This is a genomic window from Mycolicibacterium chitae, assembly GCF_900637205.1.
In the GTDB taxonomy this organism is placed as follows: Bacteria; Actinomycetota; Actinomycetes; order Mycobacteriales; family Mycobacteriaceae; genus Mycobacterium; species Mycobacterium chitae.
Genome location: NZ_LR134355.1, coordinates 57,672 through 283,229, shown reverse-complemented (window position 1 = coordinate 283,229; position 225,558 = coordinate 57,672). Strand labels below are relative to the sequence as shown.

The following is a 225,558-nucleotide window of genomic DNA, read 5'->3' as shown; positions in this document are numbered from 1 at the left end:
CGAACCCGCCGTCGGAATCCTTACCGAACCCGATGCGGGCGGTGATCCCGCTGGCGTCGTCGATGGCGATCTTCTCGTTCTTGGCCACCAGCCGCAACGCCCCCAGGAAGCAGGCCGCGTATCCGGCGGCGAACAGCAGTTCGGGGTTGACGCCCTCGCCGCTGCCGCCCATCTCCTTGGGCGGGCGGGTGTCCAGATCGATCTGTCCGTCGGTGGATCTGACGTGGCCGTCGCGGCCGCCGCCGCTCGCGGTGGATTCTGCGGTGTAGACGACATCGATGCTCATACGTGCACTCCCGTTCGTGGTTCCCGATCAGTGTCCGGTTCCGATCATGCCAGCCGCGCCGACGTGATCCGCATTTGCTGATAGATTGCGGTGATATAGGAGTATTTGCGGATACATCTGGGAGGAGCGGCTGTTGACGACGCTGCGGATCAAGGACGCCGCCGTCCTGCTCGGCGTCAGCGACGACACCGTGCGCCGCTGGATCGACGCCGGCGCCCTGACCGCCGAGAAGGACGAGGCCGGCCGCAAGGTCATCGCCGGCGAGCAGCTGGCCGAATTCGCGCGCGACCAGGCCGCGGCCCCGCCGGACCCGCTGGGCATCGCGAGCTCGGCGCGCAACCGGATGGTCGGCCTGGTGACCGACGTGACGGTCGACGGCGTGATGGCCGAGGTGCAGTTGCAGTGCGGCCCGTTCACCATCGTCTCGCTGATGAGCCGGCAGTCCGCCGAACAACTGGGCCTGGCGCCGGGCAAGCTGGCCGTCGCCGTCGTGAAGGCCACCACCGTGATCGTCGAGACCTCGGGAGGAACCTCGTGAACCGCCTGCCTCGCCTGACGGCCCTGCTCGGCGCGGCGCTCGCGGTGGCCGGGTGCGCCGGGTCGGACTCCCAGGACACCGGCGGCGAGATCACGGTGTTCGCCGCGGCCTCGCTGAAGTCGACCTTCGCCGAGCTCGGCACCCAATTCGAGGAGACCAATCCGGGGACCAGGGTGCGGTTCAACTTCGCCGGCTCCTCGGATCTGGTCGCGCAGCTCACCCAGGGCGCCCCGGCGGACGTGTTCGCCTCCGCCGACGAGCCGAACATGGTCAAGGCCGTCGACGCCGGTCTCGTCGACGGCGAACCCGTCACCTTCGCCACCAACACGCTGACCATCGTCACCCCGCCCGACAACCCGAAAGACGTTGCCTCCTTTGCCGATCTGGCCGAGCCCGGCACCTCGGTGGTGGTCTGCGCCCCGCAGGTCCCGTGCGGATCGGCGACCGAGCGCGTGGCGGAGGCCGCGGGTGTGGCCCTCTCACCGGTGAGCGAGGAATCCTCGGTCACCGATGTGCTGGGAAAGATCACCTCGGGGCAGGCCGACGCCGGCCTCGTCTACGTGACCGACGCCAAGGTCGCCGGCGATCAGGTCACCGCGATCCCGTTCCCCGAATCCGGCGACGCGGTGAACACCTACCCGATGGCGGTGCTCGACGGCGCGGCCAATGCCGAACTGGCGCAACAGTTCGTCGACCTGGTCACCGGTCCCACGGGTGGGCAGGTGCTGGCCGAGGCGGGCTTCGCCGCGCCGTGACACCGCGACGCGCGGCCGGTGGGCTGGTCCAGGTCGGCCTGCCGGCCTGGATCTACCTGCCCGCCGCCGCCGGCGCGCTGTTCGTCATCGTCCCGCTGCTGGCGATCCTGCTGCGGATCGACTGGCCGAACTTCATTCCGCTGATCACGTCCGAATCCTCCCGCGCGGCACTGCTCTTGAGCCTCAAGACCGCCGGGGCCAGCACCGTGCTGTGCGTGCTGATCGGGGTGCCGATGGCGGTGGTCCTGGCCCGCGGCAGCTTCCCGGGGCAGTCGGTGCTGCGTGCCCTGGTGCTGCTGCCGCTGGTCCTGCCGCCGGTGGTCGGCGGTATCGCGCTGCTCTACACCTACGGCCGAATGGGTTTGGTGGGCGAGCATCTGGAGACTCTCGGTATCCGCATCGCGTTCACCACCACGGCCGTGGTGCTGGCCCAGACGTTCGTCTCGCTGCCGTTTCTGGTGGTCAGCCTCGAGGGCGCGCTGCGCTCGGCGGGCAACCGGTACGAGAGCATCGCCGCGACGCTGGGGGCCCGACCCACCACGGTGCTGCGGACAGTGACGGTGCCGCTGGTGCTGCCAGGGCTGATGTCCGGTGCGGTGCTGGCCTTCGCCCGGGCGCTGGGCGAATTCGGTGCGACGCTGACCTTCGCCGGCTCGCTCCAGGGCACGACCCGCACCCTGCCGTTGGAGATCTATCTGCAGCGTGAGACCGATCCCGATGCCGCCGTGGCGCTTTCGTTGCTGTTGATCGTGGTCGCCGGGGCCATCGTGGTGGCCTCCGCGTCGCGACGGTTGGCGGGGCCGCTGTGAGCCGGCTCGAGTTGCGGGCCCGGCTGGCCCAGCGCGACGTCGAGTTCGACCTGGGCCTCGATGACGGCGACGTGCTGGCCGTGCTCGGGCCCAACGGAGCCGGCAAGTCCACGCTGTTGCAGATGATCGCCGGCCTGCTGCGGCCCGACGAGGGGCGAATCGCGCTGGGCGACACCGTGGTCACCGACACCGCCGCCGGACTGTTCGTCCCGGCGCACGCGCGCGGGGTGGCGATGCTGGCCCAGCAGCCGCTGCTGTTCCCGCACATGACCGTGGCCGCCAACGTCGCCTACGCGCCGCGGTGCAAGCGGCGGGGCCGCGCGCAGGCCCGCGCCGTCGCGCGGCAGTGGCTGGCGGCCGTCGACGCCGAGCACCTCGCCGACCGCAAGCCCGCCCAGCTGTCCGGCGGGCAGGCACAGCGCGTCGCGGTGGCCCGCGCCCTGGCCGCCGAACCCGCGGTGCTGCTGCTCGACGAGCCCATGGCCGCCCTCGACGTCACCGCGGCCCCCGCGGTGCGCGGACTGCTGCGCACCATGCTGCGCCAGCAGCGCCGCACCGCGGTCATCGTCACCCACGACCTGCTCGACGCGCTGGCGATCGCCAACAAGGTGATCATCGTCGAGGACGGCCGCATCGTGGAGCGCGGCCCGGTGCGCGGTGTGCTGGCCGCACCGCGCAGCGAGTTCGCCGCCCGGATCGCCGGGGTCAACCTGGTCTCGGGCACCGCCGTCGGCCCGGGTGCGGTCAAGACGGCCTGGGGCACCGAGGTTTTCGGACGCGGGGACATCACCCCCGGCACCGCGGCCGTCGCACTGTTCTCCCCGGTCGCCGTGTCGGTGCATCTCGACGCGCCGCACGGCAGCCCCCGCAATGTCCTGCCGGTCACCATCGCCGAACTCGACGTCCACGGCACCTCGGTGCGCGTGCGCGGCACCGAGCAGCCCGACGGTGCGGCGGGCATCTGCGCCGACATCACCGCCGCGGCCGTCGCCGATCTGGACCTCGCGCCCGGGCAGCGGGTCTACTTCGTGGTCAAGGCGCAGGAGGTGGGCCTGCACCCGGCGCTGGCCGCCTAGCGGTACTTCGCGACCTGCGCGGCGTAGTCGTCGAGCAGTCGCAGCGCCTCGTCGCGCGGCACGCTCGGCAACATCAGGCCGAGCTGATCGAAGCCGAGTTCGGCTGCCGCACCCCAGTATTCGGGGTCGACCGGCGCGCCGAACATGGCCAGCGGCACGTCACCACCGGCACCGTCACGCATCTCGCCGATGAGCTTGGCCAGCCGCTCGGGCGACAGCGGGTTGGAGATCCAGCCGGCCTTGTGGCGGACCACCCGCCGGACCGTGGCCGCCGAACCCCCGCCGATGAAGATCGGCGGATGCGGGCGCTGGACCGGCTTGGGCCGCATGTACAGCGGCTCGAAATCGATGATCTGGCCGTGGTATTCGGCCGGCTCGGTGGTCCACAGCGCCTTGATGGCCTCGATGCTCTCGTCGAGCCGGGCGCCGCGAGTCTTCGGGTTCGTGCCGTGCTGGCGCATCTCCTCGAGGTTCCAGCCCGCCCCGACACCGAGGGCGAACCGCCCGCCTGAGATCAGGTCGATGCTGGCGGCCTCCTTGGCCGTGATGATCGGATCGCGCTGGATCAGCAGCGCCACCCCGGTGATCAGCTCGATGCTCGACGTCACCGCCGCCGCGGCGGCCAGCGTGACGAACGGATCCAGCGTCCGGTAGTACTTGTCGGGCACCTCGCCGCCGGAGGGGAACGGCGATTCCCGGCTGACCGGGATCTGGGTGTGCTCGGCGACGGACAGCGCGGCGAAGCCGCGTTCCTCGATGGCGCGGGCCAGCGTGACCGCGTCGATGCCGTCGTCGGTGACGAACGTGGAGATTCCGAACTTCATGGGACCAGGCTAGTCCCCCGGGCGCCCCGCTCAGGCCAGCTTGTCGGCCACCTTCACCACGCGGGTGACCATGTGGTCCAGCGCGGCCAGCGTGGCGTCGTTCAGTTCGTTCTGGTTGTCCGGACCGGTGACGTGGCTGACGCCGTACGGGTTGCCGTCGGCGAACTTCAACCCGTCGGTGTAGCCGGGCGGCACCAGGACGCCGCCGAAGTGCATCAGCGAGGTGTACATCCCGATCAGCGTGGTCTCCTGACCGCCGTGGGTGGTCTGGCTGGAGGTGTAACAGGCGTACACCTTGTCGGCGAGCTTGCCCTGTGCCCACAGCCCGCCGAGGGAGTCCATGAACGTCTGGAACGGCGACGCGGTGCTGGCGAACCGGGTGGGCGTGCCGAGGATCACCGCGTCGGCCCAGACGATGTCGTCGCCGGTCGCGGGCGGAAGATCCTTGGTCGCTTCGTAATTCGCCGACCACGCCGGGTTCTCGGCGAAGGTCTGCGGGTCCCGGGTCTCGGCGATGTGCCGCATCCGGACCTCCGCCCCGGCCGCCTCGCCCGCCTGCGCGAGACGCTCGGCCATCTTGGTGCCGTGCCCGGTCGCCGAGTAGTAGATCACTGCCAGCTTCGTCATCGCCGTGCCTCTCGTCGGTTGCTGTGCGCATTCGAGCGGCGTATACCCGATCCGGACGGGCCGAACCTACGGCGAGGCGAACGGCGGTCGCGGCGCGTTCAGGCGGAACCGGACCCCGAGCATCCGGATGACGAAACACACCGCGGCGGCGCCCAGTGCGACCGGCAGCCCGTAGGCGTCGAACCGGATGGCCAGCACCGTGAGCACCGCGGCGACGAGCGCCGGGATGGCGTACAACTCGCTGCGCAGCACCGTCGGCACCTGCCCCACCAGCGCGTCACGAATGGTGCCGCCCCCGACGGCGGTGATGACGCCGAGCAGTGCCGCGGGGGCCAGGCCCAGTCCGAACGCCACGGCCTTGCTCGCCCCGATCACCGCGAACACACTCAGCCCGATCGCATCCAGCACGGTCAGCGGCATCGTCAGCCGCCCCAGCCACCTGTTCAGGACGAACGCGATCAGCGCACCGCCGATCGCCAGGGCGAAGTACGGCCAGTACAGGAACGTCGCCGGGGGCAGCGCGTCGATGAGCACGTCGCGGATCACCCCGCCGCCGAGCGCGGTCAACATTCCCAGCGTCACCACGCCGACCACGTCGAGCCGGGTGGCGCGCAGCGCCGTCAGCGCCCCGTTGAGCCCGAACGCGAACGTCCCGGTCAGGTCCAGCGCGAACAGCAGCGGCGGTTGGGTGTTCATCGGCCCTCCTTCCCCGCGACCGTTTGTGATTCTCGCCGACGGGTACCCGGCCCGCATCGACGGGAGCTGAGAACGTGGAAACAAGGGGCGGCATCGCCGATCCGTGGGGTAGCAGGACGCCCTACGGCCGCGGTGAGTGCTGGCCGCAGCGCGTCGATACCCACCTCGCCGACGGGGTCGAGCCCGAGCAGGTGCAACGCTGGGTGCAGTCGGCCGCGGTGCTGCACTCCAACGGCGACGGCATCGACATCGGCGTTCGCGACGGCCGCATCGTGGGCGTGCGCGGACGCGCCGTGGACCGCGTCAACCACGGGCGCGTCGACATCAAGGACCTGTTCGGCTGGCAGGCCAACGCCGCACCCGACCGGCTGACGACGCCGCTGATCCGCCGCGACGGCCGACTCGTCGAATGCGATTGGGACACCGCGATGGACGAGATCGTCCGGCGCAGCCGCGCCCTGCTGGACGAGCACGGCCCCAGCTCCATCGGCTTCTACACCTCCGGTCAGCTGTTCCTGGAGGAGTACTACACCCAGGGCGTGATCGCGCACGGCGCGATCGGCACCAACCACGTCGACGGCAACACCCGGTTGTGCACCGCCACCGCGGGGGAGGCGCTCAAGGAGTCCTTCGGCTGCGACGGACAGCCCGGCTCCTACACCGACGTCGACCACGCCGACGTGATTGCGCTGTATGGACATAACGTCGCCGAGACGCAGACCGTGCTGTGGATGCGGATGCTCGACCGGCTGGCCGGCCCCGACCCGCCGGCCATCGTCTGCGTCGATCCGCGACCCACCCCCGTCGCCCGACACGCCACCGTGCACCTGGCACCGCTGCCCGGCACCAACGTCGCTCTGATGAACGGCCTGCTGCACGAGATCCTGCACCACGACTGGGTGGACCACTCCTACCTCGAGAACCACACGGTGGGCTACGACGAACTACGCAAACGGGTCTCGGAGTTCCCGCCGTCGCGCGTCGCACGGATCTGCGGGATCGATGCCGCCGAGTTGCGGCGCGCCGCGCAGATCATCGGCACCGCGCAACGTCTGCTCTCGACCGTGCTGCAGGGTTTCTACCAGTCCCATCAGGCGACCGCGGCGGCCGTGCAGGTCAACAACGTGCACCTGGTGCGCGGCATGCTCGGCCGCCCCGGCTGCGGCATCCTGCAGATGAACGGGCAGCCCACCGCGGAAAACACCCGGGAATGCGGCGCCGACGGCGACCTCGCCGGATTCCGCAACTGGGCCAACGACTCTCACATCGCGGAGTTGGCCGAGCTGTGGAACCTAGACCCGCTGCAGATCCCGCACTACGCCCCGCCGACGCACTGCATGCAGATGTTGCGCTACGCCGAGGAGGGCACGCTGCGGATGCTGTGGGTGACCGCGACCAATCCGGCGGTCTCGCTTCCCGAACTCGCCCGCATTCGCGAGATCCTCGCCCAGGAGCGACTGTTCCTGGTGGTCGAGGACATCTTCCCCACCGAGACGGCCGAACTCGCCGACGTGGTGTTGCCCGCCGCGGCGTGGGCGGAGAAGACCGGCACGTTCACCAATACCGACCGCACCGTGCACCTCTCGGAGAAGGCCGTCGAGCCGCCCGGTCAGGCCCGCAGCGACCTGGAGATCTTCCTGGACTACGCGCGCCGGATGGACTTCCGGGACCGCGACGGCGGGCCCCTGCCGCCGTGGAACACCCCCGAGGAGGCGTTCGAGGCGTGGCAGCGGTGCAGCGCCGGGCGCCCCTGCGACTACACCGGATTGAGCTACGCCAAGCTACGCGGGGGCAGCGGCATCCAGTGGCCGTGCAACGACGAGAACCCCGACGGCACCGAGCGGCTCTACAGTGACGGGAAGTTCTGGGCCGCACCGGATTACTGCGAGGCCTACGGCAAGGACCTGATCACCGGCGCCCCGCTGGAGCCCACCGAGTACCGCGCGATGAACCCCGACGGCAGGGCCATCATCAAGGCCGCCGAGTACGTGCCCGCCCACGAGCGTCCGTCCCCGGAGTTCCCGTACGCGTTGATCACCGGCCGCACCGTCTATCACTTCCACACCCGCACCAAGACCGGTCGCACACCGGAACTCGACGCGGCCGCCCCGCAGGTGTGGGTCGAGATCTCGAACGGCGACGCGCTGCAGTTGGGGATCTCCGAGGGCGACCTGGTGGAGATCCGCACGCCGCGCGGCTGCGTCGCGGCCGCCGCCCGGCTCACCGAGATCCGCTCGGGCGTGGTCTTTCTGCCCTTCCACTACGGCTATTGGGATGGCAATCGGGACGGGCACCAGGGCGGGCATCATCGCGCCGCCAACGAACTCACGCTCACCGACTGGGATCCGGTGTCCAAGCAGCCGATCTTCAAGACCGCGGCGGCGACCCTGCGCAGGGTGGGTGGTCGACCATGAACAAGATCGCACTGGCCATCGCAGAGTTGCACCGCAGCGAGCGCGCGCTGGCCCGCACCCTGCGCGCCGCGGCCGCCCGCCACCACAGCGATCAGGACATCAGCCACCTGGCCGACGACCTGGCCCGGTGGTCCGATGACCATGTCCGGGCCCTGGCCCAGCACGGCCGCCACTACGGCCTGCGCCTGTCGGCGCGGCCGCGTCGGGTGTGGGTGACGCGCTGGGTGCAGGAGCGGGTCAGCGCCGTGCTGCGCCGCCGTCCGGAGCCGGCCCTGCTACTGCTGGCCGACCTGCGCCGGATCCATCGGGCCGCCGCCGGGGTGTCACTGGACTGGGAGCTGCTCGGCCAGGGTGCCCAGGCCACCAAGGACCATGAGTTGTTGCAGCTGACCGCGCGCTGCCATCCGCAGGCGCTACGCCAGATGCGCTGGTCCAACGCGATGCTCAAGGAACTCTCGCCACAGGCCCTGAGCACCTGAGCTTCGAAGCTGATTCGGAATCGCCGACGGTGGGAACGCTGTGTGGCATGGCTACGTATCGAGTTCTCAATCCCGAAGGTGACGTCGTCGACACGAAGGACATCGAGAGCGCCGACGACGCGCACTCAGTGTCACTGTGGTGATTGCCGCGTTGCGGTGGTTGGGTTCTTCTCACCTGGTGTCTGGCTCAGACGCGCACTGCTGCTCTTCGGGGTTGGCTAGCGAGCATTGTGCCGATATCAGGTGGGAAGGACCGACCGGCGTGACTTGATAGGAGCGTGGCATCGCCCCCACTGAGATGTGTCCGCCGGCCGGCCCAACCTTCTACCCATCCACATCTGAGGAAAGAAGGCACCTCCATGGTGGTTCTTGGAGCCGATGTACACAAGCGCAGCCACACCTTCGTCGCCGTCGACGACCGGGGCCGCAAAGCAGGAGAAAAGACCGTCCCCGCCACCACCGAAGGCCATCTCAAGGCGTTGGCTTGGGCCAAGACCAACTTCGGTGAGGACCTGCTGTGGGGTATCGAAGACTGCCGCAATCTATCAGCGCGCCTGGAGCGGGACCTGTTGTCGGCGGGTCAGAAGGTCGTGCGGGTCGCACCGAAGCTGATGGCCCACGAACGCGCCGGCGCACGCACCCAAGGCAAATCCGACCCCATCGACGCGCTGGCCGTGGCCCGCGCAGTCCTGCGCCACCCGGATCTGCCCGTAGCCGCTCACGACGAGGTCTCCCGCGAACTCAAACTGCTCGTCGATCGACGCGAAGACCTTGTCGCCCAACGCACCTCGACGATCAACCGACTGCTGGGCCGCATCCACGAACTCGACCCCACCCAAATCTTGAAGAAGAAAGCACTCACCCGCGCCAAAGCCCAGACCGCCATGGCCGCCTGGCTGGCCACCATCGACGGGCTACTCGCCGAGCTGGCCACCGACGAACTCGGTGACATCATCCGGCTCACCCTGAGCATCAACGAACTCGAGAAGCGCATCGGCACCGCGGTGCGGGCAGTGGCCCCCCAGCTGCTGGCACTGCCCGGCTGCGCCGAGTTGACCGCCGCCAAGATCGTCGGCGAAACCGCCGGCATCACCCGCTTCAAAAACGAAGCCGCGTTCGCCTGCCACACCGGCACCGCCCCCATCCCGGTCTGGTCAGGCAACACCGCCGGCCGGGTACGTCTGAGCAGAGCAGGCAACCGACAACTCAACGCCGCCCTCTACCGCATCGCCCTCACCCAGACCCGCCTAGCCGACAGCCCCGGCCAGACCTACTACCGCAAACGCATCGACCAGGACGGCAAAACCAAAGCCGAGGCACTGCGCTGCCTCAAACGACGCCTGGCACGAGTCGTCTACAACCGCCTCCACGCCGACGAACAATCACGACACCACACCCACCAAACCGCCGCCGCTTGACATAGGAGCAATGCCTGGTTCCGCGCACGCCTGGTTCGTCGACCAGAAGGCCAAGCCCGAGTTGGGGTGGCGCATGGAGGTGCGCTCCGATGACGGGGGCTGGGCGTACTTCGACTCCAGCGAGGGCGACCGCAAGTACTGACGCCGAGACTCGGCGGCGATATCGGCATAATCTGAACAGGATTTGGCCGATGTCGTCTGTCGAGGAGGCAGCGTTGAGTGACCACGAAGTTCGGATGATCATCTTGTCGACCGACGATCTCGACGAGTCCATCCGGTTCTACAGCGAGACGCTGGGGATGGCCCTGAAGTTCCGCGACGGCGCGCACTTCGCCGCGCTCGACGGCAGTTCGGTGACGCTGGCGCTGGCCACCGACGTCGACCATCCGATCCCCGGCAAGGTGGTCGTGGGAATCAAGACGGCCGACGTCGACGGCGCGGCCAAGGCGGTCGAGGACAGCGGCGGCGCGATCATCAAGGGCCCCTACGACGACGCCCACGAACGGCGCGCGGTCGTCTACGACAACAAGGGCAACGGGCTGGTGTTCTACCGGCCGCTGTCGCGCTGATCGGTCGGGCGCGGCGACTCGGCCGGGCGCGGCTGATCGGACGGTCCCGGACCACCCGGCCCCATGTTGCCGGGGCCCGGCCACATGTGCCCCTCCCGGAAGCCGTCTGGGCGCATCATCGGCGGCCCCATCGGCCCGCCGCGGTCGGGCTTCATCATCATCCCGGGATGGTGATGACCGAAGTGTCCGTGGCCGCCGTCGGACGCCTTGCCCAGGATGAACCCGGCGAAGAAGATCACCGCGACGATGACCAGCGTGCCGGCCACGATCGCCACCCACGCGGCGACCTGGTAGAGGCGGTGGGGTTTGCGCTCGACGACGACGGGTTCGGCAGGTTCGGCGACCGGGACGGTGGGTTCGGTCGCCGGTTCGGGTGTTTCGCTCATGCCTGCATGATCCACGCGCCGCGCGAGGTGCGGGCTGGGTCCGCTCTATGAATCGGCTGTGAAGCTCAGCGCCGGTGCGGGTGCACCGCGAACTGGATGACCCGGTACGGCGCGTGCTCGCGGGACTCGGTGTTCCACTGGCTGACGAACACCCGGACGTCCTCCAGCGTCGAGGCCGGGGAAAGGTAGCCGCCGTACGGCTGGGCCAGCCGGTTGTCCTCCGGCGGCGGCAACCGTTCCGCCGGATCGGGCCAGACGTCGGCGTGCACCACCGTCGTGACCGGGGCGGTACCCAGTCCGGTGGGATCGTCGGCCACCCGGATCTCCATGTTGCCGGTGCTGGCGTTGAAATAGGACAGCACGGTCTTGCCGTCGATCTGGCGGATGCTCATCTCGCCGACCTGATCGGGCCACAGCGGCGTCGGGGTCGCATCCCAGCCGTCGGTCGCCGACCAGCCCTGCCAGCGGGCCCGGTCGGTGAAATCACCCGGCGGGACCCGATACAGCGACACCGGGGCGCTGCGGTCGAAGTTGTTGGCGACGATGTACACCCAGCCGGTCGCCGACTCCGCGGTGGGGATCGGGTCGTAGTAGCCGCTGACCTGCGACTGGCGCCCGTCGGCGTAGTCGGCCGGCCGCGCCGATCCGGGCACTGTCTGCCAACCACCTTGGGCGGCTTCGGCTTTCACCAGCCGGGAGCCCTGCGGTACCAGCCGGTGCGTGGTGGTGATCAGCAGATAGTTCTGCCGGTTGATCTCGATGACCCCGGACGGCAGTTGCGACCAGCCGGGTGGGGTCGGCTCGTCCAGCAGCGGAGCGTCGATGCCGGTGACGCCGGTGTAGCGGATGCCGTCGGCCGCATCCAGCGAGGACCGCTCGACGTGCAGCGCGATCGGCGAGAACCACCGGCCCAGACCCACACCCGGCCCGGCGAAGCTGTCCCCGCAGACCTGCAGCAGTTCGGTGGGGAACTCCATGAACTCGCACAGGTCGGTCGCGCCGATCCCGTAATCGCGGGTGGGCGTGCCGGTTCCGGCGATCGGCCCGACGCGCACCACCTGGCCGGGCTGCAGCGACACCTCGGGCGTCGCTGCCGCCGGGGCGGCCAGAAGCAGCGCCGCACCCAACGCCGAGATCAACGCGATGACCCGGCGCACAGGCACGCTCTAGAGCTGAGCGGTCAGCAGCTCGGCAATCTGAATCGTGTTGAGCGCCGCGCCCTTACGCAGGTTGTCACTCGAGATGAACAGCGCCAGCCCGCGCCCGTCGGGCACGCCGGGATCCTGGCGCACCCGGCCCACCAGACAGTCGTCGATGCCCGCGGCGGCCAGCGGCGTCGGCACGTCGACCAGCTTCACCCCGGAGGCCGCACCCAGCAGTTCCTCGGCGCGCTGCGGCGAGATCGGCTGCGCGAACTCGGCATTGATCGACAACGAGTGCCCGGTGAACACCGGCACCCGCACGCAGGTCCCCGACACCGCCAGATCCGGGATGCCCAGGATCTTGCGGCTCTCGTTGCGCAGCTTCTGGTCCTCGTCGGTCTCGCCGGAGTCGTCGTCGACCAGCGAACCGGCCAGCGGCACCACGTTGAACGCGATGGGCGCCACATAGGTCTTGGGCTGCGGATAGTCCAGCGCCGCACCGTCGCTCACCAACTGCTCGACGCCGTCGATGACCGCGCGCGACTGCCCGGCGAGCTCCTCCACGCCGGCCAACCCGCTACCCGAGACCGCCTGATAGGTCGAGGCGATCATCCGGACCAGCTGGGCCTCGTCGTGCAGCACCTTGAGCACCGGCATCGCGGCCATGGTGGTGCAGTTCGGGTTGGCGATGATGCCCTTGGGCAGCGACCGCGCCCGTCCGGCGACCTCGCGCTGGAAGTTGACCTCGCTGACCACCAGCGGAACCTCGGGGTCTTTGCGCCACGCCGACGAGTTGTCCACGACGATCGCGCCGGCCTCGGCGAACCGCGGCGCCTGCACCCGCGACATGGTCGCGCCGGCCGAGAACAGGGCGATGTCCAGGCCGCTCGGATCGGCCGTCGCGGCGTCCTCGACCTCGATCTCCTGACCGCGGAACGGCAGCTTCTTGCCCTGCGAGCGCGCCGAGGCGAAGAACCGGACGCTGGACGCGGGGAAGTCGCGCTGCTCGAGCAGCGTGCGCATCACCTGGCCGACCTGCCCGGTCGCGCCGATCACACCGATGTTCACCATGACCGTTACCGCCCCGTCCCCGCGTAGACGACGGCTTCCTCGTCGCCGCCCAGATTGAATGCCTTGTGCAGCGCAGCGACCGCGGCGTCGAGTTCGGTGTCCTTGATCAGCACCGAGATCCGGATCTCCGAGGTGGAGATCAGGTCGATGTTGATGCCCGCCTCGGCCAGCGCCTCACAGAACGTCGCCGTGACGCCCGGGTGGCTGCGCATGCCGGCCCCGATCAACGAGACCTTGCCGATCAGATCGTCGTAAAGCACACGGGTGAAACCGATCTCGCTCTGCAACGAGGTGAGCTTCGCGACCGCGCCGGGCGCGCTCTCCCGTGAGCAGGTGAAGGTGATGTCGGTCTTGCCGTCTTCGACCTTCGAGATGTTCTGCAGCACCATGTCGATGTTCACGTCGGCGTCGGCGACCGCGCGGAACACCTTGGCGGCGTAGCCGGGCACGTCCGGGACGCCGGTGACCGTCACCTTCGCCTCGCTGCGGTCGTGGGCCACACCGGTGAGGATGGCGTCTTCCATGGGGATGTCCTCCATCGATCCTTTGACGAGGGTGCCGGGCTTGTCCGAGTACGACGAACGGACATGGATCGGCAGGTTGTAGCGCTTGGCGTACTCCACGCAGCGCAGCATCAGCACCTTGGCGCCGGCCGCGGCCATCTCGAGCATCTCCTCGAAGGACACGGTCTCGAGGCGGCGGGCGTCCGGCACGATGCGCGGGTCGGCCGTGTAGACGCCGTCGACGTCGGTGTAGATCTCGCACACGTCGGCCTCGAGCGCCGCGGCGACCGCGACCGCGGTGGTGTCCGAGCCGCCCCGGCCCAGCGTGGTGACGTCCTTGGTGTCCTGACTCACACCCTGGAACCCGGCGACGAGCACGATCTGGCCCTCGTCCAAGGCCGACCGCAGCCGGCCGGGTGTGACGTTCATGATCTTGGCGTTGCCGTGGGTGCCGGTGGTGATGACGCCGGCCTGCGAGCCGGTGAACGACCGCGCGTTGGCGCCCAGCGACTCGATGGCCATGGCCAGCAGCGCATTGGAGATCCGCTCACCCGCGGTCAGCAGCATGTCCAGTTCGCGCGCCGGCGGCGAGGGGCACACCTGTTGGGCCAGGTCAAGCAGGTCATCGGTGGTGTCGCCCATGGCCGAGGCCACCACGACGACGTCGTGGCCGGCCTTCTTGGTCTCGACGATTCGCTCGGCGACGCGACGGATACGCTCGGCGTCGCCCACCGAGGATCCGCCGTATTTCTGCACGACGAGCGCCACTGTCGACCCTTCCTGGTTGTCGGCATTGCTTTCGGAGACCGATCCGGAGATTCGGCCCCATCAAGGATAGGTGAGGCACGCACTCCGTTTATTCCGCCCGTGACGGCCTCAGTTCGGGCACGCCTCCAACAGCTGGTTGATTTCGTCGGTGATCTGAGCGTTCACCAGGTACATCTCGTAGACGATCGGCGGCGTCTTCTGGCCCGCCGCGGCGCCGGATCCCGACTCGGCGCGCAGCTGCGGAAGTTTGATGGTGAACCGCGACGCCAGGTCGGCCACCCGAATGGCGTGGGTCGCCAGGGCCGGGTCGGTGACCTTGCCGGCCCGTTCGGCCAGCCCGTCGGCCCACTCCTGGTATTCGATGACCCCGGCGTCCTGCCCGGAGGACTGCTCCAGATCCTCGATCTCCTTGGCCTGCGCCGCGTTGAACTCCAGCAGGTCGCGCACCGGAACGCACTCCTCGGAGGTGCGGTTGAACACCGTCTCCGACAGCACCAACCCCACCACCGCGACCAGGATGATCGCCGGCCAGATGATCAGCCGTCTGTTGATGTTCATTGGCTGCACTGTATGCAAATTTGGGCAGGCACCGCGACCGGCGTACACTTCCTGACGTGCAGCGTGTGCTCCTCCTCGGGCGCCGCGACGGGGTCTGATCCAGACTGGCTACCCGTCGCGGGTCTTTTGCGATGCGCCGGTCTGAATTACCTCTAGACCCCCGGGAGCCACCATCATGACCAGCTTTTCCAAGCCTTCTATCGATTCACCCGACGCGTTTTCGTGGTCGGCGGGTGGTCGCAGCATCGAGACGCCGTCGGGCCCCCGCGCCCCCGGCCAGCCGTCCTGGAACACCCAGCGCAACTCGGCGATGCCCGTCAACCGCTACCGCAGCTTCGCCGACGAGGTGGAAGATGTCCGCCTGCCCGACCGCACCTGGCCGGACAAGGTCATCGACCGCGCACCCCAGTGGGGCGCGGTGGATCTGCGCGACGGAAACCAGGCGCTGATCGACCCGATGAGCCCGGCCCGCAAGCGCCGGATGTTCGACCTGCTGGTCCGGATGGGCTACAAGGAGATCGAGGTCGGGTTCCCGTCGGCGAGCCAGACCGACTACGACTTCGTCCGCGAGATCATCGAGCAGGGTGCCATCCCCGACGACGTCACCATCCAGGTGCTGACCCAGTGCCGTCCGGAGCTGATCGAGAAGACCTTCCAGGCGTGCGAGGGTGCGCCGCGGGCCATCGTGCACTTCTACAATTCGACGTCGATCCTGCAGCGCCGGGTGGTGTTCCGCGCCGAGCGCGACGAGGTGCAGAAGATCGCCACCGACGGCGCCCGGATGTGCGTCGAGGAGGCCAAGAAGTACCCGGGCACGCACTGGCGGTTCCAGTACTCCCCGGAGTCCTACACCGGGACCGAACTGGAGTACGCCAAGCAGGTCTGCGACGCGGTCTCCGACATCATCGAGCCCACGCCCGAGGCGCCGCTGATCATCAACCTGCCGGCCACCGTCGAGATGGCCACGCCCAACGTCTACGCCGATTCGATCGAGTGGATGAGCCGCAACCTGGCCCGCCGCGACTCGATCATCCTGAGCCTGCATCCGCACAACGATCGCGGAACCGGTGTTGCCGCAGCGGAATTGGGCTATCAAGCCGGTGCCGATCGGATCGAGGGCTGCCTGTTCGGCAACGGTGAGCGCACCGGCAACGTCTGCCTGGTCACGCTGGGGCTGAACATGTTCTCCCGTGGCGTGGACCCGCAGATCGACTTCTCCAACATCGACGAGATCCGTCGCACCGTGGAGTACTGCAACCAGCTGCCGGTCCACGAGCGCCACCCCTACGGCGGCGACCTGGTCTACACCGCGTTCTCCGGCAGCCACCAGGACGCCATCAACAAGGGCCTGGATGCCATGAAGGTCGCCGCCGACGAGGCCGACGCCGACGTCGACGACATCCTGTGGCAGGTGCCCTACCTGCCGATCGATCCCAAGGACGTCGGGCGCACCTACGAGGCCGTCATCCGGGTGAACTCGCAGTCCGGCAAGGGCGGCGTGGCCTACATCATGAAGGCCGACCACGGCCTGGCGCTGCCGCGGCGGCTGCAGATCGAGTTCAGCCAGGCCATCCAGGCGATCACCGACGGCGAGGGCGGCGAGGTGTCCCCCAAGGAGATCTGGGATGCGTTCTCCGAGGAGTACCTGCGCCCGGCCAGCCCGCTGGAGCGGATCCGGCAGAAGGTCGACGCGGCCGAGGTCGACGGCGGCACCGACAGCATCACCGCGGTGGTCAAGGTCGACGGTGTCGAACGCGAGATCGTCGGGGCGGGCAACGGTCCGCTCGCCGCGTTCATCGACGCCCTGGGGACGGTGGGTTACGACGTCAACGTGCTGGACTACTCCGAGCATGCGATGTCGGCCGGCGAGCAGGCCCAGGCGGCGGCCTACGTCGAGGCCTCGATCGGCGGCACGACCGTCTGGGGCGTCGGCATCGACACGTCGATCACCACGGCCTCGCTGAGCGCGGTGGTCTCGGCGGTGAACCGGGCGGCGCGGGCGGGCTGACGTCCCACGTCACACGTCCCAACGTCCCACGTCACAACTGGGCCACGACCACCGCGTTGACGCTCCGAGACGGCTAGTCTTTTCGCTGGCGTCAGTTTGGCGCCCTCTGCGTGTGACAAGGAGCTTCGAATGGACTTCGATTGGGACTCGTTCTGGGGTCTGATCTGGTACTCGCTCGTCATCTTTGCGTTCATCGCGTACCTGATCATCCTCTTCAACATCATCGTCGACCTGTTCTGGCGCGACCACAAAACGTCGGGTTGGGTGAAGGCGATCTGGGTGATTTTCCTGATCGTGTTCCCGTACCTGACCGCGCTGGTGTACCTGATCGCGCGCGGTAAGGGCATGGCCGAACGCGCCCGGGAATCGGCGCTGTCGGCGCAACAGCAGGCCGACGACTACATCCGGCAGGCCGCCGGGCGCTCGCCGGCCCAGGAGATCGCCGACGCGAAGAACCTCCTGGAGACGGGCACCATCACCCAGGCCGAGTTCGACTCGCTGAAGGCCAAGGCGCTCAGCTAGTTTCGACGCTTTCCCACGGAGGCCACCGGCTCACCCCTGCGGTGAGGCGGTGGCCTTCGTCCTGCGCGGACCCGTTCAGAACAGCGCGAACTGGCCGCCGTCGACGGTGTCGGTGAACTCGTCGATCCCGGTGCCGGAAACCACTTCCCGCACGTTGATCATGAATTCGCGGTCGGGCACCACCGGGACGCCGAGTTCGCGGGCGACGTACCCCTTGCCCTGCGCGGGCGCGTCGTCGTTGCAGATCACCAGCGAGGTCTCGGGGTCGACGTTGTCGCAGTACGCCAGCCCGGCGTGCAGGATCCGCTCGACGAGTTCCTCGTGGGTGCGGGTGCATTCGGCCGACAGCGCCACCCGCATGCCCTGCACCAGCGGGCGGCCCCGCACGTAGCGGCCGGGGTTCAGGTACGGGCACGGCATCCGTGAGGCGAGCATCTTCAGCGGGCGTAGCTCGTCGTGGGTGACCAGGCCGCTGGGCCAGCGCCGGCGGGTGACCGGCCGCACCGGCACCCACACGTCGCGCTCGCGGGCCCGCTCGAGTGCGGGTACCAACATCCGGGACAACACCAACGCGTCGTCGAAGGCGTCGTGCGGGCGGGTCTGGGCGACGCCCCAATGCCGGGCCAGCGTCTCGAGCCGCAGGTTGTCCAGGCCGAGTTCGAGCCGGCGCGCCAGCTCGACCGTGCACATCACGGTGTCGATGGGCAGCGCGGTGGCCGCGAGCTCGGCCTCGGCGGCCAGGAAGGCGTAGTCGAAGGCGACGTTGTGGGCGACCAGCGTGCGGCCGTTCAGCAGCTCGGCCACGTCGCCGGCGATATCGGCGAAGGTCGGCTGATCCTCGAGCATCTCGGCGGTGATCCCGTGGACGTGCGTGGGACCGGGGTCCACGCCGGGATTCAGCAGGCTGGCCAGCGACTGTTCGACCTGCCCGTCGGGCCCCAGGGCCAGCACCGCGACGCTGAGGACCCGGGCCCGGTCGGGCCGGAATCCGGAGGTCTCCACGTCGACGACCGCCCAACCCTGCCCGGACTCGGCAGCGGGTCGACCCCAGAAGTGGCTCACAGGGTCAGGATGGCACGCACCGGTGACAATCCCGGGTCTTGGCGGGGTGTGCAAAACCGTGTCGAGACGCCCGGCCGGGCTCGGCATAAACTCTCCGGCGTGATCACCACCCGGGGACGTCTCGCACTGGCCGCGGGCTCCGCCGCGCGGTGGGCCTCGCGGGTCACCGGCCGCGGCGCCGGGGCGATGATCGGCGGGCTGGTCGCGATGACGCTGGACAAGTCCCTGCTGCGCCAACTCGGCGCCGGCCGCCGCACCGTCGTGATCACCGGGACCAACGGCAAGTCGACCACCACCGGCATGACCGCCGCGGCCCTGGCCACCGTGGGGCAGGTGGCCACCAACGCCGAGGGCGCCAACATGGACGCCGGGCTGATCGCGGCCCTGGCCGCCGGACGCGACGCGCGACTGGCCGCCCTCGAGGTCGACGAGATGCATGTGCCGCACGTGCTCGACGCGGTGGCCGCCGAGGTGATCGTGCTGCTCAACCTGTCGCGCGATCAGCTCGACCGCGTCGGCGAGATCAACCACATCGAGCGCACCCTGCGCGCCGGGCTGTCCCGGCATCCCGGCGCCGTCGTCGTCGCCAACTGCGACGACGTGCTGATGACCTCGGCGGCCTACGACTGCCCGAACGTGGTGTGGGTGGCCGCGGGCGCGGGCTGGGCCGGGGATTCGGTCAGCTGTCCGCGCAGCGGCGAGATCATCGTCCGCGAGGGCGCGCACTGGTTCTCCACCGGCACCGACTTCAAACGCCCCAGCCCGCAGTGGTGGTTCGACGACGAATTCCTCTACGGCCCGGACGGTTTGGTGGTGCCGATGACGCTGTCGCTGCCCGGGGCGGTGAACCGGGGCAACGCCGCGCAGGCCGTCGCCGCGGCCGTGACGCTGGGCGCCGATCCCGCGGCGGCGGTGGCCGCGGCCGCCGGCGTCGACGAGGTGGCCGGCCGCTACCGCACGGTGCGGGTGGGGGCGCACACCGCGCGGATCCTGCTGGCCAAGAACCCGGCGGGCTGGCAGGAGGCGCTGTCGATGGTGGACCCGTCGGCGGCGGGCGTGGTGATCGCGGTCAACGGTCAGGTGCCCGACGGCGAGGACCTGTCGTGGCTGTGGGACGTCAACTTCGAGCACTTCGTCGACTCGGCGCAGCCCGTGGTGGCCGCCGGGGAGCGCGGCACCGACCTGGCGGTCCGGCTCGGCTACGCGGGGGTGGCGCACACGCTGGTGCACGACACCGCCGCGGCCATCGCCTCGTGCCCGGTCGGCCACGTCGAGGTGGTCGCCAACTACACCGCGTTCCTGCAGCTGAACCGGGGGCTGGCATGACCGTGCGGATCGGACTGGTGCTGCCCGACGTGATGGGCACCTACGGCGACAGCGGCAACGCGGTGGTGTTGCGGCAACGGCTGCGCCTGCGCGGCATCGACGCCGAGATCGTCGAGATCACGCTGTCGGATCCGGTGCCCGAGTCGCTGGACCTCTACGCGCTCGGCGGCGCCGAGGATTACGCGCAGCGGCTGGCCACCAAGCATCTGCTCCGCTACCCGGGCCTGCAGCGCGCCGCCGAGCGCGGGGCGCCGGTGCTGGCCATCTGCGCGGCCATCCAGGTGCTGGGCCACTGGTACGAGACCTCGGCCGGCGAACGCGTCGAGGGGGTGGGAATGCTGGACGTCACCACCTCCCCGCAGGAGGTCCGCAGCATCGGCGAGGTGACGGGCGAGCCGCTGCTCGAAGGGCTGACCCAGCCGTTGACCGGCTTCGAGAACCACCGCGGCGGAACGGTTCTGGGGTCCTCGGCGCGACCGCTGTCGAAGGTGACCAAGGGCGTCGGTAACCGCGTCGGCGACGGCCACGACGGCGCGGTGCAGGGCAGCGTGGTCGCCACCTACCTGCACGGCTGCTGCCTGGCTCGCAACCCGGAGTTGGCCGATCACCTGCTGGCCAAGGTGGTGGGCCCGCTGGCGCCGCTGGAGTTGCCCGAGGTGGAGTTGCTGCGCCGGGAGCGGTTGGCGGCCCCGCGCCGCGCCTAGGCTCGTCAGGCCATCGCTTCTACGCCATCGCGCGGCGGCCCGCCAGCGCGCGACCCAGGGTCAACTCGTCGGCGAATTCGAGGTCGCCGCCCATCGGCAGACCCGAGGCGATCCGCGTGACGCTGAGGCCGGGAATGTCGCGCAGCATGCGCACCAGGTACGTCGCGGTGGCCTCGCCCTCGGTGTTGGGGTCGGTGGCGATGATCACCTCGGCGATGTCCACGCCGTCGACCCGTTCCCCGATCCTGTTGAGCAGCTCGCGGATTCGCAGCTGCTCGGGTCCGATCCCGGACAGCGGATCCAGCGCGCCGCCCAGGACGTGGTAGCGGCCGCGGAACTCGCGGGTGCGCTCGACGGCCTGCACATCCTTGGGTTCCTCCACGACGCACACCAGCGTGCCGTCGCGGCGCGGGTCGGCGCAGATCCGGCAGCGTTGCTCATCGGAGACGTTGCCGCACACCTCGCAGAACGTCACGCCATCGCGCACCCGGCCCAGCGCCGCGGTGAGCCGGTCGATGTCCGGCGGTTCCACCGACAACAGGTGGAACGCGATCCGCTGCGCGCTCTTCGGGCCGATCCCCGGCAGCTTGCCCAGCTCGTCGATCAGGTCTTGGACCGGACCCTCAAACATGGTGGGCCCAATCGTGGTGGGCCAAGGTCAGAATCCCGGCATTCCCATGGCGTTGCCCATGCCGCTGGCCAGCGGCCCCAGCCGCGACTGCGCCAGGATGGTGGCCTGGGTGGACGCGTCGGCCAGGGCGCCGACGATCAGGTCCTGCAGCGTCTCGGGGTCCTCCGGGTCGATCACCTTCGGATCGATCGCGATGCCGACGACCTCGCCGCTGCCCTTCACCGTCACCTGCACCAGCCCGCCACCGGCCTGACCGTGCACCTCGGTGTTCGCGAGTTGCTGCTGGGCCTCCATCAACTGCTGCTGCATCTGCTGGGCCTGCGCCAACAGCGCCGACATGTCAGGTGCGCCTTCACCGGGTTGCATGACTGATCCCCTTACGCGTTGGTTGCAGCCGAGTCTCGACTTGGTTTCGCATCGGCGTTTTCACGCTCACGTGCCTTCAAGGGTAGACGGCGCCGGGCTACCTTGGCCGAGTGCACGTACCTGCCTGCCTGCGTGTCGGGGCTCCCCTAGCCGCCGTCGTGCTCCTCGCGTCCTCGCTCATCGCACCGCAGGGTGCCCCCGTGGCCAACGCCGTGCCGTCGGTGGCCGGCAAGATCGTCTTCCTCGACCCGGGGCACAACGCGGTCAACGAGGCCGCGCACAACAGCCGGCAGGTTCCCACCGGCCGCGGCGGCACCAAGGATTGCCAGGCCAGCGGCAGCGCCACCAACGACGGCTACCCCGAGCACAGCTTCACCTGGGACACCACGTTGCGCATCCGCGCCGAACTCATGCGGCACGGCGTGCGCACCGCGATGTCGCGCGGCGACGACAGCTCCGCGGGCCCGTGCGTGGATCAGCGGGCCGCGCTGGCCAACTCGGTGCGCCCCCACGCGATCGTCTCCATCCACGCCGACGGCGGCCCCGCCTCGGGCCGCGGCTTCCACATCCTGTACTCCAACCCGCCGCTGAACCAGGCGCAGGCCGGCCCGGCGGTCCGGCTGGCCCAGACCATGCGCGACCAACTGGTGGGCTCGGGCATCCCGGCCGCCAACTACATCGGCACCAACGGGCTCAACCCGCGCTCCGACATCGCCGGGCTCAACCTCGCGCAGTATCCGGCGATCCTGGTGGAGCTGGGCAACATGAAGAACCCGGCGGACGTGGGCCTGATCACGACGGATTCGGGCCGGCAGAAGTACGCCAGCGCCGTGGTGCGCGGCATCGTCGCCTACCTGGCGACCCAGCCGGCGGCGACCTGACCCGCCGACCGGCTAGTTCTCCAGCTGCTGCTTGAGGTTCTCGAGGACCTCGGCCTGGATCTTCTTCAGCCCGAGCGGGGCGAAGATCCCCTCGAAGATGCCCTTCACACCGCCGGCGCCCTGCCACGACGTCTTGACCGTGACGGTGGATCCGGTGCCGGCGGGGGCGACGGTCCAGTTGGTGATCATCGACGAGTTCGCGTCCTTCTCGATGACCGTCTTGCCGGCGACATCGACGTTGGCCTGCACGTCACGGACGCGGGACTTGGTGGCCTGCAGCTTCCACCTGACCACGGTGCCGGCGCCGACGCCGCCCTGCACCACCTCGTAACCGCTGTAGTGCGGCGACAGGATCTTCGGACGGACCTCGTTGTAGTCGGCGACGGCGGCGAGCACCGCGTCCGGGGCGGCGTTGATCAGGACCGTGCTGGCTGCGCTGACCTGTCCCATGACGAAAAACTCCTCGATTGTGATGGTTGTCCGGTGGGACTCGCCCCCCGATCGGTCGCATCGACCGCGCTCTTTGACTAGCGTATATCTGTGTCTGTTCCAGAAACTGACGCACTCTCGGCTCACAACCGCGGCGTCGAACGCCTTCTCGCGAGTTACCGCGCGATCCCCCCGGCTGCCACCGTGCGGTTGGCCAAGCCGACCTCCAACCTGTTCCGCGCCCGCGCCCGCACCGACGCCCCCGGACTGGACGTCTCCGGCCTGACCGGCGTGCTTTCCGTCGACGCCGAGGCCCGCACCGCCGACGTCGCCGGGATGTGCACCTACGAGGACCTGGTGGCCGCCACGCTGCCGTACGGTTTGGCCCCGCTGGTGGTGCCGCAACTCAAGACCATCACCCTGGGCGGGGCGGTGACCGGTATGGGGATCGAGTCGACGTCGTTCCGCAACGGTCTGCCGCACGAATCGGTGCTCGAGATGGACATCCTGACCGGCACCGGCGAGGTGGTGACGGCCACCCCGCAGCAGCACAGCGACCTGTTCCGCAGCTTCCCGAACTCCTACGGGACGCTGGGGTATTCGGTGCGGCTGCGGATCGAACTGGAGCAGGTGGCGCCCTTCGTCGCCCTCGAACACCTGCGGTTCCGGTCGCTGCCGGCGTTGATCGACGCTCTTGACCGCATCATCGAGACCGGCGGCCACGACGGGACGCCGGTCGACTACCTCGACGGGGTGGTCTTCAGCGCCGACGAGTCCTACCTGTGCCTGGGCCGGCGGACCAAGACCCCCGGTCCGGTCAGCGACTACACCGGCAGCCAGATCTACTACCGCTCGATCCAGCACGACGGCGCCGACGGGACCGGCAAACACGACCGGCTGACCATCCACGACTACCTGTGGCGCTGGGACACCGACTGGTTCTGGTGTTCGCGCGCGTTCGGCGCACAGAATCCGCGGATCCGGCGGTTCTGGCCGCGGCGCCTGCGGCGCAGCAGCTTCTACTGGAAGCTCATCGGCTACGACCAGCGGTTCAACATCGCCGACCGGATCGAGAAGCGCAACGGCCGGCCGCCGCGCGAGCGCGTCGTGCAGGACATCGAGGTGCCCCTCGGGCGCAGCGTCGAGTTCCTCCAGTGGTTCCTGGACACGGTCCCCATCGAACCGATCTGGTTGTGCCCGTTGCGGTTACGGGATCCGCAGCGCTGGCCGCTGTATCCGATCCAACCCGACCGCAGCTACCTCAACGTCGGCTTCTGGTCGTCGGTGCCGGTCGGGCCGGAGCCGGGACACACCAACCGGATGATCGAGAAGAAGGTCGCCGAACTCGACGGACACAAGTCCCTGTATTCCGATGCCTACTATTCCGCCGAGGAGTTCGACGAACTGTACGGCGGCGAGACCTACAAGACGGTCAAGAAATCCTATGACCCCGACTCACGGCTACTGGATCTCTACGCGAAGGCGGTACAGCGGCGATGACGACATTCAAGGACCAGACCAACACTGGCGGGAAGCTGAAACTGGCGGAGATCCTGGAGATCTTCGCGGCCGGCGGCGAGGGCCTGCCGCTGCGCTTCACCGCCTACGACGGCAGTTCGGCCGGCCCGGAGGACGCCCCGGTGGGGTTGAACCTGCTGACCCCGCGCGGCACCACCTATCTGGCCACCGCGCCCGGCGATCTGGGCCTGGCCCGCGCCTACGTCTCCGGGGACCTGGAGGCCTACGGCGTACACCCGGGCGACCCCTACGAACTGCTGGCCGCGCTGGCGCACAAGTTGAACTTCCGCCGCCCCTCGGCGCGCACGCTGGCCCAGATCATCCGCTCGATCGGGGTGGAGCGCCTCAAGCCCATCGCACCGCCGCCGCAGGAGGCGCTGCCGCGTTGGCGCCGGATCGCGGAAGGTTTGCGGCACAGCAAGTCTCGTGATGCCGAGGTCATCCACCACCACTACGACGTGTCCAACCGGTTCTACGAACTGGTGCTCGGGCCGTCGATGACCTACACCTGCGCCGCCTATCCGGACCCCGACGCGACGCTGGAGGAGGCCCAGGAGAACAAGTACCGGCTGGTGTTCGAGAAGCTGCGGCTGAAGGAAGGCGATCGCCTCCTCGACGTGGGCTGCGGCTGGGGCGGCATGGTGCGCTACGCCGCGCGCCGCGGGGTGCGGACCATCGGGGCCACGCTGTCGGCCGAGCAGGCCGCCTGGGCGCAGCACAAGATCGCCGAGGAGGGCCTGTCGGAGTTGGCCGAGGTGCGCCACAGCGACTACCGCGACGTCACCGAGACCGGGTTCGACGCGGTGTCCTCGATCGGCATGACCGAGCACATCGGGGTGGCCAACTACCCCGCCTACTTCGGGTTCCTGCGGTCCAAGATGCGCACCGGCGCGCTGCTGCTCAACCACTGCATCACCCGGCCGAACAACCGCAGCGGGCCCACGGCGGGCGGCTTCATCGACCGCTACGTCTTCCCGGACGGCGAACTCACCGGGTCCGGCCGCATCATCACCGAGATGCAGGACGTCGGCGGCCTGGAAGTGCTGCACGAAGAGAATCTGCGGATGAATTACTCGCTGACCCTGCGGGATTGGTGCCGCAACCTCGTCGAGAACTGGGACGAGGCCGTCGCCGAGGTGGGTCTGCCCACCGCCAAGGTGTGGGGCCTGTACATGGCCGGCTCCCGGCTGGGTTTCGAGACCAACGTGGTGCAGCTGCATCAGGTGCTCGCGGTCAAGCTCGACAGTCGCGGCAACGACGGCGGGCTACCGCTGCGCCCGTGGTGGCAGGCCTGAATCCGACTGCGCCGCAGCATGGTGGTGGGCAATCTCACCACCTCGCGGCGCAGCTTCGGTGTTAGCGTTGATGCCGTCATCACTTGACACCGGACGAGGGGGCCGCCGTACCCGGACAGCGACAAGACGGGGCCACGGAGGTGTGCCATGGCCTGGTTGATTCTCGTCGTGTCCGCGGTGTTCGAGGCGGTCTGGGCGGTTGCGTTGGGTAAGTCCGAGGGCTTCACCCGGCTGGGTCCGTCCCTGGTTTTCGCCGTCGGCGCGGTCATCTCGATGGGTGGACTGGCGATCGCGATGCGCGACCTGCCGACCGGCACCAGCTACGCCGTCTGGGTGGGCATCGGCGCCTCGCTGACGGTGGCGTACGGCATGGTCACCGGCTCCGAGGTCGCGTCGATCGCCAAGATCCTGCTGATTCTCGGCATCGTCGGCTGCGTGATCGGCCTGAAACTGGTGGGCCACTGACCGCGCAAAACGGCGCGGCCGACCAGCGGGTACGGCAAGATGCTAAGGGTGACCGACCGCTGTCCGCGTGACGGTGACGCACCCGAGGCCAACGGCCTTGCGGGCGCCACTATTTCACGCCGCCGGGCGATGCTGACCAGCGGTGTCGGCCTGGCCGCCATCGGATTCGGCGCCGCTGCCCTGACCTCGTGCGCGGCCGGGGCCGAGGAGTCGGCGGAACCCGACCAGGACCGCGCACCCTCGGAAACTTTGGCACCGCCCGTCGGGCTGGCGGGTCTGGTCTTCGAGGATCCCGGATTCGACGGGCAGTTCCTGCGCGCCCTCGATGTCGTGCCCAACGGCGGCGCCGACATCGGCGAATCCTTCGTCACCGCAAGGCGTATCCCGTCGGGCGACCAGGATGCCTGGCGTGCCGAGTGGACGGCGCTGGCGGACCGGGTGCACGCCGACGCGGAATCCAGCCGGGCCGCGGGCCAGCGGGTCAGCGCCAACTCGGCGTACTTCCGCGCCACGACCTACTACCGCACCGCCGGGATCTTTCTGCTCCGACCGCCCACCGACCCGGGGTTGGTCGAGTCCTACCGGCGGCAGCGCGACGCCTTTCAGCGCGGCCTCGAACTCGGCGATTTCGCGTCTGAGGTTGTCGAGATACCCTATGCGCAAACGGCATTGGAGGGTTACTTCCTGCGGCCCGACGGCCCGGGACCGTTCCCCACGATGGTGCTGGTGGGTGGGTACGACGGCACCAAGGAAGAGTCCTATTTCAGCGGTGGCCGGGCGGCGCTGCGGCGCGGTTACGCCGTGCTGCTGGTCGACGGTCCCGGCCAGGGCGGGCCCCTGATCGAACAGGGTCTGGTCTTCCGCCCCGACTGGGAGGCCGTCGTCACCCCGCAGATCGACTGGCTGTTGTCCCGCCCCGAGGTGGACCCCCAGCGGATCGTGTTGATGGGCCGGAGTTGGGGCGGCTTCCTGGCGCCGCGCGCCGCGACCGAAGAGCATCGGATCGCCGCCCTGATCGCCGACGCGCCCCAGTACGCGCCCGCCAAGAGCGCGGCCGGGCTCCTCCCGGAGGAGTACCGGGACCAACTCCACAGCGGTGACGCCGCCGAACTCAACACGGTGCTGGAAGCCGAGATGGCGACCAGTCCCAGTGCGGCGTTCGCCTTGAACCGCGGGATGCTGACGCACGGATTCGCCACCCCGATCGACTACCTTCGCGGCCTGCAGCCGTACACCCTGGAGGGGCGAGCCGAGAAGATCGCCTGCCCGACCCTGCTGTGCACCGCCGAGAGCGACAGCCGGGGTAACGACGCCCAGCCGCTCTACGACGCGATCACCACGCCCAAGGAGTACCTCAGGTTCACCAACGCCGAGGGGGCCGGTGAGCACGATGAGGCCGGGGCCGCGGCCCTGTTCGAACAGCGGGTCTTCGGCTGGCTCGCGGACCGGCTTGCCGAGATCCGCTAGCGGGTCAGCCCTCGATCTTGCGGGCGCCCAACTCCGTCTGCAGTAGCTCGAGGGCCGCCTCTTCCGGGTCGCGGCGCGGGCCGGCCGCCGAATCGTCGGCGGCGGCCTCGGCCATCATGCTCTCTTCCTCGGCCCGCTCGTCGACCGCCGGTGGTGCCGGGGCGGCCGGGCGCGACGGCCCGCCGGTGGGGGCCGGGGATTCGGCGGCCCCGCCCGCCTCGCAGCGCACCCGCCAGTTCACCCCGAGCGCGTCACGCAGGGCCTCGCGGATGATCTCGACGTTGCGTTCCTCGTTGAGCCGCTTGGCCAGCGGTGCGGCCGGGTGACTTAGGACCAGCACATCACCTTCGACCGCGCGCACCGTGGCGCCGTCGAGCATGACGTCGGTGGGCCGGCGCAGCGCGCGCACCTTCTCGCGCACCGTCTGCCACATGCTGCGCACCGCGGCGGCGTTGGGCTGCCCCGGTGTCGCGGCCGCGGATTCGGGCTCCGGTGCGGATGCGGGCGCTGGTGCAGGTGCGGGCGCTGGCTCCGGGGCCGGCGGCGGGGGTGGCGGGGGTGGCGGCGGCTCGGGGGCGGCGGCGACCGGCGGCGCGGGGGTGGGCTCGGGCTCGGGGGCCCGGGTCGGCGCCGGCGCTGGTGTCGGGGCCGGCGCTGGTGTCGGAGTCGGTGGCGGCGTGGGCGCGGGCTGCGCCGGTTGCTGGGTCTTGCGGACGAACTGACGCGGCGCCCGGCCGGTACCGTTCCCGTCGCCGACCTCGCCCGTCGGGATCGAAATGTCCATCCGGGTCTCGATGCGCTCGATCCGTTGCAGCAGCGCCGATTCCGCGTCGCTGGCCGACGGCAGCAGCAGCCGCGAGCACACCACCTCGAGCAGCAGCCGCGGCGCGGTGGCGCCGCGCATCTCGCCGAGACCGGCGTGCACCACCTCGGCGTAACGGGTCAGCGTGGCCGGGCCGATCCGACTGGCCTGATCCCGCATCTTCTCCAGCTCGTCCTCGGGGGCGTCCACCACGCCGCTGGTGACGGCGTCGGGTACGGCCTGCAGGATGATCAGATCGCGAAACCGCTCGAGCAGGTCGGTGGCGAACCGGCGGGGATCGTGGCCCGCGTCGATCACGGCCTCGACCGCACCGAACAGCGCCGCGGCGTCGCCGGCGGCCAGCGCCTCGACCGCGTCGTCGATCAGCGCGACGTCGGTGGCGCCCAGCAGCGCCAGCGCACGCTGATAACCGATGTGGTCGCCCTCGGCCCCGGCCAGCAGCTGGTCGAGCACGCTGAGGGTGTCGCGCGGCGAGCCGCCGCCCGCGCGGATGACCAGCGGGTACACCGCGTCGTCGACGTTGAGGTTCTCGGCGGCGGTGATCTTCTCGATCAGCGTCCGCATGGTGCGCGGGGCCAGCAGCCGGAACGGATAGTGGTGCGTCCGCGACCGGATGGTGGGCAGCACCTTCTCGGGTTCGGTGGTGGCGAACACGAAGATCAGGTGTTCGGGCGGCTCCTCGACGATCTTGAGCAGCGCGTTGAAGCCGGCCGTGGTGACCATGTGCGCTTCGTCGATGATGAAGATGCGGTAGCGGGACTGCGCCGGCGCGTAGAACGCGCGGTCGCGCAGTTCGCGGGTGTCGTCCACACCGCCGTGGCTGGCCGCGTCGAGTTCGGTGACGTCCACGCTGCCGCCGCCGTTGGGCGCCAGCGCCTCACAGGACGGGCACTCGCCGCACGGTTCCGGTGTGGGCCCCTGCTCGCAGTTGAGCGAGCGCGCGAGGATCCGCGCCGAGGACGTCTTACCGCAGCCGCGCGGCCCGGAGAACAGGTACGCATGGTTGATGCGGTTGGCCTGCAGCGCCGTGGACAGCGGTTCGGTGACGTGCTCCTGCCCCACAACTTCGGCGAAGGTTGCCGGTCGATACTTGCGGTAGAGAGCCACGCCAGCAGGTTACCCAGTCGCTCCGACGGCAGCGGGTCCAGGGACAAGTCCTGTGGAGACCGGTGTGTCAGACCCCTCTGCGATGCTGCGGTCATGTCCTCGATCGCGCCCGCGGCCCCCGCCGAAATGCACGGCGACGCGCGCATCGAGGTGCTCTTCGAAGAACTCGCCGAACTGACCGGGCAGCGCAACGCCATCGACGGACGCCTCGTCGACATCATCGCCGAAATCGACCACGACGGCCTCTGGGGCAACACCGGCGCCCGCTCCCTGCCCGCCCTGATCGCCTGGAAAACCGGCCTCACCCCCAACAACGCAGCCACCCTCGCCGCGGTCGCCCACCGCCGCGACGAATTCCCCCAATGCACCCAGTACCTCCGCGACGGACGGCTGTCCCTCGACCAAGTCGGGGTCATCGCCGAACGCGCCGCGGACGGCTCCGACGCCCACTACGCCCAACTGGCCCCCTACGCCACCGTCAGCCAACTGCGCACCGCCATCAAACTCGCACCCCGCCCCGAACCCGCCCCAGGACCCGCCCCGCCACCGGCGATCACCAGAACCGACCGCGGCGACCACATCGACTACCGCCTCCGCCTGTCCCCACTGGCCGCAGCGACCTTCGACGCCGCCCTGCAATCCCACCACGACGCCCTGATCACCGACTGGAAACGCGACCAGGACACCGCGCCTGCCGACAACGGCGCCCCTGACGACGCCGGCGACCCCGGGCGGCCACCCATGCCGACCAACCTCGACGCCTTCCTGCGCCTGGTCGAAGACAGCTGGGACGCCGAAGCCACCCGCCGCCCCCACGGCCAACGCACCACCCTCGTCGTCCACCTCGACCTCAACCAACGCCTCGCCGACCTGCACCTCGGGCCCCTGCTCACCGACAGCGACCACCACTACCTGACCTGCGACGCCACCGCCGAAATCTGGTTCGAACGCGACGGCCGACCCCTCGGGGCCGGGCGCTCCACCCGCACCATCGGCCGCCGCCTACGCCGCGCCCTGGAACGCCGCGACAAACACTGCGTGGTCCCCGGCTCCGCAGCCACCCGCGGCCTACACGCCCACCACCTCATCCACTGGGAACACGGCGGCCCCACCGAACTACACAACCTCGTGCTCGTCTGCCCCTACCACCACCGCGCCCACCACAACGGCCTGATCACCCTCACCGGCCCCGCCGACCACCTCATCGTCACCAACCCCGACGACCAACCACTACACCCCGGCTCCCTGGCCCGACCACCACAAAACCCACCACCGCACGTCTCACCCTGCCCCGGACCCACCGGCGAACGCGCCGACTGGTGGTGGTACGACCCCTACCAACCCCAACCACCACCGAACACCAACTAGGTCGATCCGTAATCACCTGTGCGGCACGGTGAATCCGCGCACGGACCGCCCGATGGCCCCCTAGCCGCCGGCTTGGCAGAACCGGATCGTGTTGGCGAAGGGGTCGACGACCTCCAGGGTGGGCCCACCGGGCGAGTCGGCGTCGATGCCGGGGTTGATCCGGCCATAGCCCGTCGCACGGAGTTCCTCGTGCAGCGCGGCAACGTCGCTGACCGGCACCCACACCGTCGAACCCGGGGTGCCGTCGCCGTGGTGTTCGGACAGGTCCAGGACAAACTGATCGCGACGCAACCGCAGATAGAGCGGCGACGCGGCGTCCTCGAAACGGTGCTCCCACTCGACGCTGAAATGCAGGTAGTCGACGTAGAACTCGCGGGCGCGGGCCTCGTCGAAGCTGCGGAGCACCGGCACCGGGGCGCCCATGCCCACATGAGCGTTCATGCCCACCGGAGAGGGAAGCCCGGCGGAGGCGGTCGTCCAGTCCGGGAAACCGAGCTGGCGGGCAACGATCTCGAGCGCCTCGGCGTGGGTGAGATCGCTGTCGGGGAGTTGGTCGCGCAGGACGCGGGCGGCGTGGTTGGCGTCGTCGATGGTCAGGTCCATCGGCCCCAGGCTAGTCCGCCTGCAGCAGGGACTCCGTCGCGGCGAGCAACGTGCAGGTCGCCAGACCGTCGATCGCTTCTCGCAGATCGGATTCCGAGGGGAACGACGGTGCGATCCGAATGTTCTTGTCGTCCGGGTCTTTCCGGTACGGGAAGGACGCACCCGCTTCGGTGACGGCGATGCCGGCGTCCTTGGCCAGCGCCACCGTCCGCTTCGCGGTGCCCGGCAGCACATCCAGGCTCACGAAGTACCCGCCCTTGGGATCCGACCAGGACGCCACCTTCGAATTCCCCAGGCGCTCCTCGAGAATCTCGGCGACCAGCGCGAACTTCGGCGCCAGCAGTTGCTGATGCTTCTGCATCAACAACCGCACGCCGTCGGCGTCGTCGAAGAACCGCAGGTGCCGCAACTGGTTGAGCTTGTCGGGACCGATCGTCCGCTTCCCCAGGTACTGCAGGTACCACGCGATGTTGCCCAGCGAACCGCCGAAGAAGCTCACGCCGGCCCCGGCGAAGGTGATCTTGGAGGTCGACGCGAACACGTACGGGCGGTGCGGATTACCGGCGGCCTCCGCCAGCCCGAGCACGTCGACATGCCGCGGGAAGTCATGGGTGAGGGTGTGCACCGCGTAGGCGTTGTCCCAGAACAGCCGGAAATCCGTTGCGGCCGTGCGCATCTGAACCAGGCGGCGGACGTTCTCCCAGGAGTACACGGTGCCGGTGGGGTTGGCGTAGACCGGGACGCACCACATGCCCTTGATGGCTGGATCGGCGGCGACGAGTTCCTCGATGAGGTCGACGTCGGGCCCGTCCTCGCCCATCGGGACGGTGATCATCTCGATGCCCATGGTCTCGGTGATCGCGAAGTGGCGGTCGTAGCCGGGCGCCGGGCACAGGAACTTCACTCCCGTGCCGTCCCGCAGGTCCTGAATCCACGGCCGCGGCGAATCCACGGCGCCGTGCAGCAGGGAGAACACCACGACGTCGTGCATCATCTCGAGGCTGGCGTTGTTGCCGGCGATCAGATTCTGCACGGGGATGCCCAGCAGTTCGCCGAAGATCGCGCGCAGCCCCGGCAACCCGTGCAGACCGCCGTAGTTGCGGGTGTCGGTGCCCTCGGGGTCGCGGAAGGAGTCCGGACCGTCGCCGGGCAGCGTCAGCAGCCCGTTGGACAGATCCAGCTGTTCGGGCGACGGCTTGCCGCGGGTGAGGTCCAGCTTGAGGCCCTTGGCCTGCAGTTCGGCGTAGTTGCGCGTCTGCTGTTCGTGCTCGGTCTGCAGTTCCGCGCGGCCGAGGGAGGAAAACGACACGCTGCGCCTTTCGCAAGCCGGGGGGTGAAAAATTCAGGGGACCCCGCGCACCCGACAGAGCCCGTTGACCCTTGCTGCCTTCCGGCCCTGGGGGAGTTCACAGGGTAGACGCCGCGCGGGGTCCATCGGCGAGTGTAGTACGCGGCGCCGGAGTGGGCCGCACCCCCGGATTCGGGCGCGGTTCGGGGATGGGCGCGTCCTCGGTTACCATGACCGACGGAGGATTCGCCTAGTGGCCTATGGCGCTCGCCTGGAACGCGGGTTGGGTTAATAGCCCTCGCGGGTTCAAATCCCGCATCCTCCGCACTCGGTCCGGGGTGCCGGCCATCCGCCGGCACCCCGGCCATCTCGAATCCGAGGAGGGGTATGCGGCGCGGCATCACTGTGACCTGGCACGCGCTCTCGTTCCTCGTCGCCGCCGCGCTGTACTTCGTGTTCGTCCTCCCGCGCTGGTGGGAGCTGCTCGGCCACTGGCCGCACGGCGTCGGCACCGCGGCCCGAATCGCCACCGGCTTGGTGCTGGGCCTGACGGCGCTACCGGTGGCGCTCACGCTGGCCAAGACCCGCAGACCCGAGTTCGGTACCCCGCAGTTGGCGCTCACGCTGCGCGGCTGGTCGATCATCGGCCACGTTGCCGCCGGTGCGCTGATCGTCGCCGCGGCCATCGCCGAGATCTGGCTGGACCTGGACACCTACGGCCGCGGGCTGTTCGCGGCCTACGGCGCCGCCGCGGCGATCGCGCTGCTGGGCGCGGCCGCCTTCTACCTGGCCTATGCCGCGGAGTTGCCCCCGCCGCCGCCCAAACCGCTCAAGCCCAAGCGGGAGCGCGGTCGCAAGAAGGCCGCCGCCGAGGAAGCCGCCACCGAGGAATCGGCCGAAGAGGTCCCGGTCGGTGAACTCAGCGAGTCCGCCGAGGAAGTCGAAGAGACGGAGACCGAGGGCACCCCGGGCGACGAATCCCCGGCCGAAACGGAAACCGAGGCCGACACCGAGACCCCGACCGAAGAGTCGGCCGAGGAGTCCACCGAAGAACCCGAGGAAGAGCCCGCCGCTCCCGAGGGCAAGCGCGCCCGTCGCGGCCTGCGCAACCGCCGCCCCAGCAAGACCTAGGCGAGACCTCCTAGGCCGAGACCTCCTAGGCGCCGGCCAGCTTCTGCTGCAGCCCGGCGATCACCACATCGAGACTGAACTCGAAGTCGTCGGCGGCCGCGTCCGCCGCGGCGCGGTTGGCCACGACGTCCCCGAGCAGCGGAAATTCGCCCTGGGCAACCTCGTTCAACGCGCGCGCCACCTCGGGATGTTGGCGCAGCTTGGACTGTTCACCGCCGAGCAGGTCGTGCGCCGCCGACATCGCGATCCCGGAGACCAGGGTCAGGATCCGGCCCGCGTCGTCGACGCCGAAGCCCGCCTCGGTCAGGGATTTCAGTACCCGCTCGGCCAGTGCCAGGCTGCCGGTGCCGCGCAGCCGGAAGTGCGCGCCGGTGGTGTGCACGTTGAGCACGCCGCGGTGGATCGCGGTGGCGTAAGCGTGCAGGACTTCCGGCCAACTGCCGTCCTCGGGCAGTTCGGTGCGCCGCAACTCCGCCTCGAAGAGGTCGGTGACCAGCAGTTCGAGCAGTCCGTCGCGATCGCCGACGTAGTAATGCAGCGAGGTGCGGTCCACGCCGAGGGCGTCCGCGACGGCCTGCATCGTCAGATCCTCGGGGGCGATGGCGCGCGCGGCGGCCACGATCCGGGCCTGGTCGATGCGCGGGGGACGACCGCGCCGTCGTCGCGGCTCGGCTGTCTCGTCGGATCGTGGTGTCACCATCGCCAACATAGCCGTTCACCAGCGCGGGGCGCGGTTTGCCGCGGCGCTATGGCACGTCTGTGACCGCAGGGGCCTTTGTGAAGCAGGACACAGCCGTGTTAGATTTCCCACGTTCGTGGAAAAGTGCCGGTCCGCCGGCGTCCCCGCCAGCCGAAGGAGTCTTGCGTGTCGAAAGCCGCCCCTTATCGCGTCGTCCAGTGGACCACCGGCAACGTCGGGAAGAGCTCCGTGGCGGCGCTGGCCGCCAACCCGAACTACGAGATCGTCGGGTGCTACGCCTGGTCGCCGGAGAAGGCCGGCCGCGACGTCGGCGAGTTGGTCGGCATCGAGCCGCTCGGCGTCACCGCCACCAACGACGTCGACCAGCTGCTGGCGCTGAAGCCCGACGTCGTCGTCTACAACCCGATGTGGATCGACGTCGACGAGCTGGTGCGGATCCTCGAGGCCGGGATCAACGTGGTGGCCACCGCGTCGTTCATCACCGGGCACAACCAGGGCGCGGGCCGGGACCGGATCGCCGAGGCGTGTGAGCGCGGCGGCTCGAGCATGTTCGGCTCCGGCATCAGCCCCGGCTACATCAACCAGCTCTCGGTGGTCGCCGCCGGCATCTGCGACCGGGTCGACAAGATCACCATCAACGAGGCGGCCGACACCACCTTCTACGACTCCCCCGAGACCGAGAAGCCCGTCGGCTTCGGCCAGCCGATCGACAGCCCGGACCTGCAAGCCATGACCTCGCACGGCACCGGGGTGTTCGGCGAGGCCGTCCGCCTGATCGCCGACGCGCTGGACGTCGAACTCGACGAGGTGCGCTGCGACGCCGAGTACGCCCAGACCACCGCGGACCTCGACCTGGGCTCGTGGACCATCCCCGCCGGCTGCGTCGCCGGGGTGTACGCCAGCTGGAAGGGCATCGTCGGCGGCAAGACGGTCGTCGAGGTCAACGTACGCTGGCGCAAGGGCCAGACCCTGGAACCCGACTGGCAGATCGACCAGGACGGCTGGGTCATCGAGGTGGCCGGCCGGCCGACGGTGACCATGAAGGTCGGCTTCCTGCCGCCGCCGGACTTCGAGGCGACCACGCTGGAGGAGTTCATGGTGCTCGGCCACATCATGACGGCGACGCCGCCGCTGAACGCGATTCCGGCCGTCGTCGCCGCCCCGCCGGGCATCGTCACGTACAACGATCTGCCGCTGATCCTGCCCCGCGGTGTGACGTCGGCGTAAAGAAGTTCGTTTCAAACTCGCTCGGCCAGGCAAGATAGGGGTAACAAACTGAACTCTTGAGCCGAGAGGCAAGTCATGGCATCGATTCGCCGAGCCCATCGAGCAGCCCTGTGTGTGTTGAGTGCGCTGTTGCTTGCCCTGGCGGCCCCGCTGACGCTGCCGCCCTCGGCGCAGGCGGTTCCGCTGGACCCCGTCGTCGCGATCAGCCAGGTCGAGCCGGGCCTGGTCCAGATCACCACGATGAACGACTTCCAGGGCGTCATCGGCAACGGCACCGGCATTGTGCTGAGTCCCGACGGGTTCGTGCTGACCAACCACCACGTGGTGCAGGGCGCGAACGTCATCCGGGCCACCAGCGCCGCCAACGGGCAGGGGTTCGACGCCGACGTGGTCGGCTATGACCGCAGCGACGACATCGCCGTGCTGCGGTTGCGCGGCGCCGCCGGTCTGCCGGTCGCGCCGATCGGGGACTCCAACACGGTGACGCTCGGCGAGCCCGTGATGACGATCGGCAACGCCAACGGCACCGGTTCCGCACTCACCCACGAGGAGGGCGAGATCACCGCGTTGGACCGCACCATCGAGGCCGAGGACGAACTCACCGGCAGTTCGCACTCGCTGGGCGGACTGATCGAATCCTCGACCAACCTGCGCTCCGGGGATTCCGGCGGCGCGCTTGTCAACAGCGCCGGGCAGGTCGTCGGGATGAATGCCGCGGCCACGGTGAACTACCGCCTCGACGGCGAGGTGACCCCCGGCGGGCAGGGCTTCGCGATCCCGATCAACCGGGCCGTCGACGTCGCCAACCAGATCCGCGCCGGGATGGCCTCACCCGAGGTGCACATCGGTCCGTCGGCGATGCTCGGGATCGGTGTCGACGCCAACCCCCGCCGCGGCACGCGCGGGCTGCCGGTGCGCTCGCTGCTGCGCGGTGGACCGGCCGACATCGCGGGCCTGCGCGCCGGGGACATGATCGTCAGCATCGACGGCGTGCCGATCACCTCGGCCAACGAGCTGACCGGCATGCTCGATGCCCGCTACCCCGGTGACGTCATCGACGTGAACTGGTTGCAGCCCAACGGGGTTCCGCGCAACGGCAAGGTGACGCTGGTTCCCGGACCGGTGACCTGATCGGTTCCGGGTACGACAGACCGGCGGTTTTCTCCGCAGTTCTCGGATAGGTTGGGCAGAACCGAAACTCGTTGGAGCTGAGGAGCTGTCTGTCATGGCACGTGCGCGCGACCACGGCATCGTGATCGGAGATCTGCCGCCTGGCCCGCTCAACTCCATCACCGACGTCGCCGGGGTCCGTGTCGGACACGCGACCCTGGTGTCTGGGTCGGGCCCGCGCAAACCCGGCAACGGGCCGGTCCGCACCGGTGTCACGGTGATCATCCCGGGCGAGGCGCCGTGGGATCGTCCGATGTTCGCCGCGCCACACCGGCTCAACGGCAACGGCGAACTCACCGGCCAACAATGGGTTGCCGAGTCCGGACAGCTCACCAGCTACATCGGGCTCACCAACACCCACAGCGTCGGGGTGGTGCGGGACGCGCTGATTGCGCACGAGAAGAGCGTGCGCGGTGACGAGTTCTTCTTCTCCCTGCCGGTGGTGGGTGAAACCTGCGACGGAATCCTCAATGATCTGAACGGTTTTCACGTCCGGCCCGAGCACGTCGAGGCGGCCATCGCAGCGGCCGACGGCGGCCCGGTGCAGGAGGGCGCCGTCGGCGGCGGTACCGGCATGATCGCCCACGGTTACAAGGGCGGCATCGGGACATCGTCACGGGTGGTCGGCGACCACACCGTCGGGGTGCTGGTGCAGGCCAATCACGGGGCCCGGAGTCGGCTGACGATCGACGGCGTGCCGATCGGTCGGCTGCTGCCCGCGCCGCCGGCCGCGGCGGTCATGCCCGGTCAGCCGCCGGAGGGCACCGGGTCGATCATCGTTGTGGTGGCCACCGATGCGCCGCTGATCCCGACGCAGTGTGCGCGTCTGGCGCAGCGGTCGGCGCTGGGCATCGCCCGCACCGGCGGCGCCGGCGAGAACGGCAGTGGTGACATCGCGTTCTGTTTCGCCACCGGCAACAGGATGGCCGGCGACTTCGCCGCCACACCCGGACCCGACGTCGCGGAGGTGAAGGTGCTCGCCAACCGTCTGATCGACGGATTGTTCTATGCGGCAATCGAAGCGACGGAAGAGGCGATCATCAACGCGATGTTCGGCGCCGAGACCATGGAGGGGCCCACCGGGTTCGTGGCGACCGCCCTGCCCCGCGACGACACTGCCAAGTTGGTCAACCGCTATCGGGCGGAGGCGGCCGAAGCTGGGACGGGGAACCGCTAGCCGACCGGGTTGCCGTCGGCGTCCCAGTGCGCGGCGACCTTCTTGCTGGGCTGCACGCGCGGCGGCTCCCCCGGCATCTTCGGGTAGCTCGGCGGATACGGCAGGTCGCCGAGCCCGCGCTCCTCGTCGGCGGCGACCATGTCCAGCAGCGGCTGCAACGACTGCGCCGAGCCGTCGATGTCGGCCCACGGGTCGTCGCGGCGCGCGACGAGGTCGGGCACGGTCAGCATCGTGTAGTCGTCGGGGTCGGCGCCACCCAGCTCGTCCCAGGCCAGCGGCATCGACACCGTGGCGATCGGGGTCCGGCGCACCGAGTACGGCGAGGCCATGGTGCGGTCGCGGGCGTTCTGGTTGAAGTCGACGAAGATGCGCTTGCCGCGCTCCTCCTTCCACCACGAGGTGGTGACCTGCTCGGGCGCGCGGCGTTCGATCTCGCGGGCCAACGCGATGCCGGCGCGACGCACGGCGATGAAGTCCCAGTCCGGGGTGATCCGCAGGTAGACGTGCACGCCGCGGCCCCCGGAGGTCTTCGCGTAGCCCACCAGCCCCAGCTCGTCGAGCAGCGGTTTGAGCACGTCGACGGCGACGGTGCGGGCCTCGACGAACGCGGTGCCGGGCTGCGGGTCCAAGTCGATGCGCAGCTCGTCGGGATGTTCGGTGTCCGGGCAGCGCACCGGCCACGGGTGCAGCGTCACGGTGCCCATCTGCGCCGCCCACACGATCGCCGCCGGATGGGTCACCTTCAGCGCGTCGGCGGTCCGGCCCGACGGGAAGGTCACCGTGCAGGATTCGAGGTAGTCGGGCCGCTTCTGCGGCAGCCGCTTCTGATAGACCTCCTCGCCGTCGATGCCGTCCGGGAACCGCTGCAGGTGGGTGGGCCGGTCGCGCAGCGCGGCGAGCATGGGCCCCTGCGCGACGGTGCGGTAGTAGTCGATCAGACGGCCCTTGACGCCGTCGGCGCCGAGCTTCGGGAAGAACGGCTTGTCCGGGCTGGTGACCCGGACCATGATCCCGTCGACGTCGATTTCGGTTGCCTTGCTTGCCATTAGGTGGCCTCCAGGACGTCGTAGAGGTCGTAGTGCACCGGCACGTCGAGCTGATCGAACGTGCAGCTGCGCGGATCCCGGTCCGGGCGCCAGCGGAGGAACTTCACGGTGTGCCGAAACCGTTGCCACGCATCGGTGTTCCCCTCCATCTGGTCATAGGCGACCTCGGCGACCTTCTCCGGCCGGATCGGGATCCAGCGCTTGTCGGCCGCGGAGTTCCACCGGCTGGGCTCACCGTCGTACACCAGGTCCTCGGCCTTGCGCAGCGGTTCGAGTTCGGCGAGCAGTTGCAGTCGGGCCTTGGCGGTGAACGATGCCGCCCCGCCGACCATCTGCAGCTCGCCGTCGTCGCGGTAGAGCCCCAGCAGGATCGACCCGACACCCTCGCCGCTCTTGTGGATGCGGTAGCCGATGGCCACGCAGTCGGCGTCGCGGCGGTGCTTGATCTTGACCATCTCCCGCTTACCGGGCAGATAGGCGCCATCCAGGCGTTTGGCGATCACGCCGTCGAGTCCGGCGCCCTCGAAGGTGGTCAACCAGTGCGCGCCCAACTCCGGGTCCTCGGTGGTCCGGGTGACGTGACACCACCCCTGCTGGTGGATCAGCTCGCCCAGGGCGCGGCGACGATCCCGGAACGGCGCATCCATCAGCGAGGTATCCCCGGCGGCCAGCGCGTCGAAACCGATGAAGTGCGCCGGGGTCTGTTCGGCGAGCAGCTTGACCCGGCTGGCCGCGGGGTGGATGCGCTGGGACAACGAATCCCAGTCCAGCCGGGTCCGGCCATCGATTTCGCGCGGGACGACGATTTCGCCGTCCACCACGGCGCGGGGGGCGAGTTCGTCACGCAGCGCCTCGATGAGCTCGGGAAAGTAGCGGCCGAGGTCCTTGCCGTTGCGCGACTGCAGCACCACCTCGTCGCCGTCACGAAACACCAGCGCCCGGAACCCGTCCCACTTCGGCTCGTAGGACCACACGCCCGGGTCGTCCGGCACGGTCGTGACGGCCTTGGCGAGCATCGGGTCCACGGGCGGCGTTACCGGTAGGTCCACGCGTCCATCCTTCATCGGCGGGGGTCGGTCTGAGAAGACCCCGGTGCCGATTGAGACCCGTCCGCGGCGGGAAAGTCATCGCCGACGATCGATAAAGTATACGGTCGTGAGTACTTGGTAGAAGCACCCGCGGCAGAAGGGAACCCATGGACCGCGACACCTACGAACTCGGCCACCGGATCCGCACGGAGGTGCTCGGCGAGGCCTACGTCCAGAATGCGACCGCCGGCGCGGACGACTTCACCCAACCTCTGCAGGACCTGGTCACCGAGTACTGCTGGGGCGCCGTGTGGGGTCGGGAGGGCCTGTCCCGCCACACCCGCAGCATGCTCAACCTGGTCATGCTCGCGGTGCTGAACCGCCCCCACGAACTGCGGACCCACATCCGGGGCGCCCTCACCAACGGGGTGTCCCGCGACGAGATCGCCGAGGCCTTCCTGCAGGTGGCCATCTATGCCGGCGTGCCCGCCGCGGTGGACAGCTTCCGGGCCGCGCGCGACGTGTTCGCCGAACTCGACGACCAGTGAGGACACCAATGACACTCGGTTTCATCGGCCTGGGCCACATGGGATTTCCGATGGCCGCCCGACTGCTGCGGGACGGCCACGAGCTGACGGTGTTCGATACCCGACCCGAGGCGCTCGAGCAGGCGGTGGAGTTGGGTGCCCGGGCCGCCTCATCGGCGCGTGACGTTGCCGACCGCGCCGAGACCGTGCTGGCCAGCCTGCCGTCGGTGGCGGCGTCGGTCGAGGTCGCGACGGGCGAGCGCGGCGTGATCGGCGGGCGGCGGATCCGGCGCTACATCGACCTGTCGACGATCGGGGCCGGCGCGGCCGCCGACCTCGCCGGGCAACTAGCCGAACGCGGGATCGCGATGCTCGACGCCCCCGTCAGCGGCGGCGTCGGGGGCGCGCAGCAGGGCACGCTGGCGATCATGGTGTCCGGCCCGCGCGACGAATTCCGCACCGCTACAACAATTTTGCAGACGCTGGGCAACCCGATCTTCATCGGGACCAAGCCGGGAGCAGGCCAGACGATGAAGCTGGTCAACAACCTAATGTCCGCGGCCACCCTCGCCGCGACCGCCGAGGTGATGGTGATGGGCGTCAAGGCGGGGTTGGACCCGACGGTCATGATCGAGGCCCTCAACGCCGGCTCCGGGGCGACGCATGCCAGCCGCGACAAGTTCCCGCGCGCGGTGCTGCCGCGCACCTTCGATTTCGGGTTCGCGACCGGCCTGATGGTCAAGGATGTGCGCCTGTACCTGCAGGAGGCGCTCGACGCGGGGGCCCCGGCCGAGTTGGCGCAGGCGGTCGTGCGCTGCTGGGAGACGACGCTGGATCGCGAGGGCCCCGAGTCGGACTTCACCAGCATCGTCAGACCCGTCGAGGACGCCGCCGGGGTGATCGTCGACGGTCGGGGTTCGTCCTGAGGCGGACCTCGCCCTGATCAGCGCGGCATCGCCCCGCGCAGGAACAGTGCGACCGCGTGCCTGAGATGACGCTCCTCGCGGCGCTTGGAGCGGTAGATGCCGAAGTCGGCCAACCGGCCGGGCAGCAACTCGACCATGGCCAGGAACTGCTCGGCCGCCAGTTCGATGTCGTCGACCTGCACCACGCCCTTGGCCTGACCCCGCCGCAGGACGTCCACGACGGCGCGTTGGCGTCCCGACCACATCATCGAATCCGCGGTGACGCCGAATTCGGGGAACCTCGCCGACTCCGACATCGCGATACGCGTCAGGCGCACGTTGGCCGGGTCGGTGGCTCGTTTGAGCGCTTCCCGCGCGACCGCGAGCAGCGCGGCCTCGACGTCATCGTCGTTGGGGGCGTCGACGGGATCGGCTGCCTCGTAACGGGACAACGCCCACGGGATCACCTCGGCGAAGATCGACCGCTTGTCGGCGTACCGCGCATACAGGGAGCGCTTGGTGATGCCGGCGGCCGTGGCGATCGCCTCCATGGTCGCGCCGTCGTAACCGCACTCGAGGAACGTCGCCACCGCGGCCTCGCGCACCGTCTGGTCGAGTTGCGCGGCCTCGGCCCGCGTCGGCCGCCCGCGCCGTGTGGTCGCCATGGCGTTAATATACCGCTCGGTATACTTGCCGGCGGCGCGGTTTCAGGTCCTTGACCTCAACATTGCTTCAGGTTGCAGGGTGGAGGAATCCAGCCCGAGACAAGGAGCCGATATGCGACAGCTTCGCCCCGACCTGTGGGAAACCCGCGCCGACGCACCGTTTCCCGGTCTGACCACCCACGCCTATCTGTGGACCGGCGGCGCGGCCGGCAACGTGTTGTTCTACTCGCTGCTGACCGACGCGGACTTCGAGGCCTTGGACGACCTTGCCGGCCTCGGCGGCCTGGCCCACCAGTACCTGTCCCACCGCGACGAGGCCGGGCCCATGTTGGCGACCATCGCGCGCAGGTTCGGTCCGCGGTTGCACGCCCCGGCCGCCGAGATCGCCGACATCGCCGAACACGCCCGCGTCGACGTGCCGCTGACCGCCCGGCACACCGACGACAACGGCATCGAGGTGATCCCCACGCCCGGCCACAGCCCCGGCAGCACCAGCTATCTGGTGCCCGGCGCCGACGGCGCGCGCTACCTGTTCACCGGTGACACCGTGATCCTCGGCGACGACGGCCGCTGGTTCGCCGGCTACATCCCGCCGATGAGCCAGGCCGAACCCCTGGCCGCGAGCCTGCGCCTGCTGGCGACGCTGACGCCCGACATGGTGATCTCCAGCGCCTTCGCCGGCGAGGCCGGGGCGCACGAGTTGGGCGACCGGTCCTGGGCCGACTGCGTCGGCGAGGCGCTGGCCGGCCTGGAGGCTCGCGCGGGGTAGACCCGCGCCGTCCAAAGTTGGCTTGTTGTACGCGTCGCGCGAGTGACGGCGCGAACAAGTCAACTCTGGAGGCAGAACGGCGGGCCGCGCCGGGTAGATTTCACGGCGTGTCCCGCTCCCCCGGCGCGGGCCGGTTCGCGCCGAGCCCGTCGGCCGACCTGCACATCGGCAACCTGCGCACCGCGATACTGGCGTGGCTGTTCGCCCGCACCACCGGCCGCCGGTTCCTGATGCGTGTCGAAGACCTCGATGACCGCACGTTCCCCGAGGTCGCCGCCCGTCAGCTCGACGACCTGGCCGCCCTCGGCCTGGACTGGGACGGACCCACCGAATACCAGACCGCGCACGGGCACCGCTACGACGCGGCCATCGCCGAGCTGAGCGGCCGGGGCCTGACCTTCGAATGCTATTGCAGCAGAAAGGACATCCTGTCCGCGCCGCGCGCGCCGCACGCCCCCGAGGGCGCCTATCCGGGCACCTGCCGGGACCTCACCGATGCGCAGCGCGAACAGCGCCGGACGACCGGGCGTCCGCCGGCCTTGCGGCTGCGCTCGGACGTCACCGAGTACACCGTCTCCGACGTACTGCACGGCGACTACACCGGCGTGGTCGACGACCTGGTGCTGCGCCGCGGCGACGGGGTGCCCGCCTACAACCTGGCGGTGGTGGTCGACGACGCCGCGACCGGCATCGATCAGGTGGTGCGCGGCGACGACCTGCTGTCGTCGTCGCCGCGACAGGCGTATCTCGCTGCGCTGCTGGGCCATTCGGCGCCGGTCTACGCCCACGTCCCGCTGGTGCTCAACGCCGAGGGCAAGCGGCTGGCCAAGCGCGACGGTGCGGTGACGCTGGCCGAGATCGGCGTCGCCGCGGCGCTGCGGCAGATCGCCGACTCGCTGGGCTATCGGTCGGCCACGGTGGGCGGCATGCTCGACGAGTTCGATCCCGCCCGGTTGCCGCGCGAACCGTGGATCTACCGGCCCGCTTAGCTCCGGTTGCGCAGAACCCTTCCCGGCGGCGGTGCCGATTGCTACGGTCCGCCGGTGAGCTACTCCGCGCGGCGCCGAGCGCTGCTACCCATCGCCGTGCTCGTCGCGCTGCTCGCCGGAGTGCTGGCCGCGTGCGGGTCGGCGACCACCGACGCCGAGAATCCGATCGAGTCCGCCGGCGTGCTACGCGTCGGCACCGAGGGCGTCTACGCCCCGTTCAGCTATCACGACCCCGCCACCGGCGCCCTAGCCGGCTACGACGTCGACGTGGCCCGGGCGGTCGGCGAACGTCTGGGTGTGCCGGTCGAATTCGTCGAAACCCCGTGGGATTCGATCTTCGCCGCGCTGGAGGCCAACCGGTTCGACGTCGTCGCCAACCAGGTCACGATCACCCCGGAGCGCGAGGCCCGCTACGACCTGTCGCAGCCCTACGCCGTCGGCGAGGGGGTGATCGTCACCCGCGCCGCCGACACCAGCATCACCTCGCTGGCCGACATCGAGGGCAAGGTCGCCGGCGAGACCGCGACCAGCAACTGGGCCCAGGTGGCCCGCGACAACGGGGCGCGCGTCGAGACCGTCGAGGGCTTCACGCAGGCGATCAAGCTGCTCAGCCAGGGCCGGGTGGATCTGGTCATCAACGACAGCATCGCGGTCTACGCCTACCTCGCCGAGACCGGCGACACCGGGGTGAAGATCGCCGGGACCACCGGCGAGACCAGCGAACAGGGCTTCGCCGCGCGCAAGGACAGCGGCCTGCTCCCGGAGTTGAACGCCGCGCTCGACGAACTGCGCGCCGACGGCACCCTGAGCACGATCTCGCAGCGCTACCTCGAGGCCGACGCGTCCAGCGTCGCGGCCGCCGAGGCGCAACCGCGCTCGGTGTGGCAGTTGATCGCCGACAACCTGTGGCCGCTGGCCAAGGCCGCGATCACCATGACCATCCCGCTGACCATCATCAGCTTCGCCATCGGCTTGGTGCTCGCACTGCTGGTGGCGTTGGCGCGGATGTCGTCGAACCGGCTGCTGCGCAACACCTCCCGGCTCTACATCTCGATCATCCGGGGCACGCCGCTGCTGGTGCAGCTGTTCATCGTGTTCTACGCGCTGCCGGAGTTCGGCGTGCGGATCGACCCGTTCCCCGCGGCGGTGATCGCGTTCAGCCTCAACGTCGGCGGCTACGCGGCCGAGATCATCCGCGCGGCCATCCAGAGCATCCCCAAGGGGCAGTGGGAGGCCGCCGAGACCATCGGGATGGGTTACTCGACCACGCTGCAGCGGATCGTGCTGCCGCAGGCCGCGCGGGTGGCCGTGCCGCCGCTGTCCAACACGCTGATATCGCTGGTGAAGGACACCTCGCTGGCGTCGACCATCCTGGTGACCGAACTGCTGCGCACCGCGCAGATCGCCGCCGCACCCACCTTCGAGTTCTTCGCGATGTACGGCACCGCGGCCGCCTACTACTGGGTGATCTGCCTGGCGCTGTCGTTCGCGCAGGGCCGCGTGGAACAACGACTGGAAAGGTTCGTGGCCAAGTGAGCACAGCAGCGCAGTTCCGGGTCGACGCCCGTGACGTGTGGAAGGCCTTCGGCGACAACGAGGTCCTCAAGGGCGTCTCGTTCACCGTGGCCCAGGGCTCGGTGACGACGATCATCGGCCCGTCCGGGTCGGGGAAGACGACACTGCTGCGCGCGCTCAACGCGCTCGACCGGCCCGACCGGGGCCGGATCAAGGTCGGCGACGTCGAACTCGACTTCGCCGACCGGATCGCCGCCGACCGGCTGCGCCGTTACCGCGCGCAGAGCGGCATGGTGTTCCAGTCGCACAATCTGTTCCCGCACAAGACCGTTCTGGAGAACGTCACCGAGGGCCCGCTGATCGTGCAGAAGCGGCCGCGCGCCGAGGTCGAGGACGAGGCCGCCGAACTGCTGCGCCAGGTCGGGCTGGCCGACAAGCGCGATCAGTACCCCTACCAGCTGTCCGGGGGTCAGCAGCAGCGGGTGGGCATCGCGCGGGCGTTGGCGCTGCGGCCCAAGGTGGTGCTGTTCGACGAGCCGACCTCGGCGCTGGACCCCGAACTCGTCGGCGAGGTGCTGTCGGTCATCAAGGATCTCGCGGTGCAGGGCTGGACCCTGGTGGTGGTGACCCACGAGATCCAGTTCGCGCGGCAGGTGTCCGATCAGGTGCTGTTCACCGACCGCGGCGTCATCCTGGAGCAGGGCTCACCCGCGGAGGTCATCGGCAATCCGAAGGAGGAGCGCACCCGGCAGTTCCTGGAGCGAATTCTCAACCCGCTGTAGGACATCGCCGCTGCGCGAGCGTGCGCAGTCCCGCCGATTTTGTCGGCGTGTCGGGCGCGGACCCGCACGTTCACGCCCGGGTGGGGTGCGACAGTAATGCCGTGACGCACGAGGCGGACGTGGTCGTGGTCGGGGCGGGCCTGTCGGGGCTGATCGCGGCGCGCACGCTGCTGGCGGCCGGCCTGCGGCCGCTGGTGCTCGAGGCCGACAACCGGGTGGGCGGACGGATCCTCACCGAGGAGGTGCTGCCCGGGCTGCCGGTGGAGATCGGCGCGCAGTGGATCGGCGACACCCACCATCGGATGTTCGCACTCGCCGACGAACTCGGGGTGCCGACCTTTCCGCAGTACGAGGACGGCGAGACCTCCTACGAGCTGGTGGGCTCGGGAGTGCTGCGGGAGAACGACTTTCACACCCGCTTCGCCGACGAGCTGGCCGAGCTCGACCGGGTGCTGCGGGTCCTCGACGAGCTGGCCGCCGAGGTTCCGCCGGAGGCGCCGTGGCGGGCGCCACGGGCCGCCGAGTGGGACGCGATCACCGCCGGTGCCTGGTACGACGGGCAGGGGCTCTCGCCGGTGGCGCGCACGCTGCTCGAGATCTGCACGGTCGGGATCCTGGCGGTGCCCACCGTCGAGGTGTCGTTCCTGCATCTGCTGTTCACCATCCAGACCTGCGGGGTCACCGCGGAACTGTTCGCCGAATCCGAGGGCGGCGCGCAGACCACCCGGTTCGTCGGCGGCACCGGCGAGATTCCGCGCCGGCTCGCCGCATTGCTCACCGCACACCTCGTGCTCGACGCGCCGGTGCAGCTGATCGAGCACGGGCCCGGCGGCGTCACCGTGCACTGCCGCGGCGGCGTGGCGGCCCGGGCGCGGCGGGTGATCGTCGCGATCTCGCCGACGCTGGCGGGCCGGATCATGTACGACCCGCCGCTGCCGGGACGGCGCGATCAGCTGACCCAGCGGCTGCCCAACGCCGCGGCGATGAAGGCGTTCTTCGTCTACGACGAGCCGTTCTGGCGCGCCGAGGGGCTCAACGGGCAGCTGATCTCCGATGTCGGCCCGGCGCGGATGTCCAACGACACCTGCCTGCCCGACGACGGGCGCGGGGTGCTGCTGCTGTTCCTCGAGGGTGAGCAGGCCCGCGTGTACGGGGCGCTGCCCGAGGTCGAGCGGCGTGCGGCGCTGACCGCGGAGCTGGTCCGGCACTTCGGTTCCCGGGCCGCGCGCCCGGAAGCCTACGTCGACGGCGAGTGGTCGGAGCGGCCGTGGACCCGCGGCTGCTACAACGCCAACTGCGGACCGTTGGTGTGGACCAGCTACGGCTCCGCGCTGGCCGAACCCATCGGCGTGATCCATTGGGCCTCAACCGATACCGCGACGCGGTGGAGCGCCTACATGGAGGGCGCGGTGGAGGCGGGCGAGCGAGCGGCGCGGGCCGTCATCGCCGAGCTGTCATAGCGTCACAGCGTCATGACGTCATAGCGTCAGCGGTAACGTCGCCATGCCCCGCAGGGTCACGTTCGGCTTGTAGACCGGATCGCCGGCCAGCCGAGCGTTCGGGAAGCGAGCGGTCAACGCGGACAACGCGATCGTGGCCTCCAGCCGGGCCAGCGGCGCGCCCAGGCAGAAGTGCGGGCCCAGCCCGAACGCCAGGTGCCGGATGGCGCCGCGGTCCGGGTCGAAGGTGTCGGGATCGTCGTACATCTGCGGATCCCGCTGGGCCGAGGCCATCATCACCATCATCGAATCCCCGGCCGGAATGGTGATCCCGTCGATGGTCATCTCGGCGGTGGCGACCCGGCTGGACAGCTGCACCGGCGGGTCGAAGCGCAGCGTCTCCTCGACGATGGCCGATGCGCGGTCGGCGTCAGCGGCCAGCGCCGCCCAGTGCCGCGGCTCGCGCAGCATGGCCAGGATGGCGTTGGCGATCAGGTTCACCGTCGTCTCGTGCCCGGCGATCAGCAGCAGGTTGCAGGTCGCGACAATCTCGTCCTCGGTCAACTGATCGCCGTCCTCCTCGGCGGCGATCAGCTCGGAGATCAGATCTTCGCGGGGGTCGCCGCGGCGCTGCCCCACCAGATCCCGCAGGTAACCGCGCAGCCAGTGGCCGGCCTCGAGCCGGTCGGAGAAGGTGTCGGACACCTCGCCGGTGAACGTGATGAACGGGTCCAGGCCCTGCGCCAGCAGACCGGAGGCCGCGCTGAACTTGGGCTCGTCGGACAGCGGGACGCCGAGCAACCGGCAGATCACGGCGACCGGCAGCGGGTAAGCCAGCCCGGCGATCACGTCGAACTCGCTGTCCGGCTTCAGGTTTGCCAGTAACTGGTCGACCAGCGCGACGATCTCCGGCTCGAGCGCCTTGACCACCCGGGGCGCGAAGGCCTTCTGCGCCAGCTTGCGCAGTCGGGTGTGGTCGGGCGGGTCGAGGAACAGGAATCCGGGCTGGCCGAACGGCCGGGCGGGCTGGCCTTCCGCGACGGCCTTCTGCGCGACGCTGGACTTGAGCCGGTCGTTGCCCGAGGCCGGGTGCCGGAAGATCTCGTCGCACTGCGCGTAGGTGCCGAACACCGCGAAGTTGGCCTCCGGGATCACGATGGGTCCGCGCTCCCGGATCTCGCTGTAGAGCGGATACGGATCGGCCCGGTGGGCGGGATCGAGCAGGCGGAGGAGCAGTTCCTTGGGTTCGGCGAGACCCGGCATGCTCTTATTGTGCACGCGTCTAAGAACGCCGCAGGTCAGGACCGGTAGTACCGGCCGAGGACGTGCTCACGCAGATCCTCGAAGCGCCCGTCGCCGATGGCGGCGCGGATGTCGTCGACGAGCCGGATGATGAACCGCTCGTTGTGGATGGTGCACAGCGTGGAGGCCAGCATCTCCTTGGCCTTGAACAGGTGATGGATGTAGGCGCGGGTGTAATGCGCGCAGGTGTAGCAGTCACACTCCGGGTCCAGCGGCGTGAAGTCCCGCTTGTAGCACGCCCCGGTGATGTTGTAGCGCCCCGTCGCCGCGTAGATGGCCGCGTTGCGGGCCACCCGCGACGGCGACACACAGTCGAACGTGTCGGCGCCGGCGGCCACGGCCGCGAACAGGTCGTCGGGTTCGCTGATGCCCAGCAGGTGCCGCGGCTTGTCGTCGGGCAACTCGTCGGTGACCCAGCCGACGATCGTCGCCAGGTTCTGCTTCTCCAGCGCCCCGCCAATGCCGTACCCGTCGAACCCGCGGCCGTCCGCGTCGCGGATCTCGACCAGGCCGCGCGCGGCCTTCCGGCGCAGATCCTCGTACTGCGCACCCTGCACCACCCCGAACAACGCCTGATAGGGCTTGTCGGCGCGCTCGCGGGTCAGCCGCCGATGCTCGTCGACGCAGCGCTGGGCCCACGCGTGCGTCCGGCGCACCGACTGCTCCTGGTAGCCGCGGGTGTTGACCAACGTGGTGAGCTCGTCGAACGCGAAGATGATGTCGGCGCCCAGCTGGTGCTGGATGCCCATCGACACCTCGGGGGTGAACCGGTGCCTGGACCCGTCGAGGTGCGAGGTGAACGTCACGCCGTCGTCGTCGACGCGGGCCAACCGTTCCTTGCCCTCGGCGATCACGTCGTCGGCCTGCACGCGGTTGGCGTCCATTGACAACACCTTGCGGAAGCCGGCACCCAGGGAGAGCACCTGGAATCCGCCGCTGTCGGTGAACGTGGGCCCGGACCAGTTCATGAACTTGCCCAGCCCGCCGGCCTCGTCCACCACGTCCGGGCCCGGCTGCAGGTACAGGTGGTAGGCATTGGCCAGGACCGCTTGGGCACCAAGGGATTTCATGGTCTCGGGCAGAACCGCCTTGACGGTGGCCTTGGTGCCGACGGCGATGAAGGCCGGGGTCTCGACGTCACCGTGCGGGGTGCGGATCACCCCGGCGCGACCGCGGCCGTCCGGCAGCGTCTCACGCACCTCGAAGAGTTCGCCCACGCCAGGTATTCAACCCGATGCGCAGCGGGCGCCGCCCCGCACCACCGACCCGCAGGATCGGCCAGCCGTGTTCGTCGGCCGCCGCGGCCAGCCCCGGTCGCGGGTTGACCGGCCGCGGATTGCCCACCCGGCGCATCAGCGCCGCGTCCTCGTCGCCGTCGGCGTAGAAGTAACTGTGCTCGAGGGCCACGCCGTGGCGGGCGCTGAAATCCGTGGCGGCCGCGGCCTTGCGCGCGCCCCAGATGATCGGCGTGACGATGTCGCCGGTGAGCCGGCCGTGCGCGTCGACCTCGAAGTGGTTGCAGATCAGGTGCGGGATGGCCAGCCCCCGCGCGACGGGCCCGGCGTGGATGGTCAGCGCCGACGAACTGAGCACCACAGTGTGCCCGAGGTCCTGATGGATGCCGATCAGCCGCAGCATCTCGGTGTGCAGCCGGGGCCGGATCTGCTCTTCGAACAGCTGCTCGCCGAGTTCCTCCAGTTCGGCCAGACCGGTCCCGCGCAGGTAGCCGGCGGCCCGCACCAGCAGGCGGTCGAACTCCATGCGTCCCCAGCGATAGCGCAGGGCCGCCTCCAGGATCCCGAACAGTTCGCCAATCTTGGCCTGCCGGTTCCGGATTCGGTGGCGCGCGTGGGCCGACGGGGTGAACCCGTCGATCAGGGTGCCGTCGAGATCGAAGAAGGCGCCGATGTGCGCCCCCGCCGGCCCCTCGGCTACCTCAGCGATCAGATCGGTCACCGCACGACCCCTTCCGAATGCGGCCAGTTTAGGCGAGTCTGTCGGTCCCCCGGATTCCGCGGCGGCGACCCCGTCATACTCGAACCATGAAGCCATCAGTTCTCGCCGGCGGTTGCACCGTCGCACTCGTCCTCCTCGCCGGCTGCTCCGCACAGGATTCCGACTCCGCCGACAGCACCGACACCACCGGGGCGACGACGGCCACCGCGACCGAGGACTCCGCGCCGGGAGCCGAGCCGACCGAGGGCCAGGCCGCGCCCGAGGGCGACCACGTCACCTTCGGCGCCTCTGACGTCGGCGAGATCTCGTCGGTGACCTGTCAGACCGACGCCGGCGTCACCACCATCACCATCGCCGCCACCCCGGACACCACTGTGGTGCTCACCGACGAGGAGACCCCGGCGGTCAAGTCCGTGAGCATCGGCGAGGCCGGTTCCGACGGGCCCTCGCTGGTCTTCCTCGAGGGCGTCTCCGACGCACCGGAGACCACCCGCGACGGCAACCGGTACACCGTCGTCGGCTCCGGGATGGGCACCGAGTCCAGCGACGAGAGCGACCCGGCCCAGCCCGTGGAGATGCCGTTCGACATCGCGGTCAGCTGCCCCTGACCGCCCGCGGCCGACGCGGCGGCGACGAAACCGGGGCCAGACGTGCCCGGCCCGGATACATTCCCCTGGTGAAGTATTCCTATCTGGTTGTCGCCGCCGTCGGCGCGACGGTGCTGGCGGGCTGTTCCTCGAACTCCGACGAGTACACGCCGCCGCCCGGGACGCTGGTGGCCGGCACCGCCGAAATCACCGTCAACGACACCGACCTCGGCGAGTTCGACTCGGTGTCGTGCTCGCCCGCCGGGCCGCTGACCACGATCACCACCGGGGACGACACCTCCGGCAGCACCGTGGTGATCTCCAACGCCGAGGGGTTGATCGCCGAATCGGTGTCCATCCGCGAACTCGGCGGCTTCACCGGCAGCTACAACCGCGGCCTCGGCGACGACGAGGCGGAGGTGTCGATGACCGGGAACACCTACACCGTGACCGGCAGCGCCGACGGCTTCGCCACCGACGAACCCAGCTTCCGGACCACCGGCACGTTCACCATCAAGGTGGCCTGCTGATCCCGGCCCACATGACGGCAAACCTGACTACCACCGTTTTCGCCTGACTATCGTCGGGTAGCAAATTTTTTGGCAATTCTGCGGTCGATCCCGGGCAGCGCCGACCATACTTTTTGAGGGATTCGCCGCTCCGGCGGGTCACGACAAAAGGAGAACAGTGGTGAAGCGAGCGTTTGCAGTCGCTGTCAGCGGGGCGGCCATCCTGATCGGCGGGTTGGTCGGCTGTTCGAACGACAGTTCCAATTCGGATCGCGTGCACGAGGCCACGGAGAGCGCCAAGAGCGCCGTCAACGAGGCCACCGAAACCGCCAAGAGTGCGGTCACCTCCGCCACCGACGCCGCCAAGGAGGCCATCGACGGCCCCAGCGTCAGCATCGACGGTGAAGACCAGAACATCGAGGGCAACGTGACGTGCGCCGCGATGGGCGGCAACGTCCAGATCGCCATCGGCGACGCGGCCGGCGGCGTCGGCGCGCAAGTCAGCGAAGGCGACGACCCCGTCGTGCGCTCGGTCGGACTCGGCAACGTCGGCGGCGTCGCCCTGGGCTACACCGAGGGCGTCCCGGGCGGCGAGGCCACCGCCACCAAGGACGGCAACACCTACACCATCACCGGCACCGCCTCCGGCGCCGACATGGCCAACCCCATGGAGATGGTCACCAAACCCTTCGAGATCAAAGTGACCTGCCCCTAGTCCCTAGGTGCAGGATTCCCGGCGACGGCGTACCCGGCGGGTGCGCCGTCGCTGTCGTTTCACCGTCGGTCGAGCAGACGGTCGAGGAACGGGCGCTGCCCCTTGAGCAGCTTGACCCGCGCGGCCTCGATCGGCAGCCACGCCACCCGGTCGACCTCGGGGAACTCCCGCATCCGCCCCGAACCGCGGGGCCACTCCAGCTCGAAGGTGTTGCTGCGCGCCTCGGCGATGTCCAGGTCGGCGCGCACCGCGAACACCGTCACCACCTTGCCGCCGGCCTGCTTGACCTCGCCGAGGTCCAGCCGGTCCCCGTCCGGCACGGCCAGCCCGAGTTCCTCGGCGAACTCGCGCTGCGCCGCAACCCACGGATCCTCGTCGGCGTCGTACTCGCCCTTGGGGACCGACCAGGCGCCGTCGTCCTTGCGCGCCCAGAACGGCCCGCCGGGATGCGCGAGCAGCACCTCCACCTCGTCGGCGACCCGGTAGAGCAGCACCCCCGCGCTGAGCTTGGCCATCAACCGCAGACGGCGCGCTCGAGGTCCTTCAGCGCGTCCTCGAGGTGGCCGAGCAACCGCTGCAGGTGCGGCACGCTGCGCCGGCAGCCGACGATGCCGAAGTCCAACCGATCGCCGTTGCTCACCAGGGTGATGTTGACGGCCTGACCGTCCATCGCGATCGACAGCGGATAGCTGCCCGTCAGCCGCGCACCCTTCCAGTACATCGGCTGCCGCGGGCCCGGGACGTTGGAGATCACGATGTTGAACGGCGGCGGGGTGTTGCCGACGATGCCCGGCAGCACCACCAGGCCCAGCGGCGAGAGCAGCGCGGCCGACAGCGCCAGGGCCTGCAGCTTGGGCAGTTCGGCGAACACCTTCTTGTTGCCGGCCATCGAGTCGCTGATGGTGGCCAGCCGCACCGCCGGATCCTCGACGTCGGTGGCCAGGTTGCACAGGACCGCGCCGACCTGATTGCCGCCGGCGTCCGCGTCGGCCTCCGAGCGCAGGCTCACCGGGACCATGGCGATCAGCGGGGCGTCCGGCAGCGCCTGCTGCTCGATCAGATAGGCCCGCAGCGCGCCGGCGCACATGGCCAGCACAACGTCGTTGACGGTCACCCCGGCCGCCTGCTTGACCCGCTTGACCCGGTCCTGCGGCCAGGACTGCGCGGCCACCCGGCGGGCGCCGCCGATCTTGCCGTTGAGGATGGTCTTCGGCGCCCCGAAGGGCAGCGTCAACTGCTGTTCGAGCAGCGCCGCGCGCGCCAGCTTCACTGTCGACGGCGCCACCCCGGCCACCGAACCGGCGGTGTCGGCGACGGTGCGCAGCAGTTGGCCGACGGAGCCGTCGCCGCGTCTGGTGCTTTTCTTGGGCGGCAGGGCCCAGGGCGCGCGCACCTCGGTGTCGTTCGGGTCGGTCGACAGGGTGCGTTCGGTGAGCTTGAGCGCCGAGACGCCGTCGATCAGCGAGTGGTGAATCTTGGTGTACACCGCGAACTGTCGGTCGGGCAGCCCCTCGATGAGGTTGGCCTCCCACAGCGGGCGATGCCGGTCCAGCAGCGTGCCGTGCAGCCGCGAGGTCAGCTCGAGCAGGTCGCGAATGCGGCCCGGGCTGGGCAGCGCCGAGCGGCGCAGGTGGTAGTCGAGGTCGACGTCGTCGTCATAGGTCCAGCCGACGTTGGCGACGCCGCCGAGCAGCGTCGCGGGATGTTTGCGGAACGTCGGCTGGAAGTCCTCGACGGTGACGAGTTCCTCGTACAGTTCCCGCACGAAGTCCGGCCCGGCGCCGTCGGGCAGTTCGTAGAGCGACAGCCCGCCGACGTGCATCGGGTGCTCGCGGCTCTCCCCCAGCAGGAAGATCAGGTCGGTGGGCGAAATCAGCTCCATGTGCCATTACTACCCGCGTCGGAGCCGGTTCACCGGCCGAATCACAGCGTTCCGAAAAACTCGAGGTGGTTGCCGTCGGGGTCGGCGACGAACAGCCAGCCCATGCCGGGGGCCGGGGCGAACTCGGTAAGCGGTTCGACCAGTTCGTAGGGGGATTCGGCAACCTTGGCCGCGACCTCCCGCAGGTTCTTCACCCCGATGGTGAAGTAGCGGATCCCGGCCTGGGCGCGCCCGCCGCCCGGCGCCGCGGGGGCCGGCGGCGGATCGTCGTAGCTGACGAGTTTCACCACCCCGGTGCCGACGCCGTAGCGGCGCTGCGAGCCACCCGGGAAATCCACCTCGCCCTGCGGTTGCAGCCCGAGGAAGCCTTCGTAGAACGCGATCATCTCGTCGAGCCGGGTGGTCACCAGCGCGACCTCGATGCCGGGGGTCAGCAGATCCAGATTCACCGTCATCCGATCATCATGACCGATCGACGAAGCGGCGCCGGTAGGCCCCGAAGCGCTCGGCGACCGCTTCGGTGTCCAGGCCGAGTGCCACCGGGTCGTAGACGACCCCGCCGTGGCGGCCGCGGGGATGCTCGGCGAGGAAGTCCCGCATCGCCGCGCGGACCTGATCGTCGAAGGGTTGGTCGGCGCGTTCGTAGATGGCCCGGAGGGTGCCCTCCTCGTCGGCCATGAAGTCGTCGAACCGGATGTCGATGGACTGTGCGGCGGGCAGCGCGTCGCGGTCGCGCACGCAGCCGTCGAGCAGATCGCCGATGCGGCCCAACCAGTGCCGGGTCAGGGTGGCCGGGTCGGGCCGCACGGTCGACATCCGGGCGGCGTAACAGATCATCGTCAGCATCGACGTCGTCACCTCGACGGGATCGCGGTGCGTGACAACGAAAGTGGCGTCCGGGAACGTCGCGGCCAGGGTGGGGAACTGTTCGAGGTGCTGCGGGGATTTGAGCACCCACCGGCGGCCGCCGCGCAACCATTGCAGGGCCTGCAGGGTGCGCCTGAGGTACGCGTACGACGGCCCCTGATCGCGCCGCTTGTAGTAGGCGGCGAAACTCGGTACGTAGTAGGTGGTTTCGAACAGCATGCCGGCAATGTCGTTGGCCAGCAGCTGAATTTCCTCGTGGGCGTGCTCGACCGTCATGTCGTGCATCCGGCGGAAGTCCGGCATCGAGGTGTGCACCAGGTCGAGCCCGGCGGCGCAGCGCTGCCGGCGCGGCTCGGGATCGTCGGGTTCGGGGGTCGGGAAGGGTTCCAGGCTCTCCCAGTACGGCAGATGCCGCAGCGCGGGGTCGGCGGCCAGCAGGTTGTGCAGGTGCGTGGTGCCGGTGCGGGGCAGGCCGCAGATGATGATGGGGCGCTCGATGGCGACATCCTCGATCTCGGGGTGCTGCTGGACGAGCGCCTCGAGGCGGAGCCGGTTGACCAGGTTGCCCACCAGTTGCTCGAAGACGATCGCGGTGCCCGCCGCGGACAGGCCCGCCTCCTGGCGCAGCGCGGTACACAGCACGTCGAGGCGGTCGCGGAAGGCCCCGTCACCCCAGTCCTGCAGGCCGGCGCGCTCGGCGGCGGTCGCGCACAGCGCGTCCGGGTCGAGCCGCAGGGTGGCGCCGTAGGCGGCCAGGCCGTCGCGGATCGGTTGTGCGGCTTCGGAATACACCGGGTCGGCGAGGTCGGTGAACCGGACCGGTGTGGGCGAGGTGGTCATCGAGCTGCCTGGTCAAGGTTCACGACGCGGCACTGTGGGCGCGGCGGGGTCTGCTCGGGCAGGAACCAGCGCAGCCAGATCAGCCCGGTCGCCCGCCCCGCGGTGGACACCCAGTTGGGGTGCCCCGGGTCGCGGTCGCTGACGACAATCTCCCACGAGCCGTCGGGTTCGTAGCTGACGTGCGCGCCGTTGATGGTCACGCGTTCGTAGGTGTAGTCGAAGGTGTGCAGGAACGGATTCCACAGGCACAGGTTCCAGAACACGCACTCCGGGGAGGTGCCCGTCACCACCAGCGCCTGATCGGGTTGCAGTTCGTAGGCGCCCATCGCGTAGGCCGCGTCGGCGGCCGACCAACCGTAGGCGTGTTCGGGCACCGGGAACGGCTCGTGGATCTCGTTGGGCGGCCCGATCCGGCTGGGCAGGAAGGAAACCTGTTCGCGCAGCCAGGTTTTCGCCGCTTTCAGGCGTCGGGTCAGGTCCTCGGCGCTGTCGTGTCGGCGCGCCGGCGGGTCCAGCGCCTCGATCTTCCACTCGGGTCGGCGCCCGGTCCCCGGTTCGGTGAGATAGTCGCGGGTGAGGGCGAATTCGGCGTCGGGGTCCAGCTTCAGCCAGGTGCCGTCCTGCGGGTCGGGGCTCAGCACGAACTCGAAGTTGCCGTCGACGTCAAATTCCAGGTTGCGGTCGTTCACGGTGCCGACGATGCGGTTGCTGTACTGCCCGCCGCCGGGGCCGCCGTAGACCGTCATCGACAGGTACACGGCGTCGCCGCGGTTGCCGGTGACCCGGTAGGTCCGGTTCGGGTCCAGGGGCGCGAGTTGGTAGAACGCGTCGGAATTGTCGCCGCCCCACTTCAGATACGGCCCGATGACGTCGGTGAGGATGGGGTTGTCCCGGTCGCCCCAGACGTAGGCGTCGACCGTGACGCGCAGCAGGCTGAAGGTAAGGCGGTAGCCGTCGAGCAGATCGGGTTCGCTCAGCGGCGGGTCCGCGGTGAGCAGTTTGCGCTCGATGGCCCGCAGTTCGTCGAGCAGTTCGTTGAAGGCGGTCGACAGCGCTTCGGTCATCGGTGGTCCTGCTTTCGGTTCGGGGTGGCGCGGATGCCCTGGATCACCAGGGCGCACAGGCGTTCCGCGAGGTCGTCTGCGGCGGGGCCGCCGAGTTGGGCGTGGTAGAAGGTGGTCCCGATGAGGACCTGATAGAACGTGTCGACGTCGACGTCGGGGGCCACTGCGCCCTGCTCGATACCGCCGCGCACCAGGTTCCGGAAGCCGGTGAGGGTGCGCTCGTCGAGCAGTTGCTGGGTACGGATGCGCAGATCCGGGTTGCGGTGCCGCTCGGTGAGGATGCCCAGCGCGGCGGCCTCGACGACGGGGTCGTGCCAGAACCCCAGCGCGGCCGCGACGAAGGTGCGCAGGTCGGTGTCGAAATCCCCGCTCTGCGGCGGGAATTCGCCGGCCTGCGGCTCGCCGAAGGCGGCGTCGAACACCACGTGTGCCTTGGATGGCCAGCGCCGGTACACGGTGGGGCGGCTGACGCCGGCGGCCTTCGCGATGGACTCGATGCTCAGCTGGTCGTAGCCGTCCTCGGCCAGCAGTCGGCGGGTGGCGGCCATGATGTCGCGGTCGGTGCGCGGGTCGCGGGGGCGGCCCCGGGCGGCGGCCTCGTCGACGGTCACCTTTTTATAGTTACACGACGTAACGTAAATGTTGCGCGGTTTGGACGTACGATCTGCGACATGGAACTACTACGCGACGTAGTTGTGTTGGTTCATCTCGTCGGGTTCGCCACCCTCTTCGGCGCCTGGATCACCGAGTTGGTGTCCCGCCGCTTCCGGGTCAGCCGCGTCATGGACTACGGACTGCTGGTGTCGCTGCTGTCCGGGCTGGCGCTGGCCGCGCCGTGGCCGGCCGGGATCGAGCTGAACTACCCGAAGCTCGGCATCAAGCTGGTGCTGCTGGTGATCATCGGCGGGCTGATCGGCACCGGCGGGGCGCGGCAGAAGCGCACCGGGCGGGCCGTCCCGCGCGCGATGTTCTATGCCGTGGGGGTGCTGGTGTTGATCACGGCCGGGATCGCGGTGCTCTGGTAGCGGTGTGGGCCGGCGAGGGCGGTCCGGGGCTGTGCACCTAATCTGATCCCGTCCCGCTGCTCAACACTCCAGGGCGATCCAAGCTTGAAATCTACTCGGGTAATTTCAAGGTTGCCGATCCAAGCTTGAAAAGTTGGTCGACGATTTCAAGTGTGGACAGACCCGTCTACAACCGTCTGCGGGCACGAGGAGGCATCTCTGCCCCCGGCATGAAAAAGCCCCGCACCTGCGTTCGCAGGCGAGGGGCTCTGGCGGTGGCGGTGGGATTTGAACCCACGGACGGGGGTTACCCGTCACACGCTTTCGAGGCGTGCTCCTTAGGCCGCTCGGACACGCCACCGTGGGGCAGCTTACCGGCCGCGGTCCGTGCGCACATAATCGCGGCTTGACCTGCGCGCGAGGTTGCGGCCAGGGCTGTGCGTTCGGCGTGGGGACGACCCCGGAAGAACTCTCGGCGGCACTCTCGGCGGCGCTGGTGGCGAGCGGGCGCAAACTACGGAAAACCATCGGCGTGGCGGCCGCGGACACGCACGCTCGCGCAAGGGGACCCCAGCACGCAACTAGCGCTGGCGGGCGAAGAACTCCTCCAGCGGCGCCGCGCACTCCTCGGCCAGAACACCGCCGCGGACCTGCGGGCGATGCGTGAGCCGACGGTCCCGCACCACATCCCACAGCGAGCCCACCGCACCGGTCTTGGGCTCCCACGCCCCGAACACCACCCGCGCGACGCGGGCCATGACCAGCGCGCCGGCGCACATCGTGCACGGCTCGACGGTCACCGCCAGCGTCGCGCCCTCGAGCCGCCAGCCGTCGCCGAGCACCCCGGCGGCCGCGCGCAGCGCCAGGATCTCGGCATGCGCGGTGGGGTCGCTCAGCGCCTCGCGGGCGTTGGCCGCGCGGGCCAGCTCCACCCCCTCGGCGGAGACGACGACGGCACCGATCGGGACGTCACGCGGGCCGACGGCCTCGGCGGCCGCCAGCGCCGCGCGGATCAGCGACTCGTCGTCGGGAACGCGGCTCACCGGCCGAGTTTGTCCAGCACCGCCGAGAGCTCGTCGGCGAACCCCATCTCGCGGGCGATGCTGCTGATCTGCTCGTCGGCGTACATGTCGGTCTCGGCCAGGATCGCGTTGAGGACGTCCTCGTGCAGCCCGAGGTCCGACAGCACCGCCAGGTCGCCCTCGGCGAACGGATCGGAATCCTCAAGGTCGTCGTCGTCGATCTCGGCGTCCAGGTTGTCCAGCGCGTCGGAGGCGATGTCGTAGTCGAGGGCCGCGGTCGCATCCGACAGCAGCATCCGGGTGCCGCCGGGCGCGGGCCGCATGACGATGAAGAACTCGTCGTCGATATTGAGCAGCCCGAACACCGCACCGGCGCTGCGCAGTTCACACAGCTCCGTCTCGGCCGCGGTCAGGCTGCTCAGGGCCTTGCCGCGCAGCGCCGTGCAGCGCCACCGCCCGTCCTCGCGCACCACCGCGACCCCGAAGCCGTCGGTGCTGCCGGCGTCGGTGGATACGTCCTGCTTCGACCTCTGGGGGCCCATGCGCGCTAACGGTAGTCCGAGACCTACCGGTTGACCAGGCGATCGATACCCGGGCCGCCGGTGTGCCAATCTGGACAGCGTGACAGCCACCCCCGTCTGCGTCCTGGGCCTCGGTCTCATCGGCGGCTCGCTGCTGCGCGCCGCGGCCGCCGCGGGCCGCCCGGTCTTCGGCTACAACCGGTCGATCGACGGCGTCCAGGCCGCCACGGCCGACGGTTTCGACGCCTCCGCCGACATCGACGCCACGCTGACCCGCGCCGCCGAGACCGGGGCGCTCATCGTCATCGCGGTCCCCGTGCCGGCGCTGCCCACGATGCTGGCGCACATCGCCGAGAGGGCCCCCGACAATCCGCTGACCGACGTCATCAGCGTCAAGGCGGCGGTCCTCGATGCGGTGGCCGACGCGGGCCTGCTGGCGCGCTACGTCGGCGGGCACCCGATGGCGGGTACCGCCTACTCCGGCTGGGCGGCCGGCGACGGGCGACTGTTCGTCGGCGCGCCGTGGGTCGTGTCGGTCGACGACCACGTCGACCCGCACGCGTGGGCCCAGGTGATGCAGCTGGCGCTGGACTGCGGATCGTTCGTGGTCCCGGCGCGCTCCGATGAACACGACGCCGCCGCGGCCGCCATCTCGCACCTGCCGCATCTGACCGCCGAGGCCATGGCGATCACCGCCTCCGACGTGCCGCTGGCCTTCGCGCTGGCCGCCGGTTCCTTCCGCGACGGCACCCGGGTGGCGGCCACCGCCCCGGACCTGGTGCGGGCGATGTGCGAAACCAACAGCGCCGAACTGTTGCCGCTGCTCGACCGCGCCATCGAGTTGCTGACCGCGGCCCGGCACAGCCTGGCCGACAGGGGTTCGGTGGGCGAACTGGTGGAACACGGCCACGCCGCGCGTACCCGCTACGACAGCTTCACCCGACCCGACGTCGTCGGCATCGCGATCGGCGAGGAGAACTGGCGCGACGAACTCGCCGCGGCCGGCCGGGCCGGCTGGGTGATCAGATCCGCGTTGCCAGGCCCGGATAGTCGATAGGGAAGCCCTCGTCGTCGACGGTGATCGTGGTCTGCGCGACGGGGGACTGCAGCTTGATACCGCTGGCGGTCCGGGCGTAGCCGATGGTCACGGGCTCGACGGTCAGATCGGGCAACCACACGTAGACCACGGGCAGCGTCACCGAATCCTTGCGCCGGTGCAGCCCGGTGCGGCGGATCGGCAGCGCGTTGAAGAACGGGCTGAAGACCACGTCGACGTCCAGCGCGCCGTCGAACGCGGCGCGGGAGGTCTGGCCGGTGTGGTCCTGCACCAGCCACATGTTCTCCTCGTCGCGGGCGATCGACAGCTGCCGCTCGCGCTCGGCGAGCGTCACCGACAGCGACAGCCGCTTGGTGGCCCCGGACTCGTCGGTCACCAGGTCGTAGGAGGCGCCGAAGGCCGGCGTCTGCGGGGTGGCCGCCGACACGATGCGGCCGTTGGCCTTGATTCGGTTGCCGGACAGCTGAATCCGCACCGACTCCATCCGAGGCAAATCATGGGCGCGCCAGGTCAGCATCGCCGGCCAGGCGCTGTCCTTCGCGTTGTCGGGAGCACTCACCCGTCTACCGTAAGCGACGGGGTCGTCGGCGCGTAGTCCGGTCAGCGACTGAACCGGTCCCGGTACGGGCCTCGAGTGCCACCTCGTCGCTCAGCAGGGGCTGCGGCAGCCGGCCGCCCCACCGTCCCAGCCGCCCGGATCCGGGCACGGACAACCACACCGCGAACGCGCACGCGGCGTCCAGAATCAGCGCCAGCGCCGTCACCAGCAGGGCGCCCACCAGCGCGATGTGGAACTGCCGCACCTTGATGCCGTCGATCAGGTAGCGACCCAGACCGCCGAGGCTGGCGTAGGCGGCCACCGTCGCGGTCGCCACAATCTGCAGGGTCGCGGTGCGTAGCCCGCCCAGGATCAGCGGCATCGCGATCGGGGTCTCCACCCGCAGCAGGACCCGCGACTCGGTCATCCCCATCGCGCGGGCCGCATCGACGACGGTCGGGTCGACGTTGGCGATCCCGGCGTAGGTGCCCGCCAGCAGCGGCGGGATGCCCAGCAGCATCAGCGCCACCGTCGGCGGCACCAACCCCAGCCCCCACAGCAGCACGCCGAGCAGCAGCACCCCCAGGGTCGGCAGCGCCCGCAGCGCGTTGACGCCGGTGACCACCAGGAAGGTGCCGCGGCCGGTGTGCCCGACGAGCATGCCCAGCGGGACGGCGATCAGCACCGAGAACAGCAGCGCGATCAGGGTGTACTGCAGATGCTCGACGGTGCGGGCGGTCATGCCCGCCGGCCCGGCCCAGTTGGCGGCGGTGAAGATGAACGACAGCGCCTCGGAGAGGAAGTTCATGTGGCCGCCCCGCTGCGGACGCGGGTGGCCCGCACCCACGGAGTGATGGCCCGGCCGGCCAGCATGATCAGCGCGTCGATGACGACGGCCAGCACGAAGATCGCGATGATGCCGGCGATGATCTGATCGCTCTTGTCGGCCTGATAGCCCTCGGTGAACCAGGTGCCCAGGCCGCCGATGCCGATCACCGAACCGACCGACACCATCGAGATGTTGGTGACCGCCACCACCCGCAGGCTGGCGACCAGCACCGGAATCGCCAGCGGTAGTTCGACTTTGAGCAGCTGGGTGACCCGGGTGTAGCCGACGGCGGTGGCCGCGTCGCGCACGTGCTCGGGCACCGCATCGAGCGCCTCGGGGACCGCGCGCACCAGCAGCGCCGCGGTGTAGAGCGTGAGCGCGACGATGACGTTGGCCTCGTCGAGGATCCGGGTCGGGATGATCAGCGGCAGCACCACGAACAGCGCGAGCGACGGGATGGTGAAGATGATGCTGGCGGTCACCGTCGTCAGCCGCCGCCACGCGGTGCTGCGCTGCACGGCTGCGCCCAGCGGCACCGCGATCAGCAGGCCCAGCACGATCGGGATCAGCGACAGCCGCAGATGCACGACCGTCAGCGCCCAGGCGGTGTCGAGGTGCGTCAGCAGGTAGCGCACTGCTTACCCCTGCCGGGGCGCGCGTTGTTCGCGCTGGTCGCTCAGCGCCGCCAGCACGTCCTCGGCGCGCACCCCGCCGCTGACCCGGCCGTCGGCCCCGACGGCCACGCCCAGTCCCGACGGCGACGACAGCGCCGCGTCCAGCGCCTGCCGCAGGGTGTCGTCCGGACCGAACAGCGACCCGCCCGCGATGGTGCTGTCGTACAACGACTTTCCGGAGCGACGCAGGGCCACCCCTTCGGCGTCGATCCAGGCGTACGGGCTGCCGTCGGCCTTGGTGACCAGTGCCCACTGCCCGGCGGCCAGCGCCAGGGCGGCGATGCCGTCCTCCCCGACGCTGCGCAGCTCGTGCAGCGGCAGCCCGGTCGCGTGGAAGAACTGCAGCCCGCGGTAGCCGCGGTCGGCGCCGACGAAGCCCGCGACGAAGTCGTTGGCCGGGTTCGACAGCAGCCGCGCCGGCGGGTCGTACTGCTGCAGCACCCCGCCGCGGCCGAACACCGCGACCTGATCGCCGAGCTTGAGCGCCTCGTCGATGTCGTGGGTGACGAACACGACGGTCTTGTGCAACTCGTCCTGCAGGCGGCGGATCTCGGCCTGCAACTCGTCGCGGACCACCGGGTCGACGGCGCTGAACGGCTCGTCCATCAGCAGGATCGGCGGGTCGGCGGCCAGCGCCCGGGCCACCCCGACGCGCTGCTGCTGACCGCCGGACAGTTGCGCGGGATACCGCTTGGCCAGCTTGGGGTCCAGGCCGACGCGTTCGAGCACGCCGTAGGCCTGCTGCCGGGCCTTGCGCCGGGACTCCCCGCGCAGCACCGGTACCGTGGCGACGTTGTCGATGACCCGCTGATGGGGCATCAGCCCGGCGCTCTGGATGACGTAGCCGATGCCCAGGCGCAGCTTGACCGGGTCCACGGTGGAGACGTCGCGACCGTCGACGGTCAGCGTGCCCGAGGTGGGCTCGATCATCCGGTTGATCATCCGCATGGAGGTCGTCTTGCCGCAGCCGGACGGCCCGACGAACGCGGCCAGCGTCCCGGTGGGGACCTCCAAGGTCAGCCGGTCGACGGCGACGGTGCCGTCGGGATACGTCTTGGTGACGTCCTGGAAATGGATCACTTGTCCGCCAGGGGCTGGTCGAACCCGTTGTCCCGCACCCAGTTCCGCGCGGCCTCGTCCGGGTCGATGCCGGCGTTGCCGGACACCGAGGTGTTCAGCTCGATCAGCGCCTCGGTGGTCAGCGCGGCCGATACGGCGTCGAGGATGCGCTTGAGGTCGTCGGACATCTTCTGGGAGTTGACCACCGGCACCACGTTGGCCGCGGGGAAGTTGTTCTCCGGGTCGGCCAGCACCACCAGGTCGTTCTGCGCGATCGCCGGCGAGGTGGAGAAGATGTTGGCCGCCGTCACGGTGCCGTCGACCAGCGCGCGCACGGTGGCCGGGCCGCCGCCGTCGCTGATCGCGACGAAGTTGTGCGGGGCGATGTCCAGGCCGTAGATCTCCTTGAGCCCCGGCAGGCCCTCGCGGCGGCTCAGGAACTCCGAGGGCGCACCGAACTTCACCTCCGCGGAATGCTGCGCGAGGTCGCCGATGCTCGTCAGGTTCCAGCGTTCGGCGGTCTGCGCGGTGACCGCGACGGTGTCGACGTCGGCGGCCGGCGACGGGGTCAGCATGGCCAGCCCGCCCGGCAGCGCGCGGTGCAGCGCCAACTCGACGGCCTCCGGGGTGGCGGCGGTGGCCTCCGGATCGAAATAGTTCAGCAGGTTGCCGGTGTACTCCGGCACCAGGTCGATCGAATAGTCCTGTAGCGCCGGGATGTAGGTCTCGCGACTGCCGATGCCGAACTGGCGGCCCACCGTGAAGCCGTTGGCCTCGAGGGCCTGGGCGTAGATCTCGCCGAGGATCTTCGACTCGGGGAAATCGGCCGAGCCGACCACCACCGTCTTGAGATCCCCGGAGGCGGCGCCCCCGCCCAACGGATTGGAACTGCCGCACGCCGAGGCCGACACGGCCAGGACGAGAGCCAGCAGCGCAGCAGCCCAACGTGGCGCCCGCGTGGTCATTCGGGCGACACTAGTGGGCGAGCCCGCGATCTGGGGCGGTTTGACGCGGCGTGAACACACCGCGAAGCTGTTTGCTTCTTTGCCGGAAAGGGCAAAGATGGCGGTATGAGCAGTGATCCGAGTGTGCCACCGACTCCCGACGGCCCGTCCCCTGCCGCGTCGCAGGAACCCGGCGCCGAAACAAAGTTCACCAAGGCCGCGGCGCTGTGGACCGCGCTGATCTTGGGTTTCCTGATTTTGATCGTGTTGCTGATCTTCATCGCGCAGAACACGGCGTCGACGGCGTTCGCCTTCCTCGGCTGGCACTGGACCCTGCCGTTGGGGGTCGCCATCCTGTTCGCCGCGGTCGCCGGCGGGCTGATCACCGTCGCGGTGGGCGCCGTGCGGATGTTCCAGCTGCGCCGCGCGGCCAAACTGAACCGGAAGTTCGGGACCGGCTACTGAGCCGGGCGGCGGCGCTGATTGCGCGGCAGCAGGTCCCAGACGTGCTCGGTGCCGTTGACGGCGGCCACGCTGGCCTGACCGGTGCGGGAGAACAGCAGACGCGTCACCGAGACGTAGTCGATGGGAAACGACAGCAACCGCCGGGTGCCCAGGATCTCGTGCAGCAGGACGTTGATGACGCCGCCGTGACTGAACACCGCGACCGTGTCGTCGTGGTCGGCGGCGGCGACGATGTCGGCGACCGCGCCGCTGATCCGGGCCTTGAACTCGCCCTCGTCGACGCCGTCGGGCAGCCGACCCTCGGCCATCCGGGCCCAGTCCTCGGGCCGTTCGCTGCGCAACTGCTCGATGGGCACGTAGCCGGCCATGTCGCGGTCGTACTCGGCCAGCCGCGGCTCGAGCTCGATCTCGAGCCCGCGCGCCGTCCCCAGCGGTTCAGCGGTCTGCCTGGCCCGCCGCTGCGGGCTGCTGAGCAGCCGCGCCAGCGGATACCGCTCCAGCGCCGCCGGCAACCGTCGGGCCTGCTCCCAGCCGGCATCGGCCAGTTCGGGATCCGAACCGTTGCCGTGCTCGCTGCGATGCGGCAGGGCGTGCCGTATCAACAGCAGTTGCATCCCGATCATCCTCCGCTGGGTCCCAATGGATTGACGTGCCCGTGCAACGATAAGGCCCATGCGCGGACGCGGACGCAGGGGTGGTGAGCAGGGATGACGACGCACAGCAGTACCGACGAGGGCACCGACGGCGCCGTCGACGAGGTCGAGCGCATCCTCGGCGCCGCCGTCGAGGTGATGCAGCGGGTGGCCCCCGCCACGCCCAGGGTCAGCGACATCGTGGCCGCGGCCAACTCGTCGAACAAGGCGTTCTACCGCTACTTCGCCAGCAAGGACGAGTTGTTCGTGGCGGTGATGGAGCGCGGGGTGGCGCGCACGGTGGCCTCGCTGGAACGGCAGATGGCCAAGGAGACCGACCCGGCGCAGAAGATCGCCCGCTGGGTCGAGGGCGTCCTCGAGCAGGTGGCCGACCCGGACCTGCTGAGCACCAGCCGCGCGACCACCGCGCAGATGTCGGCCTCGGCCAACCGCAGCGTCGCCCACAGCGAGATGATGGCGCCGATGCGGGATCTGCTCGCCGAACCCATTGCCGCCCTCGGCCGTTCGCCCCGCGACGCCGAACTGGTGTTCCAGTGCGCCACGGGCACCATGCGACGCTACTTCGGGGCCGGCCGGCGCCCCGAGCCCCGCGACATCGAGCACGTGGTGAACTTCTGCCTGCGCGGGATCGGCGCGCGCTGACTCACGGCGTGACGATGTTGAACGCCGGGTCCGGGGCGTCCAGCACCGCGGTGAACTCCTGCAGCGCCGCGGCGTCGCCGCTGATCTCGAGCCCCGGCGAGCTCTGATCCCCCAGCGCCAGGCTGAGCAACCGGGTCTTGGCCGCCAGCTTCAGCGTGGCGGTCACGCTCGACGGAGCGGCCGGCACCTTGCGGTGCACCAGCACGCCGTTGCGCAGGCTCAGCCGGTAGTTGGTGCCGAGGTCGTCGAAGGTGACGTCGAAGGCCAGGTCCAGATGCCAGGACCGGGGCCCGTTGACGCTGATGGCCAGCGCGTCGAAGATCTGCTCGGGGCTCAGCTGAGCCATCATCGTCGGCGATCCGGACTGGGTCGGGGTGCCGAAGTTACCGTCGATCAGTTCGGTGGCCCCGGCCAGGAAGAAGTTGCGCCACGGCCCGTTCTCCGCGCCGTAGGCCAGCTGCTGCAGGGTGGCGGCGTAGAGCTTGCGGGCCTCGTCGTGTTCGGCGTCGGTGAACATGACATGATCCAACAGCGTTGCGGCCCAACGATAGTCGCCGTCCTCGAAGGCCTGTTCGGCGATCTCGACAACGCGGTCCGCGCCGCCCATGGCCGCCACGTAGCGCGGCCCGATCGCCGCCGGCGGATGCGCCCACAACCGAGCCGGATTCCCGTCGAACCAGCCCATGTAACGCTGGTAGACGGCCTTGACGTTGTGGCTCACCGAGCCGTAGTAGCCGCGGGTGTGCCAGGCCTGCTGCAGCGCGGGCGGCAGCTGGAAGTCCTCGGCGATCTCGATCCCGGTGTAGCCCTGGTTGAGCTGACGCAGGGTTTGGTCGTGCAGGTAGGCGTACAGATCCCGTTGCAGCGAAAGGTATTCCACGATCCGCTCGCGACCCCAGGTCGGCCAGTGATGCGAGGCGAACACCACGTCGGCACGGTCGGCGAAGGTGTCCAGCGCCTCGGTGAGGTAGCCCGCCCAGCCGTGCGGGTCGCGCACCAGGGCCCCGCGCAGCGTCAACAGGTTGTGCAGGTTGTGGGTGGCGTTCTCCGCCATGCACAGCGCGCGGAATCGCGGGAAGTAGAAGTGCATTTCGGCCGGCGCCTCGGTGCCCGGGGCCATCTGGAACTCGATCTCGACGCCGTCGATGCTGTGCGTCTCGCCGGTGGTGGTGATGTCGAGGGTCGGCACGATCAGCGCGACCTCGCCAACCGACGGCGTCTGCCCCAGCCCGCAGCCCACCTGACCCTGCGGACCGCGCGGCAGAGCCGCGCCGTACATGTAGCCGGCCCGGCGCGCCATCGCGGTGCCGGCATAGATGTTCTCCTGCACCGCGTGCTCGGTGAAGCCCGCGGGAGCTATCACCGCGACCTTGCCGGCGTCCACCTCGGCCTGGCTGGTCACGCCGAGCACGCCGCCGAAATGGTCGACGTGGCTGTGGGTGTAGATGACGGCGATCACCCGACGATCGCCGCGGTGCTTGCGGTACAGCGCCAACGCCGCGGCCGCCGTCTCGGTGCACACCAGCGGATCGATGACGATGATGCCGGTGTCCGATTCGATGAAGCTGATGTTGGACAGGTCCAGGCCGCGCACCTGGTAGATGCCCTCGACCACCTGGTAGAGGCCCTGTTTGGCGCACAGCTGGCTTTGCCGCCACAGACTGGGGTGCACCGTGGTCGGGGCCTCGCCGTCGAGGAACGCGTAGCTGTCGTTGTCCCACACCACCCGCCCGTCGGCCGCGCGGATCACGCAAGGGTCGAGCGCGCCGAGGAAGCCGCGGTCGGCGTCCTCGAAATCCCGGGTGTCCGCGAACGGCAGCGTGTTGCGGTGCTCCCGGTGGGCGGCCTCGATATTGGGTGCGGGTGCCTGGGGTTCCATGGCCCCAGTCTCACCCTCCACTTGCCTTCGGTCGGGCGAAACGACGATCCTGGCTCAGGTCTCGGGGGCGTGCGGCAGCCGCACCGTGAACACCGTGTCCCCGGGGACGCTGCGCAATTCGATGCTGCCGCGGTGGGCTTTGACGACGGCAGCCACGATCGCCAGGCCCAGCCCGGTGCTGCCGCCCTTGCGGGAACGCGACGAGTCGCCGCGCGCGAACCGCTCGAACACCTCGGGCTGCAGCTCCGGCGGGATGCCGGGACCGTTATCCCGGACGGTCACAACAGTTTGCGTGGCGGTGTCGGTCAGCGCGACGGTGACCGTGGTGCCCGCCGCGGTGTGCACGCGCGCGTTGGTCAGCAGGTTGGCCAGCACCTGATGCAGCCGGGCGCCGTCGCCGACGACCACCACGGGCTCGTCGGGCAGATCCAGGTTCCACCCGTGGTCGGGTCCGGCGACGTGGGCGTCGGCCACCGCGTCGACGGCCACCTGCGACAGGTCGACCTGTTCGCGGTCCAGCGGCCGCCCGGAATCCAGTCGGGCCAACAGCAGCAGGTCCTCGACCAGGTTGGTCATCCGCTCGGCCTCCGAGGACACCCGGCCCATCGCGTGGGCCACCTCCTCGGGCAGGTCGCCGCGATGCCGCTGGGCCAGTTCGGCGTAACCGCGGATGGCGGTCAGCGGCGTGCGCAACTCGTGGCTGGCGTCGGCGACGAACTGGCGCACCCGGGTCTCGCTGGCCTGGCGGGTGGACAGTGCCGCGGAGATGTGGTCGAGCATCCGGTTGAGCGCCGACCCCATCTGGCCGACCTCGGTGGCGGGATGGATGTTGCGATCGGGCACCCGGACCGGCATCGTCACCTCGCCACGGTCCAGCGGCAGGTTGGCCACCTCGCGCGCGGTGGCCGCGACCCGGTTCAGCGGCGTCAGCGCGCGCCGGGTGATGGCGATCCCCAGGATCGACGCGACGAACAGCACCACCGCGGCCACCGTCGCGAAGATCACCGCCACCCGGATCATGGTGTCGTTGATCTCGGCCTTGGGCAGTCCGGTGACCACGACGTTGCCGCGACGGTCGGGGATGGCCAGCACGCGGTAGCGACCCACGTCGTCGACCACCAGCGTCTCCGGGAAGCGTCGCGGCGGCACCGCGCTGAGTTGGGCGAGGGCCTCGTCGTCGAGTTCGCCGCGCTCACCGGAGCTGGTCAGCACGCCGGCGTTGATCGTGCCGTCGGCGTGGATCACCGCGGAGACCAGGCCGACGGGCTGGCCGGGCGCGTCAAGGAACGACGGCCCGGGACCGGCGGCGCGCGGGAAGTCCGGCGGCGGCGGGAACCCCGACATCATCACCGACCGGTGCGCCGTGTCCCGCAGCGCGGAGTCCAGCTGGTTCATCAGGTACTGCCGCAACGCAAGTTCGGTGGCGACGCCGACGACGACGAAGGCCAGCGTCAGCAGGAGGACCTGCCCGACGACCAGCCTGGAGCGCAGCGACCACGTGCTGGGTGAACGCCAGCTGGGGGGCTCGGATACTCGGGATTCCCGCTCAGACCGCGGGCTTGAGGACATACCCCGCTCCCCGCAGGGTGTGGATCATGGGCTCGCGGCCGTTGTCGATCTTCTTGCGCAGATAGGAGATGTAGAGCTCGACGATGTTGGACCGGCCCCCGAAGTCGTAGCTCCAGACCCGGTCCAGGATCTGCGCCTTGGACAGCACCCGCTTCGAGTTGCGCATCATGAAGCGCAGGAGTTCGAACTCGGTGGAGGTCAGCGAGATCGACTCACCGGCGCGGGTCACGTCGTGGCTGTCCTCGTCGAGCACCAGGTCGCCGACGACGATCTGGGCTCCGCTGTCCTCGGTGGTCACCCCGGTGCGGCGCAGCAACGCGCGCAGCCGCAGCACGACCTCTTCGATGCTGAACGGCTTGGTCACGTAGTCGTCGCCGCCGGCGGTCAGCCCGGCGATGCGGTCCTCGACGGCGTCCTTGGCGGTGAGCAGCAGCACCGGCAGGCCCGGGTTCTGCTCGCGCAGCCGGCGCAGCACGTCCAGGCCGCTCATGTCCGGCAGCATCACGTCGAGCACCACCACGTCGGGGCGGGTGGTACGGGCCGCGGCGATGGCCCCGGCGCCGTCGCCGGCGGTGCTGATGGACCAGCCCTCGTAGCGCAGCGCCATCGACACCATCTCGGCCAGCACGGTCTCGTCGTCGACCACCAGCACGTTGATCGGGCTGCCGTCCGGGCGGCGCATCACGACACGTTCAGCTGTTATGGAAGACATGACCGTCAAGTGTTTCTCTGTTCAATGGGTTGACCCTGTGCCCATCCTATGAGCGAGCTGTGAAAGCGCTGTTCCGGGTCGGTGCGAACCCTGCCGAGGCGGCCCCGTCTTGTGCCAGGATTCGGCCCACCCCGATAGCCTGCCTGACATGGGATTCTATGAGGCCATCGAGACCGTCGGCAAAGTCATCGACGGCGTCGGGGTGGCGGTCATCGCCCTGGGCGCCGTGCTGGCGGCGGGCGTGGCCATCGGCCGGTTGCTGAACCGGACGCCGAACACCTACCGGCTGTTCCGCAGTCAGCTGGGCCGGGCGATCCTGCTGGGCCTCGAGTTGCTGGTGGCCGCGGACATCATCCGTACCGTGGCCATCACCCCGACCATGGAGAGCATCGGCGTGCTGGCCGGCATCGTGCTGATCCGGACCTTCCTGAGCTGGTCGCTGGAACTGGAGATCACCGGCCGCTGGCCGTGGCAGAAGCGGCGCGACGAACCCGCACCCGAACCCGCTCCCGCCGAGCCCGCCGCGCAGTGAGTTCCACGGCCTCCGGTCAAGGCAAGTCAACCAACCGGTAGGTTTGAGCACCGTGGACGACCAGGACAAAATCGCCGCGTGGATGGACGCTCAGGGCCTCGGTGAAGGCCCGCTGGAGAACATCGCCGAGATCGGCGGCGGCACGCAGAACATCATGCTCCGCTTCGAACGCTCGGGCCGCCCGTACGTCTTCCGACGCGGCCCACAGCATCTGCGCCCGATCAGCAACAAAGTCATCCTGCGCGAGACCAAGGTGTTGGCCGGGCTGGCTCAGACGGACGTCCCGCACCCCCGCCTGGTCGCCGTGTGCGAGGACACGTCGGTGCTCGGCGACGCGGTGTTCTACCTGATGGAGCCCATCGACGGCTTCAACGCCGGCGAGAGCCTGCCCGAGCCGCACGCCTCGGACCCGGCCATCCAGCACGCGATGGGGCTGTCGATGGCCGACGCGCTGGCGCGCCTGGGTGCCGTCGACCACGTCGCGGTGGGCCTGGCCGACTACGGCAAGCCCGACGGCTTCCTGGAACGTCAGGTGCCGCGCTGGCTGTCGGAGCTCGAGTCCTACTCCGCGCTGGAGAACTATCCCGGTCCCGAGATCGGTGACGTCGACGGCGTCGCCCGCTGGCTCGAGGAGCGCCGGCCGACGCAGTGGCAGCCGGGCATCATGCACGGCGACTACCACGGCGCCAACGTGATGTTCTCGCGCACCGGCCCCGAGCTGGTGGCCATCGTCGACTGGGAGATGAGCACCATCGGCGATCCGCTGTTGGATCTGGGCTGGATGCTGGCGACGTGGCGCTACCCCGGCCAGGACACCGTGTTGGGCCAGGCGCTGATGGACGCCCCCGGACTGTGCACCCCCGACGAACTCGTCGAGCAGTACGCCCGCAACACCACCCGCGACCTGACGCACATCAACTGGTACGCCGTGCTGGCCTGCTTCAAGCTCGGCATCATCCTGGAGGGCAGCAACGCCCGCGCGGCAGCGGGCCTGGCGCCCAAGGAGATTGGCGACCATCTGCACACCGCCACATTGCGGTTGTTCGAACGCGCACAGCAACTGATCGAAGGAGCACGATGATCGACTTCACCATTTCCGACGAGCTGGCCGCGCTGCGCGACGAGATCCGCGCGTTCGTCACCGAGAAGGTGATCCCCTACGAGACCGATCCTCGCCTCACCCGCCACGGTCCCACCGAGGAGATGCGCACCGAGCTCGTCGAGCTGGCGCGGGAGGCCGGGCTGCTGACCTTCCAGGCGCCCAACCGGTTCGGCGGTCGCGAACCCTCGCACGTCGAGCAGGCGGTGCTGTTCGAGGCCGCGGGCTGGTCGACGTTGGGTCCCGTCGCGCTGAACTGCGCCGCACCCGACGAGGGCAACATGTTCCTGCTGTCCAAGATCGCCAACGAGGCCCAGGTCGAGGAGTTCCTGGTCCCGGTGATCGACGGCCGGCAGCGCTCGGTGTTCGCGATGACCGAGCCCGGTGGCGCGGGGTCGGACCCCAACCAGCTCAGCACCGAGGCCGTGTTCGACGGCACCGACTACGTGATCAACGGCCGCAAGTGGCTGATCACCGGCGCCAACGGCGCGCGTACCTGGATCATCATGGCCCGGCTGGCGCCCAACGAGCACGGTCCGGACGGCCCCACGCTGTTCCTGTGTGACGGCCAGACCCCGGGCATCGAGATCGAACGCGTGATGAACACGATGGACCGCAACTACGTCGAGGGCCACGGCGTCGTGGTGTTCAACAACCTGCGGTTGCCGGCCTCCGCGCTGCTCGGTGAGCCCGGGCAGGCGCTGCGCTACGCCCAGCTGCGGTTGGCGCCGGCGCGGCTGACGCACTGCATGCGCTGGCTTGGTGCCGCCTCCCGCGCGCAGTCCATCGCGATCGAACACGCCCGCGCCCGAACGGCTTTCGGCAAGCCGCTGGGCGAACACCAGGGTGTGAGCTTCATGATCGCCGACAACGAGATCGCGCTGCAGCAGTGCCGGTTGGCCATCTGGTGGGCCTGCTGGACGCTCGACGGCGGCGCCAGGGGCCGGCACGAGAGCTCGATGGTGAAGGCCTATGTGTCCGAGGAGCTGTTCAAGGTCGCCGACCGTTGCGTGCAGATCCTCGGCGGGATGGGCATCTCCGATGAAACCCCAGTTGGGATGATCTTCTCCGACATGCGTGCCTTCCGGCTCTACGACGGGCCGACCGAGGTGCACAAGTACGCCATTGCCCGCCAAGTATTGAGGGATCCGAAATGAGTGTTCTCGATTCGTTCAAGCTCGACGACAAGGTCGTCATCGTCACCGGCGCCTCGTCGGGCCTCGGGGTGTCCTTCGCCCGGGCCTTCGCCGAGGCCGGCGCCGACGTGGTGCTCGGCGCCCGGCGGGTGGAGAAGCTGGCCGACACCGCCGCACTCGTCGAGGCGACGGGCCGGCGCGCGCTGTCGGTGGCCACCGACGTCTCCGACCCCGCGCAGTGCCAGGCCCTCGTGGACGCCGCGGTGGAGAAGTTCGGCCGCGTGGATGTGCTGATCAACAACGCCGGAGTGGGCACCGCGGTACCCGCGACCCGCGAGACCCCCGAGGAGTTCCGCAACGTCATCGACGTCAACCTCAACGGTTCGTACTGGATGGCGCAGGCCTGCGGGCGCGTGATGGGTCCGGGAAGCTCGATCATCAACATCTCGAGCATCCTCGGCATCACCACCGCCCAGCTGCCGCAGGCGGCCTATGCGGCCTCCAAGGCCGGGGTCATCGGCCTGACCCGCGACCTGGCCCAGCAGTGGGGCGGGCGCAAGGGAATTCGCGTCAACGCGCTGGCGCCGGGCTTCTTCCTCTCGGAGATGACCGACGAGTACAAGCCGGGCTACCTTGACTCGCAGATGCCGCGGGTGGTGCTGGGCCGCACCGGTGATCCCACCGAGTTGGCCGCGACCGCGGTGTGGCTGGCCTCCCCCGCCGGGGGGTACGTGGTGGGGCAGACCATCGCCGTCGACGGCGGCATCACCATCACCTGAGGTTCGCACCGCACCCACTTGCATGAGGCTGCCGGTCAACGCAGAACGAAGGTCCCGCACAACAAGCTGTGTGCGGGACCTTCCCCTTCGACTGTTCTACGCGGCTCCGTCGGGAGCCGACATTGTCCGACCTATCAGGCCGGTGTTCCGGCCGCGCCGTCGACGCCAGAGGTGCCGTCCTCCTGACCGGCAGTGCCGTTGCCGCCGTCACCGCCGGTGCCGCCGACGTTGTCTGAAGCACCGCCCGCACCGCCGTCACCGCCCGCACCGGTCAGATCGGTGTCGTTGACCTTGGTGCTGCCCGCACCGCCATCCCCACCATTGCCACCGATTCCGGTAAGGCCATGACCGTGCTTCACACTCCCTAGAGCGCCGGCACCGCCGTCACCCCCCGCGGCTCCATTGACGCCGTTGACGCCGCCATCGCCGCCATCGCCGCCGGTGGCCACACCGTTAGTGAGTTTGCCGTCGCCAAAGGCTTGGACGAGGCCCCATCCCCCTTCACCGCCGGTGCCGCCATAACCTGCGCCGCCGTCACCGCCGGTGCCAGTGCCGGACGCGGTGCTCGACCCGCTGGTGGCCTGGATCCAGCCCTCGCCACCGGCTCCGCCCACGCCACCGATGCCAGCTCCGCCGTCACCGCCGATTGCTGTACCGGACGCCTTGGAAGTAGCGGTCTCGGCCGTGAGATGACCCATACCCCCCTTGCCGCCGGTGCCGCCGGCGGTGGCGTCACCGCCCCGACCCCCGGTGGAGGTACCGATGGCAAAGCCGTTGCCGGTGTTATTGGTGTACGTTCCCAAATTCCCGCGGCCACCGTCACCGCCCTCGCTGTCAACGCCGGTGGCGTCACCACCGGCGCCGCCGGTCACTGTGCCGCTGGCAACGGTGCCCCGAGCGCGGGCCAGGAGTGCTCCCTCTCCACCTGCACCGCCACTACCACCGTTGACTCCCTTGCCACCGGCGCCGCCCTGAACCGTACCCTCGGCCCTGCTGATCGGACCCGTGCCACTGCCCGGCAGAGCACCCAGCCAGGCTTGTCCACCGGCACCGCCCCAACCCGCGTCGCCCAAGCCACCGGTGCCGCCAATCGCAGTCGCCACGGCGCCAGTCACCTCGGCTCCAGCACCTCTAGCGGTGACCCGGGCCAGCCCGCCGGCGCCACCCGTGCCTCCATCGTTGCCGACGCCGCCCTCGCCGCCGTCGGCCTTGGCCGCCGTGACGACACCGCCACCGTTGGCTTCGATATCAGCAGCACCGCCAGCGCCGCCCGTGCCGGTACCAACGGCGTCACCACCATCACCACCGGTCGCCGCGCCGTTGGCATTGCTGCCCGCACCAGCGGCAGTCACGGTGCCGTCGCCACCGACCCCACCGTTGCCGCCGTGGTTGCCGTCGACGCCGCCGTTGCCACCGTCGCCACCATCTCCACCGATGGCAGTGCCGGAGGTCGTGCCACCGCCGCTGGCACTGAATGAACCAGTACCGCCGTTGCCACCGCTGCCGCCGGAGCCAGTGGCGCCTCCGTTCCGGTAGGTGCCGCCGTCGCCACCATCGCCACCGTCACCACCGAAGGCAGTGCCCGCGCCGGTGCCACCGACACCGTCGCCACCCTGGCCGCCATCTCCGCCGACCGCGCCGAGACCACCGGCACCACCGTCCCCGCCATCGCCCCCGGCGCCGGCGCTGTTGGCCGAATCGCCGCCGTCGCCACCGTTGCCGCCGGAGCCGGTGGCACCTTCGTTCCGGTAGGTGCCGCCGTCGCCACCATCGCCACCGTGGCCACCAGTTCCGGTCAATCCGACGCCGTGCTTGATGCTCCCCAGGCCGCCCTCGCCGCCTTCTCCGCCGGTGGCACCATGGATTCCGCCAACGCCGCCCTTACCGCCGTCACCACCGGTGGCGGTGCCGTTGACCGTCGTCCCGTTGTAGCCCTGCACCAAGCCCATGCCGCCCGTGCCCCCAACGCCGCCGAGGCTGCCGTCCGCGCCGTTCGTGCCGCCGTCGCCGCCCTTGCCGCCGGTGCCCGTGCCGGTGGCGGTCCCACCGTTAGCCCCAGTGGCCTGGACCCAGCCCATGCCGCCCGTGCCACCGTCGGCACCATGACCAGCACCGCCGGCGCCGCCGATTCCTTCGCCAAGGGCAAACGAGCCTGCGTTCTCAGCTGACACAAGGCCTTCCCCACCGGTGCCACCCGTACCGCCGTTGCCAGCACCTCCAACGCCGCCGCGGGAGGTGCCCGCGGCTGTGGCGGCGCCGGTCCCGTAGGTTCCGATTTTCCCGCGACCACCGGTGCCACCGGTGCCGCCACCGCTGCCGACACCGCCGTCGCCGCCAATGGCGACACTGTCGGCGCTGCCCACCTGACTGCCGACCGCAAGCGAGTGAGCCCAGATCTGGCCTTCACCACCGATGCCACCCGTGCCACCGGCACCGATCCCGACACCGCCGTCGCCGCCAGTGGCGGCGCCGCTAGCGGAACTACCGGCAGCCGTGGCGGTAACGATGCCCCTGCCGCCGTCTCCACCGGTTCCATCGTCGATGCTGGCACCGCCCGCGCCACCAGTCGCGTGTCCGCCGCTCACACTGCCAGCGCCACTGGCCCTCACCTCGGCCATGCCACCAGTGCCGCCAGTACCACCGACCCACGTGGTGGAGCCAGCGCCACCAGCCCCGCCGGCACCACCTCGAGCTGTGCTGTCAGTTACATCGCCTTCGACGATGGCGCCGCCACCACCGCCGCCGCCGCCACCACCGCGACCCGGTCCGCTGCCCGTACCCACGCCGCCGGCCCCACCGACACCGCCAGCACCGCCGGTTGCACCAACGCCGACACTGCCGCCAACGCCGCCGCTACCACCGACACCGCCGTCGCCGAAGGCGCCGTTGCTATCGAACAGGAACAAGAACTGCCCCTGTCCCGCCTCGCCGCCATCTCCACCTTGGCCGCCGTGGGCGCCATGGGCGCCGTCATGTCCGGCACCGCCGACACCGCCGATACCGCCGACACCACCGGCACCGCCGCTGCCGAAGATCCGACTGCCGGATCCACCCGCACCACCGACGCCGCCGGTACCGCCCGCAACTGCGGCGTCGGTCCCGGCACCGTCCGCGCCGGCAGCCCCGGCGCCACCCGCACCACCTCGGCCGCCGTTGCCGAACAACGACAGTCGACCCACGTTGCCGCCGTTACCGCCGGCATAGCCTGCGCCGCCCAAGATTCCGGCGGCGCCGGCACCGCCATTGCCGCCGCTACCGATCAGCAGACCGCCAGATCCACCGCTACCGCCAACCCCGTTATTGACCGTGGTCACCCCGGCACCGCCATTGCCGCCGTTACCGAACCACCCGGCCGAACCACCCGCACCGCCGTTGAAGCCGGCACCGCCGCTGCCCAGCAAGCCGCCGTTGCCGCCCTTGCAAGATGTGCCGGCGTCGCAAGTTGCCGCGGTCCAGCTGTAGCCGTTGCCAATCAGGATGCCGCCGTTGGGATTCTCGGCCGTGCCGTTACCGAAAAGCCCAAGGGGACCAACGGTGAACAAGCCGAACGCTGCCAGCGGATTCACGCGGGCCGCCGGGCCCGACTGTCCCGTGGTGTAGGTCGCAAGACTGCCGGCGATCGATTGTGCCTGGGGGTTGGCCTGCACGGCCTCGAGGCGACGGTAGGCCGCCCAGATCAACGCGAGCGTCGGGTTCGGAACTTCCTGGTCGTCTGCCCCTGATGCAGAGGGGCTGTAGCCGAACGCGTTCAGCAGCCCGCTCAAGACGACGTTGTTCGAAGGAGCGGCAGGAGCGTCGGGTTCATCGGAGGCCGGGGTCAAGACCACGTCCGGCTCGACCGGGGGCTGATCTTCGACGATCGAGGCGATCGCCGCTGCTTCGGGAACCGTGGTGACGGCGACGGCGAAAACATCCAGCCCCCGCTTCAAGCCTTCCGGGATCTCGTCAATCGACGCGCCACCGGCGGAGCTGAACAATCCCGTCGCCGCGGGGCGCACCAACGGCTCGTCGTTGTCAGCGTTCCCGCCCTTCTCGGGACCGGAATCGGCCGGAGGCAGGACTTCTTCGATCGGTGCACCGGAGTCGCTGGACGCACCCGGCTCGACCGGCTCGACCGGCACACCCGAGTCCACCGGGGGGGTGGTGTCGACCGGATCAGGGTCCGTTGCCGCCTCAGCGAGGCTGCCATCCAGCTCAGGCACCTCGACTCCGGGGTTGGCGGCGCTCCCGCTGCCGCTCGGGCGCAGCGAAGGCGCCAGCCGCTCAGCAAAGTCCTTGGCGCGCTCTTCGAATGCCTCGGCGCGCTCCTTGGCGCGCTTCTCGGCATCCTTCGCACGCTGCTCAAGTTTTTTGGAGATCGCATCGACGCGGTCCTTGAGCTTGGTCTCGAGACCAGTCTGCTTCGGCTTGTTGGTGCCGCTACCGGTAGAGCCGGCCGAGTCCGAATCGGCGGAAGCGAATGTTCCGCCAGTGCTCGCGCTGCCCTCCGAGGACCCCGTGCCTGAACTCTGAGAAGTTTCGTTCTTATCGTTGTCGGGCGCCGCCCAGGCGACGCCCGCTGGACTCCCGATTGCTGTACCGATACCAAGCGCCACGGCCAGCGCACCAACCCGGCCTACGTAATTGGCATAGCCCATCGAAACAACCCCCGTAACTTGAGATTTGAGTCAGCTCCACAGAACGCGCTGTGAGATCGATGGCAGCGTAGCTGAGAACTTCCTGAATTTGCCATGTAACGAAGCGATGTACCTTCGGATTTATTGCAACTGCAAATGCATTTAATTGCAGAGGCAAAAGCTCGGCTACCGGTGCGCGGCGCCACACCACTGGCGACATCTCACCGGAGCCAGCAAGCCTCCGTGAGGGCGGCTGGATCCCGAGAGCACCAAGTCATCCAAACTGAGACGTTTGTGCTGTTCTGGTATCGAATCTTCGCACAGTCCCGCGCGGCTTGTTCCACCCGAACGCGCACGAAGACAAGTTGCCTATGCTCGTTTACAGCAAATATTTCTCCGGCGGAGATCGCGGTCGGACCCAGCCTTCGGAGGCAAAGCCGTACGGACCAGATTCATACTCACGGACTCCGTCGAGTTCCTGACAAAAAGCTGAGAACGGCGGCGCGACATTCGTCCTACTGGGCGGGAATCACGCTCATCCGGCCTGCCGTTGGCAGGGCCGACGTTGGTCGCTCGCGCCGGAAATCCCGGCGCTTTTGCGGGCGTCGTCCACGGACTACCGGCACAACTCCGTGATCTGCGGGCGGGCCGCTTCCAGGTATGCCGTCCGATGCGTCTGCTCCGCATCGGTGCTCGGCACTCCCGCGAGCTGAGCCATGCCGACGTCGATGAGGTCGTTCGCGAAACTGCGGATGGCCTCGCCGAGTTCCGGCGGCGCCGCCCGATCCAGGTGGTGCAACAGGTACTGGCCGCCGCCGATCGCGGCGAGCCGCGCGTTCGCCGCCACCGCTTCGCGAGCCACCGGTTCCGGCCCCAGGTCAGCGTTCGTCTGCGCCCGGACCGCCTGCTGCACGAGATCGAACGCCGAACAGACCTTCGTCCTGGCCTCCTCGGAACTCAACGCCTCTGTTGCGGCCGACGATCCGCCGTCCGGCGACTGCACGGCGGACCAGATCGAGATCCCCGCCGCGACCAGGGCCACCACCAGCGCCGTCGGGGCCAGCCACCCGCGATTGGCCACCCTCCCGAATTGGTCTCCACGTGAATCCATTTGGAAGTTGCCCACCTGCCCCGACATGGAGTGATCCTAACCATCTCGACGACGACAACACGGCGGAGACGCAAGCCTTCGTCCAAACCCGACAAAATATGTGCAGCATCAAGGACTTTCGACCTCCACATCATTTCAGTTGTATGTTGAGCCGGTGATAGTCACTGGCGCACTGCTCGCCGAATCCGCCTCCGTCGTCGACAACAAGCTCAACATCACCGGCGGCGTGATCAGCGCCTGTCGGGTAGGGCCGGAGCGCACAGCGCAAGCCACCCTGGTGGTGTTGATGCAACCCGAGTCCACCGACCGCGACCCGAAGATCGCCCTCGAGGTCACCGACCCGTCCGGCAACACCGAGACCGTGCAACTCGATGTCCCGCCCTCCAGCCTGGGCGGCGAGGTGGGCTTCGTCTTCTACCCGATACAAATGCCCCTGCCCGCCGATGGCCGCTACGTACTGGCGGTCAGCAGCAACAACGGCTTCGTCGCACTGCCGCTCAACGTCAGCAGCTGACGTTCGCTGGGCTGAATTGCCCTGTCGCCCAGACTTACTCAGCACGGTCACGGCATGAACAGCGGCCAGCGCATGCTCGACGGCTGGCCCGAAGGGAAACCTTGCTGCGGGATCACCCGCGCCGTCCGGCCCGCTCGGCGAAATCGTCCAGCGCATCCAGGATTTCAGGTGCACGCCAAGCAACGGTTACGCGCCCGGTCGGTGAACTCGACGACAATGCCTGGCCTCGGCGAGCGGACCGATATGACGGCGGGGGTGATCAGTGGAGATGCCCAACTCGTCACGCAGGAGCACACCGTTGACGACCGGCCGCCGGGTCAACAGGTCGGCAACTCTCCACACAGCCGAGTCCGACCGCGCGGTGACCCGGTCATTCCAGCTCGCGCGGATCTCGCGCAGCTCGGCGATCAGCCGGCGGCCGTTGACAATCGCGCGCTCGCTGGCGTGGGCGAACCTCTCGACGATCGGCGCGAGATCGCCGTCGCGGTAGGCGGTGAGCGCGGCGAAGTAGCCGTCCGTATCCGACAGCAACCCGGCGGACACGGGGACCGTCACCTGGCGGGTCATGCCCTTGTTGCGCAGCATCGACTGCACCAGAGCCCGCCCCGTGCGACCGTTGCCGTCGTTGAACGGGTGGATGGTCTCGAATTGGGCGTGGGCCACCGCGACCTGCGCGAGCAGCGCAACGTCAGCGCGGGCGGCGAAGGCGATCAAGTCGTCGACCGCGGCCGGGACTCGCTCGTTGCGGGGCGGGACGAACTCCGCGTTGAGCGGGCTGCTCCCGCCTCCGATCCACACCTGCTCGGTACGCCACCGTCCCGGAGTGTGACGCGCCTGGCCGACCATCAGCGCGGCGTTGGTCCTTCCCGTTACCGCCTGGCAGTTCCGCCTCCGCGATGGCGCGTGCGGATGCGGTGAGGTTCTCGATCGGGAACTCGCCGGGGTGTTCAACTCCTGAACACCCCGGCCCACTCGCTGCACAGGACCTGGGCTGAGAACGGGGCGATCTCGCCTCCGAGTTCGGCGTCGAATCTCGGGCCCTCGGCGGCCGCGTGCACATCGGTCGGCAGCGTCACTTGTACGTCGGCGATGGCCGGCGGGATCGCAACCTGGTACGGCCCACCCCGACGAGAAGACCGGGAGTAGCTGCCGTCGCGGCTCCGCGTCCAGTGCATCGTCTCGTAGCTGAGCGCTGAAAGTGTCGCTATCCTGGCCGGGCAACAAAACTTGCGCTGGCCGAATGTACGTCACGGTATGCCCCCGCACAGAGCCCGGGTTACACCTCGACTGCGCTTGCGTTACTCGACTACTACACGAGAGTCAAACAACCATCTGCGACTGTTCATCGAACTAGTTGTTTGACTTTTCCATCTTGCTAGAGTACTAGCATGCAATCAGTGTCGGTGCCCGCGAGTCTGGTCGATGCCGGGGTCCAGGTGATATCCGGTGATGCCCACAGCCTCACTTACCGCCAGGGTGACCGTGCAGTCACTGCTGATCTCGTTTTCGCCGACCGGGTATCGTCGCCGGGGTCCGTGCTGGACCGCATTCGAGGCCGCCCCGGCCACCGAGTTCTTGTCATCTGCGAGGCAATATCCAGCGAAGCACGCTCCGCGCTGCTGGCCGAAGCCTGCGTGGACCTCAGCGTCACCAGCACAGGGGAACTGGTGCTCTCCGGGAGGACCTACCGGGCCCCCGCGGTAGGTGGCCCCCACCCTTGGACACGCGAACGTAGCTGGCGCCGTCGTGCAGCCGAACGCGTCTGCGTGCTCACCGACGTGCACCTACGTCAAACCGACCTAGCTGCAGCACTCGCAGTGACCCAGCAAGCCGTGTCCAAGATGGTCGAGAAGGAACCGCTGCCGCCGACGCCTATGGGCGTGGACGAACGCCGGAAGCTCCTGGCCGAACTGGCGGTGTTGCCGGCAGACGGTGGACTAGTCGAAACCTACTGGTACGGCACCGACCCGGTGACCGTACAGGTCCGAAACGCGATCAGGCTCGGAGAAGAGCTGACTGTGCAGGTTCTCGGCGGCGGTGAAGTCGCTGCTGATGTGCTGTCCCCGTGGCGGGTGCCGAGAACCGGCCTGGTCTACGCCGAGGAGCTGATTGACCTCACGGCTTTCGACCTGGTGGAATCCACACCCGAGGAGGCAACTTTGACCGTGCGCGTGCCGGCTGACCCGACGGTCTGGACCACGGCTGCCTGGTGGCAGCAGATCGATGACGCGCGCCACCGAGACATCCCCACCGTGGATCCGGTCGTGGTGCTGCAGGACATGAGCGCGGGCGCTGATACCGGTGACGGTGCGCCGCAGCGACTTGGTGAATGGATCGTGCATCGATGAGTGGCCCGGTGCCAGTCGTGGTGGCGTGCACCGCGGCCGCCGACGACAACGGGATGCGCGCTTTACGACGTTTCGACAGGCGCAACTGGTAGCAAATACCTCGTCATCGGGGGCAATATGGTGCGGTTGCTGCGCGACATTTACGACGTGCCAGGAGTTCCGCGAGTGACCTCTGACGCCGACGCCGGGATCGACGAGCAAGTGGCTGTCGCCGGGGAGTTTCACGACCAACTCACCGCTCTCGGATACACGGACACCAGCGGAAACCGTTACGTCCGGGGTGAGCAAGCGGTCGACCTACTGGTGCCCACCGAAGCCAAGCCCGGCAAGCGTTACTTCGGCGAACGAGCCTTCGACGGAGCTCCCGGACTGCGCTTGGCGCTCGCTTCGGCGCCAATCCCGGTGGCGGTCACTGCGCGGCTCACCGACGGATCCTCCCTGGAATTCGAGGTTCCGGTCCCGGATGTTGAAGCTGCGTTCGTGATGAAGATGCTGGCGTGGACTGTGCGGGAATCCGAGCGTGACGTGCAAGATCTCCAGACGCTGCTGGACATCGTTGCGTCGGAGCCCAACTACCGTGCATCCCCCTGGCGGATGGACGAGCCCTTGGCTACCAGCCGCGGTGAGCGGAAAGACGCCGCTCGCGCAGCGCAGCGGATGCTCGCCAGCCCACCGAGACGGGTTCCGGCCAGAGTCCGTCTACTGCTTCGGAAGCATGTCAGCCGTAGCCCCTGACAACGTCGCACGCAAAGTGGATTGCACGTCTGGCGGCCTGCCATAGGGAGCGCGGCCAACACAGACGCCAAGCGCTATCTGCAACGTCACACCCATGACCCAGAGGTGCGCCAGATGCTGGACGAATACGCTGGCGTCCCGGCTTGAATACGACAAGAGACTTGAATACGACAAGAGAGTAGCGTCTCCCGGGCGTGTTGCTCGTGCCGTGGGAGCCGTCGTACCTACTAGATGGTGCGCCCGAAGGGATTCGAACCCCTAACCTTCTGATCCGTAGTCAGATGCTCTATCCGTTGAGCTACGGGCGCGAGTATGTAGTTGTCTGGCGGAGGCGAGAGGATTTGAACCTCCGGTCCCCGGTAAGGGGGACAACTCATTAGCAGTGAGTCCCATTCGGCCGCTCTGGCACGCCTCCTTTGAACTTCGTAGAGGTTACCGGACCCGATCTCCGGTACCGGAACCGCCGAGGGCACAGCGTACACAGCCTCACTTATGCTGGCCAAATGACCGCCCGTTTGCGCACCTTGATGGCCGACCTACCTGCCTATACGCCAGGCAAGACGGTCCCCGGTGCCATCAAGTTGGCCAGCAACGAAACGGTGGACGGTCCGCTGCCCAGCGTCCGCGCGGCGATCAACGAGGCCACCGACACGTTGAACCGCTACCCGGACAACGGCTACGTCGAACTCAAGGAGAACCTGGCAAAACACGTCGGCTTTGCGCCCGAGCACATCGCCGCAGGCTGCGGGTCGGTCAGCCTGTGCCAGCAGCTGATCCAGATCACCGCGACCATCGGCGACGAGGTGATGTTCGGCTGGCGCGCCTTCGAGGTCTACCCGCTGCAGGTGCGGGTCGCCGGCGCCACCCCGGTGCAGGTCCCGCTGAAGAACCACACCCACGACCTGGACGCCATGCTGGCCGCGGTCACCGACAAGACCCGGCTGATCTTCATCTGCAACCCGAACAACCCGACGTCGACGGTGGTCCCGCCGGCGGAGCTGCGGAGGTTCGTGGAGGCCGTGCGCAGCGACATCCTGGTCTGCATCGACGAGGCCTACGTGGAGTACATCCGCGACGGCCTGGTGCCGGACAGCCTGGGGCTGGTGCGCGACCATCCCAACGTCATCGTGTTGCGGACCTTCTCCAAGGCCTACGGGCTGGCCGGGGCCCGCGTCGGCTACGCGGTCGGCGACCCGGACATCATCACCGCGCTGGGCAAGGTCTACGTGCCCTTCACGGCGAGCACGCTGGCCCAGGCCGCGGCCATCGCCTCGCTGGACGCCGCCGACGAACTGCTGGCCCGCACGGACGCGGTGGTCGCCGAGCGCGCGCGGGTCAGCGCGGCGCTGCGGGCGGCCGGCTATGCGTTCCCGGATTCGCAGGCCAACTTCGTCTGGCTACCGTTGGGCCCCGAACGCACCGCCGACTTCGTCGAGCGGGCCGCCGAGGCGCGCCTCCTGCTGCGGCCCTACGGCACCGACGGCGTGCGGGTGACCATCGGCGCTCCCCACGAGAACGACGCCTTCCTGGCGTTCGCTACCGATTGGATCTGAAAGATGCCACGCCTGACCCGCGCCAGCAGCGTCGCGCTGATCACCGCGACGCTGCTGGCCGGTTGCTCGCAGACCACCCCGGGTCAGCTGGCCCGGACCACCGAACCGGTGTCCCCGGACCTGACCTGCTCGGAGTTCGAGATCCTCAACCCCACCGACAAGGTGAAAGTGGTCAACGAGATCGTCAAGGCCTCACCGGGTGACCCGTCGCTGTTCCTGGTGATGCTGGCCAGCGTGCTGTGCGAACGCGCCCCCGAAAAGCCGGTCAAAGAGGTGCTGCTGCGGCTGCGCTGACGCCGCCGCATTAGCCTCGACAGGTATGGCTGACAGCTACGAATCCCTCTCGGTCGAGATCGACGGTCACATCGCGCAGGTGACGCTGCTCGGTCCGGGCAAGGGCAACACGATGGGCCCGGCGTTCTGGGCCGAACTGCCGGTGGCGTTCGAGGCCCTCGATGCCGACCCGCAGGTGCGGGCGATCGTGCTGACGGGCTCGGGCAAGCACTTCAGCTACGGCCTGGATCTGGCCGCCTCCAGTGACTTCCTCGGGCCGCTGATGGCCGAGGGCGCCATGGCCGGCCCGCGCGCGGCGTTCCACCGCCACCTGAAGGGCATGCAGCAGTCCATCACCGCGGTCGCCGATTGCCGCACCCCGATCATCGCCGCGGTGCAGGGCTGGTGCATCGGCGGTGGCGTCGACCTGATCAGCGCCGTCGACATCCGCTACGCCAGCGCCGACGCGAAGTTCTCGGTGCGCGAGGTCAAGCTGGCCATCGTCGCCGACGTCGGCAGCCTCGCGCGCCTGCCGCTGATCCTCAACGACGGACACCTGCGCGAACTGGCGCTGACGGGCAAGGACATCGACGCCAAGCGGGCCGAGAAGATCGGTCTGGTCAATGACGTCTTCGACGACGCCGAGGCCACGCTGGCCGCCGCGCGGGCCACCGCGGCCGAGATCGCCGCCAATCCGCCCCTGACCGTGCAGGGCATCAAGGATGTGCTCGACGAGCAGCGCACCGCCCAGGTCGCGGCCAGCCTGCGTTACGTGGCGGCCTGGAACTCGGCGTTCCTGCCGTCGAAGGATCTGACCGAGGGCGTCACCGCGATGTTCCAGAAGCGCCCGCCGGAGTTCAAGGGCGAATAGCAGCGACGAGATTGACCGCAGGGTCGTGGCGGTGCGCCGCGCACAGCCCACGGCGCAATTTCGACGCCCGCCGCCCCGTACGCTGATCGAGATGACCGCCGACGGCAGAATTCGTGTGCCCGCCGACCTGGAGGCCGTGACCAGCGTCGCCCCCGAGGACCACTCGGACGTCGACCCGGCAAGCATCGAGCGGATCTGGCAGGCCACCCGGCACTGGTACACCGCGGGCATGCACCCCGCCATCCAGGTGTGCCTGCGCCACCACGGGAAGGTCGTGCTCAACCGCGCGATCGGGCACGGCTGGGGCAACGCGCCCGACGATCCGCCCGACGCCGAGCAGGTGTTGGCCACCCCCGACACCCCGTTCTGCGTCTACTCGGCGGCCAAGGCGATCGCCAGCACGGTGGTGCACAGGCTCGTCGAGCGCGGCGAGTTCTCCCTCGACGACCGGGTGTGCGACCACCTACCGACCTACACCAGCCACGGCAAGGACCGCACCACCATCCGGCACGTCATGACGCACAGCGCGGGGGTGCCGTTCGCCACCGGGCCGCGCCCGGATCTGCGCCGGATGAACGACAGCGACTACGCGCGCGAGATGCTCGGGCAGCTCAAACCGATCTACCGCCCCGGGCTGGTGCACATCTACCACGGCCTGACCTGGGGGCCGTTGATCCGCGAAATCGTCTTGGCCGCAACGGGTCGCAGCATCCGCGACATCCTGGCCGAGGAGATCCTGGAGCCGCTCGGCTTCCGCTGGACCAACTTCGGCGTCGCCGAGGCCGACGTGCCGAAGGTCGCGCCGAGCCACCCGACGGGAAAGCCGCTGCCGGCGCCGGTCGCGCGCGCGTTCCGGCTCGCGGTCGGCGGGACCATGCAGCAGATCATCCCGTTCAGCAACACCGCGGACTTCCTGACCAGCGTGGTGCCGTCGTCGAACACCGTCTCCAACGCCGCCGAGCTCTCCCGGTTTGTCGAGATACTTTGCCGTGGTGGGGAACTCGACGGGGTCAGGGTGCTGCGGCCGGAGACCCTGCGGGCGGCGACGCGGCAGGCCCGACGCCTGCGCCCCGACGTCGCCACCGGGTTGATGCCGATGCGGTGGGGCACCGGATACATGTTGGGCGACAAGCGGTTCGGCCCCTTCGGTCGCGACACCCCGGCTGCCTTCGGGCACACCGGCCTGGTCGACATCGCGGTGTGGGCCGACCCCGAGCGGGCCTTGTCGGCGGCCGTGGTCAGCAGCGGCAAGCCGGGGGGACACCCCGAGGCCAAGCGCTATCCGGCCCTGCTCAACCTGATCAACGCCGAGATCCCGCGCGTCCGCTAGGAACGGTTGACCGACGGCGCATTTCGCGCGACCAGCAGTGCCGCCAGGCTCAGCACCAGCATGACGAGCACCGGGGCCCGGTCGAAGTGGTCCAGCGCGAGGTCACCGACCACGGCGCCGACGACGCAGGTGGCGATCGCGATGACCGCCGAACCGAGGCCCATCAGCGCGGCCCGGTCGCGGCTGTCGGCCAGCAGGCTCACCCAGTTCATCGACGCGGCGTAGACCGCCTGGTTGGCCATCGTCACCAACAGGAACACCGCGGCGAGCACCCAGCCGGAGGACCACAGGTCCAACGTCTCGGCCAGCAGGCAACCGGTAGCCGCGGCGATGCTCATCGCGGCGCTGCCCCGCAGCATTCCGCGCACCCCGAAGGAGCGGTACACCGCGCGCCACAGCGCCGAGCCGACGAGCAGCGCGGCGCTCGAGACCACGATCAGGACGGGCAGGTTGTCCTGCCCCTGGGCCGCGCGCAGGCTGTAGAAGGTGGTGCCGAGGGAGACCGGCACGAACACCAGTTGGGTCAGCGCGTACCGACGGAACCACGGCTGGGACCGGGCGGCGCGCAGGCCGTCGCGCATGATCTCCCGCTGGCTCTGGCGCACAACGTCATTCGGCACCCGCACCGGACCGACGAACAGGGCCGCGACACCGGCGGCGACCAACCCCGCCGCCCCGAACCACAACAGCGACATGCCCTGGGCGGCGGCGTCGCCGTGGATCAGCGCCGGCACCACCAGCAGGGTCACCGCGGCGGCCAGCAGCGAACCGGCCGCGCTCTGACCGAGCAGCAGGTCCCCGCGGCGCGCGTCGGAGAGCCGACTGGAGGCGATGTCGTTGAACGCCACGTTGGACAGCCCGGAGCCCAAGCCCAGCAGCGCCGAGGCGAGCAGCAACGCGATGGGCACCGCCGCGCCGGCCGTCGCGGTGAAACCGACCAGCACCGCCATCGCGGCCACCGTGCCCGCGACCACCAGGTGCCGCTGCCCGCGGGACCACCCCAGGACGCACGGCGACGCCGCGTTGCCGACCGCCTTGCCGATGCAGTAGGCGGGGTACATCAGCGCGGCCAGCCAGGCCATCCCGCGGCCCGCGCAGAGGAACGGCAGCACCACCGAGACGTTGCTGAGCTGCGTGCCGGCGCTGTAGAAGGTGCCGTGGGTGAGCAGCTGACCGAATCCGCCCTGGCTCACGGCGGCGGTCGAGACCATCGGGCGAAGCGCGGTGTCCAGGGCTGCGGTCATACCTAGAAACGTATTTTCACCAGGTCTTTTGCGGCATCGGGCGATCGGCCGGTCACCCGGATGAAACCGGTGTCCCCCGATCGGGGGACAGCGTCTCGTAACTTGTGATCGGTAGCCGCCGGCCCCGGCCACGATGACGGGACCCAAACACAGGAGGTGGCAACGATGTGGATCGAGAAAATGATCGAGTTCTACGGTGAGCTGCTGACGGGCCCCGTGATCGCATACCTGGCCGTACTCGCCGCGACAATCGTCTACGCCGTGCTGTGGAGTTTCGTCACGAGCCCGCGCAACCGGACCACGGACGAGCCGCTCAGCGCCACCGAACTGGCCTATCTGAGGTCGGATATCGCACCCGTGGTGACGGCGCTGGCGATGCTGCGCGCCACCGGACGGATCTCTCGGCGCGGGCGCGTGGATGCCACGCTGCCGGCCGGGCGCGAGGCCGATACGTTCGCCGGGCAGGTGCTGGAGCGCGCAGCAGCCGATCCTGGGCACACCGTCGCGGGACTCTACGCCGATTCCCGCGACGATCTCGCCGCGTTGGAAGAGCGCCTGAGCGCGCGCGGCCTGATGCGGACCCGGGCCGAGCGCAAGCGGATGCGCCGGGGTGTGGCGCCCATGGTCGCGGTGATGGCGGTGGGCATCGGGTTCTGCCTGTATCACGTGACCCCGCTGTCGGGGCCGGGGATCGACCTGGCCCAGATCATGTTCGTGGCCATCCCCACCCTCTGCCTCGGGGCGGGGGTGCTGCCCAGTCTGCTCGACGTGAACCGGCTGACCCGGGCCGGCCGTCGGCTGCTCGCCGCCGAGAAAAAGCGCCTGGCGTACCTGGAGCCCAGCAAGCGCCCGGCCTTCGCGACCTACGGTCCGGCGGCGGTGGGGTTGTCGGCAGCGCTGTTCGGCACGGGGGTCCTGTGGGCCGTGGACTCCGAGTACTCCAGTTCGGTGGAACTGGCCGGCGAGTCTTCCAGCGGCGACGGTTGCGGCGCTTCCTGCGGCGGCGACGGTGGCGGGGGCGGCTGCGGCGGCGGCTGCGGAGGGTGCGGCGGGTGCGGCGGATGAACACCGCGGTCCGCACTGTCCCCGCGCTCGGCGACGTGGGTCTGGGCTGGCGTTCCGAGATCGCCGGCGTGATCGCCGACCTCCGGCCCGGGTTCTGCGAGGTCATCGCCGAGTCCATCCCGATCCGTCGGCGCACGGCCCGGCCGGACCCGGCGCTGACGGAGTTGGTGGCGCGCGGCGTCCCGGTGATCCCGCACGGCGTCGCGCTGTCGCTGGGCGGGGCCGAACCCGTGCAGGCCGCGCGGGTGCGGCGGCTGGCGGCCTGCGCGGAGGCGCTCGACGCTCCGCTGGTCAGCGAGCACATCGCGTTCGTCCGGGCCGGCGGGATCGAGGCCGGCCACCTGCTGCCGGTGCCGCGGACCCGCGAGGCCCTCGACGCGCTGGCCCGCAACATCGCGCGCACCCGCGCCGAGTTGGCGGTGCCGCTGGCCGTCGAGAACGTGGCGTCGTTCCTCGAGTGGCCGGAGTCCGACCTCACCGAATCGGAGTTCCTCACCGAATTGGTGGAACGCTGCGGGGTGCTGCTGGTGCTCGACGTCGCGAACGTCTACGCCAACGCCCGCAACCGCGGCCGCGACCCGCACCGCGAACTGGCGCGGCTACCGGTGGAACAGGTGGCCTACAGCCACGTCGCCGGCGGCCACGCGGGGGACGATTTCTATCACGACACCCACACCGCCCGGACCCCGCGGGAGGTTCTGGACCTGGTGACAGCACTGCGCGAGCGGGTCGACGTTCCGTTCATGCTGGAACGCGACGGCCGCTACCCGCCGGCCGTGGAGCTGTTCGACGAGCTTGACCAGATTGCTGAAGCGGCTGGGGTGCAACCGATTACGATGCGAGCGCGGGAGGTGTGGACATGACGGAACACGGCACGTTGGCGCAGCGCCAGGCGGCCCTGGTGCGTGCACTGGTGGCCGAAGGTCCGGTGCCGACCGGATTCGACGCGGCCGCGGTCGTCGCCGCCGGCGCGGTGTGCCGGCACAAGCGGGACGCGCACGCGCGGGCGGGGGTGCAGCGGCGGCGGTGGTTGCGCCGGTGAGGTCGACGGGGAGTTCGCGCTCGGGCGGCCGACCCAAGGGATGCCGTCAGCGCCGAGGATCGCAGCCACCTGTCACGTCCTCGACGGCGCGCGCTGGACACAGCGGCGGAGATCGGCCAAACATCGCGGTGGCGATAAGTGCCTCAACGGCCCACCAGTACCCGCAGCGCAGCGCGCCCGCGGCGTGCGTTGCTCCCGGTGGCGAGCCAGGACCGGTGGCTTTCGTCTTGGAGCACCTCCCACAGGGCGGTAATCCGCCGGCGGTCGCTGCCGATCATGCGGGCGCGGTCACCGACCGGATCGGTTGCCGCACAGGCCAGTACAGCAGCGTCATCGAGGTGGCGGCCACGGTCGCGTGTGTCGTCGATGTAGGCCGCGCCCTTGAGCACCAGTGCGCCGAGGACATCGGGAACACTGAGTACCACCGTGGTCTCTCCGGTGTCCACTTCACAGTTCACCGTCTTGCGCAGCGCCGAGGTGCCACCGGGGACGGCGAACACCGGACGGCGCAACACCTTCGGGTGCCATTTCGGAGGGAGCCGGTCGGCCACCATGACATCGACCGTCTCCGCGACGTCCGGCCCACGGACGAACCGGTGCACCGGGCCTTCGCCCATCGGTTCGCGCAGCGCATACCCGAGTTGTTCCAGCTGGTTACGGACGCCGCTGAATGTGGCGGCGCCGGTCTCTATGTGCAGGATCATGTCCACATCTCGCGTCGGCCTGGTGAGCGTCAATCCCGCGTAGGCCGCATGCAGTTGCACCATCAGCCCTCCGACCAGCGTCCACTGTGTGTGCGGGATCGCCTGCACGATCTCGATAAGCTGCGGCCACGGTGGCGGCCACCCGCCCCGCGGTGCGTTGATCGCCCACACCGGCCGCTCTCCGGCCGACGCGGCACTCACCAGGCCTCGTCGAATCGGCCGACTACTACGCGTCGGTCGCCGGCCCGGAACGCGTCGAGCAGATCATCAAGCACCCGTTGCCCAGCAGCAGCTTCCCGGGCGTCCAACGACTCAGAAAGGTCCACCGCGACGGCGGCGATGAGCGGGCGGTCCACCTCGTAGCCGGCATCGTCGGGGACGACGCGCACAGTGATGTCGCCTTCGATGTCATCGAACAGCCCCAGGGTGGTGACCATGTCATCGAAGTGACGTGCCGCGACGTAGCCGTCGGCTCCGCGTTCAGTCGGGGACAGATCGAACAGCGCGGACAGCTGCGGGTCGCGCAGCGCGCTCACACCGGTCGGGATCAGGCCGGTGTCTTGCCCCCAGCCCTGCATCTGGTGCACCCGGGCACGCCCGCGGGCCAACCACGCCACCTCGGTCGCGCGCGCACCGCGCAGGCGATGGCGGAGGCGAGACAGCGCAGACGAGTCCATCCACGGGGCGTCCCGGCCGGACAGCAGCGCCAGCGCGGCCCAGGCCGTCGCCGCGGTCCACGGCCGTCCGTTGTGGCGCACACGCCCGGCCAGCCGATGCACGGACGCGGCGTCGAGCAGCAGCGTTCGCCCCACCACCCGGGTGGTCGCCAGTACGCCCTTGCTCGCCAGCCGGCGCACCTGCCGCTGGGACACCTGCAGGTGCTCAGCAGCGTCTGCCGCGGTCATCTCCGCCATGCACATATGGTCCCTTATCGGACGCTTTGACGCAATATGCGCAGCTAGATCCCCCATAACCGTTTCGGCTCGGATGCCCTTAGAAAATGCCGCCGGCGGTCCGCCCAGAGGAATCCCCGATCCTGGATACCGATCCGGCGGCAATTGAGCGTCACGTAAATAGTTGCTGAGTCAGATTCCCTCGGTCCAAAAACGAAGGCCGATCCCGCCGTCGTCGATGCCGCACGCTTCAGGATCGCCCGGCGCCTGACTTGGCGCCGAAACTACTCCTCACCTGCGGTGGCGGAGGGATTTGAACCCCCGGGTGCTGTTAGACACCTCTCGCTTTCAAGGCGAGTGCATTAGGCCGCTCTGCCACGCCACCGCCGATAAGACTAGCGGTGCGCGCGGCGTCACCTCAGTCGCGCCCGTACCTGCGCGACGTGCTGCCGCCCTTGAGCGCCGCACTGATCCGACGGCAGTTCTCGCCTATCGCAGCTACCTGAGGCCGCGACAGCTGGCTGAGGAAGTGCGTCCGCACGCCCTGGCTGTAGGTGACCATCGCCTTCTCGGCGACCTCGCGCCCCTCCTTGGTGATGGTCGCGAGAACGCCGCGGCCATCCTCCGGACTGGCCGTGCGCGTCACCAGGCCGGCCGTCTCGAGACGACGGATCTGCCTGGTCACCCGGCTCGGTAACGACATCAACGCCTCGGCAAGATCACCCATCCGGACCGACCCCGTCGGCGACTTGTCCAGCAGATCGAGTAACCGCACGTCGACCAGCGTTAGATCGTGCGCCTCGGTCAACCCCCGGTTCAGCGTCGCGTAAATGCGCAACGCTGAGTCCAAATAGTTTTGCCACGACCGTTGCTCAGCAATATCGAGCCCGGGCATATCGCTTTCGGTACGCCCCGCAATCATCCCCTCCATGGCGCCATGCTAAGTGACGACACCGACAACCGTGGAACGAACCGTCCACTAGTACGGTGACCAGCATGCACGGGATCGTTACAGAAGCTGCCGACCGACTTATCTGGAGCGAGATTCCTGACGTCACACCTGCTCAGGACGGGGTCCTGATCAAGGTGGCCGCGGCGGGCGTCAACCGCGCGGACCTGCTGCAGGCCGCCGGCCGCTACCCACCCCCGCCCGGTGCCAGCGAGGTGCTCGGCATGGAGGTCTCCGGCACCGTCGCGCAGGTGGGTCCGGGAGTCAGCGAGTGGGCTGTCGGGCAACATGTTTGCGCTTTGCTGGCCGGCGGCGGCTACGCCGAGTTTGTCGCGGTGCCCGCCGCCCAGTTGCTGCCGATTCCCGACGGTGTCGACCTGATCGATGCCGCGGGGTTGCCAGAGGTGACGTGCACCGTCTGGTCCAATCTGGTCATGACCGCCGGCCTGACCGACGGTGAGCTGGTACTGCTGCACGGCGGTGCAAGTGGCGTGGGCAGCAACGCAATTCAGATCTGCAAGGCCCTGGGCGCCCGGGTCGCGGTGACCGCCGGTTCCGCGAGCAAGCTCGAGTTGTGCCGGGAACTCGGCGCCGACATCGAAATCTCGTACCGGGACGAGGATTTCGTCGCACGGATCCGCGAGGAGACCGACGGGGCGGGGGCCGACGTGATCCTCGACATCATGGGCGCGGCGTACCTGGACCGCAACATCGATGCGCTGGCCACCGACGGCCGGCTGGTGGTGATCGGCTTGCAGGGCGGCGTCAAGGGCGAATTGAATCTGGGCAAGCTGATTTCCAAGCGGGCCCGGGTGATCGGCACCGCGTTGCGCGGCCGTCCGGTCGACGGGGCGTTCGGCAAGGGCGCGATCGTGCGGGCCGTCGCCGACGCGGTCTGGCCGATGATCGCCGACGGTCGGGTCAAACCGGTCATCGGGGCGCGGCTGCCGATCCAGCAGGCCGGCGAGGCGCATCGACTGCTGAACTCCGGCGAGGTCGCCGGCAAGGTGCTGCTGACCGTCGACTGAAAGCGGGAATGACGTCGCCGGGGCTCAGCCCAGCGACGCCAGCGCGCGGACCAGCTGGTCCACCTCGGCGACCGTCGAGTAGTGCGCCAACCCGATGGTGACCGCGCCACCGACGTCGTTGACGCCGATGACGTCCAGCACCCGCGAGTGCGCGTTCGGCACCGCCAGCACGCCGTTGTCGGCGAGCCGCTGGACCACGCGGTCGGCCTCGATGTCGGCGACGGCGAAGCTCAGCACCGGGATGCGCGCCTCGGGCTGGCCGATCAACATCACCCGTGGCAGCGACCGCAGCGAGCTGACCAGGTAGTCGAAGAGCCGATCCAGGTAGTTCGAGGCCGTCCGCATCGACACCGCCAGCCGGTCCCGTCGGCTGCCCGTGGCCGCCTCGTCCAGGCCGGCCAGGTATTCGATGCTGGCGACCACTCCGCCGAGCAGGCCGTATTGGTGCAGGCCCAACTCCAGGCGGCGCACGCCCGTCGCGTAGGGATCCATCGACACCGAGCCGAAGGTGTCGATCAGGCTCGGGTCCCGGAACACCAGCGCGCCGATGGGCGGACCGCCCCAGCTCGCGACGTTGAGCGCCAGCACGTCGGCGTCGAGTTCGTTGATGTCGGCCAGCTGATACGGCGCCGCGGCCGTGTGGTCGACGATCACCAGCCCGCCCACGTCGTGCATCAGCTTGCTGACCGGGCGCAGGTCGACCAGGGTGCCCAGGGTCGAGGACGCCGACGTCAGCGCCACCAGCCGCGTCGAGCTGGAGATCAGGTTCTCCCACTGCCACGACGGCAGCTCGCCGGTCTCGATGTCGACCTCGGCCCACTTGACCTTGGCCCCGTACCGGTTTGCCGCACGCAGCCACGGGGCGATGTTCGCCTCGTCGTCGAGGCGGCTGACGATCACCTCGTAGCCGAGCCCCGCCCGCGACGACGACGCATCGGCCAGCGAGGCCAGCAGCACCGCGCGGTCGGGACCGAGCACCACGCCCTCGGGATCGGCGTTGACCAGGTCGGCGACCGCCTGACGCGCCGCGGTCAGCAGGGTCGCGCTGCGGCGCGCATAGGGGTGCGGGCCGGCGGTGTTGGCCGCCGAGGTGCGAAACGCCGTCGACACCGTCGTCGCGACGGCGTCGGGGATCAACATCCCCGACTGTGTATCGAAGTGCACCCAACCGTCACCCAGCGTCGGGTGCAATCCGCGCACCCTGGCAACGTCAAATGCCATCCCAGCCGTCCTTAGAAGGTCCAGGTAATTCGCCCATCTGCTGCAGGCGCGGGGTACCCCCACCACGCGCACCGTCCGATCCGGGCCACCTGGCCAGCCATAGTAGTCCAGCGCGCCGCGGACGCGGAGCGCAGTTTGCCCGATCGTTGCTGGTGGGGCCGGTGTTTCGAGCGACGACGGCGTCCGGCTAACTCCCCGCATCACCCGCCCAGTTCACCAGAGTGCGGACGAAGCGCCCCGGACGTGGGGTGTTCGACGCGCGTCGAGCCTCGGAATCGACTGTGCGGCACCGGTGCATCCGCCACTCCCGCCCTCCGGAAGCTTCCCCGTGCGAATGTTTGCCGACCCGCGTTACCGGCTACCATCGGTCCCACGCAAAGAAATCCCGGCGGGTCGCCGCCCCCACGGGCGCTTCGCCCCGCGAACCGGGCGGTCCCGGATGACGCGCCGGTGGTAGCGAAGACCACAATGCCCGACGGTCTAGTGTCACTACTTGAGCACGACCGCATGACGAGTGGCGCGGAGGAGCACACCGAACGTGAGCACGGACGACGACAACATCGAGATCATCGGGGTTCCCGACCCCCAACTGCTGGCCGCCGCCGAGGGGGACGACGACAAGTCCGTCACCGACCTGGTGGAGCAGCCCGCCAAGGTCATGCGGATCGGCACCATGATCAAGCAGCTGCTGGAGGAAGTGAAGGCTGCGCCGCTCGACGACGCCAGCCGCAACCGGCTGCGCGAGATCCACAAGACCTCGATCGCCGAGCTCGAGGACGGCCTGGCACCTGAACTGCGCGAGGAGCTCGAGCGCTTGGCGTTGCCGTTCACCGAGGACGTCGTGCCGTCGGATGCGGAACTGCGGATCGCCCAGGCGCAGCTGGTCGGCTGGCTGGAGGGGCTCTTCCACGGCATCCAGACCGCGCTGTTCGCCCAGCAGATGGCCGCGCGCGCGCAACTCGAGCAGATGCGCCAGGGAGCGCTGCCGCCCGGGATGGGCGCTCCGGGTCGACCCGGCGGGCCGCAGCAGCCCGGCACCGGGCAGTACCTGTAGATCCCCCGATGGTCGCCCCGAGTATCGAGACCCGTGACGCCTGGGTCGAATTCCCGATCTTCGACGCCAAGTCGCGGTCGCTGAAGAAGGCCTTCCTGGGCAAGGCCGGCGGCAGCATCGGCCGCAACAGCTCGAACGTCGTGGTGGTCGAGGCGCTGCGCGACATCACCATGTCCCTGGAGATGGGCGACCGGGTGGGCCTGGTGGGCCACAACGGCGCGGGCAAGTCGACGCTGCTGCGGTTGCTGTCGGGCATCTACGAACCCACCCGCGGCACCGCGCGGGTCACCGGCCGGGTGGCGCCGGTCTTCGACCTCGGCGTCGGCATGGACCCGGAGATCTCCGGGTTCGAGAACATCCTGATCCGCGGCCTGTTCCTGGGGCAGACCCGCAAGCAGATGATGGCCAAGGTCGACGAGATCGCCGAGTTCACCGAGCTGGGCGAATACCTGTCGATGCCGCTGCGCACCTACTCGACCGGCATGCGGGTGCGCCTGGCGATGGGCGTGGTCACCAGCATCGACCCCGAGATCCTGCTGCTCGACGAGGGCATCGGTGCGGTGGACGCCGAATTCCTCAAGAAGGCGCAGTCGCGGCTGCAGAGCCTGGTGGAGCGCTCCGGCATCCTGGTGTTCGCCAGCCACTCCAACGAATTTCTGGCCCGGCTGTGCAAGACCGCCATGTGGATCGATCACGGCACCGTCCGGATGACCGGCGGCATCGAAGAGGTGGTGCACGCCTACGAGGGCCCCGACGCCGCCCGCACCGTGCGCGAGGTGCTGGACAAGGTCGCACGAGAGTCCCCGCCGGCATGAGCGAACTCGTCTGCGCGGTGGTCGTCACCCACCGTCGTCCCGACGAACTGGCCAAGTCGCTCGACGCGCTGGCCGCCCAACGCCGACGTCCCGACCGTCTCATCGTGGTCGACAACGACGACGACGCGCGGGTCGCCGAACTTGTTGCCGGACAACCGATTCCCTCGACCTACCTGGGTTCGCGGCGCAACCTCGGCGGCGCGGGCGGCTTCGCCCTCGGCATGCTGCAGGCGCTCGCGGCGGGCGCCGACTGGATCTGGCTGGCCGACGACGACGGCCGCCCCGACGGGCCCGAGGTGCTGAGCACCCTGCTGGAGTGCGCGCAGCGCCACGGCCTGGCCGAGGTCTCGCCCATGGTGTGCGACCTCGACGATCCGCAGCGGTTGGCGTTCCCGTTGCGGCGCGGGCTGGTGTGGCGTCGCCGGGTCGACGAGTTGCGCAGCGAGGGTGCCGGGGACCTGCTGCCCGGGATCGCCTCGCTGTTCAACGGTGCGCTGTTCCGCGCCTCGACCGTGGAAGCCGTTGGGGTGCCGGATCTTCGGCTGTTCTTCCGGGGGGACGAGGTGGAGGTGCACCGCCGGCTGGCGCGCTCGGGGCTGCCGTTCGGCACCTGCCTGAACGCGGTGTATCTGCATCCGCAGGGCAGCGACGAGTTCAAGCCGATCCTCGGCGGTCGCATGCACACCCAGTACCCGGACAACGACACCAAGCGGTACTTCACCTACCGCAACCGCGGCTACCTGTTGTCCCAGCCCGGGCTGCGCAAACTGCTGCCGCAGGAGTGGCTGCGCTTCGGCTGGTACTTTCTGGTGTCCCGTCGCGACCCGGCGGGATTCCGGGAGTGGGTGCGGCTGCGCCGCCTCGGCAGGCGCGAGCGCTTCTTCCGGGGCGACGGGAGGACACACCGATGACGTTCACCGATGCCACCGCGCAGTCCAGGACCTTCGCCCGCGCCTGGCGCGACCTCGCCGACGGGTTCGCGCGCCGCGAGCTGTGGCTGCACCTGGGTTGGCAGGACATCAAGCAGCGCTACCGGCGCTCGGTGCTGGGGCCGTTCTGGATCACCATCGCCACCGGCACCACCGCGGTGGCCATGGGCGCGTTGTACTCCAAGTTGTTCAAGCTCGAACTGGCCGAGCACCTGCCCTACGTGACGCTGGGGTTGATCATCTGGAACATGATCAACGCCTCGATCATCGAGGGCTCGGAGGTGTTCGTCGCCAACGAGGGCCTGATCAAACAGCTGCCGACGCCGCTGAGCGTGCACGTCTACCGGCTGGTGTGGCGGCAGATGATCCTGTTCGGCCACAACATCATCATCTACGTGATCATCGCGATCATCTTCCCGAAACCTTGGTCCTGGGCGGATCTTTCGTTCATCCTGGCCCTCGGCTTGATCATGCTCAACTGCGTGTGGGTGTCGTTGTGCTTCGGCATCCTCGCGACGCGCTACCGCGACATCGGGCCGCTGCTGTTCTCCATCACGCAGTTGCTGTTCTTCATGACGCCGATCATCTGGAACGACAAGACGCTGCAGCAGCAGGGCGCCGAGGGGTGGTTGAAGATTGTCGAACTCAACCCGCTGCTGCACTACCTGGACATCGTGCGGGCCCCGCTGCTCGGTGACACCCAGGAGTTGCGGCACTGGGCCGTGGTCCTGGTGCTGACGGTCATCGGCTGGGGCGTCGCGCTGCTGGCGATGCGCCAGTACCGCGCGCGCGTTGCCTACTGGGTCTAGCGGGTCCTTCTTCGCCTGCTCGTCACCTGCCCGCTATGGGCCCGTCGATGGGGCGCGTTCAATATCGGGCATGTCCGAAACCGAGACCCTCGAGGTCGAAGAAGGCGTCGCTGCCGTCGCCGCCGAGCCGACGGCCGCGGTGGCCGTCATCACGCACGATCGCGCGGTCGCCATCCGCAACGTGTTCGAACGCCAGGTACTGGCCTCCCAAGAGGTCAGCACCGAATTGATCAGCGCCACCACCGATATCGCCGCGGCGGTGGCGGACGCCGTCTCGGCGGCCTTCGGGGCCGTCGAGGGCGGGGCCACCCTGCCCGCGGCGCTGGCCCAGTCCGGTGAGCAGTTGCAGGCGCGCGTCACCGAGGCCGGCAGCCGCGCCCGCAGCGTCGTCGGCGATTACCTCGGTGGCCGCGCCGTGCTGCCCAACGCCGTGGCCGCGGGGTTCGCCGACGTGGCCGGGTCGCTGATCCGGGCGCAGGGCGGGCTGGCGTCCACCGCGGTCAACTCCGCGTTCGACCTGGCCGCAGTCGCCGTCCGCGGGGGCGACCTGCGGGCCACCTTCGGTCAAGAGATCGACGAGCTGAGCACCGCCGCCGATCTGGCGCGCGACCGGGTCGCCAGCGCGGTTTCGGCGGCGCGCACCGATATCGGGGACGCCGCCTACCGCGACGAGCGTGCGCAGAACACGTAAAAGGCTCGGCGCGTCGGCCGGGGACGCGCAATGCTCGCGGTGGAGGTGGGGCTCAGCCGGGGACGTGGCCGGAGTCGGGTTCGGGGCCGAACACGAACCGCCGGCCCGAGATCTCCGTGGGCGTGATCCGCACGTAGCGCAACTTCAGCGTGGCGATCCAGGGGTACAGGCCGGCCTGCTCGGCCTCCTCGATGGCCTCGGAGGAATACAGCACCTCGGCGTTCCCGCGGACGATGACGCTCCAGCCCTCGACCACGTTGTGGTCGTCGGCCTCGAACAGCACCTTCTCGTTCATGACGGTGCCGAACAGCTTGGTGCCCTCGGCGCTGCGGAACAGGATGGTGCCCCGCTGGACCACGAAGTTCACCGGGAAGATCTCGGCCTGACCGCCGAGAACGGTGACCAGCCGCCCCAGGTGCACGCCGGACAGCAGTTCCAAGCTCTCCTCGTCGGTCAGCGTGCTCACTGGCTTCGTATCGGCGTCCATGACGCCATTCTCGTGCGAACGCCCCGAACCCGCCAGGGACAGCGGGCACCGGTGGGCAGGACGAACGGCCCTAGGACATCGCTACAAGGACGACGTCGCTGTAGGACCGCATCGCCGTAGCACCACATCGCGGTAGCACCACATCGCCGCAGAACGTCAGCCGCGCGGTCTCCGGACGGCTTCTCGATCAAATGCCGTCACCTCCGGGTGACGGACATCCACAGGGTGCCTCCCGTGCGCGGCCCAGGCTGTGGATGGCCGTCAACACACGATGACGGGATTTGATCGAGGGGCCTCGCGGAGAGCCCCGGGCCCGGGCAGAAGAACGATCCCACCCATCGACGAGACAGCTCGAGACGGCTTCACGGACGCACGGGCGGGCGCATCCGGGTGGTCACGCCGATCCGGTTCCACGCGTTGATGGTCAGCGCCATCGCGATCACCTGGCCCAGTTCACGCTCGCTGAAGGCCGCCGCGGCCCGCGCGTACACCTCGTCGGACACGTGCTCGCCGCCGGAGAGTTCGGTCATCTCCTCGGTCAGCGCGAGCGCCGCCTGCTCCTGCTCGGTGTAGAGCTCGGGCATCTCGCGCCAGGCTGGCAGCAGGTAGATGCGCTGCTCGGTCTCGCCGCGCCGGCGCGCGGCGTGAATGTGCATGTCGATGCAGTTGGCGCAGTGGTTGATCTGCGAGGCGCGGATCTTGATCAGCTCGGCCAGCGTGGGGTCCAGGTCCTCGCGCGCGGCGTTGTCCAGCGCGATCATCGCGGCGTAGATCTCCGGCGAGACGCGGTTCAGCTCGATGCGGGGGGCGTTCAGGGTTTGTGTCATGCCACGACGGTAGGCCCGGAAAGGCCCGCATTCATGGTGCAATCAGGGCATGAGTTCGTGGGCCAATACCGGGGCGCGGGATCTGCATCTCGACCTGCGCCGGGCGATCACGCCGGGCACCCGCGGCGTGCGCGACGTGCTGCTGACCGCGTTGCGCGACGCGGTGCGCTCGGGACGCCTGGAGGCGGGCACGGTGCTGCCGCCGTCGCGCACCCTGGCCACCGATCTGGGCCTGTCCCGCAACACCGTCGCCGACGCGTACGCCGAACTGGTCGCCGAGGGTTGGCTGGCCGCGCGCCAGGGCGCGGGGACCTGGGTGGTCAGCCCCGGTCGGCCGAACGTCCCCGCGCGGCCCCGCGGCATCCGGGCCACCCCCACCCACAACCTCATGCCGGGTTCCCCTGATGTGTCGGCGTTCCCGCGCGCGGCCTGGCTGGCCTCGGCGCGGCGCGCCCTGAACGCCGCACCCACCGAGGCGCTGCGGATGGGTGATCCGCGCGGGCGACCCGAACTACGCGAGGCCCTGGCCGAATACCTGTCCCGCACCCGCGGACTCCACGTCTCCGCCGAGGACGTCGTGATCTGCGCCGGCACCCGGCACGCCGTCGAACTGCTGGCGAAGGTGTTCGGCCCGGCCCCGATCGCGGTGGAGGCCTACGGGCTGTTCCTCTTCCGCGACTGCATCGCCGCCGCCGGCGCGCGCACCGTTCCGATCGGCGTCGACGAAATGGGCGCGGCGGTAGGCGAATTGGACGACCTCGACGTCCCGGCGGTGTTGCTCACCCCGGCGCACCACTACCCGCACGGCGTGCCGCTGCATCCTTCGCGGCGCAGCGCCGTCGTGGACTGGGCGCAGCGCGCCAACGGCTTTGTCCTCGAGGACGACTACGACGGCGAGTTCCGCTACGACCGCCAGCCCGTCGGGGCGTTGCAGAGCCTGGCCCCGCAGCGCGTGGTGTACCTGGGTTCGCCGAGCAAGAGCCTCTCGCCGGTGCTGCGGCTGGGCTGGATGGTGGTGCCCGCCGAGCTGACGGACCGGGTGCTGGCCGCCGCGGGCGAGCAGCAATGGTACGTCGACGGGATCGCGCAGCTGACGATGGCCGAGTTCATCCGGAACGGCAACTACGACAGGCACATCCGACGTCAGCGCGCCAACTACCGGCGGCGCCGCGACGCGCTGGTGCACCGGCTGCGGCAGGTCGTCCCCGAGATCGGGATCGGCGGGGTGCCCGCGGGCCTGCACCTGCTGCTGACGCTGCCGGCGGGCACCGAAGCCACGGTGCTGCAGCATGCCGGCGACGCCGGGGTCGCGATCGAGGGCCTGTCGCGGGCCCGGCACCCGGACGCCGGCGCGCACGTCGACCGGCCCGACGGCATCGTCGTCAACTTCGGTACCCCCGCCGAGCATGCGTTCGGCGCCGCGGTCGATGCCCTGGTCGAGGTCATCGCGATGGCGCTGGCGGGTTCGCGGTGAAGCTGAGCGTCTCGCCCCGCACCCCACCCATCCACAGGTCCTGGCAGGCCTCGGCCATCTCCTCGAGCCCCTCGATGACCGCGCCGAAGACGTTGCCCGGCACCCAGCCCTGATCGCCGTTGATCAGCAGATTGTTGCGCCCGTAGAACAGCGCGAGGTCGACGATGGCGCCGCTGGTACCCGTGCCGGTCCGGTTCTCGTACCCATAGGCCGGGTTGCCCAGATCATCGGAGTCGAACGAGAACCAGCACAGGTCGCCCGGGATGGGCGTCACCGTCGTGTTCTCCTTGCCAGGGTCGTCGCCCGCGAAAGCCGGTAGCAGCGTGTAGATCTCGTTGCGGGCGTACTTGCCGTGGAACACCTGCGCCGTGAGGGGTCCACCGGAGAGGGCCGCCCACACCGCCGCGCAGGTGCGTGGCGCCGCCTCGTCGAGCAGGCGCGCCACGCAGCGGACGCCGCGCTTGTCCAGCGACACCGTGATCAGCCTGCTCATCGAACCTCCTGCGCGACCAACGTCGGCGTCTTGTGGTGCCAATCGGTGACGGACTGATAGGCCTGTCCGACTCGCAGCACCAGCGCGTCGGCGTGCCGCGGCCCCACGATCTGCAGCCCGATCGGCAATCCGGCCGAGGTGAAACCGCACGGCACGCTCAGCGCGGGCTGCTGAGTCAGGTTGAACGGGTAGGTATATGGCGTCCAGCTGGCCCAGTCCGGGGACGGCCAGCCCGCCGGCACATCCCGGCCGGCGGCGAACGCCGGCAGCGGCAGCGTCGGGGTGACCAGCACGTCGTAGGTCTGGTGGAAACGCCCCATCAGCTGTCCCAGCTGCATCCGCACCGCCATCGCGTCGAGGTAGTCCGACGCCGAGTATGTCGCCCCGACGGCGGCCGTGCGGCGCAGCGCCGGATCGATCCGGTCGGCCCAGGGGTCCCCGATGTCCCCGTAGGCCTGCAGCACCTTGGCCTCACCGGAGTACCACAACACCTCGAAATGCCTTATCGGGTCGTCGAATCCGGGGTCGGCGCGCTCCACCCGCGCGCCGGCGTCGGCGAGCGCCCGCACCGCGGTCGCCACCGCGGCGTCGATCTCGGGGTCGTTACGCACGAAGCCCAGGTTCGACGAGAAGCCGATCCGGAGCCCGGCGACACCGTCGTCGAGGCCCGCCGCGAAGGAGGCGGCCGGGGTCGGCATGCTCGACCAGTCGCGGGCGTCGAATCCGGTGATGATGTCCAGCAGCGCCGCGGCGTCGGCGACCGTGCGCGTCATCGGCCCGACGTGCGCCAGCGTGCCGAACGGGCTCGGCGGATAGTGCGGGATCAGCCCGTAGGTCGGTTTCAGGGCGACGGTGCCGGTGAACGCGGCGGGGATGCGCACCGACCCGGCCGCGTCGGTGCCCACCGACCACGGCCCCATGCCCAGGCCCACCGCCGTCGCGCTGCCACCGCTGGATCCGCCCGCCGTTCGGGCCGGATCCCACGGGTTGCCGGTGGCGCCGAACCGGGGCGAGTCGGTGACCCCCTTGAAGGAGTACTCCGGGGTGGTGGTCTTGCCCAGCAGGACCGCACCGGTCTCGCGCAACCGTGCGACGCACGGCGCGTCCTCCTCCCACGGCCCGGCCTCGTCGATGAGCCAGCTGCCCCGCAGTGTCGGCCAACCCCGCGTCCACAGCGCGTCCTTGATCGATGCGGGAACGCCGTCACCGGGTCCCAGCGGCTCGCCGGCCTGCCAGCGCGCCTCCGACGCGCGGGCCGCCGCCAGCGCACCCTCGGGGTCGACGAGCACGAAGGCGTTGACGGCGCCATCGTGGGCGTCGATGGCGTCCAGCGCGGCCTGTGTCGCCTCCACCGGGGACAACGTCTTGCGCCGATAGGCCTCGACCAGCTCGACCGCGGTGGGGATCATCGGCCCTCCCCGGATGCCGCGGCCGCGCCGGGCACGTAGCCCAGCCTCTTGTCCACCACGTTGCGCAGCGGCTCCCCGGCCAGCCAGCGCTCGAGGTTGTCCGCGAACTGCGCGGCCAGGGTGTCCCGCCACCCGAGCACGTCGCCGGCCATGTGCGCGGTGATCGTCAGGTTCGGGGCCTCCCACAGCGGATGGTCGGCCGGCAGCGGTTCGGTGTCGAAGACGTCCAGGGTTGCGGCGCCAATCCTGTTGGCCCGCAAGGCCGTCAGCAGCTCTGCCTCGTCGAGCAACGGCCCGCGACCCACGTTGACCAGATGCGCGTCGGGTTTCATCGCCGTCAGCACCTCCCGTCCCACCAGGCCGCGGGTCGCCTCGGTCAGCGGCGCCGCCAGCACCAGATGGTCGCACCAGCCGACCTCGGCCGCCAGGTCCGCGCTGGCGACGATGCGGTCGAAGTCGGGATCCTCGTCGCGGGCCACCCGGCCCGCACCGCGTACCCGCAGACCGGCCGCCCGTAACAGCCGTGCCGTTTCCCGGCCGATCCCACCGGTGCCCACCACCAACGCCGCGGCGCCGGCCACGCTGCGCGTCTCGCGGTGCCGCCAGAGGCGCCGGCGTTGCAGATCCAGACTCTCCCGACTGCCCTTGGCGTGGGCCAGGACCGCGCCCAGGACGTACTCGGCGATCGGACGGTCGAACACGCCGCGGGCATTGGTCACCACGACGTCGGAGGAGCGCAGCGCGTCGAAGAGCAGCGTGTCCACGCCGGCGGCGGTGACGTGGACCCACTCCAGGGCGGCGGCCTGCGCCCAGGCATCGCGTAGCGCAGTGGAGAAGTAGTCCCACACCAGCAGGCCCCGCGCGCCGCGCAGCGCCTCGGCCAATCCCGTTGCGCTGCAGTATCGGAACTCCACGCCGGACAGTGCGGAAAGTCCCGGCGGCCGGTCGGTGGGCCGCTCGCACAGGACCGCGATCGCGGGCTGAGAATCGAGTGCCGGCCCACGCCCGGACCCCGCCGAGCGCCGGGTGTGGGCGCTCTCGCTGGGGGTCGACACGGCTTCGAGGCTAGGAACACGCCCGTATGATTGTCAACAATCTCTTGCTACGTGGGCCTGTCGGCCTCACACTGTGGTCATGACGCTCGGGGAGTTGCTCCCGGCCCCGCCGATACACCAGGTCGGGATAGGTGTGGTGACACCGTATGACTTCGCGCTGGACCGCGAATTGTGGCGCTGGGCGCCCGACGACGTCACCCTCCACGTCACTCGGTTGCGACACGCCCCGCTGGCGGTGACCGTCGACATGGCCGTCCATGTCTCCGACACCGAACAGGTGCTCGCCGGCGCCGCGAATCTGCGCGCGGTGGCTCCGCTGGTGACGGCGTACGCGTGCACCGCGGGCAGCTTCGTCAAGGGCCTGGCCGGCGAGGCCGCGCTGGTCGCCGCGATGCGGGCCGCCGGCGCCCCCGCGGCGGTGACCACCAGCGGCGCCATGCTCACCGCGCTGCGGCACCTGGGCCTGAACCGGGTCGCCACCGTCACCCCGTACACCACCGACCTGACCATCGGGCTGACCAGCTATCTCATGGAAGCCGGGGTCGAGGTCGTCGCGACGTCCGGGCTGGGACTCACCTCGAACATCTGGGAGGTGCCCTATGCCCGAACCGCCGAGCTCGTGCGGGCCACCGACACCGCCGAGGCCCAGGCCATCGTGGTCAGCTGCACCAACCTTCCGACCTACGACCTGATCGCCGCGCTGGAGGCGGAGTTGGCCAAGCCCGTGGTGACCGCCAACCAGGTGACGATGTGGGCGGCGCTGTCCGTCGCCGGCCGCAAGGCGGTGGGGCCGGGTCAGCGACTGCTGGAGACCTGAAGCGTCGGGTGCGACGCCTCGGGCCTCTCGCTGTAATATTGTCGACAATCTGACCCAGCCCGATGACCGTGGACACAGTTCAGGAGGACCGCATGGCCACCGTGGGCCTGCTCTACCCCGGCCACAGCGCGGCGGACGACTTCCCCGCGCTGGCGACCCGAGTGGGTGCCGAACTACGCCTGCCCGTCGTCATCACCTCGGTGGGCGAGGATGCCCACCGGGTCGACGCGCTGCTGGACCTCGGCCGCGCCGAGCGCCTCCTCGACGGTGTCGGGCGACTGTCCGAGCAGCGGCCCGACGCGGTGATGTGGGCCTGCACCTCGGGCAGTTTCGTCTTCGGTCCCGCCGGCGCGGCCGAGCAGGCCGCGAAAGTGGCTGCCGCAGCGGGTGTTCCGGCCTCGTCGACCTCGATCGCCTTCGTCGACGCCCTGCGGCACCTCGGCATGACGCGGGTCGCGATCGCGGCGTCCTATCCGCGGGACGTGGCCGAGCATTTCGTCCGGTTCCTGGCGGCCGCGGGCCTGGCGGTGCTCGCGATGGGCAGCCACGACATCGTCACGGCGGCCGAGGTCGGCACGCTGCAGCCCGACGACGTGCTCGCGATGGTCCAGGCCGCCGATCACCCCGACGCCGAGGCCGTGCTGGTCCCCGACACCGCGATGCACACCCTGGCGATCATCGACCGCCTCGAGGCCGCCGTCGGGAAGCCGGTGCTGACCGCCAACCAGGTGACCGTGTGGAAGGGCCTGCAACTGCTCGGCCCGGTGCCGCCGCTGCCCGGGCTCGGCACCCTGTTCGGAGGCGGCCGATGACCGAGAGCGAATTCATCGCACCGCTGGCGCAGGAGTCGACGGCCGGCCTCATCGCCGAGAAACTGCGCCAGGCCATCGCCCACGGCGAACTGCAGCCGGGCGCACAGCTGGGGGAGGCGGAGCTGGCGCGCAGGCTCGGTGTCAGCCGGGGCCCGCTCCGCGAGGGCATGCAGCGCCTCACCCAGGAGGGACTGCTGACCTCCATCCCCTACCGCGGCCTGTTCGTCATCGACCTGACCCCCGACGACGTCCGCGACATGTACCTGGCCCGGGAGGCCATCGAGCGGGCCGCGGCGCGGCGGATCTTGCAGGGCGACCATGTCGCCGCCGGCGACGAGCTGCTGCGGATCGTCACCGAGATGGCGGCGACCAGCGATCCGAACGAGATCAGCGACGTCGACGTCCGCTTCCATGAGCGCCTCGTGGAGCTGGCCGACAGCACCCGGCTGTCGCGGATGCACCAGACCTATCTGATCGAAACCCAGATGTGTGTGCACGCGCTGGCCGACAGCTACGTCGTGCACGGCGACCGCGTCGTCGAGCACCACGCGCTGGCCAGCGCGATCCGCTCCGGCGACGTGCACCTCACCGACAAGCTGCTGATCGCCCACATGGAGGACGCCGTCGAGCGGCTGAGTTCCCGCTTGGACCATCCCGAGGCGTGATCGGGCCAGCGCGTCAGTTCGTCGTGACGCCCAGCGCCGCCAACTCCGCGCGCAGGTTGGCCCGCGCCCGGTCCTCCCAGCGGTCCTGGGCCACGACGGTGCGATACAGCCGCGGGCCCATCAGCAGCGACTCGATGGCCCGCAGCCGGCCGGCGCGGAACGCCTCGTCGGAAACGTGGGCGTACTCGGAGCGGATGGCGGCGGTGTTGCGCCGGTACTCCTCGGCGCCGACGGCCAGCGCAGCCAGGTCGGCGTCGGAGAGCACCTCGGCGTTGCGGTCCCCGGGGGCCGGATCGTGCTTGACGGTCATCCGCACCAGCCGGGCCACCTCGGCCACCAGCTCGGCGTCGACCCCCAGCGAGGCCAACTCGGCCTCGGCCCGTCGGGCGCTGTTCTCCTCGTCGTCGGGGCTACCCTCGTAGACGGCGTCGTGATACCAGGCCGCCAGGCGCACCGCGTCCGGGTCGAGGGCGAGGCCGGCCAGTTTGTCGACGGCCTCCAGCACGCCGCGCAGGTGCACCAGATCGTGGTAGCGGCGGTGCGACTCCGACCAACTGTCCAGCAGCGCACGGCCGACGTCCTCGGCCGCCGGCGACGCGGTGTGCGGCGTAATCAGGGCTCGCCAGGCCCGGACCAGTTCCTCCACGCGTCCATTGTCGCAGGCTCGCCGACCCGTAAGCTTCCCCGCGATGGCCGAGACTGTTCCCCCGGGTGCCCCGCTCACCCTGAAGACGCAGGTGCTGCGGTTCGTGGTCACCGGCGGCTTCTCCGCGATCGTCGACTTCGGTCTCTACATCGCGCTGCTCGCGGCCGGCCTGCACGTCAACCTCGCCAAGACGCTGGGCTTCGTCGCCGGCACCACCACGGCGTACCTGATCAACCGCCGCTGGACGTTCCAGGCGCCGCCCAGCCGAGCCCGTTTCGTCGCGGTGATGGTGCTCTACGCGCTGACCTACGTGGTGCAGATCGGCATCAACTACCTGTTCTATCTGGAATTCGCGGGCCGGCCCTGGCAGGTCCCGGTGGCGTTCGTGATCGCCCAGGGCACCGCCACCGTGATCAACTTCGTGGTGCAGCGGGCCATCATCTTCCGGCTGCGCTGAGCGCCGCGGCCCGCGCGGTACCCTTGCCAGCGATGTCTACCGTTACGACGCGGCGCCTGATGGGGTGGGGGCGCACCGCACCCTCGGTCGCCAAGGTGCTTGCACCCCGCGATCCCGAGGAAGTCGTCGACGCGGTCGCGCGGGCGGCCGATGGCTCCGGGCGCGGCGTGATCGCGCGCGGCCTGGGCCGCTCCTACGGCGACAACGCCCAGAACGGCGGCGGTCTGGTCGTCGACATGTCGGTGCTCAACCGCATCCATTCGATGGACGCCCACACCCACCTGGTGGACGTGGACGCCGGGGTCAACCTCGACCAGCTGATGCGCGCCGCGCTGCCGCTGGGACTGTGGGTGCCGGTGCTGCCGGGCACCCGCCAGGTCACCGTCGGCGGTGCCATCGCCTGCGACATCCACGGTAAGAACCATCACAGCGCCGGCAGCTTCGGCAACCACGTGCGCGCCATGGACCTGCTCACCGCCGACGGCCGGGTGCATCGGCTGACCCCCGACGGCGCCGACGCCGAGCTGTTCTGGGCCACCGTCGGCGGCAACGGGCTGACCGGCATCATCCTGCGGGCCACCATCGCGATGACGCCGACGGAGACCGCCTATTTCATCGCCGACGGCGACGTCACCGGCGGGCTCGACGAGACCGTCGCCTTCCACAGCGACGGCACCGAATCCAACTACACGTATTCCAGCGCCTGGTTCGACGCCATCAGCGCCCCGCCCAAGCTGGGCCGCGCGGTCATCTCCCGCGGCTCGCTGGCCACCCGCGACCAGCTGCCCGACACGCTGGCCAAGGATCCGCTGAAATTCGATGCGCCGCAATACTTCACCGCACCGGATGTCTTTCCCAACGGCCTGGCCAACAGGTTCACGTTCGGCCCGATGACCGAGCTGTGGTACCGGATGGGCAAGACCTACCGCGGCAAGACCCAGAATTTGACGCAGTTCTACCACCCGCTGGACATGGTCGGTGAATGGAACCGGGCCTACGGCTCAGCGGGTTTCACCCAGTACCAGTTCGTGGTGCCCACCGAGGCGGTCGACGAGTTCAAGGCCATCATGCGCGACATCCAGGCCAGCGGACACGTGTCGTTCCTCAATGTGTTCAAGCTGTTCGGGTCCGGCAACCAGGCGCCGCTGAGCTTCCCGATCCCCGGCTGGAACGTCTGCGTCGACTTCCCCATCAAGGCGGGCTTGAGCGAATTCCTCACCGGGCTGGACAAGCGGGTGCTGGAGTTCGGCGGCCGGCTCTACACCGCCAAGGATTCCCGCACCACCGCCGCGACCTTCCACGCCATGTACCCGCGGATCGACGAGTGGATCACGGTGCGCCGCAAGGTCGATCCCGAAGGAGTGTTCATGTCCGACATGGCCCGACGACTGGAGCTTCAGTAGATGGTTTTCGACGCCGTGGGGAACCCGCAGACCATTCTGCTGCTGGGTGGCACCTCCGAGATCGGCCTGGCGATCTGCGAGCGCTACCTGCGCGACGCCAAGGCGCGCATCATCCTCGCCGACCTGCCGAACGCACCGCGCCGGCAAGCCGCGATCGAGCAGATGGAGGCCGCCGGCGCGCAATCGGTGGAATACCTGGAGTTCGACGCGCTGGACACCAAGGGCCATCCTGGGCTCATCGAATCCGCCTGGGCGGGTGGCGATGTCGACGTCGCGATCGTGGCATTCGGCGTGCTCGGTGACGCCGAGGAACTTTGGCAGGACCAGACCAAGGCCGTGCTGACGGCCCAGATCAACTACACGGCCGCGGTGTCGGTCGGCGTGCTGGTCGGCGAGAAGATGCGCGCGCAGGGCAGCGGTCAGATCATCGCGATGTCGTCGGTGGCCGGCGAACGCGTCCGGCGGTCCAACTTCGTCTACGGCTCCACCAAGGCCGGGCTGGACGGTTTCTACCTGGGCCTCGGAGAGGCGTTGCGCGAGTTCGGGGTTCGGGTGCTGGTCATCCGGCCCGGGCAGGTCCGCACCACCACCACCCTGGAGCACTGGAAGGCCACGGGCGCCAAGGAGGCGCCGTTCACGGTGGACAAGGAGCAGGTCGCCGACTTGGCGGTGGCCTCGGCGGCCAAGGGCAAGGAACTGATCTGGGCACCCGGCCCGGTTCGGCTGCTGATGTCGGTCATGCGCCACATCCCGCGTCGCCTCTTCCGTAAGCTGCCCATCTGATCATGAAGACAGCGCTACTCCGCGCTGCCAGCGCGGGCGGCCGGATGGTGCTGGCGGCGGCGATCGCCGTGGCGGTCTCCGTCGTCGCGCTGATCGCCATCAGCCGCGTGCAGTGGCCGGCCTTCCCGTCCAGCAATCAGCTGCACGCCCTGACCACGGTCGGTCAATTCGTCTGCCTGGCAGCCCTTCTCGGTGCCGGCTGGTTGTGGCGACGCGGCCGTCGGGTGCTCGCGCAGCTCGGCGCCACGGTGTTTTTGGCCGCGTTCGTGGTGGCTACCCTGGGCATGCCGCTGGGTGCGACCAAGCTGTACCTGTTCGGCATCTCGGTGGATCAGCAGTTCCGCACCGAGTACCTGACCCGGTTCGCCGACAACCCCGCGCTGCGCGACATGACGTACGCGGACCTGCCGCCGTTCTACCCGCCGGGCTGGTTCTGGCTCGGCGGGCGCGCGGCGGAGCTGGCCGGAATGCCCGGCTGGGAGATGTACAAGCCGTGGGCCATCACCTCGATTGCAGTGGCCGTGGTGCTGGCGTTCGCGCTGTGGACCGCGCTCATTCGCTTCGAGTACGCCCTGATCGTCACGCTCACCACCACCGCGGTGGCGCTGGCCTACGCCTCCCCCGAGCCCTACGCCGCGATCATCACCGTGCTGCTGCCACCGGTGCTGGTGCTGGCCTGGTCGGGGCTGCGCGCCCGGTCCGGCGGCGGCTGGGCCGCCGTTGTCGGCGTCGGGATCTTCCTGGGCGTCACCGCGACGTTCTACACGCTGCTGCTGGGCCTGGCGGCGTTGACCGTCACTGTGATGGCCGCGGTGCTGGCGATCTCGCGGCGCAGTCTCACCCCCGTGCTGCGGCTGGCGGTGGCCGCCGTGATCGCCGTCGCGATCGCGCTGATCACCTGGTTGCCGTTCGTGCTGCGGGCGCTGCGCGACCCGATGTCGGACACCGGCAGCGCGCAGCACTATCTGCCGGCCGACGGCGCGGTGCTGACCTTCCCGATGCTGCAGTTCTCGCTGCTGGGCGCGCTGTGCATGCTCGGCACGCTGTGGCTGATCGTGCGGGCGCGGTCCTCGGTGCGGGCCGGCGCGCTGGCCCTCGGGGTGCTCACCATCTACCTGTGGTCGCTGCTGTCGATGCTGACCACGCTGGCCGGCACCACGCTGCTGTCGTTCCGCCTGCAGCCGACGCTGACCACGCTGCTGGCCGCGGCCGGCGCATTCGGCTTCATCGAGGTGACACTCGCGGCGGCGGCCCGGTGGAACCGCGCGGTGATCCCCGTGGCCGCGGTGATCGGGCTGGCCGGCGGCATGGCGTTCAGCCAGGACATCCCCGATGTGCTGCGCCCGGACCTCGCGGTGGCCTACACCGACACCGACGGCGACGGCCAGCGCGGCGACCTCCGACCCCCTGGCTCGGAGAAGTACTACGCCGAGATCGACGAGGCCATCCGCGCCGCGACGGGTAAGCCGCGCGACGAGACCGTGGTGCTGACCGCCGACTACAGCTTCCTGGCCTACTACCCCTACCTCGGGTTCCAGGGCCTGACCTCGCACTACGCCAACCCGCTGGCGCAGTTCGACCAGCGCGCCGCCGCCATTGAACAGTGGGCCGACCTGGAGTCCGCCGAGGAGTTCGCGGCAACGCTGGACGCGTTGCCCTGGCGGGCCCCGGAGGTGTTCCTGATGCGCCGCGGCGCCGGCGACGCCTACACGCTGCGACTGGCCGAGGACGTCTACCCCAACCAGCCGAATGTGCGCCGCTACACCGTCGAGTTGGGGTCCGCACTGTTCGACGAGCCCTACTTCGACGTGCAGACCTTCGGGCCGTTCGTGCTGGCGATCCGGAATCAGCCCTGATGACCGTGCAATCGCCGGGACCGGGCGCATTACCATCTAGGTCCGTGGATGACACGGCGCCTCGATACCGCACGGCCCGTGCTGTCGCCATCGTCGCGGGATTGCTGGGCGCGCTGCTGGCGATCGCCACCCCGTTCCTGCCCGTCGAGCAGACCACCGCCGAACTCAACTGGCCGCAGAACGGCCAACTCGACAGCGTCACCGCGCCGCTGATCTCGTATGTGGCCACCGACCTCGAGGTCACCGTCCCGTGTCAGGTGGCCGCCGGGCTCGACGGCCCGGACAACGCCGGACGCTCGGTGCTGCTGTCCACGGTGCCCAAGCAGGCCCCCAAGGCCGTCGACCGCGGCCTGCTGATCGAACGCGCCAACAACAACCTCAACGTCGTCGTCCGCAACACCCCCGTGGTCGTTGCGCCGATGAGCGCCGTCCTCAGCCCGGCCTGTGAGGAACTGCGGTTCACCGCGCACGCCGACAAGGTCACCGCCGAGTTCGTCGGCCTGACCCAGGCCGACGGCACCGACGCCACCCCCGACGATCCCGAGGCCCCGCTGCGCGGCGAGCGCGGCGGCTACGACTTCCGGCCCCAGATCGTCGGCGTGTTCACCGATCTCGCCGGTCCCGCGCCGCCGGGCCTGAACCTGTCGGCCACCATCGACAGCCGCTACAGCACCGCGCCCACCACGCTCAAGCTCGTCGCGATGATCCTCGGCGTCCTGCTGACCATCGCCGCGCTGATCGCCCTGCACATCCTCGACACCGCCGACGGGGTGCGGCACCGGCGTTTCCTGCCGTCGCGCTGGTGGTCGATCAGCGGCCTGGACGCCCTGGTCGCCACCGTCCTGGTGTGGTGGCACTTCGTGGGCGCCAACACCGCCGACGACGGCTACATCCTGACCATGGCGCGGGTGTCGGAGAACGCCGGCTACATGGCCAACTACTACCGCTGGTTCGGCACCCCCGAGGCGCCGTTCGGCTGGTACTACGACCTGCTCGCCATCTGGTCGCACATCTCGACGGCCAGCATCTGGATGCGGCTGCCGACGCTGCTGATGGCGCTGGCGTGCTGGTGGCTGATCAGCCGCGAGGTGCTGCCGCGGCTGGGCAGCGCGGTCAAGACCAGCACCGCGGCCAGCTGGACCGCCGCCGGCATGTTCCTGGCGGTGTGGCTGCCGCTGAACAACGGCCTGCGCCCCGAGCCGATCATCGCCCTGGGCATCCTGCTGACCTGGTGCTCGGTGGAACGCGCGGTCGCCACCAGCCGGCTGCTGCCGGTCGCGGTCGCCTGCATCATCGGCGCGCTGACGCTGTTCTCCGGCCCCACCGGCGTCGCCTCCATCGGCGCGCTGCTGGTGGCCATCGGGCCGCTGCGCACCATCATGCACCGCCGTTCCCGCCAGTTCGGCCGACTGGCGCTGCTGGCGCCGCTGGCCGCGGCGGTCACCGTCACCGCGATCCTGATCTTCCGCGACCAGACGTTCGCCGCCGAGATCCAGGCCAGCACCTTCAAGTCCGCGATCGGGCCGAGCCTGAGCTGGTTCGACGAACACATCCGCTACTCGCGGCTGTTCACCACCAGCCCCGACGGCTCGGTGGCCCGGCGCTTCGCGGTGCTCTCGGTGCTGCTGGCCCTGGGCGTCGCGGTGGCAATGTCGTTGCGCAAGGGCCGGATTCCGGGCACCGCCGCGGGTCCGAGCCGGCGCATCATCGGCATCACCATCGTGTCGTTCCTGGCGCTGATGCTCACCCCCACCAAGTGGACGCACCACTTCGGCGTGTTCGCCGGGCTGGCCGGCTCGCTGGGCGCGCTGGCCGCGGTCGCCGTCACCGCGCACGCGATGCAGTCGCGGCGCAACCGGACCATCTTCGGGGCCGTGGTGCTGTTCGTGGTGGCGCTGTCGTTCGCGACGGTGAACGGCTGGTGGTACGTCTCCAACTTCGGGGTGCCCTGGTCGAATGAGTTCCCGGAGTGGCGGTTCGGCTTCACCACCATGCTGCTGGGGCTGTCGGTCCTGGTGTTGCTGCTGGCCACCTACTTCCACTTCAAGTTCACCTCGCCCAGCAACGGCGACGCGCCCTGGCGGCCCAACCGGTTCGGCCGGCTGTTGCGCTCCCCGCTGGCCATCGCGTCGTGGTTCCTGGTGTTCTTCGAGGTCCTCTCGCTGACGCTGGGCATGACCGCGCAGTACCCGGCGTGGTCGGTGGGCCGGTCCAATCTGCAGGCCCTGACCGGCAAGACGTGCGGGCTGGCCGACGACGTGATGGTCGAGCAGGACCCCAACATCGGCATGCTCACCCCGGCCCCCGGCGTCGACATCGGCGACGCGCTCGGCCAGGTGATCGCGACGGGCTTCTCGCCCAACGGCATTCCCTCGGACGTCTCCCCGGACGCGGTCACCGACACCCCGGCGGCCACCAACTTCGCCGACACGGGCGGCACCGAGGACAACACCGGCGAGGCGGGCACCGAGGGCGGCACCATCGCCACCACCGGCGCCAACGGCTCCCGCGCGCGGCTGCCGTTCGGGCTGGCGCCGGCGACCACCCCGGTGCTGGGCAGCTGGCGCTCCGGCGCCCAGCAGCCCGCCGTGCTGCGCTCGGCCTGGTACCAGCTGCCGCCGCGCGACGAGGCCGGACCGCTGCTGGTGGTCTCGGCGGCCGGCCGGTTCGACCCGGGCGAGGTCGTCGTGCAGTGGGCCCGCGAGGACGGCAAACCGGGCGGCTCGATCGGTTTCGCCGACGTCGGCGCCGCGCCGGCCTGGCGCAACCTGCGGGCCCCGCTGAGCGCCATCCCGCGCGACGCCACCCAGATCCGGCTGGTGGCCACCGACGACGACCTGGCGCCCACGCACTGGATCGCGGTGACCCCGCCGCGCATCCCGGACCTGGAGTCCCTGCAGGACGTCGTCGGGTCGACGGATCCGGTGTTCCTGGACTGGCTCGTCGGCCTGGCGTTCCCGTGCCAGCGGCCGTTCGGCCACCAGTACGGCGTCACCGAGGTGCCCAAGTGGCGCATCCTGCCGGACCGCTTCGGCGCCGAGGCCAACTCGCCGGTGATGGACTACCTGGGCGGCGGGCCGCTGGGCCTGAGCGAACTGCTGTTCCGCGCCTCGACGGTGCCGACCTACCTGCAGGACGACTGGTTCCGCGACTGGGGTTCGTTGCAGCGATTGCTGCCGTTCTACCCGAACGCCGAGCCCGCCGAGATCGATCTGGGCACCGCAACCCGCAGCGGCCTGTGGAGTCCTGCACCGCTGCGCCAGTCCTGACTCGCGGGCTGGGACGGTGCACGGCAAGCTGCACGACGGGAGAAGAGCAGGAAAGTGGATTTGGCACCGGTCAGGTCACCGGGTAAGCAGCGCCAGGCTGACGTCGGCTCCGGCCCGTTGACCCCGGGTGTTCAGTCTCTGAACACCCTCATCCTTTTTGGTCATGTCGATCTCTCGCTTCGTGGGGATTCTCTCTCACGTGGGGGTCCGGTGTTCAGCCTCTGAACACCCAGGGAAGTTTGAGAGCACGTTCGATCGGCCTCGCATCGGCTGCGCTCCTCTCAATCGACGGCACAACCCCGCCCCCCGACACGGCGACCCGCCGCGGTAGATCGTTCAGGTTAAAGCCTCATTCCGTGGACAACGGAACTAGCTCATATCCCGAATTATCGTGCGGCATGCCACAGGTGATTCGCGCTTAACGGGAAAGGACGTCACCGCGTTCGGATAAATCTCTTGTTCCGTAACCACCGGAACATATATAGTACCCGAACAGGAGACCACATTGACCAAACCGCTCACCACACCCCCGAGCTCCGATGCGGAGATCCTGACCGGGTGCAGCCAGCTGCTGCGCGATCGCCTGCCTGACGACTGGCGGGTGGATGCTCAGCGACCGCCGGCGGACGCTGCGATCGACGCGATACTCGCGCTTACCGCACCTTCGGGCGAGCAGGTTCGTTTCCTCGTGGAGGCGAAGCGGCTGCTCGTCAGCCGCGACATTCCCAAGGTCTCTGAGCAACTGCGGTGGGCAGCCGAGCGCGAGCTCATCGACACCAAGACCATGGTCATGTCCCGATACCTCGCCCCCCCTATCCGCGAGCGACTGTCGGAAAGCGGCATGTCATTCGTCGACGCCACCGGCAACATTCTGGTCCAGTCATCACGGCCCGCGCTGTATGTGCGCGATCGGGGCGCCGACAAAGATCCCTGGCGAAGCCCGGGTCGGCCACGCGGGTCACTGGCAGGTGAGCCAGCCGCTCGTGTGGTTCGGGCGCTCATAGCAGGGCGCGGTCCGTGGTCGGCACGCGATCTCGTCAGCTCATCCGGAGCATCTACCGGCGCAACGTACCGGGTGTTGGAGTTCCTTCGAGAAGAGGGGCTGGTGCAGAAGACGGGCACCGACTACGTCCTGCAAGACTGGCCAAGGCTTCTACGCCGATGGAGCCGTGACTACAGCTTCATCCGCAACAACCGGACATCCAACTACATAGAGCCTCGCGGCCTGGAAGCGCTACAGAGAAAGGCTGCCAACTCCAAGTATTCGCAATATGCGATAACCGGATCGATCGCGGCGGCACAGTGGGCACCGTACGCTCCCGCCCGCGCGGCGATGGTTTACGTCGATGATGCGGAGCAAGCGGCGAGGGAATGGGGGCTACGGCCCGCCGAGAAAGGAGCGAATGTGCTTCTTGCGGAGCCCAGATACGAAGTGGTGTTTAGCGGGACAAGTACCAATCGTGAGGGCGCAATCATTGTCGCGGCTGAACAAGCAGCAGTAGACCTGCTCACGGGCCCGGGCCGAAACCCTTCTGAGGGAGAGGAACTCATCTCGTGGATGGAGCGGAACGAAGATGTGTGGCGTCGTGGATAACCTTCTCGTCCAAGCACGTTCGGCCCTTCTGGATGCCCTCGAAGCCCTGAACGACCAACACGATTCGATCGTCGTGGTCGGCGCACAGGCCATCTATCTGCACAGTGGCCACGCAGATGTTGCGGTCGCGGAGGCCACGAAGGACAGTGGCCTAGCGGTGGACCCACGGGAGCTGCCCAACGAACCCCTACTTGAAGAAGCAATGAAACGAGCTGGCTTCTATCCGAACGTGAACGGCCAGCCTGGGGCATGGCTAACCCCGGCAGGCATCCCGGTCGATTTGATGGTGCCCGAGGCGCTGTCCCGGGGCGGTGGATCCCATCGCGGTGCCCGTATCCCACCTCATTCCAACAAGGCCACGAGGAAGACTGTCGGATTGGAAGCCGCAGTGGTCGACAACGAGGTCCGTACGATATCCCCGCTCGACCCTGGTGACACAAGAACTTTCGACGCCCGAGTTGCTGGGCCAGCAGCACTCCTGATTGCGAAAGTCCACAAAATCTATGAACGGCGCGACCACCCCGACCGCCTCAACGATAAGGACGCTCACGACGTCTATCGCCTGCTCATGGCGACCACCGACACGGCCGCACTCGGCGCAAGTTTTCAGCGTCTACTGTCCGACCCGATTTCTGAGACGGTGACGAGACAGGCACTCGATTGGCTGCCCGCTCTATTTGCGGACGGACCCGATGCCCTCGGATCAGTCATGGCAGGTCGCGCAGAAGAGGGAATCGGGGACCCCGACCTGGTGTCTGCCTCAGTTGCCGCACTAGCAGCCGATGTGCTCGCTGCCGTCGGGGACGCGTCCAACTAGCCGCTCAGAAAGCGAGGGATACCCCGTCGAGGGTGTGCGACACGAATGTCGGCAGTGAGGGTTGATGCTGGTCACAGGGCATCAGCAAATGCCGAGCGACCTCCTCCCGGGGGCGGCTGCGATCACCGCCCGGGTCAGCAACCTGGCGATCAACGACCGCCGCATCCCGCGTCCTCGGCGCGGCCCCAATTGGGCTCCTAGCACCGTCGCATACCATCGACCCTCGTGCCGGATCTCCGCCTTGCTCGCGTAATCGCCGTCGTCGCGGGGATCGCCGGCATACTGCTGTGCGGCCTGGTGCCGTTACTGCCGGTCAACCAGACCACCGCCACCATCAACTGGCCGCAGACCCCGGGCGAGGACGGCTTCGTCAGCGACGTCACCGCCCCGCTGGTCTCCGGCGCGCCCCGGACCCTCGACGTGTCCATCCCGTGCGCGGCCGTGGCCTCCCTGCCGCCCGAGGGCGGCCTGGTGTTCTCCACCATCCCCGAGCGTGGCATCGACGCCAGCCGCAACGGACTGTTCGTCCGGGCCAACGCCGACATCGTCTTCGTCGCGTTCCGGGACTCGGTCGCGGCGGCCGCCCCCCGCGCCGACGTCGACGCCGGCGCCTGCAGCACCCTGAACATCTGGGCCAACGCCGGCGGGGTGGGCGCGGACTTCGTCGGCCTGCCGAATGCCGCGGGCACCCTGGCACCCGAGAAGAAACCGCAGGTCGCCGGCCTGTTCACCGAACTTCAGGTGCCGCCGCAGCCGGGCCTGTCGGCCTTCGTGGACATCGACACCCGGTTCATCAGCTCGCCGAGCGCGCTCAAGCTGGTCGCGATGGTGCTCGGGGTGGCCTGCGTGATCGTCTCGATCGTCGCGCTGGCGTGGCTCAACCGCCGCTCGGCGCACACGGTGCGGCACGCCTGGCGGCGGCTGACCCGAGTGGGTGTGGCCACGTGGCTGGCCGACCTCGGCGTCATCGGCACCCTGGCGGTCTGGCACGTCATCGGCGCGACGTCGTCGGACGACGGCTACAACGCGACCATCGCCCGGATCTCCGGGGAGGCCGGCTACAGCGCCAACTACTTCCGCTACTTCGGCGCCAGCGAGGCCCCGTTCGACTGGTATCAGTCGGTGCTGGCGCAACTGGCCGCGATCAGCACCCACGGGGTGTGGCTGCGGGTGCCCGCCACCCTGGCCGGCATCGCGACCTGGCTCATCCTGAGCCGCTGGGCGCTGCCGCGGCTGGGCCGCGCGCTGGCCGCCAACCGGGTGACCGTGTGGACCACCGCCGCGGTGTTCCTGGCGTCCTGGCTGCCGTTCAACAACGGGCTGCGGCCCGAACCGCTGATCGCGTTCGGCGCGCTGGCCACCTGGGCGCTGGTGGAGAACGCCATCGGCACCCGCCGGCTGTGGCTGGCCGCGGCGGCCATCGTCGTCGCGGTGTTCAGCGTGACGACGGCACCGCAGGGCCTCATCGCGCTCGCGCCGCTGCTCGTCGGCGCCCGGGCGCTGGCCCGCATCGTCCGCGAACGCCGCCCCGTCGACGGCCTGGCCGCCCAGCTGGCACCGCTGGCGGCGGCGCTGTCGCTGATCTTCGTGGTGATCTTCCGCGACCAGACCCTGGCCACGGTCGCCGAGTCGGCCCGCATCAAGTACGTCGTCGGCCCCACCATCGCCTGGTACCAGGACTTCCTGCGGTACTACTTCCTGACGGTCGAGGAGAGCGTCGACGGTTCGCTGACCCGGCGCTTCGCCGTGCTGCTGATGCTGCTGTGCCTGTTCGGGCTGCTCGCGGTGCTGCTGCGGCGCGGCAAGGTGCCGGGCGCGGCCAGCGGCCCGGTGTGGCGCCTGATCGGCAGCACCGCGGTGGGTCTGCTGCTGCTGACGTTCACCCCGACCAAGTGGGCCGTGCAGTTCGGCGCGTTCGCCGGGCTGGCCGGGGCCCTCGGCGGCGTCACCGCGTTCGCGTTCTCCCGGGTGGGCCTGCACAGCCGCCGCAACCTGGCGCTGTACGTCACCGCGCTGCTGTTCGTCGTCGCCTGGGCCACCTCCGGCATCAACGGCTGGTTCTACACCGGCAACTACGGGGTGCCGTGGTGGGACCGCCAGCCGGTGCTGGCCGGACAGCCCGTGACGACGATGTTCCTGGTGCTGGCCATCCTGTGCTCGCTGTTGGCCGGCTGGCTGCACTTCCGGATCGACTACGCAGGGCACACCGAGGTGGCCAACACGCGCCGCAACCGGGTGCTGGCCTCGACGCCGATGCTGATCGTGGCGCTGCTGATGGTGCTGCTGCAGGTGGGCTCGATGGCCAAGGGCTTCGTGCAGCGCTACCCCGTCTACACCACCGGCAAGGCCAACCTGGCCGCGCTGACCGGCTCGAGCTGCGCCATGGCCGATGACGTGCTGGTCGAACCCGACACCAACGCCGGGATGCTGACGCCGGTGCCCGGGCAGACCTACGGCGAGTACGGCCCGCTGGGCGGCGAGGACCCGATCGGGTTCACCCCCAACGGGATCAGCGAGATCCTCGAGCCCGCCGAACCCGTCACCGCCAATCCCGGCCTGGTGAACTCCGACGGTTCCCCCAACAAGCCGAACGTCGGCGTCGGCTACGCCGCGGGCACCGGCGGCGGCTATGGGCCCGTCGGCGTCAACGGCTCTCGGGTGTTCCTGCCGTTCGGCCTGGACCCGGAGCGCACCCCGGTGCTGGGCAGCTATGGCGAGAATCGCCTTGCCGCCCAAGCCACCTCGGCCTGGTACCAGCTGCCGCCGCGCACCCCGGACCGGCCGCTGGTGACCGTGGCCGCGGCCGGCGCCATCTGGTACTACGACGAGGAGGGCGGCTTCAACTACGGGCAGTCGCTCAAGTTGCAGTGGGGCGTGCACAATCCCGACGGCAGCTACACCGCACTCGATGAGGTGCAGCCCATCGATATCGTCGCCCAAAAGGCTTGGCGCAACCTGCGTTTCCCGCTGTCGTGGGCGCCGCCGGAGGCCAACGTCGCGCGCATCGTGGCCGATGACCCGAACCTGTCCGAGGACCAGTGGTTCGGCTTCACCCCGCCGCGCGTCCCGGTCCTGCAGACCGCGCAGGAACTCCTGGGCTCGTCGACCCCGGTGCTGATGGACATCGCCACCGCCGCGAACTTCCCCTGCCAGCGGCCGTTCGCCGAGCGCCTGGGCGTGGCCGAACTGCCGGAGTACCGCATCCTGCCGAACTTCAAGCAGGTCGTCACGTCGTCGAACCAGTGGCAGTCCGCCGAGGACGGCGGGCCGTTCCTGTTCATCCAGGCGCTGCTGACCACCGCCACGGTCCCGTCGTACCTGCGCGACGACTGGTATCGGGACTGGGGTTCCATCGAACGTTTCGACCGCGTGGTGTCCGCCGAACAGGCCCCCGACGCCGTCATCGACACAGGCGCCCAGCGAGTTTCGGGCTGGCACCGCACCGGACCGATCAGGGCACTCCCATGAGCGATACGCAGACCATCCCCCCGCCGGCGCGCGATACCACCAGGGACGTCACCGTGGCCCGCTGGGTCGCGATGATCGCCGGGCTCATCGGCTTCGTGCTGGCCGTCGCGACCCCCCTGCTGCCGGTGGTACAGACCACCGCGACGCTGAACTGGCCGCAGGGCGGGCAATTCAGCAACGTCACCGCGCCGCTGATCTCGCAGGCCCCAGTGTCGCTGACGGCGACCATCCCGTGTCAGGTGATCCGGGACCTGCCACCCGAGGGCGCGATGGTGCTCGGCACCGCCCCGGCCGACGGTAAGGACGCCGCACTCAACGGCCTGTTTGTCAACGTCACCGCGCAGCGCGTCGACATCACCGACCGCAACGTGGTGGTGGCCAGCGTGCCGCGCCAACGGGTCGAGGCCGCCGGTTGCGAACGCATCGAGATCACCTCCTCGGAGGAGGGCACCTACGCCGAGTTCGTGGGCCTGAGCCAGCGCGACGGCAGCCCGCAGCGCACCGGCTTCGCCGACCCGAACCTGCGCCCGGCGATCGTCGGCGTCTTTACCGAACTCACCGGCCCGGCCCCGCCCGGCCTGTCCTTCTCGGCGACCATCGACACCCGATTCTCCAGCACCCCAACGCCGTTGAAGCTCGCGGCGATGCTGCTGGCGATCGTGGCCACCGTGATCGCGGTGCTGGCGCTGTGGCGCCTCGACCGCGTCGACGGGCGGCGCATGCGGCGGCTGATCCCGGGCCGCTGGCGCACCTTCACCGCGGTCGACGCGGCAGTGATCTCGGCGTTCCTGATCTGGTACGTCATCGGCGCCAATTCCTCGGACGACGGCTACATCCTGGGCATGGCGCGCGTCGCCGACCACGCCGGCTACATGTCGAACTACTTCCGCTGGTTCGGCAGCCCCGAGGACCCGTTCGGCTGGTACTACAACGTGCTGGCGCTGATGACCCATGTCAGCACGGCGAGCATCTGGATGCGGCTGCCGGATCTGGTTGCCGCACTGGTCTGCTGGCTGCTGCTGTCCCGCGAGGTACTGCCCCGGTTCGGCCCGGCCGTGGTCGCGAGTCGCCCGGCGCTGTGGGCGGCGGGCATGGTCCTGCTCGCCGCGTGGATGCCGTTCAACAACGGCCTGCGCCCCGAGGGCCAGATCGCCGTCGGCGCGCTGATCACCTACGTGCTGATCGAACGCGCGATCACCTCCGGCCGGCTCACCCCCGCGGCGCTGGCGATCATCACCGCCGCCTTCACCCTCGGCATCCAGCCCACCGGGCTGATCGCGGTGGCCGCGCTGATCGCCGGTGGCCGACCCATCCTGCGCATCGTGGCCCGGCGTCGCCGCGTGGTCGGCCTGTGGCCGCTGCTGCTGCCGCTGCTGGCCGCGGGCACCGTGGTGCTGACGGTGGTCTTCGCCGATCAGACCTTCGCCACGGTGTTGGAGGCCACCCGGATCCGCACCGCGATCGGTCCGAGCCAGGAGTGGTACACCGAGAACCTGCGCTACTACTACCTGATCTTGCCGACGGTGGACGGCTCGCTGTCGCGCCGGTTCGGGTTCCTGATCACCGCGCTGTCGCTGTTCGCGGCGATGTTCATCATGTTGCGCCGCAAGCGGATCTCCGGCGTGGCCCGCGGGCCGGCCTGGCGGCTGATGGGCGTCATCTTCGCCACCATGTTCGTGCTGATGTTCACCCCCACCAAGTGGGTGCACCACTTCGGCCTGTTCGCCGCGGTGGGCGCCGCGGTGGCCGCGCTGGCCACCGTGCTGGTGTCGCGCACCGTGCTGCGCTGGTCGCGCAACCGGATGGCGTTCGTCACCGCGCTGCTGTTCGTGATGGCGCTGTGCTGGTCGACCACCAACGGCTGGTGGTACGTGTCGAGCTTCGGCGTACCGTTCAACAACGACAAACCCGCCATCGCCGGGATCACCGTCAGCACCATGTTTTTCGTGCTGTTCGCCATCTCGGCGGTCTACACCGCGTGGCTGCATTTCGCGCCGCGCGACCGCGGTGAGGGCCGGTTGGCCCGGGCCGTCACCGCGGCGCCGATCCCGGTGGCCGCGGGGTTCATGGTCGTGGTGTTCATCGCCTCGATGCTGGTCGGCGTGGTCCGGCAGTACCCGACGTACTCGAACGCGTGGGCCAACCTACGCGCCTTCACCGGCGGCTGCGGCCTGGCCGACGACGTGCTGGTGGAACCGGACGCAGGCGACGGTTTCCTGACACCCGTCGGCGGCCCGTTCGGCGCCCTCGGCGCGCTCGGCGGCGAGCGCCCGGTCGGCTTCACCGCCAACGGTGTGCCCGAACACATTGTCGCCGAGGCGATTCGGCTCAACCGGGTGGTGCCCGGCTCCGACTACGACTGGGACGCCCCGGAGGAACTCGAGACCCCCGGCGTCAACGGCTCCACGGTGCCGCTGCCCTACGGGCTGGACCCCGCGCGGGTGCCGCTGGCCGGGAGCTACGTGACCGGGCCGCAGCAGCCCAGCACGCTGGCCTCGGCCTGGTACGAGCTGCCGCCCGAGGACGACGGCCATCCGCTGGTGGTCATCACCGCCGCGGGCACCATCACCGGCAACAGCGTCTTCAACGGCCGCACCGAGGGTCAGACCGTCGAACTCGAGTACGGCCGCCCCGGACCCGACGGCGCCCCCGAGGCGCTGGGCCGGCTGGTGCCCTACGACCTGGGCCCGGCGCCGTCGTGGCGCAACCTGCGCTTCCCGCGCGCCCAGATCCCGTCGGACGCAACGTTTGTCCGGGTAGTCGCCGACGACGCGTCGTTGACCCCGGGCGACTGGATCGCCGTGACACCCCCGCGGGTGCCCGAACTGCGCTCCATCCAGGAGTACGTCGGTTCCGAGCAGCCGGTGCTGATGGACTGGGCCGTGGGCCTGGCCTTCCCGTGCCAGCAGCCGATGCTGCACGCCAACGGCGTCACCGAGGTGCCGAACTACCGGATCACCCCGGACTACAACGCCAAGCGGCTGGACACCGACACCTGGCAGGACGGCATCAACGGCGGCCTGCTGGGCATCAGCGACCTGCTGCTGCGTCAGCACGTGATGGCTACCTACCTGTCGCAGGACTGGGGCCGGGACTGGGGCTCGCTGCGTCGCTTCGAGACCATCGTCGACGCGACGCCCGCCGAGATCGACCTGGGCAGCGCGACACGTTCCGGGCTGTGGAAACCGGGCGAGATCCGCATCAAGCCGTAGAGCCCGGCAGTTCCCGACCGTCAGCCCTCGCGGCGGTGTCGCTCCGCCTAGCTGATGCGCGACTTGCCTTTAAGGTGCATTTGAGTCCGACCGGTTCGTTTCTCAAAAGGCTGGACGTTTTCTGAAAGCTCAGTGTGTCCGGTTCCGGATACGGTGTCGCGTACACCTCTGGTCATCCGCCCAAAGGGCAATCTTGGCTGTCGGGAAGGCAGGGATAATGAGAATGTTGATCGCGGGGTTGGCGAGCGCCGGCCTGATGCTGGGTACCGCGGGTGTCGCTCTCGCCGACGACGTGGTCGTCTATGACGGCGAAACCGGAATCCCGTGGAGTTGGCCGACCGAGTCGGCGTGCATCTCAGACGGTCCGGACATGCACTTGGACAACGTAGGCGACGACAACTTCTACCGGTACTGGTACTGCCTCCAGCACGACGATGGACTGTGGTATCTGCACAACACCGACCAGCCGACCCACGAGGAATGATCTGTCCGACCGCTTGATTTCCCGGGCCGGCTGAGGCCGTTCGAAGTGCGGACAGCGCAGCGACATTCGCACCGCACCACGGCCTGGATTCAGAGAGGCAAGTGATGCACAGACTCGTAACGGTCCCCCTCGGATTCGCAGCGCTGGTGTTGATGTCGGCATGCGGCTCCGGATCCCCAGCCGGAGGTCCGCATGATTCGGCCAAACCGGGCGCGGTGCCGAAGCTGACCGCCAATGCGCAGTACTGCGCGCAGAATCGCGACCCGAAGTGCGCAACGGGCAGTTTCCACGGCACGAACGTCCACCTCGCGCCCTCCGACGGTTACTGGGATGCCAACGGCAAACCCGTCAATGGCGGGCCGATGGGAGCTAACGGGTCCACCGGCAACGACCTAACCCAGGAGTACTGCGCCCGCAACCAAGATCCCGGCTGCCCGGTGGGCAGCTATGTTGCCCCCGATGCCATCAAGAACCCGGATGGCAGCTCCACCTACGTCGTCTGCGAAGGCACCATCTGCACCAACCCCAACCACGGGGCAGCTAACTCGGGGGGCTTCTGGGATGCCAACGGTAACCCGATCGACGGCGGACCGATGGGCGCCGACGGGTCCACCGGTAACAACCGCACCCAGGAGTACTGCGCCCGCAACCAAGATCCCGGCTGCCCGGTGGGCAGCTATGTTGCCCCCGATGCCATCAAGAACCCGGATGGCAGTCCCGGTTACGTCGTCTGCGAAGGCACCATCTGCACCAACCCCAACCACGGGGCAGCAGACCCAGACAGCGGCGTCGACACCGCTGGTCCCGACGACGAGCCCGCAAATGACACGCCCACGCCCGACACCGACCCGGACGAGGGTTTTCCGGATGATGCGCCCACACCGGAAGCACCGGCGTTCCCCGAACCGTCAGATGATGGTGACGCCTGGGACCCGGGACCAATAGTCGACTCGGACGACGAGCCGAGCTTCGACGAACCGTGACCGAGGGAGTTCCCGCGCCCGGCTTCCCGGCACCGATGCCCGTGAAGCCGCGCCGACGGATACTGCGTCGCCTCGTGGCCAGTGGGGCAATCCTGGCGGCGGGGATCGCGGTGGCATTCGTCGCGTTGGTGTTCTGGCCGAATCCCACTGTGCCGGCTGATCAACCGAACATGTCGCAGGTGATGACCGGAACGAGCAACGATTGGTTGTCCTTCGATGACTTCGTTCCCGGCACGGCAATCGCTGCCGACGACGCCGACAACGACGAGTACGAGTGCACGCTCGGATTCCTCGGGCGTGATGGTTCAGATGCGGCGATCGGTTTCACCGCGGGCCACTGTGCCCGTCCGGGCGACGGTTCACCGCACTTCACCCGAACTGGCGATGAGGACGATGCCGTTGAGCTTGGCCGTTTCACGACGGTCCAGACCGCCCTCACGCCGGACAAGGTCGTGGAGACCGGTTCGGACGGGTGGTCGGACTTCGCGGTGATCGAAATCGACCCGGCGCTGGCTGAATCGGCGGAAGGAAACGCCAGGATCGCTGGGGTGTACCGGGTGACCAAGGTGCTCGATCACGAGTATCTGTTGAACAACAACGTGACTCTATGCAAGTTCGGATTCGTCAGCGGCGAAACCTGCGGCAAGGTTTCCGGACACGACCACCTCACTGTGGAAGCCGAATTGTATTCCGCCTCGGGAGATTCTGGCTCACCCGCGTACGTGAAACTCGGCAACGACGAAGTCGCCGCCGTCGGAATCTTGCGGGGCTCCCCCGAGGGAGAGGACAACTACACCGAGTTCTCCCTGCTCGCACCGATACTCGAAGCAACGGGCTCATCCATTTTCTGTGACGATCCGACGTGCCACGGAAACTGATGCTGCACGAATAGGCACCGTGCCCGGGCGGCCACCCCTGAACCCGGTCAGGTCACGTTTGGTATCGATGCTGTGCCCGACGTGCCGACGATAGGATGTCCCGGTGTTAGCAGAGCACGCTGACGGATCGGCTGCTGCCGGCCGGGGCCGCCCGAGTCCGGCGGTTCACTCGCTGGCGCCCCGCAGCGACATGCGCCTGAGCCTGGGCTCCGCGAAGACCGGGATCAACGTTCGATTCATCACCCATGCGTTGGCTGGACCGACCACCTGGTCCGTCTTTGGGCCGGAGCATGAGGTGCGGGTGTGGCGCCGCGGCACCGCGAACTCCAAGGAGGTCGTGTTCGACCGCGGACCCAACGGTCGGGTCGATCCGGGCGCGAGCAACGTGTGGGTCATCCCCGCCGAATCGAGGTCAGCTGCCGAGGCCCGGGAAGCGTTCTGCGAGTTCGCTGTGTTGACGTTGCCTCCAGCTCTGATCGGGGCCACCACCCTGCGCCCGGTCGCCGGCCGGCGAGACCCACTGCTGCTGAGCATGATCGAGCGGGTCGCCGGCACAGCCGGCCGAACCGACGTCGTGTCGCGGCTGCTGCGGGAGACTTTGACCGATGCTCTGCGCCTGCACATCCTCGACCTTTACGGTGAAGAGCCGGTCCGACGCCAAACCAGTCGGGTACTCGATCTGGCTGCGCAGCAGCGGCTACTGGACTATCTGCGCGACGGCCTCGACCACGAGATCGATCTCCGCACGCTGGCTGGAATCGCTGGTATGCCGGTGGCCGGGTTCCGTCGCGCGTTCGCGCATACCTTCAACACGACGCCCTACCAGTACGTGCTGGACCTGCGCATCGAGAAGGCCAAGACGATGCTGTCGACCACTACCTTGACGATTACTGAAATCGGCGCGGCAGCTGGGTTTTCCAGCCCGAGCCACTTTGCTACCACGTTCAAGCAACGGGTGGGGGTCACGCCCACGGCGTACCGCAACGAGCTTCGCTTCCCGACTAGGTGAACCAACCCATCGCCGGGTCCTAGGGGATCACCAAGATGTCGGTGGCCTAACGAATCTGTCGAGGTTCGGCGTCAACGGTCGCGCAAACTGGGGAAACGTGGTGGGGTGGACGTCGATGTCTGCATTCCGGTTCTCCCCCCGACTCGGTGCCGCCGCCGCGGGATGCGCTGCGCTGCTTGCCATCGGCGCGCCGACGGTCGCGGCCGCACCCGCCACCGACGCCCAGGGCTACGTCGATTCCACCGCGCGCTGCGCCGCGCCGAGCACCGTGGTGGAGTTCGGCAGCACGGACAAATCCCGAGTGGCCGTGTGCAAGTCGGCCAAGGGTGAGTACCAGTATCGGGGCGTGCGGCTGCGCGACGGCGCCAAGATGATTCTGCCCGCCAAGCTCGCCGATGACGGCGCGTTCATCGCCGAGAACTACGGCATCGAGTACACCGTGGCGGCGAAGTCGTTGATCATCAGCGAGGGCGACCGGGTGCTCCGGGAGGAGCCGTGGACCGACTTCCACACGGCCGGTGCGGCCGCCAGTGCACCGACCACCGCGGCGCCGCCGAGCGACCCGCTGCCCGCCGAGGTGGGCGGAAGTAGCAACTAGTTCGGTGGCCCACACCGTACGGTCGAGGACATGAACGGCCGCATCAAACTGGGCAGAGCCATGCTGACCCGCGTCGTCGAGCATCAGTTCGACGCCGGCACCGTGCTATTTCCCGCCACCCCCAATGAGGCCTGGTCTGCCAACGCCGACCTGCTGGTGCCCGACTTCTACGATCCGCAGACTGCGCTGCTGCGCCTGGCCATCCAGACCTGGATCGTCGAGGTAGACGGCCTGACCGTGCTGATCGACACCGGCATCGGCAACGACCGCGACCGGCCCCACCTGCCCACGCTGTCACATCTGTCCAGCGACTTCCCGGCCGCATTGGAGCGGGCCGGCGTCGACCCGGCCGACGTCGACGTCGTCGTCAACACCCATTTGCACACCGATCACGTGGGCTGGAACACGACGCAGGTCGACGGAGCCTGGGTGCCGACGTTCCCCAACGCGCGCTACCTGATGCACGACGCCGACCACCGCCATTTCGGACCGGACGGCCCCGGCCACGACGACGGTGCGCGCCTGCTGTTCGCCGACAGCATCGACCCGGTGGCCCACCAGATCCAGCTCTGGGACGACAATTACCAGATCAGCGAATCACTGTGGCTGCGAACGGCTTCCGGGCACACGCCGGGTTCTTCGGTGGTGTGGCTGGACGCCGGGGTGCCCGCGGTCTTCGTTGGCGATCTGACCCACTGTCCCGTCCAGATCCCGCGGCCCGGCGACGTGTGCGCCTTCGACGTCGACCCCGAGGAGGCCGTCGTCACCCGCAGACGGATCTTCACCGAGGCCGCGCGGCGGCGGGCCGCCGTCGTCCCCACGCACTATCCCGGGCGCGGCGGTGCCCGGATCGTCGCGCGCGGCGACCGGTTCCGGGTGGACGACTGGCTGGACCTCGACCCGATCTGAGCCGGATCTAGTGCGGCGGACCCAGGTACGGGAATTCGTCGAGGGTGTCGGTATGCGGCGTCAACCCCGGGGCCTGGCTCTCGCCCTTGGTCAGGAAATTCAACCGGTAGTCGATGACGTCATCGGTGAAGGTGCGGCCGTTGGGGTACTTCGCCGGCCGCGACGGACGGTAGGTCAGCATGTCGGGCAGGGTGCCCTCGCGGTCGATGGCCGCGATCGCCTCGGCGCGGTTGTAACCACCGGTTTCGCCCATCCGCGCGATGAACAGGCCGATCCAGCGGGCCCGGTCCTGGATCGGGTTGGTGGCGTAGTAGGCCGCGCGGGTCTCGTCGTCGGTGAGGAAGCCGCGGATCGCGGGGTGCCCTACCCGGTCGATGTGCTTCCACTCGCCGTCCTCGCGGATGGTGCAGCGACCCCACACCCGAATGTCCGGTTCGGCGCCGATGGCACTGGTCGGCATCTCGACGGCCATCGCGATGACGTTGGTGGTGGCGTTGGAATCCACTCCGGTCCAAGGCCTTTCGGGGTTCCCCTGGGTGCCGGCGATGCCGAGCAGGTTCTTGACGCCCTCGACGTCGCAGAACAGCGGATCGCTGCGGATCCCGCAGAACACCGTGAAACTGCCGGACCGCAGCACCTTGGCCTCCGGTCCGCGGCACAACTCGACGCCGGAGAACAGCCGCGAGCCGACCGCCTGGGGTTCCTCGGCGTCACGGTCGACGGCGAGGTAGAGATCGAAAGTCTGCACCCCGTCCTTCGGTTCGGCGAAGACGAAGCTGAATGCGATGTCAGTGCGCAGGTCGCCGTCGTTGTCGACGTTGATCCGGTAGATCGCGTCGGGGTGCAACGACTCGCCGTTGGTGTTGGCGGTCAGGATCAGCACCGTGTTGGCGGGATCGGACGGCGACGGAAACACGTACAGGTCGCGCAGATCGAGCCGTTGATCGCCCCGGGGCGGGTTCACACTGAGCCCGATGTATTGGTCGGCCATAACCTCAATCCAACCTTCTCAGCCGCGCGAAGGTGCGCAAACTACGGGATCGGCGCGGCGTGTCGGCCGCGGACGCGCACCCTCGCGGGGGGAGACCCCAGCTCGCGGAGGGGACCCCAGCACGCAAGCGGGGCATTTAGATGGGGAGCAGACCGTGCTTGCGCTGCACGCGGCCCTGGATCTGCTTGTCCCGCAGCAACTGCAGCGACTTGCGCAGCAGCAGCCGGGTCTCGTGCGGCTCGATGACGCCGTCGATGTAGCCGCGCTCGGCCGCGATCCACGGCACCGCCATGCCCTGGTTGTAACCCTCGATGAACTCCTTGCGGATCTGCTGCACCTCGGGGGCGGTGGGATCCGGGAACCGCTTGACCAGCAGCTGCGCGGCACCCTCGGCGCCGATCACCGCGATGCGCGCCGTCGGCCAGGCGAAGTTCAGATCCGCCGAGAGCTGCTTGGAGCCCATCACCGCGTGCGCGCCGCCGTAGGACTTGCGGATGGTGAACGTCACCTTGGGCACGTCGGCCTCGACGACGGCGTTGAGGAACCGGCCGCCGCGCTTGATGATGCCGTTCTTCTCCTGCTCCACCCCCGGCATGAAGCCCGGGGTGTCCACGACGAACACCAGCGGCAGGTTGTAGGAGTCGCAGAACCGGACGAACCGCGCGGCCTTGTCGGAGGCCTCGTTGTCGATGGCGCCGGACATGTGCATCGGCTGGTTGGCGATCACGCCGACGGGACGCCCGTCGACCCGCGCGAACGCGGTGATCATCGCCGGCCCGCCCTGCTCGGCGACCTGGAACACGTCGCCGTCGTCGAACATCCGCAGCAGGATTTCCATCATGTCGTAGGCCATGTTGTCCGAGTCCGGAACGATGCTGTCCAGCTCGAGGTCGTGCGGCGTGATCTCGGGTTCCAGCCCCGGGTTGATGGTCGGCGGATCGTCAAAGGTGTTGGCGGGCAGGAACTGCAGGTAATCGCGGACGTACTGGTAGGCCGCCGCCTCGGACTCCACCACCTGATGGATGTTGCCGTAGCGGGCCTGCGCGTCGGCGCCGCCGAGTTCGTCGAGGCTGACGTCCTCGCCGGTGACGTCCTTGATGACGTCGGGGCCGGTGACGAACATGTAGCCCTGATCGCGCACGGCGACCACCAGGTCGGTCTGGATCGGCGAGTACACCGCACCGCCGGCGCACTTGCCGAAGATCAGCGAGATCTCGGGCACCAGGCCGCGCAGCAACTCGTGGCGCCGGCCCAGCTCGGCGTACCACGCCAGCGACGTCGCGGTGTCCTGGATGCGGGCGCCGGCCGAGTCGTTGATGCCGATGATCGGGCAGCCGACCATGGCCACCCACTCCATCAGCCGGGCCACCTTGCGGCCGAACATCTCGCCGACCGACCCCTGGAACACCGTCTGGTCGTGGGAGAACACCCCGACCGGGCGGCCGTTGATCGTGCCGTGCCCGGTCACCACGCCGTCACCGAAGAAGGCGTTGGGGTCCCCGGGGGTCTTGGCCAGCGCGCCGATCTCCAGGAAGGTGCCCGGGTCCAGCAGCGCGTGGATGCGCGCGCGGGCGCTCGGGATACCCTTCTTGTCGCGGCGGGCCCGGGCCTTCTCGTCGCCGGGATCCTTGGCGAGCTCGAGCTTCTCCCTGAGTTCCGCGAGCTTCTCGGCCGACGTCGCCGTCGACGGCTGCGGGGCAGATTCTGCGGTCACGTCGCCTGCTTCCTCACTTGTCCTGCTGGGCCTGGATCGCGGTGATCGCCTGGCTCATATGTGCCCCGACCTTAGCGATGTAGGGCTCGTCGATGGCCTGAATGTGCTCGCCGCCGATGGGTACCACCTCGAGATCCTTGACGTACTCCCCCCAGCCGCCGTCGGGCTTGCGGGTCGCGTAGGCGGGCTCGAAGACAATCGCGTCGTCGTGGTAGCGGTCGGCCAGATACAGCGTGACGTGGCCGTCATAGGGCTGGACCTCGATGGTGGCCAAGGCACGCTGATCCAGGTACGACGTGCGCTGATGCTCGATGATGCCGCCCGGGATCTGCACCCCGCTTTCCTTGATCGCATCCAGGACGAACTTCACCTGGCCCTCGTCGTCGAGCTGCTCCAGCTCCTCGTACGGGATCTCGGGGATCTCGACGTTGAACGTGCGCTGGGCGAACAGGGCGTAGCGATCCCACCGGGCCCGCATACCCTCCTTGCTCTGGTCGATCGGCTCTCCCGGCAGCGCGAGGTCGATCAGGCCGACGAACTCGACGTCGGCGCCGGCCCGCTCGAGGCCGATGGCGCACGCATAGGCCAGCGCACCGCCCAGCGACCAGCCGGCCAGGATGAACGGGCCCTGGTGCAGCTCCATCAGCTTGGGCACGTACTCGGCGGCCCGCTCCTCGATGGCGCCTTCGACGCGTTCGATGCCGTACACCGGGGTGTCCGCCGGCAGCCGCTTCATCAGCGGCTCGTAGACCACCGTCGATCCGCCGGCGGGGTGGAAGACGAACAGCGGAACGGCCGAGCTGCCCTCCTTCGGCGCCCGCAGGGTGCGGACGAACCCGTCGACCACGCCCTCCTCGAGCTGCTCGCGGACCACGGTCGCGAGTTCCTCGATGGTCGTGGCCGACCTGACGTCCTCGACGCTGATGGCGCCCTCGGCGCGCTCGGTCAGCCGCTCGGCCAGCTTGGCCGCGGTCTCGTCGTCCAGGGCGGGCAGCTCGTTGAAGATGCCGCCCGGGGACTTCTTGGTGACGATCGCCCAGGTGGCGAAGGTGACGCGCTCCGCGGCGTCGCGGGGAGGCACGTCGGCGCCGAGCGCCTCGGTGACCGCCTCCTGCGTGAGCACCTTGGCGGCGGCGGCCGCGGCGGTGGCCTTGCCCGGCCCACTCGGATCCGACGGCGGGGGCGGGGGCGGCACCGCACCCGGGCCGGCCGGGTCTGTCGGCGGCGGCGGGATGGTCGCGGCGGTCTCGGCGGCCTTGGCGTTGAGCTCGTCGGCCTCGGCGGGGGCCTGGGCCTGCACCTCGGTCGGGGCCGCACCGTCGGCCTGGGCCTGCACCTCGGCCAGCCGCTCCTCGATCTCGGCGGCCGTGCTCGCCCCGCCCAGCAGCTCGGCCTGCGCCTTGGCGAACTCCTCGGGGCTCGCGGTCTGCTGGAACTCGTGCAGCTGGGCCACCTCGTCGCGGTTCTCGATCGCGTAGATGATCAGCTGCTCGACGTTGTACAGGTTCGCGTCGCGCACGGCCTGCAGCTGGATCGGCGGCAGGTCGAAGTCGTACTCGACGCGGTTCTTGATGCGCACCGCCATCAGCGAATCCAGCCCCAGCTCGATCAGAGGGACCTCGCGGGGCAGATCCTCGGGCTCATAACCCATGGCGCCGCCGACGATCGCGGCCAACCGGTCGCCGACGCTCTCGCCGGAGTCCGGGCTCCACTTGGCGAAGCCCGCGCCCAGGTTCGCGCCCTGGGTCAGGTTGTCGCTGAGGATCTCGGCCTCGACGACGTCGCCGAGTCCGCCGGCGAGTTGCGGCTGCTCGACCTGCCCGGGCGCCAGTTCGGTGCCCGCCGGCTGCGCGACGACGGCGCCCGCGGCAGCCGCGGCCGGCAGCGTGCCGGCCTGACCGGCGCGGCTGACGACCGCGTCGTAGACCAGCGTGAAGGACTCGCCGATGCGCGCGTGCACCTGCACCGTGGCGCCGCCGGGGTGCCGGGTCAGGGTGGTGACCAGGCGGGAGCCCTCGGCCGGGATGGCGCGCTGCTCGGCGGCGGTCAACGTGGCGTCCGGGAGCACCTGCGCGGCAGCGGCTTTCACCAGGCCGGCCAGATCGGCCGCACCCTTCGGCGCGAACTCCCAGATGTGCCGCCCGTCCGGGGTGGCGACATGGTTGCCCGGCATGATCAGCGAGCTGTCACCGGTGAAGCGCGCCTCGAGCCAGTGCGGCTTGCGGCGGAACCGGGTCGGGGGGATGTTCGCGTAGTCGATCGCCGGATCCACCGGACGCTCCGACGGGAGCGGGAACAGCGTGCGGAAGTCCAGATCGTGGCCGTGGACGAACAGGTTCGCCATCGCCACGGTCATCGAGTCGACCTCGTCCTGCTTGCGCGCCAGCGTCGGGATCAGCTGGGCGTCGTGCAGCCCGGCCGCTGCGGTGGTCAGGCCGACCTGCATGAGCGCCACCGGATTCGGCGCCAACTCCAGGAACGTGGTGTGGCCGTTGTCGACGGCATTGCGGACGCCGTGGGTGAAGTAGACGCTGTGCCGCAGCCCCTTCTTCCAGTACTCGACATCGTGGATCGGCTCGGCGCCGGCCCGGATCAACTGCCCCTCGTGCACGGTGGAGAAGTACGCGGTCTGCAGCGGCTGCGGCTCGATGCCGACCAGCTCGGCGGCCAGCTCACCGAGCAGCGGATCCATCTGCTGGGTGTGGCTGGCGCCCTTGGTCTGGAACTTGCGGGCGAACTTCCCCTCCGACTCGGCGCGCGCGATGATCGCGTCCACCTGTTCGGGCGGGCCGCCGATGACGGTCTGGGTCGGCGCCGCGTAGACGCACACCTCGAGGTCCGGGAAGTCGGAGAACACCGTCTTGATCTCGTCGGCGGAGTACTCCACCAGCGCCATCAGCCGGATGTACTCGCCGAACAGCATCGCCTCGCCCTCGCCCATCAGGTGCGAACGCGAACAGATGGTGCGGGTCGCATCGGCCAGGCTCAGTCCGCCGGAGAAGTAGGCCGCGGCCGCCTCGCCCAGCGATTGCCCGACCAGCGCAGTGGGTTTCGCGCCGTGGTGCTTGAGCAGCTCGCCGAGCGCCACCTGGATGGCGAAGATGACCACCTGCGTGGTCTCGATGCCGTAGTCCTGCGAGTCGTCGAGGATGAGCTCGACGACCGAGTACCCCAGCTCGTCCTGCACCAGGGCGTCGACCTTGTCGATCCACGCGGCGAAGGTCTCGTTGCGCAGGTACAGACTCTTGCCCATCTTGCGGTGCTGGGCACCGAAGCCGGCCAGCACCCAGACCGGGCCGTTGGTCACCGGGCCGTCGGCCGCGAGCACCAGCGGGCTCTGCTTGCCGTCGGCCAGGGCGCGCAGCCCCTTGATCGCCTCGTCGTGGTCGTGGGCCAGGATCACCGCGCGGGAGCGGCCGTGGTTGCGCCGCGACAGGGAGCGGCCGATGGCCTCCAGCGGGGTGGCCCGCCCCTCTTCGCTGTCCAGCCAGTCGGCGAGCTCGGTGGCCGTCGCCCGCTTGCGCGAGGTCAGGAATGCCGAGACAGCCAGCGGGACAATGGGTTTGATGGGTTCGTCGGCCTCGGCGGCGGCCAGCTCCTCGCGGGCCACCTCCAGCAGGCGCAGCGCCTCGTCGGTCAACCCCGGCAGTTCGTGGTCGTCGTCGGTGTCGCGGCCGTAGAACGCGTCGTCGCCGAGGTTCGAGTCGTCGTCGGAGATGAACTCGCCGTACTCGTCCATCCGGACCCCACCGACATACACCGCGTCGGCGTCGGAGTCGGCGGGCTTGTCCGGCTGAGCCTCCGGAACCGGTTCGGGTTCCACCAGATCCGAGGGCAGCACCTCGCGGACCACGACGTGCGCGTTGGCGCCGCCGAAACCGAAGCCGGAGACGCCGGCGATCTTGTGTCCGCTGTAGCGGGGCCACTCGGTGACGGTGTCGGCGACCTTGAGCCGTTCCTTGTCGAAGTCGATGTAGGGGTTGGGCCCGGCGTAGTTGATCGACGGCGGGATCTTGTCGTGGTAGATCGACAGCGCCATCTTCGCCATGCTGGCCGCGCCGGCTGCCGACTCCAGGTGTCCCACATTGGATTTCACCGCACCCAGCAGCGCCGGCTGATCCGCGGGGCGGCCCTTGCCGACGACCCGGCCCAGCGCGTCGGCCTCGATCGGGTCACCCAGGATGGTGCCGGTGCCGTGCGCCTCGATGTAGTCGACGGTGCGCGGGTCGACGCCGGCGTCCTTGTAGGCCTTGCGCAGCACCTCGGCCTGCGCGTCGGGGTTCGGCGCCAGCAGGCCGTTGGAGCGGCCGTCGTGGTTGACCGCGCTGCCGGCGATGACCGCCAGGATCTCGTCGCCGTCGCGGCGCGCGTCGGCGACCCGCTTGAGCACCAGCATGCCCGCACCCTCGGACCGGGCGTAGCCGTCGGCGTCGGCGGAGAAGGACTTGATCCGGCCGTCCGGCGCCAGCACGCCGCCCACCTCGTCGAACCCGATGGTCACCAGCGGGGTGATCATCGCGTTGACGCCGCCGGCGACCACCACGTCGGCTTCCTTGGCGCGCAACGCCTTCACGCCCTCGTGGATGGCGACCAGCGAACTCGAGCAGGCGGTGTCGATGGTCATCGACGGGCCGCGGAAGTCATAGAAGTAGGACACCCGGTTGGCGATGATCGAACTGGTCGTACCGGTGATCGCGTAGGGATGCGCGGTGGTCGGATCGGCGACCGACAGGAAGCTGTAGTCGTTGTTGGAGCTGCCGACGAACACCCCGACCGGCCCGCCGCGCAGGCTCGAGGCCGGAATCCGGGAGTGCTCCAACGCTTCCCAGGTGAGCTCGAGCGCCATCCGCTGCTGCGGATCGATGTTGTCGGCCTCCATCTTCGACAGCGCGAAGAACTCGGCGTCGAAACCCTTGATGTCGGACAGGTAGCCGCCGCGGGTGCGCGCGCGGGCGACCCGCTCGGCGATGCGCGGCTCGGACAGGAACTCCTCCCACCGGCCCTCGGGCAGGTCGGTGATGGCGTCGCGGCCCTCGAGCAGGCCGCGCCACAACTCCTCGGGGGTGTTCATGTCGCCGGGCAGCCGGGTGGCCACCCCGATGATCGCGATGTCGGCGGTATCCGGATCGATCTCGGCGGGCCGCGACCAGTCCTCGTCGTCGCCGGCGCCGGCCTCGTCCTCGGGTTCGCCCTCGACGATCACCTGCGCGAGCGCCTCGATGGTCGGGTGCCGGAACGCCACGGTGGCGGTCAGCGTCGTGCCGGTCAGGTCCTCGATGTCGGAGGCCATGGCCACCGCGTCGCGCGAGGAGAGCCCGAGTTCGACCATGGGGGCCGACTCGTTGATGGTCTCCGGCGACTGCCCGGTGGCCTTGGCGACCCAGTTCCGCAGCCAGGTCCGCATCTCGGGCACGGACATGTCCGTGCGCGCGGGGACGGCGGCGGCCGGATCCTCGAGGTGGTCGGGATCCGACTGGTTGGGATTTGCGTTGTCTTCAGACATCGAAGGCCTCACATCTTCTATCGGCGGAGAGTCTCCCCGGCGGATGCGTCCCAGCTCAGCTCGCGTTCTGGTTCGCCTCGGTTGTTAGTCCAACGCGTCCGGGAAGGCGTTGGCCACCTTGCCCGCACGCAGGGTTCCGTCCAGGTACGCGGCGCGGCACGCCCGGCGGCCGATCTTGCCGCTCGAGGTACGCGGGATGGCACCCGCGGCCGTGAGCAGCACATCGCGCACCGTCACGCCGTGCCGGACCGCGATCGCAGCGCGGATGTCGTCGGTGATGGGTCCGATCTCGAGCTTGTGCGCACCCGGTGCGCGCTCCGCGACGATCACCAGCTGCTCGGAGCTGTCGTCGGCATCGCGCTTGAGGCCCGAGTGGGCATTCTCGAAGACCTCGTCGGGCAGCTGGTTGGCCGGCACCGAGAAGGCCGCGACGTAGCCGGTGCGCAGCGCCTTGCTGGCCTCCTGCGCCGAGTACTCCAGATCCTGCGGGTAGTGGTTGCGCCCGTCGATGATGACGAGGTCCTTGACCCGGCCGGTGATGAACAGCTCGCCGTCGTAGTAGGCGCCGTAGTCGCCGGTGCGCACCCACGTGGCGTCGTCGTCGGCGCCCTCGGCGTGCGACGGGTTGGTCCGCGACTTCAGGATGTTCTGGAAGGTCTCGCGGGTCTCCTCGGGCTTGTTCCAGTACCCGGTGCCCATGTTCTGGCCGCTGATCCAGATCTCGCCGATCTGGCCGTCGGGCAGCTCGGTGGCGGTCTCCGCATCGACGATGACGGCCCACTCCCCGATGCCGACCTTGCCGGCACCGGCCTGCGCGACGGCCTTGGGGGAATCGTCGGCCACCTCGACGAACCGGCCGGAGTTCAGCTCGTCACGGTCGACGGAGATGATCCGGGGCAGGTCGGCGCTGGGCGTGGTCGAGACGAACAGCGTGGCCTCGGCCAGGCCGTAGGACGGCTTGATGGCCTTGGGGTCGAAGCCGAACGGGCTGAAGGCCTCGTTGAAGCGGCGCACGGTGGCCGCCGAGATCGGCTCGCTGCCGTTGAGGATGGCCTTGACGTTGGACAGGTCCAGCGGCGCCGAGCCCTCCTTGGGCACGCCGCGCGCGGCGGCGTGGTCGAACGCGAAGTTCGGGGCGACGGAGATGGTGCCGCCGGTGTCCTCGGGCTTGCGGCCCAACTCGCGGATCCAGCGCTCGGGGCGACGGACGAACGCGGCCGGGGTCATGAACGTGAAGCGGTAGCCGAGCATCGGCGCGATCAACGCCGTGATCAGGCCCATGTCGTGGAAGAACGGCAACCAGGACAGGCCGCGGTCGCCGTCGTCGCCGTCGAGCCCCTCGACCACCTGCAGCACGTTGGTGGCCAGGTTCAGGTGGGTGATCTGCACGCCCGTGGGGATCCGGGTGGAGCCCGAGGTGTACTGCAGATAGGCGATCGTGGTCTCGTCCGGCTCGGGCGGCTGCACCCAGGTGGCGGCGACCTCGTCGGGGATGGCATCGACGGCGATGACGCGCGGACGCTCCTTGGCGGGCCGGCTGCGGAAGAACTTGCGCACCCCCTCGGCGGCGTCGGTGGTGGTCAGGATGGCAGTCGGTTCGCAGTCATCGACGACGGCGTGCAGGCGGCCGACGTGGCCGGGCTCGGACGGATCGAACAGCGGCACCGCGATGCGGCCGCCGTACAGCGCGCCGAAGAACGCCACCAGATAGTCCAGGTTCTGCGGGCACAGGATCGCGACCCGGTCGCCGGGCTCGGTGACCTGCTGCAACCGCGCGGCCACCGCCTTGTTGCGGGCGCTGAACTCGGCCCAGGTCAGGTCGCGGGCGACCCCGTCGCGTTCGGTGGAGAAATCCAGGAAGCGGTACGCCAGGCTGTCACCGCGTACTTTGGCCCACTTCTCGACGTGTTTGACGATGCTGGAGTTTTCGGGGAAGACGATCCGCCCGTCCTTGATGAAGGGGTTGTGGAACGCCATAAATTTCTCCTGTCGAACACTGCTATCGGGTCAGCTGCGGCGTCATGTCCGATGACGCACCGGCGAGCTGGGCCGAACCGCGTGGCGCTGACCCCCAAACCTCACAGATCGTACAGACGCCCTGGGGACTCCCGTCGGATCGCTCCGAGGCACGGGATCAACGCCGCGCAGCTCTTAGTCTGTTCTTAATGTTACGGGCCGGTAGGGCTGACGACAAATTTCCTCGCGGGGCCGAGACCGTCTCGTGATCCGCCGCTAGCCGTGCTTGGGGTGCGGGGCGTTCTCGATCAGCCCCCGGGCCCAGTTCAGCGTCCACTCCGTGGCCGGCTGCCCGTCCAGACTCCAGAACTGCGGGGTGGCGTACAGCGCGTGCACCGGCTGACCGGCCCCACCGGCCAGGGTCTCCAGCGTCCGCGGCAGGTTGGTGATGCTGAACGCGCCGTCGGGCGCCGCGCAGATCAGGTCCCCGGCCGCGCAGATCTGGTTGGTGCGGTCGTTGAGCGCACCGAAACCGCCAGGCCGCGGCCCGGTCATCGCCAGGCCCAGCGTGGACAGCATCGGCACCTCGTGCAGGGTGATCTCGGCGCCGTGGCCCGGGGCGTTGGGGCCGATCTCCTTGCCGACGCCCATCTCGCGGCGGCCGTCGGCGATCAGCGTCGCACCGAGCACCAGGTCCTCGTCGACCGGCCCGCGCCCGTTGCCGATGTCGCTGGCGAGGTCACCGGCAATCACCGCGCCCTGCGAGAAGCCCATCAGCACATAGCTCGTCAGCGGGCAGCGCTCGTTCATGTCCGTCATCGCCTTGACCGCGGCCCGGGTGCCCTCGGCGCGGCTGTCGTTGTACGACATCTGCCCGTCGGCGGAGAACGGATTGTGGAACTGCGCGGTGTAGGGAACCGTGAACACCTGCAACCGCTCGGGGCTGAACTGCTCCTGCAGCGGCCGGCTGACCTTCAGCATCAGCGACATCGGGAACTGCGTCGGGTTCAGCGGGTCGTCGACCCGCGAGGACTCCCAGGTCCCCGGGATCACCAGCGCCTGCACGTCCGGGCAGCTGGCGTCCTGGAACTCGGGTCGGGGCTTGCGGTCGGGCGCCACCGACGTCGGCGGGACGGCCGAGGGCGGCACCGCGGTCGGCGGGGCCTCCGGGCGGCGGACGATGATCACGATCACGGCGACGACCAGCGCGATGACGACGGCGACGGCCGCGGCGGCGATCAGTCCGAGGATGCGGTGCCGACGGCGACGAGCGGCCTTGGTTGTGCGAGCCATCTTCTCCTGCTAGCAGAGTCGGTCGGTTGCGATGCGCATGTAGGCAGACGTCACGGCGTCGACCTGGTTGGTCATCGCCGTAGCCGCAACGTCGGGTTGCGCGTCGCGCAGGTCGCCGCGGATCAGCGGCAGTACGAAATCGCGTACCGCCTGATCGCTTTGCCCCGCACCATGTGCCTGACAGATGTAGGAGCCTATCGACAGCGCCATGAGCTCACTTGACGGGTGCACGCCGGCCTTCGTCAGGGCCGCCAGGAACTCCCGCTGCTCGTCCGTCGTGGCGAGGGTGTCGGTGTTCGGCTGGCCCACCGAACCGACGCCGGGATCCTGCGGGGCCACCGAGGACGTCATCACGGTCTCGCCGGGTGAGCAAGCACACACCGTGGCGGCGGTCGTCGCGGCGATCAACGCCGACGATGCCGTCAGCCAGGGCGTCCGCCCTGGGAGAAACCACCTGGTCCGCTGCAACACGACTCCACGTTACCGGCTACCGAGAACCTGCCCTGGCGCCCGCGGGCCTGCCGGCCCGCGGGCGTTCGGCTAACTGCTAGCCGATTGCTGCGGCGATGTCGTTGGACATCGCGCCCAACTGCGGGGCCCACGAGCCCCAGCCGTGGTCGCCACTGGTCGGGAAGTCGAAGTGGCCGTTGGAGCCGCCGTTGGCGCGGTAGGCCGAGTAGAAGGACCGGTTGCTGCCCTGGGCCTGGTCGGCGTAGCCGATCATCGCCGCGGGGTCGCTGGCGGTCAGCGTCTGGGGCGAGTAGACCCACAACCGGGTGTTGTTGTCGATCAGCAACTGCGAGTGCACGGTGGGGTCGTGCCACTTCCAGCGGCCCAGCTGGGCCGGGCCCCACATCCGGTTGGCGTCCGCGCCGCCGAAGCGCATCATGCCCTCCTGGATGGCGCCGTTGAGGAACGTGTTGGACGGGTTCATGAAGCCCGACAGCGAGCCCGCGTAGCGGAACCGGTTCGGGTAGAAGGCGGCCAACGTCACCGCGGCGGTGCCGCCCTGGGCGGCGCCGACGATGCCGTGTCCGGTGGGCGACAGGCCCTTGTTGGCGGCCAGCCAGTCGGGCAGTTCCGTGCTCAGGAACGTCTCCCACTGCTTGCTGCCGTCCTGCTCCCAGTTGGTGTAGAGGCTGAACGCGCCGCCGGCCGGCGCGGCGACCGAGACGCCCTTGCCCGCCAGGGCGTTCATGCCGTTGCCGACGGTCACCCAGTTGGAGACGTCGGGGGCGGCGTTGAACGCGTCGAGCAGGAAGACCGCGTGCGGTCCGCCGGCCTGGAACGCCACGGGGATGTCGCGGCCCATCGCCGCCGACGGCACCTGCAGGTACTCGACGCCCTCGGCGTGCGCGGTGCCGGGTGTGCCGTGGGCGGTGCCCACACCCCACAGCCCCACCGCCAGGACCGCCGCGCACATCAGGCGCATGATCGCCGCCCACATGGTCGGACCCACCAACGGGGCACCCACCGCCGTCCTACTCACCGTCGTACTCACCTTTGTGCGCCCCTTGTCGTAGTGATGGCCGCCCCGTCCGCAACGTAGTGAATCACATCACCGCACGCCGAGCGTCGGGGTCCGGACAATCGCGGGCGCGCCCGGAACAGCAGAACGGCGGTGGACCGTGAGGTCCACCGCCGTTCCGAAGGCGTTCGTCAGCCGCCCGCGCCGACCGGCTCAGCGGTCGCCGCGTCGGTCTCGGCGGCGGCGAGCGCGGCCGGGTCCTGCGGGACGGCACCCAGCACGCGCTGGATGTCCGGCTTCATCGCCTGCAGCTGCTGTCCCCAGTACGGCCAGTCGTGCGTGCCGCCCTCCGGGAAGTTGAAGACACCGTTGGTGCCGCCGGCAGCGATGTAGTTGTCCTTGAACGTCTTGTTGGTGCGCAGCGTGAAGCTCTCGAGGAACTTCGCGTTGAAGTTGTTGCCCGCGATGTTGCCGTTGACCTCGGCCGGCTTGCCGTTACCGCAGAAGATCCAGATGCGGGTGTTGTTGGCCACCAGGCGGTCGATGTTGACCATCGGGTCGTTGCGCTCCCAGGCGTTGTCCGGATCCTGAGTACGGCCCCACATGTCGTTGGCGTCGTAGCCGCCGGCGTCACCCATCGAGAGGTTGACCAGCATGGGCCACCAGCCCTCGGACAGGTTCAGGTAACCCGACAGCGACGCGGCGTACTGGAACTGTCCGGGGTGCCAGATCGCCAGGGTCAGCGCGGCCGAACCGGCCATCGACAGGCCCACCGCGGCGGTGCGGCTGTTGTCCACACCCTTGGTGGCCAGGTACGCCGGGAGCTCCTGGGTCAGGAAGGTCTCCCACTTGTAGGTGGTGCAGCCGTTGTTGCCGCAGGCCGGCTTGTACCAGTCGGAGTAGAAGCTGGACTGGCCGCCGACCGGCATCACGACCGACAGGCCGGAGCCGTGGTACCACTCGAACGCGGCGGTGTTGATGTCCCAGCCGTTGAAGTCGTCCTGCGCGCGCAGGCCGTCGAGCAGATAGACCGCCGGGGAGTTCTCGCCGCCGCTCTGGAACTGGACACGGATGTCGCGGCCCATTCCGGCCGACGGCACATCCAGGTATTCCACCGGCAGACCCGGCCGGGAGAACGCCCCGGCGGTCGCGGTGGAACCGGCGAAGCCGATCAGACCGGGCAGCAGGGCCGCTGCGGCGGCTCCGGCTGCGAGGCGGCGCCCCCACGCACCGCGCATCTTCTCGACAAACTTCATAGAACTACCCATCCCATCCTTTGATAAGCCGCACGTATTTCGGCGTCACTGACAACCCCATCGCGGCAGGAGCCGCTGACAACTGTGTCCACGCGCCCGTGTAGTCAACCACAGAAATGGCCATCGACTCTTGTCGGTTCCTTCTGCCTCAACCATTGAGCGTCGCGATCAGATCTGGCTTCATGGCCTGCAACTGCTGGCCCCAGTAGGCCCAGGAATGGTTGCCGGCCGCGGGAAAGTCGAAGGTCGCGTTGGTACCCCCGGCGGCCGCGTACTTCTCTTCGAAGCGCCGGTTGCTGCCGATCGCCAGGGTCTCCAAACTCGTGGCGTTCAGCGCCTGGTTCGGATCGGCGTTCTCGTCGAGATCCGTGGAACCGCCTGGCGCGCAATAGATCCACAGCCGAGTGCCGTTGTTGACCAGGGTCTGGACCTGCTCCACCGGGTCGTTGCGCTGCCAGGCCTTGTTCCACGGCGGGCCCCACATGTTGTCGACGTTGTAACCGCCGGCGTCGAGCATCGCCACCCGGATCGCCTGCTTCATGAACGGGGTCGACGGGTTGAGGAACCCCGACAGCGAGGCCGCGTACCGGAACTGCCCGGGGTGGTAGGCCGCCAGGATCAGGGCGGCCCCACCGGACATCGACAATCCGACGACGGCGTTCCCGCTGGGCGAAACCCCCTGGTTGGCGGCCAGGTAGGCGGGCAACTCGCGAGTGAGGAAAGTCTCCCATTTGTAGGTGTAGGTCTGGTTGTTGAAGTTCGACGGCGAGTACCAGTCGCTGTAGAAGCTGGACTGTCCACCCACCGGGAGCACGGTCGAGACGCCGGAGTCGTGGAACCACTCGAAGACCGCGGTGTTGATGTCCCAGCCGCTGTAGTCGTCCTGGGCGCGCAGACCGTCGAGCAGATAGACCGCGCGGGATCCGCCGCCCTGGAACTGCACCTGGATGTCGCGGCCCATGGCCGGCGAATACACCGACAGGTACTCCACGGGTAGCCCCGCGCGGGAGAATGCGCCGGCCGTCGGAACGCCACTGACCAGCACCGACAACGCGGGAACGGTCAGCACCGCGGCCATCGTGGCCAGCAGTCGGCGCGCAGCCGTCATCAGTCGTGGCGACGTCGTCGTCAAGACGTGATCCATCCGTTCGTTCGTGGCCGAAAGCGTGCTCGCGGCACGGCGCGTGGCGGGTCCGCCGGTGCGCCCCCCCCAAGAGGTATCGCTGCCGGGTCGACAAAGCGTTACCGACCGCCTCAGGGGCCGGTGGCCGGCAGGCCCGTGTACGGCGGTTCGGGCAACTCCGGGCTCTCGAGTCCGCAGCGCCGCAGTTCGTACATCGGTACCCGGTCGAGGCGGTACTGGGTGTAGTCGTAGGCGCGCAGCACGTTGGACAGGAACTTGCGCGGGCCCAGCGGTTCCCTGATCGACTTGAGCATGGCCTCGGTGGCCGGACACTGCAGTGCGGCCTCGGCCTGCCGGATCCAACCCTCGTCCAGGTAGGCCGGGATGTAGGGCGGTTCCTTGAGGAACGGGCCCTCAGCCACGGCCCAGTCCGGGAAGAGGTTCTTGTCGTGGCCGATCCGGCCGTCCTCGAGCCGATCGGAGTGCATGGCCAGCGGATTGGCCAGGCCGATCTGGTCGAGCACCCGGACGTCGAGACCCACATTCATGCCGAGCATGCCGAGGTTGGTGAAAAACACTGTGTGCGGCACGGTTTCGGGGTTGCGCGGCGCCTCGCCGGGAAGCGGCGGGGGCAGCGGCGGCGGGTAGGCCGGGACGACGTCCCACTGGTCGTAGTTGCCCGACGGCAGCAGCAGCGCCCCGTCGGGAGTGTTACGGATCGCCACCAGCACCGCGCGCATCCGCGGATAGTCCAGATAATCGGCGGCGGTCAGCGGATGGTCGTGGCCGGTGGCCTGCGAGTAGAACTCGCGCTCGTCGACGATCCCGGAGTAGGTGACCCGGGTGGCGTCGTAACCCATCCCCGGCGAGTTCGCGGCCCACAGCGCCCAGGCCACCACCGAACCCCACAGCACCGTCATGGCCCCGGCCAGCAGATAGCCTGCCTCCCTGGAGAATCGGGTGCCGTCAGGCTTGACGATCGGGATCACCGCGACCGGGGCCAGCATGCAGAACAGCGGGGTCAGCAGCACCCGGCCGTGCATGAAGTCGCCACCCTGGCGGATCCAGTACACCGCCTGGATCAGACCGCTGAGGGTGAAGAAGGCCACCACCGCGGGCGGGCTCTGCAGGGTGCGGACCAGTCGGCTGTGCTCCCCGATGACCTCGTGGTTGACCCACCAGGGCCGGGTGTGGGTGGCCACCAGCAGCAGGCCGAGCGCGATCAGCAGCACCGCCGGAATCCACAGCAGGTACGGGTTGTTGAAGTTCGCCAGGTACAGGAAGCCCTGCTCCCACCGCGACCCGGAGGCCTCCTTGGCCACCGCGGTGCCGGGCACCAGCAGCGCGTAGTAGCCCATCCGGAAGATCTGGTAGGCGACCGGAACCAGCCCGCCGGCCACCACGATCAGCAGCCGCCGGCCCCAGTCGCGGGCGGTCAGCAACAACAGCAGCAGGACGCCGACGCCGATCAGCGCGAGTTCGGGGCGCACCAGCACGCTCAGCCCCGCGACAAAGGCCAGCGCGCCAAGGAATCCCGGGCCGCCTGTGCTCCACAGCGATGCGCGTCGCTGCGTGCGCAGCCCCTGCGACCAGCAGACCAACATCCACCACAGCAGACCGACGTAGGTCAGCACCATGCCGTTCTCCAGGCCCGAGGTCGCGAAGTCGCGGGCCGGCGGGATGGCGATGTAGACCAGCGCACCGGCCGGCAGCAGCAGCGCGCTGCGGCCCCGCAGGCTGGGCGCGTAGAGCCGCGCGGCGCCGAGCATGAGCAGCACCACGCCGGTGACCGACAGGCTCAGCGCGACGGCCAGCGCCACGTACTCGAGGCGCACCGGGCCGCCGAGGAGGCCGCCCAGGTACATCACGTAGGTCCACAGCGTGGAGGTGTTGGCCTCGATCCGCTCGCCGGCGTTGAACACCGGCCCGTTGCCCGCCAACAGGTTTCGGATGGTGCGCAGGACGATCAGGCCGTCATCGGCGATCCAGCGACGCCGCCACGCGCCCCAGCCGAACAACACCGCGACCACCAGCAGGCTGCACCACAGGCTGATCCGGGCCGAGCCGGGCAGCGGGAAATCCGGGAGCAGCGGGGGCCGCGACGGCGGCTGCTTGGGCGACACCGGCTCCTTGGGCGACACCGGCGCCCGGCGCAGGGTCGGGGTGGCGTCAGCCGAAGATGACCGCGGCACCGACTGTTCCGATCCACGCCACCGCAAGGAACTGCAGCACCCGGTCCCGCAGTGCGATGTCCTCGGGCTCACCGGCGATGCCGCCGTCGATGTCGACGGCGTAGCGCAGGATCGCGATGGTGAACGGGATCATCGACACCGCGAACCACGAGCCCTCGTTGCCGTCGCGCTCGAAGGCCCACAGCCCGTAGCAGAGCACCACCGCGGTGCCCGCCAGCGTCCACACGAAGCGCAGGTAGCTGCTGGTGTAGCTCTCCAGGGACTTGCGGATCTTGGCCCCGGTGCGCTCGGCCAGCTGCAGTTCGGCGTAGCGCTTGCCGGCCGCCATGAACAGCGAACCGAAGGCCATCACCAACAGGAACCATTGCGACAGTGGGATTTGCGCGGCCGCGGCGCCGGCGATCGCGCGGATCAGATAGGCCGACGACACGATGCAGATGTCGATCACGGCCAGGTGTTTGAGGCCGAAGCAGTACGCCAGCTGGATGGCCAGGTAGGCGCCGATGACCACGGCCAGGTTGGGCTCGACGAACCAGGAGATGGCCAGCGCGGCCACCCCGAGGACCGCGGCCAGCCCGTAGGCCAGCCCCTCCGGGACCACCCCGGCGGCGATCGGGCGGAAGCGCTTGGTGGGATGCTGGCGGTCGGCCTCGACATCGCGGGCGTCGTTGACCAGGTAGATGCACGACGCCGCCATGCTGAACACCGCGAACGCGATGGCCACCCGGGTCAGCACGAAGCTGTAGTCGTACTCGACCTCGCCGCCGAGCGCGGCCAGCGGTGCGGCGAGCACCAGCAGGTTCTTCACCCACTGCCGCGGCCGCAGCGCCTTGACGACGCCGGCGGGCAGGGATTTCGGTGGGCCGGCGACCGCGGGCGTCTCAGTCATCGATCTCCTCTGTGACGGCGGTCCAACCGGACCGAAACAGCCTCGGTGCCCTTGGCCACGAGCGCGCCGACCACGATCCCGGTGGCGACGTCGGAGGGGTAGTGCACGCCGAGCACCATGCGCGACAACGCCATCGGCGGCACCAGCAGCGCGGGCAGCGGCGCGCCGGTGACCCGGCCGAGCAGCACGGCCGCGGCGGTGGTGGAGGTGGCGTGCGCCGACGGGAAGCTGAGCCGACTCGGCGTGCCCACGTTCACGGCGATGCCCGGATGCGACGGCCGGGTGCGGCGGACCACCCGTTTGATGACGACGGCGGCGGCGTGCGCGAGGAATGCGCCCGCACCGGCGGTGACCCACTCCCGACGGCGGCGCGGGTTGGCCAGCGCGCCCGCGGCCGCGACGGCCACCCAGCCCAGGCTGTGCTCGCCGAAGTGCGACATGGCCCGCGCGATGCGCAGTACGCCGGGCCTACCCGCCAGCGCGCCCTGCACCGCGATGAGCGCGATCTCCTCGCGGGTGGGCGGGGGCGCGTCGGCGGGCGTGGCCGCGCGCCACTGCGGTTCAGGCATTGCTGGTTTCCGGGCTGGGTTCCAGCAGTACCGACTCCCACTTCTGCTTGCTGGTCAACGTCGGCAGTGCCGCCCGGTAGACCCGACGCATGGTGTTGTACTTGCGGGCCAGTCGGATGTGCTGACGCAGCGAGGCCCGCAGCAGGCCGAACATCTTGTCCCGGTCGCGCTGCCGGTAGACCACGCCGCGACCGTCGGCCGTGGTGACCGTGACCCCGTCGACCCGGCACAGCAGGAACCAGCGCGCATCCTGGGTGGCCACGTTCAACTCGGGGCGCACGTGATGCTCCGGGTTTTCCTTCTTCAGCTGGTGAATGACGCCGCGCGCCAACGTCAGACCGATGGCGGGCAACGACACCGGCGGCCGGTTGACCGATCGGCGGCCCGACGGGCTGGGCAGCGAGGTGGCGCCCGGCAGTGGGACGGCGTCGGGGAACTGCTTGCGCATCCGGTGCACGTCCGGCAGCGCCGACTCGAGGATGGAGAAGATGCGCTCCGGTCCGGCCAGGAAGTCCTCGATGGCCTGGTTCTGGATGGCGACCGTCGAATACTCCAGGCACAGCAGGTGTTTCGCGGTCGCCTTCAGCGAGCTCTTCAGCAGCCCCTTGACGTCGCCGTCCCAGTGCAGCGCCGAGACCACCAGCCGGTTGCGCAGGTGGAAGTAGGCCTGCCAGTCGATGGCGTCGTCCTTGTCGCTCCACGCCATGTGCCAGATCGCGGTGCCCGGCATGGTGACGGTGCCGTAGCCGTGTTCGGCTGCGCGCAAACCGTATTCGGCGTCGTCCCACTTGATGAACAGCGGCAGCGGCTGACCGAGTTCCTCGGCGACGGCCCGCGGGATCATGCACATCCACCAGCCGTTGTAGTCGACGTCGATGCGCCGGTGCAGCAGCTTGCTGCGCTCTTCCTCGTCGGCCAGCGGGAACTTCGCGAAGTCGTGGTCGTAATCGGTGTAGGGCGCATTCGTCCACATGAAGTTGGAGCGGTCGACCACCTCGCCCATCACGTGCAGGTGCGAGGGCTCCTGCAGATTGAGCATCTGCCCGCCGACGATGGTCGGCGACTTGGCGAATCGGTTCAGCGCCAGCGCCCGCAGGATCGAGTCCGGCTCGATGCGGATGTCGTCGTCCATGAACAGGATCTGTTCGCAGTCGGTGTTCTTCAGCGCCTCGTACATCACCCGGCTGTAGCCGCCCGACCCGCCGAGATTCGGCTGGTTGTGGATGGTCAGGCGATCATTCAGCGGGGCCGCGGCGGCCGCGAAGTCCGGATGGTCGACGGCCTTCTTGTTGCCCTGATCGGAGACGATCACCGCACCGATCACATTGTCCACCAACGGATCCGAGGTCAGCGCGGCCAGGGCGTTGACGCAGTCCGAGGGGCGGTTGAAGGTCGGGATGCCCACGGCGATGTTGGCCCGGCCCGGGGCGGGCACCGGGGCGTACCAGCCCGCGCTGTGCACGGTGACATCGGAATCGGTGGTGATGTCGAACCAAATCCAGCCGCCGTCCTCGAAGGGATCCAGGCCGATCTCGAACTCGGTCCAGGCGGGTTCGGCGAGCGGTGTAGTTCCGCGAGCACGAGGCCCGCCGACATCGGACCCAGCGGGGGTCGACGGGTCCGGGCTAGACACCGGGGCGCCGCCGACGGTGATGCGGGCGCCGGTGGCCTTGGTGCGGTAGACGTCGACGCGGCCCGAGCCGGTCAACTCGACGCGCAGCACCACCGACTCCAGGGTCGACCACCGTCGCCAGTAGCTGGCCGGGAACGCGTTGAAGTAGGTCGCGAAGGACACCTCGGAGTCGCGGCCGATCTCCAGCGAGGTGCGGGTCGGGGCGTGCGCGCGGCGGGCGTTGGTGGCGGATTCCTCGATGTAGAGCTTGCGCACGTCCAGCGGTTCGCCGGGGCGCGGCAGGATGATCCGGGACAGCAGGCTCACCGCCCGGGACTCCGCTGCGTCGAGCGGGCCGGAGGGGATGTCACTCATGCGGTACTGCTTTCGTCTGTCAGTGCGGCGCCGTCGACCAGGTGCGGCGCCAGGACGTTGTCGTACATGTTGAGCGCACTGGCGATGGCCATGTGCATGTCGAGGTACTGGTAGGTACCCAGGCGGCCACCGAACAGCACCTTTGCTGCCGCGGTCTCGGCCTTGGCGCGATTGCGATACGCCGTCAGCAACGCCCGGTCGGCGTCGGTGTTGATCGGGTAGTACGGCTCGTCGTCGGCGTCGGCGAAGCGGGAGTACTCGCGCATGATCACGGTCTTGTCGGTCGGGTAGGACCGCTCCGGATGGAAGTGCCGGAACTCGTGGATGCGGGTGTAGGGCACGTCCGCGTCGTTGTAGTTCATCACCGAGGTGCCCTGGAAATCGCCGGTCGGCACCACCTCGAGCTCGAAGTCCAGCGTGCGCCAGCCCAGCCGGCCCTCGGCGTAGTCGAAGTAGCGGTCCAGCGGTCCGGTGTAGACCACCGGGGCCTCGGGGTTCTCGGCGCGCAGTTGCTCGCGGACGTCGAACCAGTCGGTGTCCAGCCGCACCTCGATGCGCTCGTCGGCGGCCATGTTCTCCAGCCAGGCGGTGTAGCCGTCGACGGGCAGGCCCTCGTAGGTGTCATTGAAGTAGCGGTTGTTGAACGTGTAGCGGACCGGCAGCCGGGTGATGTTGGCCGCGGGCAGTTCCTTGGGGTCGGTCTGCCACTGCTTGGCGGTGTAGTGCTTGACGAACGCCTCGTACAGCGGCCGGCCGATCAGCGAGATGGCCTTTTCTTCCAGGTTCTGGGCGTCGGCGGTGGCGATCTCGGCGGCCTGCTCGGCGATCAGCGCGCGGGCCTCGTCGGGGCTGAAGTAGCGGCCGAAGAACTGCGACACCAGGCCCAGCCCCATGGGGAACTGATAGGCCTGCCCGTCGTGCATCGCGAAGACGCGGTGCTGGTAGTCGGTGAAGTCGGTGAACTGCCGCACGTACTCCCACACCCGCTGGTTGGAGGTGTGGAACAGGTGCGCGCCGTACTTGTGGACCTCGATGCCGGTTTCCGGCTCGGCCTCGGAGTACGCGTTTCCACCTATATGGGGGCGCCGCTCGACGACGAGTACCCGTTTACCCAGCTGCGTGGCCACGCGCTCAGCGATCGTCAGCCCGAAAAAGCCGGATCCGACGACAAAGAGGTCATAGCGACCAGGGTGCGGAGAGGTCATCGGAGGCAAGGGTATCGGACAGTGCCAAATTGCCCCGAGCGACGCCGACAACTCCGCCATGTCGCGATTCGCTCACGATTCCGCATCGTCACTCTAGTCACAGCTGTCACAGCTGTACCGTCGATCCAGTAGTTCCAGATGCACACACGTAGTCCAGATTGAGGAGACTTCCGTGCCAAACCGACGTCGACGCAAGCTCTCGACAGCCATGAGCGCGGTCGCCGCCCTGGCCGTTGCGAGTCCATTTGCCGTGATTGCCCTTTCCGAGCTCTCGCCGGTCCCGCAGGAGCGCGACTTCGAGCAGGCGGCCGTCGTGACCGACCTGCCGAACGAGCTGATGTCCGCCCTGCAGCAGGGCCTCTCGCAGTTCGGGATCAACCTGCCGCCCATGCCGACCGGCCTGAGCCCCGCGGGCGCCATGCCCGCCACCGGGCTGACCAATCCGGCGCTGACCAGCCCCGGCCTGGGTACCCCGGGTCTCACCACGCCCGGTCTGACCACCCCCGGTCTGACCTCTCCGGGTCTCACCACGCCCGGTCTGACCTCTCCCGGTCTGACCACGCCGGGTCTGACCACGCCGGCGACCCCCGGGCTGACGACGCCCTCGCTCGACGATCCGGCGCTGGCCAACCCGGCCCTGACCCCGGAGCTGACCAGCCCCGCGGGCCTGACCCCCGGGCTGACCGACACGGGCCTGAACCCGGCGCTGACCTCGCCGGATCCGCTGGCCCCGGTGCCGGGTGCCGCGCCGGGCCTGGGTCTGCCCAATGAGGTGCCGATCAGCGCGCCGATCGGGCTCGATCCGATGGCGGGCACCTACCCGATCCTGGGTGACCCCTCGCTGGCGACGATGCCGGCCTCGACCGGGGGCGGCGGGCTGATCAGCGACCTGAGCAGCGCCGCCAACCAACTCGGCGCCGGTCAGGCGATCGACCTGCTCAAGGGTGTCGTGATGCCGTCGATCATGAGCGCGGTGCAGTCCGCGGCACCGGCCGCCCAGGGCGCCGCCGCCCCGGCCGCCGAGGCCGCCGCCGGAGCCGCCGCCGGTGCGGCCGAGGCCGCAACCGCCGCGGCGGGGTGACCGACGCCACCGTCCGGTAACAAAAAGTCCTGTAACCAAACGGCACCGCAGGGTGGGCTCGCACTCGACCCCTATCGAGCCCGAACTCCCTGCGGTGCCGTTGCACGTGCGGGATCACCTAGTCACTTAATTCACTTTCGTACCGTGTCGAAACACGAGTAACACACGACACATACGTAACATCGGACCGTGCCCCGCCGTTCCGGCCGCCGGCCACCGCCGGCTCTGCTGCTCACCGCGATCGCGGCGACCGTGGTGATCCTGCCGTGGGCCCTCGACGGGTCCCAGCCGCGCGACGAAGCGCCCAGCGCCGAGGACACCCGCCTGGTCGAACAGCCGCTCGACGGACTCGGCGGCGGCACCACGGTGCGCGAGATCTCGCAGCCGACCCCGTTCTCCATGGTGGCGCTGACCGGTGACGACCTCACCGACACCTCCGCGCGCATCCGGGCCAAGCGCGGCGACGGCAGCTGGGGCCCCTGGTACGAGGCCGAGCCGCTGCGGTCGGCCGCCGACGACAGCGCCGACAGCGCGCCGCGGGGCACCGACCCCGTCTTCGTCGGCAACACCACCAGCGTGCAGATCGCGGTCGACCGGCCCGCCGGCGCGCCCACGACGACCGCCGAGACCCCCCGCGACGACGCCGCCGACCAGGAACTCGGCTACCGGCCCGCCTCCGTCGAACAGCCGCTGGGACAGCATCTTTCCGCGGTGCTCATCAGCCCGCCGCAGGCCCCGGTCGACGTCCAGTGGACACCGCCCACCGCGGCGCTGCCGCCGGGGCAGCCGCCGGCCATCATCAGCCGCGCGCAGTGGGGCGCGGGCCCGACCGGCCGCTGCGGCCCGCCGGTCTACGGCGACTCGGTGCGGGCCGGGGTGGTGCACCACACCGCCGGCAACAACGACTACGCCCCCGAGGATTCGGCGGCGATCATCCGCGCCATCTACGCGTATCACACCCAGACGCTGGGCTGGTGCGACATCGGCTACAACGCCCTGGTCGACAAGTACGGCCAGGTCTTCGAGGGCCGCGCCGGCGGCACCGACCGCCCGGTCGAGGGCTCGCATTCCGGCGGCTTCAACCACAACACGTTCGGCGTGGCGATGCTCGGCAACTTCGACGAGTTCCGGCCGCCGGACATCCTGCTGGGCACCATGGGCCGGCTACTCGGCTGGCGGCTGGGTCTCGACCACGTCGACCCGCGCGGCACCGTCGTGATGCCTTCGGCCGGTGGGCAGTTCACGCACTTCGCCCGCGGCTCCATGCCCACGCTGCCGACCATCTTCACCCACCGCGACGTCGGGAACACCGACTGCCCGGGGGACGCCGCCTACGCCGCGCTCGACGAGATCCGCGATCTGGCAGCGCGGTTCAACCAACCCCCGCCCCCGCTGACGCTCGAGGACCGGCTGCGCGGCGGCGCGATCTTCGCCAAGTGGGAGTCGATGGGCGGGGACGCCTCGGCGCTCGGGGCGCCCACCTCACCGGAGGCCTTCGCCGACCGGGGTGCGCGGTATGCCACCTTCGAGCACGGGGCCATGTACTGGTCCAGCGAGAGCGGGGCCGAACCGGTGACCGGCGCCATCTACGCGGCCTGGGCGTCCCTGGGCTACGAGCGCGGCCTGCTGGGCCTGCCGACCAGCGCCGAGATCCACGAGCCGCAATGGATCGTGCAGAACTTCCAGCGCGGCACCCTGAACTACGACCGCGAGACCGGCCTGGTCACCCGCGTGGTCGACGGGGTCGCCCAGCGGCTCCCGCCGCCCCCGCCGGACGGCCCGCCGGTCCAGCTCGAGCGGTTCACCCCGATCCAGCTCAAGATCACCAACTAGGGGTCAGGGCCACCAGCGCTCGAGGACCCGGGCCAGGCCGTCGTCGGTGTTCGGCGTCGTCACCTCGTTGGCCGCGGCGATGGCCGCCGGATGCGCGTTGCCCATCGCCACCCCGTGCCCGGCCCAGGCCAGCATCGCCACGTCGTTGGGCATGTCGCCGAAGGTGATGGTCTCGTCGGCGGTGATGCCCAACGGATCGGCGAACTCGGCGATCCCGGTCGCCTTGCTGACGCCGGACGGCATCACCTCGATCAGACCGTTGTTGGTGCTGTAGGTGATATCCGCCTCGCTGCCAATGTGTTTCACCAACTCGGCGGCCATGTCGGAGCTCGTGGCCCCGACCTGGCGGATCAGCAGCTTGATCGCCGGGGCCGAGAGCAGGTCGGTCAGCGACACCTCGGTGTTGTCCGGATTGAGCCAGGCGTGCTCGTAGCCCGGCGAACTGACGAACTGCGGCGTCGCCGCGTCGTGGGCGCTCTCCCCCACCCGCTCGACGGCCAGGCCCGCCCCCGGCAGCACCCGGTGCGCGAGGTCGGCGAGGCGGACCAGCGCGTCGATCGACAGCGTGCGCACCGACAGGATCCGGTCCGTCGACGGGTCGTAGAGCACAGAGCCGTTGGCGCACACCGCCAGTGGCGCGAATCCGAGCGCGTCGACCACCGGGGCCACCCAGCGCGGCGGCCGGCCGGTGGCCAGGATGAAGCGGGTGCCCGAGTCCACCGCGGCGTTCACCGCATCCTTGGTGCGCGGGGTCACCTGTTCGTACTCGTCGAGCAGGGTGCCATCCACGTCGGTGGCGATCAGTGCGGGCGGGGTCATCGTTGGTCACTTCGCTTTCGGGCCCGCTCGGCCAGTTCGGCCTCGTCGAGCTGTTTGGCCTCGGCCGGGGTGGGGGCGCCACCGCCGAGTCGCCGGGGCACCCAGTAGGCGCCGGCCGGATGCGGATAGTTCTCCTGCACCCGGTGCAGGATCGTCGTCATCGAGGCGCGCAACGCGGCCTCCAGTTCTGCGGTGGTGCCGACCGGGTCGAGCGGCTCGCCCACCTCCACGGTGATCGGGATCTTCCTGCGGCTCAGGCGCCTCGGGTGGTCCTTGGTCCACATCCGGTGCGCGCCCCAGACGATCAACGGGATGAGCGGCACCTGCGCCTCGAGCGCCATCCGCGCCGCGCCCGACTTGAACTCCTTGAGTTCGAAGGAGCGGCTGATGGTGGCCTCCGGGTACACGGCGACCAGTTCGCCCTCGCGCAGCCGCTGCACCGCCTCGGCGTAGGCCCCGGCACCCGCGCTGCGGTCCACCGGGATGGTCTTGGAGTGCGTGATCAGGAAGTTGACCACGCGCACCTGCGTCATCTCGGCCTTGATCATGAACCGCAGCCGCCGCTTGCGCTCGGTCGCCGCCAGCGCCGCGGGCAGGAAGTCGATGTAGCCGGTGTGGTTGATGGCGACGACCGCACCACCGCGCCGCGGGAGGTTTTCCAACCCGTGGAAGGTGATCCTGGTTCCGGTGACGCGCCGCGCGATCCCGGCCGCGATCTCCAGGCTGCGGAAGACCGGCTCCATGCCCTACTCCGAGGCCTGCGCCCGTCGCGCAGCCCGCTCCGCAGCCTCCTCCGCGTCCATCCGGGAGGCCTCCGCCAGCGACGGGGCACTGCCGCCGAGGCGCTTGGGCACCCAGTATTCGCCCGGCGGGTAGGGCCCGTAGGCGTCCTGGACCTGCTCGAGCAGGTGCTGCATGCGGCTGTGCAGCAGCGCGGTCAGCTCGGCGGCCGGCAGCGTCGGGGCGATCGGCTCGCCCACCGCCACGGAGATCGGCACCTTGGGCCGCCACAGATTCTTGGGATGCCCCTTGGTCCACACCCGCTGGGCGCCCCACACGATGTGCGGGACGATCGGCACGCCGGCCGCGATCGCCATCCGCGCCGCGCCCGACTTGAACTCCTTGATCTCGAAGCTGCGGCTGATGGTGGCCTCCGGGTACACCCCGACCAGCTCGCCGCGCTCGAGTTGCCGGCAGGCTTCGGCGAACGAATCCGCGCCGGCCTCCCGGTCCACCGGGATGTGCCGCAGCTTGCGCATCAGGAAGCCGCCCACCTTGTGGTCGAACACCTCCTGCTTGGCCATGAACCGCACCTTGCGGCCCAGGCCCTGCTTGTAGGCGGGCAGGCCGGCGAAGGTGAAGTCGAAGTAGCTGGTGTGATTGATCGCCACGACGGCGCCGCCGGTCCTGGGCAGGTTCTCCACCCCCGTCACCGTGAACGTGAGGCCCTGGACTCGCCAGGCCGCACGCGCAAGCTGGATGACGGTGCCGTATACGGGTTCCACAGCCAACCAGCCTAGCCGGGGGTGCGCCAGAGCATATTGGCACCGCCGACGGGGCCCATCGGACCCGGGGCCGCGTGCGACTGTCGGGCGCCGCGGCGCCCGACGGCGACTAAGCTCGGGACTGCAAAAGGCTCGGCCGCAGCCCGGCCAGAATCGTGTTCGGAGAGTATCAGTGCAGGTCACCAGCGTCGGTCACGCCGGCTTCCGGATCGACACCACAGCCGGGAGCATCCTGTGCGACCCGTGGGTCAACCCGGCGTACTTCGGTTCGTGGTTCGTCTTCCCCGACAACAGCGAGCTGGACTGGGACGCGCTCGGCGACTGCGACTACCTCTACGTGTCGCACCTGCACAAGGACCACTTCGACCCGGAGAACCTGCGCGCGCACGTCAACAAGGACGCCGTGGTGCTGCTGCCGGACTTCCCGGTGCCCGACCTCAAGCGCGAGCTGGAGAAGCTGGGCTTCCACCGCTTCGTCGAGACCACCGACTCGACCAAGCACACGCTGAGCGGGCCCAAGGGCGACCTCGACATCATGATCATCGCGCTGCGCGCCCCCGCCGACGGGCCCATCGGCGACTCGGGCCTGGTGGTCTCCGACGGCACCACCACGGTGTTCAACATGAACGACGCCCGCCCCATCGACCTGGACATGGTGGCGGCCGAGTTCGGCCACGTCGACGTGCACATGCTGCAGTACTCGGGCGCCATCTGGTACCCGATGGTCTACGACATGCCGGCCCGCGCGAAGGAAGCGTTCGGCAGCCAGAAGCGGCAACGCCAGATGGACCGCTGCCGCCAGTACATCGCCCAGGTGGGTGCGACGTGGGTGATCCCGTCGGCCGGCCCGCCGTGCTTCCTCGACCCCGCCCTGCGCGACCTCAACGACGACCACGACGACCCGGCCAACATCTTCCCCGACCAGGTGGTCTTCCTCGACCAGATGCGCCGCAACGGCCACGACGGCGGGCTGCTGATGGTGCCGGGCACGGTGGCCGACTTCACCGGCTCACAACTGAATTCGCTGACCCAGCCGCTGCCCGAGGATCAGGTCCAGGCCATCTTCACCACGGGCAAGGCCGACTACATCGAGGCCTACGCGCAGCGGATGGCGCCCGTGCTGGCCGCCGAGAAGGCGCGCTGGGCCCCGGCCGCCGGCGAGCCCCTGCTGGAGCCGCTGCGCAACCTGTTCGAGCCCATCATGTTGCAGACCGACCAGATCTGCGACGGCATCGGCTACCCCGTCGAGCTGCGGCTGACCTCGGGCGACCACAACGAGACCGTGGTCCTGGACTTCCCGAAACGCACTGTGCGCGAACCCATTGCGGACGAGAAGTTCCGCTACGGGTTCGAGATCGGCACCGAGTTGGTGCGCACCGTGGTCCGCGACCGGGAGCCGGACTGGGTCAACACGATCTTCTTGTCCACCCGCTTCAAGGCCTGGCGGGTGGGCGGCTACAACGAGTACCTCTACACGTTCTTCAAGTGCCTGACCGACGAGCGCATCGCCTACGCCGACGGCTGGTTCGCCGAGGCGCACGACGACTCGGCCTCGATCGTCCTGGACGGCTGGGAGATCCAGCGCCGCTGCCCGCACCTGAAGGCCGACCTGTCGAAGTTCGGAGTGGTCGAGGGTGACACGCTGACCTGCAACCTGCACGGCTGGCAGTGGAACCTCACCAACGGCCGCTGCCTGACCTCCAAGGGCCATCAACTGCGGACCGCCAAGCTGTGAGCGCCCCACCGCGGCAGTACTACGACGACGGCATGGTCCAGCTGGATCGGCACGCGATCACGTTGCGCCGCTACCACTTCCCGTCGGGCACCTCGAAGGTGATCCCCGTCGACTCGATCCGCGGCTACACCGCCGAGCCGCTGGGTTATCTCACCCAGCGGTTCCGGATCTGGGGCAGTTCGGATCTGGACCTGCGCCGCTGGCTGCCACTGGACCTCGGGCGGCCGTTCAAGTCCACGCTGGTGACCCTCGACATCGGCGCGCGGCAGCGCCCCGCGTTCACCCCGAAGCACCCCGAGGAGTTCCTGGCCAAGCTCGACGAGGTGCTCGGGCGGTAGTCGCTAGCGCGGCGAAACCGTCTGCCGCAGTTCGGAAGCCGCGTCCGAGGCGGTGTCGTACACCCGCACCACGGCCTGATCCTCGCCCTGCAGGTAGGTCGAGGCCCCCAGTTCGGTGTAGCGGGTGGCGCCGATACCGATCAGCACGTGCTCGGGGTGACCGGAGGCCACCAGCAGCGCGCCCACGTCCTCGAGCGGGGTGTCCGGCGAACCCTTCTGGTTGGCCAGCCGCTCGACGACCCAGTCCAGCAGGACCTCGCCGTAGTAGGAGTAACCCAGCAGCGGGCTGTCCACGCCGTAGGCGTGCTCCTGACCGTCGGCGCCGCGCAGGAAGCAGGCCAACCGCAGCGTGGCGGTGGGGCCGTCCGGGGTCAGGTCGCTGATCTCGAAGAACTGGGCGGCAACGCCTTTGGACGCCGGACCCCAGTTCTTCTTGTGGCTGATCTTCGGCGCGCCGGGGCGCCGGATCGAGCAATCGTTGAACGCGCCCAGCGCGAACGGTTCCAGCGAGGCGACGGTGTCGCCGTTCCACTTCACCCGGCAGGCCAGCCCCACCTCGGGTTCGATCTGCAGGTTCAGCGGCCCGTCAGTTTCCGGCGGCAGCAGGATCTGGTCCGACGACAGCGGGTACTCGCCGAGGAAGCTGTCGCTGCCCGGTGCGTACCAAGGGAAGATCCCCTTCGGCGCGGTGCCCTCGGAGACGACGCTGACGAAGTCGGCGGCCTCCCCGGCCTGCTCGAGGTGGCCCGCGAAGTTCCCGGCCACCCCGAAGCCGAACCAGTTGCGCATCTCGTCGAAATCCAGGCTGATCACGGTTCGAGTACCTCCGTACCGACGTAGGGCACCAGGGCCGGCGGCACCCGAACGCTGCCGTCGGGTTGCTGATGATTCTCCAAGATGGCGACCAACCACCGGGTGGTCGCCAGGGTTCCGTTGAGGGTCGCCGCGATCTGCGGCTTGCCGTTGTCGTCGCGGTACCGGGTGGACAGCCGCCGCGCCTGGAACGTCGTGCAGTTCGAGGTGGAGGTCAGTTCGCGGTAGGCCTGCTGGGTGGGCACCCACGCCTCGCAGTCGTACTTGCGCGCCGCCGAGGAGCCCAGGTCGCCGGCCGCGACGTCGATCACCCGGTAGGGAACGTCGATGTGCGCCAACATCTCTCGCTGCCAACCCAGCAGCCGCTGATGTTCGTCTGCCGCGTCCTCGGGCTTGCAGTAGACGAAGGCCTCCACCTTGTCGAACTGGTGCACGCGGATGATGCCGCGGGTGTCCTTGCCGTAACTGCCGGCCTCCCGCCGGAAACACGACGACCACCCGGCGTAGCGCAGCGGACCGGCGGACAGGTCCAGGATCTCGTCGGCGTGATAGCCGGCCAGCGGCACCTCGGAGGTCCCCACCAGATACAGATCGTCGGACTCGACGCGGTAGACCTCCTCGGCGTGAGAGCCCAGAAAGCCGGTGCCGCCCATGATCTCGGGGCGCACCAGCACCGGCGGGATCATCAGGGTGAAGCCGTTCTCGGTAGCCACCCGCACCGCCAGCTGCAACAGCCCCAGCTGCAGCAGCGCCCCGCGGCCGGTCAGGAAGTAGAACCGGGAGCCGGACACCTTGGCGCCGCGCTCCATGTCGATCAGGCCCAGCGACTCACCGAGTTCGAGGTGGTCCTTGGGTTCGGCGATCGACGGCGGCTCGCCGACGGTCTCGAGCACCACGAAGTCGTCCTCGCCGCCGGCCGGGACGCCGTCGATGATGACATTGGAGACCGCCAGATGCGCCGCGGCGAACGCCTGCTCGGCGTCGGCCTGGGCGGCCTCGACGGCCTTGACCTCCGCGGCGAGTTCCTTGGCCCGGGCCAGCACGGCCGGGCGGTCCTCGGGACTGGCCGCACCGACCTGCTTGCTGACCGCCTTCTGCTCGGCGCGCAGGTTGTCCGCGGCGGAGACGGCCGAACGGCGGGCGGTGTCGGCGGACAGCAGCGCGTCGACGAGCGCCGGGTCTTCACCGCGGCTGCGCTGCGACCGGCGAACGGCGTCGGGGTCGTCCCGGAGCATCTTCAGGTCGATCACGCCCGTCAACACTACTTTTGTCGCCGACGGGCGGCAGCGCGAGGTCGCCCTTGCCGGCGCGGGAGCCCGGGACACAACCCCATAACTTCACTTCTGCAACAGTTGTCACAGTCCCTGGTGCGCCTGTCACAATGGGTCTGATGTCCGAAGTACCTGAGCAGGACGACGGGGCAAAACCGGTCGACCCGATCGACGAAGAATCCGCCTCCGATCCCACCGACGGCGAACCCGTCGAGGAGATCGATGCGGAAGCGCCCGACCTCGACCCTGCCGACGAAACCGAGGCCGCCGAGCCCGGCCAGCCCGAACCGCGCCGCGAGCGGTTCGGGTGGATGCGCACCCTGCACGCCCGCTCGACGCGGCGGGTACTGGTACTGACGGCGCTGGGCGCGCTGCTGTTCGCCGGCCTCGTGACGGCCCTGCCGGTCGGCAGCAACCGCGGCGGGCTCACCAGCTACCTCGAGACCAACCCGGTGCCCGCCACCGGCACCCGCGGCACCGAGGCGTTCAACAACGCCAAGACCGGCGACTGCCTGAACTGGCCCGAGGGCGTTCCCGACGAGGCCACGGTGGTGGACTGCACCGAGGAACACCGCTTCGAGGTCGCCGAGTCCGTGGACATGCGGACCTTCCCCGGCTCCGAGTACGGCCCGGACGCCGCGCCGCCCTCGCCGGCGCGCATCCAGCAGATCAGCCAGGAGCAGTGCCAGGCCGCGGTGCGCCACTACCTGGGCCACCGCTACGACCCCAACAGCCGCTTCACCACCAGCATGCTGTGGTCGGGCGACAAGGCGTGGAGCAAGCACGGCGAGCGCCGCATGCTCTGCGGCCTGCAACTGCCCGGACCCGACGGCGGCCAGCTGGCGTTCCAGGGCAAGGTCGCCGAGGTCGACCAGTCGAAGGTGTGGCCGGCCGGGACCTGCCTGGGCATCGACCCGACCAGCAACCAGCCCACCGACATCCCGGTGGACTGCGCCTCCCCGCACGCCATGGAGGTCACCGGCTCGGTGAACCTCGGCGAGCGGTTCCCGGACGGGCTGCCGCCGGAGGACGAGCAGGACGAGTTCATCAAGGACACCTGCACCCGGCTGACCGACGAGTACCTGGCGCCGCTGCAGCTGCGCACCACCACGCTGACCCTGATCTACAGCACGATCTCGCTGCCCAGCTGGTCGGCCGGCAGCCACCAGGTGGCCTGCAGCATCGGGGCGACGCTGGGCAACGGCGGCTGGGCCACCCTGGTCAACGACGCCAAGGGGCCGCTGCTGATCAACGGCCAGCCGCCGGTCCCGCCGCCGGACATCCCGGAGGAGCGGCTCAACCTCCCGCCGATCCCGATGCCGGGTTCGTCGGGCGGCCAGAACTACGGCTCGTCACAGTCGTCGGGCTCGTCGTCGGGCTCGTCGTCGGGCTCCGGTTCCTCCTCGGGGTCCTCCTCGGGGTCGTCCTCGCAGGGCGGCCAGCATCTGCCCCAGCAGGCGCCCGCCACCCAGGCGCAGACCCAGGCCCCCGAACCCGAACCGCAGGCCGAGCCCAACCCGCCGCCCGAGGCGCCCGCAGCACCGCCGCCGCCCCCGGCGGACGCACCACCGCCACCGCCCCCGCCGGCTCCGGCTCCGGAGGGCCCGCCGGCCGGTCCGGCCCCCGGGCCCGCGCCGCCGGCCTGATCGATGCCGGTCGAAATGAGCGACGCGCGCTTCGAGGAGTTGGTGGGCGACGCCCTGGATCGCATCCCACCGAAGCTCGCCGCCGCACTGGACAACGTGGTGGTGCTCGTCGAGGACCGCAATCCCGAGGAGCCCGATCTGCTCGGGTTGTACGAGGGCATCGCCCTGACCGAACGCGACAGCACCTACGCCGGCGCGCTGCCGGATGCCATCTTCATCTACCGCGGCGCGCTGCTGGACATGTGCGCCTCGGAGGCCGAGGTCATCGACGAGGTGCGAATCACCGTCGTCCACGAGATCGCCCACCACTTCGGCATCGACGACGAGCGCCTGCACGAACTGGGCTGGGCCTGAACGAAATTGCGCCGCAGCAGGCGCGGCGGCGCCGCATTGTCGGCGCGCAGTGATAGGAACGGGGCATGGAGACGAGTTGTCGAGCCTGCGCCGCTCAGATGGCGCACTGCCACGGCACGCTCATCCGGCACTGGTCGGGGCGGCCCGAGTGCACCGAGGACGGGTGTGCCAGCCCGGAGCTGACGCTGCACGCGTTCGACGTCGAGTGCGTCGCGGTGGGCTGCGAGTGCGATCAGCCCATCGGGTCGGGCGTGCGCGCGGTGTCCTCGGCCTGAGTCTGCGCGGCCGTGGGCTGCGGGGTCAGCGGCGGTCCCGCGGCACCCCAGTGCACGCAGCTCCAACGGCCGTCGGTGACCGGCGCCAGCACCACCGATTCGGCGTTGGCCAGGTGGTTCTCCAGCGCGAAGACCGAGTCGACGCCGGAGAGCACCGCACCGACCAGCCGGATCGCCGCCCCGTGGCTGACGACCACGATGTCACCGCTGAAGCTGTCGTCGTCGAGGTAGCGCCGGCGTAGGTCGTCGACCACCGGGACGTAGCGGTCCAGCACGTCGGCGCCGCTCTCACCGCCCGGCATCGGCAGGCCGAGTTCGCCCTCGTGCCAGCGCCGGTAGATCCGGTTGAACTCCTCGACCGCGTCGTCGTCGTTGCGGTTCTCCAGCTCACCCACCTGTACCTCGTGGATGTCGGAATACTCCAGCGGGTCCACCCCGAGCAGCCCGGCGATCTCGGCCGCGGTCTGCTGGGCGCGCACCGCGATCGAGTGCCCCAGCAGCGCCGGCGGGGTCGGCGCGGTGCGCGCGAACGTGCGCGCCTGATCCCGGCCCAGCGGGGTCAGTTCGGCCCCGGGCGGGAGGGTGTCGAGGCGCTTTTCGACGTTGCCGTAGGTCTGGCCGTGCCGGACGAGTACCAGCCGTCCGCTCACGCCGGTTCTCCCTTTTGCAGCCGGCTCAGCCAGCGTTCCGCGTCGTCGAGTTGTGGCGGGGCCGCGCCGACCGCCGATCCTGTGGGCCATGATCCGAGATATCGCACATCTTCACAACGACGGTGCAGCGCGGTAAGTGCCTCGGCCACCGCGCTGTCCTCGATATGGCCCACGCAGTCGAGGAAGAACACGTAGGTGCCCAGCTCCACCCGGGTCGGGCGGGACTCGATCCGGGTCAGGTCGATGTCGCGCATGCTGAACTCGGTCAGCGCGCTGACCAGCGCACCGGGGACGTTGTCCAGCTTGAGCACCACCGACGTGCGGTCGGCGCCCGTGCGCGTCGGCGGCGGCGCGGGCCGGCCCACCAGCACGAAGCGGGTGCGCGCATTGGCCTCGTCGACCACGCCGTCGGCCAGCGTGGCCAACTCGTAGCGCTGCGCGGCCAGCGCGGTGCTGACCCCGGCGTCGGCGGCGCCGCCGCGCACGTCGGCCGCGGCCGCGGCGTTCGAGATGGCCGGGATCACCTCGGCCTGCGGCAGGTTGTCCCGCAGCCAGCGGCGCACCTGCGCGGCGGCCACCGGGAACGCCGCCACCGTGCGGACATCGGCGGCCCGGGTCCCTGGGGCGACGACGATGCTGAACGCCACGTCGAGGGTGTACTCGGCGAAGATCTGCAGCGCCGTACCGGCCGCCAGCGCGTCCATGGTCGGCAGCACCGACCCCTCGATCGAGTTCTCGATCGGCACGCAGGCGTACTCCGCCGTCCCGGCGCGGACCGCCTCGAGCGCGGCCGGGGTGCTGTCGAGGGCCAACGGCTGAACCTCGGGCCGTCCCGGGACCAGCCCGGCGGCGGTCATGCCGCCCAGTGCCGCTTCGGTGAACGTGCCCTGCGGGCCGAGGTAGGCGATGGCGGTCACGAATCCGACCCTAGCGGGAAAGTCTTGCGCGCCGGATCAAGTTTCTGGTTAAGTTAGGCTTACCTCACTCAGAACGAGCCTGGTCGGGACCCCGACCAGAACGGTGGAAGGTCAACATGACACTGGCGACGACCCCCGGCCCCACGACGGCGGAACGCATTCGCAGCGCCTGCATGCGCGCCCAGAGCGCGCTGATCGCACTCGACGGCGCCGAGCCGGAAACGGTGGGCGTGCACCACCTGCTCGCCGACGGATCCTTCGCGGTCGCGGTCCCCATCAACGGCGTCGCGGCCGGCAACGTCGTCGCGGCGGGAGCCGGCGGCGTGCAGGCCGTCCTCGAGCTCACCGACTACGCGCCGCTGCCGCTGCGCGAACCGGTGCGCTCGCTGGTCTGGATCCGCGGCCGGATGTTCAGCGTCCCCGAGGCGATGATGCGCGCGACGCTCGACGTGGTCGCCGCCGAGGACCCCAATCCCGCGCTGCTGCAGGTCGGCACCGAGTACGCGCTGCTGCGCCTCGAGATCGACTCCGTGGTGGTCGCCGACGCGACCGGCGCCGAGTCGGTGGCCCTCGGCGCGCTGCTCGAGGCCCGCCCGGACCCGTTCTGCGCCATGGAGACCTGCTGGCTGCGCCACATCGACTCCGATCACCGCGACATCGTCGACCGGCTGGCCGCCAAGCTGCCCCGGCCGCTACGCGGCGGTCAGGTACGCCCGCTGGGCCTGGATCGCTACGGGGTGCGCCTGCGTGTCGAGGGCGACGACGGCGATCACGACGTGCGGCTGCCGTTCACCCGCCCCGTCGACGACGTCACCGGCCTGAGCCAGGCCATCCGGATCCTGATGGGCTGCCCCTTCGTCAACGGCCTGCGCGCCCGCCGAACCACCTAGCGTTACCGTGTCGGGGTGAGCGCACCCGACGCCCTGAGCGCCCACGACCGGCGCGCACTGCGCATCGAGGTGTTCGTCGTCCTGGCGGTCACGTTCGGGCTCAGCGCCGTCACCGCCACGCTGCAGCTGATCGACTTCGTGCTGCGCGGCCTGGCCGGCCAGACGGTGGCGCTCAACCCCAGGCGGTCCTACTTCGACCTCATCGACCTGGGCCTGAACCTGGCCTACATCACCCAGCTGTGCGCCTGGGGCGCGCTGGCCGTCTACCTGCTGTGGCGCAGCGGCTATACCGCCGAACGAATCGGCCTGGGCCGCCTGCGATTCCGGCCCGATCTGCTCGGCGGGCTCGGGCTGGCCGCGCTGATCGGGATTCCCGGGCTGGCGCTCTACGTGGCGTCGCGGGCGCTGGGGCTCAGCGCGGCGGTGGTGCCGACCGAGCTCGGCGACACCTGGTGGCGGACCCCCGTGCTGCTGCTGGTGTCCTTCGCCAACGGCTGGGCCGAGGAGGTCGTGGTGGTGGGCTACCTGCTCACCCGGCTGCGCCAGTTCCGGGTCAATCCGGTGACCGCGCTGATCGCCTCGAGCGTGCTGCGCGGGCTCTACCACCTGTATCAGGGCTTCGGGGCGGGGCTCGGCAACCTGGCGATGGGTCTGATCTTCGGCTACGTGTGGCAGCGCACCGGACGGCTGTGGCCGCTGATCATCGCGCACGGCGTGATCGACGCCGTGGCCTTCGTCGGGTACGCGTTGCTGGCGCCGCACCTGGGCTGGCTGGGCATAGATCCGCCTGCCGCGACGTAAATTGAGCTGGTGAACGACGACCGCCCCCGCCGCGGGCAGCCGCAGCGGCCCGCCGGCCCGGCCCGTCGTCCACCGCCGCACGGCGAACCGTCGCAGGTGATCCGCCGCGACCCGCACCACCGCCCGCCCCCGCCCCGCGGCTTCCCCGCGCAGACGCCACCGCAACCGCCCCCGACCCGGCCCGGGCCCCCGCCGGCCTGGCAGCCGCCGCCCCCACCCCGGCCGGCGCCCCCACCCCCGCGTCGGCGACCGCCACCCCCGCCGCCCGCGCGGTCCAACCCGACGCCGCGTCCGGCCGCGCCGCTGCCCCGCAGCCGCAAGTCCGCCAAGCCGGCCACCCCGCCCCCGCCGGCGCCGACCCCGCGCAAACCCCGCAAGCGCCGCCCCTGGGGCCGCATCCTGCTGGTCCTACTGCTGCTCGCCGGCGGCGGCGTGGTGGGCATCGGCGTCTGGTTCGACCGTTCCCTGCACCGCATCGACGCCCTGATCAGCTATCCGGACCGGCCCGCCGCCGGCCGCGGCACCACCTGGTTGCTGGTCGGGTCCGACGGCCGCAGCGACCTGTCGCCGGAACAGCAGGCGGACCTGTCCACCGGTGGCGACCTGGGCACCGGCCGCACCGACACCATCCTGCTGGTGCACCTGCCCGGGTTGGGCTCGAGCACGCCGACCACCCTGGTGTCGATCCCGCGGGACTCCTACGTGCCGGTCCCCGGCTACGGCAGCGACAAGATCAACGCGGCCTACACCCTGGGCGGACCGCAGCTGCTGACCCAGACCGTCGAACAGGCCACCGGCCTGCGCATCGACCACTACGCCGAGATCGGCTTCGGCGGCTTCGCGGTGCTGGTCGACGCGCTCGGCGGGGTCGAGGTCTGCCCGGCCGAGCCGATCAGCGATCCGCTGGCCGGCATCGAACTGCCCGCCGGCTGCCAGCTGCTCGACGGCCGCACCGCCCTGGGCTTCGTGCGCAGCCGCGCCACCCCGCGCGCGGACCTGGACCGCATGGTCAACCAGCGTCAGTTCATGTCCGCGCTGCTGCACCGCGCCGCCAGCCCGGCCGTGTGGTTGAACCCGTGGCGCTGGTACGCGGTGCCGCGCGCGGCGGCCGACGCGATCACCGTCAACACCGACGACCACGTCTGGGACCTGGCCCGGTTGGGCTGGGCGCTGCGCGGGTCCCCGGTCACGGTGACGGTGCCGATCGGTTCCTACAGCTCCACCAGTTCCGGCGCGGTGGTCAGCTGGGACGACGAGACGGCCGGCGCGTTGTTCGCAGCGCTGGCCGCCGACGCCCCGGTCCCGCAGTCGGTGCTGGATGCGCAGCCGTGAGCGGCGCGGGCTCATTAGGCTGACGCCGTGACGAGCTCCCCGGACACCTTCCATGACCTGCTGGCCGAGCAGGTCGGCAACGAGTTCACCGCCGCCCAGCAATACACCGCGGTGGCGGTGTACTTCGACGGCGAGGACCTGCCGCAGCTGGCCAAGCGCTTCTACCGGCAGGCGATCGAGGAACGCAACCACGCGATGATGATCGTGCGCTATCTGCTTGACCAGGGCGTGCCCGTGCGGATCCCACCCGTGCCGGCGGTCACCACGGAGTTCGCCTCGGTCCGCGAGCCGGTGGAGTTGGCGCTCAACCAGGAGCGCGAGGTCACCGAGCAGGTCACCCGGCTGGCCCGCGCCGCCCGCGACAGCGGCGACTATCTGGGCGAGCAGTTCATGGGCTGGTTCCTCAAGGAACAGGTCGAGGAGGTCGCCGCGATGACGACGCTGCTGACCGTCGTCGACCGCGCCGGCGACAACCTGTTCCACCTGGAGAACTTCGTCGATCGGGAACTGAGCTCGACCCCGGCCGACGATCCGACCGCACCCACCCCCGCCGGCGGTGCCGTCACGCTGCGCGCGGAGCGATCCAGCTAACTCGAATCGGCGGCGCGATCTGCGCCCGGCTATGGCAAACCTAACTTAGGTCATGCTGCCCGAAGTAAGCGTTACCTTGCATGACAAGGTCCCTGACCAGGCAGTACTTTGGTGATCATGATTCGCGACGACGTCCTCGACACCAAGTTCCACGGCCTCCTGCGCGACCAGATCCGCGACGAGTTCACCGCCGCCCAGCAATACACCGCGATCGCGGTGCACTTCGACGGGGCCGACCTGCCGCAGCTGGCCGGGTTCTTCTACCGCCAGGCGGTCGAGGAGCGCAACCACGCGATGATGTTCGTCCGCTACCTGCTGGACCGCGGGGCCGAGGTTGAGATCCCCGGCGTGGACCCGGTCCGCAACGGCTTCGACTCCGCGCGCGAGGCGGTGGCCCTGGCCCTCGATCTGGAGCGCGCGGTCACGGAGAACATCGTCGCGCTGGCCGCCGCGGCCCGCGACGAGCACGACTATCTGGGCGAGCAGTTCATGGGCTGGTTCCTCAAGGAGCAGGTCGAGGAGGTCGCGACGATGACCACCCTGCTGCGCATCGCCGAGCGCGCCGGCGACAACCTGTTCCACCTCGAGGACTACGTCGCCCGCGAACTCGGGGCGGGTAAGGCCGACCGCACGGCCCCGCCCGCCGCGGGCGGCACCCTCTAAGGGACATCGCTGCAAAGGAAGTCCCTGAGGAAGGTCGGCGGGCCGTTTCCGGGCGGCCCCTCGTTCAAATGGCGTCAACGTCGGGTGACGGCTATCCACACGGCGGCTGGCGCGTGGCCCGGGGCGCCGGCCCAGGCTGTGGATGACCGTCAACTGACGATGACGGGCCACGCTCGAGGAGCCGCGCAGACAGCGGCGAACCCTGGGACGAGACCGCGCTCTAGTCAGTCCCGGCCGGCGCCGGTCAGCCCGTTCTGCAGCCAGTCCTTGGTGCGGCCGGGGTGGTTGGTCGCCAGCCACGCCACCCCCTGGTCCGCGCAGAACCGCACGTCCTCGTAGTGGTCGACGGTCCAGCAGTACAGCGCGCGCCCCTGGGCGGCCGCGCGGTCGACGAGTTCCGGATGCTCGCGCAGCGTGCCGATCGACGGGCCCACCGCGGTCGCGCCGACCGTCGTGGCCGCGCCGCCGCCGAGGTAGCGCGACGTCTCGCCGAGGAGCACGGTGGGCAGCATCGGCGCGGCCCGCCGGATCCGCCACACCGCGGCCGCGGAGAACGACATGACGACCGCGCGCGACAGGTCCGCGGAGGCCGGCGAGGCGATCCCGAACCGGTGCAGCAGCGCCAGCACCTTGCTCTCCACCAGCCCGCCGTAGCGCACCGGGTGCTTGGTCTCGATGAACAGCTTGACCGGCCGCTTGAAATCGAGCACCAGCCGCACCAGTTCCTCGAGGGTCAGCAGGCCGGTGTCGCCCAGGCTGCCGTCGTCGCGCCAACTGCCGTGCCAGGCGCCGAAGTCCAACCGGCGCAGCTCGCTCAGGCTCATCTCGCTGACCAGCCCGGTGCCCGACGAGGTGCGGTCCACCCGACGATCGTGGATGCACACCAGGTGGCCGTCGCGGGTCAGCCGAACGTCGCACTCGACCCCGTCGGCCCCCTCCTGCAGGGCCAGCTCGTAGGCCGCCACCGTGTGCTCGGGCCGATCCGCCGACGCGCCGCGGTGCGCCACCACGAAGGGGTGGGCTGCGGGCGCTTCGCCGGCCGGATCCATGGCCCTATGCTGCCGGTTCCCGGTCCGTCGGCTCAACCGGACGGCCGAAATCGCTGCCCGGCGCGGCGGGCGCCGGGGCGCCGCCGACCACCACCCACCGGTGCGCCGCTCGTTCCACCGGCTTGGCCTCGAACCCGCGGTACACCCGGTCCAGCGCCAGCACCGCGGCCAGCGCGGCCAGATAGGCGCAGATCATCGCGACGGTGTTGTCCGCGACGCCCTGCCCCGAGGTGTTCAGGGCGACGCTGAACCAGCCGAACGTGAACAGCGTCAGGAACGCGATCACCGACACCACCGCGCTCAGCACCCACAACAACCACCAGACCAGAATCGGCTTGCGCAACCGCCGGTAGAGCCCCTCGAGGCTCGCCGTCTCGATGACGAACACCGGCGCCCAGAACAGGTTGACCAACGGGACCATGCAGCCGGCCCACAGTGCCCGGCTCGGCCGGTCGGTGCGGCCCAGGTGCGCGAACAGTTGGGTGCGGCGCGCGATCAGCCAGCGGGTCAGCACCACCCAGCAGGTGATGACGGCGGCCAGCGCTGCGACGCTGGCCAGGATGCCCAGCAGCGTGGCGCCGGCGGCGATCAGCGAGTTGATCAGCACCGTCCGGTTCACCAGCAGCAGGACGTAGCGGATCAGGTAGATCAGCGCGGCGGCCGCGAGGACCGCGGTGGTGGCGGTCAGGACGCGCCGGACCTGAGTGGGCGTGGGCCCGGTGATCGGCGGGGCCGACGGCTCCACGCCGAACGTGACGGGATCCGGCAGGCTCCAGCGCGGGATGAAGTCGTAGCGCGGCGTGGGTCCCAGCGGGCGCTTGCGGGCCGGGGGTGGGGGCGGTGCGCCCGGGCGCACCGCGATCCAGCGCAATCCGGGTGGCAGCTTGGCCGACTGACCGCCGCTCGGGGCCGCGCCGCCGGGTTGGGCGGGTCGGCTCCAGCCGGAGCCGGCCCCGGGCGCCGCGGTCTCGGACGCCGCGGGCGGCAGCAGCCTGCCCTGGCACCGCGGGCACCACGCCCGCTGCTTGTCGCGGACGTTCCACCGGGTGCTGCAGGAGGAACAGACCTGGATCACCGCACCAGCCTAACCAGCGCCGACACGGCCGCGCCCCGGGTCGCCCGACAACCGTCGCCGCTCAGACTGTGCCGGGAGCACCCGAATCGGTGACCACCGGCCGACCGGACTGCTGCCACGCCATCATCCCGCCGTCGACGTTCACCGGCTGGTACCCGTTGGCCTGCAGGTACTGCGCGACCTGCAGCGACCGACCCCCGGCCGCGCAGATCACGAACAGTTCCTTGGTCGAGTCGATCTCGGCGATCCGGGCCGGCACATCGCCCATCGGGATGTGCACGGCCGCCGGGGCGTGTCCCCGCTGCCATTCGTCGTCCTCTCGCACGTCGAGGAGGACGACGTCGCTGCCGAACTCCGTCGGCAGTCCGCTCACCTGAATCTGCGATACCGCATCCATCGTTCGATCCTGTCACGCCCGCCCCACGGCGGTCACCGGTCCTCGCGAGTTCGGCGAACACGCGCCTATCCACAGTTTCCACAGGCTTATCCACAGGACGCTCGATTCGCGCGTGCCGTCTCGCCTCGGCAATCGCAAAGTTGACTGCAGTCAATGTGGATAACCGGGTGGGCGAAACGCCGCATCCATCAACAACCCGACCCGCGGCGCAGCGAATCCGGGCCCCCATCGGCCGATTTCTCCCTCGCAGGCCGAGGCGTTATGATCGCCGTCACAACAGGACTTCTGTGATTGATCTCACTGGGGGCAGCTTTGATTCCACGGCATGGTACGGCGCGATGACGACGCAACCGATGGGTCCGCACTCGGGCGCGCAGCCGTCGCACTGGTACTCCTCGACGTGTAACAAGTCCTACGTGCTCGCGCTGCTGCGCGCGGGCGTGGTGGCCTTGGTGCTGCTCGGCATCCTCGCCGTGATCGTCCTGTTCTGAAGCGTCTTGTCAAGCGTCAACCCGTTTTCGCCCGCGCCGTGAAGATCAGCCGGTAGCTGTCCGAGGCGGCCACCCACCCGAACTGTCGTGAATCGACCACCCCGGGGGCGGTGGGATTGTCCGAGCGGGCCTCGAAACTCGTCTCGCGGCCCGCGCCGCGCACCGCGCCCACCCGCTTGACCAACCAGCGCGACGGCAGCGTCGGGTCCTGGAAGATCCGCACCTGACCGGTCCGGGGACGCCCGCCCCGCCAGCCCAGCAGGCCGTCGCCGGGGCTCAGCGTCGGCCGCATCGAGTCCTCGACAACCACGAACCGGCGCAACGGCCAACGACCCGCACTATGGTTTCGCACCATGCCCTGAGGGTAGGTTAGAGACATGCTGCATCGACTTTTCACCAACGCCACACCCGCCCATGCCCACTGCGACCTGTACTGCGGCGTCTACGACCCCGCGCAGGCCAAGATCGAGGCGCTGTCGTGCCTCAAGACCCTGCAGAAGTTCCACGACTCCGACGACGAGCACTTCCGCACGCGCGCCATCCTCATCAAGGAGCAGCGCGCCGAGGAGGTCAAGCATCACCTGATGGTGCTGTGGGCCGACTTCTTCGCCAAGGAGCACTTCGAGCAGTTCCCGAACCTGCACCAGCTGTTCTGGGACGGCGTGCACGGTGCCGGTGACGTCAAGAAGAGCACCGACGTCGCGGTCGCCGAGAAGCTGCTCAAGACCATCGACGAGATCGCCGACATCTTCTGGCAGACCGAGAAGGCCAAGGGCATGGGCGTTTACCCGCCGGCCTAGCCCAACAACACCGAAGTTCGCAATCGGGGCGTCGTGCGCAAGCACGGCGCCCCGATTGCGTTGATGCGCTATCGACTTCGCAACGATTCGGCGCCTGGCACTCGTGTCCTCTTGCGTGCCAGCGGGGTTGTGCCGCATCCTGAACACCCCGACCCGCAGTCGTGTCGCAGTAGCAGCCCGGAAGCGCGGAGGCAAAGATGGAGACTGGGTCCGGGCGAGCTATCGGTCTCGCCCCCTTTCACTCTCGTGGCGCCCTGAAGGGCTTCCTGGTCTCGGGCCGCTGGCCGGACTCCACCAAGGAATGGGCGCAGCTGTTGATGGCCGCCGTCCGAGTGGCCTCACTGCCCGGATTACTGTCCACCACAACCGTTTTCGGTGTACGCGAGGAGCTCCCCGAGGAGCCGCCGCCGGACACTGTCGGGCTGGTCCTCGCCGAGGGCCCGGTGGTCGGTGAATCCGCCATCGCCCCAGGATATTTCGCCGACCATCTGCCGCCGGCGCTGCTCATGCTGCATCCGCCGTCGGAAACGGTGCCGTCGCTGCCGGAATGCGCCGGCGCGGCCTCTGGCTGCGTATTACTGCCCGGGCTACCGCATTTGGGACTCGAACATCGCGCAGCGTGGGTGGAGGCCGAGTCCGACGGCACGGTGACCTCGATGGTCAGCCGAGTGGGAGTGGACCCCATCAGCCACCCCGACACCGCCATTCTGGCAATGCTGCTCGCCGCCTGACGGATTCGCGTCGGACGCCGAATTCCCAAGTACGGCAACCCGAACATTCGCCTTACCGCGTGTGCCTCCGTATGCTGTTGGAGTCAGCGAAGGGGAGTAGCCCCCAATCGTCGTGTCGACATACTGGCGAAAGCCCGGCCGGCGAACCGAATGAGCATCTTTCGGTGGGCGAGACCTTCGACGTATGGCCGTTGATGCCCGCGTATCCGCGACCACCCGTCGAAAGGTCGTCACATGCTCGCAGCCACCATGATCAGCCTCGGCGTCGTCTTTGTCGCCGAACTCGGCGACAAGTCGCAGCTGATCACCATGACCTACGCGCTGCGGCATCGGTGGTGGGTGGTGCTGACCGGGGTCGGCATCGCGGCGTTCCTGGTCCACGGCATCTCGGTCACCATCGGCCATTTCCTGGGCATGGCGCTACCGGAGCGCCCCATCGCGTTCGCGGCGGCGATCGCGTTCCTGGCCTTCGCGGTCTGGACGTGGCGCGAGGGCGGCGACTCCGACGAGGAGACCAAGACCGTCGCCGAACCGCGCTTCATCCTGTTCGCGGTCATCTCGTCGTTCGTCCTGGCCGAACTCGGCGACAAGACGATGTTGGCCACGGTGGCGCTCGCCAGCGACAACAACTGGGCCGGGGTGTGGCTGGGCGCCACCATCGGCATGGTGCTCGCCGACGGGGTCGCGATCCTGGCCGGCCGGCTGTTGCACCGCCGGCTGCCGGAGCGCTTCCTGCACGTCATGGCCAGCGTCCTGTTCCTGCTGTTCGGGCTGTGGATGCTGTTCTACTCGGCGCTGGGCTGGCACACCGCGGGGATCGTGATCACCGGCGGCGTCGCCGCGGCCGCCTGCATCGCGGGGATCGTCACGGCGATCCGTCGACGCCGGCGGGCGCCGCTGGGCACCGCGGCGGGGCGGGACGGTCGAATCGAACCGGACAACGCCCCGGAAACCGCCTGAAACCCGGGGTGAGCCCCCGAAAAACCCGGCTGGAAAAGCCCGGCCGGCGATCCGGACGCCCAGGCGGCAGCAAAGATTTCTGTACCCGGCGCGCGGCATCGACCGTCGTTGCCGGGCGTGGCCCCTGCACATCGGACGGCTAAGACTGGCGAACAAACCACGCGACAACGCGTGGTGCCCCCGCTTCATTTCCCCTGCTGCACACTATGGCTAGCCCGAATTCCGGCGGTAAGCGCATTCTCCAGCGCTCTACTGCTACCTTATCTTTCGCGCCCCGTCAATTTTTTGATGGTTTGCACTTGGTTACGAGCGCATCTATCGCTACGATGATCAGCAAATACGCCGACTTGGCGAATTGTGCGGCGCGGATGTGGAGGTCCAAGGAAAGCATGAGTACAACGTTCGCTGCGCGATTGAACCGGCTGTTCGACACGGTGTATCCGCCGGGCCGGGGTCCGCACACCTCTGCGGAGGTGATCGGGGCCCTCAAATCCGAGGGCGTCACCATGTCGGCCCCGTACCTGTCGCAGCTTCGCTCGGGCAATCGCACCAATCCCTCGGCGGCAACCATGGCCGCTCTCGCTAACTTTTTCCGGATCAAGCCCGCCTACTTCACCGACGACGAGTACTACGAGAAGCTCGACAAGGAACTGACCTGGTTGGCCCACATGCGCGACGAGGGTGTCCGCCGCGTCGCCGCGCGCACCGTGGGGCTCTCGGCCGAGGCCCAGCAGGATCTGGTCCAGAAGGCCGAGGAACTGCGCCGCAAGGAGCAGCTCGACTAACCACCGAGGTCGCGGTACTGCCGTGCGATCTCGATGATCCACTCGCGGTCGGAGTAGCTGTCCGGCTGCCGTAACCACTGCGGACCCGGAAATTGCGCGGCCTCGGCGCCGCCGGACCGGCCCGCGTAGATCCATTCCGCGATCACCCGCGCCTGCTTCACGGGTGCGACGTCGGGTCGCGCGTATTCGTCCTCCACCGACTCGTCCTCCACCGACTCGTCGCCGTCCGCCGCGACCGGCCGCTGCCGTTGCGCGGCCGTCGCCTCCAGGAACAGCGCATCCGAGATCCGGGACAGCCCCTCGGCCACCCGGAACACCAGCGGTCCGCGCGGCCGCACCCCGATGCCGATGTCGGGCTGGCGGCGCTCGAGTTCGCTCTTGAGCGGCTCGATGAGCTGCAACTCCCGTCGACCGGCGAACCAGTCCTCGACCGTGGGCAACAGCGAGCCCGCGCCCACCACGGTCATGGCGCTGCCCAGCAGCACCACCGCGGTGCCCACCCCGATCAACGGGGTGTCACTGACGGCGCGCAGCAGGAAGAAGGCACTCGCCAGCAGGATCAACGCGATGCCGAGCGTGAACACGAACAACGCGCGCCCGCGCCGGGTGCTGTTCGAGTGCCGCACCCCGGCCCAGGCCACCAGGGTCAGCGCCAGCATCACGTACAGCAGGGGCACCAGCCACGGCAGCGACATCCCGGAGGACCCCAGGTTCTGGACCAGATACTCCGCGGGCGCCATCTCCGGTTGCCGGCCGGCGCGGAAGAACATCACCACCGTCAGCACCGCGACGGCGGCGGCCAAACCGTACTGCAGCAACGCAATTCGACGAATAGTCACCGCGCTGCGGTGCGAGGCCACGCTGGTGATCATCACGCAACTGCCGGCCGCACACGCGATCAGCGCCACCTGGCTCAGGCCCACGGCCAGGTTCGGCCAGCCCAGCGCGGTGTCGATCAGCAGCGTCAGCGGCGCCCAGTTCAGCGCCGCGACCAACGCCAGGCTGCCGAGCGCGACGATCATCGCCGCGCTGACCAGGGACTGCTTGTTGACCAGGGCCCACCCGATCCGGACGCCGGTCGCCATCCCGAGCAACCCGGCAATCACCCAAACCGTCAACCAAACGCCTCGCCGAGCCGGACCTGCACAATCGACGAGCGGTCCGACGGCATCCGGCCCAACCGGTAGATGAGCAGCGCGGCGAAGTCCTCGGCCTCCTGTTCGATGTCCTCGCCGCCGGGACCCATGCAGCCCGTGCGCTGGTTGAGCATGTAGCTGATCAGGTCGTCGCCGGCGACCTCGGAGGACATCCGGGCCATGTCGGCCACCGCGATGCCCTCATGGCCGAGCACCAGGTGCCCGAGTTCGTGGGCCAGGGTCCGTTCCCAGGTCGGCAGGCCCTGCTGGATCAGGAACTCGTCGCGATCGGTGTACTGCCGCCACTGGCCGCACACCCCTTCGGGCAGGTCGGCCATCTTGATCTCGATGGGGCGGCCGCGATCGGCACTGACGGCCTCGACCAGGCGGTGCAGCGAAACCTCGCCGCGTCGGGGCGCCAGATCGAGCACGTCCCCGACAGCCCGCGTCACGCGTCGACTCGCCGCCATGCCCCTCTCCCTTCATGCTTCCCGCGGGGAAGCCATCACTGTAGGAATCGTGCGGTGCCCGCGGCGCGGACGGCGTGACCGGCTTTGGCCTGCCGATAGCCCAGAAGTCCCCCGGCCGCGGTCAACCCGGCCAACCCGGTCACCCCGGCCAGGGCGACCAGGGCGATCTCGGCGATGGCGGCGGTGCGCAGGTACTCCGGATAGCCCGCGCGGAAGGCCACGGGGACGACGGGGGCGACTTGACCGATCTCCTCGCCGGCCGCCTGTACCGACTCCGCGGACGACGACGGCGCGGCCGGTGCCGGTGCGGCCGGTGCGGGCGGCGGTGCGGCGGGCTGCGGCGCCGCGGCGGGGGCGGGAACCACCACCACGGGTGCGGGAGCGGGGGCGGGGGCGAGCACCGCCGCGGGCGCAGTGGCCGCCGATACCGTTGGCGGCTCGGGGGTTTCGGCCGCGACGGCGGCAGCCAGCGCGTCCAGGTCGAGGGTCTTCGCGGGCTGCTCGACCGGCGTCGCGTTCAGGGTCGTCGCGGTCTCGCTGTTGGTGCCCCACGGAATTCGGGTGCTTCCGCCGCCGCCGGCGATCCCGCCCGCGATGATCTCGGGCTCCTCGGGATCGGTCGGCTCTTCCGGGTCGGTCGGTTCCTCAGGGTCGGTCGGTTCCTCGGGGTCCGTTCCGCCGCAGTCCCAGTCGTGGTCCCAGTGGAACCGGCCGTGGCCGCGCCCGAACTCCTTGCGGTCCTTGAACTTTGCGCGCCACCCCGCCACCCGGACCGGGCGGTCATCTTCATTGCCGGCCTCGGTGGCCTCGTCCCGCTCGGTGCGGTCGTGCTTGCGGGGCCAGCCCCGGAGCCGGTCGCGGACGGTGCCTGCAGATTCCGATTCGTCGGCGGACTCGCGCCGGTCGAGCTTGCGACGTTCGCGGTCGAACCGCGCCGAGAGGCTCTTGTCGGTCCGGTCGGCCCGCTGCGACGTGCTGGTGTCGCGGTCGTTCTGGGAGCGGTCGTTCTGGGAGCGGTCGTTCTCGGAACGGTCTTTCTGGGAGCGGTCGGTCTTGGAACGGTCCTTCTTGGGCCCCGTGCTGCCCGTCGACTTGCGCGGACCGCGTTCGGTCGAGCGCGCGGTACCGTCGCGGTCCGCGGCACGCTGGCTGCGTTCGGCTCGGTCGCGAGGTTTGCTGTCGCTGCCGCGGTCGTCGCCGGGGGCCGCCGTCGCGACCGCCAGACCGACGGTTCCCGCGCCGCCGACCAGCAGACCGCAGGCGACCACACCGCTGATCGCCGCGCTCCGCACCCGCGACCCGTCCACTTTGCCCTGTTCCGTCGTCCTGCGGATTGTCTCCGCCCCTCGAATGTCTTTCGCCATTGTGGCATATCCGCAGGTGGCGATTTCGCGTATAGCGCCAGGCGCTAGGGTTGGCGCTGGGTCGTCGGCCGCACCCGCGGCGACCCGGCAGAGGTGCGCAAAGACCACGGAAGGCGGCCGGAATGGCGCTGTTCAAGAAGCGCAAGAGTCGTGCGACGCGTCGGGCCGAGGCCAAGGCGCTCAAGGCAAAAGCCAAGCTGGAAGCCAAGCTGCAGGCCAAGAACGAGGTGCGCCGGTTCAAGGCCGAGCAGCGCGCCAAGGACAAGGCCAGCAAGGCCGCCCTGCGCGCCCAGCGCGACAGCGACCGCGCCGCCCTGAAGGTCGCCGAGACGCAACTGCGAGCCGCCCGCGAAGGCAAGCTGCTGTCGCCGGCCCGCGTGCGCCGCGTGCTGACCGTCGCCCGCTTGCTGGCGCCCGTGCTCATCCCGATCGTCTATCGCGCCGCCACCGCGGCCCGCGGCTTCCTCGACGAGCGCAAGGCCGACAAGCTCGGGGTGCCGCTGAGCCAGCTCGGCCAGTTCTCCGGCCAGGGCGGCCAGCTGTCGGCGCGGATCTCCGGGGCCGAGCGAACCCTGAGCGCGGTCGCCCAGAAGGCCCCCAAGGATCCCGAGACCACGAAGTTCGTCGAGGCCATGACGGGCCGGCTCACCGACCTGGCCGCGGCCGTGGCCGCCGCCGAGAACATGCCCGCCGGCCAGCGCCGGGCGGCGCACACCGCGATCTCCGACCAACTCGACGGCATCGACGCCGACCTGATGGCGCGCCTCGGCGTGATGTAGGCGCGCCCTACCGAAATACCGCAGTACCTGCAGAAAGTGTGGCCATGATCTCCGTTGCACTCCGTCGATCCCGCGCCGCCGCCCGCGCGGGTGTGTTGGCCGTCCTGGTGGCCCTGCTGACGTTCGCCGGCACCGCCGTCGCCGGCGCGCACGCCACCCTGATCGGCACCGATCCCGCCGACGGCACCTCGTTGCCCGCCGGTCCGCAGCGGGTCAGCGCGACCTTCAACGAGGACATGCAGCCGACGTTCGCGGCCATGACCGTCGTCGGCCCCGACGGCACCATGTGGGCCGACGGCGATCCCGTCGTCGAGGGCCCGGTGATCAGCGTCGGCGTGCGCCCGTTGGGGCCGGCCGGCACCTACACCGTCAACTACCGCGCCACCTCCGCCGATGGCCACGTGGTCACCGGCGCGTGGTCCTTCGAGGTGACCGCCGCCGGCGCCGGTGATCCGGCGCCGCAGCCGGTCGAGGCGCCCGAGGCGTCCGACTCGTCGCTGCCGGTCTGGCCGTTCGCGGTGGCCGCGATCCTGGTCGTGGCGGCCGCCGTCGTCTGGGCCGTCCGGCGCCGGACGTGACCGAAAGCCGGATCCGGCCACGCGGGGTGGCGGTCGGGTTCGGCGTAGCCGTCATCGCCGCGGCCACCGCGTTGGCGTGGCTCATCAGCGGCGGGCAGCTGTCCCCGGCGATGACGGGGGCGCGTGCGGTGGCCGACCTCGCCGCCTCGGTGTGCCTGGGCCTGGCGCTGGTCCCCCGCCTGGACCAATCCCGCTACCGCGACGAGTTGACCGGCCGCGCCGCCGCGCCGCTGGCGGTGGCCGCCGCGGTCTGGCTGGTCGCCGAACTCACGCGGGTGCTGCTGCTGGCCGCCGAGATCAGCGCGACGGCGCTGACCCGGCTCTCGCTGCCCACCCTGGTGGACTTCGCGTGGAGCACCGCGCCCGGGCGGGCGGCGGTGTTCAGCGTCGTCGCCGCCGCGGCGGTCTGCGCGCTGGCGCTGGCGGCCCCGCGTTCCCCGACCACGACCGTCACCGTCGCGGGCCTGGCCACGGCCGGGATCGCCGCGCGCGCGGTCACCGGCCACGTCTCCGACGGGGTGCTGACCTCGATGTCGGTGGTGGTGCACTCGCTGGCCGCCGCGCTGTGGTTCGGCACACTGGCGGGCCTGGCGCTGACGGTGTCGGCCCGCGGCCAGTGGGCCCGCGTGCTGCCGGCGTTCTCGCGGTACGCGCTGCCCACGGTCGCGGTGCTGGTGGCCACCGGGGCGCTGACCGCCCTCGGGGCGCTGGACTCCGCCGCGCAGCTGGTCCAGACCGGATACGGCCGGGTGCTGCTTGCCAAGGTCGCCGTGACGGCGGTAGTACTGATCCTGGCGTGGGCGCATCGCGGCGGTTGGCTGCGCGCGGCGCGGTCCCACCGGATCGGTGCGCAGGATTCGCTGCGGCGCTCCGTGGTGGAACTGGCGCTGCTCACCGTGGCGCTCACGCTGGCGGCCGGCCTGACCGTGACCGGCTGACCGAATCGGCGAGCAAACCGGCTGGCATGATGGTGACACTGCCGGTGATCGGTGACGACGAACTGCAAAGGAGCAGCCCACATGGCCGACGAGCGGGATCAGCCCGACGAACGCCCGGAACCGACGTCCCAAGCACCCGACGTGCCTGCCGCTGAGCAGCCGTCCGCCGACAAGCCCGCCGCGGACCCGGTAGCCGAGCCGCCGGCCAGGAAGGCCGCGAAGAAGGCACCGGCGAAGAAAGCCCCGGCCAAGAAGGCCGCCCCTGCCAAGAAGGCCCCGGCGAAGAAGGCTCCCGCCAAGGGCGAGCCCGCCAAGAAGGCGCCCGCAAAGAAGGCCGCGCCGCCGCCCCCGCCGGCCACTCCCCCGGCTCCGCCGGCCACGCCGCCCGCACCGGCGCCCCCCGCTCCGGCCCCGGCCCCGCTGGCGGCCAGCAACGGGTCCGCGGTGCCCGAGGGCGCCAAAGAGGCTGCCGCACAGGCGAAGTCCGCCGTCGAGCAGGCCGGCAACGCGGTGCCCCGCCCCGAGCCCGAACAGTTGGACAGCGGTTCCCGCTCGCCGATGCCGTTCCTGGCCGCGTTCGCCGTGACGCTGCTGGCCATCCTGTGGGTGCGCCGGCTGCGCCGCGACTCCGACGAGGACTGAGGAAAACTCCTTGACCCTGACGCCACGTCAGGGTCGATAGTGGCGGTATGGACGCCAGAACCGTCGGCCTGGTCGCCGACCTGACCGGGGTGTCGGTGCGCACGCTGCACCACTACGACCACATCGGCTTGGTCGTCCCCAGCGTGCGGACACCGGCCGGTTATCGCTGCTACACCGACGCCGACGTCGAACGTCTGCACCTGGTGCTGGCCTTTCGCGCCACCGGCCTGCCGCTCGAGCAGATCGGCGCCCTGCTCGACGCCCCGGCGGCCGACGTCCTGGCCCTGCTCGAAAAGCAGCTGGCGGTCCTGCACGACCGCGCCGATCAGCTGCGCCACACCATCAAAGCCGTGGAGGAACTCATGAACGCACACCGCGAAGGTATTCAGCTGACCGCCGAGGAACAGGTCGAGGTCTTCGGGACCGCCGTCGTCGGCGGCGAGTACGAACGCGAGGCCCGGCAGCGCTGGGGCGACACCGACGTGTGGCGGCAGTCCCAGCGGCGCAGCGCGCAACTGACCAAGCAGGACTGGATCGCCGTCCGCGACGAGGCCGAGCAGCTGCTCGCCGACCTCGCGCAGGCCAAGCGGTCCGGCGTCGCGCCGGGCTCGGCCGCGGCCTGCGAGTTGGCCCGTCGGCACCGCGCCGGCATCGAGCGGTTCTACGACTGCGACGACGACATGCACCTGTGCCTGGCCCAGATGTATGTGCAGGACGCGCGCTTCACCGCGTACTACGACGACGCCGAACCGGGCCTGGCCCAGTACGTACACGACCTGATTGCCGCGGCGATCGGCCGCTAGGATCGGCACCCGTGACTGTTGAACCGCGCGCCACCGCAGACCTGGTCGACGAGATCGGACCCGAGGTCCGCAGCTGCGACCTCCAACTCCGTCAGTTCGGCGGCCGGTCGATGTTCGCCGGGCCGATCAGCACGGTGCGGTGTTTTCAGGACAACGCGCTGCTGAAGTCCGTGCTCTCCGAGCCGGGCAACGGCGGCGTGCTGGTCATCGACGGGGACGCCTCGGTGCACACCGCGCTGGTCGGTGACCTGATCGCCGAGCTGGGCCGCTCCAACGGCTGGGCCGGCGTGATCGTCAACGGCGCGGTGCGCGACTCCGCGATCCTGCGCACCCTCGACATCGGCATCAAGGCGCTGGGCACCAATCCGCGCAAGAGCACCAAGACCGGCGCCGGCGAGCGCGACGTCGAGGTGAGCTTCGGCGGCGTGACGTTCCGCCCGGGCGAGATCGTTCACAGCGACGACGACGGCATCGTCATCGTCTAGGCGGCCCGCTCGCCCAGAGTCGACTTGTTGCACCCATCGCCCGAGTAGCCCCGTCAACAAGGCAACCCTGGGCGAGCGCGACTAGCTCGAGATCGCCTGCACCGCGCGGTGTTTGGTGAAGTGCAGCGCGTCGTCGTCCACCCGACCGCGCCGGATCGCACGGATGTCGAAGAAGTAGTTCTGCTTGGCCTTCCACGGGCCGCTCGAGCCAGACTTCGGCAGCTGATCCAGCGCGCGCTGGAAGTAACCCGGTGAGAAGTCGGTGAACGGCAGCACCTCGACCTCCGGGCCGGGATGCTTGGGTTCGACCGTGTCGTAGCCGTGCTCGTCCATGTAGTTGAGCAGGCGACAGACGTACTCGGACACCAGATCTGCCTTCAGCGTCCAGGACGCGTTGGTGTAGCCGATGGTGAACGCCATGTTCGGGATGTCGGAGAGCATCATCGCCTTGTAGGTCATCCGCTCGGCGATGTCGACGGGCTCGCCATTGCGGGTCACGGTGGCCCCGCCGAACAGCCGCATGTTCAAACCCGTTGCGGTGATGATGATATCGGCCGGCAGCTCCTGCCCGGAGCTCAGCTGGATGCCGGTCTCGGTGAACCGCTCGATGGTGTCGGTGACGACGTCGGCCTTGCCGCGCCGGATGGTCTTGAACAGATCACCGTTGGGCGCCAGGCACAACCGCTCGTCCCACGGGTTGTAGCTGGGGTTGAAGTGCTTGTGCACGTCATAGCCCTCGGGCAGGTAGCGCTGCGCCATGGTGAGCAGCGTCTTGCGCATGAAATCCGGGAACCGGCGCGACAGCTGGTACTGCGCGGTGCTGAAGGTGATCGCCTTCCACCGGTTGACGAAGTGCGCCAGCTTGGGCGGCAGGTACTTGATGGAGCGCTGCGCGACCGGGTCCACGGCGGGCAGCGAGCCGATGAAGCTCGGTGAGCGCTGCAGCATCGTGACGTGGCCCGCGCCCGAATTGGCCAGCGCCGGAACCAGAGTCACCGCGGTGGCGCCGCTGCCGATGATGACGATCTTCTTGTCGGCGTAGTCGAGGTCCTCGGGCCAGTGTTGCGGGTGCACCAGGGTGCCGGCGAAGTCGTCGTACCCCTCGAACTTGGGCAGGTAGCCCTCGTCGTAGTTGTAGTAGCCACTGCACGCGAAGACGAAGCCGGCGTGGATCTGGCTTTCCTGGCCGTCGCGTTCGAAGGTGAGGGTCCAGCGGTTCTCGGCGTCGGACCAGTCCGCGGCGGTCACCGTGGTGCCGTAACGGATGTGCCGGTCGATGCCGTTCTCCTCGGCCGCCTCGGCGATGTAGGCCTTGATCGAGGCGCCGTCGGCGATCGCGGTGGCCGACTTCCACGGCTTGAACCGGAACCCGAGGGTGAACATGTCGGAGTCCGACCGGATGCCGGGGTATTTGAACAGGTCCCAGGTGCCGCCCAGGTCGTCGCGACGTTCCAGGATCACGTAGCTCTTGTTCGGGCAGCGGTCCTGCAGGTGCCAGGCCGCGCTGATGCCGGAGATCCCGGCCCCGACGATCACGACATCGACAAATTCGGTCATGCGGCCGACGCTATCAACACCCTGTCGAGTGGTCAACACCCTGTTGAGTTTTCTCAACACCCTGTAAGGTCAGCGTCGTGACAACCGCCAAACGCACCGGGCGTTCCCGGCGCTCGCGCCCGTCGGGGGACGAGCGCGAACAGGCCATCCTCGCCACCGCCCGGCGGTTGCTGGCCGAACGCCCGTTCGCCGAGATCTCGGTCGACGACATGGCCAAGGGGGCCGGGCTGTCGCGGCCGACGTTCTACTTCTACTTCCCGTCCAAGGAGGCGGTGCTGCTCTCGCTGCTCGACCCACTGATCCAGCACGCCGATTCCGGGCTGTCCGACATCAGCGCCGTGCCGTCGGACCCGGGCCGGGCGTTCCGCGACGGCATCCACACCTTCTTCAGCGCCTTCGCCGCCGATCCGGTGCTCGCCCGCGCCGGCGCCGAGGCCGTCTCCACCAATCCCGAGGTCCGCACCCTGTGGTCGGGCTTCATGCGCAAGTGGATCGACCAGACCGCCGCGCTGATCGCCGCCGAACGCCACCGCGGCGCCGCCCCGGAGACCATGCCCGCGCAGGATCTGGCCACCGCGCTCAACCAGATGAACGAGCGCGCGATGATCGCCGCGATCTCCGGCGAGGCCGGCGCCGTGGCCCCCGAACGCCTGGTCGAGACCCTCACCCACATCTGGATGACCAGCATCTACGGCACCAGATAGGTCCCCCTGTCACACCCCGGTGCGAACATCTGTTCGTGGGCGCGACCATCCTGCACGCCGACCTCGACTCGTTCTACGCCTCGGTCGAGCAGCGCGACGACCCCGCCCTGCGCGGCCGGCCGGTGATCGTCGGCGGCGGGGTGGTGCTCGCCGCCAGCTACGAGGCCAAGGCCTACGGGGTGCGCACCGCGATGGGCGGCCGGCAGGCGCGGCAGCTGTGCCCGCGGGCCATCGTCGTGCCGCCGCGGATGTCGGCCTACTCGCAGGCCAGCGCCGCGGTCTTCGAGGTCTTCCACGACACCACCCCGCTGGTCGAGCCGCTCTCGGTCGACGAGGCGTTCCTCGACGTCGGCGGGCTGGTGCGGACGGCCGGCACACCGGTACAGATCGCGGCGCGGTTGCGCGAGCAGGTCCGCGAGCAGGTCGGCCTGCCCATCACCGTCGGGATCGCGCGGACCAAGTTCCTGGCCAAGGTCGCCAGCCAGGTTGCCAAGCCCGACGGGCTGCTGCTGGTGCCGCCGGAGGGCGAACTGGCGTTCCTGCATCCGCTGCCGGTGCGCCGGCTGTGGGGCGTGGGCGCCAAGACCGAGGAGAAGCTGCGCGGCCACGGCATCCACACCGTCGCGCAGGTCGCCGAGCTGACCGAGACCACGCTGGCGGCCATGGTCGGGGCCGCGATGGGACATCAGCTCTACTGCCTGTCCCGCAATATCGACCGACGGCGGGTGGTCACCGGGGTGCGGCGGCGCTCGGTGGGCGCCCAGCGCGCGCTGGGCCGCGCGGGCAACACCATGTCGCCGGCCGAGGTCGACGCGGTGGTGGTCAACCTGGTCGACCGGATCACCCGGCGGATGCGCGCGGCCCAGCGCACCGGCCGCACGGTGACGCTGCGGCTGCGCTTCGACGATTACGGCCGGGCCACCCGCGCCCGCACCCTGTCCCGCGCGACGGCGGCCACCGAACCGATCCTGGCCGCGGCCCGCGCGCTGGTCGCCGACGCCGCCCCGCTGATCGCGCAGCGCGGGCTCACGCTGGTCGGGTTCGCGGTGTCCAACATCGACCGCGGCGGGGCCCAGCAGCTCGAGCTGCCGCTCGACGACGGGGCCGAGCGGTGGGCGATGGATCTCGCCGTCGACGACGTGCGGCGACGGTACGGCAATGCCGCGCTGACCCGCGGTGTGCTGCTCGGGCGCGATCCCGGGATCGAGGTGCCGCAGCTACCTGACTAAAGCAGCTGCCCCGCAACGAATCCGGCCAGCAGCACCCCGAAGCCGCCGACCTCGCCGATAATCAGCGCGGCCATGCCGGCGTGCAGCGTGGCGTCCGGGTGGCTGAACTGATTGGTGGTGTCGCGCTTGGCGCCGTGGAAGATGTAGGTCGCGATCGCGAAGACGAAGAAGAACACCAGCACGCCCGCGGCGGTCAGGTTCACCGCCGTCGGCCAGGCGCTCAGTTCGACGAAGACCGCAGCCAGCAGCGTGGCGAACGAGTACAGCAGCGCGGCCCGGTGCGCGATGTCGACATACGGGTGGGCCAGATGGTTCTCGGCGACTGCCATCTCGCGGTACTTCCAGATCCCGAGGATCAGCGCCAGCAGGAAGATCAGCCCGGCCGCGAGCAGCGTCAAAGTGGTGTCGATTCCCAGGCCGGCGTGCATGAGCGGAGTGTAGCCAGGCCCCGGTCAGCTGCCGGCCCAGGCCAGCAGCTCGTCGGCCGACCAGGTGTTGATGATCCGGTCTTGCGGCACGCCGTTGTCCAGGGCGCGCTGCGCGCCGAAGCCCAGGAAGTCCAGCTGCCCGGGCGCGTGCGCGTCGGTGTCGACGGAGAAGTGGCAGCCGATCTCCAACGCCAGCTTCATCAGCCGCGACGGCGGGTCGCGGCGCTCGGGGCGGGAGTTGATCTCCACCGCGGTGCCGTGCTCGCGGCAGGCGGTGAACACCTTCTCGGCGTCGAACTTGGACTCGGGTCGTTTCCCGCGCCCGCCCTCGACCAGCCGCCCGGTGCAGTGGCCCAGCACCGCCACCCGGTGGTGCGACACCGCCCGAACCATGCGCCGGGTCATCGCGGGTGCGTCCATCGCCAGCTTCGAGTGCACGCTGGCCACCACCACGTCGAGCCGGTCGAGCAGCTCGGGTTCCTGATCCAGCGTGCCGTCCTCGAGGATGTCGACCTCGATGCCGGTGAGGATGCGCATCGGCGCGAACTGTTCGCGTAGTTCGTCGATGACGTCGAGTTGGTGGCGCAGCCGGTCGGGCGACAGGCCGTTGGCGATCCGCAGCCGCGGCGAGTGGTCGGTCAGTGCGCAGTACTCGTGGCCCAGGGCCTGGGCGGTGGCCATCATCTCCTCGATCGGGGCCGACCCATCGGACCAGTTGGAGTGCAGGTGCAGATCGCCCTTCAGCGCGGCGCGGACGTCACCACCACCGAGATCCTTTGCATTGCCGCGCAATTCGACGAGGGTGTCGGGTTCGACGCCGGCCCAGGCCTGGGCGATGACCTTCGCGGTCTTGGGTCCGATCCCGGGCAGCGACTGCCAACCGTCGGTGCGGCCCAGTTTCTCGCGTTGCGCGTCGCTGAGACCGTCGACGACGTCGGCGGCGTTGCGGTAGGCCATCACCCGACGGCTGTCCTCCCGCGCGCGGTCCTTGTAGTAGGCGATCTCGCGCAGGACGGCGGCCGGATCCAGTGGTGCCATGCTTTCCATAGTGCCCCCGCGCGGAGGGCGCGGACTACGCTGGGCAAAATGCAATTCGCGTTCAAGACCTCACCGCAGAACACGACCTGGGACGACATGCTCGCGGTGTGGCGGGCGGCCGACGAGATCGACGTCTACGAGTCCGGATGGACCTTCGACCACTTCTATCCCATCTTCTCCGACCCCACCGGGCCCTGCCTGGAGGGCTGGATCACCCTGACCGCGCTGGCCCAGGCGACGCAGCGGCTGCGGATCGGGGTGCTGGTGACCGGCATCCATTACCGGCATCCCGCTGTGCTGGCCAACATGGCGGCGACGTTGGACATCGTCTCGGCGGGGCGGCTGGAACTCGGCATCGGCGCCGGCTGGAACGAGGAGGAATCCGGCGCCTACGGCATCGAACTCGGCTCCATCAAGGAGCGCTTCGACCGGTTCGAGGAGGCCTGCCAGGTACTCAAGGGCCTACTGAGCCAGGAGACGACGACGTTCGACGGCGCCTATTACCAACTGGCCGAGGCGCGTAACGAGCCCAAAGGGCCACAGCGACCGCACCCGCCGATCTGCATCGGCGGCAACGGGGAGAAGCGCACCCTGCGCATCACCGCCCGCTACGCCGATCATTGGAACTTCGTCGGCGGCACGCCCGAGCAGTTCGCCCACAAGCGCGATGTACTGGCCGGACACTGCGCCGACATCGGCCGCGACCCGCGCGAGATCCGGCTGTCCGCCCATGTGCGGCTGAACCCCGAGCGCGACTACCAACGGGTGGTCGACGAGGCCGCGGCGCTGGGCGCAGAGGGCCTGGACCTGGCAATCGTGTATCTGCCGTCGCCACACGATCCGGCGGTGCTGGAACCGCTCGCCGAAGCGATCCGGGACTCAGGCCACCAGCGAGCAAACTCAAGCTAGGTTACCCGGGCGTCAGCACCCGGCGTCCCGCGACGAGGAGAAGCCCTCAGACTCCGTAGCGGAGGATCTCGGCCCGGGTCACCAGCCGCTCGTGCTTGGCCGGGAACTCACGACTTTTGACGGGGTGCCGGAACAATGACCAGGCGATTCGCCCCACCCGCGAACGGGTCAGTGGGTTGACGTGCACTGCTATCACTCCTGCGGTCGTTTTAGCTGGACCGAGCCACTACCATACCGCAACGCGCGGTGTGATGCATTTAACAACGTAGCTCCGGCAAAGCCGCAGAGGCGCGCCGACGAATGGGGCAGATGATTCTGGAGTGACGGGTGTGACTACCGTTGCGGGGCCGCGGCCGGCTTGATCGGCGCCGGCAGCGCCGTCTCACCCACCAGGAACCGGTCCACGCCGGCGGCGGCGGCCCGCCCCTCGGCGATCGCCCACACGATCAGCGACTGCCCGCGCCCCATGTCGCCGGCGACGAAGACGCCGGGCACCGAGGTCTGGAAGTCGTCGTCGCGCGCCACGTTGCCGCGGTCGGTCAGCTCCACGCCCAGTTCGGTCAGCAGCCCCTCGCGTTCCGGGCCGACGAAGCCCATGGCCAGCAGCACCAGGTCGGCCTCGAGCTCGAAGTCCGAGCCCTCGACCTTCTCGAACTTGCCGCCCTGCATGACCACCTCGTGGGCCTTGAGCGCCGTCACGCGGCCGTCCTCGCCGACGAACTTCTCGGTGTTGACCGAGAACACCCGTTCGCCGCCCTCCTCGTGCGCCGAGGACACCCGGAACATCAGCGGATACGTGGGCCACGGCGTCGAATCGGCGCGCGTCTCGGGCGGGCGCGGCATGATCTCGAACTGGTGCACGCTGGCCGCGCCCTGGCGGTGCGAGGTGCCCAGGCAGTCCGCGCCGGTGTCACCGCCGCCGATGATGACGACCTTCTTGCCCTTGGCCGTGATCGGCGGCTGACCGTTCTCGTCCAGCACGTCATCGCCGAACTGGACGCGGTTGGCCCACGGCAGGAACTCCATGGCCTGGTGGATGCCGTCGAGCTCACGCCCGGGGACCGGCAGATCCCGCCAGGCCGTGGCCCCGCCGGCCAGCACCACCGCGTCGTAGTCCTCCCGCAGCTGTTCGACGGTGATGTCCACGCCCACGTTGACCCCGGTGCGGAACTCGGTGCCCTCGGCCGCCATCTGCTCGAGGCGGCGGTCGATGTGGCGCTTCTCCATCTTGAACTCGGGGATGCCGTAGCGCAGCAGACCGCCGATACGGTCGGCGCGCTCGAACACCGTCACGTGATGCCCGGCGCGGGTCAGCTGCTGGGCGGCGGCCAGACCGGCCGGGCCCGAACCCACCACGGCCACCTTCTTGCCGGTGAGCACCGACGGCGGCAGCGGGACCACCCAGCCCTCGTTGAAGGCGTTGTCGATCAGCTCGACCTCGACCTGCTTGATGGTGACCGGGTCCTGGTTGATCCCGAGCACGCAGGAGGCCTCACACGGCGCCGGGCACAGCCGGCCGGTGAACTCCGGGAAGTTGTTGGTGGCGTGCAACCGCTCGATGCCGTCGCGCCACCGGCCCCGGAACACCAGGTCGTTCCACTCCGGGATCAGATTGCCCAGCGGGCACCCGTTGTGGCAGAACGGAATTCCGCAGTCCATGCAGCGCGAGGCCTGCACCTGCAGGGTGTCGTGGCTGAACTCCTCGTAGACCTCTTTCCAGTCCTTGAGGCGCAGCGGAACCGGCCGACGCGCGGGCGTCTGACGCTGGGTGTGCTTGAGGAAACCGTTGGGATCAGCCACGAGCCGCCGCCATGATCGCTTCGTTGACATCGGCGCCGGCCTCTTCGGCCTCGCTGATGGCGGCGAGCACGCGCTTGTAGTCGCGCGGCATCACCTTGGCGAAGTTCTTCTGCTCGGCCGGCCAGTCGGCCAGCACCCGCTGTCCGACAGCCGAATCCGTGGCGTCCACGTGGGCGGTGATCATGGTGTGCAACCAATCCAGGTCGGCCTCGTCGGGTTCGTCGAGTTCGACCATCTCGGAGTTCAAATTATCCGGCAGTCTGCCGTGGGGGTCGTAGACGAAGGCGACACCGCCGGACATGCCGGCCGCGAAGTTGCGCCCGGTCTCGCCGAGGATGACCACCCGGCCGCCCGTCATGTACTCGCAGCCGTGATCGCCGACGCCCTCCACCACCGCGTGGGCCCCGGAGTTACGCACCGCGAACCGCTCGCCGACCACGCCGCGCAGGAAGGCCTGCCCGCTGGTGGCGCCGAACAGAATGACGTTGCCGCCGATGATGTTCTGCTCGGCGACGTAGTCGGCGGGGGCGTTGTCCGACGGGCGGACCACGATGCGCCCGCCCGACAGGCCCTTGCCGACGTAGTCGTTGGCGTCGCCGTAGACCCGCAGCGTGATGCCCTTCGGGACGAAGGCCCCGAAGCTGTTGCCCGCCGAGCCCTCGAACGTGATGTCGATGGTGCCGTCGGCAAGCCCCTGTCCGCCATAGGCCTTGGTGACCTCGTGGCCCAGCATGGTGCCGACGGTGCGGTTGACGTTGGCGATGCTGGTGCTGAACCGGACCGGGGTCGCGTGGTCCAGCGCCTCGCGGCACTGGGCGATCAGCTGCTGATCGAGCGCCTTGTCCAGACCGTGGTCCTGCCCCGAGGTGCAGTACAGGTTCTGGTTCATGAACGCCGACTCCGGCTCGTGCAGCACCGGGGTCAGGTCCAGCTTGTAGGCCTTCCAGTGCTCGGCGGCCTGCGTGGTGTCCAGCGCGCCGACCTGGCCGACCATCTCGTTGACGGTGCGGAAGCCCAACTGCGCCATAAGCTCTCGGACTTCCTCGGCGATGAACATGAAGAAGTTCTCCACGAACTCGGGCTTGCCGTTGAAGCGCTCGCGCAGCACCGGGTTCTGCGTCGCCACGCCCACCGGGCAGGTGTCGAGGTGGCAGACCCGCATCATGATGCAGCCCGACACCACCAGCGGCGCGGTGGCGAAGCCGAACTCTTCCGCGCCGAGCAGCGCGGCGACCATGACGTCGCGCCCGGTCTTGAGCTGCCCGTCGACCTGGACCACGATCCGGTCGCGAAGACCGTTGAGCAGCAACGTCTGCTGGGTCTCGGCCAGGCCGAGCTCCCACGGCGCGCCGGCGTGCTTCTGCGAGGTCAGCGGGGTGGCGCCGGTGCCGCCGTCGTGCCCGGAGATGAGCACGACGTCGGCGTGCGCCTTGGAGACGCCCGCGGCCACGGTGCCGACCCCGTTCTCGCTGACCAGCTTGACGTGGATGCGCGCGGCCGGGTTGGCGTTCTTGAGGTCGTGGATCAGCTGGGCGAGATCCTCGATCGAGTAGATGTCGTGGTGCGGCGGCGGCGAGATCAGCCCGACGCCGGGTGTGGAGTGCCGCACCTCGGCCACCCACGGGTACACCTTGTGGCCCGGAAGTTGGCCGCCCTCACCGGGCTTGGCGCCCTGGGCCATCTTGATCTGGATGTCGGTGCAGTTGGTCAGGTAGTGGCTGGTGACGCCGAACCGGGCCGAGGCCACCTGCTTGATGGCGCTGCGCCGCCAGTCGCCGTTGGCGTCCGGCTCGAACCGGTCGACGGATTCGCCGCCCTCACCGGAGTTGGACCGCCCGCCGAGGCGGTTCATGGCGATCGCCAGGGTCTCGTGCGCCTCGGCGGAGATCGACCCGTAGCTCATCGCGCCGGTGGAGAACCGCTTGACGATCTCGCTGGCCGGCTCCACCTCGTCGAGCGGAACCGGTTCGCGCACACCTTCTTTGAACTTCAGCAGGCCGCGCAGCGAGGCCATCCGCTCGCTCTGGTCATCGACCAGCTTGGTGTACTCCTTGAACACCTCGTACTGGCCGGTGCGGGTCGAATGCTGCAGCTTGAACACCGTGTCCGGGTTGAACAGGTGGTACTCGCCCTCGCGGCGCCACTGGTATTCGCCGCCGACCTCGAGTTCGCGGTGCGCGCGCTCGTCGGGACGCTCCAGGTAGGCCAGCTCGTGGCGGGTCGCGACGTCGGCGGCGATGTCGTCCAGGCCGATTCCGCCGGTGGCGCAGAACAACCCGGTGAAGTACTCGTCGAGCACCCGCTGCGAGACGCCGATGGCCTGGAACAGCTGCGCGCCGGTGTAGGAGGCCAGCGTCGAGATGCCCATCTTCGACATCACCTTCAGCACGCCCTTGCCGGCGGCCTTGACGTAGTTGGTCTTGGCCTCGTCACTGGTCAGGCCCGTGAGCGCGCCGCGCTCGATCATGTCGTCGATCGACTCGAGCGCCAGGTAGGGGTTGATGGCGGCGGCGCCGAACCCGCACAGCATCGCCATGTGGTGCACCTCGCGCGCATCGCCGGCCTCCACGACCAGACCCACCTGGGTCCGGGTGCGCTCGCGCACCAGGTGATGGTGCACCGCGGCCAACGACAGCAGCGACGGGATCGGCGCCAGCCACTCGTTGGACTCTCGGTCCGAGAGCACGATGATGCGCGCCCCGTTGCGGATGGCCTGCGAAACGCGGGTGCGGACGTCCTCGAGCGCGCGCCGCAGTCCCTGGCCGCCGTCGGCGACCGGGAACAGGCACTGGACCACCGCGGCCCGCATGCCGTGCTTGCGGCCGCGGATCTCGTGATCGGGGTCGACGTTGATCAGCTTGGCCAGCTCGGCGTTGCGCAGGATCGGCTGCGGCAGCACGATCTGCCGACAGCAGTTCGCATCGGGGTTCAGCAGGTCGCCCTCGGGGCCCAGGGTGTTCTGCAGGCTGGTGACCACCTCCTCGCGGATGGCGTCCAGCGGCGGGTTGGTCACCTGGGCGAACAGCTGCTGGAAGTAGTCGAACAGCATCCGCGGCCGCTGCGAGAGCACCGCGATCGGGGTGTCGGTGCCCATCGAGCCCAGCGCCTCGGCCCCGGTGCGGGCCATCGGGGCTAGCAGCAGGTTCAGTTCCTCGGTGGTGTAGCCGAAGATCTGCTGGCGGGCGACCACCCGGTGGTGCGGCATCTTGACGTAGTTGCCCTGCGGCAGCTCATCGACCGGGAACAGACCCTCGTCGAGCCACTCCTGATAGGGGTGCTCGGCTGCCAACTGGTCCTTGATCTCGTCGTCGGAGACGATGCGGCCCTGCGCGGTGTCCACCAGGAACATCCGGCCCGGGCGCAACCGCATCCGCTGCACCACCTTGCTGGGGTCGACGTCGAGCACGCCGGCCTCCGAGGCCATCACCACCAGGCCGTCGTCGGTCACCCAGATGCGGGAAGGGCGCAGGCCGTTGCGGTCCAGCACGGCGCCGACGACGGTCCCGTCGGTGAAGCACACCGACGCCGGGCCGTCCCAGGCTTCCATCAGCGAGTCGTGGAACTCGTAGAACGCGCGGCGGGCCGGGTCCATCGATTCGTGCCGTTCCCAGGCCTCGGGGATCATCATCAGCACCGCGTGGGCCAGGCTGCGGCCGCCCAGGTGCAGCAGTTCGAGCACCTCGTCGAAGCGCGCGGTGTCCGAGGCGCCGGGGGTACAGACCGGGAAGATCTTGTTCAGGTCGTTGTGGTAGCCGAAAACGTCGGTGTGGATCAGGGATTCCCGCGCCCGCATCCAGTTCTCGTTGCCGGTGACGGTGTTGATCTCACCGTTGTGCGCGACCCGCCGGAACGGGTGCGCCAGCGGCCACGACGGGAAGGTGTTGGTGGAGAACCGGGAGTGCACGATGCCCAGGGCGCTCTCGAGCCGGTCGTCCTGCAGATCGAGGTAGAACGCCTTGAGCTGCGGCGTGGTGAGCATGCCCTTGTAGACGAAGGTCTGCCCGGAAAGGCTTGGGAAGTACACGGTTTCGCGGCCCGGGCCGTCCTGGCCGGTGCCCTTGGTGCCCAGCTCGTGCTCGGAGCGCTTCCGGATGACATAGGCGCGGCGCTCGAGTTCCATGTCGGAGGCGCCGCCGATGAACAGCTGCCGGAAGGTGGGCATGGCGTCGCGGGCCAGCGCACCCAGGGAGGAGTCGTCGGTGGGCACGTCGCGCCAGCCGAGCAGTTGCAGCCCCTCGGCCTCAACGATCTTCTCCACCGCGGCGCAGGCGGCCACGGCGTCCTTGGCCGACTGCGGCAGGAACGCGATGCCGGTGGCGTAGCTGCCCGGCTCCGGGAGATCGAATTCGACGACGGCGCGCAGGAACCGGTCCGGCACCTGCATCAGGATGCCGGCGCCGTCTCCGGTGTTGGGCTCGGCGCCCTGGGCACCGCGGTGCTCCAGGTTGACCAGGGCCGCAATGGCTTTGTCCACAATGTCGCGGCTGCGCCGGCCATGCATGTCCACGACCATCGCAACACCGCACGAGTCATGCTCATAGGCGGGGTTGTACAGGCCAACTGTGCTGGGCGCTTTTTTCATCCGCGAACCCACCCGAATCCGTTCGGGAAGAGCCTCATCAGCTCTTCGTGTGCTGTTCAGAGCCTGCGCCGCGTTCCGGAAGGTAGCGGTTCGGACCCTTTCGGTCTCATATGCCGTGACCCCGACCTGTTCGTAGATGGTCCGTGGGGCCGTGCAGCACTGAACGGCGGCCCGATCATCAGGTCACAACAAGTTGTAAAAAGATAAAGCAAAAACCGCCCCCTGCGCCAACTTAGTGCAGCCTAACTAGCTATTTGCCCGATCTTGGTGCGCACCGGCCCTCAACCCGGCCGCGAGAACACGAAACCGATTGTCTTCGTGGGTATTTGATTCCACGCAGCGGCGGTGTCCGGCCGTCGTTGCCGGCACGGGCCGCGAAGGGCGGTCCTTAGAAAATTTGCTGGCAGCGGAGATTCCGGCGGTTCGACGAGTGTGTTTCACCACAACGGAATCGGCGGCCCACTGGCCCTCTCGGTCCAGATTTCCCTGGTAGCCCACGGGTTCTGGGCGGTTCACGGCCCTCAGCGACCCCTCGGCGTCCGGTTTCGCCTACCGGATCGAGGTTTTGCAGAAAGTTAGGCCGATTCTTAGAGACGGCAATTTCGGCCCCGACAGCGAGCGAGACCGCGGCTACCCCTCGACGGTGGTCGCATCCGATCCACCCATCAAGCCGCGGTCTCGGCTCGCGTCGGCGCGGCCCTCCCCCGAATGAGCCTGCCCGACTGGCCCTCTCAGGATCGGCGCTGCGATCACCGGGGGCACGCGTAGTGCGCTACCTGCATCCGCTACTCGACCGCGGGGGCCCGCTCACCCTCGTCGGGCTCGGTGAACCGGCGTCGGCGCGACTTGCGGACCGGGTAGCCGCCGCGCTCGGCCAGCGACCGCAGTTGACGCAGGGCGAACGTGCGGCCGCGCCCGGACTCGGGGATCGCGATGCCGGCCCAGACGCCCTCGGCTCCCGGGGTCTCGACGGCGTCGCGCGCGCAGATCCAGCGCCGCGGGCAGGTCCGACAGATCGCCTTGGCGGCCTCGTCGGCAGTTGAGTCCCGCATAGTGGTGTAGCGCGGTTGCTGGGTTCGTCATCGTGTCGGTGATGGACGTGAAGCGGCCACCGCGTGATCCTTCGAGTCAACCTTCCACAGAATCCTCGAGGAGTCCCACGATGACCGCACCCCACATTGTCGACCCTGCCGGCCTTCTTGGCGAGGCCCTGTCCGAGGCATCCCCAGATCTGATGCGCTCGCTGCTGCAGACGGTCATCAACGCCCTGCTGTCGGCGGATGCTGATGCCGTGGTGGGCGCTGAATGGGGCCAGCCCACACCGGGGCGCCGTGCCCAGCGCAACGGGTATCGCCACCGCGGCCTCGATACCCGGGTGGGCAGCATCGATGTTGCAGTCCCGAAGTTGCGCAAGGGAACCTACTTTCCCGAGTGGCTGCTCGAACGCCGTAAGCGGGCCGAATCGGCGTTGATCACCGTGGTCGCCGACTGTTACCTGGCCGGGGTGAGCACGCGGCGGATGGACAAGTTGGTCAAGACCCTGGGCATCGACTCGCTGAGCAAGTCGCAGGTCAGCCGTATGGCCACCGACCTCGACGAGCACGTCGAGCAGTTCCGCCACCGCCCACTCGATTCTGCTGGTCCGTTCACCTTCGTCGCCGCGGATGCGTTGACGATGAAGGTGCGCGAAGGCGGGCGGGTGGTCAACGGGGTCGTGCTGCTGGCCACTGGCGTCAATGGCGACGGACACCGCGAAGTCCTGGGCATGCGGGTGGTCACCAGCGAGACCGGCCCGGCCTGGAACGAGTTCTTCGCCGACCTGGTCGCCCGTGGGCTGGCCGGGGTGCGGCTGGTCACCAGCGACGCCCATGCCGGCCTGCGCGAAGCGATCGCGGCCAACCTGCCCGGAGCCAGCTGGCAACGGTGTCGCACCCACTACGCGGCCAACCTGATGAGCATCTGCCCCAAGAGCATGTGGCCGGCGGTCAAAGCGATGCTGCACAGCGTTTATGACCAACCTGACGCGCCCGCGGTGGCCGCGCAGTTCGACCGGCTCATCGACTATGTCACCGACAAGCTGCCGGCGGTGGCTGACCACCTCAGTGCTGCACGCGAAGACATCCTGGCCTTCACTGCATTTCCCAAGGACGTCTGGACCCAGATCTGGTCCAACAACCCCGCAGAACGGCTCAACAAAGAGATCCGCCGCCGGACCGACGCCGTCGGGATCTTCCCCAACCGCGACGCCATCGTCCGCCTCGTCGGCGCCGTGCTGGCCGAACAGAACGACGAGTGGGCCGAAGGCCGCCGCTACCTCGGCCTCGACGTCCTCGCCCGATGCCGCCTGACTACCGTCACCAACGACAACCCTGAAATAGGAGCCGACGACATGCCCGCACTGACCGCCTAACCCACCGGATCACGCAGCACTACACCACTTCCCGGGACTTGACCTCGTCGGCCGACGCGGTCCAGCGGTCCGGGTCGTTCACGCACGCGCCGACCACGTCGTACAACGGCACACCGTGCTGCGCGGGATGACCCGAGTTCAGTGCGCTTGTCATGAGGGTTCCTCTCCATCGGAAGCTCGATGGCAAAACCGTAGCAGCATTTTCCGTAGCGGTGCAACATTTTGTGTAGCGGTTTGGCTTCGGCGCCATGCTCCGCGGAGATTCTCATTGCACCAGGTAGGCGCTCATTGGCGCCTGCCCCCGTGGTGATCCTTCTTGACGACATCCGTAGCTCCGCCCTGCGAAATCGCAGCTCAGGACCGCAGCGTTGCTTCATAATCTGCAACGCCCGCGCTACAGGCGAGTCCGCGTCGTCGGGGCGCGAGGCCGATGGTCGATACTGGGACGACGCGCCGCCGTTGTATCCGGCACAGCTCACCCCGAGGAGGACCACTGCAGTGACCGAGCGTGAAGACTTTCTCCGTGATCGTCAGGCCGGTCCGCCGCAGCACCCGGCTTCGCCTGCCGACGACGGCCCGCCCACCGAGCAATGGACGATGCCCCCGAATGACCAGTGGCCCGCGCCGCCCGCGCCCCCGGCCGGCGGCCAACCCGGGTTTCCGCCACCTTCGCAGCCCGCGCCCCACCAGCCCCCGCCGCCGAACCAGCCCCCGGCGCAACATCCAGGCCCGCAGCAGGCCAGTCCGCAGCAGCCTGGCCCGCAACCGTGGCTCGACTTCGGCGGCACCCCGCCCTCCCCGCCACGCAAACCCCGCCCGACCGGCGGTTGGCGCCGGGCCGTGCATGTCGCCACCTTCGGCCTGATCAATCTCGGGCCGTCGAAGGCCGAGCGCCGCTCCGACGAACTGAAGGCCATCATCCAGGCGCCGTTGCGCAGCTATTACAAGGTCGGCGTGCTGGGTAAGGGCGGCGTGGGCAAGACCTCGGTGGCCGCCAGCGTCGGGTCGGTGTTCGCCGAGTTGCGCCCGGCCGACCGAGTGGTCGCCATCGACGCCGACACCGCCTTCGGCCGCCTCGGCAGTCGGGTCGACCCCACCGCGCGCGGCTCCTACTGGGAACTGGCCGGTGACCGCAACCTGGAGTCGTTCGCGGATCTGAAGGCCCGCATCGGCAGCAACGCCGCCGGGCTGTATGTGCTGGCCGGCGAGCCCGCCAGCACCCGGCGCCGCGTGCTGGATCCGGCGATCTACCGGGAGGCCGCCCTGCGGCTGGACCGGCACTTCACCATCTCGATCATCGACTGCGGTTCGACCATGGACGCGCCGGTCACCCAGGAGGCGCTGCGCGACCTCGACGCCCTTATCGTCGTCTCCTCCCCGTGGGCCGACGGCGCCGGCGCGGCCGCGCAGACCATGGAGTGGCTGGCCAACCACGGGATGAGCGAGCTGCTGCGCCGCACCGTCGTGGTCCTCAACGACTCCGACGGCCACGCCGACAAGAAGACCAAGGCCGCACTGTCCCAACAGTTCACCAGCCGCGGCCAGGTGGTCGTCGAGGTGCCGTTCGATCCACACCTGCGGCCCGGCGGGGTCATCGACGTCTCCCGCGAGATGGCGCCGGCCACCCGGTTGCGCTTCCTGGAGATCACCGCGGCCATCGCCGGGCATTTCTCGGTGGTGCCCCCGCATTCCGTTCCCGGCGAGGCGAATTGAGCGCCATGAGCGAGGACTTGGCCGCCATTTTCGCCGTCGACGGGGACAGCTACGTGCCCAGCGACCTCGCCCGCGGACCGTGGGGCGAGACCCTGGCGGGCCAGATCGTCGGCGGCCTGCTGGGGTGGGCCCTGGATCAGCACGGGGATCCCGAGTTGCAACCGGCGCGGTTCACCGTGGACCTGATGCGGCCGGTTTTCCTCCGACCCGTCCAGATCCGCACGTTGGTGCAGCGGGAAGGCCGGCGGCTCAAGCTCGTCGACGCCACCCTGATGCAGGACGGCGAACCCGTGGCCCGGGCCAGCGCCCTGTTCCTGCGCCGCGGCGATCATCCGGAGGGACGGGTGTGGACCTCCCCGGTCAGCATGCCGGCACCGCCACAGAGCCTCGACGGCATGCCGGTCGAGTTGCCGTTCCACCTGTGGTCCTACAACGACAGCGGCGACGACGGCCGCCCCGGCCTGGTGCCGGATCTGTGGCAGCAGGGGGACACCCAGAAGTTCGCGTGGGTGCGGTTGGCGCGCCCCCTCGTGGCCGGCCATCCGGTGACGCCCTTCACCCGCGCCGCATTCATCGGGGACGTGACGAGTTCGCTGACCCATTGGGGCACCGGCGGTTTGCGCTACATCAACGCCGACTACACGGTCACGCTGAGCCGGCTCCCGGTCGGCGACTTCGTCGGGCTTGCGGCGCAGAGTCATTTCGGCGACGACGGGGTGGCCACCGGTTCGGCGACGCTGTTCGACGCCGACGGACCGATCGGCACCAGCATCGCCGTCGCGCTGGCGCAGCCGGCCGACGCGTTCCGGCCACCGCACCTGTTCACCCCGTAGGCGCGCTCCGGCTACACCTCGATCGGGACGTGCTTCTCCGCGCACGCGTCGCGGACCGCGGCCATCACGTCCTGGGTCCGGATGGTTTCGAGGTCGGCGACGGTGACCGAACCCTTGTCGCTGCGATGCTGGGCGGCCACCCGCGAATCCCGCAGCCGCTCGGCGCGTTCCACCACGTTACGGGCAAACCGGCCGTTCTGCATGACGTCCACGCCGTGGGTGCCGTCCGGGGCCAGGTAGGCGCGCAGGGCCCGGCAGGCGGCGGTCAGCGCCTCGCGCGCACCGGGTTCGATCACCGTCGCCCGCGGCTGCCCGTAACGCACCGCGATCTCCACCAACTCGTCGGGGCTGTAGGACTCGAACCGCAGCTTGCGGTTGAAGCGGCCGGCCAAACCCGGGTTCACGGTGAGGAATTCGTCGACCTCACGCTCATAGCCGGCGCCGATGAAGCAGAAGTCGAAGCGGTGTACCTCCAGGGCCACCAGCAGCTGGTTGACGGCCTCCATGCCGATCATGTCCGGACGGCCGTCGTGGTGGCGTTCGACCAGGCTGTAGAACTCGTCCATGAACAGGATCCGCCCCAACGAACGATCAATCAGCTCATTGGTTTTCGGGCCCGAGGAACCGATGTGCTCACCGCAGAAGTCGGCGCGCTTGACCTCGATGATCTCCGGGTGCCGCACGATGCCCAGGCCGGCATAGATCTTGCCCAGCGCCTCGGCGGTGGTGGTCTTACCGGTACCCGGCGGGCCGACCAGCAGCATGTGGTTGGTCTGGTTGGTGACCGGCAGCCCGTGGGCCAATCGCAGTGCGCGGACCTCGATCTGGTCCTCGAGCTCGGCCACCGCGCGCTTGACATCGGCCAGCCCCACCTGATTGTCCAGGAGCGCGCGGCCCTCCTCGAGCAACTCGGTGCGACGCTCGGCGTTCTCCTCGTCCTGGCGGTCCTCGAGCGTCTGCTCGGTGGCCACGTCCCAGCGGTTGGTGCGGCTGTTGATGGTGGCCTCGTCGGTCACCACCAACCGCAGGTTCGGGTCGGCCAGCGCCTCCTGCGCGGAGGCGATCAGCGCGCCGTTGATCGTCGCCTTCGACAGCGCGACCTGCGCCTTGTCCTCCTCGCCGAGTTGGCGGTGCGCCATCCCGCGGATGTAGGCGAGATCGGCGGCGATCAACGGGAACTCCGCCGGATCGATCGCCGCGACGATGGCGTCGTTGAGGTCCCGGCGCCGCGCCTCGCCGCTGTGCTCGTGCCGGGCCCGCAGTTCGATGCGCCCCGCCCAGTCCAGCGCCACCCGGCCCTGACCGAGGTGCGCCGCCGCGTGCGCCGCCAGGGTGTTGGTCGCCGCGGTCACCGCCGACATGATGATCGCTTGCGGGGGCAACACCGACGCCGCCACCGAGATGACATCGGGCCAGCGTTGCGTCGCGAACATCAGATAGGCCTGCAGGTACTGCTGCCACTGGTGGTTTTCCCAGGTGTCCAGCAGGGTCGAATCACCCAGCAGCGCCTCGGCCTTCTCGTACTGGCCGTCGTCGACCAGGGCTGAGGCCAGCGCCAGCCCGGCGTGCGACGATTCGGTGACCGTGATCGCCAGGTACGGGCCGGCCTTGATGTGGGCCGACAGCGTCGCACCGATCCGGTTGGTCTCCCGGTGCAGGCGCGCCCCGTAGGCGTACAGCTCCTGCAGCGTCGACAGCGCGTCGTCGCCGGCCGCGATGCGGCCCAGCCAGGCGTCGGCCATGGCCGCGTCGGTGTCGGTCGCATCCCGGAACTTCGCCTGCGCGGCGTCCAGGTCGGCCCCGAGCAGGGCCATGCCCTGGTCGAAGTGTCTGCGGGCGGCGGCGGTCATGCTGGTGCTGGTGGTCATCGCTTGCGGGTCAACGCCTTTCCTCGACGAGTTCACGCTCGTCGAACATGCTGGTCGGTTCGGCGGAAACGTAGCGGTTCTCGGCGCGGAACAGCTCCACCTCCACGATGCGGACCCAGCCCGCCGCGCTGACCTCGACCGTTGCCGGGCCGATCTGCGTGATGGTCACATCGGGTGTGCCGCGGGCCGGCTCCCCGGGCCGGCCGATCGAGATGAGTGTGTGGGGCCGCGGCGCCGGCGCCAGCACACCGTCGGTGACGCTGACGGTGGTTCCCGCGGCCGGGCGGGTGCCCTCGGTGACCGCGATGTCCGGCATCCGCACCGTGGCCCACCGCTGCGGGTCCCGGGTGTGGATGGTGATCCGATCGCCGGCACCGGCGGTGCGCACCACCAGCCGCTTGGCGACGGCGTCGTCGGCGGCGATGTGCACCCGGCTGAACTCACCGGGATCGCTGAACGGCAACATCATTCGATCGCCGGCGCCGACCTTGCCGATCAGCACGCCGGAGGCACCCACCGGCACCGGCAACGCGCTCGGTACCCGACCGCGGCGGATGCGCCGCAATGCCGGTGTCGGACCGCACAGGCTGGCGGCCACGGCGGCGGCCTGCTCCCCGGGCAGCGTGCGCAGGAGGACGCTCGGCGGCGCGGTGGGTGGCTGCGTGGTCCGCACCGTCACGGTGGCCGTGGCGGTCCCGTCGGCGAACAGCGTCCAGTTCTGGATGACCCCGTCGACGCGCAACGACCAGGCTTGATCCATGGTCTCGGGCGTGATGTCCTGCGGCCGATACCAATACGTGGTCAGCCACCCGTGGTCGCCGCGCACGGAGCGCCATTTCTGCCTGCCGGCCGCCAGCGCAGCCGACCCGATCCGACGTTCCATCTCCACGATGTCGGTCGCGGTGGCGACCTTGGCCCGCACCCCGCGCCCGCGCAATTCGGCGCTGATCCGCTGGGCGACCGCCAGGGCAGCGGACCCGGCCGAGATCCGCCACTGCAGCGCATCGGCATTGGGGAAGGTGGCGATCCGGGCGATCAACCAACTTTCCCGCTGCCCGGCATACGGTGGCGTGCCGATCAACGTGTCGTAGACCCTTGGATAGTCGCCAGTGGCCCGCCGACGCGCGCCCGCGGTCACCAGGCTCAGCGATTCCACGGTCAGACCGAGGCTGTGCTGCAACAGCTCACGCAGCGCGCCCAGGTCGACGGTGTTCTCGGTGTCCGCGGCCGCCGAGCCGGTGAACACCGTGGGGGTGTGGGCCTTTCCGAGGATCTGCACCGCGACGATCGCGACGTTGTCCTGGTAGCGGACCCCGCCTCCGGAACGGTCGTTGGCGACCGTGATGGGCTCGTCGAGCTCGATCGCGCGATTCCGCCGCCGGAACAGCGCCCACCATGACCACAGCGGCAGCCGCCACCACCGGACCACCGCCACCGACACACCCACGAGAACACCGACGGTCGCGCCGAGGTAGCCGCCGAGGCTCCAGCCGAGCAGCCCGGCGAGGAACACCGCGACGACGACCGCCAACCGTGTGCGCGCGCTCATCGGGCCCGCCGGGCGCGTGCCACCAGCGACGCGATCAACACCGCACCCAATATCGCTCCACCGAAGATCAACGCGGCGTTGCGGGCCCGGTGATCGGGTGGCTCCGGCGGCGGGGGCGGCACGACGACACGGGTATGGGAGCCCGGCGCCAACCGTTCGCCCGGCGGCACGTTGAACGTCAGGGCGGCCACCGGATCCACCACGCCGTAGCCCACCTGGTTGTCGACGCCGCGGGGCGGATTATGCGAGGTCTGACGGATCCGGTTGATCACCTGATGTGCCGTCAGTTCCGGGAATTTGGCGCGCACCAGGGCCGCCACCCCGCTGACGTAGGCGGCCGAGAAGCTGGTGCCCCAGAACGGGGTGTTCGGCTCGCCGGGCCGGCTCGGCGGATAGGCGTTGACCGGGCCGCCGTTCTGCGGCGACAGGCCGATGATCCCGACGCCGGGCGCGGCGGCCGAGACCCACGGGCCGGCGAGGCTCTTGGGCAGCGGTGCCCCGGAGTTGTCGACCGCACCGACGGACAGCACGTAGTCGGAGAACCACGACGGCGAGGACACGGTCTTGACCTGCCGCCAGTCGCGGGGATCGTCGGTGTTCAGCGGGTCGAACAGCGGGTTCTGCGCGCAGCCCTCCTCACCCTCGTTGCCCGCCGCGGCCACGATCACCGCGTCCTTCACGGTCGCCGCGTGCCACACCGCCGCGCCCAGGGCCCGTTGGTCGAGCGGATCCGCGGACGAAACACACGACGTCACACTGATGTTGATCACCTTGGCGCCCATGTTCGCGGCATGCACGATGGCCTGGGCCAGCGACGCGATGGTGCCGGCCTTGCGCCGCGCCTCGTTGTCCCCCGGCTGCGGGTCGACGAATTCGTAGGCCCGCGAGGACTGCCTGATCGCGATGATCACCGCGTGCGGGGCGACGCCGGCCACGCCGTCGGGCGCCTCCGGCGGGGGCGGCGGCACCGCCGGGTTCAGCGGCGCATCCGCCAGTGCCGGCCCACTCGCGGGTGCGGCCGGGGGTGGCGGATCCGGCGGCGGTTCGGGCGGCGCGGGCCGGATCTCGGTGACCGTCACCGGGGCCGGCGGTGGCGGCGGTGCCGGGGGCGCGGGCTGCCCGGCCGGCGGCGGCGGGGCGCCCGTCACGGGGGCGGGACCGTCCGGCGGTGGGAACGCGGGACGCGGCGGCATGGGGGCCGGCATCGGCGTTCCCTGCGGCGCCGCACCGATCAGGGACGCCACGACGGTCCCGTGCGCGTCGCAGTCCAGCAATCCATCGCCGCCCATGATGTAGTCGCCGCCGGCGACGACGGGCAATCGCGGGTTGGGGTTGACGCCGGTGTCGATGACCGCGACCGGCACGCCGTTGCCCGTCGAGAACTCCCAGGCCTTCGCGATGTTGAGCATGGTGAACCCGGGGGCGGTCACCGACACGTTGGGATCCTCGACCGTGATGGTCTGCGCGCACATGTTGCTCTGCCGCATCGGCTGCTCCGGGCCGGGCCGGCCGTCGGCCGGGACCAGGGCCGGATCGACCGTCGGCGGTGTGATCGCCTGGGCCATCGGCATGTTCGCGCTCATGGCGACCAACAGCAGCGCGCCGGCCGTCGACCCCACCCGTCGGCCGCGCCTGGCGGCGCTCATCGCATGCGCACCCATGTGAACAGCCCCCCGATCCAAGCGGCCAGCGGCAACGCGGCCACGATCGCCAACAGTTCCAGCCATTCGGCCAGCATCCGCACCAGCGGGGTGAACCGCGTGACCGGCACCAACAGCCCGGCCAGCAGGCCCAGCCCCGCGAAGCCGGCCAACACCAGTGCGCCCCACAGCACCGCGCTGCCGGAGTCGGCCGGCGCGGCCAACACGTACTTCACGACACCTACGCACACTGCGGCCGCGGCACCGCACACCAGCGCCACCGCCTGTTGCTTGGCCGCAAAGCTGCGGCCCCGGCTGATGAAGATGAGCACGAACAACATCGCCAGCACGGCGGCGGCGTTGCTCTTGGGCTGACCCGGCATCAGCGTCGCCCAGACGGCGACGGGCATCGCCAGGGCCGCGGCCACACAGATCCCGGTGAGGACCTGGTTGGCCCGGCGGGCCGCCGCGGCGATCTCCGCGCCGCGCGGTGTGGTGTCCGGGCTGACCTCCGACTGCTCGACATCCTCGTAGTCATCGTCGGCCACCGGCTCCACGGCATCCACCGGCAGTCCGTCGCTGCGGCGGAACAGATCTCGTCCGGTTATGGACCCGAAGTGCGGCGGGCGGATCCGCGCGGACCACAGCGCGAACGTCGGCGCCAGCGTGACCAACATCAGCAACGCGATCAGCCCGCACATGCCCAGCCACTGGGCCGGGATCGGCCGCCACATCCGGGCCAGCGCCACGGCACCGCCGAGCGCGCACAACGTCACGATGGTCGCGCCGACGGTGACGTGTCGTTTGGTCAACGCCATCAGTCCGCAGGTCATCGTCAGCAGCGCCAGGGCCGCGATGAACACGTGCGCGGAGCCGATGGCCCCCGGTGCCGCGGCACCCAGGGCGGTCGCCAGCAGCGGTATCGCCGGCCAGGCAAACCCGCTGAGAAGATCGTGGCGTTGCGGCCACCACCTCGCGACGGCACCGGCGCCGCCGGCCAGTAGCAGCCCGAACGCGCCGGTCACGATGGTCGGCAACAGCGCATCGTCGACGTGGCGGTTGCGCAGCGCCATCAGCAGGATGGTCGCGGCGCACAGTGCCGTGATGGCGATCGCGGTGTGTGCCGCGGTGGCCGCGGTGACGGGCTCGAAGAGCCGCTTGCCGACCCGAGCCAGTCCCGTGGACAGCGATTCATATTGGGGTTCAAAGGAATCACCCTGCCCGGCAGGAGCCAATACCAGCGTGGTGCCGTCCTCGACCCCGAGTTCATCAAGGGTCTTCGTGACCTCGAGCCGGGTGCCGTTGGCCCGCTGCAACTCGTAGCCGAGGCCGGACTCCAGACCGCCGAGGCCGCGGCGTTTCAGTTCCGTGTCGAGCAATTCGACGATGTCGTCGATGAACACCTCGACCGGGACCGACGCCGGATACACCTGCGAGATCAGGTGTTCGCCACAGACCACGGCGACTGCGCACCGGGCCGGAAAGGAAACCTTGGTCATCACCGCGGCCGATCGGCGTCCGGGGTGTACTTGTCGGCGATCGCCGCGGTGATCTCGAACAGCCGCAGCCGGGTGGCCTTGTTCACCTCGTGCTGCACATCGATGATCCCGCCCTTGGCCAGATGCGCGTCGTACGGCATGAATTCGACGGTGGCGCCGGACTGGCTGAAGCGTTCGACCAGGTACTTGCGCGCCTCGTCGTCGTACTTGTTGCGGCTGTCGTTGAGGATCACCATGCTGCGGGAAACCAGTTCGTGGTAGCCCAGCGAGCGCAGCAGGTCGATGGCCCGGGTCACCGGCAGCGAGGTGTCGGCCGTCAGCCCGGACACGAACACCAGGGTGTCGCAGGCGTCGAAGACCGCCTTCATCACCGGGTGTTCGAGGTCATCGGCGGTGTCCACCAGCATCACGTTGTGGGTGCGCCGCAACCGCGACAGCACCCCGGTGAACATCGAGGGGACCAGCGGCCGCGGCTGATCCGAGGCGCGGTTGCCGGCCAACACATCGAGGCCGACGGCGTTCTGGCCCAGGTGTTCCCGGATGTCGGCGTAGCCCTGTACATCGGTGTCATTGAGGACGGCCGAATAGTCACCGGGTGGCGTCTCGTCGATCCGGCCGGCCAACGTGCCGAACCCCGGGGCGGCGTCGATCGCCACGACGTTCTCCGGCCGGCATTCCCGGAACACGGCACCGATGGACGCGGTCATCGTCGTCTTGCCGACGCCGCCCTTGCCGGAGATGACGCCGATGACGTACTGCTTGCGGATGTGCCGGCGGATCCGCTCGCGGAGTTCCCGGTAATGCCGCTCGGCCGGCGACTCCCCGAAGTTGATGGTCTTGAACGACGCCAGGTAGACGAACTTGCGCCAGCCGGAGCCCGGCGGAATCTTGCGCGGGGCCACCATGTCCGAGATCCGCAGCGACCCCGAGACCGAATCCGGGTGGCGGTGGAACGCGCCGCCGGATTCCGGGTGTCGCGGCTGCTCGTGACCCGGCGAAGGGGCCGGCTCATTCCATGGATTCGTCACGATTTTGACGCTAACACGCGTGCGAAGGTACTCACTTACACAACCTTTCGGTACGAATACCAGTCATCACTGGCCGGAATTCCGCGCAGGATCTGCGCAACCGCATTCGAAATGCATTTGGCCGAACCGGGACTCACCATGAACCACTTCTTACCGCCGCGCTGCACGGTCTCGTACACCACGCGTCCCTCCGGGGTGTCCACGATGGCCGTCGACAGGGTGCCGCACACCGCACGCGTGGCCGACCCGGTTTCCACGCCCGACTGCACCGCCACGATCGAGGCCTGCGCCGACTGACCGGGGTCGCCGGCGAGCATCAGCAGTCGGATCTGGTCGGCGTCCAGCGATTGGTTCAACAGGTGGCGCCGCAACGTATCCCGGTCGCGGACCGTACTCAGGAGGGCCTCGGACGCCAGCGTCACCGGGCGCAGCGGCGCGGGCGCCTGTGTACCGCAGAGTCTGTCGATCTGGTCGGTGACGATGCGGCTCGCCGCACCCTCGGCCGTCGCGGTACCGGCCGGGCTCACGCGGATCAGGTGTTCGGTGCGTTCGATGGCGACCCACCACTGTGCGTAGCGGGCCAACAGCACCCGGCGGGGCAGTCCGTCGTGATCCGGCGTCGCGACGTGGATCAGCAGGGCGACGTCGCGACGCGCGATCACCGTGAGCCATTCGAGCACCGGCGCGTCGACGACGCCGTCATCGTCGATGACGCCCTGTTCCCGCAGTTCGGCGGCCATCGGGTGGTCGAGCGCGGCCTGTTTGGTCTCGACGCTGGGCAGGTGCGGTCGCAGACCCAGCTCGGGCGCGAGCACTTCGATACCCGAAAGCACCTGCAGGACAAGCAGTCCGTCGACGGTGGTGGTCAGCATGAGGCATTCCCCCCGGACATGCGGTGGGGTGCGCGCCTACGCACGCACCCCACCGGGCGAACAAGTTGGTTCAGAGGCCCGCGGCCAGCGCCGCATCCTGGGCCTGGGTGTTACCGACCACCGTGTGGACAGTGTTGCCGAATCTCAGCACCGTCTCGACCAGGTGCTCGAACGCCTGCATGAACTGGGTCTGATGTTCGGCATACGAAATCGCGTTGCCGCCGTCGAAGACGCCGAGCAGGGCCGTGGTCCGGTTGTGGACGTTCAGGTGGTCATCCCCCATCCCGGCGGCGTTCTGGATCACCTGGTCGGCCGCGGCGATGATGGCGGGGGCGTTGTACGTGATTTGCATGGGGATTCTCCTTGGGAATCGGGTTGGGTCGGAGGGGTTCTCGGCGACTCAGCCGCCGTGGACGGCCCTGATGGCGTTGATCGAATCGTCTTCGTTGCTTTCCATGACGTCGGCGGTCTTGCCGAGGTGTTCGGCCAGCCACGTTCCGTGCGTGGTGATCTTCTGCAGATCCGCATTGATCTCCGAGATGGTCTGCACCGCCATCGAGGCGGCCGGACCCCGGAATGCGGCACCCATGAGATCCTCGATCAGGCCCAGGCACTGATTGCCCAGTGCGGTACTGCTGTCCATCGCCGTGATCACCGCGGACATGGTCTCCCGCAGTTCCTCCGGTGGGATGTCGACGTTTTGTCCATTCGTTGTTCCCATTGTGTCCCTCTCCCTTTGATTGGTTCCCCCCACTCCGTGGGGACTTGGTTGTGAGTCTAAGTGCGTTCCGGACGGTGTCACTTCACCAATTGGCAAACGCCATCAGCGCAATGTGACCGCCGCGTCGACCGCCGAATGTCCGTTGTGAACACCGTGGATAAAGAGAATTCGCGGGAATTCTCCGTTCGGTTCGATGCCGCTGACCGTCGGTCCAGCTAATCCTTGTCGGTGCGGTCCCCCTCCGTCACGATGCGTGCCCTGGTCACCTGCTCCTGGGTGCCCTCGCCGCCCTGTGCCCGGGCCAGCATGCCCGCCGGACCGAGCGGCATGGCCCCGCCGCCCGGCGCCATCGCCGGGCCGCGGACATCGCCGGCGTGCAGCAGGCCTGGCGTCCGCAATCCCGTTGCGCGCCCGCCGTTCTCCTGCGAAAAGCCGCTCGACGGGCGCACGTAGTTGGTCAGCCCCTGGGCAGTGCCCCCAGGTGCGGCACCGCCCCCGCCGCCGCCCATCGCGGTGCTCAACCCGGTCGCGGGCACCCCGCCGCCGGCCGGCCGGATGGCCTCGGCCGCGGTGGTCGCATTCGGACCGCCCATCGCACCGCCGAACATCCCGGTCAGACTCTGGACGGCGCCCATCGCGGGCTGCATGAGAGACGTTGGCGCACCGAGGATTCCCTCGAAGGCCTTGGGCAACGTGTCGAATGCCTGCTGGGCCGGTCCGAGCGCCTGCTGCGCGACGTCCATGAACGAACCCGCGCCGTTGCTGCCGGCCGAGGAGGCCTTGCCGGCCGCCTCGCTCGAGACCCGCATGGCATCGCCCGCGGCGGTGGTCGCCGCCGTCTCCGCCACCGCCGTGGCCGCCGCGGCCGGCATTGCGGGCGCAGCGTTCTGCGGGGTGAGGGGCGGCGGGATCGCCAATGTCGGCATCAGGGCCGTCAGCGTGGCGGAGTAGGTGGCGCCGGTACGCGCGTTGTTGGGCCAGAAGTTTCCGAAGTACTCCAGGTCGCGCTCCGCGATCGGGATGCCGAACACCGGGAAGACCGCGTTCATCGCGCAGTACATCGCCCATTCCTCCCGATTGGTGATGCACAGCGCCGCGGGTACCATCGTGGAGTAGGCGGTGGTGAAGGCGTTCACCGCGGTGGAGATCAGCGGCGGCTTCTCGGCGAGCCAACCGAACAGCAGATGCGCGACGGTGTTCAGGCCCGTGGTCGTCGCCGTGGAGGCCGTGCTGGCCGCACCCTGGAATTCCGCGTTGAGCGCGACCATGTTGGCGGTCGACACGCCCGCGGCGGTCTCGGTCGAGGCCATCTCGGCGGTGTAGGCCGCCAGCGCCGCCATCATGCTGGGCAGGCCGCCCGGGGCCGCCTTGAGCAGCAAATCATTTTGCTCGGGCGTCCGCAGTGCCCATCCTGGGTCGATCATGACATCTCGCTCGGCATCCGGCGCTAGAGCGCGGTCCTCAGCGCCAAGGCCGCTTCCTGACCGACCTCGACCGCCTCGAACGTGGCGCCCGCGATGCCCTGCGCGCCGGCAAACATGCCACGCTGCGTCGTGTGCTCGGCGATGGCCCCGACATAGGCGGCCCCGGCGGCCCGCAGAGCATTGGCGAAGGCGATCGACGTGACGTCGCCCGCCATCTCCAGAATGCCGACCAGGGCCGCTGACGCGGTGCCCGCGCTGGCCCCCTGCGCCGCGCTGACGCCCGCCTCGGTGGCCGACGAAAGTCCGACCATGGACGGTGTGACCTCGAACAGCGGATTCGACATGATGTCACCTCTCTTGTTGTTGCTCGGCGGGTTAGCTGCCCTGTCAACTGCGGTATTGACTGAGCCTAAGTTGCGTTGGGTGGTGGTCCGGACACTTTTTCGGGGGCTGCGGCGGAGCCGGCGTCGGGCTGACCGACCAGGATTCCTTCGATCTCGCCCTCGGTGGAAACCAGCTGCCCGCGGCCCGCTGGCAGCTGCTGAGCCGAGATCCGGCCGTAGACCTTCACGGCGGTCGGATCGTTGTCCATGAACAACGTCGGCGTCCGCGAACTCGTCAACCGCTGCAGCAACGGATTCATCGCCGATGCACCGGCCCAGTTCCCCGGCAAACGCGAAGCGATGACGTGCAAGCCGACCTCGCGACTGCGCTCGATGAGCGGCAGCAGCGGTGCGATCGCGGCGGGCTTCCCCAGCACCGCACCGTTGGGCCGGAGTTCCTGTTCGTCGTCGATCAGGACGAAGTAGTGCGGCCCCTGCCACGACGTGCGGGTCAGCAACTCCTCCTGGCTCAGCCCCGACGGCGGGAGCCGGTCCTGAAGTTCGGCGGCGAGCGATTCGAGCACCTGGTCGACGTCCTCGGCGGTGTAGGCGTACGCGCGAACGTGCGGGCCCTGCACCTTGCCGATCAGGCTGGTCTTGGGATCGATGATGAAGATCTGGGCCTGTTCGGGGGACAGCGCCGCCATGACCGACTGTCCGACCGCGGCCAGCGTGGACGTCTTGCCGCAGCCCTGCCGACCGACCACCAACAGGTTCGGCGTCACCCGGGACTGCAGGCTGACCGGTTGCAGCGCGGTCTCCCCGAGTCCGAAGGGGATGTTCCACGGATCGGCGGCCGCCGGCAGCGCGCGGTGGGCGGCGACGATTTCGCCGAGCGGGATGCGGTCCGGCAGGCGCACCAGCGCCTCGACCCGGTCGGCCCCGGTGACGCCGGCGATCACCCGGCCCACCTGGCGAGTCCCGATTCGCTCGCCGCCGGGTCCGGTGATCTCCGGGATACCCACCAGCAGTTCGTGACTGGTCCGGGTGATGCCGAACCCGGGGCGGTCCAGCACCCGGCGGGCGGCCTTGCGATGCTCGATACCGGTGTTCATGGCGGTCTCGTCGGGATTGCTGAGCCGCAACTCGATGCGGGCGTTCGACACCCCGACCAGGGCTTGGCGCTGCCCGACCAGCCAGCCGGTGGCGCTGGTCATCACGTGCACGCCGTAGGACAGGCCCTGGCGTGCGAGTGCGATGACCCGGTCCCCGACGGCCATGTCCTTCTCGTAGAGATCGCCGAAGTTGTCGACCACCAGGAACACGTCACCGAACTTGTCGTCCGGGTCGGTCCCGCCGCCACCGGCCGCGCCGAACCGGCGTTCGCGGAACTCCGAGATGTCGATCTGATAGTGCTTGAACGCGGCCTCGCGCGCCCGGATCAGCCCCTCGATGGTGGCGATCGTGCGCGAAACACCCTCGGTGTCAGTCACGCTGACCACGCCGGCGACATGCGGCAGGTCCTCGATGGCGTACAGCGTCGCCCCGATGCAAAAGAAGGTCACCCGCTCGGGCCGGTACATCAGCGACGCCGACATCATCAGCGTCATCAGCGCGGAGGACTTCCCACGCTGGGCGGTCCCGACGACCATGACGTTGTCCATCTCGACGTCGAGCACGTGCACCGTCTGCTCGTGGTCCTCCGGGATGTCGACCACGCCGATGGGAATCACCAGGCCAGGGTTCTGGCCGTAGTCGACGTGCCATGGCCGGCCCCGGTAACGCTGCACCAACGCATCGGCGCACTCGGATTCCTCCAGGGGAGGCAGCCAGATCTGGTGCGGCGGTCGGGCCGGATGGGCCAGCAGCGAGTCGCGGATGACCTCGAGCAGCTTCTTCTTCTTGAAACCGTCGGCGTGATAGAGGAACTCGTCGGGCTCCTCCGGTACGTCGGCCACGGCCAGCGCCGCGCTGTCCTCCTCGGACAGCGGCTGGTACTCCCAAGTCAGCGCCCGCGGTTGCCGGAAGCTCAGGTCGATCGTCTTGCCCACCGTGCTGGCCTTCTTGGGCAGCACGTACGGCGCCGAGACGTAGAAGCAGCGGAACTGCTCGAGATCGCGGGGCCCGACCTTCAACAGCGCGTAGCCGTTCTTCTGCGACGGCAGGTGCAGCGCGGCGTCGCTGCCGATCACGTCACGGGAGTCCTCCGCGGTCTCGGCGCGCAGCGCCACCCGGAACGCGATGTTGCTCTTGGCCTTGCTCAACGAGGATAGATCGAGCCGTTGCCCACCGAGGGTGAAGAACACGTTGCAGCCGCGCCCCTCCTGCCCGATGTGGATGACGAGGTCGATCCAGTCCTGATGATGATGGAACAGCTCGAGGTACTCGTCGATGATGACCAGCAGGATGGGGACGGGTTCCAGGTCGCGACCCGCCAGCCGCATCTCCTCGTACTCGTTGGCATCGCGGGCGCCGGCCTCCTTGAACAGCCGGTAGCGCCGGGCGATCTCACCGTTGATCGCCTTGCGCATCCGCTCGGCGAGGTGCCGGTCGTCCTTGCCGAGGTTCGACAGCGAACCGGCCACGTGCGGCAGGCCCTCGAGGTCCTGGGCCGCGGACTCGAACTTCATGTCGACGAAGATGACGATGAACGTCTCCGGCGAATGCGTCAGCGCGATGCCGTTGCACAGCGACAGGAAGTACTCCGACTTACCCGAGCCGGACGTTCCGATCACCACGGAGTGGAAGCCGTAACCGCCGAAGTCCTTGGCGCGCAAGATGATGTGTTCGAGTTCCCCGTTGGGACGCACGCCCACCGGCACCATGCCCCACTTGGGGTCCCCGCGGCCGCGCCGCTCGGCCCACAGCCGGTCCACCTCGAGCTTGCGGGGGTCGTTGATGCCCAGCAGGCGCAACAGCTCTCCGCCTTGGCTGTCCGTCTCCGAGAGCTCGCCGGCGGTGGTCGGCGACCACCGGGCGATGGCCCGCGCGTAGCGGTCAGCGGTGCTCTCGGCCAGCATGTCGGCCGCGGCGTAGAAGGCGTCGCGGTGCCGCAGACGCCCCTCGCGCAGCTCGAAGCGTTCGTCCTCGTCGGTGAATCCCACGCCGACGCCGGGCCGGGTTGCCAACCGCAGCACGGTGATCCCGGCCATCCCCTTCTGGCCGGTGACGCCCTCCCACTGTTCGGGGGTCCCGACGTTGTCGTCGACGATCACCCAGTGCGGGCCGAGCGCACTGCCGCCGGTGCCCTCCATCGGCGAGGGCATCGACAGCGGGCTGCTGCCCGACGGTGGCGCCCACGGTCCGCGGCCCTTGCGGTGCAGTTCGGCGTCCAGCGCGACCTCGAGGTCCATCGGCGAGGCGAACACCAGCCGCCGCAATCCGCAGGCGTCGAACATCTCGTCGTGCTGATTGTGCGGCAGCCACACCAACCATTGCCAGGCCTCGGGGTGGCGGGTGACCACCATGATCTTCAAATCCCCGGGGCTGTGGTAGACGGCCAGGGAGCACAGCGCCGCGCGCAGCACGGCGTGCAACTCGCCCATGTCGTCGCCGAGGAAGCTGAAGCCGGGTTTCGAGCGCAGGCTGAGTACCTTGCCGATGCCACGAATCTTGCTCTGCTCCAGGATGAAATCGCGCAGCGCACGCCCGGTCACGGGTTCGAGTTCCTCGCCGACGGGCACCTCGGGCCACTGCAGCGAGACCGCGGACTCGTTGGATTGCTGAACCCCGATCCCCAGGCGGACGTCGAGGAAGTCGTCGTCGGCTGCGCGGCGCTCCCACATCCGGGGCCCGCCGATCACGGTGTCCAACTGCTGCGGATCGCCGTGCACGAACAACTGGCTGCGGCGTTGGTCCTGCGCCGCGCGTTGGATCTCGTCGCGGTCCTCGTCGAGTTGGCGCATGTAGATCCGGCGCTGCTTCTCCTGCTCGCCCCAGGTCATCTTGCGGCCGCGCCCGAACCGGCCGCTGAACATCATGGCGGCGAAGGCGACCAACCCGATCATCGGAAAGAACCCGCCCCGCATCGAGCGGGCGCCGGAGGTGTACATCACGACCAACGTGCCCAGGATCGCGACCAGCAACGCCGGGATCGCGATCATCAGCAGGATGTTGCGCGGTTCCCGCTCGGGCAGTTCCAGCGGCGCGTTGACCGCCACCCGCGCCGGCGGCACCGACGGTGCGGGCTTGCGCGGCGCGCGGACGAATCCTCTCTTGGACATCGACTAGCCTCCCACTGCCGGAACTCGGGCCGCGGTGCCGCCGCCGGGGAGGGTGTCCCTGACCAGCAACGCATCGTCGCGACTGATCGCCGGGCCGGCCGCGAACGTACGGACGATCGGCCACGGCGCCTGCACCGCGGCGCCCGGGTTCAGGCCGACGGCATTCAATGTTTCGTTGTCCCAGCTGATTCCGTACCGCACACCCTGCGGGGAGATCCAGTACAAACTTTCCCGGGTGTCCGAGGTGACGACGCCGCTGGTGGTCGCGACGAAGTTGGGCGCGCCCGGCAGCAGCAGCGTCTGGTCGGCGATCACCGAGTCGGGATGTCGGTCGTCGCGCACGAGCTTGACCAGGTGCGAATCCATACTCGGCGACACCGGCAGGCCCTTGCCGTTGTACACCATCACGGTGGCCTGTCGATCGGTGGACATCTTCTCCCAGCCCACGCAGGTCACCGGATTGGCATCGGTGTCAACGAAGTTCAATCGGTTGTTCGGGTAGAAGCCGATGTTGAGGATGTCGACGTCGGGGATGCCGACCAGCTTGTCCGGGGTGACCAGCAGCGGTGCGGTCGAGGTTTGCGATACGGCGGTGCGCAGCAGATCGGCGACGAACGCGCTGATCTGCTGCACGCCCTCCGGTAGCAACACATAGAAACCGCTGACGGTGCCCGCGGCATCCTTGCTTTGCAGCACCGTGCCGACGGCGGCATCCGGCAGCCACCTCGAGGGCCGACCGAGTTCCGAGATCGCCGGAACAACAAGGGGTTCGGTGGCGGGCAGCGCGTCGAACAGCGCGTTCGACATCGCCACCGGGCGCGTCTCACCGGGATCCAGGCCCAGGTTGAAGGTCAGCGAGCGGTCCCGCGGATCGATGCGGGAGCGTTGTCCGTTCCACAGGATGTAGGTGGCGCCGCCGTGGGTCGCCAGCACCGCCTGGTCCGGGCCCATCGGCGCGGCGCGACCGGACCGGGACAGCATGCCGGCGATCGAGGTCACCACCGGGCCGGCAGCGGTATTGCGCGCGGCGGCGGTGTCGCACACCGACCACGCCGAGACTCCCCCGCCGGTGACCGTGAGGTCGTCGGGGGCTCCGGGAATGCCGATCCGCGGTCCGGTTGGAAACTTGTCTATCTCAGCGGATTTCACCCAGGTGGGCGCGGCGTTGGACCCGGTGGCCAGGCGCGCGGAGGTCAGATTCAAGGCCGGGTACAGCCGGCCGTCGACCTTGGCGTAGACCGCGCCGGTGTCGCGATTACCGATGATCGCGGAGTCGCCGACCAATCCGGCCGGCTTCAGCAGATGGAGCAATGCCATCCAGCCGACGCCGATCAGGACGAAAACAATCGAAAGAGCCAGGGCCGCATGCTGTTTGCGGTCATCGTGCTTCATCCGCACGGAGAATCGCGTGATCGCCGCTTTGAGCCTCCTGTTGTAGAACAGGTGGCCTGAATTCTGGTCCCGGTTGGACAGATTCAACGGCACGGTGGAGGTCCTTTCGGCGGGCGACCCGCGTCGCCTCGCACCGAATGCGTCGTCGATGGCGCTTCGGCTGCCTCTTCACGATATCGGCGCCCAGACCCCCGCACTGACACCAATTTCTTGGCTCGGAGACTGTCCCCGAGCCGCACTCCATCGCGGTACGCGTCGCGCTGGGTGCCCATCAGTGCAGGCTGCCGCCGTATCGAGCGGCGTTGTCGGCCACCGCTTCGTCTCTAAGCGCCGCGAACGCCAGATTGAGTCGTTCCGCGAGCTCGGTGTGGGAGTACTCGGTCGCCCGAGGATGCAGGCTCAACTCCACGAGCCTCCCGTCTGCGTTGGCAACCGCATGAATGTCCCCCAAATCAACGGCGAAAGTAATTCGCTCGGCCTCTTCCACGAGCGCTTCCCATTTGTCAGCTGCGTCGCTCAACTCGCGGAGAACTGCTTCGACGAGAACCTTGTCAGCGCGCTCTTCCGCGCCTCTGGCCCCCGACACGGAAGACAGTATGTGGAACTTGTCCAGCAACGTCAATTCACTCGTTGAGAGTTTGCCCCAGAAGGCAACAGCAGCACCACAATTAGGGCTGCTGCCCCCAACCCTCGACTTTCACTGCCGTCAATTCGATGTACCAGGCGAAATGGTAGTTCGCGGCCACTTGATCCCCGCTGGCGATCGCCTCGGTTGCGGCCAACAGCAGGCAGTTGCAGAACAACCGGTCCCCAACGTCGGGATACTGGGAAAACACCTGGTAACGCGCGGTATCGAGATGCACACGGAGCACGTCGAGTTCGGCATCGACGACGCCGGTCCCGGCCGCGCCCGCTTTGGCCATGGTGTGCACCATCCGGGGCAGTCCGTCGCGCCAGTGCGTCGCCTCCGCGAGCCGCCAACCGAGGTCCGGCACGGCCTCGAGCCGGCGCACATCGAGGTCCGGGGAGGTCACATCGAGGTCCGTCGGCGACGCGAACCCGTCCCCCGGTCGATAAGTCAACCTATGTTCAGTGTGACCAATGATGTCGTTGAGATTTCCCCGGCGGCGTTGCGGGAGTAGCAGTTCCACGCCCGCTGGCAAGCTCACGCCGGGCGGTATCCAGCCGTGGGCGAGGTCGGTGGCCAGCACCGTGGATCCATCGGATCGGTCGCCGACCGCCCACGCCAGGCCCGGCTCCTGACGGGCGACGAAGGTGAGCAGCCGGCGCAGGCGGCTGTCGGAGGATTCGACTTGTGTGGCCGCGACGGCCTTGTCCCGCCGCGGTGCGGGCGGCGTCGGCGGGTCCGGCTGCGGCGTCGGCATCCGCACCGGGGCCGGCGGGTCCGGCGTCGGCTCCGGTTCCGGCGTCGGCTCGGGCATCCGCACCGGGGCCGGCTGCGGCTCCGCCAGGGGATCGGATTTCACGGTGGCCCAGTCGATTTCGGGCGCCTCCGAGGGAGGCGGTGGCACATCTGCGGCCATCTCGGGCGGGGCGGCCGCGGTCGGGCGCTCCGCGTCGTGGTGCTCGATGACCACGGTGGGCTCCGAGTGCTCGCGGCGCACGACCCGGGTGGGCTCGTCAGGAACCGTGCCGAGGCTCAGGTACTCGGGCTGAAAACCCAAGGGCTCCTGGCGCAAATGCCGGATGGTGGACTCGACGCGAAGTACCGCGAACGCACGGGCCACGTTGATGACCCGGGCCTCCTCCGCCTGCCGGGCCGGTTCGGCCAGGCCGGCCTCGTTGATCTCCCGCAGCTTCTGGTTGGCCGAGTCGGCGATGCGGTGCAGATCGTTGCGGAGATAGGCTGCCAGGGAGGCGGTTTCGGGGCGGGGCTCATTGAGTTCGGTTGGCCACAGGCCGCCGAGCACCCACGGGGTGCAGTCCACGGGGGTGCGGAACGCCGGGACCGACAACGCCTGCTCGGTAGCCCTGCGCATGCGCTTGCGCGCACTTCTCCTGCCGAAGATCGCCACCCGGCAATCGTACTGGCGTCCAGGCTGGGGTCACTTCACAGTTTCCGGCAGGGTGAATTGTGCGCCCCGATCCGCCTCGGTACCGTCGCACGCATGGCAGATTCGCTGCTCCAGCAGCAACTGGACGAGGTTCGCACGCTACTCGCCCAGGCCCGCGAATTGTTCGGACAGCATCCCGTCGAGCCGCCCACCGGGATCGTCCCGCCGCCGGACACCGTGCAGAAGTGGGTGCACTGACCGGTCCGGTCGCCGCGCTCAGGATTCGGCGGTCAGCCGGTGCTCACGCAGTTGCTCGATGGCGTGCACCAGATCGGCAGGTCCGGGGATCTCGTCGGACGGCGTATGGCCCGCGGCGATGATCTCGCCGCGCACCTCCATGAGTGCCTTCAGGTAGGACACGTCGGCCGTGCGCAGGATGGCCTCGGCCAGGGTCTGGGCGTCGGTCGACATCGCCGGCTCCGCCAGCACCACGCTGTGCAGGTAGCCGCCCCGACAACTGCGGAACATGATGTGTCCGCTGGGATGCACGGCATCGAAGTCGGGATTCGGGTCCGCGGTCACTGCGAATCCCGGACCGCGCGGATCTGCTGCGCGGCATCCTGTTCGCCGGTCTCCCAACTGGCCGCCGCGTGCTCGAGATAGCGCGCCATCTCCACGTGGTCCTCAGCCTGCTGCTCGTAGCAGGCGCGGCGTTGCTCCAGCAGGGCACGGCCGGCGTCGCGCAGGTCGGCGAAGATCGGTCCCAACGAGTCGAGGCTCTGCTGGATGTCGTGATGGGTCTCCGGAACCACGCGCAGGTGCTCCGCGGCTCGGGCGTGCTGGACTGCGGCCGCACGAAGGTTGTCGAGGTCGACATTGATCTCCATCAGCTACTTCCTATCGTGCGGGCTCGGCCGGCGCGGCCGGGCGGGTCGGTGCGGGCGTGTCTGAGCTGTTCGGTGTCGTGGCCGACGGCGCGGTCTCCCCGGCGGCGGCCGGCGGATGCAGCCAGCCTAGGAAACTGGGGCCGCTGATGGCAGCCACCGGGCGGATCTGGCCGTCGAGCAGCGCGCGATCCCGGTCGATGGCCAACGCCTGGCGATCGGTGAACATCGCGACGTCGCCGGTGCCGACGCGGGCCGGATCCACCGGGTGCGGCACCGGGGTGCCGGGAGGCGGGATCGGAAGGTCTTCCCGCTGAAAGGCCTCCCCGATCGGGGTGCCCGCCAGGGCCGCGGTGAGGACCCGGGCCAACGCCGGGGTGGGTGCGGTGATCTGTTCCCCGCCGGGCAGTTTCACGACGGCGGATTCGGGCTTGTCGGGGGCGGCCTTCTCATCGGTCTGCTCGGCGTCCTTCTCCGGGTCTGCGGCGTCCAGCTCGGCGACGTTCTCGTCGTCGGCTTCGGGTGGCGCCTCGGCGGCCAGCGCGGCCTCCTCGGCCGCCAGCAGGTCGGCCAGGCCGAGCCCGTCGTCGCGCGCCGTGCCGCCGCGGGGCAAGGGCAGGCCGCTCGGGGCGCTCAGCGGTGGTGCGCCGCCGGCCGGAAGTGCCGCGGCGGCCGGCAGCGTCGGCGCCGGCAGCGGTATCTGCGGTACGGGCGCACTCGCCGTCGCCGGCGCAGGTGCGGATGCCGGCGCGGCGGGCAGCAGACCTGCCAAGGGGTCACCGAACTCCAGGGGCAGATCGGCGCCGTACGGCGGCAATTCGGCCGGCAAGGGGGACGCCGCGGGCGCGGTCGCCGGGGCCGGGTTGCCCTTCGGTACCGGGACGGCCTTCTCCTGGGCGGCCTTGTCCTGGGCGGCGTCATTCGGCGCGGCATCCACGCGCTTGCTCGACTCGTAGAGTGCGGTCCACGCGGTGGCCAGCGCGGCCTTGGAGCGGTCGTCGAGGCCGGCCTCCTCGATCACCCGGCTGATGTGGCGCAGCTTCCCAACCAGGAACCGCTGGAAGTCCCGGGCACCGGCGGGGGTGTCCAGATCGGTCCGGGTGCGCACGGCGTCGTCGATCTCACGCTGTAATGCGCGCAGCGTCTCGGCCCCCGCCGTGCTGGTGGCGTGCGCGTTCAGTACCGCCGAGATCACCATCAGGTCCAGGGCCGCCGTCGATGAATTCTGCTGCGCCAGATCGCTTTCGGCCTTCTTGATGGCGGTGGCCGCCGCTCCGGTCTGGGCCGGGCCCGGCCCCGGGTGGGGCGGCGCGGTCGGAGCGAACACCGAGGGGTGCTGGGCGCGGATCTTGGCGAGGATCGGGGCCAGCGCCGGCTCGTCGCTTCCCATGCCGTAGAGGAGCGCCGTCTGGATCTCGGCCGGCGACAATCCGGTCATCCAGGCGTTCGGATCACCGGTGCTGCCCCGCAGTTGCTCGAGGACCGCCTGGAACTGGTTCTGGGTGGTCACCGGGCTGCCTCCATGTCGCGGACAGTACGCACGGCCCCCAGCGGTGACAATTCACCTTGGCCGCGCCGGTGGACTACTCGGCGCGACCCGAGTTGTAGTGCGCCACCATCTCATTGAGCACCGCCGCCTTGGCCTCGGCGTCGGCGGCGGCATCGGCCACCACCGTGTGGATCTCGCGGAGTTTGTCGGCCAGCAGGCGGTGCGCGGCACGCACGCCGGCCGGTGTGTCGAGGGCGAAGTCTGCCTCGTTCTCGACCAGCGCCTCGACTTCGGACTCGATGCCGTCCAACCGTTTCCGCGCGGCCACCGCGGACGCGTGCGCGTCAGCGACGATGGCGGACAACGCTCGGTCGGCACTGGCCACGGCGCTGTGCCGGGCGAGCAGTGCCGTCTGACGGGCATCCAACGCGGACACCGCCTGCCCCCCGAGCTCTGCCATGTCCTCAAGCTACTCGCGTGCTTCGGCGGCAACAATTCACCGCGGTTCCCTCACGGCACGGGCCGGCGAATTACCACGTCCTGGCCGAGCGGACTGATCTTCACCGAGGCGCCGGCGTACGGGGCCTCGACCACCATCCCGTTGCCGATCGCCATCTGCACGTGGCCCGCGTGGGGGAACACCAGATCGCCCGGCCGGACCTGCGACCGCGGGACGGCCACACCGTCGTCGATCTGGTCGTAGGTGGTCCGGCCGATCCCCACCCCGGCCTGCCGATAGGACCACTGCACCAGACCCGAGCAGTCGAAGCGGTCCGGGCCCGTCGCCCCCCACACGTAGGGCCGTCCCAGGCGGGACAGCGCCGCGCGCACCGCGGCGGCGGCCCGCCGATCACCCGGCGCGAGTTTGGCCCCGCCCGCCAGAAGCGCGCGTCGACGTGCGCGATATCGCAATGCGCGCAGGATGGCCAGCCGCAGCGCGGCCCGGCGTCGTGCCGCGCTGACGTGCCCGTGCTGCGCGCGCAGCCGGGCGATGCGGCGGCGCAACGCTTCTCGTTGGGCCACCGGTGAGTCGACGGGGATGCGGTTGTCGGCACGGGCCGCTTCGAGCACCCGCCGGGTGTGCGCGTAACCGTCGGCGTGGTCGCGGCGGGCGTCGGCGATCACCGCGGTCAACGCGCGGTCGGTCGAGGCCGATGCCCGCAGCATCGCGGCGCTGCGCTGCGCGTCCTGTGCGTAACGCGCCATGGCCCGACCCGCGCCCGCCGCGATCGTCGACGGGCGGTCCGACACGCTGAGCGCCGGCGGGTTCGCCGGCGCCGTCGCCGCGAAGAGTTGATGCGCGCGGACGAGGGCGTCCAACTCCGTCATCGTCGTGGCTCAGGCCGCGGACACGGTGCCGACGGGACCCCCGAGATGAAAGACGGTGGCCACGGCCGGGATCGGGTGGTGCTGACGGCGTTCCAGCAGGGCGGCGTTCTCCGGCAGTTCCCGGGCGTTGATCTCGCCGGCCGCGATGCGGCGCAACGTCTCATGGGCCCGCTCGAGCTCACCACGTTTGCGGTACTGGTTGCCCGGGAGCTTGATACCGGCCCAGACGCCGAACTCCACACCGTGTTCGACGGCACGCCGGGCGCACTGGCGCTGCAGGGCCAGCGGGCAGCGACGCAGGCACAGCGCACGGGCCTCGAGTGCGGCCGATTCGTAGCTGCGCGCCTTGGCGGCTCCGTCGGTGCCGTTGTCGTCGGCGTAGCCGAACCACAGATCGGGGTCGTCGGCACAGGGGTTGCGGTTCATGCACTCAGCTCCTCTCGCGGAAAACGTGACGGAAGCGTATATGCGTATCCGGGACCTGGCAAGCAAAACGTAGGTAAAAACGTATATGTAATTCAGGACGGGGCGGTGTGTATACGATTCAACGCATGGCGGGAGGGTTCGGATGAGCCGCGAGGCCGCCGGCGCGGCCCTGCGGTCGGTGCGCGAGTCCCGGGACTGGTCGCTGGCCGATCTCGCCGAGGCGACCGGCGTCAGCGTCATGGGCCTGAGCTACCTCGAGCGTGGCGCTCGTAAGCCGCACAAAAGTACAGTTCAGAAGGTAGAAAACGGCCTCGGCCTGCCGCCGGGAACCTACGCCCGGCTGCTCGTCGCCGACGATGCGCTTGCCGAGGTCAACCGAGTGCTCACCGAGCACTCACCTGTGATCCCGCGTCGCGACACCGCGGCCGTGATCGTCGACCGTGGTACCGATACCGCGGTCTTCGAGGACTACGCGGAGGCCCAGCTCGAGGCGCTGACCGCCGTGATCGAGCGCCTGCCCGCCCGGTCGGATTCCGGATACGAAAACATAGTGCGCTCGGTCATCGCGCAGTGCCTCAAGGCCGAGCGCCTGGCCGCCAATTCCTGGAAGGTGGCCGTGACGTCGGGCGCGGACGCCGGTGCGGCGCTGCTGGGCCACGTGCGGGCGCTGGAATCCATTCGGCGGGCGCTGCTGGATCGGCTCTCCGAGAGCCTCGGCGCCCAACTCGACCGCGCCTGTGCGCACTCCGGCCTGCCGGAATCGGTGATCGCCGGCCTCTTGGGCCTGCCGGTCGAACAGATCTGGGACATCCGCAACGGGTCGGCGGCGCTACCGCCGAACGCCGTCGACCGGATCCGCGCGTTCATCGCCGATGTGGACCGCAACCGGGGTCAGTAGAAGACGCGGTCCAGGATCGCTCGCGGGATGCCACATCCTGGCTTGCCCGGTCGTAGCGACATGGTGTCGGCAACTCTCATAACAGAGCCGTCAGGACGGTCTTCGTTTCATGCACCGCGTCGGCACCGATGTTGCCGATCGGCGCGTCGAGCGCCACCACGGGAAGCCATTGGACCAGTTCGGGTACTACGACACCGCGCGGCCGCTCCGTCGCCACGACCATCGCCATCGTGTCGGCGGGAATCTCGCCGGGGATGAACGGGCACGTGATCACACGGCCGGTGTTGGCCGTCAGATGCATTGAGTTCGATAGCACCGCGACGTACAGCTCGTGCTCGGTGTCGAGACGCGGCGCGACGTCGCCTGGCCTCATCACAGACCAGCGGACCGATTCGCTTGGTAAATCATCCCCGCGTAGGAGTCGATGTCGAGCATCGGGACGGTTTGCGTCGTATAGCTCTCCAGCGCGAGTCGCACGCTCTCGTTGCGCAGAGCCTGCTCGATCATTTCCGACCGGTTCAGCCCGGCTGCGGCAGCGTGAGCGTCCGCCGCGGCGAGCACGGCTGCGTCCACCGTCACCGATATCTTGTCCTTGGCCATACTCGTCATCCTACTTCGGGTAAGACATCTTGGAGGCCGATCCTTCCGGGTCCATTGCCTCCACCGGCGAGGTCACGGTGACCCTGGTGCCGGCGCCGACGACGGAGTCCACCGCCATGGATCCGCCCATCGCATCGAGGCGCA

Annotated in this window: 221 protein-coding genes, 5 tRNA genes, 1 other RNA gene and 1 riboswitch (2 of these 228 running past the window's edge); of the genes, 108 read left to right on the top strand and 119 right to left on the bottom strand. The window is 69.5% G+C overall.

The window, feature by feature from the left end; all coding sequences use genetic code 11:
* Positions 1-286, bottom strand: the 5' portion of a protein-coding gene (locus tag EL338_RS01395; protein WP_126332106.1) for an organic hydroperoxide resistance protein. 143 nt of this gene lie to the left of the window's left edge; only the first 286 of its 429 coding nucleotides appear in the window; its start codon is at positions 284-286; the stop codon falls past the left edge of the window.
* A gap of 133 nt (positions 287-419) precedes the next feature.
* On the opposite strand from EL338_RS01395, the gene EL338_RS01390 reads away from it, so the two are divergent.
* From EL338_RS01390 to EL338_RS01375, 4 genes are read left to right on the top strand one after another with little or no spacing between them, the layout of a single operon-like run.
* Positions 420-824: a TOBE domain-containing protein gene (locus EL338_RS01390; RefSeq protein ID WP_126332105.1), complete on the top strand. Its 405-nt coding sequence runs from the start codon at positions 420-422 to the stop codon at positions 822-824.
* 5 nt (positions 825-829) lie between these two features.
* Positions 830-1,579 (top strand): molybdate ABC transporter substrate-binding protein, encoded by a 750-nt coding sequence (gene modA / locus EL338_RS01385; RefSeq protein ID WP_435404916.1) that lies wholly within the window; start codon positions 830-832, stop codon positions 1,577-1,579.
* Positions 1,576-2,388 carry an ABC transporter permease gene (locus EL338_RS01380; protein WP_126332103.1) on the top strand — a complete coding sequence of 271 codons (813 nt, stop codon included), beginning with the start codon at positions 1,576-1,578 and terminating at the stop codon, positions 2,386-2,388. The genes modA and EL338_RS01380 overlap by 4 nt, the downstream gene beginning before the upstream one ends.
* Complete coding sequence (locus EL338_RS01375; protein ID WP_126332102.1) at positions 2,385-3,464, top strand: sulfate/molybdate ABC transporter ATP-binding protein; 1,080 nt, start codon at positions 2,385-2,387, stop codon at positions 3,462-3,464. Before EL338_RS01380 ends, EL338_RS01375 begins: the two co-directional genes overlap by 4 nt.
* On the opposite strand, the gene EL338_RS01370 is transcribed toward EL338_RS01375, so the two are convergent.
* The 3 genes from EL338_RS01370 to EL338_RS01360 all read right to left on the bottom strand — a co-directional run bounded on the left by EL338_RS01370 (position 3,461) and on the right by EL338_RS01360 (position 5,611).
* Positions 3,461-4,288, bottom strand: coding sequence for an LLM class F420-dependent oxidoreductase (locus EL338_RS01370; protein WP_126332101.1), 828 nt, complete (start codon positions 4,286-4,288; stop codon positions 3,461-3,463). The two genes, EL338_RS01375 and EL338_RS01370, sit on opposite strands and share 4 nt — an antisense overlap.
* 30 nt (positions 4,289-4,318) lie before the next feature.
* Positions 4,319-4,915 (bottom strand): NAD(P)H:quinone oxidoreductase, encoded by a 597-nt coding sequence (gene wrbA / locus EL338_RS01365; protein ID WP_126332100.1) that lies wholly within the window; start codon positions 4,913-4,915, stop codon positions 4,319-4,321.
* Between the two features lie 66 nt (positions 4,916-4,981).
* Complete coding sequence (locus tag EL338_RS01360; RefSeq protein ID WP_126332099.1) at positions 4,982-5,611, bottom strand: trimeric intracellular cation channel family protein; 630 nt, start codon at positions 5,609-5,611, stop codon at positions 4,982-4,984.
* Between the two features lie 74 nt (positions 5,612-5,685).
* Between EL338_RS01360 and EL338_RS01355 the strand changes: the two genes are divergently transcribed.
* The 5 genes from EL338_RS01355 to EL338_RS01340 all read left to right on the top strand — a co-directional run bounded on the left by EL338_RS01355 (position 5,686) and on the right by EL338_RS01340 (position 10,491).
* A complete protein-coding gene (locus EL338_RS01355) occupies positions 5,686-8,025 on the top strand; it encodes a molybdopterin oxidoreductase family protein (RefSeq protein ID WP_126332098.1) in 2,340 nt (779 codons plus the stop codon).
* On the top strand, positions 8,022-8,504 hold the full coding sequence (locus tag EL338_RS01350) for a hypothetical protein (protein WP_126332097.1): 483 nt from the start codon (positions 8,022-8,024) through the stop codon (positions 8,502-8,504). The genes EL338_RS01355 and EL338_RS01350 overlap by 4 nt, the downstream gene beginning before the upstream one ends.
* A gap of 359 nt (positions 8,505-8,863) precedes the next feature.
* Positions 8,864-9,922 carry an IS110 family RNA-guided transposase gene (locus tag EL338_RS01345; RefSeq protein WP_126332096.1) on the top strand — a complete coding sequence of 353 codons (1,059 nt, stop codon included), beginning with the start codon at positions 8,864-8,866 and terminating at the stop codon, positions 9,920-9,922.
* Positions 9,923-9,932: 10 nt separating this feature from the next.
* Positions 9,933-10,064, top strand: coding sequence for a hypothetical protein (locus EL338_RS26735; RefSeq protein WP_258538435.1), 132 nt, complete (start codon positions 9,933-9,935; stop codon positions 10,062-10,064).
* A 73-nt stretch (positions 10,065-10,137) separates the two neighbouring features.
* Positions 10,138-10,491 (top strand): VOC family protein, encoded by a 354-nt coding sequence (locus EL338_RS01340; RefSeq protein ID WP_126332095.1) that lies wholly within the window; start codon positions 10,138-10,140, stop codon positions 10,489-10,491.
* On the opposite strand, the gene EL338_RS01335 is transcribed toward EL338_RS01340, so the two are convergent.
* The 5 genes from EL338_RS01335 to EL338_RS01315 form a co-directional block, all read right to left on the bottom strand.
* Positions 10,470-10,877 (bottom strand): hypothetical protein, encoded by a 408-nt coding sequence (locus EL338_RS01335; protein ID WP_126332094.1) that lies wholly within the window; start codon positions 10,875-10,877, stop codon positions 10,470-10,472. The two genes, EL338_RS01340 and EL338_RS01335, sit on opposite strands and share 22 nt — an antisense overlap.
* 65 nt (positions 10,878-10,942) lie before the next feature.
* The gene (locus EL338_RS01330) at positions 10,943-12,040 is read right to left on the bottom strand and encodes a DUF4185 domain-containing protein (RefSeq protein ID WP_126332093.1); all 1,098 of its coding nucleotides are present in this window, start codon (positions 12,038-12,040) and stop codon (positions 10,943-10,945) included.
* A 3-nt stretch (positions 12,041-12,043) separates the two neighbouring features.
* Positions 12,044-13,090 carry an aspartate-semialdehyde dehydrogenase gene (locus EL338_RS01325; protein WP_126332092.1) on the bottom strand — a complete coding sequence of 349 codons (1,047 nt, stop codon included), beginning with the start codon at positions 13,088-13,090 and terminating at the stop codon, positions 12,044-12,046.
* Between the two features lie 5 nt (positions 13,091-13,095).
* Positions 13,096-14,361: an aspartate kinase gene (locus EL338_RS01320; protein WP_126332091.1), complete on the bottom strand. Its 1,266-nt coding sequence runs from the start codon at positions 14,359-14,361 to the stop codon at positions 13,096-13,098.
* Between the two features lie 108 nt (positions 14,362-14,469).
* The gene (locus EL338_RS01315) at positions 14,470-14,919 is read right to left on the bottom strand and encodes a hypothetical protein (protein WP_126332090.1); all 450 of its coding nucleotides are present in this window, start codon (positions 14,917-14,919) and stop codon (positions 14,470-14,472) included.
* Between the two features lie 175 nt (positions 14,920-15,094).
* On the opposite strand from EL338_RS01315, the gene leuA reads away from it, so the two are divergent.
* On the top strand, positions 15,095-16,927 hold the full coding sequence (gene leuA / locus EL338_RS01310) for a 2-isopropylmalate synthase (protein WP_126332089.1): 1,833 nt from the start codon (positions 15,095-15,097) through the stop codon (positions 16,925-16,927).
* A 129-nt stretch (positions 16,928-17,056) separates the two neighbouring features.
* Positions 17,057-17,449 carry a PLDc N-terminal domain-containing protein gene (locus EL338_RS01305; RefSeq protein WP_126332088.1) on the top strand — a complete coding sequence of 131 codons (393 nt, stop codon included), beginning with the start codon at positions 17,057-17,059 and terminating at the stop codon, positions 17,447-17,449.
* Positions 17,450-17,524: 75 nt separating this feature from the next.
* On the opposite strand, the gene EL338_RS01300 is transcribed toward EL338_RS01305, so the two are convergent.
* Positions 17,525-18,511, bottom strand: coding sequence for a DEDDh family exonuclease (locus EL338_RS01300; protein WP_126332087.1), 987 nt, complete (start codon positions 18,509-18,511; stop codon positions 17,525-17,527).
* Positions 18,512-18,610: 99 nt separating this feature from the next.
* Here EL338_RS01300 and EL338_RS01295 point away from each other — a divergent pair, with 99 nt between their 5' ends.
* Together EL338_RS01295 and EL338_RS01290 are read left to right on the top strand one after the other, a co-directional pair.
* Positions 18,611-19,837, top strand: a complete 1,227-nt coding sequence (locus tag EL338_RS01295) for a Mur ligase family protein (RefSeq protein ID WP_126332086.1) — start codon at positions 18,611-18,613, stop codon at positions 19,835-19,837.
* Positions 19,834-20,541, top strand: coding sequence for a type 1 glutamine amidotransferase (locus EL338_RS01290; protein WP_126332085.1), 708 nt, complete (start codon positions 19,834-19,836; stop codon positions 20,539-20,541). Before EL338_RS01295 ends, EL338_RS01290 begins: the two co-directional genes overlap by 4 nt.
* A gap of 19 nt (positions 20,542-20,560) precedes the next feature.
* On the opposite strand, the gene recR is transcribed toward EL338_RS01290, so the two are convergent.
* Positions 20,561-21,172, bottom strand: coding sequence for a recombination mediator RecR (recR, locus tag EL338_RS01285; protein WP_126332084.1), 612 nt, complete (start codon positions 21,170-21,172; stop codon positions 20,561-20,563).
* A 27-nt stretch (positions 21,173-21,199) separates the two neighbouring features.
* Positions 21,200-21,538: a YbaB/EbfC family nucleoid-associated protein gene (locus EL338_RS01280; protein WP_163791970.1), complete on the bottom strand. Its 339-nt coding sequence runs from the start codon at positions 21,536-21,538 to the stop codon at positions 21,200-21,202.
* Between the two features lie 110 nt (positions 21,539-21,648).
* Here EL338_RS01280 and EL338_RS01275 point away from each other — a divergent pair, with 110 nt between their 5' ends.
* Positions 21,649-22,419 carry an Rv3717 family N-acetylmuramoyl-L-alanine amidase gene (locus EL338_RS01275; RefSeq protein ID WP_126332083.1) on the top strand — a complete coding sequence of 257 codons (771 nt, stop codon included), beginning with the start codon at positions 21,649-21,651 and terminating at the stop codon, positions 22,417-22,419.
* Between the two features lie 12 nt (positions 22,420-22,431).
* Here EL338_RS01275 and EL338_RS01270 read toward each other — a convergent pair whose 3' ends face one another.
* On the bottom strand, positions 22,432-22,869 hold the full coding sequence (locus EL338_RS01270; protein ID WP_126332082.1) for an SRPBCC family protein: 438 nt from the start codon (positions 22,867-22,869) through the stop codon (positions 22,432-22,434).
* A gap of 90 nt (positions 22,870-22,959) precedes the next feature.
* Here EL338_RS01270 and EL338_RS01265 point away from each other — a divergent pair, with 90 nt between their 5' ends.
* The 4 genes from EL338_RS01265 (at position 22,960) to EL338_RS01250 (ending at position 27,593) form a co-directional block, all read left to right on the top strand.
* The gene (locus EL338_RS01265; RefSeq protein WP_126332081.1) at positions 22,960-24,348 is read left to right on the top strand and encodes an FAD-binding oxidoreductase; all 1,389 of its coding nucleotides are present in this window, start codon (positions 22,960-22,962) and stop codon (positions 24,346-24,348) included.
* The gene (locus EL338_RS01260; RefSeq protein WP_126332080.1) at positions 24,345-25,661 is read left to right on the top strand and encodes a class I SAM-dependent methyltransferase; all 1,317 of its coding nucleotides are present in this window, start codon (positions 24,345-24,347) and stop codon (positions 25,659-25,661) included. Before EL338_RS01265 ends, EL338_RS01260 begins: the two co-directional genes overlap by 4 nt.
* Positions 25,662-25,731: 70 nt before the next feature.
* Positions 25,732-25,797, top strand: a riboswitch (guanidine-III (ykkC-III) riboswitch).
* An 11-nt stretch (positions 25,798-25,808) separates the two neighbouring features.
* Complete coding sequence (locus EL338_RS01255; RefSeq protein WP_126332079.1) at positions 25,809-26,126, top strand: DMT family transporter; 318 nt, start codon at positions 25,809-25,811, stop codon at positions 26,124-26,126.
* Between the two features lie 48 nt (positions 26,127-26,174).
* Positions 26,175-27,593, top strand: coding sequence for an alpha/beta hydrolase family protein (locus EL338_RS01250; protein ID WP_163791969.1), 1,419 nt, complete (start codon positions 26,175-26,177; stop codon positions 27,591-27,593).
* A gap of 4 nt (positions 27,594-27,597) precedes the next feature.
* On the opposite strand, the gene EL338_RS01245 is transcribed toward EL338_RS01250, so the two are convergent.
* Positions 27,598-29,523: a DNA polymerase III subunits gamma/tau gene (locus EL338_RS01245; RefSeq protein WP_126332077.1), complete on the bottom strand. Its 1,926-nt coding sequence runs from the start codon at positions 29,521-29,523 to the stop codon at positions 27,598-27,600.
* Positions 29,524-29,616: 93 nt separating this feature from the next.
* Here EL338_RS01245 and EL338_RS01240 point away from each other — a divergent pair, with 93 nt between their 5' ends.
* A complete protein-coding gene (locus EL338_RS01240; protein WP_126332076.1) occupies positions 29,617-30,891 on the top strand; it encodes an HNH endonuclease signature motif containing protein in 1,275 nt (424 codons plus the stop codon).
* Positions 30,892-30,951: 60 nt separating this feature from the next.
* On the opposite strand, the gene EL338_RS01235 is transcribed toward EL338_RS01240, so the two are convergent.
* The 3 genes from EL338_RS01235 to ffs form a co-directional block, all read right to left on the bottom strand.
* Positions 30,952-31,494: a glyoxalase superfamily protein gene (locus EL338_RS01235; protein WP_126332075.1), complete on the bottom strand. Its 543-nt coding sequence runs from the start codon at positions 31,492-31,494 to the stop codon at positions 30,952-30,954.
* A gap of 10 nt (positions 31,495-31,504) precedes the next feature.
* The gene (locus EL338_RS01230) at positions 31,505-32,803 is read right to left on the bottom strand and encodes an aspartate aminotransferase type Ic (RefSeq protein WP_126332074.1); all 1,299 of its coding nucleotides are present in this window, start codon (positions 32,801-32,803) and stop codon (positions 31,505-31,507) included.
* Positions 32,804-32,835: 32 nt separating this feature from the next.
* An RNA gene (gene ffs, locus EL338_RS01225) (signal recognition particle sRNA small type) lies at positions 32,836-32,930 on the bottom strand.
* A 91-nt stretch (positions 32,931-33,021) separates the two neighbouring features.
* Here ffs and EL338_RS01220 point away from each other — a divergent pair.
* Both EL338_RS01220 and lucA read left to right on the top strand, forming a co-directional pair.
* Positions 33,022-33,107, top strand: a tRNA-Ser gene (locus EL338_RS01220).
* Positions 33,108-33,169: 62 nt separating this feature from the next.
* Entirely contained in the window at positions 33,170-33,913 is a 744-nt protein-coding gene (gene lucA / locus EL338_RS01215) for a lipid uptake coordinator LucA (protein ID WP_126332073.1), read from the top strand.
* Positions 33,914-33,938: 25 nt separating this feature from the next.
* On the opposite strand, the gene EL338_RS01210 is transcribed toward lucA, so the two are convergent.
* Positions 33,939-34,613 (bottom strand): TetR/AcrR family transcriptional regulator, encoded by a 675-nt coding sequence (locus EL338_RS01210; RefSeq protein ID WP_126332072.1) that lies wholly within the window; start codon positions 34,611-34,613, stop codon positions 33,939-33,941.
* Positions 34,614-34,778: 165 nt separating this feature from the next.
* On the opposite strand from EL338_RS01210, the gene EL338_RS01205 reads away from it, so the two are divergent.
* From EL338_RS01205 to EL338_RS01195, 3 genes are all read left to right on the top strand, one after another.
* A complete protein-coding gene (locus EL338_RS01205; protein WP_126332071.1) occupies positions 34,779-35,840 on the top strand; it encodes an NAD(P)H-dependent amine dehydrogenase family protein in 1,062 nt (353 codons plus the stop codon).
* A 114-nt stretch (positions 35,841-35,954) separates the two neighbouring features.
* Complete coding sequence (locus EL338_RS01200) at positions 35,955-36,971, top strand: S1C family serine protease (protein WP_308213143.1); 1,017 nt, start codon at positions 35,955-35,957, stop codon at positions 36,969-36,971.
* Positions 36,972-37,065: 94 nt separating this feature from the next.
* A complete protein-coding gene (locus tag EL338_RS01195) occupies positions 37,066-38,187 on the top strand; it encodes a DmpA family aminopeptidase (RefSeq protein WP_126332069.1) in 1,122 nt (373 codons plus the stop codon).
* On the opposite strand, the gene ligD is transcribed toward EL338_RS01195, so the two are convergent.
* Together ligD and EL338_RS01185 are read right to left on the bottom strand one after the other, a co-directional pair.
* The gene (gene ligD / locus EL338_RS01190; protein ID WP_126332068.1) at positions 38,184-39,233 is read right to left on the bottom strand and encodes a non-homologous end-joining DNA ligase; all 1,050 of its coding nucleotides are present in this window, start codon (positions 39,231-39,233) and stop codon (positions 38,184-38,186) included. The genes EL338_RS01195 and ligD overlap by 4 nt on opposite strands.
* The gene (locus EL338_RS01185; RefSeq protein WP_163791966.1) at positions 39,233-40,297 is read right to left on the bottom strand and encodes an ATP-dependent DNA ligase; all 1,065 of its coding nucleotides are present in this window, start codon (positions 40,295-40,297) and stop codon (positions 39,233-39,235) included. The genes ligD and EL338_RS01185 overlap by 1 nt, the downstream gene beginning before the upstream one ends.
* Positions 40,298-40,428: 131 nt before the next feature.
* Here EL338_RS01185 and EL338_RS01180 point away from each other — a divergent pair, with 131 nt between their 5' ends.
* On the top strand, positions 40,429-40,809 hold the full coding sequence (locus EL338_RS01180) for a carboxymuconolactone decarboxylase family protein (RefSeq protein WP_126332066.1): 381 nt from the start codon (positions 40,429-40,431) through the stop codon (positions 40,807-40,809).
* An 8-nt stretch (positions 40,810-40,817) separates the two neighbouring features.
* Positions 40,818-41,714, top strand: a complete 897-nt coding sequence (locus EL338_RS01175; RefSeq protein WP_126332065.1) for an NAD(P)-dependent oxidoreductase — start codon at positions 40,818-40,820, stop codon at positions 41,712-41,714.
* Positions 41,715-41,731: 17 nt separating this feature from the next.
* On the opposite strand, the gene EL338_RS01170 is transcribed toward EL338_RS01175, so the two are convergent.
* Positions 41,732-42,358 carry a TetR/AcrR family transcriptional regulator gene (locus tag EL338_RS01170; protein WP_126332064.1) on the bottom strand — a complete coding sequence of 209 codons (627 nt, stop codon included), beginning with the start codon at positions 42,356-42,358 and terminating at the stop codon, positions 41,732-41,734.
* Between the two features lie 112 nt (positions 42,359-42,470).
* Between EL338_RS01170 and EL338_RS01165 the strand changes: the two genes are divergently transcribed.
* The 5 genes from EL338_RS01165 (at position 42,471) to EL338_RS01145 (ending at position 47,873) form a co-directional block, all read left to right on the top strand.
* Positions 42,471-43,127, top strand: a complete 657-nt coding sequence (locus tag EL338_RS01165) for an MBL fold metallo-hydrolase (RefSeq protein WP_126332063.1) — start codon at positions 42,471-42,473, stop codon at positions 43,125-43,127.
* Between the two features lie 107 nt (positions 43,128-43,234).
* A complete protein-coding gene (gene gluQRS, locus EL338_RS01160) occupies positions 43,235-44,116 on the top strand; it encodes a tRNA glutamyl-Q(34) synthetase GluQRS (protein ID WP_126332062.1) in 882 nt (293 codons plus the stop codon).
* 54 nt (positions 44,117-44,170) lie between these two features.
* Complete coding sequence (locus EL338_RS01155) at positions 44,171-45,652, top strand: ABC transporter permease subunit (RefSeq protein ID WP_126332061.1); 1,482 nt, start codon at positions 44,171-44,173, stop codon at positions 45,650-45,652.
* Positions 45,649-46,413 (top strand): amino acid ABC transporter ATP-binding protein, encoded by a 765-nt coding sequence (locus EL338_RS01150; RefSeq protein ID WP_126332060.1) that lies wholly within the window; start codon positions 45,649-45,651, stop codon positions 46,411-46,413. Before EL338_RS01155 ends, EL338_RS01150 begins: the two co-directional genes overlap by 4 nt.
* A gap of 101 nt (positions 46,414-46,514) precedes the next feature.
* A complete protein-coding gene (locus EL338_RS01145; RefSeq protein ID WP_126332059.1) occupies positions 46,515-47,873 on the top strand; it encodes a flavin monoamine oxidase family protein in 1,359 nt (452 codons plus the stop codon).
* A gap of 18 nt (positions 47,874-47,891) precedes the next feature.
* On the opposite strand, the gene EL338_RS01140 is transcribed toward EL338_RS01145, so the two are convergent.
* The 3 genes from EL338_RS01140 to EL338_RS01130 are packed head-to-tail and all read right to left on the bottom strand — an operon-like array spanning position 47,892 to position 51,110.
* A complete protein-coding gene (locus EL338_RS01140; RefSeq protein WP_126332058.1) occupies positions 47,892-49,115 on the bottom strand; it encodes a cytochrome P450 in 1,224 nt (407 codons plus the stop codon).
* Between the two features lie 35 nt (positions 49,116-49,150).
* A complete protein-coding gene (gene tgt / locus EL338_RS01135; RefSeq protein WP_126332057.1) occupies positions 49,151-50,371 on the bottom strand; it encodes a tRNA guanosine(34) transglycosylase Tgt in 1,221 nt (406 codons plus the stop codon).
* Positions 50,346-51,110 (bottom strand): HAD family hydrolase, encoded by a 765-nt coding sequence (locus EL338_RS01130; RefSeq protein ID WP_235666336.1) that lies wholly within the window; start codon positions 51,108-51,110, stop codon positions 50,346-50,348. The genes tgt and EL338_RS01130 overlap by 26 nt, the downstream gene beginning before the upstream one ends.
* Before the next feature lie 86 nt (positions 51,111-51,196).
* Here EL338_RS01130 and EL338_RS01125 point away from each other — a divergent pair, with 86 nt between their 5' ends.
* The 3 genes from EL338_RS01125 to EL338_RS01115 all read left to right on the top strand — a co-directional run bounded on the left by EL338_RS01125 (position 51,197) and on the right by EL338_RS01115 (position 52,921).
* Entirely contained in the window at positions 51,197-51,718 is a 522-nt protein-coding gene (locus tag EL338_RS01125; protein WP_126332055.1) for a lipoprotein LpqH, read from the top strand.
* 68 nt (positions 51,719-51,786) lie between these two features.
* Positions 51,787-52,227, top strand: coding sequence for a lipoprotein LpqH (locus EL338_RS01120; protein WP_126332054.1), 441 nt, complete (start codon positions 51,787-51,789; stop codon positions 52,225-52,227).
* Between the two features lie 160 nt (positions 52,228-52,387).
* On the top strand, positions 52,388-52,921 hold the full coding sequence (locus EL338_RS01115; RefSeq protein WP_126332053.1) for a lipoprotein LpqH: 534 nt from the start codon (positions 52,388-52,390) through the stop codon (positions 52,919-52,921).
* A 59-nt stretch (positions 52,922-52,980) separates the two neighbouring features.
* On the opposite strand, the gene EL338_RS01110 is transcribed toward EL338_RS01115, so the two are convergent.
* From EL338_RS01110 to EL338_RS01085, 6 genes are read right to left on the bottom strand one after another with little or no spacing between them, the layout of a single operon-like run.
* Positions 52,981-53,436 (bottom strand): NUDIX hydrolase, encoded by a 456-nt coding sequence (locus EL338_RS01110; protein WP_126332052.1) that lies wholly within the window; start codon positions 53,434-53,436, stop codon positions 52,981-52,983.
* Positions 53,436-54,803 (bottom strand): WS/DGAT/MGAT family O-acyltransferase, encoded by a 1,368-nt coding sequence (locus tag EL338_RS01105; protein WP_126332051.1) that lies wholly within the window; start codon positions 54,801-54,803, stop codon positions 53,436-53,438. Before EL338_RS01105 ends, EL338_RS01110 begins: the two co-directional genes overlap by 1 nt.
* A gap of 41 nt (positions 54,804-54,844) precedes the next feature.
* Entirely contained in the window at positions 54,845-55,258 is a 414-nt protein-coding gene (locus EL338_RS01100; RefSeq protein WP_126332050.1) for a VOC family protein, read from the bottom strand.
* A gap of 7 nt (positions 55,259-55,265) precedes the next feature.
* Positions 55,266-56,510 carry a sulfotransferase family protein gene (locus tag EL338_RS01095; protein WP_126332049.1) on the bottom strand — a complete coding sequence of 415 codons (1,245 nt, stop codon included), beginning with the start codon at positions 56,508-56,510 and terminating at the stop codon, positions 55,266-55,268.
* Positions 56,507-57,574: a DUF1214 domain-containing protein gene (locus tag EL338_RS01090; RefSeq protein ID WP_126332048.1), complete on the bottom strand. Its 1,068-nt coding sequence runs from the start codon at positions 57,572-57,574 to the stop codon at positions 56,507-56,509. Before EL338_RS01090 ends, EL338_RS01095 begins: the two co-directional genes overlap by 4 nt.
* Positions 57,571-58,185 carry a TetR/AcrR family transcriptional regulator gene (locus tag EL338_RS01085; RefSeq protein WP_235666335.1) on the bottom strand — a complete coding sequence of 205 codons (615 nt, stop codon included), beginning with the start codon at positions 58,183-58,185 and terminating at the stop codon, positions 57,571-57,573. Before EL338_RS01085 ends, EL338_RS01090 begins: the two co-directional genes overlap by 4 nt.
* A 60-nt stretch (positions 58,186-58,245) precedes the next feature.
* On the opposite strand from EL338_RS01085, the gene EL338_RS01080 reads away from it, so the two are divergent.
* Positions 58,246-58,599, top strand: a complete 354-nt coding sequence (locus EL338_RS01080) for a Fe-S protein (RefSeq protein WP_126332047.1) — start codon at positions 58,246-58,248, stop codon at positions 58,597-58,599.
* A gap of 249 nt (positions 58,600-58,848) precedes the next feature.
* Here the strand turns inward: EL338_RS01080 and EL338_RS01075 are convergent.
* The 3 genes from EL338_RS01075 to EL338_RS01065 form a co-directional block, all read right to left on the bottom strand.
* Positions 58,849-58,939, bottom strand: a tRNA-Ser gene (locus tag EL338_RS01075).
* A 220-nt stretch (positions 58,940-59,159) separates the two neighbouring features.
* Positions 59,160-59,621, bottom strand: a complete 462-nt coding sequence (locus EL338_RS01070) for a nucleoside deaminase (protein WP_126332046.1) — start codon at positions 59,619-59,621, stop codon at positions 59,160-59,162.
* Complete coding sequence (locus EL338_RS01065) at positions 59,618-60,142, bottom strand: tRNA adenosine deaminase-associated protein (protein ID WP_126332045.1); 525 nt, start codon at positions 60,140-60,142, stop codon at positions 59,618-59,620. The genes EL338_RS01070 and EL338_RS01065 overlap by 4 nt, the downstream gene beginning before the upstream one ends.
* A gap of 79 nt (positions 60,143-60,221) precedes the next feature.
* Here EL338_RS01065 and EL338_RS01060 point away from each other — a divergent pair, with 79 nt between their 5' ends.
* Positions 60,222-61,178: a prephenate dehydrogenase gene (locus EL338_RS01060; RefSeq protein ID WP_179967147.1), complete on the top strand. Its 957-nt coding sequence runs from the start codon at positions 60,222-60,224 to the stop codon at positions 61,176-61,178.
* Here EL338_RS01060 and EL338_RS01055 read toward each other — a convergent pair.
* The 5 genes from EL338_RS01055 to EL338_RS01035 are packed head-to-tail and all read right to left on the bottom strand — an operon-like array spanning position 61,144 to position 65,243.
* The gene (locus EL338_RS01055; RefSeq protein ID WP_126336609.1) at positions 61,144-61,695 is read right to left on the bottom strand and encodes a putative glycolipid-binding domain-containing protein; all 552 of its coding nucleotides are present in this window, start codon (positions 61,693-61,695) and stop codon (positions 61,144-61,146) included. The genes EL338_RS01060 and EL338_RS01055 overlap by 35 nt on opposite strands.
* Before the next feature lie 46 nt (positions 61,696-61,741).
* The gene (locus EL338_RS01050; protein WP_126332043.1) at positions 61,742-62,524 is read right to left on the bottom strand and encodes an ABC transporter permease; all 783 of its coding nucleotides are present in this window, start codon (positions 62,522-62,524) and stop codon (positions 61,742-61,744) included.
* Positions 62,521-63,180 (bottom strand): ABC transporter permease, encoded by a 660-nt coding sequence (locus tag EL338_RS01045; protein ID WP_126332042.1) that lies wholly within the window; start codon positions 63,178-63,180, stop codon positions 62,521-62,523. Before EL338_RS01045 ends, EL338_RS01050 begins: the two co-directional genes overlap by 4 nt.
* 3 nt (positions 63,181-63,183) lie before the next feature.
* Positions 63,184-64,299 carry an ABC transporter ATP-binding protein gene (locus EL338_RS01040; protein WP_126332041.1) on the bottom strand — a complete coding sequence of 372 codons (1,116 nt, stop codon included), beginning with the start codon at positions 64,297-64,299 and terminating at the stop codon, positions 63,184-63,186.
* On the bottom strand, positions 64,296-65,243 hold the full coding sequence (locus tag EL338_RS01035; RefSeq protein WP_126332040.1) for an ABC transporter substrate-binding protein: 948 nt from the start codon (positions 65,241-65,243) through the stop codon (positions 64,296-64,298). The genes EL338_RS01040 and EL338_RS01035 overlap by 4 nt, the downstream gene beginning before the upstream one ends.
* Before the next feature lie 105 nt (positions 65,244-65,348).
* On the opposite strand from EL338_RS01035, the gene EL338_RS01030 reads away from it, so the two are divergent.
* Positions 65,349-65,687: a LapA family protein gene (locus EL338_RS01030; RefSeq protein WP_126332039.1), complete on the top strand. Its 339-nt coding sequence runs from the start codon at positions 65,349-65,351 to the stop codon at positions 65,685-65,687.
* Here EL338_RS01030 and EL338_RS01025 read toward each other — a convergent pair.
* Positions 65,681-66,301: a histidine phosphatase family protein gene (locus EL338_RS01025; RefSeq protein WP_126332038.1), complete on the bottom strand. Its 621-nt coding sequence runs from the start codon at positions 66,299-66,301 to the stop codon at positions 65,681-65,683. The two genes, EL338_RS01030 and EL338_RS01025, sit on opposite strands and share 7 nt — an antisense overlap.
* Before the next feature lie 93 nt (positions 66,302-66,394).
* Here EL338_RS01025 and EL338_RS01020 point away from each other — a divergent pair, with 93 nt between their 5' ends.
* A complete protein-coding gene (locus tag EL338_RS01020) occupies positions 66,395-66,982 on the top strand; it encodes a TetR/AcrR family transcriptional regulator (protein ID WP_126332037.1) in 588 nt (195 codons plus the stop codon).
* A 1-nt stretch (position 66,983) separates the two neighbouring features.
* On the opposite strand, the gene EL338_RS01015 is transcribed toward EL338_RS01020, so the two are convergent.
* From EL338_RS01015 to EL338_RS01005, 3 genes are read right to left on the bottom strand one after another with little or no spacing between them, the layout of a single operon-like run.
* On the bottom strand, positions 66,984-68,861 hold the full coding sequence (locus EL338_RS01015; protein WP_126332036.1) for an alkyl/aryl-sulfatase: 1,878 nt from the start codon (positions 68,859-68,861) through the stop codon (positions 66,984-66,986).
* A 54-nt stretch (positions 68,862-68,915) separates the two neighbouring features.
* Positions 68,916-70,430, bottom strand: coding sequence for a sensor histidine kinase (locus EL338_RS01010; RefSeq protein ID WP_126332035.1), 1,515 nt, complete (start codon positions 70,428-70,430; stop codon positions 68,916-68,918).
* Positions 70,408-71,112, bottom strand: coding sequence for a response regulator transcription factor (locus tag EL338_RS01005; protein WP_126336608.1), 705 nt, complete (start codon positions 71,110-71,112; stop codon positions 70,408-70,410). Before EL338_RS01005 ends, EL338_RS01010 begins: the two co-directional genes overlap by 23 nt.
* 178 nt (positions 71,113-71,290) lie before the next feature.
* Between EL338_RS01005 and EL338_RS01000 the strand changes: the two genes are divergently transcribed.
* The 4 genes from EL338_RS01000 to EL338_RS00985 all read left to right on the top strand — a co-directional run bounded on the left by EL338_RS01000 (position 71,291) and on the right by EL338_RS00985 (position 74,688).
* Positions 71,291-71,674, top strand: a complete 384-nt coding sequence (locus EL338_RS01000; protein WP_126332034.1) for a DUF1622 domain-containing protein — start codon at positions 71,291-71,293, stop codon at positions 71,672-71,674.
* Positions 71,675-71,756: 82 nt separating this feature from the next.
* A complete protein-coding gene (locus tag EL338_RS00995) occupies positions 71,757-72,755 on the top strand; it encodes a phosphotransferase family protein (RefSeq protein ID WP_126336607.1) in 999 nt (332 codons plus the stop codon).
* Positions 72,752-73,930 (top strand): acyl-CoA dehydrogenase family protein, encoded by a 1,179-nt coding sequence (locus EL338_RS00990; RefSeq protein WP_126332033.1) that lies wholly within the window; start codon positions 72,752-72,754, stop codon positions 73,928-73,930. The genes EL338_RS00995 and EL338_RS00990 overlap by 4 nt, the downstream gene beginning before the upstream one ends.
* A complete protein-coding gene (locus tag EL338_RS00985) occupies positions 73,927-74,688 on the top strand; it encodes an SDR family NAD(P)-dependent oxidoreductase (protein WP_126332032.1) in 762 nt (253 codons plus the stop codon). The genes EL338_RS00990 and EL338_RS00985 overlap by 4 nt, the downstream gene beginning before the upstream one ends.
* Positions 74,689-74,822: 134 nt before the next feature.
* On the opposite strand, the gene EL338_RS26730 is transcribed toward EL338_RS00985, so the two are convergent.
* Together EL338_RS26730 and EL338_RS00955 are read right to left on the bottom strand one after the other, a co-directional pair.
* Entirely contained in the window at positions 74,823-79,325 is a 4,503-nt protein-coding gene (locus EL338_RS26730; protein ID WP_163791964.1) for a PE family protein, read from the bottom strand.
* A gap of 595 nt (positions 79,326-79,920) precedes the next feature.
* A complete protein-coding gene (locus EL338_RS00955) occupies positions 79,921-80,442 on the bottom strand; it encodes a hypothetical protein (protein WP_235666333.1) in 522 nt (173 codons plus the stop codon).
* A gap of 127 nt (positions 80,443-80,569) precedes the next feature.
* Here EL338_RS00955 and EL338_RS00950 point away from each other — a divergent pair, with 127 nt between their 5' ends.
* On the top strand, positions 80,570-80,929 hold the full coding sequence (locus tag EL338_RS00950; protein WP_126332030.1) for a hypothetical protein: 360 nt from the start codon (positions 80,570-80,572) through the stop codon (positions 80,927-80,929).
* Positions 80,930-81,115: 186 nt separating this feature from the next.
* Here EL338_RS00950 and EL338_RS26365 read toward each other — a convergent pair whose 3' ends face one another.
* Entirely contained in the window at positions 81,116-81,775 is a 660-nt protein-coding gene (locus EL338_RS26365; protein WP_235666332.1) for a Fic family protein, read from the bottom strand.
* A 101-nt stretch (positions 81,776-81,876) separates the two neighbouring features.
* Positions 81,877-82,104: a hypothetical protein gene (locus tag EL338_RS26360; RefSeq protein ID WP_235666331.1), complete on the bottom strand. Its 228-nt coding sequence runs from the start codon at positions 82,102-82,104 to the stop codon at positions 81,877-81,879.
* 213 nt (positions 82,105-82,317) lie between these two features.
* On the opposite strand from EL338_RS26360, the gene EL338_RS26250 reads away from it, so the two are divergent.
* A complete protein-coding gene (locus EL338_RS26250) occupies positions 82,318-83,277 on the top strand; it encodes a hypothetical protein (protein ID WP_235666330.1) in 960 nt (319 codons plus the stop codon).
* Positions 83,278-83,442: 165 nt separating this feature from the next.
* Positions 83,443-84,012, top strand: coding sequence for a hypothetical protein (locus tag EL338_RS00935; protein WP_235666329.1), 570 nt, complete (start codon positions 83,443-83,445; stop codon positions 84,010-84,012).
* Positions 84,013-84,244: 232 nt separating this feature from the next.
* Here EL338_RS00935 and EL338_RS00930 read toward each other — a convergent pair.
* Both EL338_RS00930 and EL338_RS00925 read right to left on the bottom strand, forming a co-directional pair.
* Positions 84,245-84,320: transfer RNA gene (locus EL338_RS00930), tRNA-Arg, on the bottom strand.
* 15 nt (positions 84,321-84,335) lie between these two features.
* Positions 84,336-84,427 (bottom strand) — tRNA-Ser (locus EL338_RS00925).
* A gap of 88 nt (positions 84,428-84,515) precedes the next feature.
* Between EL338_RS00925 and hisC the strand changes: the two genes are divergently transcribed.
* From hisC to lipE, 4 genes are all read left to right on the top strand, one after another.
* Positions 84,516-85,565: a histidinol-phosphate transaminase gene (gene hisC, locus EL338_RS00920; RefSeq protein WP_126332029.1), complete on the top strand. Its 1,050-nt coding sequence runs from the start codon at positions 84,516-84,518 to the stop codon at positions 85,563-85,565.
* Positions 85,566-85,568: 3 nt separating this feature from the next.
* Positions 85,569-85,859 carry a hypothetical protein gene (locus tag EL338_RS00915; protein WP_126332028.1) on the top strand — a complete coding sequence of 97 codons (291 nt, stop codon included), beginning with the start codon at positions 85,569-85,571 and terminating at the stop codon, positions 85,857-85,859.
* A 25-nt stretch (positions 85,860-85,884) separates the two neighbouring features.
* Positions 85,885-86,709: a crotonase/enoyl-CoA hydratase family protein gene (locus EL338_RS00910; RefSeq protein WP_126332027.1), complete on the top strand. Its 825-nt coding sequence runs from the start codon at positions 85,885-85,887 to the stop codon at positions 86,707-86,709.
* A 91-nt stretch (positions 86,710-86,800) separates the two neighbouring features.
* Positions 86,801-88,039: a lipase LipE gene (gene lipE, locus EL338_RS00905; RefSeq protein ID WP_126332026.1), complete on the top strand. Its 1,239-nt coding sequence runs from the start codon at positions 86,801-86,803 to the stop codon at positions 88,037-88,039.
* On the opposite strand, the gene EL338_RS00900 is transcribed toward lipE, so the two are convergent.
* Positions 88,036-89,283: an MFS transporter gene (locus EL338_RS00900; protein WP_126332025.1), complete on the bottom strand. Its 1,248-nt coding sequence runs from the start codon at positions 89,281-89,283 to the stop codon at positions 88,036-88,038. The genes lipE and EL338_RS00900 overlap by 4 nt on opposite strands.
* Before the next feature lie 165 nt (positions 89,284-89,448).
* Between EL338_RS00900 and EL338_RS00895 the strand changes: the two genes are divergently transcribed.
* Genes EL338_RS00895 through EL338_RS00885 form a run of 3 tightly spaced genes read left to right on the top strand, consistent with a single transcriptional unit; the run spans position 89,449 to position 91,390 of the window.
* Positions 89,449-90,348, top strand: coding sequence for a TIGR04222 domain-containing membrane protein (locus EL338_RS00895; RefSeq protein ID WP_179967146.1), 900 nt, complete (start codon positions 89,449-89,451; stop codon positions 90,346-90,348).
* Positions 90,345-91,211: an MbnB/TglH/ChrH family RiPP precursor modification enzyme gene (locus tag EL338_RS00890; protein ID WP_126332024.1), complete on the top strand. Its 867-nt coding sequence runs from the start codon at positions 90,345-90,347 to the stop codon at positions 91,209-91,211. Before EL338_RS00895 ends, EL338_RS00890 begins: the two co-directional genes overlap by 4 nt.
* On the top strand, positions 91,208-91,390 hold the full coding sequence (locus tag EL338_RS00885; RefSeq protein WP_126332023.1) for an SCO6045 C-terminal-like domain-containing protein: 183 nt from the start codon (positions 91,208-91,210) through the stop codon (positions 91,388-91,390). The genes EL338_RS00890 and EL338_RS00885 overlap by 4 nt, the downstream gene beginning before the upstream one ends.
* A gap of 143 nt (positions 91,391-91,533) precedes the next feature.
* Here the strand turns inward: EL338_RS00885 and EL338_RS00880 are convergent, their stop codons facing one another.
* The 4 genes from EL338_RS00880 to EL338_RS00865 form a co-directional block, all read right to left on the bottom strand.
* Positions 91,534-92,295: a nucleotidyl transferase AbiEii/AbiGii toxin family protein gene (locus EL338_RS00880; RefSeq protein WP_235666328.1), complete on the bottom strand. Its 762-nt coding sequence runs from the start codon at positions 92,293-92,295 to the stop codon at positions 91,534-91,536.
* Positions 92,292-93,008: a helix-turn-helix domain-containing protein gene (locus EL338_RS00875; protein ID WP_235666327.1), complete on the bottom strand. Its 717-nt coding sequence runs from the start codon at positions 93,006-93,008 to the stop codon at positions 92,292-92,294. Before EL338_RS00875 ends, EL338_RS00880 begins: the two co-directional genes overlap by 4 nt.
* A gap of 277 nt (positions 93,009-93,285) precedes the next feature.
* Positions 93,286-93,372, bottom strand: a tRNA-Ser gene (locus EL338_RS00870).
* A gap of 33 nt (positions 93,373-93,405) precedes the next feature.
* Positions 93,406-93,918: a MarR family winged helix-turn-helix transcriptional regulator gene (locus tag EL338_RS00865; RefSeq protein ID WP_126332021.1), complete on the bottom strand. Its 513-nt coding sequence runs from the start codon at positions 93,916-93,918 to the stop codon at positions 93,406-93,408.
* Between the two features lie 65 nt (positions 93,919-93,983).
* Here EL338_RS00865 and EL338_RS00860 point away from each other — a divergent pair, with 65 nt between their 5' ends.
* Positions 93,984-94,964 carry an NAD(P)H-quinone oxidoreductase gene (locus tag EL338_RS00860; protein ID WP_126332020.1) on the top strand — a complete coding sequence of 327 codons (981 nt, stop codon included), beginning with the start codon at positions 93,984-93,986 and terminating at the stop codon, positions 94,962-94,964.
* 24 nt (positions 94,965-94,988) lie between these two features.
* On the opposite strand, the gene EL338_RS00855 is transcribed toward EL338_RS00860, so the two are convergent.
* The gene (locus EL338_RS00855) at positions 94,989-96,185 is read right to left on the bottom strand and encodes a cysteine desulfurase-like protein (protein WP_126332019.1); all 1,197 of its coding nucleotides are present in this window, start codon (positions 96,183-96,185) and stop codon (positions 94,989-94,991) included.
* A gap of 514 nt (positions 96,186-96,699) precedes the next feature.
* Here EL338_RS00855 and EL338_RS00850 point away from each other — a divergent pair.
* From EL338_RS00850 to EL338_RS00830, 5 genes are all read left to right on the top strand, one after another.
* The gene (locus tag EL338_RS00850; RefSeq protein ID WP_126332018.1) at positions 96,700-97,239 is read left to right on the top strand and encodes a bacterial proteasome activator family protein; all 540 of its coding nucleotides are present in this window, start codon (positions 96,700-96,702) and stop codon (positions 97,237-97,239) included.
* An 8-nt stretch (positions 97,240-97,247) separates the two neighbouring features.
* Positions 97,248-98,054 (top strand): galactan export ABC transporter ATP-binding subunit Wzt/RfbE, encoded by an 807-nt coding sequence (gene wzt / locus EL338_RS00845; RefSeq protein WP_126332017.1) that lies wholly within the window; start codon positions 97,248-97,250, stop codon positions 98,052-98,054.
* Positions 98,051-98,965 carry a galactofuranosyltransferase GlfT1 gene (gene glfT1, locus EL338_RS00840; RefSeq protein ID WP_126332016.1) on the top strand — a complete coding sequence of 305 codons (915 nt, stop codon included), beginning with the start codon at positions 98,051-98,053 and terminating at the stop codon, positions 98,963-98,965. Before wzt ends, glfT1 begins: the two co-directional genes overlap by 4 nt.
* Positions 98,962-99,792 carry a galactan export ABC transporter permease subunit Wzm/RfbD gene (gene wzm / locus EL338_RS00835; protein ID WP_126332015.1) on the top strand — a complete coding sequence of 277 codons (831 nt, stop codon included), beginning with the start codon at positions 98,962-98,964 and terminating at the stop codon, positions 99,790-99,792. Before glfT1 ends, wzm begins: the two co-directional genes overlap by 4 nt.
* A gap of 70 nt (positions 99,793-99,862) precedes the next feature.
* A complete protein-coding gene (locus tag EL338_RS00830) occupies positions 99,863-100,483 on the top strand; it encodes a hypothetical protein (RefSeq protein WP_126332014.1) in 621 nt (206 codons plus the stop codon).
* A gap of 52 nt (positions 100,484-100,535) precedes the next feature.
* Here the strand turns inward: EL338_RS00830 and EL338_RS00825 are convergent, their stop codons facing one another.
* Positions 100,536-100,970 carry a pyridoxamine 5'-phosphate oxidase family protein gene (locus EL338_RS00825; RefSeq protein ID WP_126332013.1) on the bottom strand — a complete coding sequence of 145 codons (435 nt, stop codon included), beginning with the start codon at positions 100,968-100,970 and terminating at the stop codon, positions 100,536-100,538.
* A gap of 362 nt (positions 100,971-101,332) precedes the next feature.
* On the bottom strand, positions 101,333-101,797 hold the full coding sequence (locus EL338_RS00820; RefSeq protein WP_126332012.1) for a carboxymuconolactone decarboxylase family protein: 465 nt from the start codon (positions 101,795-101,797) through the stop codon (positions 101,333-101,335).
* A 49-nt stretch (positions 101,798-101,846) separates the two neighbouring features.
* On the opposite strand from EL338_RS00820, the gene pdxR reads away from it, so the two are divergent.
* A complete protein-coding gene (gene pdxR / locus EL338_RS00815; RefSeq protein WP_126332011.1) occupies positions 101,847-103,271 on the top strand; it encodes a MocR-like pyridoxine biosynthesis transcription factor PdxR in 1,425 nt (474 codons plus the stop codon).
* Here pdxR and EL338_RS00810 read toward each other — a convergent pair.
* From EL338_RS00810 to EL338_RS00800, 3 genes are read right to left on the bottom strand one after another with little or no spacing between them, the layout of a single operon-like run.
* Positions 103,240-103,764, bottom strand: coding sequence for a DUF3830 family protein (locus EL338_RS00810; RefSeq protein ID WP_126332010.1), 525 nt, complete (start codon positions 103,762-103,764; stop codon positions 103,240-103,242). The two genes, pdxR and EL338_RS00810, sit on opposite strands and share 32 nt — an antisense overlap.
* Positions 103,761-105,173 (bottom strand): amidase, encoded by a 1,413-nt coding sequence (locus tag EL338_RS00805; protein WP_126332009.1) that lies wholly within the window; start codon positions 105,171-105,173, stop codon positions 103,761-103,763. The genes EL338_RS00810 and EL338_RS00805 overlap by 4 nt, the downstream gene beginning before the upstream one ends.
* The gene (locus EL338_RS00800) at positions 105,170-106,228 is read right to left on the bottom strand and encodes a D-2-hydroxyacid dehydrogenase (RefSeq protein WP_126332008.1); all 1,059 of its coding nucleotides are present in this window, start codon (positions 106,226-106,228) and stop codon (positions 105,170-105,172) included. Before EL338_RS00800 ends, EL338_RS00805 begins: the two co-directional genes overlap by 4 nt.
* A 79-nt stretch (positions 106,229-106,307) precedes the next feature.
* Between EL338_RS00800 and EL338_RS00795 the strand changes: the two genes are divergently transcribed.
* The 3 genes from EL338_RS00795 to EL338_RS00785 all read left to right on the top strand — a co-directional run bounded on the left by EL338_RS00795 (position 106,308) and on the right by EL338_RS00785 (position 108,522).
* Positions 106,308-107,045: a maleate cis-trans isomerase family protein gene (locus EL338_RS00795; protein ID WP_197721914.1), complete on the top strand. Its 738-nt coding sequence runs from the start codon at positions 106,308-106,310 to the stop codon at positions 107,043-107,045.
* Between the two features lie 92 nt (positions 107,046-107,137).
* Entirely contained in the window at positions 107,138-107,857 is a 720-nt protein-coding gene (locus tag EL338_RS00790) for a maleate cis-trans isomerase family protein (RefSeq protein WP_163791962.1), read from the top strand.
* On the top strand, positions 107,854-108,522 hold the full coding sequence (locus EL338_RS00785; protein WP_126332007.1) for a GntR family transcriptional regulator: 669 nt from the start codon (positions 107,854-107,856) through the stop codon (positions 108,520-108,522). The genes EL338_RS00790 and EL338_RS00785 overlap by 4 nt, the downstream gene beginning before the upstream one ends.
* Positions 108,523-108,535: 13 nt before the next feature.
* Here the strand turns inward: EL338_RS00785 and EL338_RS00780 are convergent, their stop codons facing one another.
* Positions 108,536-109,168, bottom strand: a complete 633-nt coding sequence (locus EL338_RS00780) for an HD domain-containing protein (protein WP_126332006.1) — start codon at positions 109,166-109,168, stop codon at positions 108,536-108,538.
* A 43-nt stretch (positions 109,169-109,211) separates the two neighbouring features.
* Between EL338_RS00780 and EL338_RS00775 the strand changes: the two genes are divergently transcribed.
* The 15 genes from EL338_RS00775 to EL338_RS00705 all read left to right on the top strand — a co-directional run bounded on the left by EL338_RS00775 (position 109,212) and on the right by EL338_RS00705 (position 130,888).
* Positions 109,212-109,625 carry a GtrA family protein gene (locus EL338_RS00775; RefSeq protein WP_126332005.1) on the top strand — a complete coding sequence of 138 codons (414 nt, stop codon included), beginning with the start codon at positions 109,212-109,214 and terminating at the stop codon, positions 109,623-109,625.
* Positions 109,626-109,657: 32 nt separating this feature from the next.
* On the top strand, positions 109,658-111,028 hold the full coding sequence (dprE1, locus tag EL338_RS00770; protein ID WP_126332004.1) for a decaprenylphosphoryl-beta-D-ribose oxidase: 1,371 nt from the start codon (positions 109,658-109,660) through the stop codon (positions 111,026-111,028).
* Positions 111,029-111,811, top strand: a complete 783-nt coding sequence (gene dprE2 / locus EL338_RS00765) for a decaprenylphospho-beta-D-erythro-pentofuranosid-2-ulose 2-reductase (protein WP_126332003.1) — start codon at positions 111,029-111,031, stop codon at positions 111,809-111,811.
* Between the two features lie 2 nt (positions 111,812-111,813).
* Complete coding sequence (locus EL338_RS00760) at positions 111,814-113,667, top strand: galactan 5-O-arabinofuranosyltransferase (RefSeq protein ID WP_126332002.1); 1,854 nt, start codon at positions 111,814-111,816, stop codon at positions 113,665-113,667.
* The gene (locus EL338_RS00755; RefSeq protein ID WP_126332001.1) at positions 113,667-116,936 is read left to right on the top strand and encodes an arabinosyltransferase domain-containing protein; all 3,270 of its coding nucleotides are present in this window, start codon (positions 113,667-113,669) and stop codon (positions 116,934-116,936) included. The genes EL338_RS00760 and EL338_RS00755 overlap by 1 nt, the downstream gene beginning before the upstream one ends.
* Positions 116,937-117,441: 505 nt before the next feature.
* Positions 117,442-118,530 (top strand): helix-turn-helix domain-containing protein, encoded by a 1,089-nt coding sequence (locus EL338_RS00750; RefSeq protein WP_179967145.1) that lies wholly within the window; start codon positions 117,442-117,444, stop codon positions 118,528-118,530.
* On the top strand, positions 118,523-119,347 hold the full coding sequence (locus EL338_RS00745; protein ID WP_126331999.1) for a hypothetical protein: 825 nt from the start codon (positions 118,523-118,525) through the stop codon (positions 119,345-119,347). Before EL338_RS00750 ends, EL338_RS00745 begins: the two co-directional genes overlap by 8 nt.
* Before the next feature lie 225 nt (positions 119,348-119,572).
* Positions 119,573-122,815 carry an arabinosyltransferase domain-containing protein gene (locus EL338_RS00740; protein WP_126331998.1) on the top strand — a complete coding sequence of 1,081 codons (3,243 nt, stop codon included), beginning with the start codon at positions 119,573-119,575 and terminating at the stop codon, positions 122,813-122,815.
* Entirely contained in the window at positions 122,812-126,027 is a 3,216-nt protein-coding gene (locus tag EL338_RS00735) for an arabinosyltransferase domain-containing protein (protein ID WP_126331997.1), read from the top strand. The genes EL338_RS00740 and EL338_RS00735 overlap by 4 nt, the downstream gene beginning before the upstream one ends.
* A 217-nt stretch (positions 126,028-126,244) precedes the next feature.
* Positions 126,245-126,511 carry a hypothetical protein gene (locus EL338_RS00730; protein ID WP_163791960.1) on the top strand — a complete coding sequence of 89 codons (267 nt, stop codon included), beginning with the start codon at positions 126,245-126,247 and terminating at the stop codon, positions 126,509-126,511.
* 104 nt (positions 126,512-126,615) lie between these two features.
* The gene (locus tag EL338_RS00725; RefSeq protein WP_126336599.1) at positions 126,616-127,494 is read left to right on the top strand and encodes a mesocentin; all 879 of its coding nucleotides are present in this window, start codon (positions 126,616-126,618) and stop codon (positions 127,492-127,494) included.
* Positions 127,495-127,568: 74 nt separating this feature from the next.
* A complete protein-coding gene (locus EL338_RS00720; protein WP_235666325.1) occupies positions 127,569-128,372 on the top strand; it encodes a chymotrypsin family serine protease in 804 nt (267 codons plus the stop codon).
* Positions 128,373-128,562: 190 nt separating this feature from the next.
* Complete coding sequence (locus EL338_RS00715) at positions 128,563-129,381, top strand: helix-turn-helix transcriptional regulator (RefSeq protein ID WP_126336598.1); 819 nt, start codon at positions 128,563-128,565, stop codon at positions 129,379-129,381.
* A 115-nt stretch (positions 129,382-129,496) separates the two neighbouring features.
* Complete coding sequence (locus EL338_RS00710) at positions 129,497-129,979, top strand: hypothetical protein (RefSeq protein WP_126331995.1); 483 nt, start codon at positions 129,497-129,499, stop codon at positions 129,977-129,979.
* Positions 129,980-130,009: 30 nt separating this feature from the next.
* On the top strand, positions 130,010-130,888 hold the full coding sequence (locus EL338_RS00705; RefSeq protein ID WP_126331994.1) for an MBL fold metallo-hydrolase: 879 nt from the start codon (positions 130,010-130,012) through the stop codon (positions 130,886-130,888).
* A gap of 7 nt (positions 130,889-130,895) precedes the next feature.
* Here the strand turns inward: EL338_RS00705 and EL338_RS00700 are convergent, their stop codons facing one another.
* The 14 genes from EL338_RS00700 to glf form a co-directional block, all read right to left on the bottom strand.
* Positions 130,896-131,879: a DUF4331 family protein gene (locus EL338_RS00700; protein ID WP_126331993.1), complete on the bottom strand. Its 984-nt coding sequence runs from the start codon at positions 131,877-131,879 to the stop codon at positions 130,896-130,898.
* 136 nt (positions 131,880-132,015) lie between these two features.
* Positions 132,016-133,593, bottom strand: a complete 1,578-nt coding sequence (locus EL338_RS00695) for an acyl-CoA carboxylase subunit beta (protein WP_126331992.1) — start codon at positions 133,591-133,593, stop codon at positions 132,016-132,018.
* A 13-nt stretch (positions 133,594-133,606) separates the two neighbouring features.
* Positions 133,607-139,096: a polyketide synthase Pks13 gene (gene pks13, locus EL338_RS00690; RefSeq protein WP_163791958.1), complete on the bottom strand. Its 5,490-nt coding sequence runs from the start codon at positions 139,094-139,096 to the stop codon at positions 133,607-133,609.
* Positions 139,097-139,180: 84 nt separating this feature from the next.
* Positions 139,181-141,073 (bottom strand): long-chain-fatty-acid--AMP ligase FadD32, encoded by a 1,893-nt coding sequence (gene fadD32, locus EL338_RS00685; RefSeq protein ID WP_126331991.1) that lies wholly within the window; start codon positions 141,071-141,073, stop codon positions 139,181-139,183.
* A 255-nt stretch (positions 141,074-141,328) separates the two neighbouring features.
* Entirely contained in the window at positions 141,329-142,345 is a 1,017-nt protein-coding gene (culp6, locus tag EL338_RS00680) for a carboxylesterase Culp6 (RefSeq protein ID WP_126331990.1), read from the bottom strand.
* A gap of 9 nt (positions 142,346-142,354) precedes the next feature.
* On the bottom strand, positions 142,355-142,816 hold the full coding sequence (locus tag EL338_RS00675; protein ID WP_235666323.1) for a DUF732 domain-containing protein: 462 nt from the start codon (positions 142,814-142,816) through the stop codon (positions 142,355-142,357).
* A gap of 76 nt (positions 142,817-142,892) precedes the next feature.
* A complete protein-coding gene (locus EL338_RS00670) occupies positions 142,893-143,792 on the bottom strand; it encodes an alpha/beta hydrolase-fold protein (protein ID WP_126336595.1) in 900 nt (299 codons plus the stop codon).
* 212 nt (positions 143,793-144,004) lie between these two features.
* Entirely contained in the window at positions 144,005-145,069 is a 1,065-nt protein-coding gene (locus EL338_RS00665) for an esterase family protein (protein ID WP_126331989.1), read from the bottom strand.
* Positions 145,070-145,217: 148 nt separating this feature from the next.
* Positions 145,218-146,177, bottom strand: a complete 960-nt coding sequence (locus EL338_RS00660; protein WP_435404915.1) for an alpha/beta hydrolase — start codon at positions 146,175-146,177, stop codon at positions 145,218-145,220.
* A 146-nt stretch (positions 146,178-146,323) separates the two neighbouring features.
* Positions 146,324-148,333, bottom strand: a complete 2,010-nt coding sequence (gene aftB / locus EL338_RS00655) for a terminal beta-(1->2)-arabinofuranosyltransferase (protein WP_435404914.1) — start codon at positions 148,331-148,333, stop codon at positions 146,324-146,326.
* Positions 148,334-148,361: 28 nt separating this feature from the next.
* A complete protein-coding gene (locus EL338_RS00650; protein ID WP_126331987.1) occupies positions 148,362-149,273 on the bottom strand; it encodes a decaprenyl-phosphate phosphoribosyltransferase in 912 nt (303 codons plus the stop codon).
* On the bottom strand, positions 149,270-149,842 hold the full coding sequence (locus tag EL338_RS00645) for a phosphatase PAP2 family protein (RefSeq protein WP_126331986.1): 573 nt from the start codon (positions 149,840-149,842) through the stop codon (positions 149,270-149,272). Before EL338_RS00645 ends, EL338_RS00650 begins: the two co-directional genes overlap by 4 nt.
* Positions 149,835-151,829 carry a glycosyltransferase gene (locus tag EL338_RS00640; RefSeq protein WP_126331985.1) on the bottom strand — a complete coding sequence of 665 codons (1,995 nt, stop codon included), beginning with the start codon at positions 151,827-151,829 and terminating at the stop codon, positions 149,835-149,837. Before EL338_RS00640 ends, EL338_RS00645 begins: the two co-directional genes overlap by 8 nt.
* Complete coding sequence (gene glf / locus EL338_RS00635; RefSeq protein WP_126331984.1) at positions 151,826-153,034, bottom strand: UDP-galactopyranose mutase; 1,209 nt, start codon at positions 153,032-153,034, stop codon at positions 151,826-151,828. Before glf ends, EL338_RS00640 begins: the two co-directional genes overlap by 4 nt.
* A 172-nt stretch (positions 153,035-153,206) precedes the next feature.
* Between glf and EL338_RS00630 the strand changes: the two genes are divergently transcribed.
* Together EL338_RS00630 and EL338_RS00625 are read left to right on the top strand one after the other, a co-directional pair.
* Positions 153,207-154,115: a hypothetical protein gene (locus tag EL338_RS00630; RefSeq protein ID WP_126331983.1), complete on the top strand. Its 909-nt coding sequence runs from the start codon at positions 153,207-153,209 to the stop codon at positions 154,113-154,115.
* A gap of 189 nt (positions 154,116-154,304) precedes the next feature.
* Entirely contained in the window at positions 154,305-155,948 is a 1,644-nt protein-coding gene (locus tag EL338_RS00625) for an N-acetylmuramoyl-L-alanine amidase (protein ID WP_179967144.1), read from the top strand.
* A 3-nt stretch (positions 155,949-155,951) separates the two neighbouring features.
* Here the strand turns inward: EL338_RS00625 and EL338_RS00620 are convergent, their stop codons facing one another.
* From EL338_RS00620 to EL338_RS00610, 3 genes are read right to left on the bottom strand one after another with little or no spacing between them, the layout of a single operon-like run.
* The gene (locus EL338_RS00620) at positions 155,952-156,767 is read right to left on the bottom strand and encodes an HAD family hydrolase (RefSeq protein ID WP_126331982.1); all 816 of its coding nucleotides are present in this window, start codon (positions 156,765-156,767) and stop codon (positions 155,952-155,954) included.
* Entirely contained in the window at positions 156,764-157,510 is a 747-nt protein-coding gene (locus EL338_RS00615) for a lysophospholipid acyltransferase family protein (protein ID WP_126331981.1), read from the bottom strand. The genes EL338_RS00620 and EL338_RS00615 overlap by 4 nt, the downstream gene beginning before the upstream one ends.
* A 3-nt stretch (positions 157,511-157,513) precedes the next feature.
* Entirely contained in the window at positions 157,514-158,272 is a 759-nt protein-coding gene (locus EL338_RS00610) for a lysophospholipid acyltransferase family protein (RefSeq protein ID WP_126331980.1), read from the bottom strand.
* A 172-nt stretch (positions 158,273-158,444) separates the two neighbouring features.
* Between EL338_RS00610 and EL338_RS00605 the strand changes: the two genes are divergently transcribed.
* Positions 158,445-160,007: a Rieske 2Fe-2S domain-containing protein gene (locus EL338_RS00605; protein WP_126331979.1), complete on the top strand. Its 1,563-nt coding sequence runs from the start codon at positions 158,445-158,447 to the stop codon at positions 160,005-160,007.
* A gap of 32 nt (positions 160,008-160,039) precedes the next feature.
* Positions 160,040-160,345, top strand: a complete 306-nt coding sequence (locus EL338_RS00600) for a hypothetical protein (RefSeq protein WP_126336592.1) — start codon at positions 160,040-160,042, stop codon at positions 160,343-160,345.
* Positions 160,346-160,348: 3 nt separating this feature from the next.
* Here the strand turns inward: EL338_RS00600 and EL338_RS00595 are convergent, their stop codons facing one another.
* Positions 160,349-161,134, bottom strand: a complete 786-nt coding sequence (locus EL338_RS00595; protein WP_276006144.1) for a DUF5718 family protein — start codon at positions 161,132-161,134, stop codon at positions 160,349-160,351.
* Between the two features lie 20 nt (positions 161,135-161,154).
* Entirely contained in the window at positions 161,155-162,408 is a 1,254-nt protein-coding gene (gene serS / locus EL338_RS00590; RefSeq protein WP_126331977.1) for a serine--tRNA ligase, read from the bottom strand.
* A gap of 332 nt (positions 162,409-162,740) precedes the next feature.
* Here serS and EL338_RS00585 point away from each other — a divergent pair, with 332 nt between their 5' ends.
* From EL338_RS00585 to EL338_RS00575, 3 genes are all read left to right on the top strand, one after another.
* Positions 162,741-164,075, top strand: coding sequence for a septum formation family protein (locus tag EL338_RS00585; protein WP_235666580.1), 1,335 nt, complete (start codon positions 162,741-162,743; stop codon positions 164,073-164,075).
* A 3-nt stretch (positions 164,076-164,078) separates the two neighbouring features.
* Positions 164,079-164,429 carry a metallopeptidase family protein gene (locus tag EL338_RS00580; RefSeq protein WP_126331975.1) on the top strand — a complete coding sequence of 117 codons (351 nt, stop codon included), beginning with the start codon at positions 164,079-164,081 and terminating at the stop codon, positions 164,427-164,429.
* A 65-nt stretch (positions 164,430-164,494) separates the two neighbouring features.
* Positions 164,495-164,704, top strand: a complete 210-nt coding sequence (locus tag EL338_RS00575; RefSeq protein ID WP_126331974.1) for a hypothetical protein — start codon at positions 164,495-164,497, stop codon at positions 164,702-164,704.
* On the opposite strand, the gene EL338_RS00570 is transcribed toward EL338_RS00575, so the two are convergent.
* Complete coding sequence (locus EL338_RS00570) at positions 164,662-165,354, bottom strand: histidine phosphatase family protein (RefSeq protein ID WP_126331973.1); 693 nt, start codon at positions 165,352-165,354, stop codon at positions 164,662-164,664. The genes EL338_RS00575 and EL338_RS00570 overlap by 43 nt on opposite strands.
* Positions 165,351-166,271: a prephenate dehydratase gene (gene pheA / locus EL338_RS00565; RefSeq protein WP_126331972.1), complete on the bottom strand. Its 921-nt coding sequence runs from the start codon at positions 166,269-166,271 to the stop codon at positions 165,351-165,353. Before pheA ends, EL338_RS00570 begins: the two co-directional genes overlap by 4 nt.
* 116 nt (positions 166,272-166,387) lie before the next feature.
* Between pheA and EL338_RS00560 the strand changes: the two genes are divergently transcribed.
* The 5 genes from EL338_RS00560 (at position 166,388) to EL338_RS00540 (ending at position 170,548) form a co-directional block, all read left to right on the top strand.
* Entirely contained in the window at positions 166,388-167,161 is a 774-nt protein-coding gene (locus EL338_RS00560) for a DUF2470 domain-containing protein (protein WP_126331971.1), read from the top strand.
* 15 nt (positions 167,162-167,176) lie between these two features.
* Complete coding sequence (locus tag EL338_RS00555; RefSeq protein ID WP_126331970.1) at positions 167,177-167,962, top strand: CPBP family intramembrane glutamic endopeptidase; 786 nt, start codon at positions 167,177-167,179, stop codon at positions 167,960-167,962.
* A gap of 9 nt (positions 167,963-167,971) precedes the next feature.
* The gene (locus EL338_RS00550; RefSeq protein ID WP_126331969.1) at positions 167,972-169,294 is read left to right on the top strand and encodes an LCP family protein; all 1,323 of its coding nucleotides are present in this window, start codon (positions 167,972-167,974) and stop codon (positions 169,292-169,294) included.
* Between the two features lie 27 nt (positions 169,295-169,321).
* On the top strand, positions 169,322-169,885 hold the full coding sequence (locus EL338_RS00545; protein ID WP_126331968.1) for a ferritin: 564 nt from the start codon (positions 169,322-169,324) through the stop codon (positions 169,883-169,885).
* Positions 169,886-170,002: 117 nt separating this feature from the next.
* The gene (locus EL338_RS00540; RefSeq protein ID WP_126331967.1) at positions 170,003-170,548 is read left to right on the top strand and encodes a ferritin; all 546 of its coding nucleotides are present in this window, start codon (positions 170,003-170,005) and stop codon (positions 170,546-170,548) included.
* Between the two features lie 224 nt (positions 170,549-170,772).
* Here EL338_RS00540 and EL338_RS00535 read toward each other — a convergent pair whose 3' ends face one another.
* The 3 genes from EL338_RS00535 to EL338_RS00525 form a co-directional block, all read right to left on the bottom strand.
* Positions 170,773-171,597 (bottom strand): glycerophosphodiester phosphodiesterase, encoded by an 825-nt coding sequence (locus EL338_RS00535; RefSeq protein WP_126331966.1) that lies wholly within the window; start codon positions 171,595-171,597, stop codon positions 170,773-170,775.
* A 4-nt stretch (positions 171,598-171,601) separates the two neighbouring features.
* The gene (locus tag EL338_RS00530) at positions 171,602-172,672 is read right to left on the bottom strand and encodes a DUF4328 domain-containing protein (RefSeq protein WP_126331965.1); all 1,071 of its coding nucleotides are present in this window, start codon (positions 172,670-172,672) and stop codon (positions 171,602-171,604) included.
* A 61-nt stretch (positions 172,673-172,733) separates the two neighbouring features.
* Complete coding sequence (locus EL338_RS00525; RefSeq protein WP_126331964.1) at positions 172,734-173,069, bottom strand: rhodanese-like domain-containing protein; 336 nt, start codon at positions 173,067-173,069, stop codon at positions 172,734-172,736.
* 338 nt (positions 173,070-173,407) lie between these two features.
* Between EL338_RS00525 and EL338_RS26075 the strand changes: the two genes are divergently transcribed.
* Complete coding sequence (locus tag EL338_RS26075; RefSeq protein WP_170217411.1) at positions 173,408-173,560, top strand: hypothetical protein; 153 nt, start codon at positions 173,408-173,410, stop codon at positions 173,558-173,560.
* A gap of 16 nt (positions 173,561-173,576) precedes the next feature.
* Here the strand turns inward: EL338_RS26075 and EL338_RS00520 are convergent, their stop codons facing one another.
* Positions 173,577-173,852 carry a S26 family signal peptidase gene (locus EL338_RS00520; protein WP_179967237.1) on the bottom strand — a complete coding sequence of 92 codons (276 nt, stop codon included), beginning with the start codon at positions 173,850-173,852 and terminating at the stop codon, positions 173,577-173,579.
* 85 nt (positions 173,853-173,937) lie between these two features.
* Here EL338_RS00520 and sodN point away from each other — a divergent pair, with 85 nt between their 5' ends.
* The 4 genes from sodN to EL338_RS00500 all read left to right on the top strand — a co-directional run bounded on the left by sodN (position 173,938) and on the right by EL338_RS00500 (position 176,836).
* Positions 173,938-174,360, top strand: coding sequence for a superoxide dismutase, Ni (gene sodN / locus EL338_RS00515; RefSeq protein ID WP_126331963.1), 423 nt, complete (start codon positions 173,938-173,940; stop codon positions 174,358-174,360).
* Between the two features lie 197 nt (positions 174,361-174,557).
* Positions 174,558-175,091, top strand: coding sequence for a peptidase (locus tag EL338_RS00510; protein WP_126331962.1), 534 nt, complete (start codon positions 174,558-174,560; stop codon positions 175,089-175,091).
* A 234-nt stretch (positions 175,092-175,325) separates the two neighbouring features.
* On the top strand, positions 175,326-176,051 hold the full coding sequence (locus tag EL338_RS00505; protein WP_126331961.1) for a TMEM165/GDT1 family protein: 726 nt from the start codon (positions 175,326-175,328) through the stop codon (positions 176,049-176,051).
* Between the two features lie 389 nt (positions 176,052-176,440).
* Positions 176,441-176,836: a helix-turn-helix transcriptional regulator gene (locus EL338_RS00500; RefSeq protein WP_126331960.1), complete on the top strand. Its 396-nt coding sequence runs from the start codon at positions 176,441-176,443 to the stop codon at positions 176,834-176,836.
* On the opposite strand, the gene EL338_RS00495 is transcribed toward EL338_RS00500, so the two are convergent.
* From EL338_RS00495 to EL338_RS26355, 3 genes are read right to left on the bottom strand one after another with little or no spacing between them, the layout of a single operon-like run.
* Positions 176,833-177,954, bottom strand: a complete 1,122-nt coding sequence (locus EL338_RS00495; RefSeq protein WP_126331959.1) for a hypothetical protein — start codon at positions 177,952-177,954, stop codon at positions 176,833-176,835. The genes EL338_RS00500 and EL338_RS00495 overlap by 4 nt on opposite strands.
* Positions 177,951-178,442 (bottom strand): ImmA/IrrE family metallo-endopeptidase, encoded by a 492-nt coding sequence (locus EL338_RS00490; protein WP_126331958.1) that lies wholly within the window; start codon positions 178,440-178,442, stop codon positions 177,951-177,953. The genes EL338_RS00495 and EL338_RS00490 overlap by 4 nt, the downstream gene beginning before the upstream one ends.
* 35 nt (positions 178,443-178,477) lie before the next feature.
* Positions 178,478-179,734, bottom strand: a complete 1,257-nt coding sequence (locus tag EL338_RS26355) for a hypothetical protein (RefSeq protein ID WP_235666322.1) — start codon at positions 179,732-179,734, stop codon at positions 178,478-178,480.
* A 194-nt stretch (positions 179,735-179,928) separates the two neighbouring features.
* On the opposite strand from EL338_RS26355, the gene EL338_RS00480 reads away from it, so the two are divergent.
* From EL338_RS00480 to rraA, 6 genes are all read left to right on the top strand, one after another.
* A complete protein-coding gene (locus EL338_RS00480; RefSeq protein WP_126331957.1) occupies positions 179,929-180,585 on the top strand; it encodes a DUF6474 family protein in 657 nt (218 codons plus the stop codon).
* A 44-nt stretch (positions 180,586-180,629) separates the two neighbouring features.
* A complete protein-coding gene (locus tag EL338_RS00475; protein ID WP_126331956.1) occupies positions 180,630-181,163 on the top strand; it encodes a copper resistance CopC family protein in 534 nt (177 codons plus the stop codon).
* On the top strand, positions 181,160-182,101 hold the full coding sequence (locus EL338_RS00470; protein ID WP_235666321.1) for a CopD family protein: 942 nt from the start codon (positions 181,160-181,162) through the stop codon (positions 182,099-182,101). The genes EL338_RS00475 and EL338_RS00470 overlap by 4 nt, the downstream gene beginning before the upstream one ends.
* Before the next feature lie 81 nt (positions 182,102-182,182).
* Positions 182,183-182,743 (top strand): hypothetical protein, encoded by a 561-nt coding sequence (locus EL338_RS26070; protein WP_163791954.1) that lies wholly within the window; start codon positions 182,183-182,185, stop codon positions 182,741-182,743.
* A 47-nt stretch (positions 182,744-182,790) separates the two neighbouring features.
* Entirely contained in the window at positions 182,791-183,546 is a 756-nt protein-coding gene (locus EL338_RS00460; protein WP_126331955.1) for a MerR family transcriptional regulator, read from the top strand.
* Between the two features lie 11 nt (positions 183,547-183,557).
* Positions 183,558-184,031: a ribonuclease E activity regulator RraA gene (gene rraA, locus EL338_RS00455; RefSeq protein ID WP_126331954.1), complete on the top strand. Its 474-nt coding sequence runs from the start codon at positions 183,558-183,560 to the stop codon at positions 184,029-184,031.
* Positions 184,032-184,112: 81 nt separating this feature from the next.
* On the opposite strand, the gene EL338_RS00450 is transcribed toward rraA, so the two are convergent.
* Positions 184,113-185,588: a flavin-containing monooxygenase gene (locus EL338_RS00450; RefSeq protein ID WP_126331953.1), complete on the bottom strand. Its 1,476-nt coding sequence runs from the start codon at positions 185,586-185,588 to the stop codon at positions 184,113-184,115.
* A gap of 77 nt (positions 185,589-185,665) precedes the next feature.
* Between EL338_RS00450 and EL338_RS00445 the strand changes: the two genes are divergently transcribed.
* Both EL338_RS00445 and dinB read left to right on the top strand, forming a co-directional pair.
* The gene (locus EL338_RS00445; protein ID WP_126331952.1) at positions 185,666-186,292 is read left to right on the top strand and encodes a TetR/AcrR family transcriptional regulator; all 627 of its coding nucleotides are present in this window, start codon (positions 185,666-185,668) and stop codon (positions 186,290-186,292) included.
* 35 nt (positions 186,293-186,327) lie between these two features.
* Positions 186,328-187,521 carry a DNA polymerase IV gene (gene dinB / locus EL338_RS00440; RefSeq protein WP_235666320.1) on the top strand — a complete coding sequence of 398 codons (1,194 nt, stop codon included), beginning with the start codon at positions 186,328-186,330 and terminating at the stop codon, positions 187,519-187,521.
* Here the strand turns inward: dinB and EL338_RS00435 are convergent.
* The gene (locus tag EL338_RS00435; protein WP_126331951.1) at positions 187,518-187,949 is read right to left on the bottom strand and encodes a hypothetical protein; all 432 of its coding nucleotides are present in this window, start codon (positions 187,947-187,949) and stop codon (positions 187,518-187,520) included. The two genes, dinB and EL338_RS00435, sit on opposite strands and share 4 nt — an antisense overlap.
* A 24-nt stretch (positions 187,950-187,973) precedes the next feature.
* The gene (locus EL338_RS00430) at positions 187,974-188,978 is read right to left on the bottom strand and encodes a PHP domain-containing protein (protein ID WP_126336587.1); all 1,005 of its coding nucleotides are present in this window, start codon (positions 188,976-188,978) and stop codon (positions 187,974-187,976) included.
* 57 nt (positions 188,979-189,035) lie between these two features.
* Between EL338_RS00430 and EL338_RS00425 the strand changes: the two genes are divergently transcribed.
* The gene (locus EL338_RS00425) at positions 189,036-189,896 is read left to right on the top strand and encodes an LLM class F420-dependent oxidoreductase (protein WP_126331950.1); all 861 of its coding nucleotides are present in this window, start codon (positions 189,036-189,038) and stop codon (positions 189,894-189,896) included.
* A gap of 46 nt (positions 189,897-189,942) precedes the next feature.
* Here EL338_RS00425 and EL338_RS26065 read toward each other — a convergent pair whose 3' ends face one another.
* The 4 genes from EL338_RS26065 to EL338_RS00410 all read right to left on the bottom strand — a co-directional run bounded on the left by EL338_RS26065 (position 189,943) and on the right by EL338_RS00410 (position 197,330).
* Complete coding sequence (locus tag EL338_RS26065; protein WP_170217409.1) at positions 189,943-190,083, bottom strand: hypothetical protein; 141 nt, start codon at positions 190,081-190,083, stop codon at positions 189,943-189,945.
* Between the two features lie 146 nt (positions 190,084-190,229).
* Positions 190,230-191,696, bottom strand: a complete 1,467-nt coding sequence (locus tag EL338_RS00420) for a glutamate synthase subunit beta (protein WP_126331949.1) — start codon at positions 191,694-191,696, stop codon at positions 190,230-190,232.
* Positions 191,689-196,278: a glutamate synthase large subunit gene (gltB, locus tag EL338_RS00415; protein WP_126331948.1), complete on the bottom strand. Its 4,590-nt coding sequence runs from the start codon at positions 196,276-196,278 to the stop codon at positions 191,689-191,691. The genes EL338_RS00420 and gltB overlap by 8 nt, the downstream gene beginning before the upstream one ends.
* A 785-nt stretch (positions 196,279-197,063) precedes the next feature.
* Positions 197,064-197,330: a WhiB family transcriptional regulator gene (locus tag EL338_RS00410; protein ID WP_126331947.1), complete on the bottom strand. Its 267-nt coding sequence runs from the start codon at positions 197,328-197,330 to the stop codon at positions 197,064-197,066.
* A 110-nt stretch (positions 197,331-197,440) separates the two neighbouring features.
* Here EL338_RS00410 and EL338_RS00405 point away from each other — a divergent pair, with 110 nt between their 5' ends.
* On the top strand, positions 197,441-198,688 hold the full coding sequence (locus EL338_RS00405) for an IS256 family transposase (protein WP_126331946.1): 1,248 nt from the start codon (positions 197,441-197,443) through the stop codon (positions 198,686-198,688).
* Between the two features lie 19 nt (positions 198,689-198,707).
* Here EL338_RS00405 and EL338_RS26725 read toward each other — a convergent pair whose 3' ends face one another.
* Complete coding sequence (locus tag EL338_RS26725; protein ID WP_258538428.1) at positions 198,708-198,842, bottom strand: hypothetical protein; 135 nt, start codon at positions 198,840-198,842, stop codon at positions 198,708-198,710.
* Positions 198,843-199,186: 344 nt separating this feature from the next.
* On the opposite strand from EL338_RS26725, the gene EL338_RS00400 reads away from it, so the two are divergent.
* A complete protein-coding gene (locus tag EL338_RS00400; RefSeq protein WP_235666319.1) occupies positions 199,187-200,401 on the top strand; it encodes a MinD/ParA family ATP-binding protein in 1,215 nt (404 codons plus the stop codon).
* A 5-nt stretch (positions 200,402-200,406) separates the two neighbouring features.
* Positions 200,407-201,234, top strand: a complete 828-nt coding sequence (locus tag EL338_RS00395; protein WP_126331945.1) for a thioesterase family protein — start codon at positions 200,407-200,409, stop codon at positions 201,232-201,234.
* 11 nt (positions 201,235-201,245) lie between these two features.
* On the opposite strand, the gene eccA is transcribed toward EL338_RS00395, so the two are convergent.
* From eccA to EL338_RS00325, 14 genes are all read right to left on the bottom strand, one after another.
* The gene (gene eccA, locus EL338_RS00390; protein ID WP_126331944.1) at positions 201,246-203,102 is read right to left on the bottom strand and encodes a type VII secretion AAA-ATPase EccA; all 1,857 of its coding nucleotides are present in this window, start codon (positions 203,100-203,102) and stop codon (positions 201,246-201,248) included.
* 10 nt (positions 203,103-203,112) lie between these two features.
* Positions 203,113-204,651 carry a type VII secretion protein EccE gene (gene eccE / locus EL338_RS00385; RefSeq protein ID WP_126331943.1) on the bottom strand — a complete coding sequence of 513 codons (1,539 nt, stop codon included), beginning with the start codon at positions 204,649-204,651 and terminating at the stop codon, positions 203,113-203,115.
* Positions 204,648-206,297, bottom strand: coding sequence for a type VII secretion-associated serine protease mycosin (mycP, locus tag EL338_RS00380; RefSeq protein ID WP_235666318.1), 1,650 nt, complete (start codon positions 206,295-206,297; stop codon positions 204,648-204,650). Before mycP ends, eccE begins: the two co-directional genes overlap by 4 nt.
* Entirely contained in the window at positions 206,294-207,790 is a 1,497-nt protein-coding gene (gene eccD, locus EL338_RS00375; protein ID WP_126331941.1) for a type VII secretion integral membrane protein EccD, read from the bottom strand. Before eccD ends, mycP begins: the two co-directional genes overlap by 4 nt.
* Complete coding sequence (locus EL338_RS00370) at positions 207,790-208,818, bottom strand: MinD/ParA family ATP-binding protein (protein ID WP_308213130.1); 1,029 nt, start codon at positions 208,816-208,818, stop codon at positions 207,790-207,792. Before EL338_RS00370 ends, eccD begins: the two co-directional genes overlap by 1 nt.
* 35 nt (positions 208,819-208,853) lie before the next feature.
* On the bottom strand, positions 208,854-209,690 hold the full coding sequence (locus EL338_RS00365) for an ESX secretion-associated protein EspG (RefSeq protein ID WP_126331940.1): 837 nt from the start codon (positions 209,688-209,690) through the stop codon (positions 208,854-208,856).
* A 70-nt stretch (positions 209,691-209,760) separates the two neighbouring features.
* Positions 209,761-210,042, bottom strand: a complete 282-nt coding sequence (locus EL338_RS00360) for a hypothetical protein (RefSeq protein ID WP_126331939.1) — start codon at positions 210,040-210,042, stop codon at positions 209,761-209,763.
* Between the two features lie 48 nt (positions 210,043-210,090).
* Positions 210,091-210,411, bottom strand: a complete 321-nt coding sequence (locus EL338_RS00355) for a hypothetical protein (protein WP_126331938.1) — start codon at positions 210,409-210,411, stop codon at positions 210,091-210,093.
* 215 nt (positions 210,412-210,626) lie between these two features.
* Positions 210,627-211,835, bottom strand: a complete 1,209-nt coding sequence (locus tag EL338_RS00350) for a PPE domain-containing protein (protein WP_126331937.1) — start codon at positions 211,833-211,835, stop codon at positions 210,627-210,629.
* Between the two features lie 23 nt (positions 211,836-211,858).
* Entirely contained in the window at positions 211,859-212,179 is a 321-nt protein-coding gene (locus EL338_RS00345) for a PE domain-containing protein (protein ID WP_179967143.1), read from the bottom strand.
* Positions 212,180-212,244: 65 nt separating this feature from the next.
* Positions 212,245-216,381 (bottom strand): type VII secretion protein EccCa, encoded by a 4,137-nt coding sequence (eccCa, locus tag EL338_RS00340; protein ID WP_126331936.1) that lies wholly within the window; start codon positions 216,379-216,381, stop codon positions 212,245-212,247.
* 3 nt (positions 216,382-216,384) lie between these two features.
* On the bottom strand, positions 216,385-217,866 hold the full coding sequence (eccB, locus tag EL338_RS00335) for a type VII secretion protein EccB (RefSeq protein ID WP_126331935.1): 1,482 nt from the start codon (positions 217,864-217,866) through the stop codon (positions 216,385-216,387).
* Positions 217,867-218,044: 178 nt separating this feature from the next.
* Entirely contained in the window at positions 218,045-218,359 is a 315-nt protein-coding gene (locus EL338_RS00330) for a DUF2710 family protein (protein WP_126336584.1), read from the bottom strand.
* 82 nt (positions 218,360-218,441) lie between these two features.
* Positions 218,442-219,809: a DUF5631 domain-containing protein gene (locus tag EL338_RS00325; protein ID WP_126331934.1), complete on the bottom strand. Its 1,368-nt coding sequence runs from the start codon at positions 219,807-219,809 to the stop codon at positions 218,442-218,444.
* Between the two features lie 93 nt (positions 219,810-219,902).
* Here EL338_RS00325 and EL338_RS26060 point away from each other — a divergent pair, with 93 nt between their 5' ends.
* Positions 219,903-220,046 (top strand): hypothetical protein, encoded by a 144-nt coding sequence (locus tag EL338_RS26060; protein WP_170217407.1) that lies wholly within the window; start codon positions 219,903-219,905, stop codon positions 220,044-220,046.
* An 18-nt stretch (positions 220,047-220,064) separates the two neighbouring features.
* Here EL338_RS26060 and EL338_RS00320 read toward each other — a convergent pair whose 3' ends face one another.
* The 6 genes from EL338_RS00320 to EL338_RS00295 form a co-directional block, all read right to left on the bottom strand.
* Entirely contained in the window at positions 220,065-220,316 is a 252-nt protein-coding gene (locus EL338_RS00320; protein ID WP_235666578.1) for a DUF2694 family protein, read from the bottom strand.
* Between the two features lie 50 nt (positions 220,317-220,366).
* On the bottom strand, positions 220,367-220,675 hold the full coding sequence (locus EL338_RS00315; protein WP_126331932.1) for a type VII secretion target: 309 nt from the start codon (positions 220,673-220,675) through the stop codon (positions 220,367-220,369).
* A 10-nt stretch (positions 220,676-220,685) separates the two neighbouring features.
* Positions 220,686-222,182 carry a DUF4226 domain-containing protein gene (locus tag EL338_RS00310; protein ID WP_235666317.1) on the bottom strand — a complete coding sequence of 499 codons (1,497 nt, stop codon included), beginning with the start codon at positions 222,180-222,182 and terminating at the stop codon, positions 220,686-220,688.
* Positions 222,183-222,255: 73 nt separating this feature from the next.
* Positions 222,256-222,621 carry a DUF4226 domain-containing protein gene (locus tag EL338_RS00305; protein WP_126331931.1) on the bottom strand — a complete coding sequence of 122 codons (366 nt, stop codon included), beginning with the start codon at positions 222,619-222,621 and terminating at the stop codon, positions 222,256-222,258.
* 50 nt (positions 222,622-222,671) lie between these two features.
* Complete coding sequence (locus EL338_RS00300) at positions 222,672-223,490, bottom strand: C40 family peptidase (RefSeq protein ID WP_126331930.1); 819 nt, start codon at positions 223,488-223,490, stop codon at positions 222,672-222,674.
* A gap of 9 nt (positions 223,491-223,499) precedes the next feature.
* On the bottom strand, positions 223,500-223,916 hold the full coding sequence (locus EL338_RS00295) for a WhiB family transcriptional regulator (RefSeq protein ID WP_126331929.1): 417 nt from the start codon (positions 223,914-223,916) through the stop codon (positions 223,500-223,502).
* A gap of 142 nt (positions 223,917-224,058) precedes the next feature.
* On the opposite strand from EL338_RS00295, the gene EL338_RS00290 reads away from it, so the two are divergent.
* A complete protein-coding gene (locus EL338_RS00290) occupies positions 224,059-224,814 on the top strand; it encodes a helix-turn-helix domain-containing protein (RefSeq protein WP_126331928.1) in 756 nt (251 codons plus the stop codon).
* A 76-nt stretch (positions 224,815-224,890) separates the two neighbouring features.
* Here EL338_RS00290 and EL338_RS00285 read toward each other — a convergent pair whose 3' ends face one another.
* The 3 genes in view from EL338_RS00285 to EL338_RS00275 are tightly spaced (at most 10 nt apart) and all read right to left on the bottom strand, a layout consistent with a single transcriptional unit that may run on beyond the window.
* Positions 224,891-225,190: a toxin gene (locus EL338_RS00285; RefSeq protein ID WP_126331927.1), complete on the bottom strand. Its 300-nt coding sequence runs from the start codon at positions 225,188-225,190 to the stop codon at positions 224,891-224,893.
* Positions 225,187-225,414, bottom strand: a complete 228-nt coding sequence (locus EL338_RS00280) for a ribbon-helix-helix protein, CopG family (RefSeq protein ID WP_126331926.1) — start codon at positions 225,412-225,414, stop codon at positions 225,187-225,189. Before EL338_RS00280 ends, EL338_RS00285 begins: the two co-directional genes overlap by 4 nt.
* Positions 225,415-225,424: 10 nt before the next feature.
* Positions 225,425-225,558: the final stretch of a sensor histidine kinase gene (locus EL338_RS00275; RefSeq protein WP_126336582.1), read on the bottom strand. 1,072 nt of this gene lie beyond the right edge of the window; 134 of the gene's 1,206 nt are visible here — the last part of the coding sequence; the start codon falls outside the window, past its right edge; the stop codon is at positions 225,425-225,427.

Bases quoted from the DNA above. Each gene is read 5' to 3' on its own strand.
- EL338_RS00660 (WP_435404915.1), bottom strand. From the start codon at position 146,177: ATGACGGCTGCGCGCCGACTGCTGGCCACGATGGCCGCGGTGCTGACC.
- EL338_RS00790 (WP_163791962.1), top strand. From the start codon at position 107,138: ATGGCCACCGTGGGCCTGCTCTACCCCGGCCACAGCGCGGCGGACGAC.
- EL338_RS00425 (WP_126331950.1), top strand. From the start codon at position 189,036: ATGCAATTCGCGTTCAAGACCTCACCGCAGAACACGACCTGGGACGAC.
- EL338_RS01360 (WP_126332099.1), bottom strand. From the start codon at position 5,611: ATGAACACCCAACCGCCGCTGCTGTTCGCGCTGGACCTGACCGGGACG.
- EL338_RS01055 (WP_126336609.1), bottom strand. From the start codon at position 61,695: ATGCTGACCTGGCGCGCCCATGATTTGCCTCGGATGGAGTCGGTGCGG.
- EL338_RS00985 (WP_126332032.1), top strand. From the start codon at position 73,927: ATGAGTGTTCTCGATTCGTTCAAGCTCGACGACAAGGTCGTCATCGTC.
- EL338_RS01000 (WP_126332034.1), top strand. From the start codon at position 71,291: ATGGGATTCTATGAGGCCATCGAGACCGTCGGCAAAGTCATCGACGGC.
- EL338_RS00805 (WP_126332009.1), bottom strand. From the start codon at position 105,173: ATGATCCCCACCGCGGTCGAGCTGGTCGAGGCCTATCGGCGCAAGACG.
- EL338_RS00640 (WP_126331985.1), bottom strand. From the start codon at position 151,829: ATGAGTGACATCCCCTCCGGCCCGCTCGACGCAGCGGAGTCCCGGGCG.
- EL338_RS00540 (WP_126331967.1), top strand. From the start codon at position 170,003: ATGATTCGCGACGACGTCCTCGACACCAAGTTCCACGGCCTCCTGCGC.
- EL338_RS01345 (WP_126332096.1), top strand. From the start codon at position 8,864: ATGGTGGTTCTTGGAGCCGATGTACACAAGCGCAGCCACACCTTCGTC.
- EL338_RS00820 (WP_126332012.1), bottom strand. From the start codon at position 101,797: ATGACACAAACCCTGAACGCCCCCCGCATCGAGCTGAACCGCGTCTCG.
- EL338_RS01270 (WP_126332082.1), bottom strand. From the start codon at position 22,869: ATGGGACAGGTCAGCGCAGCCAGCACGGTCCTGATCAACGCCGCCCCG.
- EL338_RS00645 (WP_126331986.1), bottom strand. From the start codon at position 149,842: ATGCCTGAACCGCAGTGGCGCGCGGCCACGCCCGCCGACGCGCCCCCG.
- lipE (WP_126332026.1), top strand. From the start codon at position 86,801: ATGACCGCCGACGGCAGAATTCGTGTGCCCGCCGACCTGGAGGCCGTG.
- EL338_RS00755 (WP_126332001.1), top strand. From the start codon at position 113,667: ATGACCGTGCAATCGCCGGGACCGGGCGCATTACCATCTAGGTCCGTG.
- EL338_RS00345 (WP_179967143.1), bottom strand. From the start codon at position 212,179: ATGTCGAATCCGCTGTTCGAGGTCACACCGTCCATGGTCGGACTTTCG.
- sodN (WP_126331963.1), top strand. From the start codon at position 173,938: ATGCTGCATCGACTTTTCACCAACGCCACACCCGCCCATGCCCACTGC.
- EL338_RS00620 (WP_126331982.1), bottom strand. From the start codon at position 156,767: ATGACCCCGCCCGCACTGATCGCCACCGACGTGGATGGCACCCTGCTC.
- EL338_RS26070 (WP_163791954.1), top strand. From the start codon at position 182,183: ATGGCCGACGAGCGGGATCAGCCCGACGAACGCCCGGAACCGACGTCC.
- EL338_RS00595 (WP_276006144.1), bottom strand. From the start codon at position 161,134: ATGCGCAACTGGTTCGGCTTCGGGGTGGCCGGGAACTTCGCGGGCCAC.
- EL338_RS01260 (WP_126332080.1), top strand. From the start codon at position 24,345: ATGACGACATTCAAGGACCAGACCAACACTGGCGGGAAGCTGAAACTG.
- EL338_RS00475 (WP_126331956.1), top strand. From the start codon at position 180,630: ATGATCTCCGTTGCACTCCGTCGATCCCGCGCCGCCGCCCGCGCGGGT.
- EL338_RS00860 (WP_126332020.1), top strand. From the start codon at position 93,984: ATGCACGGGATCGTTACAGAAGCTGCCGACCGACTTATCTGGAGCGAG.
- EL338_RS00890 (WP_126332024.1), top strand. From the start codon at position 90,345: ATGAACACCGCGGTCCGCACTGTCCCCGCGCTCGGCGACGTGGGTCTG.
- EL338_RS01290 (WP_126332085.1), top strand. From the start codon at position 19,834: ATGACCGTGCGGATCGGACTGGTGCTGCCCGACGTGATGGGCACCTAC.
- EL338_RS01185 (WP_163791966.1), bottom strand. From the start codon at position 40,297: ATGAAGGATGGACGCGTGGACCTACCGGTAACGCCGCCCGTGGACCCG.
- EL338_RS00810 (WP_126332010.1), bottom strand. From the start codon at position 103,764: ATGAGCAGGCTGATCACGGTGTCGCTGGACAAGCGCGGCGTCCGCTGC.
- EL338_RS01010 (WP_126332035.1), bottom strand. From the start codon at position 70,430: ATGTCCTCAAGCCCGCGGTCTGAGCGGGAATCCCGAGTATCCGAGCCC.
- EL338_RS00315 (WP_126331932.1), bottom strand. From the start codon at position 220,675: ATGGAGATCAATGTCGACCTCGACAACCTTCGTGCGGCCGCAGTCCAG.
- EL338_RS01350 (WP_126332097.1), top strand. From the start codon at position 8,022: ATGAACAAGATCGCACTGGCCATCGCAGAGTTGCACCGCAGCGAGCGC.
- EL338_RS00895 (WP_179967146.1), top strand. From the start codon at position 89,449: ATGTGGATCGAGAAAATGATCGAGTTCTACGGTGAGCTGCTGACGGGC.
- EL338_RS26730 (WP_163791964.1), bottom strand. From the start codon at position 79,325: ATGGGCTATGCCAATTACGTAGGCCGGGTTGGTGCGCTGGCCGTGGCG.
- eccCa (WP_126331936.1), bottom strand. From the start codon at position 216,381: ATGTCCAAGAGAGGATTCGTCCGCGCGCCGCGCAAGCCCGCACCGTCG.
- EL338_RS01280 (WP_163791970.1), bottom strand. From the start codon at position 21,538: ATGCAACCCGGTGAAGGCGCACCTGACATGTCGGCGCTGTTGGCGCAG.
- EL338_RS00725 (WP_126336599.1), top strand. From the start codon at position 126,616: ATGCACAGACTCGTAACGGTCCCCCTCGGATTCGCAGCGCTGGTGTTG.
- EL338_RS00910 (WP_126332027.1), top strand. From the start codon at position 85,885: ATGGCTGACAGCTACGAATCCCTCTCGGTCGAGATCGACGGTCACATC.
- EL338_RS00615 (WP_126331981.1), bottom strand. From the start codon at position 157,510: ATGGAGCCGGTCTTCCGCAGCCTGGAGATCGCGGCCGGGATCGCGCGG.
- EL338_RS00825 (WP_126332013.1), bottom strand. From the start codon at position 100,970: ATGGACGCCGATACGAAGCCAGTGAGCACGCTGACCGACGAGGAGAGC.
- EL338_RS01035 (WP_126332040.1), bottom strand. From the start codon at position 65,243: ATGACCACGCGGGCGCCACGTTGGGCTGCTGCGCTGCTGGCTCTCGTC.
- EL338_RS01065 (WP_126332045.1), bottom strand. From the start codon at position 60,142: ATGGGCCCCCAGAGGTCGAAGCAGGACGTATCCACCGACGCCGGCAGC.
- EL338_RS00480 (WP_126331957.1), top strand. From the start codon at position 179,929: ATGGCGCTGTTCAAGAAGCGCAAGAGTCGTGCGACGCGTCGGGCCGAG.
- EL338_RS01125 (WP_126332055.1), top strand. From the start codon at position 51,197: ATGAAGCCATCAGTTCTCGCCGGCGGTTGCACCGTCGCACTCGTCCTC.
- EL338_RS00885 (WP_126332023.1), top strand. From the start codon at position 91,208: ATGACGGAACACGGCACGTTGGCGCAGCGCCAGGCGGCCCTGGTGCGT.
- EL338_RS26725 (WP_258538428.1), bottom strand. From the start codon at position 198,842: ATGACAAGCGCACTGAACTCGGGTCATCCCGCGCAGCACGGTGTGCCG.
- EL338_RS01210 (WP_126332072.1), bottom strand. From the start codon at position 34,613: ATGGTGACACCACGATCCGACGAGACAGCCGAGCCGCGACGACGGCGC.
- EL338_RS01095 (WP_126332049.1), bottom strand. From the start codon at position 56,510: ATGACCACCTCGCCCACACCGGTCCGGTTCACCGACCTCGCCGACCCG.
- EL338_RS00520 (WP_179967237.1), bottom strand. From the start codon at position 173,852: ATGCGGCCGACGCTGAGCCCCGGCGACGGCCTGCTGGGCTGGCGGGGC.
- wzm (WP_126332015.1), top strand. From the start codon at position 98,962: ATGACGTTCACCGATGCCACCGCGCAGTCCAGGACCTTCGCCCGCGCC.
- EL338_RS01090 (WP_126332048.1), bottom strand. From the start codon at position 57,574: ATGACCGAAGCGCTGTCGACCGCCTTCAACGAACTGCTCGACGAACTG.
- EL338_RS00900 (WP_126332025.1), bottom strand. From the start codon at position 89,283: ATGACCGCAGCCCTGGACACCGCGCTTCGCCCGATGGTCTCGACCGCC.
- EL338_RS01195 (WP_126332069.1), top strand. From the start codon at position 37,066: ATGGCACGTGCGCGCGACCACGGCATCGTGATCGGAGATCTGCCGCCT.
- EL338_RS01235 (WP_126332075.1), bottom strand. From the start codon at position 31,494: ATGGACCTGACCATCGACGACGCCAACCACGCCGCCCGCGTCCTGCGC.
- EL338_RS01255 (WP_126332079.1), top strand. From the start codon at position 25,809: ATGGCCTGGTTGATTCTCGTCGTGTCCGCGGTGTTCGAGGCGGTCTGG.
- EL338_RS00490 (WP_126331958.1), bottom strand. From the start codon at position 178,442: ATGGCGGCGAGTCGACGCGTGACGCGGGCTGTCGGGGACGTGCTCGAT.
- EL338_RS00990 (WP_126332033.1), top strand. From the start codon at position 72,752: ATGATCGACTTCACCATTTCCGACGAGCTGGCCGCGCTGCGCGACGAG.
- EL338_RS01305 (WP_126332088.1), top strand. From the start codon at position 17,057: ATGGACTTCGATTGGGACTCGTTCTGGGGTCTGATCTGGTACTCGCTC.
- EL338_RS00665 (WP_126331989.1), bottom strand. From the start codon at position 145,069: ATGAAGTTTGTCGAGAAGATGCGCGGTGCGTGGGGGCGCCGCCTCGCA.
- EL338_RS01050 (WP_126332043.1), bottom strand. From the start codon at position 62,524: ATGAACTTCCTCTCCGAGGCGCTGTCGTTCATCTTCACCGCCGCCAAC.
- EL338_RS01080 (WP_126332047.1), top strand. From the start codon at position 58,246: ATGGAACTACTACGCGACGTAGTTGTGTTGGTTCATCTCGTCGGGTTC.
- gltB (WP_126331948.1), bottom strand. From the start codon at position 196,278: ATGAAAAAAGCGCCCAGCACAGTTGGCCTGTACAACCCCGCCTATGAG.
- EL338_RS00355 (WP_126331938.1), bottom strand. From the start codon at position 210,411: ATGGGAACAACGAATGGACAAAACGTCGACATCCCACCGGAGGAACTG.
- glf (WP_126331984.1), bottom strand. From the start codon at position 153,034: ATGACCTCTCCGCACCCTGGTCGCTATGACCTCTTTGTCGTCGGATCC.
- EL338_RS00305 (WP_126331931.1), bottom strand. From the start codon at position 222,621: ATGGCAGAGCTCGGGGGGCAGGCGGTGTCCGCGTTGGATGCCCGTCAG.
- EL338_RS00395 (WP_126331945.1), top strand. From the start codon at position 200,407: ATGAGCGAGGACTTGGCCGCCATTTTCGCCGTCGACGGGGACAGCTAC.
- eccE (WP_126331943.1), bottom strand. From the start codon at position 204,651: ATGAGCGCGCGCACACGGTTGGCGGTCGTCGTCGCGGTGTTCCTCGCC.
- EL338_RS01315 (WP_126332090.1), bottom strand. From the start codon at position 14,919: ATGAACATCAACAGACGGCTGATCATCTGGCCGGCGATCATCCTGGTC.
- EL338_RS00775 (WP_126332005.1), top strand. From the start codon at position 109,212: ATGGCCGAGACTGTTCCCCCGGGTGCCCCGCTCACCCTGAAGACGCAG.
- EL338_RS00735 (WP_126331997.1), top strand. From the start codon at position 122,812: ATGAGCGATACGCAGACCATCCCCCCGCCGGCGCGCGATACCACCAGG.
- EL338_RS00360 (WP_126331939.1), bottom strand. From the start codon at position 210,042: ATGCAAATCACGTACAACGCCCCCGCCATCATCGCCGCGGCCGACCAG.
- EL338_RS00365 (WP_126331940.1), bottom strand. From the start codon at position 209,690: ATGCTGACCACCACCGTCGACGGACTGCTTGTCCTGCAGGTGCTTTCG.
- mycP (WP_235666318.1), bottom strand. From the start codon at position 206,297: ATGAGCGCCGCCAGGCGCGGCCGACGGGTGGGGTCGACGGCCGGCGCG.
- EL338_RS00670 (WP_126336595.1), bottom strand. From the start codon at position 143,792: ATGTGGGCGGCGATCATGCGCCTGATGTGCGCGGCGGTCCTGGCGGTG.
- EL338_RS00450 (WP_126331953.1), bottom strand. From the start codon at position 185,588: ATGACCGAATTTGTCGATGTCGTGATCGTCGGGGCCGGGATCTCCGGC.
- glfT1 (WP_126332016.1), top strand. From the start codon at position 98,051: ATGAGCGAACTCGTCTGCGCGGTGGTCGTCACCCACCGTCGTCCCGAC.
- EL338_RS00300 (WP_126331930.1), bottom strand. From the start codon at position 223,490: ATGACGGAGTTGGACGCCCTCGTCCGCGCGCATCAACTCTTCGCGGCG.
- pks13 (WP_163791958.1), bottom strand. From the start codon at position 139,096: ATGTCTGAAGACAACGCAAATCCCAACCAGTCGGATCCCGACCACCTC.
- EL338_RS01020 (WP_126332037.1), top strand. From the start codon at position 66,395: ATGACGACGCACAGCAGTACCGACGAGGGCACCGACGGCGCCGTCGAC.
- EL338_RS26060 (WP_170217407.1), top strand. From the start codon at position 219,903: ATGGCAGATTCGCTGCTCCAGCAGCAACTGGACGAGGTTCGCACGCTA.
- EL338_RS00705 (WP_126331994.1), top strand. From the start codon at position 130,010: ATGAACGGCCGCATCAAACTGGGCAGAGCCATGCTGACCCGCGTCGTC.
- wrbA (WP_126332100.1), bottom strand. From the start codon at position 4,915: ATGACGAAGCTGGCAGTGATCTACTACTCGGCGACCGGGCACGGCACC.
- EL338_RS00715 (WP_126336598.1), top strand. From the start codon at position 128,563: ATGCGCCTGAGCCTGGGCTCCGCGAAGACCGGGATCAACGTTCGATTC.
- EL338_RS26075 (WP_170217411.1), top strand. From the start codon at position 173,408: ATGACGACGCAACCGATGGGTCCGCACTCGGGCGCGCAGCCGTCGCAC.
- EL338_RS00410 (WP_126331947.1), bottom strand. From the start codon at position 197,330: ATGCGGGACTCAACTGCCGACGAGGCCGCCAAGGCGATCTGTCGGACC.
- EL338_RS00795 (WP_197721914.1), top strand. From the start codon at position 106,308: ATGACGCTCGGGGAGTTGCTCCCGGCCCCGCCGATACACCAGGTCGGG.
- eccD (WP_126331941.1), bottom strand. From the start codon at position 207,790: ATGACCAAGGTTTCCTTTCCGGCCCGGTGCGCAGTCGCCGTGGTCTGT.
- EL338_RS00580 (WP_126331975.1), top strand. From the start codon at position 164,079: ATGCCGGTCGAAATGAGCGACGCGCGCTTCGAGGAGTTGGTGGGCGAC.
- leuA (WP_126332089.1), top strand. From the start codon at position 15,095: ATGACCAGCTTTTCCAAGCCTTCTATCGATTCACCCGACGCGTTTTCG.
- EL338_RS01110 (WP_126332052.1), bottom strand. From the start codon at position 53,436: ATGGCCAAGCTCAGCGCGGGGGTGCTGCTCTACCGGGTCGCCGACGAG.
- EL338_RS00320 (WP_235666578.1), bottom strand. From the start codon at position 220,316: ATGTTCCGCAGTTGTCGGGGCGGCTACCTGCACAGCGTGGTGCTGGCG.
- eccA (WP_126331944.1), bottom strand. From the start codon at position 203,102: ATGACCACCAGCACCAGCATGACCGCCGCCGCCCGCAGACACTTCGAC.
- hisC (WP_126332029.1), top strand. From the start codon at position 84,516: ATGACCGCCCGTTTGCGCACCTTGATGGCCGACCTACCTGCCTATACG.
- wzt (WP_126332017.1), top strand. From the start codon at position 97,248: ATGGTCGCCCCGAGTATCGAGACCCGTGACGCCTGGGTCGAATTCCCG.
- EL338_RS26365 (WP_235666332.1), bottom strand. From the start codon at position 81,775: ATGGTCGGCCAGGCGCGTCACACTCCGGGACGGTGGCGTACCGAGCAG.
- EL338_RS00525 (WP_126331964.1), bottom strand. From the start codon at position 173,069: ATGGATGCGGTATCGCAGATTCAGGTGAGCGGACTGCCGACGGAGTTC.
- EL338_RS00600 (WP_126336592.1), top strand. From the start codon at position 160,040: ATGGTCCAGCTGGATCGGCACGCGATCACGTTGCGCCGCTACCACTTC.
- EL338_RS00785 (WP_126332007.1), top strand. From the start codon at position 107,854: ATGACCGAGAGCGAATTCATCGCACCGCTGGCGCAGGAGTCGACGGCC.
- EL338_RS00460 (WP_126331955.1), top strand. From the start codon at position 182,791: ATGGACGCCAGAACCGTCGGCCTGGTCGCCGACCTGACCGGGGTGTCG.
- EL338_RS01005 (WP_126336608.1), bottom strand. From the start codon at position 71,112: ATGCGCCGCCCGGACGGCAGCCCGATCAACGTGCTGGTGGTCGACGAC.
- EL338_RS00295 (WP_126331929.1), bottom strand. From the start codon at position 223,916: ATGAACCGCAACCCCTGTGCCGACGACCCCGATCTGTGGTTCGGCTAC.
- dprE1 (WP_126332004.1), top strand. From the start codon at position 109,658: ATGTCTACCGTTACGACGCGGCGCCTGATGGGGTGGGGGCGCACCGCA.
- EL338_RS00650 (WP_126331987.1), bottom strand. From the start codon at position 149,273: ATGACTGAGACGCCCGCGGTCGCCGGCCCACCGAAATCCCTGCCCGCC.
- lucA (WP_126332073.1), top strand. From the start codon at position 33,170: ATGCGGCGCGGCATCACTGTGACCTGGCACGCGCTCTCGTTCCTCGTC.
- EL338_RS00510 (WP_126331962.1), top strand. From the start codon at position 174,558: ATGGAGACTGGGTCCGGGCGAGCTATCGGTCTCGCCCCCTTTCACTCT.
- culp6 (WP_126331990.1), bottom strand. From the start codon at position 142,345: ATGGCTCGCACAACCAAGGCCGCTCGTCGCCGTCGGCACCGCATCCTC.
- EL338_RS00915 (WP_126332028.1), top strand. From the start codon at position 85,569: ATGCCACGCCTGACCCGCGCCAGCAGCGTCGCGCTGATCACCGCGACG.
- EL338_RS01335 (WP_126332094.1), bottom strand. From the start codon at position 10,877: ATGAGCGAAACACCCGAACCGGCGACCGAACCCACCGTCCCGGTCGCC.
- EL338_RS00955 (WP_235666333.1), bottom strand. From the start codon at position 80,442: ATGTCGGGGCAGGTGGGCAACTTCCAAATGGATTCACGTGGAGACCAA.
- EL338_RS00995 (WP_126336607.1), top strand. From the start codon at position 71,757: ATGGACGCTCAGGGCCTCGGTGAAGGCCCGCTGGAGAACATCGCCGAG.
- EL338_RS01180 (WP_126332066.1), top strand. From the start codon at position 40,429: ATGGACCGCGACACCTACGAACTCGGCCACCGGATCCGCACGGAGGTG.
- EL338_RS00405 (WP_126331946.1), top strand. From the start codon at position 197,441: ATGACCGCACCCCACATTGTCGACCCTGCCGGCCTTCTTGGCGAGGCC.
- EL338_RS00710 (WP_126331995.1), top strand. From the start codon at position 129,497: ATGTCTGCATTCCGGTTCTCCCCCCGACTCGGTGCCGCCGCCGCGGGA.
- EL338_RS01370 (WP_126332101.1), bottom strand. From the start codon at position 4,288: ATGAAGTTCGGAATCTCCACGTTCGTCACCGACGACGGCATCGACGCG.
- EL338_RS00560 (WP_126331971.1), top strand. From the start codon at position 166,388: ATGACACTGGCGACGACCCCCGGCCCCACGACGGCGGAACGCATTCGC.
- EL338_RS01175 (WP_126332065.1), top strand. From the start codon at position 40,818: ATGACACTCGGTTTCATCGGCCTGGGCCACATGGGATTTCCGATGGCC.
- EL338_RS26735 (WP_258538435.1), top strand. From the start codon at position 9,933: ATGCCTGGTTCCGCGCACGCCTGGTTCGTCGACCAGAAGGCCAAGCCC.
- EL338_RS00760 (WP_126332002.1), top strand. From the start codon at position 111,814: ATGAAGACAGCGCTACTCCGCGCTGCCAGCGCGGGCGGCCGGATGGTG.
- EL338_RS00290 (WP_126331928.1), top strand. From the start codon at position 224,059: ATGAGCCGCGAGGCCGCCGGCGCGGCCCTGCGGTCGGTGCGCGAGTCC.
- EL338_RS00535 (WP_126331966.1), bottom strand. From the start codon at position 171,597: ATGGATCCGGCCGGCGAAGCGCCCGCAGCCCACCCCTTCGTGGTGGCG.
- fadD32 (WP_126331991.1), bottom strand. From the start codon at position 141,073: ATGGCGTTCCACAACCCCTTCATCAAGGACGGGCGGATCGTCTTCCCC.
- EL338_RS00585 (WP_235666580.1), top strand. From the start codon at position 162,741: ATGCGCACCCTGCACGCCCGCTCGACGCGGCGGGTACTGGTACTGACG.
- EL338_RS26250 (WP_235666330.1), top strand. From the start codon at position 82,318: ATGCAATCAGTGTCGGTGCCCGCGAGTCTGGTCGATGCCGGGGTCCAG.
- EL338_RS01165 (WP_126332063.1), top strand. From the start codon at position 42,471: ATGCGACAGCTTCGCCCCGACCTGTGGGAAACCCGCGCCGACGCACCG.
- EL338_RS00700 (WP_126331993.1), bottom strand. From the start codon at position 131,879: ATGGCCGACCAATACATCGGGCTCAGTGTGAACCCGCCCCGGGGCGAT.
- EL338_RS00505 (WP_126331961.1), top strand. From the start codon at position 175,326: ATGCTCGCAGCCACCATGATCAGCCTCGGCGTCGTCTTTGTCGCCGAA.
- EL338_RS01030 (WP_126332039.1), top strand. From the start codon at position 65,349: ATGAGCAGTGATCCGAGTGTGCCACCGACTCCCGACGGCCCGTCCCCT.
- EL338_RS00730 (WP_163791960.1), top strand. From the start codon at position 126,245: ATGAGAATGTTGATCGCGGGGTTGGCGAGCGCCGGCCTGATGCTGGGT.
- EL338_RS01015 (WP_126332036.1), bottom strand. From the start codon at position 68,861: ATGGAACCCCAGGCACCCGCACCCAATATCGAGGCCGCCCACCGGGAG.
- EL338_RS00575 (WP_126331974.1), top strand. From the start codon at position 164,495: ATGGAGACGAGTTGTCGAGCCTGCGCCGCTCAGATGGCGCACTGCCAC.
- EL338_RS01105 (WP_126332051.1), bottom strand. From the start codon at position 54,803: ATGGAGCTGATTTCGCCCACCGACCTGATCTTCCTGCTGGGGGAGAGC.
- EL338_RS26360 (WP_235666331.1), bottom strand. From the start codon at position 82,104: ATGCACTGGACGCGGAGCCGCGACGGCAGCTACTCCCGGTCTTCTCGT.
- EL338_RS01170 (WP_126332064.1), bottom strand. From the start codon at position 42,358: ATGGCGACCACACGGCGCGGGCGGCCGACGCGGGCCGAGGCCGCGCAA.
- EL338_RS00280 (WP_126331926.1), bottom strand. From the start codon at position 225,414: ATGGCCAAGGACAAGATATCGGTGACGGTGGACGCAGCCGTGCTCGCC.
- EL338_RS01240 (WP_126332076.1), top strand. From the start codon at position 29,617: ATGTCCTCGATCGCGCCCGCGGCCCCCGCCGAAATGCACGGCGACGCG.
- pdxR (WP_126332011.1), top strand. From the start codon at position 101,847: ATGAGTTCGTGGGCCAATACCGGGGCGCGGGATCTGCATCTCGACCTG.
- EL338_RS01100 (WP_126332050.1), bottom strand. From the start codon at position 55,258: ATGACGGTGAATCTGGATCTGCTGACCCCCGGCATCGAGGTCGCGCTG.
- EL338_RS00350 (WP_126331937.1), bottom strand. From the start codon at position 211,835: ATGATCGACCCAGGATGGGCACTGCGGACGCCCGAGCAAAATGATTTG.
- EL338_RS00855 (WP_126332019.1), bottom strand. From the start codon at position 96,185: ATGGCATTTGACGTTGCCAGGGTGCGCGGATTGCACCCGACGCTGGGT.
- ligD (WP_126332068.1), bottom strand. From the start codon at position 39,233: ATGGCAAGCAAGGCAACCGAAATCGACGTCGACGGGATCATGGTCCGG.
- EL338_RS01140 (WP_126332058.1), bottom strand. From the start codon at position 49,115: ATGCCGGGTCTCGCCGAACCCAAGGAACTGCTCCTCCGCCTGCTCGAT.
- EL338_RS00435 (WP_126331951.1), bottom strand. From the start codon at position 187,949: ATGCACGCCGGCCTGGGAATCGACACCACTTTGACGCTGCTCGCGGCC.
- EL338_RS01325 (WP_126332092.1), bottom strand. From the start codon at position 13,090: ATGGTGAACATCGGTGTGATCGGCGCGACCGGGCAGGTCGGCCAGGTG.
- EL338_RS00865 (WP_126332021.1), bottom strand. From the start codon at position 93,918: ATGGAGGGGATGATTGCGGGGCGTACCGAAAGCGATATGCCCGGGCTC.
- EL338_RS00830 (WP_126332014.1), top strand. From the start codon at position 99,863: ATGTCCGAAACCGAGACCCTCGAGGTCGAAGAAGGCGTCGCTGCCGTC.
- EL338_RS01025 (WP_126332038.1), bottom strand. From the start codon at position 66,301: ATGCAACTGCTGTTGATACGGCACGCCCTGCCGCATCGCAGCGAGCAC.
- recR (WP_126332084.1), bottom strand. From the start codon at position 21,172: ATGTTTGAGGGTCCGGTCCAAGACCTGATCGACGAGCTGGGCAAGCTG.
- dprE2 (WP_126332003.1), top strand. From the start codon at position 111,029: ATGGTTTTCGACGCCGTGGGGAACCCGCAGACCATTCTGCTGCTGGGT.
- EL338_RS00875 (WP_235666327.1), bottom strand. From the start codon at position 93,008: ATGGCGGAGATGACCGCGGCAGACGCTGCTGAGCACCTGCAGGTGTCC.
- EL338_RS00500 (WP_126331960.1), top strand. From the start codon at position 176,441: ATGAGTACAACGTTCGCTGCGCGATTGAACCGGCTGTTCGACACGGTG.